This window comes from Mucilaginibacter boryungensis (assembly GCF_015221995.1).
In the GTDB taxonomy this organism is placed as follows: Bacteria; Bacteroidota; Bacteroidia; order Sphingobacteriales; family Sphingobacteriaceae; genus Mucilaginibacter; species Mucilaginibacter boryungensis.
Genome location: NZ_JADFFM010000001.1, coordinates 2,825,903 through 3,056,588 on the forward strand (window position 1 = coordinate 2,825,903; position 230,686 = coordinate 3,056,588).

The window sequence follows — 230,686 nt, forward strand, 5'->3', positions numbered from 1 at the left end:
AACATCAAATTTATGGTTTACACTTTTTGGCACATGTATACTATCAAAATGTTGACTATCAATATTTTAAATTAAAAAATAACCCAAATTTTGTAAACCATGTAAACCATGATTTGGCGCTTAATGACAATCTCAGCAATATTAACCAATGACAGCGAAGCGTAATGACTAATGACTACTATGCGCCGCCTCCCAGCCTATCATAGCTGTCTTGCGGACTGCGCCCCAATGGTACTGGCCAAAATCACCCGTCGACCGGATAACCCGGTGACATGGGATCAAAAAAGCAACCGGGTTGCTCCCCACCGCGCTGCCCACCGCCCTCGAGGCATTTGGCGCCTGGATACTTTGCGCCAGCGAGCCGTAATCGGTTAGGCCGCCCATGGGTATCCGCAGCAGTGCTTCCCATACTTTAAGCTGGAATGGCGTGCCCTTCAGGTGAAGCTTTACCTGGTTTAACTTTTGCCAGTCCTGTGTGAAAATGTACAGGGCATTTTGCTGAATAGTATCAACCATCTGGTTATAATTAGCGTTGGGGAATTGCGCGGCAAGCAGCTCAAACCCCGCTGTCATATCATCTGCGAAAGCCATATAACAAATGCCTTTATGGGTTGACGCGATAAGTATCTGCCCGAAAGGTGTTTCGGCAAAGCTGTAGTTGATGCTTAATGATTGCCCGCCGTTTTTGTACTCAGCCGGGGTCATGCCTTCAATGTTCATAAACAGATCGTGCAGGCGGCTTGTGCCGGATAGGCCTGTTTCAAAAGCGGTGTCGGCTAAGGTTGCACGGTTTTGTTTAAGCAGGTTCTTGGCATAATCGATGCTTAAATACTGCAAAAACTTCTTGGGACTAATCCCGGCCCAATCGGTAAACATCCGCTGAAAATGGAACGGGCTGATGTGTACTTTTTCGGCTACTTCATCTAAGTTTGGCTGGGCTTTAAAATTGTCTTTTAAATAGGTAATGGCCTCAGCTATGCGCTGGTAGTTAATTGCTTCCTGGGTTTCCATGTGTTTCAAATTTATGAAACAAAAGTATACCGCAGGCAAAAGCTATAAAACCCGAAACTTGCGATGTTTTTTTACCTATTTTTGGCCAGTTCATTATACTACCGAATGGGTTACAACAGCTTACAATCCTGCCTCACCGATCTTGAAAAAAGCGGGCACTTAATCCGCATTAAACAGGAAGTTGACCCCTATTTGGAAATGGCGGCCATACATCTGCGCGTATTTGAACACCAGGGCCCGGCCCTGCTTTTTGAAAATGTAAAGGGCAGTAAGTTCCCGGCGGTATCTAATTTATTTGGCACGCTGGACAGGTCACGCTTTATTTTCAGAGATACGCTGGATAAGGTGAAAACATTGGTCGATATTAAAACCGACCCGATGCAGGCTATAAAACATCCGTTTAAATATGCCAATACAGCGCTGACAGCTTTCTCCGCCCTGCCTATGAAAGTTAGCAAGAATGCCCCTATCAACTTCGGCAAAACACAGATCAGCGAGTTACCGCAAATTGTAAACTGGCCTATGGATGGCGGGCCTTTCGTAACCATGCCACAGGTTTATACCGAAGATATTGACAAACCCGGCGTGATGAATGCCAACCTGGGTATGTACCGCATCCAGTTAGCCGGAAACGAATATATACTGAATCAGGAAATTGGTCTGCATTATCAATTGCACCGGGGCATTGGTGTACATCAAACCAAAGCCAACGCAAAAGGCCAGCCATTGAAGGTGAGCATATTTGTAGGCGGGCCGCCATCGCACCCGGTAGCGGCGGTAATGCCCTTGCCCGAAGGGTTATCTGAAATGACCTTCGCGGGAGCTTTGGGTAACCGCCGGTTCAGGTATTTTTATGATAACGAAGGCTTTTGCATATCTGCCGACGCTGACTTTGTGATAACCGGCACCGTGATGCCGCATGAGAACAAACCCGAAGGCCCCTTTGGCGACCATTTGGGATATTACAGCCTAACGCACACTTTCCCGTTATTGAAAGTGCATAATGTGTATCACCGTAAGGATGCGATATGGTCGTTCACTGTGGTTGGTCGTCCACCGCAGGAAGATACCAGTTTTGGCGCGCTGATTCATGAAATAACCGGCTCGGCCCTGCCACAGGAAATTCCGGGCCTGCATGCCGTAAACGCGGTGGACGCGGCTGGCGTACACCCCCTGCTCTTTGCCATTGGCAGCGAGCGTTACACGCCTTATATTAAAGAGCGCAAACCACAGGAGATCCTGACCATCGCCAACCATATTTTTGGGAAGAACCAACTGAGCTTGGCCAAATACTTATTCATCGTTGCTAAAGAAGATGACCCGGCCTTGAATGTAAATGATATTGAAGGCTTTCTAACCCACATATTAGAGCGTGTCGACCTTACCCGCGACCTGCATTTCCACACCCGCACCACTATTGATACGCTTGACTATAGCGGCAGCGGGTTAAATTCTGGCAGTAAGGTTGCCATTACGGTAGCGGGTGAGATTAAGCGCGAGCTTTGGAAAGAACTACCTGCAGGATTTGATCTGCCTAATATCTTCACCGGCTTTAAATTGGCCATGCCGGGTATATTAGCGATACAAGCGCCTAAATATACTACGGAACAGGAAACCAATACACAGATTGAAACCCTTAACGACCATCTGAAAAACCAGGACCTGAACGGGTTACCGCTATTGGTTTTATGCGATGATGCCCGCTTCACAGCCCAAAACATCAACAACCTGGTTTGGGTAACCTTTACCCGCAGTAACCCATCGCACGATATACATGGTATTAACAGCTTTACCGAGCACAAACACTGGGGCTGCAAGGGCCCACTGATCATTGACGCGCGCATTAAACCACACCATGCCCCTGTGCTGGAAAAGGACCCTGCGGTTGAGAAGCGAGTGGATGCATTGGGGAAGAAAGGCGGTGCGTTGGAAGGGATTATTTAATGCTTTCACCCTCTAATGTCATTTCGAACGAACCAGGCGCAGACTGTGTATTAGCGTGAGGAGAAATCTTATATATGAAGCCCGGCTGCGCTTATAAGATTTCTCCTACGGTCGAAATGACACTGCGTTGTTCCCTATTGCTGAATAATCAGCAACAGTTTCTGCGGCGTTTCGTAAGTGAGTTGTTTGTATTTAACCACCTGCGTACCCAGGCAAACGGTATCTACTTTATTATCCTTATGGGTGATGTATATTTTACCGCGCACATCGGGTTCCTGATCGTTGTCTATCACTTTCATATCGCCCAACACGCGCATTAGGGTATCAATACCGGCTTTGCTTATCACATTGGTAACCGTCGGTTTCGGGAAGTATTTATCAAAGCTTTCGCAGGTAATGCGGAACATGGTTTGGCGGCCCAGTTCGGTATTTTTAATGGTAATGCTTTTAATGTCGTCAGAGGGGTTAGCCTTTTTGTTTTGGCATGCAGCCAAAAGGATTAGCAATGAAAATAATGTGATGTAAATCTTTTTCATATTCTTCTAACATAAGAGAGAGTCACAAAATTTTGTGACTCTACATTAAATACCACCTACTTCAATTCATCCAGCACCCGAAACATTTTCTGCTTAATTACACCTGATGACCCGCTGTAATTATTCACCATAATAGAAAAGCATAGTTCACGACCATTATGGTTTTGATAACCGGCGTAAGTAAGTACGTTGTTGATGCTGCCGCTTTTCATTTTCATGTTATTATAAGTAGGCAAGCTTTCATAAAAATCGGGGAACCAATCGGTGGCCTTGTCAATTTTTAGAATGGTGGCCATAGTCCGGGTGGTTACCCTGTCGCCGGGAGAGAGGCCGCTGCCGTCGACGATATTAAGCGAGTTGGGGTCAATACCTTTGGCCTTCCAAAAATCCTGCAAAACCTTAACGCCATTGGCAGTAGTTACCGGCTTACCTGCTTGCCAGGCCAGTGTTTTAATCAACTGCTCGGCATACAGGTTAATGCTTTTCTTATTCAGCCAGTAAACTATCTTGCTCAATGTAGGCGAAGCAATGGTGAGCAGTGGTTTTTGTATCACCGGCACCGGCTGGTTTTTTGTGTTCAATGTATTAACGGATTCGGCAGTGCCGCTAACATTCAATCCTAAACGTTTCAAGGTATCAATTATACGATAAGCCATATCATAAGCCCCGTCCGGCAGGGCTACAGAAATACTTTTTTCAGATTTATCAACGGCATAACTCCCACGCAGATAGAAGGTGGTATTACCTACAGGCAGCGAGGGATATGCCCTATCACCTGTCCCGGCGGCACCATTGATAAGCTCACTTTTAAATTGATAGTAAGGCATGGCGGGTACAACGTTTGTAATCCCTATCTGGCTACCAACCGGGCCTGTTTTTAATTTGATATCGAACTGGTTTTCTCGCCACACTAATCCCGATGTCCCCGAACCGTAATAGCTGCCGATATCCTGCCATATCCAGCCTTCGGGGATAGATTGCGTACCGAAAGCAGATTCATCACCGATAACACGGCCGTTTACTCTTTTTATTCCGGCCTTTTGAATGGCCGAGGTAATGACACTTAATACCGAATGTTCTTTAGTATTTTCATAACGCCAGCTGCCCAGTGTCGGGTCACCGGCACCTTTAATAATGATATCGCCGTTAAGGGTACCGTCGGCAGTAATAGTACCGGTATAACCAACCTTGGTTTGATATTGAAAATCTTTACCTAAAAGAAAAAACGCTGTGCTTGAGGTGATGGTTTTCAGCGTAGATGCCGTCGCCAGACCCATATCAGCGTTATTGGCAAATACCACTTCGCCGGTTTTGGCATCCAGCACGGTTAACGATACCGATGCATAACGGCACTGGCTATCCTGCTGCAAGCGCCCGTATGCGGTTTGCAGTTTTTGTTGCAGATCCTGCGCCGAAGCGCTTATGGTAATTATAAATAAACTAAGCAGCAGCGGTTTCTTCACCCTCATTTTTATTGTTACGATTAGCTATATAATAAATAGGTACACCAATTAAAACAATGATAAGGCCAGGCCAGGTATATTCCTGCTTGTATATTAACAATAGTCCGCAGAAAGCCAGGCCCATTAAAATGTAAATAACAGGCAATACCGGGTAACCAAAGGCTTTGTATGGCCGCTCGGCATCGGGGCGTTTTTTCCTTAAGATAAAGATGCCGAAGATGGTAAGGATATAAAATAATACCACCACAAACGATATCATATCCAGCAGGTTACCATAAGTACCACTAAGGCATAATATAGAAGCTACCAGGCACTGTATCCATAAACCAAACTCGGGCACGGCGGCTTTATTAAGTGTGCCTGTTCTTTTAAAGAACAAGCCATCTTTTGCCATGGTATAATAAACACGCGCGCCGGAAAGAATCAGGCCGTTATTGCAACCAAAGGTTGATACCATGATCATCAGCGCTATAATGATGGTACCTATATTACCGAATATTACAGTCGATGCCGCTACTGCTACCCTATCTTTTGGCGCCGAAGCAATATCGTGCAAAGGCAAAACTGCGGTGTACATTACGTTAGCCGATACGTAAATGATGGTAACAATAAGTGTCCCCAGGAAAAGGCTAAGACCGATGTTGCGCTTAGGGTTTTTCATTTCCCCGGCAATAAAGGTTACGTTATTCCAGGCATCGCTGCTGAATATAGAACCTACCATAGCTGCGGCAATAGCGCCTAAAGCCACGCCCGTTGTTAAGCCTGTATTTAAGCTATTACCGTTCTTATCAAGACCGTGCATTTGCCAGGCGTTGGCCCAATTGGCATGCCATATCTCGGGCTTCATAGCCAACAGGCCGAAGATGATCAACCCAAATAAACTTAGCAGCTTGGTTAGTGTGAAAGTAGTTTGGATGATCTTACCGCCCTTTACGCCACGGGTGTTGATATAGGTAAGTACCACTATCAATGCTATGGACACCAATTGCGCGGCGCTTAAAGTAAATGTGTGTCCACTACCCCACGGCATGCTGAACAAAATATGATCCTCACTGAAATAAAGCTTTAAACTATCGGGTACTACATAAGCCGCAAACTTAGAAAACGCCACCCCTACCGCAGCAATGGTGCCGGTTTGTATCACCGCAAAAAAGCTCCAGCCGTAAAGGAACGCGATCAGTTTGTTGTACGATTCTTTCAGGTAAACATATTGTCCGCCCGCTTTGGGGAACATGCCGCTCAGTTCGCCATAACTTACGGCAGCGGTCAGGGTCATAAAACCGGTGAGCACCCAAACAGCGATGAGCCATCCCGATGAGCCAACATTGCGGATAATATCCGCGCTTACAATAAATATCCCCGACCCTATCATTGATCCGGCCACCAGCATGGTGCCGTCTAAAAGGCCCAGGGCGTGTTTCATTTTTGGTTTCCCGGTGTTCTCCTCCATGTGTTTTGGTGATTGGTTTAAAGTCCTAAGCTATTAAAAAAATCGTAATTGATTAAAAAAACGGCCATAATTATGCATTTAAAGCACTACAACTCCATATTCATTAAAGTCTATTAAATATTCCTGTTGTTAAGAAAATAAGTTTGGTAATTTGCAAGTAAGCCTTATTTTTACACCCTTTCGTTTTTTAACGTATAAAACAAATAATAAACCTAATAGATAACTATGGATTTTTTGAACACTTACTTAATTTACCTTATTCCTGTTTTTGGATTGATTGGTATCCTGGCCATGATCGTTAAATCGGCCTGGGTTACTAAACAAGAAACCGGAGACGCCAACATGAACGAACTGGCCGGTTACATAGCCGATGGGGCCATGGCGTTTTTACGTGCTGAATGGAAAATACTAAGCTACTTTGTAGTAGTTGCAGGTTTATTATTAGCTTATTCGGGTACCACTGTGGCTACATCAAGCCCGGTTATTGCCATCTCGTTTTTAATTGGCGCGTTCCTTTCGGCATTTGCCGGTTTTGTGGGGATGCGCATTGCTACTAAAGCAAACGTACGCACTACCCAGGCTGCTAAAACAAGCCTGGCGCAAGCCTTAAAAGTATCGTTTACAGGTGGTACAGTTATGGGTTTAGGCGTAGCTGGTTTAGCTGTAATGGGTTTAGGTACCCTGTTCATCATATTTTATACGGTGTATGTTAAAAACACCGGCGGCGATGTAAACCACGAAGCTATGGCTAAGGCGCTCGACGTATTGGCAGGTTTCTCGTTAGGTGCCGAATCTATCGCGCTATTTGCCCGTGTGGGTGGCGGTATTTACACTAAAGCTGCTGATGTTGGCGCCGACCTTGTAGGTAAAGTGGAAGCCGGTATCCCCGAGGATGACGTGCGTAACCCTGCTACTATTGCCGATAACGTTGGTGATAACGTAGGCGACGTTGCCGGTATGGGCGCCGACTTGTTCGGATCGTACGTGGCAACTATGCTGGCTACCATGGTACTGGGCCGCGAGATTGTATCACATGATGCTTTTGGCGGTATTGCCCCAGTTTTATTGCCGATGGTAATAGCCGGTTTAGGTTTGCTGTTCTCTATCGTTGGCGCTTCATTCGTGAAGATCAAAAACGAAACCGACAGCGTTCAGAAAGCATTGAACCTGGGTAACTGGATGTCTATCGTATTAACTGCGGTGGCCACCTTTTTTGTAGTGCGCTGGATGCTGCCTGAAGGCTATTTACATTTAATACGCGATGAAGATGCTACCGGCGCTGTTAAAGAAGGCGCGTTGGTTTTTGATAAAACCGGCGTATTCCTTTCTATTATGGTAGGTTTAATAGTAGGTACTTTAATGTCTATCATTACCGAATACTATACCGCTATGGGCAAACGCCCGGTGCTGAGCATTATCCGTCAATCATCAACCGGGCATGCAACCAACATTATTGGTGGTTTAGCTATCGGGATGGAATCGACCGTATTGCCGATCATTGTATTAGCAGGCGGTATTTATGGTTCATATCATTTTGCGGGTTTGTATGGTGTATCGGTTGCTGCAGCCGGTATGATGGCCACTACCGCTATGCAATTAGCTATCGACGCGTTTGGCCCTATTGCCGATAACGCCGGTGGTATTGCCGAAATGAGCCAACTGCCTGAAGAAGTTCGTCACCGTACAGATAACCTGGATGCTGTAGGTAATACTACTGCCGCTACCGGTAAAGGTTTCGCTATCGCGTCGGCGGCATTGACCTCACTGGCTTTATTTGCAGCCTTTGTGGGTGTTGCAGGTATCGAGCATATTGACATTTACAAAGCCGACGTTTTAGCCGGTTTATTTATAGGCGGTATGATCCCGTTCATCTTCTCGGCCTTGTGTATCTCGGCTGTAGGCCGCGCGGCTATGTCGATGGTGCACGAAGTACGCCGCCAGTTCCGCGAAATACCGGGCATTATGGAGCACAAAGCCAAACCCGAGTACGAGAAATGCGTGGAGATCTCAACCAAAGCCTCTATCCGCGAGATGGTTGCTCCGGGTTTGATCGCGCTGATCACCCCTATCATTATCGGTTTTGTATTCGGCCCTGAGGTATTAGGTGGTTTATTGGCTGGTGTTACCGTATCGGGCGTGCTGATGGGTATTTTCCAAAGCAATGCCGGTGGCGCGTGGGATAATGCTAAAAAATCATTCGAGAAAGGCGTGGAAATCAATGGCGAGATCTACTACAAAAAATCTGAACCGCACAAAGCTTCGGTTACAGGTGATACTGTAGGCGATCCGTTCAAAGATACTTCAGGCCCTTCAATGAATATCCTGATCAAGCTGATGTCTATCGTATCGCTGGTTATTGCGCCTCATCTGCATAAAGAAGTGAACCAAAACAAGCGGATACAAAAAGAGTTACAACAGCGCTCTATGATCACTCATGTGATACACGCTGATAAGAAAGCATAAATTGTTGCTGGTGGACAACACCAACAACGGCATTCAATCATAATAAAAATGGCCCCGAAAATCGGGGCCATTTTTATTATAGTACACTTTTGAAATGCCTTTTAGCAGATGATTACAAATTGCCCGCTAAAAAACTTTCTATCTGTTTACAACTAACCAGGAACGGTTTATGATCGATAACGATATTGACCTGCTGACCGTTAATGGTATAACTGCCGCTGATGTGGCTGCCCAATAAAGGTACGCGGATAGTCCCGGCGGTCTCATCGCCTTCAGCGGTGCCGCCCTGGGCGGTTACTTTCGATTTTAAAGTCTGGATCATCACGCTTGCCGGCTGGGCAAAATTGATGGTGAGGTTACATGCCATAGTAAATTATTAAGGCGCAATTGTACGGTTTTGTTTTGGATGATTAACACTTAAAAATATTTAGGTGTAAATACAGGCAGCCAAATATTAAAATACCAAGCAATATTTATTAACCACAATGATAAATACTAATATTATTAGATAATTGTTGATAAATATAGCCATTGTTAATAATTATCATAACCAATTATTACGATTACTACATAAATTAGCTAATGTTTAATATTAAATATATATAATTATGAGTAAGTATTATGTTAACAACCATGCACAAGCAAGTGGCGACCATGAGGTGCACAAAGAAGGTTGTAGTTGGTTAAATCAAGTAGTTAGTAAGACCTATTTGGGTGATTTCTCTAGTTGTTCTGGGGCTGTCACAGAAGCAAAAAAGACATATCCAACAGCCGACGGCTGTGCATATTGTTCACCATCATGCAATAAAGGTTAAATCATGAATAAAAAACAATCTTCACCAAAAGAAGCCAGTAAAGCTTCAAAGGTTTTACAAAATCCGAATTCTTCAAAAGTGGCAAAAAGCCTTGCAGGTTCTGTGTTATCACAAGCCAGTGGAAAGAAGAAATAGTATAACTTAATTTTATGGAAACTAACTGACTGCCCTTGATGATAAATCAAGGGCTTTATTATTTACAAAATTTAATTTTAACTGCCTTCCGTTACTGCCAGTGTCCTCTATTTGTTACGCCCACAAGGCCGGTAGATTATTAATCATCCTATGCGATTGCTATCGCTTAGCAATGACCATATGATTAAACAGCATTATCCGCTCAACCTAAACCTGATAATAGTGTAAACCCCGGAATGAAGCGCAGCGCAATGAGGAGTTGGAACGGATAGCGGGGCTGCCGGCTGTTATGAAAAACTGGCTTTCATTTACAAAACACTCTTTAACTTCATTGCGAAGAACAAAGCAATTGCAGAGCTATACAAAACCGATATACTCATCGGGAGATTGCTTCGTCCCTCGCAATGACGGGATGGTGATAGGGCTTAAGAGTTTTAACTTAAGACTTTACGACTTTCAACGCCCCACCTACATTTATTTCGGCATTTCGTATCCGTACTATCTATTCCTTAACCTGTTGGCCTCAAAAAGTACTATATAATTTTGTTTTAAAACTTGTTTGTTACAATGGCAGTTTTATCATATCAATAAAATTAATTAGGTTTGGAGAACATGAACAAACTTTACTTTAACTAAACAATGAAGTTATTTATTAAGAAACCTATTAAGCAACTGATGGCTGCATCGGCCGAAACAGAAAAAAGCTTAAAAAGAACACTGGGTGTCGGCTCGCTGATTGCCCTGGGTATTGGCGCTATTATTGGCGCGGGTATTTTTGTGCGTACAGCAGCGGCAGCAGGCGAACATGCTGGTCCGGCCGTTACTATCTCCTTTTTAATTGCAGCCGCAGGTTGCGCGCTGGCCGGTTTATGCTATGCCGAGTTTGCCAGTATGATCCCTATCGCCGGTTCGGCTTACACTTACAGCTATGCTACCATGGGCGAGTTCATTGCCTGGATCATAGGCTGGGATTTGGTGCTGGAATACGCCCTTGGCGCCGCTACCGTATCTATAGGCTGGGCACAGTATTTTAACGAATTTTTAGAAACTTTTTTCCATTTCCACATACCGTTCCAATGGTGCCATTCGCCGTTTGAAACCTCTATCACCACCGGCGGCATGTATGCCGACCAGGTAGGTGTGCATGGTATAGTTAACCTGCCTGCTATATTTATTATCCTGCTGCTTACACTGTTGCTGATAAAAGGCACGGCAGAATCGGCCGTGGTAAATAACATTATTGTAATTGTTAAAGTGGCCATTGTATTAATGATCATTACTCTGGGCTGGCATTTTATTAACCCGGCTAACCACACTCCTTACCTTATCCCTGCTGATAAAGGCAGTGTGGTAACCAGTACCGGCACCATAAATTACGGCGATACGTTTAACCACGGCTGGCTGGGTGTACTGCGCGGTGCAAGTGTGGTTTTCTTTGCCTTTATTGGTTTCGATGCCGTATCTACCGCAGCACAGGAAGCTAAAAACCCGCAAAAAGATATGCCTAAAGGCATCCTGATATCACTGGTGTTCTGTACCATCCTTTATGTGCTTTTCTCGCACGTATTAACCGGGTTAGCGCCTTATACCGATTTCCTGATCAAAGGTAAAGAAGCTTCTGTAACTTATGCTATTAAAACCTTTATGCCTGGTTATGGCTGGTTAGCTTCGCTGGTAACTGTGGCTATTTTGGCCGGGTTCTCTTCGGTTATCCTGGTGATGCTGATGGGGCAAACCCGTGTGTTCTACACCATGAGCACCGATGGCTTGATACCGTCAATTTTCTCTAAACTGCACCCTAAATTCCGCACGCCATACAAATCGCAGTGGTTATTCTTTGTGTTTGTATCGATATTTGCCGGCTTTATCCCCGACCGTATTGTTGGTGACATGGTAAGCATTGGTACCCTGTTTGCGTTTGTGCTGGTTTGTTTAGGCATAATGATACTGCGCAACACCGACCCGAACATCGAGCGTCCGTTTAAAACCCCTATGTATATGATCGTTTGCCCGCTGGGCGCCGCCATCTGTTTATGTATGATAGCAAGCGAAGGCTGGGAAAACTGGGCACGATTGATCGTGTGGTTGCTGATAGGCTTTGTGATTTACTTTGGTTATTCGGTTAAGCGCTCGCACGTACGTAAAGGCGTTATCGATATCCCTAAAGACCCGATCAACCCTAAATATGTGGAATAGTATTCCTATATAAATTTAACAAAAAAGGCCCTGATATATCAGGGCCTTTTTTGTTTGTAATAGCCAGAGATGTGTAACCTGCGGATCGATCACTCCATCGGATTATTATTCTTTTGACCAGCTATACTTTTTCATTGCATTTTTGTTTAGCTTTAACTTACACGCCTAAGAAACAGTTTTATGAGCTCATATTTTATCCTCGATCCCAAGCAGATCCTGTCTGTTACCATGATACTATTTGCCATTATTGATATTTTGGGCGCCATCCCCATTATTATCGATCTGCGGCAGCGCGTGGGCCATATCGAATCGGAGAAGGCCTCGGTAGCTGTTTTGGTGCTGATGGTGCTGTTCCTTTTTGTGGGCGAAGAACTGCTGAAAATTATAGGTTTAGATATACCCTCGTTTGCTATTGCCGGTTCGCTGGTGATATTTATTATCGCTATGGAAATGATACTGGGCATAAAGGTGTTTAAGGAAGAAGTTTCCTCTACAGCATCCATAGTCCCCCTCGCTTTCCCGCTGATAGCCGGCGCAGGCACCATGACCACCCTGCTATCGCTGAAATCGCAATATCAAACCCAAAACATTATTGTAGGTATTGTGCTGAATACTATTGTGGTTTACCTGGTGCTTAAAAATGTAAAATATTTAGAGCATTTATTGGGCAAAACCGGTTTAGATATTTTACGAAAAGCCTTTGGCATTATCCTTTTAGCCATAGCCATAAAACTATTCAGAAGCAATACACATTTGTAGCATTGCGAATTCAATTATTGGCGGGTTCAGATTTATAGTATTATCGGCCTTCTACGCTTAATCTATGGTTTTTATAGGGTACTTAAATACTGCAAAATAACCTTTGTGGCATAAATTAATTACTAATTTAGCAGCCCATTCGCCTTTATTATGTCGGTAATTGTACTTACTTTAATCATCCTTATCGGTGCTTATTTCGCCGGGCTGCTGGGTTCATTAACGGGCCTGGGCGGCGGGTTTATTATTATACCGCTGCTTACCCTGGGCCTGCATGTGAATATCCATTATGCTATCGGCGCTTCGCTTGTGTCGGTCATCGCTACTTCATCCGGCTCGGCGGCAGCCTATGTAAAAGAAGGGATCACCAATATACGTATCGGCATGTTTTTAGAGATAGCCACTACCATTGGGGCGCTAGCCGGTGCCATGCTGGCCCTGCATGTGCAAACGCATGTAATAGCCGTGATATTTGGATTAATACTTGCCTTTTCGGCTGTAATGTCGTTCATTAAAAAGGTGGAGGTAATAAATGCCGAAGGCAGCGCCGCGGCTACTGCGTTGCGGCTGAACAGTACGTTCCCCACCCCCAACGGACCTGTAAAATATGGTGTATGTAATGTTGGCGGCGGTTTTTTTATGATGGTGTTTGCCGGTTTGATATCAGGCTTGCTGGGTATAGGCTCAGGTGCGCTGAAAGTACTGGCCATGGATACCATTATGCGCATCCCTTTTAAAGTATCAACCACTACCAGTAATTTTATGATAGGCGTTACCGCGGCGGCCAGCGCGGTGGTGTATTTACAGCGCGGTTATATAGACCCGGGCTTATCCATGCCTGTAGTAGTGGGTGTATTATTAGGCGCGCTAAGCGGATCGAAAATACTGGTACATACCACCTCATCGGGCTGGTTGCGCTGGCTGTTTACTATTGTAGTGGGCATACTGGCATTCCAAATGATATACAACGGCTTAACGGGGAAAATATAATGGCGGCACAACCAAATTTTAAGGATAAGGATATGCAGGTGGCTATTGGCTGGGTGCTGCGTGTGGGGGTTATTGTATCAATAGCCGTAGTATTTTTTGGCGGGGTGGTTTATTTGTACCGGCACGGCCATAGCCTTACCAATTACAGTACATTTAATGGCGTCCCCGATTTTGTTAACCCCTCGGGCATTATTAACGGCATACTGGCCTTCAGGGGCAGGGCCATTATACAAGCAGGAATTTTATTGCTGGTAGCCACCCCGGTACTGAGGGTATGCTGCTCGGCAATTGGTTTTATTGCAGAAAAAGACTGGTTGTATACCGCTATAACTATCGCAGTGCTGCTGATCATCTTCATCAGCATGCTAACCGGGCATGCCGGTTAATTGGTGCCGGGATTAACGCGTTTCAAATCCTCGTTATTACCGGTAGTATGTTTACGTGCCGCTTTTACCGAACTTTTCCCAAAACGATAAGTAAAACTCAGGGAATATATCCGGGTTTCTCTCTTATCATATCCAACCATGTTTAAATTAGCATAATCCGTACTGTAGCGGTTACGGTCGGTATTAAAAATATCTTTTGCGGAAAAACTAAGGGTGGCACGTTTGTTAAACAACCTTTTGCTAAAGCTGGGCATAACACTATAGTTGGCCCTATAGTTATACATAGCATAAAATGTATTTACCTCGTAATCGGCATATAGTGCAAAAGTAAGGTCGGCAGGTAATTGTACTTGCTGATTAACCTTAAAAATGGCATCGGGGGTTGTTTTATTAAGGAGCCCGGCATAATCAACATAATGCTGCAAATTAGCATCAACATCAAAAAATGCCGACCACTTATCGTTAATGGTAACAGGGGCGGTAAGTTCAATGCCGTAGGTAGTAGCCTGTTTCAAATTTATTTTCCCGGTAATAAACAATCCCGAAATATCGCTTTGGGCGAAGTAGGTAAAATTGTTATAATCGCGCACAAAAGCAGCGTATAACTTAGCGCCGAATTTGTTTTTATAAGTATGTGTAATGCTAATATTATCCTGATATGATGGCTTTAAGTAAGCATTCCCTGTGGTAATGTTGTATCTGTCCTGGTACGCTATCAGTGGGTTTAAGTCGCTGTAATTAGGACGGTCAATACGCCTGTTATAATTAAATGTTAAGCTATGATTGGTGTTTAGTGTATAATTAAGCACCACCGTAGGGAAATAATCAGTATAACTACGTTTCACGCTAATGTGATAGTTAGGATTATCAGCGTCCGATCCGGTATGCTCTACGCGCATACCCAACAAGTAATTAAATTTGGCCGATGGTGTGGCTATATAATTGATATAAGCACTACTGATATTATCATTATAATTAAACTGACTGCTAATTAATGGGTTGGGCGTGTGCACATCGTTAACCACGTTATCAAAACGTTGAATATTATCGTTTGTTGCAATAATAGTTTTCAATCCTGCCTCCAAACGGCGCCCCTGTGATATCGGATTAATATAATCTACACGCCCCGAAATATTCATAATATGGGTTGGCGCTTCATTACGGTAAAACATAGGGTTGCCAGTAATATTAGTATGTACATTATACATCGTACTGTTCAAATCCTCGAACGAATTGCGGTTATATAAAAAGTAATCAGCATCGGCAGATATGGTTTGGTTGCTTTTTCCCAGTATGCCGCTGTAATTAAGATTATAATTAATGGTATTTATGCGCCGGTTTAGTACCGCTAAGGTAGTTAGAGACGAGTCGGCAGCAGTACTGGTTCCAATAGTTGTTACGGTATTTTTATCAATAAAATTATTACTAAAAGAACCTACAACTAAAAATCCAAGCGTGTGTTTATCATCAATACTATAATCCGCGCCAAAATTATAAGTACTGCTGTAAATTTTCTGTTGATTATAATAATGCTCATCATACCTGGCTGTGCTGCCAACATACCTGTCGATATTGATCGTATGGTCGGTATGATTATCATTAAAAGCATAATTTCCAAAAAAGTTTAATTTTTTGGTGCGATAGTTTAATGCTAACGACGGCGTGAGCTTATAAAAATCGCCGTACCCTGCCCCCATGGTAACCGAACCGTTAAACCCTTCATCCTGTCCTTTTTTTAAGATGATGTTTACAATACCTCCTGCCCCTGTCGCATCGTATTTAGCCGATGGATTGGTAATTAATTCTATTTGGTTAACACTACCGCTGGGCATATTCTTCAATTGCTCTGCCGCATCTGCCGATGCAAGATTAAGGATACGCCCGTTAATGGCAATTGATGCTTTTTGCCCTCCCCGCAATAAAACATCGCCGGCCGAATTAATGCGTACACCTGGCGCTGTGCCCAATACATCTAATACACTTACTCCCTCGGCCATAATGCCCTTTTCAACATTTAATACGGTTTTATCATACCGGGTTTCAATATATGCCCTGGGGTTGGTTATAGTTACTTCCTTTAAGTTTATGATATCCGGATGCAAAGTTATGGTTCCCATGGAAACCAGGCCCGAACCACTTACTACAATAGATTGACTTGCATATTTCTGATAACAGGGATGATGGATGCTTACAGCGTAGGTGCCGGGCAAAACATTATTGAAACGAAAAAGACCCTTGCCTTTAGTGATTGTTGTGTTAACTATAGCCGAATCGGGCAGGTGAATTAGTAAAACTGTGATGGTGTCGTTCAGTGCTTTATTCGGCAAAACAAACTGCCCCTGTATACCGGAAAACTTATTTTGCGAATTAGCACTGCTGCATAGCAATAAAATGAAGCCTGCTACGAAGCACCCAAAAGATATCCTCATTAAAATAGCCGAGTAGAATTTAAACTATATATATCCTGTATTAATCTTGTGCAATATAGTAACAAAATTAATACATCGTAACAAGGTTGGATAGGCATTATACGTAATATTCTCGTGAAAGTTCTTATAATTACATATTTCCCCTGCTGTATTTTTAATAATTATACACGCTGAACAGCGTCATAATTATTTTAAGTTTGCATAACATATAATTGACAATGAAAAAACTGCTTCCGTTAATATTTACACTGCTATTTGCTTCTGTGGTTTATGCACAAACCGAACCTGCCAATTACGGGGTAATTGTAAACAAGTTTAAACTGTTTTATAACAGCAACAAACCCGATAGTATTTATAAAATATTTGGGCCCGAAATGCGCAATGCTTTAACAGCCGATCAATTTAAGGCCACAACTGCTCAGTTAAAAACGCAATTGGGCGCATTGAACCAAACAACTTTTACTGGCTTTAACGACCCTATAGCTACATATGATGCCGCTTTCCAAAATGGCACACTTACTTTACGCTTGTCACTAAATAAAGCTGGTCAGATCATCGGGCTGCTTTTACAGCCTGCACAGCCAAAAACTACAGCAGCGACTGCAACCACATCAAGCGATCCGGATATGATAGAAATCCCCGTAATGCAAAAGGTATTTACAGGAAATATTGCCGGGACATTGGGTATACCTAAAAAGGCAACAGGCAAGGTGCCGGTAGTGCTAATTATTGCCGGCTCGGGGCCTACCGACAGGGATGGTAATAACCCGTTAGGGGTTAGTGCAAACAGTTATAAGTTATTGGCAAGCGCCCTAGCAAAAAACGGCATTGCTACATTACGTTATGATAAACGTATGATTGGCCAAAGCACCAGCAATACTAAAGAAGCTGACTTACGCTTTGATGATTATGCCGATGACGCCATAGCCCTGATAGGTATGCTGCATAGTGATGCCCGTTTCTCAAGCGTATTTGTGCTGGGCCATAGCGAGGGTTCGCTGGTAGGGATGCTGGCCTGCGCCGACCAACCAGTAGCTGGTTTTATTTCTGTTGCCGGTGCTGGCGAAAGAGCGGATAAAATACTTACTGAACAACTAAAATCGAAACCGCAGTTTGTGCAGGATGCTTTTAAAGTTGTACTGGATAGTTTAAGAAAAGGCAAAACTACCGACAGGGTCGACCCATCGTTATTTGGCCTGGCCAGGCCAAGTGTACAACCCTATTTACGGTCGTGGATGTACCACGAGCCTAAAGCCGAGTTGAAGAAATTGAAGATTCCCGTATTGATATTACAAGGCACCAACGATTTGCAGATAACTGTAGCCGACGCCGAAAAACTGAAGAAAGCCAAATCTGACGCTACACTGGTTATTATCCCCGGTATGAACCATGTTTTAAAAGATGCCCCTGCCGATAAGGATAAAAACCTGGAAACCTACAAAGACCCTAACCTGCCTATTAAGCCGGAGTTGGTGACGAACATTGTAGCGTTTATAAATAAGTTAAAGTAATATAATTAAAACCCCTCTTCCACCGCAAGCGAAGAGTGGGCGACCAGCGAAACATGGTCGGGGTGAGTTTACCCCTTCCACGCTCCAAGCAACCTGCGGATCACAATAATTTCCGCGGTGTGATAAGCGTTATGGTCGGCTATTTGCAGGGCTTCACGCAAAATGGTTTGTCCGCTGCCATGGGGTATGGGGGCATAAATGTCCGAAGATTTTAACAACCCGATAAACTCGCTCAAATCATCATTAATTTGCTTTACCGACCTTTTCCAGGCATCATCATCTGCCGGGAAAGCTTCTTTTGGCCAGTATTCATCGGGCCATTTAGGCGATTGGTGGTTGCCATCCTTACTAAATTCCAGCATATCCCATTGCGCTATCCTGATGTGTTCAACCAATTGCCAAATGGAATAAGGTAAATGGTTTGTCTTTGCGCCGCGCAACTCGGGCAGCAAACCATCCAAAGCTTTTTTCAAGCTGGCATGCGCGCCGCCGCCTTGCAGCAGTTTTACTAATTCATCAATTAAGTTTTGCTGATTATCCATACGCTAAATAACGCATTCCTATCCGAATAGTTGAAGCATATTGTATTTTAAAAAATAGCCCTATTAATATTCCGCCTAAAAGTTTTAAGTTTATAACGCCAATCAAAAATTGAAAAACCGGTGAAAAAACTGATCCCCATATTTATTATAGTGCTGCTGGTATATGCCTGTAAAAAGGATGGCAGCACCCTGCCCCAGGGCCAGGTAGATAATGATGCCTTTACAGCCTATGAAACTCATTTTTTAGATGCCCTATGGAAGCTTGACCCAAACTGGGCTACAGAAGTAGGCTACCATAAATACGATAGCGTATTGGTTATCCCAAATTCATCAAGCCGGTCGGCTATGCTCAATTTCACTAAGGTGCAAATGGATTCGCTGGCCAAATATAACCCGGGCACTTTATCGGATGCTAACCGCATGGATTACAAGATGATTCAAAACCAGCTGGATGCCACACAATGGGCCCTGCAGCAGGAAAAAGCTTATGAATGGAACCCGGGCACATATAATGTTATCGGCAGTTTTGCGCATATTCTTAATGAGCATTATGCGCCGCTTGCCAAACGCTTGCGTAGTTTTTATCAAAAAATGGAAGCTATCCCTGCCTATTATAAAGAGGCGCAGAAGCAAATTAAAAACCCCGTACCCGAACTGACAACACTGACTGTTGAGCAACTAACCGGCGGGGTAAGTGTAATTGAAAAAGATTTTGCCGATTCCCTAAAGAAAACAAACATTCCGGCGGCCGAGCAGAAACAAATGCTGGCCCGCGCCCAGGCATCGGCCGATGTGATAAAGAACTTTGCCACCTGGCTAAAAAACATGAAGAACGACCACCCGCGCAGTTTCCGCCTGGGTAAGGAGTTGTACGAGGGTAAATTTAAATATCATATCCAATCTGCCGGGACTGCCCAACAGCTATACAACGCGGCCGTGGAGCGTAAAAAAGACCTGCATGGCTATATGGCTAAAATTTGTGTTAAACTATGGCCTAAATATTTTGGCCAGGCCCCAATGCCTAAAGATAGCTTGCAAATGATAGCACAAATGATAGATACCTTATCGGCTAAGCATGTAAAACCCGATGAATTTCAAGGGGCAATAGAAAAGGAAATACCGCAACTGGTATCGTTTATTAAAGCTAAAAACCTGATCACCCTTGACGACAGCAAGCCGCTGGTGATCCGTAAAGAGCCTGCTTATATGGCCGGCGTTGCGGGCGCGTCTATCAGTTCGCCGGGACCGTATGATAAAAATGGCAATACCTATTACAATGTAGGCAGCCTTGCGGGTTGGTCGCCCGAAAAAGCGGAAAGCTATTTGCGCGAGTATAACCAATACATTTTGCAGATCCTATGCATTCACGAAGCTATACCTGGCCATTATACCCAATTGGTTTACGCTAATAAATCGCCCAGTCTGATAAAATCGGTATTAGGTAACGGCGCTATGATTGAGGGCTGGGCGGTATTTGCAGAACAGATGATGCTGGAAAACGGCTTTGGCAATAACGAGCCCGAAATGTGGCTGATGTGGTATAAATGGAATTTGCGGTCGATATGTAACACCATAGTTGACTATAGCGTACATACCGGCAATATGGATAAAGACGCCTGTGTTAAATTCCTTACCCGCGAAGCTTTTCAGCAAAAGGCTGAAGCCGAAGGCAAATGGCGCAGGGTAAGTGTTACCAGCGTACAGCTTACCAGTTACTACGCGGGTTATAAAGAAATCATCGACCTGCGCGACGCTTACCGCAAAAAGCTGGGCGATAAATATACCGTGAAAGAGTTTAACGAGCGGTTTTTAAGCTTTGGCAGCGCCCCGGTTAAATACATTAAAGAAGTAATGCTGGGCAATAAACCTGCCGATAATGGTGCAAAATAGAATTATAATAAGCTTATTAAAAAGTTAACACCAGCTTTGCCGTAAATATGGTTAATGTATGTATGTTTGTACATAATAATTTATCACTATGAAAAAAGCGTTCCTATCACTCATTCTATTCGTGTTATTTTTTAGCACAGCCATTGCGCAGCAATTAAACATTGGCACCTATAACCTGCGTTATGCCAATGCTACCGACTCGGCGCGGGGAAATGGCGGGGGGCAACGCTACCCGGTTATAGCGCAGATCATCCGGTTTAACGATTGGGATATTTTTGGTACGCAGGAAGGGTTACGCCCTATGCTGGATAACCTGGCCGATAGCCTGCCGGGTTATAAATGGCTGGGCATAGGCCGCGATGGCGGTGATAAGGGCGAACACTCGGCAATATTTTATAAGACGGCTAAATTTAAGCTGCTAAAAAGCGGCAATTTCTGGCTATCGCCTACCGATACGGAACACCCTAATGTAGGCTGGGATGCGGCACTGACCCGGGTATGTACCTGGGCGCAGTTCAGGGAAATAAAAACAGGCTATGTGTTCAATTTCTTTAACGTGCATATGGACCATATGGGTGTAGTTGCGCGTCGCGAAAGTGCAAAGCTGATCATGGCGAAAATGAAGCAAATGACCGGTGATATCCCCACCATCCTGACCGGCGATTTCAACACCGATCAAAAATCGGACGCTTACTCAACACTTAACGATTCCGGCTTATTGAAGGATTGCTACCTGCTGGCGCCGGTAAAATTGGCCACCCAGGGCACGTTTAACGATTTCCAGATCAACACTGATAGCCAATACCGCCGGATCGACCATATTTTTGTGACCAAACATTTTAAGCCGCTGCGCTATGCTATTTTAACCAATACCTACCGTGGCAAACTACCATCAGACCATTACCCCGTGGTGGTGATTTTGAGCAGGTAGTATCAAAGTCAAAAGTCCGAAGTTGTGAGTTAATTGCATTAGCAACTAAGTATTCACTACTTCGGACTTTTCATTTAGAAACTTCGCCTCAAGACTTTAACTCAGAACTTAAGGCTTAAAGAATTATCTCCACATACCTGGAACCCACACGTAACCACCGCGACGGCGGTCCCAATGGCCTGGTACCCATACGGCATGTGGACGTGGTGGCGCAGCCCAATAACCGCCATGCCATACATAACTACGGCCGCGTGGTGTCCAGTCTTCTTCAACCCATACGTGCCTTGGCGATGGTGCCGGCGGGCGGCGTACCACTACTCTATTTACCGGGCGGCCTAAACGCGCCCTTACTACTATTTGTGCTTCACTAACATTAACGGCGGCTGTTAATGCAGCGGCTACCATTAAACTTTTCCAGATTGTTTTCATATCGGTATTTTAGTTTTATTGAAATATATGACAATGCAATCGGCAATTGGTTTAAAAAAAGTCCATGGACTATAGTAGGTGATTCTATCTTTTCAACAAATTTCCAGCGATAGGGATAGTAGTGGTTTAGCCGGAGCGATGGATTTGCGTTCAGATTATGGGCCCGAAACGCAGCCACGTATAGCCCGGGCCGTAGGCATCGCCACATGATTATGATAAGGTAATGATTACTTCATAATGGTATACCATTATCAACACTTCGTTAGGCATGTTTTCAGGCGTTAGAACGACTTTCTTATTTAAAAGAGTCGAAACTTTCTTCATATATTCTAAAAGTTTCAAGTGGTCGTCTATCGAATTGATCTCGGTAGGTGTAATATCATTTTCAATTTCGCTTTCTATAAAAAAATGCGCATTTACTTTAATACCGTCTAAATAAACACTCGCTGTATAACGGTCTGCGTCTAAATCATCCCAACCTTTTAATACTTTATTAAAATCAATTTGTGTTTGCTTGGTCGCCAGATCGTAGTTTGGGAAAGTTACCGGATAATTTTCATTTACAAACTCGACCCAAATTTGCCAATCTTTTTCAGTTGTATCAAAAATGTATATATCCCTCAACGACCCATCAATAAAGTAAATATTTTCTCTAAGTTGTTCCCAGTTCATGATTAAAGATATTGACTTTATTTTGTTTGTTATAATTTCCCCATTAACCATGAACCATCATCATGAACAATTATTATCTTCGCTACCATGTCACCAGTTGAAGCCAAACAACGTATTGAAACACTTTCGCAGGAGTTAAAACAGCACAGCTACAATTATTATGTACTGGCCATGCCTGCCATATCCGATTATGAGTTTGATAAAAAATTAGAAGAACTATCCGCACTGGAAAAGCAGTTCCCCGAGTTTTTATTGCCCGACTCGCCTACTCAAAAAGTTGGCGGCGAGATCACTAAAGAATTTCAAACCGTGCGGCACCGCTGGCCTATGCTATCGCTTGGCAACACCTATAACCAGCAGGAACTGATCGACTTTGATCAGCGTATCCGTAAGGCCATTGGCGATAATTTCGAATATGTTGTCGAGCTTAAATACGATGGCTTAAGCATGAGCCTCACCTATAAAGATGGCCAGCTTTTGCGCGCCGTTACCCGTGGCGATGGCGTGCAGGGCGATGATGTGACCACAAATATCCGCACCATCCATAATGTGCCTAAAAAACTAAAGCAAGGAAATTATCCGGATGAGTTTGAAATTCGGGGCGAGGTGTTTATGCACCTGAAAGCCTTTGAACGTTTGAATAACGAGCGTATAGAGAACGGCGAGGTACCTTATGCTAATCCGCGCAATTTTGCATCGGGCACGGTGAAATTGCAGGATAGTACCGAAGTTGCCAGGCGTCCGCTGGATTGTTTCCTTTATTTCCTGTATACCGAAAAGCAATTATTTAAAACCCATTGGGAAAGCCTGCAGGCTGTGAAAAGCTGGGGCTTCCATGTGAACGAGCATAATAAACTGTGTAAAAACATCGATGAAGTTTTTGAATTTATAACCTATTGGGATAAGGAGCGCCATAACCTGAGTTACGATATAGACGGCATTGTTATTAAAGTAAACAGCTATGCGCAGCAGCAGGAACTGGGTTATACAGCAAAATCGCCGCGATGGGCAATATCCTATAAATTTAAAGCAGAACGGGTGGAGACCGAATTATTGCAGGTTACCTACCAGGTGGGCCGTACCGGGGCAGTTACCCCCGTGGCTAATTTAAAGCCTGTTTTGCTTGCTGGCACTACTGTTAAACGCGCCACCCTGCACAATGCCGATGAGATAATGGAACGCCTGAAACTACACGAACATGATACCGTTTATGTAGAAAAAGGCGGCGAGATCATCCCGAAGATCATCGGGGTAAACCTGGATAAGCGCAGGCCTGATGCCGAACCTATACAATATGTAACCAACTGCCCTGTATGCGGTACCGAGTTGCTGCGCAAGGAAGGTGAAGCCGCCTTTTATTGCCCTAACGATGAAGGCTGCCCCCCGCAAATAACTGGTAAGATACAGCACTTTATTGGCCGCAAAGCCATGAATATTGACGGCCTTGGCGATGAAACTATTAATACGTTGTACAACCGGGGCTTTATCCGCCATATCAGCGATCTGTATGAGTTGCATAAGCATACCGACGAGTTGAAAAAGATGGACCGCTTTGGCGAACAATCCATTAATAATATGCTGGAAGGCATAGAGAAATCGAAGCAAATGCCGTTTGAAAAAGTGCTGTTTGGCTTGGGCATCCGTTACGTGGGCGAAACTGTAGCCAAAAAGCTGGTAGCGCACTTTAAAACTATTGACAACCTGATGGCAGCAAGTTTAGAGGAGCTGACCACCACCGAAGAAATTGGCGAGCGCATAGCCCAAAGCCTGATAGAATATTTTAGCGATAACCAACACCGTGAACAGATTGAAAAACTGCGTGCCCAGGGCTTGCAATTTGTAGCCGACGATAAAGAAGTGGTTTTGGCCAGTGATAAGCTATCGGGTATGAACTTTATTATCTCGGGCACATTTGAACAGTTCTCGCGCGATGAATTGAAGGATATGATAGAGGCTAATGGCGGTAAAATTTTAAGCAGCATATCTGCCAAATTAAATTATTTAGTAGCGGGCGATAATATGGGCCCCGCCAAACTGGAGAAGGCCACCAAGCTAAACATCCCTATTATCAGCGATGCGGAATTATTGACGATGATAGGGTAAGCAGTCAAAGATCCGTCATTGCGAGGAACGAAGCAATCTCCCGATTAGCAGAGCGGTTTGCATAGTTTGGATATTGCTTCGTTCCTCGCAATGACGCTTATATATAGCTTCTTCTAAATTTTCAAAACAAAAACCAACCCCAAATGCTTTACTATATACAGTAAAGCATAAGCCATGTTATATAACCAAAATAACTTGCGGGACGAACAGGACGATCAATCCGCAGTGCAGCATAAGGACCGGAACCTTTCGGGCATGGAAGGCCAGCCTATGGGCGGCCACAATTTTGGCAGGGATGGTAAGCCAACCATGGGCGATGATAAAGACAATCCATCGCGCTATGCGGGTAACACCAATGCCTACTTTAACCGGGTAGCGCCAACCGAAGAGGATACCGCTAACAACAACTTTAAAGCCGCATATCAGCAAGGTGAACCCGATTACGACGCGGCGCAGCCAACAAATAATATACCTGGCCCGCAGGAAACGGCAGACCAGCAAAAGGTTGGCGGTAATAGTAACCAGCAGGAACAACAAGAGCAACAGGGGCAATGGGATAGCGGCAACAGCACCCAACAAAGTGACGACGAGCCGGAACATATAGAAACATAATATTCCCTCTCACCCCTGAGGTAATGTATATAAAAACAAAAAGGCGCTTATTGCGCCTTTTTGTTTTTATAGGTAATTCTTACTGATACTGAATATACATTGGGTAAGGTGATTTCTTCAATACCTCCTGTGGCGTTAGCATGTGGTGCGGGGCCTTCTTAATATCGTTTTTGTAGAACAATTTAAAGCCGGTGAACTGCACAGGTTCGCCCTGGATAAAGTAGCGCCAGGTGCCCTCTTTCAGGTCAGGTTCGCCCCAGCCGTCCATGTCCATCACTAATTGAACTTCGGGGCGCAGCTTGATGTTCTTATAGTTGGTTACCATCTTTTTAGTAAAGCGGTGCACTATTAAAATTTTGGGCGGCAGGTGATATTTGTTCACTAAACCTTTCAGATAGTTTGAAACGTAATTAATATCCTCAGCATCGTAAGTACCAATCTTTTTACCCGGTCTTGAACCATCTTTCATAGAAAACTCAGGGTCCATACCAAAATGTACATTCGGCAAAGCCAGGTATTTCTCTAACAATGGCAGTTCTGTGTGGATATTACTTAAAGCTACCTGCACATCAATAAACACAATAGCATTTATTTTTTTAGCCAGTTTTAACACGGTATCAATTTGCCTAAGCGGCATGCGGTTACGATATTTACCATCCTTGCCGGGATCGCCGCTGGCTACTACAGCAATGTAATGTAATGCTGGAATGGTTGGCGTTTTAGGATCGGCACGCTGCCAGTTTTTTACTTCGCCTTTTAGTTTGGCCAGCATTTCGTTTGGCGGTATCTCACCTAAAATACCCATTTTCTTTGCATACAGGTTACCATAAAACGCAATGATACGTTTGTATGGTAAAATAGCGCCAGGCAATGGGTACGGTGTGTTTTTTACAGGCCACCTGCCGGTAGTATCGTTATGCGCCATGCGTTTCATTAACGAGTCGTACTCCTTCTTATCAATGGGCGGATAAACTACTTTAACCGGCGTTGTATCGGCTGCAGGTGCAGCTTCGGCAGGTTTTGCAGCTGTATTGGCGGTGGCAAGCGTTTTATTTGCCGGTGTGCCATTTTTACAGTTTGAAAATAAGGCTAAAGACAACAGCAGTAACGGTACTGATAAAAGTAAATTCTTGAATTTCATTTATTGTTTTATTTACAGGTTTTGTGTGTATCCTGGGCCACGCAAAATAGCACCATTTCTGTTACCATTATGCTTAAAGTTATCAACAGTTACAATCCCGTTAACCAACACATATTTAAAGCCCTGTGAATAGGCATGCGGCTTTGCATAGGTCGATTCATCGTTAACCGTTGCGGCATCAAACACCACCACATCGGCAAACATACCGGGCTGTAATAAACCCCTGCCAGCCAGGTGGAATTTTTGCGCTGGCAGCGAGGTCATTTTCCGCACCGCATCTTCCAGGCGCAGCACTTTTTCTTCGCGCACGTAATGCCCCAATACGCGGGCATTTGTGCCATATCCACGCGGGTGGGGAACGCCCGAGCCAAATAAACGGATGCCCGAATCGGATGCTACCATGGCCAGCGGGTATTTCATAATGTTTTTTACGTCATCCTCATTCATCCCATGGAAAACCATTGCCGCGCTTCCAAGTTTGGTGATATCCAGTATGGTTTCAATCTCGTTAGGAATATTATTTTTACGGCCTTTTTCGATATTGATCTGTTGTATGTTTTTTCCGTTAAGTGTGGTATCGGCATCGCAATGGGCTATAAAAGCATAGTCGAAATGATCGCGCTGGCGCTTTTTCATATCGCTGATCATTTCCTTAATCACCTTTTGATGGATAACCGGATCGTCCAGGCGTTTATATACCGAATCGCGGCCGCCATCCAGCAGCCAATCGGGTAATAGTACGTTCAATGTGGTACTGCTGGCGGTATATGGGTATTGGTCTACCGTCACTTCCAGGCCTTCGGCACGGGCTTTTTCAACCATGGCAATCATTTCATTACTGCGGTTCCAGTTGGGTTTACCCACTTTAAAGTGCGATATCTCTACCGGCATGTTTGCCTGGCGTCCAATATCTATAGCTTCGGCAATGGCTTCAAAAACCTTATCGCTTTCGTTCCGGATATGCGAAGCATACACCCCTTTGTATTTAGCCGCTGCCTGGGCTAAAGCCACCACTTCGGGCGTTTTGGAATACAGCCCCGGCGTATAAATTAAACCGGTTGAGAAACCCACCGCGCCATCGCGCATGGCCTGCTCCACAATATCCTGCATTTTTTTCAGCTGAACGGCGTCGGGTGTAACAGCGGCCTGGCCCAATACAGCCCGGCGCACATCATTATGCCCCACAAGCGATGCTACGTTGATAGATAACTTAATGCTGTCCAGGCGCCTGAAATATTTATCCAGGTTAATTTCCGAACCGCCGCAGTTGCCGGTAATAACAGTAGTTACGCCATCGTAAATAAAGTTATCGGCCGTGGGAGTTTTCTTTTCGTCACCTTCAATATGGGTGTGCACATCAATAAACCCCGGCGCTACGATTAGCCCGGTAGCATCGATATTTTTAGCGGCCTTTACTTTCGAAAGATCGCCAATGGCAACTACCTTGTTTTTCAAAATACCTACATCGCCATAAAACCAGGGGTTACCGGCACCGTCAATGATCTTGCCGTTACGGATAATGACATCATATTGATTTTGTGCCATGGCCCAGGCAGGCAGCAGGCAACATAATAGCAGGAGTTTCAGATAACGCATGTAGCTAAAATACGGGATTTTATTGATTCTAATCTACAAGAAATAATTTGGCTGAAGCCCCTTTCTTTTATTCTTTAACCGTTGACTAAAGTCAACGGCAATGAATGTTTTACAAATAATTGCGGCCATACATACAGGCGTATATTATTAAGAAATACTACATTCATTGCCGTCCCATTTATGGGACGGACAAGCAACTTTATAGGTTGGCTTTAGCCAAAAAATATTACGCCGTTTTAAAAAACTTCCCAAACACGCCAAGCGGCAGTTTAACGCCCGATGTAGCCTGCAAGTAAAGCTCCCCTATTTCCAGGTTTTGCACTTTGGGGAACGAGCCACGGATAAGGTTTTCTACAATTACCGAGGAAAAGCCTAAAGAGTAAGTATTCAGTATCAGGAAATGCTCTTGTGGGTCCAGCAGTTGCACTACGTCCTGCATCATTTCCAATATATGGTCTTCCAGCTTCCACTTCTCGCCGTTAGGGCCGTGACCGTACGCAGGTGGATCGAGGATAATTCCGTTATACTTTTTGCCGCGTTTTAGCTCGCGTTTTACAAACTTTAAAGCGTCCTCTACCATCCAGCGGATGTTGCTTAATCCCGATAGCTCCTGGTTTTCGTTAGCCCAGGTTACTACTTGTTTTATCGAATCGACGTGGGTAGTATCGGCGCCTGCCGCGCGGGCCATTAGCGATGCCCCGCCCGTATAGGCAAACAGGTTGAGCACTTTTGGCTCGGGTGTTTTAAACTTTTTTATGTTTGATGAGATGTAATCCCAGTTAACGGCCTGCTCGGGAAATATACCTACATGCTTAAATGAAGTTAGCGCCAGGCGGAATTTGATGGCCGCATCGTTGTTTTTATATTCCACATGCCAGCGGTCGGGCGTAGCAGGGTTTTTCTTCACCCATTCGCCCGATGTTGCCGACCGCCCTTTAAACCTGATATGGTGCAAGCGCTGCCATTCAGCTGCAGGCAGGGCCTTGGCCCATACCGCCTGTGGTTCGGGGCGTATCAGCACTACATTGCCAAAACGCTCTAATTTTTCAAAATCGCCGCAATCAATCAGTTCATAATCTTTCCAGTGGGTGGGCGTAAGTAGTTGGATCATCTTGTAAGTCTTGAGTCTTAAGTTGTAAGTCTTAAGTCGATTTGCAAAGGTAGTAATTAGCGGGAAAGTGGAAAACTCACCACAAACTAAGTCCTGTCTTTCGGATTTCCTGACTTACGCGGCCTTTCGGGCTACAACTTATTCTTCGCCGCGCGCATAAACTTGCTGGCAAATACAAACTCGTTCAGTTCTTTATTGTCGGTGTGGGCTATTTCCTTGTTGCTGCCTTCCCACCATTTCCGGCCGTCGTGCAAAAAGATAATATGATCGCCGATACCCATTACCGAGTTCATATCGTGGGTAACTATCACGGTGGTGATCTCGTACTCTTCGGTCAGTTCGGCAATCAGTTCATCTATCAGGATAGATGTTTTGGGGTCGAGGCCCGAATTGGGCTCATCTACAAACAAGTATTTTGGCTGCATGGATATGGCACGTGCAATACCTACGCGTTTTTTCATCCCGCCCGAAAGCTCGGCCGGGTAAAGCTTGTTGGTATCTTTAAGGTTAACACGTTCCAGGCAAAAATTAGCGCGTTCCTGCTTTTCGGCGTGCGATTGATCGGTAAACAGGTTTAAGGGGAACATAATGTTCTCTTCAACCGTCATAGAATCAAACAAGGCCGAGTTTTGAAAAAGCATGCCAATTTCCTTGCGGATGGGTACACGCTCGGTAAAGTTCATGGCAGTAAAATCTTCGTTATTAAAAAGCACCTGGCCTTTAGTAGGCTGGTGCAGGCCAACAATACATTTCAGCAAGGTAGTTTTACCCGAACCCGAACCCCCGATGATCAAATTATTCTTTCCCGGTTTAAATTGCGCGCTAATATCTTTCAGCACCTCATTTTCACCAAACGTTTTATATATGTTTTTGATCTCGATCATAATAGCATGCTTGATATAATAAGGTCGGCAAACAGTATCATTACGCAGCTATAAACTACACCACGGGTAGCCGACTGGCCAACTTCCAGCGCGCCGCCCTCGGTATAAAAGCCATTATACGCGCAAATTGAAGTAATTATAAAACCATATGCTATCGATTTTACCGCACACACAGTAACAATAATAGGGTCGAAGCCATCCTGTAAACCTGAGATGTAATCGCTTGGCGAAATTGAGCCTGTGAACACACAGGCCAGGTAACCGCCGCTTAGGCCCAATGCTACCGAAATGATAGTAAGCAGGGGCACCATAGATATGCCTGAAATAATTTTAGGCGCTATTAAAAATCCCGGGGCGTTTACCCCCATAATTTCCAAAGCGTCGATTTGTTCGGTTACGCGCATGGTACCAATTTGCGATGCGATGCTACTGCCTACCCTGCCTGCTAATACCAGCGCCGATATAGTAGGGCTAAATTCAAGGATGGTCGAGTCGCGGGAGATACTGCCGGCAATACTGCGGGACACCAGCGGACTGGACAACTGGAAAGCCACCTGTATAGTAGCCACAGCGCCAATAAATACAGATATGATAGCGATAATACCCAGCGAACCAATGCCGATAGAGGTCATTTCGCGCATTACCTCGTTCCAGTAGACGCTAAACTTTTCGGGTTTTTTAAAGCTTAAACGTAATAATAATATGTATTTGCCAAGGGCTGTAAACATGTATTTAGAGTGAAACGGTTAAAAATACTATAATTTGTTAATTCAAGTTTAACTCAGGCAAATTAAGTTATCCTTAAAACAATTAATAATGATAAAGTTTTAATTTTGTAAAGGCATACAATTACATTATATACTAAAAAAATTGGTAAAGATTTGATATTTTAATAATATTTATATAATTTAGTTTAGTAAACCAGTTATTATGAATAATGTAAACTTCGACCCAAAGGATAATAATAGTAAGGACAATGAGTCTCAAGACAATCAAACGCCTGATACTAATTTTCCTAACGTATGGGATACTGTTAATTTAAGCTTACCCGATATTGACATTTCAACACGCGATTGGAATTCTGATTCTGATTCAAATTAGTATTCTGTCAAAATAATTCCTTAATTAAAATTGATATTATTTCGATTGTAATAAAAATTAAAGCTACTATTATAGGTGAACATAATAGTAGCTTTAATGATTCTTCATATATCAGCCACCTTTTTTTGTTAAGTTTATTATTGTAATGGGATTTGTATTGAAGCGATTTTAATTCTGTTAAATAAAAACCCATTAACCTTTTATCACTGTTGTTATATTCTTTCTTGTAAAAATGATCTGAAATGTATTGGTTTGGAGCAGTACCAGGCATTGTGTATTCGAATGGCTTGATATTTACAATTAAGTTGTTAACTGCCATATAGAAATAATATAATGTCGATATGGTGGTTGTAAAAAAAATATTATCATAATTATTCTTATCTCCCCTGTCTATAGAATAAGTCACAAGTCCAATAATAATACCTATTACTACAGATAAAAGGATATTAGATCTATCTACTATGATTTTGCTGATTTCTATAGTATTATCAAATCTTATTATTGCTTGATCATAAACAAATTTTGCTTCTTCTAAAGTAATTTCATCACAATATTCCTTTGGAGGTTCCCATATTATCTCTTTTGAGGACTTTTTTTCAAGTTCTTTTGATTTTATAAATAATATTATAAGGAAGTTATTTAGTTTTTCTAACATTGTTTGAAGGTGTTAACTATCATTAAATATAAATTATTTACCCCGAATATCAGAACATATGAAAAACGCCATTATTACCGGCGCCACCCGCGGCATGGGCAGGGCCATAGCCATTGCTTTTGCAAAAGAAGGTTTAAACCTGGCCATATGCGCCCGCAATGCCGATGAACTGGAGGGCTTCAAACAGGAATTACTGCAAATAAACCCTGATATAAAAGTATCGGTTAAAGTTGCCAATGTGAGTGTGAAAAGCGATGTGCTGGCCTTTGCCGCCCAGGCCGAACAGGAGCTGGGCGCCATCAGCGTAATTGTAAATAATGCGGGAATCTATGTGCCTACCAGTATCCTTGACGATGAGGATAATACTTTTGATAAACTGATCAGCACCAACCTGATGCCGGCTTACGAGTTTTACCGTTATTTTGGCAAAAAGCTAATTGCTGCACAACAGGGGCATATTTTTACTATCTGTTCGTCGGCCTCGGTAAACCCGGTTGTAGCCGCCGGTACATATAGTGTAACAAAGTTTGCGTTGCTGGGTCTTAATAAGGTAATGAGGCTTGAACTACAGCAATATGGTGTTAAGGTTACCGCGGTTATCCCGGGGTCTACGCTCACATCATCGTGGGATGGGGTTGAGGTGGATAGCGACAAGCTTATAATGCCCGATGATATTGCATCGTCCATTATAAATGCTTACCGGCTAAGCCCGGGCGCCAACGTTGAAGAGATCATCATAAAACCTGTGTTCGGCCAGTTATAAATTAAGTCACACACACACTCAAAAAAAACGAATCATGGACAAAAAATTATACCGGGACGACATACATAAAACCATAGGTGGTGTATGCGCCGGTTTAGCAGAGTATTTTAGTATTGATATAGCCATAGTGCGCCTGGTATTTTTACTTACCTTGTTTTTGCACGGCGGCGGGTTGCCTATTTATATCATCCTTTGGATAGCCTTACCTAAAAAGCCGCTACACATACAAACCCCTTTTGTTGATTATACCGTCCCGCCGGCCGGTACCAATCAGTACAACATTCCGCCGGTTTTTAACCAGCCTAAACAAAAATCAACCGGTACTATTATTGCCGGCACGATACTATTAATTATAGGCATGTTCTTTATTTTGGATGATTTTGATATCATCCCCGATTGGGATTTGCATCACTTTTGGCCGGTTATATTAATAGCCATAGGTATTATTGTCATATTTTCGGGCAATAAAAAACAACCCTGGGACAACCACGACTGGAGCAAACCCCAGGAGCCCCTAAAAGATGAGCCAAAGAAAGATAATTCAACCAACGACGACATTACAACCATATAAAAACGAACCATCATGAGACACGATAAAATTGTGCCGGGTGCGATATTGATCACACTTGGTGTTATATTCCTGCTGCGCAGCTTCGGTGTTATCCATATTCATTGGATAAACATTCTGCACCTTTGGCCTATATTTTTATTAATAGCAGGTATTAACCTGATATTTGCGCATAACCGTACGGTATGGGCCAGCATACTAAAAATAGGCGTGGTGATATTAGGCCTTTGCATATTGCTGTTTGGCAACTTTAACGACAGGTATAACTTTTGGCCTAACCGTTATTACTATCACAGTGATAACAACGACAGGGACGACGACGACGATGATGACAGCAATAGCAGGGGAATAGTTAAAATGGAAGGCAACAGCACCTTTAACGAACCTTTCCATGCCGATGCGCGCATTGCCAAACTAAACATTAATGGCGGCGGTACAGTTTACAGTTTAAGCGATACCACAAGCCAGTTGTTCCAGGCTAATACTACTGAATATGGCGGGCAATACGAGTTTTCGCACAGTTCAATCGATTCGGTTTATACGCTGGATTTCAATATGAAGAAAAATACTCGCTTTCATTGGGATAAAAACAAGCGAAACGACGTGGTATTTAAACTGAACGCAGCCCCTATCTGGGATATGGATATTTCAACAGGCGCTACAAAATTAAACTTCGACCTGACTAAATTTAAGATCCGTAACTTTAAAATAAGCGGTGGCGCAGCTTCATTTGATGTTAAACTTGGTCAGCCGCTGGATAACACCGATGTAAATATCTCTACCGGCGCAGCCGAAGTACGTATTAGCGTGCCTAAGGATGCGGCCTGCCGGATAAACAGCGATTCGGGCTTGTCTTCTAACAGCTTCATTGGTTTTACCAAAACCAACGACGGCCATTATGAAACCCCGGGCTTCAGCGCTGCCAAAAAGAAAATAAATATTGACCTTGACGGCGGGATATCCGACTTTAAAGTGACGAGGTACTAAGTCATTAGTCATTAGTCATTAGTCAGAATTTGAAAAGACTTGCGGAGTTTTGATAACTTCGTAAGTCTTTTTAGTTTTAAAAGCATTGCACCAAATGGATAAACTATACACCCTGGTTATCAACGGCAAGCCTGAAGGCCCTTTCAGCGTGGATGAACTGAAAAAGCGCGGCATCCGGTCGAATGATTTTGTGCGCACCGAGGGGATGGACGATTATAAGGAAGTGCACGAAATGCCCGAGTTACGCGAAGCATTCGGCTTCCGTAAACAAACAATAGCCCCACAATACTTCGCTGCGTTCGATCAGCGCCTGCTGGCCTCGGTTATCGATTGGTTCCTGATCGCGTTTGGCTATGTAGTAGTTGCTTTTATTGGCGTTATGGCTACTAACAACCGTATGGTAAGGATAGTTATCGGCATGAGCCTGCTTATTTTAATCCCCCTTACCAAAATCATCTATCATATCATTATGGAAGCCTCGATCAAACAGGCCACCTATGGCAAGCAACTGCTTAAAATAAAAGTGTGCGATATACAAGGCGAACGCATCCCACTATCCCGTTCTATTGGGCGCAACCTGGCTAAAATATTTTCGGTAGCTACACTTGGCATCGGTTACCTGATGAGCTTCTTCAATAAAAAACAGCAATGCCTGCACGATATGGTAACGGATACGCTGGTGATGAAGGATAGGCTGGTGTAAATCACCCCGCCCGACCACGTCCGCCTTCCTCTGTATATGCCAAAGTAACTTCTTTGTTAAAAAGTGTTAAATGTCTACGAAAAATTCGTAGATTGACTAAATGGTTATATCTTTGATCTACATAATTTATTACTCCTAATTATTGAACGTATAAAACCTAATAAAGTCATGAAAAAAAGATTACTCACTTTGTCGTTCGCTTTGCTTGCTGCCTTTGCAGCGAAAGCTCAAAAGCCCGAAATGGCACAAGCCGTTGTTAAATATAAATTTACGCACCTGCGCGATACCACGGCTAAGGATAAACCTTATACCGAAAACATGGTGCTATTTGTAGGCCCTACGGCGAGCGCTTATAAAAGCTACGACCGTAAATTGCAGGAAGCCATGATGCGTAAACAACTGGAACAGCAAATGGCAGAACAGCGCGGCAGCGGCAACATGAACTTTAAAGTTCAAAGCCGCACCCCTACTACCAATACCGAATACTACCAGTTTCAGGCCGAAAAGAAACTGGTACGCAAGGAACGCCTGATTACCCCATATATTATAGAAGAACCAATGCCGGTAATTAACTGGAAAATAAGCGCAGATACCGCCAGCTTTGGCACCCTGCACTGCCAGAAAGCTACCGGTCATTTTAAAGGCCGCGATTATACTGCCTGGTTTTGCCCCGACCTGCCTTTCCACACCGGCCCATGGAAGCTGAACGGCTTACCGGGATTAATTGTAGAAGCTTACGATACCAATAAAGAGGTGGTGTTTAAGTTTGAAGGCATGGACGAAGTGGTTAAATCGGAGAAGCCTGTTGTGGCAGAAACCCCGCCGCCGGGAATGGGCACCACCATTAGGTTTGGCGGCGACGACCCCAACTTAGACCCTAACCTAATAACCCTGCCTACCGATGCGGTTAAAACATCCGAAAAAGAATTTGTGAAATTACAGGATGCTATGCGTAAAGACCCGCAAGCATTTATGGCGGCCATGGGCGGCAAAATGGGCATGATGCCTCCGGGTGCTATGCCTGCAGGCGGCGGCGGTGGCATGGGCCCGGTACGTATGGTGGTGAACGGCGTTCCCGGCGGTGCCGCACAGGTGATCAACAACCCATTAGAATTACCTGAAAAGAAATGAGGGCCCTACATAAATGGGTGGGAGCATTCATTTTTTGGATGCTAATGGTTGTGCTATGCCATGCCCAAACCATAAAAGGTACCGTTATAGATAGTTTAAACAAGCCTGTCCCCTTTGCCAGCGTTAACCTTAAAAGCGGTAATTTAATTGTAGCCTATACTACCAGCGGTGATAAGGGCGTGTTTACACTACAAGTGCCTGCCGATGCGGATAAAAGCAAACTACAGTTAGAAATAAGCAGTATTGGCTATAAAAAAGAGGTGCGCCCGGTCGTGGGGTTTAATACACCCTATAATTTCAAAATGTCGGGCGCAGTGCATCAATTGCAAACGGTTACTATTAAAAATAACCGCCCGCAACTGCGGCTTGGCGGAGATACCCTGAGCTATAAGGTATCGGACTTTGCCAGCGCGCAGGACAGGGTAATTGGCGATGTGATTAAAAAACTGCCGGGTATTGATGTAGCCAAGGATGGCAAAATAAGCTATAACGGTAAGTCTATATCTAACCTGTACATAGGCGGCGACAATTTATTGGATGATAAATACAATGTAGCTACCAGCAGTATCCCGCATGGCGTGGTGGACGAGGTGCAGGTAATGGAAAACCATCAACCCATAAAAATGCTGAAGGATAAGGTCGTTAGCGATGATGTGGCCCTTAACCTTACCATAAAAAAAGACGCGAAGCTGCAACTGGTGGGCCAGGAAACGGCAGGCGCAGGCTTGCCCGGCAATTACTACGGCGAGTTGAATGGCATGATGTTTAAGGATAAATACAAAGCCATTAACTACATTAAAGGGAATAATGTGGGTACCGACGTAAGCAACGATCTGTTATCGCACAACTTTTCGCAGGACCCGGATAAGCCTAACACCGTATTATCGTTAGGTACCGCCGGCGACCCTGACCTGCCGCGTAACCGTTACTTGTTTAACAGGTCGGGCTTAGTTAACCTGAACAACCTGGTGAACCTGAAAAACAATACACAGCTGCGGGCCAACCTCTCCTATTTTCACGATGGCCAACGCCAGGAGTACGACAAAACAAGCCAGATAAAAATTGGCGGCACTAACATTAATTATACCGAAAATCAGTATAATCAACGCCGTCCTGATGTGCTGCATGGCCAGTTCCTGATCAACGTAAATCAGCCTAAATATTACCTGAACAATAGCTTTGTGACCGATTATAACCACAACACAGGCTATTCGTCGCTTATTAGTAATGGTGCACCAGTAAACCAGCGTTTAAAGGATAACCTGCTGGATATCAGTAACGAATTTAACATGATGCGTACATTAAAGAATAATAACATTTTAGAGGTGTACAGCAATTTAAACCACACTACCGAGCCCGAGAACCTGGTGATAGACCCTAATTTAAACCCCGGAACATTTAACGGTGGTACTAATTATTCATCACTGACGCAGAACACAAATATCCCCAACTGGTCTACCAACAACTATGTATCGTACCGGGTGCCAAGCGGCAGCATTACCCAAAGTTACAGGGCGGGCTTTTCAGCCATTAAGCAAACATTATCGTCCGATTTGACAGTTACCCAGTTAAACGGCAGCACCAACCTGTTCTCGGATACCGCGAGGAACAATTTGAACTGGCGTCGCAACCGCTTATATGGCGAGGCATCGTACGATTACCCGGGCGCGGTCTGGAAAGTGAACGTAACCCTGCCCCTGAACTTCCAGGATACGCATTACGATGATGGCTTTTATAAACTTGACAAAGGACTGAGCCGTTTATACTTTAACCCGCGGGCATCGGTAAAATTCCAGAGCGGTATCGAAAATTACTTTACCGCTAACTATAGCTTCCGTAACTCTATCGGGAATATACAGGATGTATATCGTGGCTATATCCTGAGCAATTATCGCAGTCTGGGGGCCAACAACGCCGATTTGACCGAACGCCAAAGCCAGAACGCGGGCATAGGCTTTAATTATCATAAGGCCATTACGCTGTTCTTTTTCGGGCTGAATGCATCTTACTCGCATATTTATGCCAATACCATCAGTTCAAGCTTGCTGAGCAATAATATCACCCAGCGCATTGTATTGCCTTTTGATAATAATATTGATAGCTGGAACTTTAGCGGCAACACCAGTAAGTATTCGTTCCCGCTGCGCACTACGTTCAGCGCGGGGTTAAGCTATTCAACCACCAAGCTGAACCAGATACAGAACGGCCAGACGCTGCCATATAACACCATTTCAAAATCGGCCAGCCTGGGTGCAGATACCAAGGCCAGCAAAGCGGTGAATTTCAGCTACCGGGCGGCATATAGCCAAACCGTAAGTAAATCATCGGCAGTAGCCACCAGCAGCAAGTTTGAGCGGTTGATACAAACCGGTTCGGTAAACTACGCGCCGCTAACCAATTTGTTCTTAACCGTTTCCGGCGACCATTACTTTACTCACCAGGAATCGGCAAACGATTTGAAATACATTTTTGCCGATGCATCGGTAAGATACAAGTTCAAAAAAACCAAGCTTGACCTGGAACTGAGCGCCCAAAATCTGTTCGATACCAAAACATATACGGCAGTTTATTTATCTGCCAATGTTTACACCTCCAGTACATACACCATTCCGGGGCGTATTGTATTGGCCAAACTGATGTTTAATTTGTAGAAGCCCCGACCACGAATTTATGTCATTGCGAGCGCAGCAATCTCATAGTTTGATTTGCGTACTACGGGATTGCCGCGTCGCTACGCTCCTCGCAATGACATTTTTTTAGTACCCATGCCCCGCCCTTATTGTAGGATCTGTACAAAAGCACATAATGTAAAAACGCGTAATAATTATTAATTCTTATTAATTTTTATTCGATGCGACCTTTAATAAACGCTAAAATTGCTTAAAAATCAACTTGTTTCCCCGGCTGAAATTCGGTATATTAAGGTAAAGTTCTTTGAAAGTAACCAAGTGTTAATGTACCCTAAAACAAGGCAATTCACAGGTAAATAGCCATTTTTTAGCAACCTGCAACATCCACACAATTATAAAAACCGCGCCGACCTGCCCACAAATCTGCTCCTTTTTAATGCGATGTGATTTCCCGGCTGCGTAGTTATAAAAAACGGACTAAGCGAGGTGATAAAATAGTACAATATTACACACCGAAAGACGCTATGGAACGGCTTACATCCTTTCAGGAACGTCAATCCCTAACAACCGCATGCCAACTTTAATCACATTGGCTGATGCAGTTGCCAGTTGCAGGCGGAAACGTTTCAGCGTATCATCTTCAGCTTGCAGGATAGATTTCTCTTGGTAAAACTTGTTAAAAGTTTTCGCTAAATCGTATATGTAATTAGCAATAATTGCCGGATTATAGCCATCCGCTGCTATCTTAACTATCTCAGGATATTGATTTAGCAAGATAATAACATCCCTCTCGATACCCGAAATTTCTTTTAACATTACCATATCTTCGATTTGCATGGCTGCCCTACTTAATACAGAACGAATACGCGCATGAGTGTACTGAATATATGGTCCGGTATGTCCCTGTAATTCAACTGATTCATTTGGGTCAAAAAGTAGTCGTTTTTTGGGTTCCACTTTTAGCAGAAAGTATTTTAACGCTCCCATTCCAATCATATGAAATAGTTCAGTTTTTTCCTCGGAAGTAAAATCTTGCAGCTTATTGGCCTTTAAGGCTTCTTCTTCAGCAGCCATAGCCATTTCCTTGATCAGGTCATCAGCGTCAACCACCGTACCCTCGCGGGATTTCATTTTGCCCGAAGGCAGGTCGACCATACCATACGATAGATGATATAAGCCCTTAGCCCAGCTCTTACCCAGCTTATCTAAAATAAGGAACAGCACTTTAAAATGATAATCCTGTTCGTTACCCACCACGTACAGCGATTGATCCATATGGAAATCATTATACTTTAACTGGGCGGTACCTAAATCCTGCGTAATGTATACTGATGTACCATCAGCCCGCCGTACAAGTTTCTGGTCAAGGCCGTCTTCGGTCAGATCTATCCAAACAGAGCCGTCTTCTTTTTGAAAGAAAACGCCGCTTGCTAAACCTTCGTCAATAATATCTTTACCTAACAGGTAGGTATTGCTTTCGTAGTAAAATTTATCAAAATCAACGCCCAGGGCCTTGTAGGTTTTATCAAAACCGGCATATACCCAACTGTTCATGGTAGTCCAAAGGTCAATCACCTCTTTATCGCCGGCCTCCCATTTTTGCAGCATTTGCTGGGCCTGGATGATCAGTGGCGCGTTTTTCTTCGCCTCGTCCTCGGTTTGCCCGGCCGCTTTCAGTTCGTCTATTTGTTTTTTGTATTCCTTATCAAAAATCACATAGTATTTACCCACCAGGTGGTCGCCTTTTAAACCGGCCGATTCCGGTGTTTCGCCATTACCGAACAGTTGCCAGGCCAGCATGGATTTGCAAATGTGGATACCCCTGTCGTTCACCAAATTGGCTTTCACCACTTCGTATCCGGCAGCAGCCAAAATTTGCGCTACCGAATACCCCAGCAGGTTATTACGCACGTGGCCCAAATGCAAAGGCTTATTAGTATTTGGCGATGAATACTCCACCATCACCTTTTTGCCGTTGGGTTCAGCTACGGTATGGTCGGCGGGTAGCACGTGGTTATAAAACTGGCTTAACCAATAGGCATCGCTGATGGACAGGTTAAGGAAACCTTTAATCACGTTAAAGTCCGATACCTCTGCCAGTTCGTTTTGCAGGTATTCGCCAATTTCAGTACCGGTTTGCTCCGGCGATTTGCGCGATACTTTAGTGAACGGGAAGGTTACAACAGTTATCTGACCTTCAAACTCTTTGCGGGTCTGCTGCAAACTAATGTCGGCGGGGCTTAGGTCGGCCTGGTATAAATGTTTAACTGCTTTAAGGGTAGCGTCAATAATAAAGTCCATCGGGCAAAATTAATCAAAAACGGGCGATTAGCCATAAATACTTAAAATCCGATGGTGCCACAGGTTAAAATTGAATAATGAATAGTAAATTACTTACGTGAATTAAGCCAACACTATCCTTATGAATGTACAAGAACAAATCACAGCATATATTACCAGCCAGCCTGAGCTGAAACGTGATGACATGCAAACGCTGCATACGCTTATGCTTCAAATATTACCAGCAGGTAAAATATGGTTTGATGACGGTAAAAACAGCGAAAATAAAACGGTTAGTAACCCTACAATAGGATATGGCTTTTTCACAATGAAATATCCCAATGGAAGAACCCGGGAGATTTTTCAAATTGGCATGAGCGCTAATATAACGGGGATCTCTATCTATATCCTTGGTATTAGGGATAAGACCTACTTAGCTAAAACGTATGGAAAAGAACTGGGTAAAGCAAGTGTGAGCGGATACTGCGTTAAGTTCAATAAGCTAAAAGATATCGACATTAATATACTTGAGGCTGCTATCCGCTATGGGATTGAGGCTACAAGTATTAACCCTCACAATACCTAAATGCGTTGAGGTGCCGCTAATTCAACAATAAAAAACATATTTTTGCTGTATGCTACAGGGTAAAAAGATAGTATTGGGTGTTTGCGGCAGCATTGCGGCCTATAAATCGGCTTTACTGGTGAGGCTGCTGGTAAAGGCCGGTGCCGAAGTACAAGTGGTGATGACACCTGATGCCACGGGGTTTATTACCCCGCTAACCCTTTCTACCCTATCAAAAAAACCAGTGTTGGTTGATTATTATAAAACTGAAACCGGCGAGTGGAATAACCATGTTGAACTTGGACTGTGGGCTGATTTGATGCTGATTGCCCCAGCCAGTGCCAATACCCTTGCCAAAATGGCCAATGGCCTTTGCGATAACCTGCTAACCGCCGTTTATCTCTCGGCTAAATGCCCGGTGTATTTTGCACCGGCAATGGATCTGGACATGTGGAAACACCCGGCTACGCAGGAAAATGTGATCCGTTTAACACAATACGGCAATATATTGATACCACCCGGTAATGGTGAATTAGCCAGCGGATTGCACGGCGAAGGCCGTATGGCCGAGCCTGAAGAAATGGTAGACTTTATTTTGGGCGAGCTAAAAAAAAAACTCCCGCTGAATAAGCAAAAAATATTGGTTACCGCCGGCCCTACTTACGAAGCTATCGACCCCGTGCGTTTCATCGGTAACCATTCGTCGGGTAAAATGGGTTTTGCCATTGCCGATCAGTTTGCTAAAATGGGTGCCGATGTTGTATTGATATCCGGGCCCTCATCACAACGCAGCCACCAGTCGGTTAACCGGGTAGATGTTACTTCAGCTGCCGAAATGCTGGAAGCCTGCCAGCAGTATTTTCCTGATGCGAAAGCGTGTGTAATGAGCGCGGCTGTGGCCGATTATACTCCGGTAACTGTGGCATCGCAAAAAATAAAAAAACAGGATGCCGGTCTTAATATCGGCCTGAAAAAAACTACCGATATTTTAAAAACCCTTGGTGGTATAAAACGCAGTGATCAGATTTTGGTAGGATTTGCGTTGGAAACTAACGACGAGGAACAAAACGCTGTTGGTAAACTAAAAAGCAAAAACCTTGATTTTATTGTCCTTAATTCGTTAAACGATAAAGGCGCCGGTTTTAAAACGGACACCAATAAAATCACTATCATTGATAAAGAGTTACACAAAACCACTTACGACCTGAAAGGCAAGGACGAGGTAGCTATTGATATTTGTAATAAAGTAGCTGAACTGATTAACGCATGAAAAAACTGGCAGTATATATCATCTTAATATGTTTCAGTACAGGTATTAATGCGCAGGATCTGAATGCGCGGGTGCAGGTATTATCGCCTAAAATACAAACTACCAATAAGCGCGTGTTCCAGTCGCTGGAAACTGCGATGAAGGATTTTTTGAACGGCCACAAATGGTCTGCCGACCAGATAATGCCCCAGGAGCGCATAGACTGTACATTTACTTTTAATATTACATCGTGGGATGGCAGCAATAATTTCAGTACCGAATTGCAGGTGCAATCGCAAAGGCCCATCTTTAATTCATCCTATACCACTACCCTGCTTAATGTAAACGATAAGGATTTTGATTTCACCTATACCGAAGGCCAAAGTCTGGATTTTAACGATCAGAATTTCCAAAGCAACCTGACTTCGGTAATGGCATTTTACGCCTATGTTATTGTTGGTATGGATTACGATACCTTTTCCAAATTTGGGGGTACCCCTTATTTTGCTGCCGCGCAAAATATTGTCAACAATGCGCAATCAACCTCTTATAAGGGCTGGAAAGCATTTGATAGCAATCTTAACCGCTATTGGCTGGCCGAGAACTTGAATAACAAGGTTTACAACAACCTGCGCGGCTTCATGTATGATTATCACCGCAACGGGTTAGACCTGATGTCGGAAAACGCCGATAAAGGGCGCCGGGTGATCTCGGGCATCTTACCGGTACTTACACAAGTAGACCGCCAGCGTATAGGTGCAATGCTGCCGCTGATCTTCTTTACAGCTAAGGCTGATGAATTGGTAGGCATATTCAGCAAAGCCGACCTGCAGGAAAAGAACCAGGCACTGAACGTACTCACCCAGGCCGATCCATCCAACGGAAATAAATACCAGGTATTGCAACGTAACTAACTCTTTCGCGTCTATTAATTAAAAATATTTTCAAATTTATTTTGATATACGAAAACAATCGTAGATATTTGTACGACAAACTTCGTAGAACTACAGAAATATGAATATTAAAGCGACAGATAGCGAATTAGAGATATTGAACGTGCTTTGGAAACAAGGCGCCTGCACCGTTAGGGAAGTACACGAAGAACTGGCAAAAAATAAAGATGCCGGCTACACCACTACCCTAAAACTAATGCAAATTATGAACGATAAAGGCCTTGTTGAACGCGATGCTACCTCTAAAACCCATATTTATAAAGCAGTAGTTACACAGGAACAGGCGCAGCAAAACGCGCTGGACAAGATCATTTCTACCGTATTTGAAGGCTCGACCGCCGATTTAGTGATACAAGCGCTGGGCAACCATCGCGCCAGCAATGATGAGATAGACGCTATTAAGAAATATCTGGAACAATTTGATCACGATAAAAAATAACAGTTATGGAAAATCTGTTTTATCATATCAGCCAGGTGTTAGGCATTACCATTATCCACTCGTTGTGGCAAGGGCTTATTATTTATATGATACTAAGTTTAGTTCAACAGTTTTTTATAGATAAGCCGGCATCTTTTAAATATAAAATAGCCTTTGGCGCATTAAGCCTGATGCTGGGCTGCTTTGCTTACACGCTGTATATTGAAATAAGCAATTATGCAAGCTTTAGCGCCATACCTTATCGTATACCGGCTATCCCGGTTACCGAAGTTTTACCGATAGATAAAGACCAGATAACTGTTGCACCCATCGACCGGTATTACTTTATCATTGCCGGATATTTACCGTATGTAACTATGCTATACCTGGCAGGCCTGGTGTTCAACACTCTTAAAATGGCATTGGCATGGAATAGTATTTACCGCATCAGACAAAACATTACCGAGGCTGGTTTTCAACATCAGGTAAATAATTTATCTGAAAAGATGGGCATCCGAAAATTTGTTAAAGTTGCTTTTAGCGAATATATAGATGTGCCCTGCATTACCGGGTTTATTAAACCGTTAATCTTACTCCCCTTCAGCATCAGCACTTACTTAACCGCTGAAGAAATAGCAGCTATACTACTTCACGAACTGGCCCACATACGCCGGAATGATTACCTACTTAACCTGATACAGCAAGCTATTGGCATATTGCTGTTCTTTAACCCTTTTAGCAGGTTAATTATTAAAACTATAAATACCGAAAGAGAAAACAGTTGTGATGATATGGTAGTGCGCACTACCGGAAGTCCGCTGATATATGCGCAGGCCCTATTAAAATTAGAGCAAAACAAACAGCAGGACTGGCACCTGGCGCTGGCTGCCACCGGCAAACAAAAGTATCACCTTTTAAACCGTATTGAACGTATCATGAAAACTAAAAAAACAACCATAAATATCCGTCCGGCATTGTTAGCGCTGGTGCTGTTAATGTTTAGCCTGAGCAGCATTGCCTGGCTAAACCCCAAAGTTGAAAATGGTAAAGTATCTGTAAAGAAAATTGCTTTACCAATAATCAATAATTTACCTGACGATACTATTAAAAAAGCAAAACCGGCAAAGGCTGCCGCCAAAGCTAAACCGGCTATGAAAAAAAGACTGCGTAAGGCAGATTTTGATGACGCGAGCGATGCTAAGCTGGAAAAGCTACAAGCTGAAGCCGAAAAGCATGCCCAGGCCATAGAGCAATATTATAATGGCCCCGAGTTTAAAAAACTGCAGGAAGAAATGGAGAAAAAGGGGGCTGAAATGGAAACTTACTACAATAGCCCTAAGATGAAGCAGCTACAGGAAGACATGCAGAAAAAAAGCATGGAGTTTGAAAAAATGGCAAACTCGCCTGAAATGAAGAAGTTACAAATGGACGCCGAAGCTTATGGAAAAAAAATTGAGGCTTATTATAGCAACCCGGCATTTACCAAACTGCAAAAACGATACGAAGAAGAAGCTGAGTTGATGGACAAAGCCAAACCCGGCAGCGCTGAATATAAAAAACACGAAGCAAATTTTAAAAAGCTGGGGGCCGAATTCAAAGATTATGCTAACAGTCCGGCTATAAAAGAACAAACAGAATGGGCTAAAAAAATGAGCGCCCAAATGCGCGATTACTACAATAACCCCGAATTTAAAAAGCAACAGGAAGAGCTGAAAGCGTATGGGGACAGCATGGGCAAGGCATTTAAAGGCCCTATGATGAAGGATCAACAGGAGGCTATGCGCAACCTGGGTAAAGCCATGCGCGATTACCAAAACCGCCCCGAAATACAACACGAAAAAGAAGAGTTAAGAAAGATTGAGCGGGAGATGCGTCAGTACCGCACCACACCCGAATACCGTAAAAAAAAGATGGCTGAAATTGAAAGTGTACAAACAGCACGCGAACGTAAGGAGTCAATTAAAGAATCTGTTAGAAAAGAAATTGCTGAAGCGCGGAGAGAGGAACGCGATGTAAAAGAACGCCGCGAAGCACCAGAACGCAAAGAAATAAGAGAAAGAAAAGAAATGCGGGAAAGAAAAGAAGTACAAGAGCGTAAAGAAGCACCCGAAAAAGCACGTAAACCTGACACCAGCGAAATTAAAGAACGCAAAGAAGCACCTGAAAAGCAGGAAATGGCTGCGGTTAAACCACAGAAGGTAATCAGCGCATATACCAAATCACTATAAATAAACATACCGATCAGTTAAGTTAAACCGGCTGCATTATTGTGGCCGGCTTTTTGGCATTGTTAAAAACTTCATAAATCTATACCTGATAGATTTTGTAATTTAGTATCCTGCAAAACAACTGAAGTTTTTATGCTGAAACAGCTAAACATTACTAATTACGCTTTAATTGATAACCTGCAAATAAGCTTTGATGCAGGCCTGAATATACTTACCGGCGAAACCGGGGCTGGTAAATCCATTATCCTGGGTGCATTGTCGCTAATATTAGGTCAGCGGGCCGAGAGCCGCTACTTCTTTAACCAGCAAAAAAAATGTGTAATAGAAGGCACGTTCACTATCGAGGGCTTTCATTTGAGATCGTTTTTTGAAGAGAACGACCTGGATTATGAAACTGAAACAGTATTGCGCCGAGAAATTAGTGCCGATGGCAAATCGCGCGCGTTTGTGAATGATACCCCGGTTAACCTGAATACATTGAAAGCATTGGGTGAAAAACTGATAGAGATACACTCGCAGCATGCTACACTTGAAATTAACAATCCGCTGTTTCAATTACTGGTAGTTGATGCCGCCGCACGGCACGATGATCTGCTTAGTTCCTATCAAACCAAATTTAGAGCGTATAAAAAACTGATCACTCAGTTAAAGCAATTAACCGAAGAAAGCGATAAAGCCAAAGCCGACCTGGATTATTACCAGTTTCAATTTGACGAGTTGGAGAAAGCCGCGTTAGCCGAAGACGAGCAGGAACAACTGGAGCAGGAATTATATACACTTAACAATGCCGATGATATTAAACGCAACCTCACCGGCGCTTACTACCTGATGCAGGATAGTGAAACGGCCGCGCTGATGCAATTGCGCGAGGCGGGTCAGCAACTATCCGCAACCGAAAAATTTAACCCAGCTATTGGCGAACTATACCAGCGCCTGAGCAGCAGCATTATTGAATTGAAAGACATTGCCGCCGAAATTGAAAGCCTGGAACAGCAAACGCACACTAATCCCGTCCGTGCCGATGAAGTGAACACGCGATTGAGCGTCATCTACAACCTGCAAAAAAAGCACCGTGTAAGCACCAATGCCGAATTGCTGGCCATACAGGGAGACCTTTCAGACAAGATAAACCAAGCCATTTTTGGTGACGAAGCCATTGAAAAACTGCAAAAACAAATAGCCGCCGAACAACAGGAATTGCACGATATGGCAACCCAATTATCTGCAAATCGCAGTAAAGCTATACCGGCAATTGAGCAACAGGTTTTGCAAACACTGAGTGAAATGGGCATGGGTAATTCAGCATTAAAAATTGAGCTTAGCCAAACCCGAGGACATAACTCCCCTTCAGGGGGTTTGGGGGATGTAGTTTTAGGGGATAACGGCATAGATCAGGTCCGCTTTCTGTTCACCGCCAATAAAGGTCACGCTTTAGCAGAAATGAGCAAGGTTGCCTCGGGTGGAGAGCTGTCAAGACTGATGCTGAGTATTAAATCGCTGATAGCCCGCTATACTGCGCTACCCACCATTATCTTTGATGAGATTGACACTGGAGTATCCGGCGAGGTTGCGCATAAGGTAGGCCAGATTATGGAACAACTGGCGCAAAACCTGCAGGTGATTACTATTACCCACTTACCGCAGATAGCCAGCAAAGGCCAAAGCCACTACTTTGTATATAAAGACGACGAAACCGACATTACCCGCACCCGCATCCGCCAGCTAAACGACGCCGAGCGAATTACTGAAATAGCAAAAATGTTAAGCGGTGATAAACCAGGGGATAGCGCTGTGCAGAATGCGAAGGAGTTGCTGGGAGTTTAGTTAGTATTGGCTATTAGTGATTAGTTAATCCACAATATAAACTAAATATTTAGTTGTTATTTAAGATTTCATTTATGATATTTGGGAAACCAGTTGTTGTTTATGAAATCATTGTCCGTTTGCCTGATAGCTTTTCTTATTCCTGTGGTGACATTTAGTCAAACTAAATACCGAACTATTTACCAGGATACCATTCATTTACGTGGGATTGTATTAGATGCTGCTGGAAAACCTATTCCAAAGGCTTATGTGTCATCTAAAAACTTAGATTTGAACGGTAAAGGATTACTTTTCACAACTACAGATGCTTTAGGAAGATTTGAATTGATTGGTGCCAGACATAACGATACGATAGCTATTAGCGAGGCTACCACGCTATTGATTGCCAATAACGGCAGCAGATATATGGAAATTGTAATGCCAATACTTAAACCACTAAACATTACAGAAAAAAGTCCAATAGTAATAAACGCAACAAGACAACTTACGAGGAAAAAGATTGCTGTGAAATATGAAATACCCACGGACGATTGTCTTGACTGCGGAGCATATTATGAAGCGCAAGCTACGTTTCCCGGGGGAATGGACAACTTTATAAAATATATCAAAACCAGATTAAAATACCCAGAACTAGCAGTGAGTAATGCTATTGAAGGTACGGTTCAAATAGCATTTTCAATATCAAAAGATGGGTCGCTTATCGACATCAAAGTACTACGCGGTATTGGCTATGGATGCGATGAAGCTGTAATTAACATACTTAAAAATAGCCCTAAATGGAAGCCAAGCATATCAAATGGTCACGCATTAATCAGTTCAGAAATTGTAACTGTCCAATTCTCACTTATTGATAAAGTTTAATTAATGCAAAATTGTGTAATTGCGCAAATTACTGATCCAGCCACGGGATGCCACGTCACCTGCCGCACACGACTCCCCTGCTCCCCGCAATGACAAAGTTTTCCGCGCGTTAGCGATAGTAGCGGATACCGGCCCTGTGGCTAAGGCTTGTGCAGTATGAGCGGATAGCGCGGGCCGCAGGCAACGCCTAAATATCTGAACCACGATTAAACAGATTTTCACTATTACAGGCTTCATTTCAAAATCCTGTTTATCTTTAAATCTATTTAATCGTGGTTCAGACAATTAATTATAACTTTACACCGCTTTATCAAACAAACAAAAATTAGCTATGGCTTATAATTTATTAAAAGGTAAAAAAGGGATCATCTTTGGTGCGCTTAACGAGCAGTCGATTGCCTGGAAAGTAGCACAGCGCGCTGTGCAGGAAGGTGCCGAGATTGTATTATCGAACGCCCCAATCGCTTTACGTATGGGCGAGCTTAACAAACTGGCTGAAGAATGTAACGCCCCAGTTATTGGCGCCGACGTAACCAGCAACGATGATCTCACAAACCTATTTACCAAAACCCAGGAGCATTTTAACGGCGGGGTAGATTTTATCCTGCACTCTATCGGCATGAGTATTAACGTGCGTAAAAGCATCCACTATACCGAAAACAACTACGATTTTACCCACAAGGGTTTAGATATATCAGCTTTAAGCCTGCACCGCGTATTGGCTACTGCTATGAAAATGGACGCCATTAACGAATGGGGATCTGTAGTGGCCTTAAGCTATATTGCCGCACAGCGTGTATTCCCTGACTATAACGACATGGCTGATAACAAAGCTTATCTGGAAAGCATAGCCCGTAACTTTGGCTACCAATATGGTGTTAAAAAACATGTGCGTGTGAACACGGTATCGCAATCGCCAACCCGTACCACTGCTGGTTCGGGGGTTAAGGGTTTTGATGGCTTTATTAACTATGCCGAAAAAATGAGTCCGCTGGGCAATGCAGATGCTGACCAATGCGCCGATTACTGCGTGTCGTTATTTAGCGACCTGACCAAAATGGTAACCATGCAAAACCTGTTTCACGACGGCGGCTTCTCTTTCACAGGCGTAACAGCTGCGGTGATTGAGCAGATGGAGAAATAAAATTTAAAAAATTATGTCATTTCGATCAGCGGGAGAAATCTTATACGTTTGATAAGCGCCACGTATAAGATTTCTCCTCGTTCCTCGTTCGAAATGACATTTTTTTACAAATAAAAAAGGCCGGATGCTTGCGCATACCGGCCTTTCCATCACTAATCTACCACTACTCTCTCTTATGAAAACGCTCTTTTAACTTATTTAACAGCAATTTCGCGTGACTGAACTTTTGCTTCTTCTTTTTTAGCAATATTTAGTTTCAATATACCATCGGTATATTCTGCATCAATTTTTGCATAGTCTACGCTATCAGGCAAGGTGAATGACCTTACGAATGATTTATAGCTATATTCGCGTTTGCTGTATTTTTTAGTTTCGTCAGTTGCTTCGGTCTTTTTTTCTACCGATACGCTCAACACATCTTTATCCAAGCTGATCTTGAAATCTTCTTTCTTTAAACCTGGAGCAGCCAGTTCAATGTGGAATTCGTTCTCAGTTTCAGCTATGTTTACGGCAGGCACTTTGGTCAATAGCCTATCGTTAATAAACGAATCGTTAGCTATTCCATTAAATACATCACTGAACCAAGGGTTAACTGCCTGTTTGTGTCCGTTGTTAAATTTTACTAAAGTCATTTTTATATCCTCCTAAGGTTTGTTTTTTATTATTTTCGTAAATGATTTATCAAAGCCAATACCAACCGGCTTTTTGATAAAATTTGCAGACATTTTGTCTGTTAAATAAAATATCTACCGACAAAAAGACATAAAATGCCTGAAAATTTAGCTGATTATAAATATAGCACCCCCATTCCCATCCGCTTCTCGGATATTGACGCGTTCGGAAATGTGAGTAATACCATCTATTTAACCTACTTTGAAATTGCCCGGTCTAACTATTGGAAGGAAATTATTAAATGGGACATGATGAAAGCCGGGGTTATTTTAGGGAAATCCGAGATCAATTACCTGAAACCACTGGTATTGGAAGACCAGGTTAAATGCTACGTGCGTACATCGCGGATTGGCAACAGTAGTTTTGATGTAACGTATATCCTGGTAAAAATAACACCCAATGGCGAGGAAATTTGCACCACTGGCAAAAGCTTGTGTGTAAGTTATGATTACGGCGCTAAAAAACCTGTAAGCATCCCCAAAGAAGAACGCCAGCGTATGATTGACTACGATGAACCGGGGCTTATAACTAACACGAATTAATTCTTAAGTCAAAGTCCGAAACCTTAAGTCGCTTTAATAGCTTTTAACTTCTAACTTTAGACTCTTGACTTAAAATATCTTCCCCGGGTTCATTATCCCGTTAGGATCGAAGACAGCTTTTATACCCCGCATCAGGTTAAGGTGCAGTTCAGAATATTTCAGCGGCATAAATTCTTTTTGTACCAGGCCAATACCGTGTTCGCCGCTTAAAGTGCCACCTAATTTGATGGTCAATTCAAATATCTCGCGAATGCCATCTTTTAGTTTATGGTGCCAGTCTGCATCGCTCATTTCACCTTTTATAATATTCACATGCAGGTTGCCATCGCCGGCATGCCCATAGCAAACCGATTCAAAACCATATTTCAGGCCAATTTCTTTTATACCTTTAATCAGTTGCGGTAAAGCAGCGCGCGGCACAACGGTATCTTCTTCCTTATAAACCGAGTTTGATTTTACCGATACGCCCATAATCCGCCTCAGTTTCCATAGTTCATCTTTTTGTGCGGCAGTATCGGCAAAAAGTACGTCTTTACAATTGTAGGCTTCTAACACAGCATTAATCTTTTCGCAGGCATCGAAGATCACATCCTGGTTGGTGCCGTCGACCTCAATCAATAAAAAGGCTTCAATACCATTTTGTAAAGTAAAGTTGATACCATCATGTTCAATTACCCATTCCACTCCCCTGCGTTCCATAAATTCCAACGCGGATGGGATAATCCCCGCCCTGAATATAGCCGAAACTGCAGCGCAGGCAGTCTCGTTAGTCGCAAATGAAGCCATCAGCAAGGCATCGATTGTGGGCGCAGGGATAAGCTTGGTTACGATTTTGGTAACGATACCCAATGTCCCCTCCGAACCTATAAACAATTGGGTAAGATTATAACCCGAGGCATATTTTAGCGTGTTTGCCCCGGTCCAGATTATTTCGCCGTTTGGTAATACCACTTCCAGATTCAAAACATATTCACGGATGGTACCATACTTTACCACCCTCGGCCCGCCAGATCCATGCGATACATTACCGCCAATAAAACAGCTGCCTTTACTGGCTGGGTCGACCGGGTACAACAAACCCTTTTCGGCCACTGCATTCATAAAAGTTTCAGTAACCACACCGGGTTCCACAGTAGCCTGCAGGTTGGCTTCATCGATGTTGATGATTTGATTAAACCGCTCCATACTGATCACCAGCCCGCCCATTATGGGTAATGCCCCACCGCTTAAGCCCGTACCCGCTCCACGAGGGGTAACAGGGATTGAGTTTATATTACATAGTTTTAATAACTCGGCAACTTGCTGCGGCATATTGGGCTTAGTAACAACTTCGGGATAGTAACGCAGGTCTTCCGTTTCATCATGGCTATACCGCTCCAAATCATCATGATTGGCAATTACATTTGCATCACCCACAATTGCTTTAAAAGCCGCTAATATCTCTAATGTAATTTGCTGGTATGGCATAATGTTATTTATCGTTTGTAACCGTTACCGATGAATAGGCAACCCGGCCCGGCAATGGCGGATTTAACTTTTTCAATTCAACCTTTATCCTGTCTACATAAGGATGATCTACCCTTATCCGATCAGCTATGGATTGTGCTACAGCTTCCAGCAGTTTGCGGGTATGGCGCATTTCTTCGGCAGCAATAATATAAAGTTGTTCATAGTTAACGGTATCGGCAATATGGTCGCCGGTAAGGTCAGCGCCTGTATGGAATTCTACGTCAATATCTAATATAAATTTATTACCCAACAATTGTTCTTCCGGGTAAAAACCATGCAGGGCAAAAAACTCGGCGCCATGTAAACTAACTTTTATCATTGTTCAAAGGTAAATTTATCAGTAAACAAACTATAATCTAATGCTACCTTTCATTAGATTTGCCATTATAACCAACCATTTATGGCCAGAACAGACCTTTTTGAATCTCCCGATTATTATTTGATGGATGAATTATTATCCGATGAGCATAAACTTATCCGCCAAACCGTACGCGATTGGGTGAAGAAAGAGGTATCGCCGATAATTGAAGACTACGCCCAGCGCGCGGAATTCCCAAAGCAATTGATCAAGGGCCTTGCCGAAGTAGGCGCATTCGGGCCAACTATCCCTACTGAATATGGCGGCGCAGGACTGGATTACACTGCTTATGGTATCATTATGCAGGAAATTGAACGCGGCGACTCGGGCATCCGGTCTACAGCCTCCGTACAAGGCTCGCTGGTGATGTATCCCATTTATGCCTACGGTTCAGAAGAACAGAAAAAGAAGTACCTGCCCAAGCTGGCAAGCGGTGAAATAATGGGCTGTTTTGGCCTTACTGAGCCCGATCATGGTTCAAACCCGGGTGGTATGGTTACCAATATTAAGGATGCGGGCGATCATTACATACTAAATGGTGCCAAAATGTGGATATCGAATGCCCCTTTTGCGGACATTGCAGTGGTATGGGCGAAAGATGAAACCGGTAAGATAAAAGGCATCATTGTTGAGCGGGGTATGGAAGGCTTCAGCACGCCTGAAACCCATAATAAATGGTCGCTGCGGGCGTCGGCTACCGGCGAGTTGGTTTTTGACCATGTTAAAGTACCTAAAGAAAACCTACTGCCGGGTGCGTCGGGGTTGAAAGGGCCATTAGGTTGTTTGAATCAGGCCCGCTACGGCATTGCCTGGGGAGCATTAGGGGCTGCTATGGATTGCTATGACACCGCCTTGCGTTACGCTAAAGAGCGGGTACAATTTGGCAAACCAATAGGCGGCTTCCAGTTACAGCAAAAAAAATTAGCTGAAATGATTACCGAGATCACTAAAGGCCAATTATTGGTATGGCGCCTGGGCACTTTAAAAAGCGAAAACAGGGCTACGGCGGCACAAATATCTATGGCTAAGCGCAACAGTGTTGAAACAGCCATAAATATTGCACGCGAAGCCCGGCAGATGCTGGGAGGCATGGGCATTACCGGTGAGTATTCGATTATGCGGCATATGATGAATTTAGAATCGGTGGTAACTTATGAAGGGACGCATGACATTCATTTATTAATTACCGGACATGATGTTACCGGCCTGGATGCCTTTAAGTGATATTTCGATTGGGTTAACATTTTGCTGCGCATAGAGAAACACATGTAATACTAAATAATATTTTTTTCTATTAAGTATTGTATGTCAGGCGGGTAGGTATTATATTTGCTTTAGGCTATTTCGTCAATGCGTCGGTCAACCGTTCCCCCTAATTCCCTCTTCAACAGTCTACTATGGCTGTGTACTTTCTTAGCGGTTATATTTATCTCCTGTAACAACAAACAATCTGAAGAAACTGAGTATTCTAAAGAATTTAAACCCGTTTATGATTCTACTAACCGGTTATTCGAATTGAATAAATTTGATCAGGCCTTGCATTATATGGATTCATCGGTACAGCATTTATCAAACCTCACCCCTACCGATAAATTCAGAATATATGGCTTCCATTATGTAATAAACAATAAGATAAAGCACAATAACGAGGTAGCGCTGCTATATGCAGATAGTATGCTAACAGCTGCCAGTCAAATGACCAATAAAAAGCAATATATTGCTTTTTTGGGCGATGCTAATTTTGCCCGGGGCGACGCTTTATTTGAACTGGGCAGATACAATGACTCATACAGCAGTTACTATCAAGGCTATCTGTTAGGAAAAAACAACTTGGACAACTGCACCCTGTCGGCTTATACCTATCGCATGGGCATGATCACGTACAAGCAATCCAATTATAAATTTGCGGTAACTTATTTTAAAGAGAGTTTTGAACAGAACAAATCGTGTAAGGAAGAATTTGTATCATTTTTTCGCCAACAGGAAGTATTGGATAATACAGCACTAGGCTATCGCAATCAAAACATGCTGGATAGCGCCATGGTATATTTCAACAAAGCCTTACAATATATTAACGAAAACGCATCAAAATACAACAACCGGGCTGATATATTAGAAGTTGCGCGTGCCGTTATTTACGGTAACCAGGCCGAGGTTTTTAGCAATCAGGGTAAATATACAGAGGCTGTATCATTGCTTAAAAAAAGTATTGCTACCAATTTAAAAAAGGGCAATGATAACCACGATGCGTATCTGTCTGAAATAAAGCTGGTAAACTTATATATGAAACTGCACGAAGATGCCTTAATAATGCCGCTTTTAACCACTATCCGCTTACAGTTAGATTCATTACCGGCCAGTGATGCTGAGGCCGGATGGAATTTAGCAGCTGGAAATTACTATAAAAGTAAAAACGATTTTAACAAAGCGCTGCCATATTTAGAAAGATATCATAAAATAAAAGACTCCCTATCGGCCCGCAATCGTACCCTGAAGGAAAGCAACGTTAACGAACAGGTGAGTAACCTGGAAAAGCAGTATCAAATTGCAGATCTTCGTACTAAAGAGCGCATGTATATCTATACAGCAATAGTTTTTGCACCCATGTCGCTAATTATTATTTTACTGATATTCCGTAACTGGAAACGCTCCCGGAGAGAGATGGACGTGGTTAGTGAACTGAATAAACAGGTAAACCTGCAAAAAAGAAACCTGGAAAAGACACTTGCCGACCTTGAACAAAGCAGCCAGGAAAAAGACAGGATATTACGCACTGTAGCACACGATTTACGTAACCCACTGGGAGGTATTGCATCATTAACCGGTGCCATGGTTGAGGACGCCGACTACAACAATGAACAGATAGAACTATTACGCATTATAAAAGAAACTGCGTATGATTCATTAGAATTGATTAACGAAATCCTTGAGGCTACCAGCAATGCCCCAACCGAATTGCATAAACAACCGGTAGATATTAATTCGCTGCTTAATAACAGTGTGGAACTGATGCGCTTTAAAGCCGCTGAAAAAAATCAAAAAATAATACTGCACACGCTTGATGCCCCCGAGGAGTTATTGATCAGCAGGGAAAAAATATGGCGGGTGATCAGTAACCTGATCAGTAATGCTATTAAATTCAGCCCGGTTGGTGCCGAGATATGTGTAAGCATAACTGACGAATATGATGAAGTACAAATAGCAGTTAGCGACCATGGTATAGGCATACCAGAAGATATTAAGAATCAAGTATTTAATATGTTCACTAATGCCAAGCGCCCTGGTACCTTGGGCGAAAAGTCCTTCGGACTTGGCCTTTCTATTTGCAGGCAGATCATTGAAAAGCATCACGGTAAAATATGGTTTGAAAGCGATGGAGCAAATGGTACCACTTTTTATATCCGTCTTTCTAAAACTACCAATGCTGTTTTAAACGAAATGGCAACTCATTAACTATCTCCTTTTAAAAACTTCCCATACCACCGGCCCGAAGCCTTAATAGTACGCCTCTGGGTTTTAAAATCTACATGGATCAACCCGAAACGGGGATGATAACCTTCGGCCCATTCAAAGTTGTCGGTTAAGGTCCACACAAAATAGCCTTTTACATTCACTCCCTCATTTTTAGCTTTTAAAACTTCGCTAATATGTGTTTGCAAAAACTCAACCCGTTCTGTATCAAGTATGCCTTCATCGCTTAAAGTATCTTCAAACGCAACACCATTTTCAGTTATGTAAATAGGTTTATCAGGACGATATGCAGCAAACTGTTTAAGCACCTGGTATAAAGCCGGCGGATGTACTTCCCAACCCATTAAAGTTGTAGGTACATTACGTTTAACGGCTTTAACAAGCCTGGCGTAAACATAAGGCGTAAATAAGGAGAATTTTACTATTTCGCGTGTATAATTCTGTATCCCTATGAAATCAAAATCAAAGGTCATGTTGGCCTCATCGCCGGGGAGTATATATTTATTAATACCCTTTAAAGCGGTCACCTCATTCATTGGGTAGCCTAAACCTAACAATGGTTCAATAAATAAGCGGTTAAGCAATGCATCAACCCTATTGGCCGCATTAATATCTCTTGTTTTTTGCGAATAGGGCTCGATGTGCGAGCAAGAGAAGGTTGTACCAATAGTTGCATCAGGTAAAACATAACGCAGTTGCTTAGCCGCAGAAACTATGCTTAAAACAGTATGATGAATGGTGGGTAAATAATTGCGTAAACCAGTGCGCCCGGGCGCATGCAAACCCAAAAAATATCCTGCACCGGTAAAAACCCCCGGTTCATTCATCACCATCCAGTGTTTTACCCGGTCACCAAAGTATTGTGCACAAATAGTGGCATAATTAGTAAACCAGCCCACTATTTCACGATTTGTCCAGCCGCCCTTTGCTTCTAAAGCCTGAGGCAAGTCCCAATGGTAAATAGTTACCCAGGGTTCTATCCCCTGCTCAAGGCAGTAATTAATTACGTTGTTATAATGATCTATCCCCAGTTGGTTCACTTCGCCTTCACCATTGGGTAAGATTCGCGTCCAGGCTATTGAAAACCTGAAATTAGGGATATTCATTTGTTTGATCAGATCGATATCCTCGCGATAACGATGATAAAAATCGCAGGCAGTTTCAGCTGTTTCGCCGTTTAGTACTTTGCCTTTTTTTGATGTAAACTCATCCCATATGGACCGGCCTTTACCATCCTTAGTGCATGCGCCTTCCGTCTGAAACGCGGCTGTAGATACGCCCCAGGCAAAATCATCCCCAAAAAGTTTTTTATTGAGTTTATTGTCCATTTATACCGGGCCATTGGCCAGGCCCAATTTGTTGATTATAACCGGATAAAAAAAGTATATGCCAACAATAATTTAGTGCATAAAAGATGAACGCATACTTTTTATTACCAGCCATTCGCGCACAATACCTACCAGGCTTAAAATGTTTGCTATAAGTTTCATGACAATCTTTTTTTGATTACACTAAATTACAATGGCTATATAAAGCAGGTCTTATGCTAATATGATATTATTGTTAATAATTCATGCTATAACAAAAAAACTCCCGGGTTTTTCCGGGAGTTCTTACTTTAAAAGGTTTTATTTGTTCATATCACGCAACGCCTTCACCTTATCGTGGGCGGCTTTTAATACGCTTTGCTGACGCGTTAAAATCTCGCGCAGGTAAGTTGGCAGGGAGTCGTCTTCCAATACCATTTTATAAGCCTTCTGCGCTGCATCTTCACCAAATTCACAACTCTCTAAAACGGATTGATTAGATGAACCTAAAGCATCCTTCACACTCATCCATACGCGGTATATTTTACCGCTAATGGTTGTGCCAGTTTCAATTTCACCGCCCAGGCTTTGTACTTCAGTGCCTAACTCCATTTTAAATTGATGGCTTTCACCAATGCAATTTGTAAAAAGCTCCCTTAGTTCGGTATCTTCTTCTTTTAAATCGTTCAGGGCTTTTTCGTATCCTGTAATACGATCATTATGGATCTCTATCAGATCATTTAAATTTTCAACTGTTACGCTTGTAGTTTCCATGGTTATTGATGTTTTTATACTTTGACAACATGCCGAAACGAAAATTGTTTAACTAAAAGTAAATATGATTTACAATTAATTCCTTCCCCGAAACGCCGATATAAGCCAGATGATAAGAAACACAACTACTAAAGCAACAATAATACCTACAGCAAAACTTGCTTTAAGTAATCCGCCGATAACCTGGCAACTGCTTAGTGTAGCTACTACAAAGGCAATTAAAAAGATGTTAAGTTTTTTCATAAGGTTGTTATTTATTTATTGATTTACAACTCCATATGTTTAGTTATTGTTTTCTTGTTTTACAAACCTTAATAATTTTGCAGGTTATTTATCTGAAATCCCCAAATACTGACTTATCGTACATATTTGAAAGATTAATTGTTACAACATTAAACCTTTGTTATCTTTGTTAGTCAAAGATTCAAGCATTCGTTTATTATATGAGCTACGAGATACAACCGGGAATTGAAGTTGAAAATTGTATAAAGTGTGGAAGCAGGCCCGTGATTGATCAGACCAAAAAAGGTTGGGAGGTTAAGTGCCCAAATGACGCTTGTAAAAATGTGATAGCAGCCCCGCTTGTAGATTTTGAAACCTGGAACAGGGTAAACAAAAAGAATGTCGACCTAAAACCTGGTGACAATAAATTTATGCGTTCGGCATAGATTTCACTTTCTTAACTAATATGGATAGGCTATATTCGGGCCATCTTATGTCATCGTTACTTATTTCTGTCAATGAAGGTAGTATTAGCTATCCGGCAGTTACCGTATTAACCGATGTTTCCTTTGAGATTAACAAAGGACAACATTGGGCATTTATAGGAGAAAGCGGATCGGGCAAAACTTCGTTGTTAAATATTATTGCCGGGAATCTTATCTTAAAAAAAGGGGTTATTACACGCGTTTTTACCGACGACACTAAGAATAATTCAGACTTCCATCATCATATAGCGTTTGTGAGCGCTAAACATCATTTCCGTAACCTGTCCAATACATCCGATTTTTATTATCAGCAACGTTACAACTCATCCGATTCGGAAGATGCACTAACTGTAGCCGACTATCTGAATGATATTCAATCTGACGATAGCATCTCACACTACTGGAATTACGATAAAGCAACAGCCCTGTTAAAATTAAGCACTTTAGCCGACAAGCAGCTAATCAAACTATCAAACGGCGAGACAAAACGATTAATGATAGCCGCTGCCTTGCTTAAAAATCCTGCATTGTTATTACTTGATAATCCGTTAGCAGGGCTGGATACCCAGACACGCGCTGAATTCAATGCAATCATTAATCAGATTGCGGCTTCGGGTATAACCATAATTATGGCTACCAGCCCATATGAAGTACCCGAGGCTATTACACACATTGGTACTTTAAAAAACGGAAGGTTTTCTTCATTTTCAAAAGATCAGTTTAAAGCAGATGGTTTATTCGTTGAATCTTCAGCAACTGAAAATCTTGATCTCTTAGCACTGCTATACGACTACCCTGCCGATAATTACACTGATATTGTGCGTATGAGCAATGTTAACATCCGGTATGGCAATAAGCTTATACTGAATAACATTAACTGGCAAATAAAACAGGGTGAACGGTGGGCATTGCTGGGGCCTAATGGCGCAGGAAAATCAACTTTATTAAGCTTGATTAATGGTGACAATCCACAGGCTTATGCTAATAATATTATACTGTTTGATAAAAAACGCGGTAGTGGCGAAAGTATTTGGGATATTAAAAAAAGAACCGGATTTATATCGCCCGAATTATATCAATATTTCCCGGCAGATAGTAGTTGTTTACAAGCTATTGAATCGGGCTATTATGATACTACAGGCTTGTTTCGCCCGTCAGATAAAGCGAAAGCAGCCCATGCCCTGCAATGGATGAAAATGCTTGAAATAGCTCAATACGCACGGCAGTTATTAAAAAATATCCCGGCCAGCGCACAGCGCTTATGTTTGCTTGCGCGCGCTATGGTGAAAAGCCCGGCCTTATTAATATTAGACGAACCTTGCCAGGGTATGGACGACCACCAGATCAGCCATTTTAAAGCCCTTATCGATGCTATTTGCCAACAGACCAACATAACCCTTATTTATGTAACCCATTACGCTGAACACATTCCAAACAGCATCAGCAAGACTTTAAAACTGGACTCGGGTTTAATAATTGGAGATTAGCTATGGTTCGATTATTTTTAACTAATCACCAATTACTAATTCTATTCACTATCTTTAAGTCCATTAACCTATTTTTTCTTCATGGCATTAAGTAAGCGCGGTAACTTTCACTGGCTGATTGGCATTTTTGCGGTAATAAAAATCACATTAAACTTATTTGCAATATCACACTTTGGGTTTCACCGCGATGAGCTTTTACATCTGGTGCTGGCCGATCATTTGGATTGGGGTTATAAGGAAGTACCGCCGTTAATTGCAGTGTTAGCTTATATCAGTATTCATGTATTTGGAACATCTGTTTTCGCGGCACGCATACTTACTACACTTTGTGCTGGTTTAATAATTTGGATAACTGGATTAATAGTGGTAGAACTTGGCGGCCGCAAATTTGCTATTACAATAGCCTGTATAGCTATGCTGTTTGCGCCGGCCTTTGTAGCCAGCGGCTATTTGTTTCAACCCGTAGTGTTCGATCAGTTTTGGTGGGTGCTGGCAGTATGGCTTTTAGTAAAATACGTTAACACCCAGCAACCAAAATACCTTTATTGGCTGGGTGCTGCTGTTGGCTTTGGTATGCTTACCAAATATACCATGGCCTTTTTTACATTTGCTTTGCTGCTGGGCATACTGATAAGCAAACAACGCCGTATTTTATTTAATAAACATGTATTTATCGCTTTTTTAATTGCTACATTAATATTTCTTCCCAATGCTATTTGGCAATACCTGCATCATTTTCCGTTTGTAACCCATATGCACACCCTGCAAAAAGAGCAACTGGATTACAACAACCGGGGCGATTTTATTAAACAGCAACTTTTAGTGAATGGAACTGCGCTATTTGTATGGATAGCGGGGTTTATATTCCTGTTATTCTCGTTCCGCTTGCGCAAATTTCAGTTCCTTGCATTTGCTTATATGCTGATATTTTTGTTTTTAGTATTAATGCACGGTAAACAATACTACCTGTTCGGCGCTTATCCTATGCTGTTTGCCGCGGGTGGTATTGCTTTTGAACGTTTATTAAAATCGTGGCGCCCCGCATTACGTATCGTGGTCGTTATTCTGTTGACCGTACCCAATCTTTTTCTATTCCCGGTTTTATTGCCGGTATTGCCTATTAACCAAACCCTGGCCTGGTTTAGGTTTACTGATAAACTTCATGTTTTTGATTTTGCAGTTACCTGGGAAGATCATAAAAAACATGGCACCACGCAGGATTATGGCGATATGTTTGGGTGGGATGAATTATCTCAAAAAGTAGCAGGCGCTTATCATCAACTTACCCCCCAACAGCAAAAGCAAACCATGATATTTGCCAGCAATTACGGACAAGCAGGAGCTATTCATCATTTTGCAAAACAATACAATATGCCCGATGTGGTTAGCTTGAATAGCAGTTTTGCATTATGGGCGCCTGACCACCCCCAGTTTAAATACATGATATATGTAGATACCAATTATGACCCGGATATTAAAGATTTAACGCCGATGGTTAGCCAGGTGCGTGAAATTGGCAAAATAACCGCGCCCCTGGCAGTAGAATATGGAACTACCATTTATCTGTTTACCGATCCAAAACCTGTTTTGTTTGACCGATATAATAAGGAGTTGGCCAGGAAAAACATGGAATAAATTTGTGAATTGTGATTTGTTTAACATCGACAAAACAAATCAGGATAATTATAATTATTGATACAATACTCATTAAAAATGCGCGGTCTTAAAACTATTATTTTCCTTATCATATCCAACACCTTTATGACCTTTGCATGGTATGGGCATTTGAAATTCAAAGATTATAGCTGGGGGAAAAGCCTTGGTTTAATATCCATAATTCTTATTAGCTGGGGATTGGCATTCTTTGAGTATATGTTTCAGGTACCGGCTAACAGGGCTGGTTTTAAAGGAGATGGCGGCCCTTATAGCCTGGTGCAGTTAAAAACCATACAAGAAGCCATCACGTTAACCGTTTTTATGGTGTTCAGTATTATCTTTTTTAAAACTGAAAAGTTTGGCTGGAACCACCTGGTGGGTTTCGGGCTGATTGTATTGGCTGTATTTGTGATATTTAAGAAATGGTGATTGGGAGAGATTCAAGAACTAAGACTCAGGGTTCTAAAACTAAATTTCTTTCAACGCCTTTATAGTCCCTAATTGATCCTTAGCCGAAAAAACAAAATTGCCTGCTACTAATACATTGGCGCCCGCTTCAATTAACATGGCGGCATTTTGAAGGGACACGCCACCATCAATTTCAATATACAGGTTAGGATTTCGACCGTCGGCCATGTTGCTTAGCTCGCGTATTTTTTTGTAGGTATTATTAATAAATTGTTGCCCCCCGAAACCCGGGTTCACAGACATGATCAATACGATATCTACATCTTCAATGATATCATCCAGCAATGCAACTGGTGTATGTGGGTTTAATGCCACCCCTGCTTTACAACCCAAATCTTTTATGGCATGTATAGTGCGGTGCAGGTGCGTACAGGTTTCATAGTGCACTGTCATATGGTCGGCCCCGGCGTCTTTAAAAGCCTGCAAGTAACTGTCGGGATCGCTGATCATCAAATGCACATCAAGCGGCTTTTTTGCATGCTGTTTAACAGCTTTAACTACCGGCAGGCCAAATGATATATTCGGCACAAAATGGCCGTCCATAATATCCACATGTATCCAATCCGCTTCGCTATTATTTATCATTTCAATATCGCGTTGCAGGTTAGCAAAATCGGCTGCTAAAATAGATGGGGCTATTAAATGGTTATTGGTCATGATAAGATATGATGTTACTGCAAAAATAAAATTAGTTTATAAATAAATTTCATAAACACCCAATTCGTCATTGAGCATAAAATCTAAAATTTTTTGTTCGCGCAAAAGTAATTGTTCTGATATTATCGATGTATTAATATTGCCGGTTCGCAACCATATTATCTTAGGAGGAAAGGAATATAGATTGTGTATATCAATGAAATCTTCATCAAACGTTAGGATTAGATAATCATTCGCTTTCGCAAACTTCCATATTGCCATATCAGACAATGGTTTTATCCCTACAATTTCATTTACGGGCAAAATATCCCATTCTGTTAGCAAGCGTTTAATGCGCCATGAAATATTTTCATCTGCAAGCAGGCGAATCGTCATGCTACTTTAATAGTGCGCTCTTTATTAGCCGCGTAAGCAAGACATGATAATATTTGTTCTTCGGTGAGTTGGGGGAAATCAGAAAGAATTTCCTGATGCGTCATACCTGCAGCCAACCATTGCAGCACATCATATACAGTGATACGTGTCCCTTTAATAACAGGTTTGCCAAACCTTATTTCAGGATTAACCTCAATATATAATTTATAATCAACTGCAATTGCCATAATACAAACTTAATATTTTAAACGGATAGTATCAATTGAATGACTTAGGATACTTAATCACAATTCTGTAGCAAATCGTAGTATTTGCGTATCAGTTCTGTATCGTAGTTAACAAGGGAGTTATATGCTTCGGTAACCAGCTCGGTAAGGATTGATGCGCCTAATGTACCGGCACCGTTGGGGATATCTTCGTAATATCTAATTAATTCTTTAACACGGATAATCTCATAAAGCAGTGCCTGAATTAAATCAGTCTGAGCGTTCCCATGCCCTCCGGAAGAATGATGGTTAAGGAAATCTAAAGGATTATCGGTATTGGCGGAAGTCATTTTAATTGGATGCGCGCACTTAATTAGAATTGATTAGAAGTTTTTGGTATTATTCTTAATTAAGGAAATACTAAAAAAGTGTTTTTGTTTTAATTATTTACATTTTTTTTCAAAAAACTAAAAAAGCCCCTTAAAAAGGGGCTTTTATTAAATATTACTTAATAAAATTAATTAGCAGAGGCTGGTCTTTCCGGCTTTGGCAATAAAGCCTTGCGCGATAGTTTCAGCTTACCCTGTTTATCAACTTCCAATAATTTAACTTTTACTATTTCACCAATCTCAAACACACCGTCCATTGTTTCAATGCGTTTGTGATCGATCTCTGAAATGTGCAGCAAACCATCTTTACCAGGCATAATTTCAATAAATGCACCGAAAGGCATAATCGAGCGTACTTTACCTTCATAAGTTTCGCCAACTTCTGGTTTCATGGCAATAGCTTTAATACGGCCAACGGCAGCATCAATAGCAGCTTTGTCATCAGCAAATATTTGTACTACGCCCTGATTGCCAACTTCTTCAATAGAAATAGTGGCACCGGTTTCGCGTTGCATTTCCTGGATAATTTTACCACCCGGGCCAATTACGGCACCAATATATTCTTTATCTATACGGATGGTAACAATACGTGGCGCGTGTGGCTTGTAATCTTCGCGAGGAGCTTCAATTGTTTTAGCCATTTCACCTAAAATATGCAAACGGCCAGCTTTTGCCTGATCTAATGCTTTCCCTAAAACTTCGTATGACAGACCGTTGATCTTCAAGTCCATTTGGCAAGCAACAATACCATTTTTAGTACCGGTTACTTTAAAGTCCATATCACCTAAGTGGTCTTCGTCGCCAAGGATATCTGAAAGGATAGCATATTTGGTACCCATTTCGTTAGTAATTAAGCCCATGGCAATACCTGATACAGGCTCCTTGATCTTAATCCCTGCATCCATCAGCGCTAATGTGCCCGCACAAACGGTGGCCATTGATGACGAACCGTTTGATTCCAGGATATCAGAAACGATACGGATAGTGTAAGGGTTCTCATCGTCAGCTGGTAATACTTGTTTTAATGAACGCATTGCCAAGTTACCATGACCGATCTCGCGGCGGCCTGCTCCCCTGTTAGGGCGCACCTCGCCTGTTGAGAAACCAGGGAAATTATAGTGCAGCAGAAATTTTTGGTAACCGTTAATAAACGCGCCGTCAATCATTTGCTCGTCATCCTTAGCCCCTAAGGTAACGGTGGTTAACGATTGGGTTTCGCCACGGGTAAATACCGCCGAACCGTGCGCTGCAGGTAAGTAACCTACTTCGCTCCAGATAGGGCGTATCTCGGTAGTTTTACGGCCATCTAAACGTTTGCCTTCATCAAGTACCAGATTACGGATAGCGTCGTATTCAACGTCGTGATAGTATTTCTTAGCCAGGAATTTGGTAACGTCGTCAATCTCGCCTAAAGTAGCGATATAATTGTCGCGCACTTCTTTAAATTTAGCACTGCGCTCGTCTTTACCAGAGGCTGAAGATGCGATAGCGTAAACCTGATCATAAGTAGCAGCATAAATTGCTTTCTTCAGGTCTTCATTATGGTTTTCGTGGCTGTAGGTACGTTTTTCAGTTTTACCAACAGCTTCAGTTAGTTCACGCTGGATTAAACAGTGGTGTTTAATGGCGGTATGGGCAAATTTAATTGCCTCCAGCATTTCTTCTTCTTGTATCTCTTTGCATTCGCCTTCAACCATGTTGATATCGAACTCAGAACCGGCTACGATAAATTCTAACGTCGCGCGCTCAAGGTCGCTTAAGGTTGGGTTAATCACCAGCTGCCCGTCAATTTTAGCTACACGGACTTCAGAGATTGGGCCATTAAAAGGTATATCAGAAACAGCCAGTGCTGCTGACGCTGCCAAACCGGCAAGGCAATCAGGCATAATGTTTTTGTCGGCTGATATTAACGAGATCATTACCTGGGTATCAGCATGATAATCTTCAGGGAATAATGGGCGCAGCGCGCGGTCAACCAAACGTGAAATTAATACTTCATAGTCTGACAGACGTGCCTCGCGGCGTAAAAAACCACCCGGGATACGACCTGTTGCGGCGTATTTCTCCTGGTAGTCAACAGAAAGTGGTAAAAAATCAACCCCTTCTTTAGCTTCAAACGATGAAACTACGGTAGCCAGCAACATGGTGTCACCCATTTTTACTACCACGCTTCCATGCGCTTGTTTGGCCAGCTTACCGGTTTCGATCTCAATGGTGCGGCCGTCACCTAAATCAATAACCTTTTTAATTACATTTAAACTCATCTTTTTTGCGTTGTGATGCACCTTTCATCTTTAGGGGCGCACCGGTTTTATATATTGTAAAGTTGTTTCGAACAAAGTAAAAAAGCCATTCGACTAACGAACGGCTTTTTTTGCAAAAACGCGGAAAGTTTATTTAATGATATCCCTAAGCTCTAAAGCTTTGATAATAGCACGATATCTTTCAATGTCTTTTTTGTACAGGTATGCCAGCAATCCGCGGCGTTTACCTACTAATTTTTGCAGCGACAACTGGGTTGAAAAATCCTTGCGGTTTTTTTTCAGGTGACCAGTTAAATGCGCTATGCGGGTGGTGAATAAAGCAACCTGTGCTTCAGTTGAACCAGTGTTGGTAGCAACGCCACCGTGTTTTGCAAAGATCTCTGCCTTTGCTTCTTTACTTAGATACATTACTTGAATAGTATTAAAGCGTAAAAACTTTTGTTAATTGTGGCGCAAAGATACTATAACCGTTGCATAATTGCAACAGTTATAGTGATTAGTTAATTGGTGATTAGAGATTAGTTTTTGCATATCCACACATTCACTACCTTTGTCATTCTATGAGTGAAAAACAATACGCCACTTTTGAAACCGAATTCCGTGTGCGCCCGGATGATATAGATATGTTTCAGCATGTGCACAACAGCAAATACTTTGATTATGTGCTGGCCGCCCGGTACGACCAGATGGAACGCTGCTACGGTATGGCCATGGAGAAATTTATGGAACGTGGTTTTGGCTGGGTTGTACGTACCGCCCATGTAGAGTATAAACGCGCCCTAACCATGGGCGAATACTTTATTGTTAAAACAGGTATTGATACCATTAACGATAAAGGCTGCCGTGTAGTTTTTACTATCACCAATAAAGACACAACTAAAGTTTGTTGCGACGGCTGGTTTGATTACGTAATGATCGACATGGCAACCGGCCGTGGCGCTAAAGTGCCTGATGATGTGATTGAACACTATTCAAAATAATGCGATTGCCAAATTAAATAGTACCCGTTTTGCAATTGGCATTTCGAAGTTCAAACTCCATCACTCCCCTTCCGCTTTTACCGCAAACGTAGTATAATAATTATTGTAAAAAACTAAGTAAGCCACTACCCCATTTATTACAATCAAAGCCGCTATTTGCCTGTATAGGATCACAAAGAACAAACCCATAAACAGGCCTAACACATATTGCAGGTACCTGTCCATATTTAATCCCATCCAATAAAGCAGGCTGTGGAATAATAGTACAATACTTAAACCGAATGCTAACAGTTCAACAGCCAGCAATGGGTTAAAACGACTGAATAACCAGATACCCTCGGGCAGCAGCAACATTAAATAAACCAGCGCAAAACCAGCAAACAAACGCAGGCGGGTTTGCGGCAATCCCCTGGCGAAAATGAGGTAGGTTTCTTCAAACTTCCGTTCTTCAAATATTAACACGGCATGCGCAGTGGCAATAGCCAGCATAGCTATACCCGCGACGCGCACATCATGACTAACATCGGCAAACAACAAGAATACCCCGGTGACTATAAAGTATGATATAGTCTTGGTGATCACATATCGTACTTTCATATTATCAAACACCTGGTAAATAAACAGGCTATAGAATGGCTTGCGCCATTTGGTGCCGAAGCGTAAAAGTAACGATTGCTTCCCGCCATCAATTTGGCGGTTAACCAGTGTGGTGTAAATAAACCCTCCAAGCCATATCAGCAATACCAAGTACAGTAGTATCACCAGCGGACTTAAATAATAATGATGCCATGCTCCTACCACTACTGCTGTCAGTCCGTAAGCTATAATTGGCATTAACATAGCGCCCTGCGCCAGCATCCAGGCCTTTAACTGCTGGCCTTTACTAAATGATGTGCTGCTGTAAAATAAAAACTGCTGGTTAACGCCAAATATCTGCCCGGCGGTATAGTGCCACGTTTTAATACTGTATAGTAACCAAATGACAAACACAACCATCAGCATTAGCGGACTGGTTATAAAAGCCAGCATTAGGGTTTTGTGATAATTCAGCAACTGGCCCGCTTCTACCGAGCCGACTAAAGCCAGGAACACAAAAAGAAACAAACCGGCATGTACCCGATAAAATCCACGGGCAAATATTTTGACAAGTACACGACTTAATGATGACTCCATTATTTAGTTTAATCGAAACGAATCTTTTTAGCTTTTTCTAATTCTTATTTATTTTTATCCATTATTACTTATTCTTATTCGATTTCTATGTTTTCGCTAAATATTATTCGTTTTCTTGAAGATTTAGAGTTTGGTTCTCTACCAGTAATTCTTTTGCATTTGGCAACTCTTCCGGGTCAAGCGGCTGATGTGATGTGAGGAGGAAACTGGTGCCTTGCTGAGCATGCTGTTCGGCCATCCAGCCATATAATATTTTTAATGATGCAGTATCGATAGTGATCAGCGGTTCATCCAAAAGTATAATATCGGGCTTACCTAAAAATGCCAGCAATAACGACAACTTTTTCATCATTCCGCTGGAATATGAACCAACCGGGCCGTCAATATAGCTGGTCATGTACATGCTCTCTATTAGTTGCTGCTCCTGCCCTGCCGGCGCGCCTTTAGCATCAGCAAACAGGCTGATCATTTCCCTGCCGGTCAAAAATTCAGGGAATAACGGCTCAGCCTCGGCAAAGTTAACCAACTTGCGATAAGCTACGGGTTGTTTAGTAATGCTGATACTGTTGTTCAGCAATATGTCACCCTTAAAAGAAAGTATGCCAGCAATTGATTTCAGCAGCGTACTTTTCCCTGATCCATTTACGCCCCTTATCCAATAAATACCGGGCTCAATAGTCAGTTCATCTATTTTTAGCGCAGGGAAACTGCCGTAACGTTTTTCGAATTTTTGAAAGTGAAGCATGGTGTTGTTAATGCGGAAGTCGAAATATTAAAAAGTTACGCTTTCATCGCCCCTTCTATCAAACTTCCATAAAACTCGCTAACATCCATACCAGCGGCGCGTACCTGTTGCGGTATCAGGCTGGCGGCTGACTGCCCCGGAGTAGTGTTCACTTCAATAAAGTAAAAATCGTTGGTATTTTCCTGTAGGATGAAATCTATCCTTACCATCCCTTTGCAGTTCAGGCGCAGATAAATTTCAGTTACTATAGCGGCAATCTCCGCATTCTTTTCAGGGGACAGGTCAGCCGGGGTTATTTCTTTTGAGACGCCTGCGGTGTATTTGGCTTCATAGTCAAAAAACTCCTTACTGCTGATAATCTCCGTTGCAGGCAATACTGTTAAATGACCGTTCACCCGGGCTACGCCAATGCTAAATTCGCGGCCTTTAATAAATTCCTCTACCAAAACCTGGTCATCTTCGTTAAAAGCCTTTTCCAGCGCTTCAGGCAACGCGGCCACGTTGTGCACTTTGCTCATTCCCACACTGCTGCCACCATTATTTGGTTTAATAAATAACGGGAATTGCAGGGTATTGGCAATCACGGCCACCTCGTGCAGGTCGCGGTCAAATAACTGTAACGACTTAGCCGTGTGCAGGTTATGTATACTATGGATAATTGCTTTGGTATAAGCTTTGTTCATTGTAATGGCAGATGTGGTAGCGTCGCAAGTGTTATAAGGTACGCCCAGCATATCAAAATAGCCCTGCAGTTTACCATCTTCGCCCGGCGTGCCATGTATGGTTATAAAGGCAGCATCGAACTTTATTTTCTGCCCATTTAAGGTTAAGCTAAAATCATTTTTATCAATGTCCACCTGTTCACCGTTAGCTTCGTGAAACCAGCGGTCGCGGTTAACTAATACAATATAAACGGTGTATTTGGCTGGATCAAGGTTGGCTTTGATGTTCTTAGCGCTATTTAACGATACCTCGTACTCGCCAGTGTAGCCTCCTGCTATTAATGCTATTTGCTTTGTTGCCATAGGTCAAAGATAGGAGAAAGTCCGGAAGTCGGAAAGTCCGAAAAGTCCGAAAGCAAAAAACTAACCGAAACGAATCAGACCTTATAAAGTCTCAAATATTCTTCCGGACTTCCGGACTTTCCGACTAATAAAAAATTTGACTATGTTTGATTTCTAAATATTGAAATGAACAAACTCTGGGCATATTTAAAAACTAAAGATTTCCTTAAAAACTTTTTAGGTGCTATTGGTACCGTAATAGCCATTGTATTAATAGCTTATTTCAGCCTCAGTTATTATACTAAACATGGTTCGGGGATGCCGGTACCTCAGTTAAAGGGCATGCCAGTTGAAAAAGCTACCGCTTTATTGCAGGAACAAGGCTTCGATTACAAAATTGATTCGGTTTATATATTAGATAAAACCCCTGGCACAGTTACCGAGCAAGACCCTGACGCAGGGACCAATGTTAAGGAAGGCCGTGTAATATACCTTACCGTAGTAACAAAGTTAGCCCCAAATGTTAAACTGCCTGACTTAAAGGATGTCACTTATCTTGAAGCAGTCGCCATATTATCAAACAATGGATTAAAAATTGGAGACACTACCTACCGGTCTGACATTGCACGTAATAAAGTGCTTGAAGTAAAATTCAGCGGGCAAATACTTAAAGCCGGCGATAATGTCCCTAAAGGTTCGGTACTCGATCTGGTACTTGGCGATGGCGGTGGCGCCAGTGAAGTAGAAGTACCCGATTTTCTTAATCAAGACCTTGACGGTGTTAAAATGGCCATTGTGGGTGCTGGTTTAACTTTAGGTAATATTACCTATCAGGGCGCAATTACCGATTCGTCAAGCCTGATAGTTACCCAACAATTCCCGGCCAAAACAGATTCGCTAACTAAAGTGAGCCGTGGTACCCGTGTTAATTTAACCGTTATACAGGGAAAGAAACCTAATGAGCAGCAATAGTATCAGTGCGAAAGAAATGGCCCGCTACCTGGAAAACAATACCCCTATGCGTTTGCTGGATGTTCGGGAACCTATTGAATATCATACTTATAACATAGGCGGGTTAAATATCCCGTTATCTTTATTGCGCAACACATTGCCAATTGCCGATTGGGACAAGCAGGACGAATTAATTGTGATTTGCAAAGTTGGCCTGCGCAGTAAAACAGCGCAATCAATTTTACACGAAAATGGTTATACTAACGTTCGTAATTTAACCGGGGGCCTAATGGCCCTGCAAAAACTAAAGTGAAACAATACCCTCCATCGATATCATCATGACCACTGAAAAGCAATCATCATCCGGAACGTTTAAAAAATTCATTATTGCGCTGGTAGTTATTATTGTAATTGCCCTGGCCGCTACCGGCATATTCTATTATTTACGATTATTTGGGCCTAATGTAACCGACAAACAGCAATACTTATACATACACACCGGCGCCACTTATAATGATGTTTACGATACCATTAAAACGCAGGGCATTGTAAAAGATACCACCACTTTTAACTGGGCTGCACACAACATGAAGTATGTTATGCGCATTAAACCGGGTAAATACCGCCTGCACGAGGGTATGAGCAACCGTAAGCTGATACGTATGCTTCAATTAGGCGACCAGGAACCTGTGACTGTAAATTTCCATAACATCCGTTTGAAAGAGCAATTCGCCGGTTTTATGGGCCGTAAACTGGAGTCGGACTCATTAAGTATCATCCGGTTATTAGACTCGGCCGATTATGTTAAACAATATGGCTTCACTACGGATAACGTGTACGTAATAGTGATGCCCGACAGTTACCAGATGTTCTGGAATACGTCGCCCGAAAAGCTATTTGAAAGGCTGCTTAAACATTATAATAACTTTTGGACAGTAGCGCGTAAACAACAAGCTGAGGCCATAGGCCTTACGCCTATTAAAGTTTCTATCTTAGCATCAATAGTAGACGCCGAAGCTTTGCATGATGAGGAAATGCCCAAAATTGCAGGTCTGTATATTAACCGTCTGCACAAAAACATGGCCCTTCAAGCCGACCCAACGATCATTTTTGCAGTTCACGATTTTAATATTCACCGTGTGCTGAATAAGACAATCGCTGAGGCCGCCTCGTCGCCATATAGTACCTACAGCCACACCGGGCTGCCCCCGGGCCCTATCATGATGCCTTCTGTGAACGCGTTAAAGGCTGTTCTTAATTACGACCATAATAACTACCTGTACATGTGCGCTAAGGAGGATTTCTCGGGTAACCACAATTTTGCAGCTACCGAAGCTGAACATAAAATAAATGCGAGACGCTGGCAACAGGCATTAAACGAAAGAAACATCAAAAAATAATGTTTGAACACACCACCAAAGTACGTGTACGCTACGGCGAAACCGACCAAATGGGTTATATGTACTATGGTAACTATGCCGAATTTTTTGAAGTGGGCCGTGTAGAAATGCTGCGAAGCCTGGGCATGACTTATAGCAGTATGGAAGCATCGGGCATTATGATGCCTGTGCTGGAGATGAAATGCAAATACATTAAACCTGCCCGGTACGATGAGGAAATACGCATACGTGTAATTATGGATAAGATGCCGGGCGTTAAGATCCATTTTCGTTATGAACTTTTTAACGAAAATGATGAACTGATACACCAGGCCGAAACCCTGCTGGCGTTCATTAATATGAAGACTAACCGCCCCTGTTTACCATCGCAGGAGTTTCTTGATAAAATGAAATCCTTTTTTAAGTAATTTTGGGATAAATGGAATGGTTTCACCGCTTTTTATGCCGATTTAAGTTTTATCAATACTTTTTAGATTGGACGAAGGTGATTTACTTGCCCGGGTTCCGTCCGCTACCGTTGTATACTGTTGCCTCGTTCTTTTTTAAAGAGATCAAGCAGGATTCGCTGGTTAACCGGGCCTCGTCATTAGCTTATAGTTTTTTACTGGCGATCTTCCCGGTATTTATCTTTCTTTTTACGCTGATCCCTTACATACCGATACATAGCTTTAGGCCAAGCCTTTTGGAATTTATAGCTATGATATTGCCCCATAATGCTTACCTGGCTTTCCAAACCACTATTTTGGATATTGTTAATCATCAAAACTTAAGTTTGTTATCCTTTGGTTTTTTATCAGCAATGATATTTGCTACAAACGGCGTAGCTAAATTAATGAAGGCCTTCAACAAATCATCCATGATGGAAGAAAAGCGCACCTGGCTTAAACGCCGCTGGATAGCGCTGGTGTTAACCTTGATGATAGCCCTGTCGTTATTTGTAGCTATTATGATATTAATTATCGGGCAAGCGGTTGTTAATCTGTTGCAAATTAATAGCAGCAGTGTTGTTTTAAGGTATGTAGTAATGTTGGCCCGCTGGATAATTGTTACCGGGTTATTTTTTGTAACCATTGCCATATTATACCGCTATGGCCCGGCCAATAAACGAAAGTGGAAATTCCTTAGTCCTGGTTCTATTTTAGCTACTGCATTGGCAGTACTTACCTCCATGGGATTCTCGTTTTATATCAACAATTTCTCATCCTACAATAAAGTATACGGATCGATAGGCACCCTTATCGTAGTAATGATCTATCTGTATTTAAATTCGCTCATTATTCTCATTGGGTTTGAATTAAACGCAAGTATCGACCTATCCAAGCGTACTATTAAGATATCAAAACCGCGCTTCAACACTTTCCGTACGCCAAAATCGCTGGAATAACACTTTTAACAACCTGTATTACAACCGGTTAAATTCATATAAAATTAAGTTTAAAAAAATAGCATTCAAATTTGCCAATTCGCCCCGGATTTGTACTTTTGTCCCCGGAGAGTTGGCAGAGTGGTCGATTGCGGCAGTCTTGAAAACTGTTGAACTGTGAAAGGTTCCTGGGGTTCGAATCCCTAACTCTCCGCCAAAATAAAAGCCCCACATATGTGGGGCTTTTGTATTATTATTCATTTTTATTTACTGCTGGGCTAATCCATAGCCGTTTGTAACTTTTCCTTTTGATTTACTAATGGTTTCAGAAGGGATAGGCCAGTAAATGCGTGGCGGGTCGCCGGCTGATGTTATACCCGAAAGAATGTTTCTTTGGTAAACGGTAAATTTACTGGCAAGGTCCACTCCCCAATTAGTTTTAACATATCCTGCTGCTACCAGGGCGGCAGCTTCCGGACTGGCCGGGTTAATATAACGGAATAAACCTTGTATGGCTATGTTGTGTGTGGTGCCTACTACCTTACTGGCTACACTTGGAAGCGTAGCGTAGTTGTATTGCCCTCTCCATGCCGGGTAGGTGGCTGTGTTTAAAACCGGCCCCAGGGCAGTAGTATCCGCTGCAGGGGTGTCAAAAGTTAACGGATTGGTTAAAGCTACCTTTTTTACATAAATATAGGCAGGAAAATCGTTGCCATTGGCAAAATGATGATATCCAAGGGTGTTAATATCAGCTACTGTAGCCGCCATTTCCTGTTGAATTGCAATTGCCCTTTCAGCATAGGTACCCGAACGGATCATATCCCAACGGCGTGTACCTTCACCCAGTAACTCTAATTTACGCTCTTTTAATACTGCGTCTTTCAATGCCTGTCCACTCAGGGCGCCTATGTCATATTTCGCGTTTCCAAAAGCACGTTCCCTAATTTGGTTAACCAGGGTAACAGCATCGTTTTCGCCCAGTTCGGCTTTAACCTCGGCCAACATTAATATAACATCTGCTATCCTTAAAATAGGCCAGTTAATGCCCGAGTTTCTCTGGGCTGCAACATAAGGCGGGTTCATACGGTTATCGTCCCATTTATTGGTGGCAATGCCACCAAGGCTTTTACTGCCCGGAACAAAGCTGATCATCTTTTCATTACCATCGCCATTGCTTGCTGTAACAGCTACGCTGGCATCCCTTCGCTTATCGGCATTTAAATACTCTCCATAATAAACAGTTGGGATAATACGTAGCGCACCAAATACTTTGTTAGGGGCAGCAAGGGCGCTACCACCATCAGATGGGCGACCAAACGCATATGGGTATTCGCTGGTGGTTGCCGCTAAAGCGCCGCTTACGTTCACTATTTCAAATACCGATTCGCTGCTAAGGGTCAAGTTTGCAAAATTCTGAAAATGAAGCTGAAAAGGGTTATTAATACCACCACCGCGGGTATCGCCGGTGATTAACCCTGAAGTACCCTTATTATCAATGGCTTTTTGCAGATAGGTTTTAGCTGTTTGATAATAAGTAAGATAATCGTTACGACGGGCATATACACATTTATTGGCCTCGTTCCCTTTTTTGGTAAATGCTACATTCCCATATAAGCCGGTTACATCGGTACGGATAGTTTGATAACCGCCTGAAAAAAGTGCTATCTGACCTATAAGCGCATCTGCAAAAGTACGCGACATACGCTCCTGGGTAATACCGCCCTGGCCTAAATTGTACATCAACGGTTCTACCTTTTTTAGTGCATCAAGCAGTTTGTCGTAAATATCAAAGCGCGAGGTTAATGTATAATCATCGGCACCGGTGTTTTCATACCCATAAGGCACATCGCCAAAGTGCAGTGTTAACTGGAAATAGCAGAATGCCCGCATGGTTACCGCTTCGCCATATAGTTGTGTCCAGTCGGTTGTTTTACCTGCAGCTACATCTGCCTGATAGGCTGGTTTTGCGGCAATAACAGTGGCTAACCTATCGGCAAGTGCCAGCGTTTGGTAAAGGCCGTTAAATCCACCGGCAACCGCATCCACACTCAATTGGTCTGAACGGCCAATGGCATTCAGGTTGTTGGTCGATCCATCCTCGGGGTAGTATTCCGCGTCAGAACCAATAGGGTCATTCCACCGGTAAACGCCCATTATACAGCTTTGCCTGTAGTTGGCATAGCACCACGAAAGTGATTTGAAAGTTTCTGTTGTTGTAGTGGTAACAAAATTATCATCCACACTTGAGGGAGACGTTACATCTAAAAAGCTCTTTTTACACGCTGTAAAAGACAGACACAAGGCCACTGCGGCTATATATTTTATATATGTTTTCATGTTTTGTGTTTTTAACTATTAAAAATTAAGATTTACGCCCATCACAAACGACCGGGCACGCGGATACGCACCATAGTCAAACCCAGTTGTAGGGTAAATTGAATTATTTGCATTATCATTAACGCCAACTTCCGGGTCTAGCCCTTTGTAACCTGTAATGGTTAGTAAATTATATACGCTACCATATATACGAAGGTTGTTTACATGAACTTTTGATAATACAGCTTTAGGTACTGTGTAGCCCAAGGTAAGCGTATTCAGGCGCAGGAAGGAACCTTTCTCGATACCCAGTGTTGAAGTAACCCCGGTTTCGCTGTAAGACAAAGGTAAGGTAGCGTTCGCATTTGCAGCATTAAACTCATCAGGTGTCCTTAACCTAACCAACTGACCGTTAACAACATTGTAAATTTTGTAAGCGTTGTTCATAATATCCAACTTGTTTTGATAAACCCCTGCTTCCTTAGGGCCGAATAATGACAACAACTTATTAGCATTATAAACATCGTTCCCGTAGCTGTAGTTGAAGTTTAGTCCCAAGTCGATACGTTTATAAGTAACGTTGATATTAAAGCCACCGGTAAACTTAGGGGCAGTATTGCCTATAATACCAAGGTCATTATCGTCAATTTTCCCATCACTGTTTATGTCTTTATACTTGGCCAATCCTGGATAAGCATTTTGGTTTGCAGGCCTGTCGGTACCCGTTACCAGGCCATGCACTACACCGGCAACTGTTGTGCTAAGGTCGGCAATGCCGGGCTTCAAGGTGTACAACCCATTATTGTAAGTAAAATCATTAGGGGTATAAAAACCATCATAAACCAAGCCACGTACCTGGCCAACGGGGCGCCCAACTACTAATTGATAATCTGATGCCGGATAGGTTGCACTGCCATTCCAGCCCGACCCATAAAGCCCGGTTACATTATCAGCCAATTTATCGATGTTGTTTTTGTTAAAGTTAATGTTGCCACCCACAGTAACCTTCCAGTCTTTATTTTTATAAGCTGTTCCTAAAAGCGATAATTCTACACCCCTATTGCTTAACTGCCCAATATTGGCAAAAGTAGAAGTGAAGCCTGTGATACCTGTAATTTGGGTTTGCAGCAGCAAATCTTTAGTAGTATTATAATATACATCAACAGTGCCCGATAATTTTTCGCCAAATAAAGTAAAGTCTGTACCAATATTACGCGTAATCGTAGTTTCCCATTTTAAATTAGGGTTAGACAGGACAGAAGGAGTGCTTAACTGATAGGTAGGCAATAATGCGTGATTGCTGTCAAACTGGCTACGTGCATCTGTTACCGTTCCCCATGATTGCAGTGTTACTCCTGATGGAATATTATTGTTACCCACAGCACCGTAGGATACACGAAGTTTCAAGTCGTTAACCCATGTTGCATGTTTCATGAAATCCTCCTGCGATATGCGCCAAGCAAATGCGCCACCCGGGAAGTAGCCCCAGCGGTTAGCCGCGGTAAACCTGGAAGAACCATCTGCACGGAATGTTCCGGTTAATAAGTATTTATCCTTAAAGCTATATATTAAACGACCGAAATATGAATTAAGGCGATCCGGCGTATTTACGCTTGAAGAAGTGGTAAGTATACCATTTGAAATTTGGGCGAATGCGGTTTCCTCGGTAAAGTTGGAAGGAAATTTAGCCGACTGTATCGATATACCGGTACCACCCGAGTTAAAAAATTCGGTACCTGCCAAAACGTTCAGTTTATTATCGCTATTAATGTCGTATTGATAACTTAAAGTGTTTGCCCAACGCATTCCCCAGCTATCATTTTTGCGGTAATCGGCATTACCTGCAAACGATTTATTTCCTGTGGCATCATCAAGGTAGCTGTTATAAACAGCACCCGACCAATATTTACGTTGTGACCATGCGCCATTACCGCTAAAATCGGTATGATAGGTTAAGCCTTTTATAATTTCCCAATTCAAGGATGCTAATCCTACCAAATTTTGCGAAAGTGAAAGTGGATCATAATCACTGGCGCGCGCAACAGGGCTGTAATTATCCGACAAAACGTTTTTGCCGAATAGCGAGATATTATTACTGGCCGTTATTGCACCCAGGTTGCCTAAAATATGATTAGTTGCAATAGGCCTGAATTGGTATGCAGAAGAAAGTATTGATCCGCCTCCGCTGCCGGTTGATTCGTCCCCAAGTGTCGGCGTGTTAGCATAACGTATATTCAGATCGAACGAAACGTTATCATACAACTTTTGATTTATCTTTATCGCTGCAGTTGCGCGTTTTTGATATGATTTTACTTTCATCCCCTCATCGTCGCTATAAGTAGCAGAAAACAGCACTTTGGTTTTGTCTGTCCCCCCCGCTACGGTAAGTGCATGGTTCCATGAAGTTGATTGTTTATAAGCTTGCTTTTGGCTGTCATCAGTTGATAAATTCCTGTAGCTTTCTATACCACCTGTATTGCTGCCTGCATTTGCACCCAGGCCATACAACTGTTCAAATGGGGTTTGGTAAGCAGTGCCGTTAGCAGCGGCATTGGCCCACACATATCTCAAATAATCGTAGGGCGCTAAGGCTTGTAAATATTTGGTTGGCGTGTTAATTTTAGTATAGCCGTTATAACTAACGGTATTTTTACCAGCTTTGCCCGATTTTGTAGTAACAAGCACAACACCGTTAGCGCCACGTGAACCATAAATAGCCGACGACGAGGCATCTTTCAGTACGTCAACACTTTCTACCTGGTCTGCCGGGATATCATTTAAATTGCCGGGGATACCATCAATAAGTATCAGCGCCTGGTTACTTTGAGATATGGAAGTACCGCCGCGTACCCGGATATTGATTGCACCGCCTGGGCGACCGTCCTGTGATGTAATGTTTACGCCGGGTAGTTTTCCCTGCATGGCCTGTGCTACGTTGGCCACCGGCACGGCCGCAATATCTTTGCCGCTTACCGAGGCTACAGCGCCTGTTAAATCGCGGCGCTTAACAGTACCATAACCAATAACCACTACCTCATTCAGGTTTTGGGCCGCGTCTTTAAGCGTAGCATCAATATTAGTACGCCCATTAATGGCCACCTCGTTACTGGCATAGCCCACAAAGGAAAACACCAGTGCACTTTGCGAATTATTCACCCGCAGGGAATAATGGCCGTTAACATCGGTAACCGCACCGGTAGTCGTGCCTTTAACACTGACACTAACACCAGGTAAGGTTTGTCTTTTGTCGTCGCGCACGGTACCGCTCACTGTAATGGTTTGTGCAAAAGCCTGTACGGCTATTAAAAAAACAAAAACCAAGCCCAGGTAAAAGCCCCGGTTAAGGAGATAATTTTTTTGTCGCCAGTGTTTGACATTTAGTAATGATTGAGTAAAAAAATTCATAATTGATTGGAATTAAAAGTTAGGATATTAAAAATTGGTTTGCGTGAGGAAGAAGCTCTGAATAAACGAGCTTGAATAATGAACATTTGCGGAAAGCCTTATATATGAAGACATGAAAAAATAAAGTTTTTCTCATAACTGTTATTCCTACAATTAACCGGCATTAGTGCATGTTGCCGGCAGGGTTAAAATTTGGTTATTGTTAAGCTGATTATGAATATTATTAATTCAACCAGCAATCGATTGCATAATATTAAATAAATAATGATCGCTTTAAAAGGTTGCTATTTATTAATAAATGTACAATTGACAGAAATGAATATACAATAAATATTAAAAAAATGGCATTTTAATAAAAAATAAATACTTAAGCGAACATCATCTCATGGCAAGTTTACCTGATGCTGTTTAATCCAGGCAGAAGTCAATTTCTTACGCGCTGTTAACTACATAAGCGCATTTACAACAAAATGTTTATTTTTGCCGATCTCAAAATTCGGAGAGATGTCAGAGTGATCGAATGTGCCTGATTCGAAATCAGGTGTACTGTAACAGGTACCGGGGGTTTGAATCCCTCTCTCTCCGCAAAACGCCTCTTAATTAATTGGTTTCAACAATTTAACCTATTTAATTAAGAGGCATTCATACTTCCTATCCAAATCATACAAAACTGATAATCAACTGCATTTGAGATGGAATCCCTCTAACTTTTTATCCGACTATACTATATTGGTTAGGGCTTGCAGTTATTGCAGGCCTTGTTTGTTATCAGTTATCCCAATCTTTTTTTTGCAAATAGTTAAATAAAACAATTTTACCCTAAATTTTAACATTTGTCCTAAATGGCGCCTGGTTTTAAAGGTAAAATTGCTACATAAACTAATCGGGATACGCCCGATATAAGCAATAAAGCCTGCTTGATGAATATAAATCTATTACGCACTTTGAGGGTTGCGGTATTTCTTTCTACCTTATCTATAATGTCCTGTTTTGCGCAGGAAGCAAATAAATTAGCTTCAATCTATAGCGATCCGGCAGCTCCGGTAGGTAATCCCTCTCTTAAGGTACCTACAGTAGTTAAACCCCTATTTAATACATGGTTGCGGGATACCTATGTAACCCTTGGGCCTGATGGTAATTATTATATGACCGGTACCACCGCTGCTGCAGGTCGCAAATTTGAAAACGGGAAGATGCACTGTTGGGACTATAACGATGGTATTTATCTATGGAGATCAAAAGATTTGCTATCGTGGCAATCAATGGGCCTTATCTGGTCGTTTGATAAACACGCCGCCGACTGGCAAAAAAGAGGAAAGCCAATAAAGCCGGGAAGTAAATCGGTTAACGGTGACGTGCTCGACTCGATGTACCGGGCCTTGTGGGCGCCTGAAATTCACTATTTAAAAAGTAAAAAAAAGTGGGTGATTGTTGCCTGTATTAACGGCGGAATAGGGTCGTTCATGTTAATCAGCGCCAGCGGAAAACCCGAGGGGCCGTATCAAAACATAGAGGGAAATAAAGCGCATGCTATTTTTCCTAATATCGATTTAAGTATTTTTGAAGACACGGACGGTAAAGTATACTTGCTGGGACACGATCACTTCATTGCTAAAATGAAAGATGATTTAAGCGACGTGGCCGAACCTTTTAAAAAATTAAAAGAAACGCCCTATCAACCCGAACCGTATATTGAGGGTATATATTTAACCAAACACCACCATAAATACCAATTGCTGCAAACCGTTTGGTCTGTGCCTAAAGCCGATGGCACCTACACCTATCTGCGCGATGAAAAGAAAGACAAAGTACTATACAGTTACGATGTGGTAGTAGCCGAAGCCGATCATATTTATGGGCCCTACGGCCCACGCTATCCGGCCATATTGGAAGGTGGGCATAATAATACTTTCCTCGATAAGCAGGGCAACTGGTGGTCTACCACCTTCTTTAATCCACGTGGAATAATGGGCACTCACTATCCCTTAACCTGCAGGCCTGGTATAGTACCACTAAAATGGGTGAACGGTCGCCTGATGCCTGATCAAAAGAAAGCGGAATTGTTTTATAAAAGTTTAAAAACCAACTGAAAATGGAAAAATATCTAAGTCGACTGTTTAGCTTAGCAATAGTACTTTTAGCGTCATATCAAGCTGTGCTATCGCAAGAAATCGGTGCAAACTTTAATCACGACCCCGAGATAATTGATATTGCTTACCTAAAGAAGACACCTGTAGAATGGATAAGGACAACCCCCTATATTTTTGAATACATAGACGGAAAAAAAGACCCTGCTACCGAACCCGGCCTAAGTAAAGTAATTGAAGCAAAAAAAGCAGGGTACAAAGTTGCCTTTGGTTTTAGATGGGATTTTAATAAATATAAGCTGCGCATCCCCAAGCCCGGATCGAGCCTTGAAAAAAAATACTTTGCAACAGTAACGGCCCTGCTAACCAGGATGGGCAACAACCTTGATATGCTGAAATTAGGTAACGAACCTAATCTGGAAACCATGGAAGAGGACATGGATGTAAATAACGAAGGGTATGTGCCGCTTGTTAAATTTATGGAGCGCCTGCTCACTGAAGTAGTGCTCCCATTTTACAAAGCACACCCTCAGTATAATAAACCCGCTATATATGTAGGGTCGTTACCCGCTTTGTTTGAGCCCGGGCAACAAAAAATACCCGGGGTTGTAGGCCTGATTAAGCTTGCACAGGATAATAAAGATTTGGCCGGCCTTGCTATACACTTGCACATTAGTGATACGCTTGAAATACCCAAAGCGCTTGATTTTGTACGCGCTATAATGCCATCCAAACCAATAATTGTTCCTGAATTTTCATTATTCCGGTTGTATAACAGGCATACTTCTGATATCCTTGGCAACACAACTAAGGGCGTTGAATTTGCCAAAAAGTATGGGTATGCTGATACCATGCGCTTATACCAATGGTATAGTATGGCTAACACCAAACACGTTACTGCTACTGAATGGGCTGAACTATTTGATAGCCGTAAATGGTTTTTCCCACATGCCCTGCAAACCTATTACCGTTATTTTAAACAATATGGTGTAGTGCTGGCTACCTATGGTTATATGAGCCAATCCGCCCCGGCAAATGTCAAACCGGGCACTGGTGTATGGTTTGTAAATCCGATTTTTGCCTGTAAATCTTTAAAACGGGATGCCAATGGCGATTGTGCGGCCAATCCGTTATGGTATGCCGATTTTGTCGATATTGTAAACAAAGGAAAAGCCGCCAGGAAAGCAACACGCTAAATAGATGAAGTTTAAAAATAATATTGTATTTGCTGTTTGTTGCCTGGCATTGCCGGTATTCACTGTTGCGCAAAAAGCAACGACGCGTAAACCCAATATTGTATTTATTTATGTGGACGATTTGGGCTATGGCGATGTGGGTTGTTACGGAGCACAGCAAGTTAAAACGCCCAATGTAGACCGTTTGGCTGCAGGAGGGGTTAAATTTACAGATGCACATTGTTCGGCCTCTACTTGTACACCGTCGCGGTTTGCAATACTTACCGGCAGTTATGCCTTTCGTAACAATGCAGCTATTTTACCGGGCGATGCGCCATTAATCGTCAACCCTGAACAACAAACCCTGCCCGGTTTATTGAAACAGGCAGGATACACTACAGCGGTTATAGGCAAATGGCATCTGGGCCTGGGTACTGGTCACCCGAATTGGAATGACAGCATTAACCCAGGGCCACGGGAGGTTGGTTTCGACTATAGCTTTATCATCCCGGCAACACCCGATAGGGTGCCAACTGTTTTTGTAGAAGATCATCATGTTGCAAGACTGGACAGACACGATCCTATTGAAGTAAACTATGACCGCAGAATCGGCAACGATCCTACAGGTCTTGATGACGATGGGCAACAGCTTAAAATGAAAGCCGACTCGCAGCACAGCGGTACTATTGTTAACGGAGTAAGCCGCATAGGTTACATGAAGGGTGGGCGCAACGCCTATTGGAAAGATGAGGATTTTGCTAATGTATTGACAAATAAGGCGCTGCATTTTATTGCAGCTAATAAACGCAAACCATTCTTTCTTTACTTTGCCACGCCAAATATCCATGTGCCGCGTATGCCCAATACCCGTTTTGTTGGTGCAACAAAAATGGGCGCCCGGGGTGATGCTATTGCCGAAATGGACTGGATAACCGGCCAGGTACTGCAACAATTGAAAAAGCTGCACTTGATAAATAATACATTAATTATTTTCTCAAGCGATAATGGCCCTGTTTTAGATGATGGTTATGCTGATAAAGCAGAGGCTTTAATTTCAGGGCATTTGCCAGCCGGCCCTTACAAGGGCGGTAAATATAGCGCATACGAAGGTGGTACCCGGATACCATTTATAACCTATTGGCCGGGCACCATAAAACCGGGCGTTAACAAAGCAATGATCAGTCAGGTAGATCTGTTTAGCTCGCTGGCTGCTTTAACCGGTGCTAAAATAGCTGTAGGTGCCGCGCCTGACAGTTATAACTTTTTGCCGTCAATATTGGGCAAATCACAACAAGGGCGTAAAACCATGATAGAAGAAGCTTTTACTATGTGCTATCGCCAGGGCGATTGGAAGTATATAGCCCCGGCTACCAAAATACCGCCCGCATGGCTGGCCAATAAGCGGGGGCCAACCGGCTTGCAAAGCACCCCGCAGCTATATAATTTAAAAACCGACCCCGGTGAACAACATAACCTGGCCCAAATCTTTCTGCAAAAAACAAAGGAATTGGCCGTGGCGTTAACACGCACTGTAAATAAATCCTATTAAGCTAAGTTATTTGGCGACTGGTTACGCCCGGCGTTTTCGCGAAAAGCACCGGGACTTATCTGGTAGTGCTTTTTAAATATCCGGCTAAAATAGTTTGGATCGCTGTAGCCGCAATAATAAGCCACTTCGTTAATTGGCAATTGTTTTTCCAGCATTAAAACAGCTTTTTTTAGGCGGTATTCGTTTAACAAATGATTAGCGCTTTTATCCAGTATTTTTTTGAGATTAAGGTGCAGGAGTGTGCGGCTGATATGCAGTTCGTCGGCCATTTGTTCAACTGTAAACTGGGGATCTGCAAAATATTTTTCCAGCACTATACCTAAATTGGCTAAAAACTCCTGGTCTTTATTGTTGCGGGGCAGCTTATCAAGTCCAAATTTACTCATATCCAGCAATTGTTCACGCAGCATCACACGCGATTTGATCATATTGGAGATGAGTAATTCCAATTCCTTCAAATTAAACGGTTTGGCCAGGTAGGCATCTGCCCCCACATCAAGGCCATCTAATTTAATGTTGTCATGTGTATTGTCTGATAACAGAATCACCGGGATGTGGCGGTACTTGGCATCACTCTTTATCTTTTTACAGAATTCAATGCCATCCATCCGGGGCATTTTAATATCACTTATTATCAGATCGGGTGGGTGTTTAATAACCCGGTTAAATCCCGATTGTCCGTTTGATGCTGCCACAATATGATAATGCCGGGCCAGGTGCTTTGATAAAAATATCAGTAATTCCTTATTATCTTCAACAATTAATAAGGTATGTGCAAATTTGTCTTGTCCAATTTCAGCAGGTACAGATGGGTAATTTATTTCGGCAGCTTCAGGTAAATGCCCTTCCGTAGTTGTTTCTTTACCGTTGCCTGTTTTTTCAGTAACCGGCAGCTTAATCAGTACTTGTGTGCCATGACCTATTTCGCTTTTAATGTTGATCTCGCCATTTAAATAAGTAACTAAACTTTTTACTAAAGCCATACCCACACCGCTGCCCCCATCATTATCAATGCCCTTGTAAAAAGTTTGGAATATATGCTCAAGCTCTTTTTTTGACATACCTTTGCCCGTATCGGTAATGGTGATCAACGCATTAGCTTCCTCTCCTGTCTTCAGTTCGAAAGCCAGGTCGACAATTATTTTTCCTTCGGCTGTGTTTTTTAACGCGTTCGATAAAATATTGAAAATGATTTTCTCTACTTTTTCTGCATCGAAATAGCATTGATAATGATCAGTAGATGATGAATATATCAGCTCCAGGCCTTTATTATTTGCAAGCGTTTTAAAAGAAACAGCCCGATCATTTACAAATTTCACCAAATCGTTTTTTGATAGTTTAATGGCCGAATGATCTGTTTCGATCGTCCTAAATTCCATCAATTGCTGAATCATTTTAAAAAGGCGGGCAGCATTACTTTTAATAATAACCAGCTCGGCATTTTTTTTCAGGCTATGTTCATGATCTTCTATAAATTTCTCTACCGATGCAATGATGAGGGTGAGTGGCGTTTTAAATTCATGAGAAATAAAGGTGAAAAAATTAAGACGGTGTTGTGTTAGTGCAGTAGTTTTCTCTTTTTCCATGCGCTCTAATTGTACCTCCAGCTTTTTAACATGCAAAAAATTTACAAAGCGGGTGTATAACCAAGCTGCCAGGCAAAGCAGTAAAAAATACAGCACAAATGCCATTTTACTCAGGTAAAAGGGAGGGGCTACATTAATAATTAGCGTACGCTCTTTACTTACCGGGTTGCCTGAAACATCAAGGGCCTTTAAATGAAATATATATTTTCCTGGTGATAAGCTGGTATATGTTGCAAAATTCTTGTCGTTAACATAATTCCATTTTTTTTCAAATCCTTCAAGGTAGTAGGCATAATTATTACCACGAACGTTGCTGTAGTTTAAGGCGGCATAACTAATACTGAATACGTTTTGCGTGTAAGCCAGGTCAATTGATCCAACATCATCTATTTGCCGCGACAGCAGGCTATGTTCAGCAGGCTCGATTGTTTTATTGAATAACTGAAAAGAAGTAAAAAGAATAGGTACTTTTTGTTGTACAGGTTTTATAGCAAGCGGGTTGAAATAACAAAGTCCGTGTATGGTGCCGAAATATAGCGTGCCATCGCTGGTTTTCAGGTACGATTTAAAGTTGAACTGGTTACTTGGCAGGCCATAACGATTATCATAATTAGTGAATTTTTGTGTGTTGCGGTTATAGCAGGCTAAGCCACGGTTGGTAGAGAGCCATATATTATGCCGGGCATCTTCCAATATGCCATACACATTGTTGTTAGGCAGACCATTTTGGGTATCGTAAGTTTTGAATTTACCTTTATCGTAAACACATACGCCACCGTCAAGCGTACCAAACCACAATGCCTGATTACTGTCTTTATAAACACTAATTACCTGGTTGCTTGGTATACTACCTGGCCGGCCAGTGGAGGTATAATGAACCACTTTATCTGTACCTGGGTCATAACGCAGCAAACCATCCCAACGGGTGCAAAACCAAATAGCTCCGTTATTATCTTCTATCATATCATAAATAAACTCGGCGGCAAATAGCTGGGGTTTAAACAGATGAAACCGGTTGGTTTGATAATCAAAAATATTCAGGCCGTGTTGCGTACCTACCCACAGTATGCCTTTGCTATCTCGATAAACCGCATAAACCTGGTCGTTGGACAAGCTTGTGGTGTCGTTAGGGCGCATGGTATAAATAGTCGTTTTGCCATTTGTCTGGTCAAAGCGATGCAGTCCGCCCAAAAATGTACCGGCCCAGATACTTCCGGCATGATCATTATAAATGGCGTGAACATTATTAATATCGAGGTAAAACGGGCTGCTATGCCTGTTAATATTGGTAAATGATTTAATTTTTGGCTGGTAGATAGCTATGCCGCCGTCTTCTGTACCTATCCAGATGTTATGCTTGCCATCCTCCATCATCTGGCTTACAGCTTTACCATTAAGGTGGCCGTCTTTTTCATTAGCCAGGATGCTTTTAAAACCATAACTAACCGATGGGGTGTAATTTACACCGCCAAAATAAGTCCCTAACCAAACAGACCCATCTTTTGCTGTACAAGCCGAGTAGATAGCTTTATCATTTAGCCGTTTGGGGTTATTATCGAAAGATTGCTGGTAATTGACAGATTTTTTTAGTGTGGGGTCATATTCATATAAGCCGTTTTCCGTACCAATCATATATTTGCCGTCGTGGCCACGGGTAATTGCTCTTACGGTATTGCTTTCTGTACTCTCCTCATCTGTAAATTTAACTTTAGATAACTTTTTTGTGTCTTCATCAAGATAAAATAACCCGTAGTTAGTGCACAACCAGTCTGCTTGTTTTTCGTGATAAATATTGAAAATTGTAAAATCTGTTCGTTTTAGTGCATTGATGTCGCCCTGTTTAATTGTTTCTAAAACCTTTCCGGTCGTATCAATAATCGCAATCCTATTACCGGCGGCTAGTAAAAAATTACTGCCGGCTACAGGATTAACCGCAGTAACCAGTTTGCCATTAGCAGCAAGTAAATGTATGTTGCCATTTGAACCAATCCTGTAAAAACCGGAAGATGTACCTATATATATTGTTGAATTGATATTGGTGATACAAAGCACTGAAAAATGACCTTTTATCCCCCGCATTGGCACAACTTTATCCTGTACCGGGTCATATATATACAAGCCATTATCGGTACCGATATAAATATTGTTTTTTAAGTTGAGCAGACAGCTTATCCGGTTTGCCGAACTACCTGGCCGCGCGCTTTTTATATAATAGTTTTTTACCGTATAACTATCATAACGGTTCAAGCCCTCCCGGGTACCAAACCACATAAGGCCTTTTTGGTCTTGTATAATAGTATATACCGTGTTGTGCGAAAGTCCATTATCTGCAGTTATTTTTCTAAAGATGAAATCCTGACAAAATAAATTGCTACTGTATAAACAAAACAGCAGTAAAAGCCGATAAAAGCACTTTTTCATACACGTTTTTTAATTGGTTATTCAATATGTAAATTAATTTGCCAATTACCAGCAACTAATTATCATCCTGTACAGATATGAACGTTTGTGCTGGATATTTTAACATTTGTCCTCATACGGCCTTTCATTTTAAAGTTAACATTGCTATTGTAAAACCTTTTGTTAACAAATAATACCAGTTATAATAAGTTGTTAAAGCGCAGTTCATAAAAAAGCTGCTGCCCATACTGGCCTAAAATAAATCTTGATGAAATTAAAAATCATTGTTATTGCATTGATGTTTGCAGGCATGTGTAATTCATGCGGCAACAAGTCAAATCCGGAGCCTTCAACAGGCAATGGTGACAACTCGCAAACGGCATCAACCCGCCCGGGTAAAAATTTTGATTTCACCTATAATATGGGTGTAAATTTAAACGAACAGGCTGCCCAGGCCGATTTGGATGACCTGGCCGATACCAAAACGAAATGGGTACGCAGCTTTGTGGAAATGATAGATGTTTATAAAACCAATTCCATTGATACCAACCCTAATCTAAATACATTTATCACATTTAAAGCCAAAGGATACAAAACCGTTCTCAACCTCAAATTTAATTTTGTGGCTAATGTGTTTCCGGCCGTAGGTTCAACAGATTGGAATAATTACATCGCTTTTATTGACCAGGTACTTGCCAAGGCAATGCCTTATACAGATGTGCTTGTAGTAGGTAATGAACCTTTTATTGAAGCTGATCCATCTACCTGGAACGAACCTTTAAATTCTTTTTATAAGGCAGCCTGTGCGCGGGTATATAGTTATTTTACGTTGCATGGCATAGATAAGCCCATCTTTTTAGGATCCTTTGATATGATGTTTGCAAGTGCCCGCACTGGCAATACGGGTATACTTAACCTGCTCAACTTTGTAAAAAACACGAACTACCTATCGGGTGCAGATGTGCATATCCATCATAACACCGATACTGAAATGATTAACGCCCTTAACTTTATGAGCAATGGGATAGGCGATGATCAAAAACTATTAGTAACTGAATTCTCGGCCAAAAACTATTTTAAATCTTATAATACCTCCAATATCGATCCTGCTTTTATTGCAGCGGCCAATGCCAGTACAACCGATCAGATCTTTCCGCCGCCGCCAGGTATTACCCAAAACTATCAATACATCGATTATGCGCTGAAAAATCCCCGGCCGGCAGAGGAATGGTATGCATTCTGGAAAAATTCGGCGTACCTCGAAAACGAGAAAGGATACTTATGCACCGCAAATACCGATTTCAAATCGCATAGTAAGGTAGCGCTGGCTTTTTACGCACTCAGGCAATCTTATGGTGTTAATGTCGATTTTACCGCAACAACAGACCCCTGGGTAATGAATGGAATGTTCCTAAACCGTTCAGTGCAGCAGATAAACGGGCGTAACCAAAAATCATATAGTTTTCTTGATCAATTTGTGAGAATTGCCCAGGGACAGAACCCATGCCAATAACCAATTTTTAAATAAACCTAAAATTTACAATATGAACCAATTATTTACTATTTGTATTAAGCCGGCGAAAAAGATGGCTTTACTCCTGCTGATGCTTCTATGCTCCGCCAGGATTTTTGCCCAGCAAATTGTCAGTGGTACGGTAACTTCGTCAAAAACAGGCGAAACACTGGTAGGTGTTACCGTTGTTATTAAAGGCAGTAACGTTGCCGTAACTACCAATAACAAGGGCAAATACAGTATAAAAACAGCTAATGCCAATGATGTGCTGACTTTCTCGTATGTAGGTTACCTTAACAAGGAAGTAGCTGTAAAGCAACAGCAAATTTTAGATGTTCAGTTAGACGAAGATGCCAAATCATTAAATGAAGTAGTGGTTGTAGGTTATGGCACCGCGCGAAAGAGCGACCTGACCGGTTCGGTTACTTCATTAAAAGCATCCGAATTAACCAAGGCAACTAATCTTAATGTGCAACAGGCTTTGCTGGGCCGCTCAGCAGGTGTACAGGTCTACCAAAAAAGCGGTGAACCCGGCGCTGCTATGAGCGTGCAGGTAAGAGGGATCACCTCTATTACCGGGAATAATGACCCATTATACGTCATTGACGGTATGCCGGTGAACGATGCAGTAGCTATAGGCGGTGCCGCACCAGCAGGGGCTACCAGTAACCCTAATAACCGGACTGCACTTAGCTCGCTTAATCCCGCAGATATCGCTTCGATCGAGATACTGAAGGATGCTTCTGCAACTGCAATCTACGGTTCGCGCGGTGCTAACGGTGTAGTGTTGATCAGCACAAAAAGAGGGACTTCAGGCAGGATCAACGTAGCTTACAATGTCACTTACGGTACCCAGCAGGCGGCGCATTTGCAACGTTTCATGACCGGGGATGAATATACTCAAGCCATTAACAGTATTATCGACCTGGGCGGTCTCAGCACAACCAAAGTAACCGGGGCCAATGCTAATACCAATTGGCAGCAATTGCTGTTAAAAAAAGGGGTGATCCAATCGCACGATCTTTCTTTTAGCGGAGGTAGTGGAAATACAAAATATTATATATCCGCAGGCTTTTTTAACCAGGAGGGTATTGAACTCAAGTCCGGTACCACGCGTTATAACGCCCGTGTCAATGTTGAAACATCTGAAGCTAATAAATATAGTGTAGGCATGAGCCTTACCACCTCCTATACACGCGATTTATACAATTCTACAGGCAACGGCTTAAACGATAACGCCAGCGCATTGTATATGGCGCAAAATTATGACCCCACCGCGCCGGCTTATAACGCCGATGGCAGCTACGCCCGCTCACCGCTGATGGCGCCTATGGATAATCCTGTTGCAGTTATCAACGGGCAGTATGGCGTGGGCGATACTTACCGAACTTTTGGCAATTTATATGCCGAATATTTCCTTATGCCATCATTATCCGTTAAAGCAAGAGCAGGAGCTGACTTAAATGATGCCCAACGTTATTACTGGATAGATCCCTCAACCTTAACTGGTGCATCATATAATGGTTATGCCGATGTGCGTGATGGCAAAAGGGCTTATTACCTGGCTGAAGGTACTATTAACTTTAACAAAACGTTTAACGAAGATCATCGCTTAAACGCGGTAGCAGGGACTACTTATGAGCGCTATACCTCTAGTTCACTGGTGTCTAATTCGCGGTCGTTTGCTTTGCCCGACCTAACCTATAACGGTTTGGGTACCGGCGATAATACACTGAACGGTGCAAGCGATGGCAGGCAGGAAAATATTCTGATCTCCTATCTTGCCCGGGCCAGCTATTCTTTCAAAAATAAATACCTGTTAACGGCATCTATCAGAGCTGATGGCTCGGCACGCTTCGGCCAAAATAATCGGTTCGGTTACTTCCCTTCGGTAGCGGCGGCCTGGCGTATCCATGAGGAAAAATTCCTGAAAAACAGCAAAATCATCAGCGATTTGAAGTTGCGTGGCAGCTTTGGTATTACAGGTAATCAGCCTAATGCAAATTATATTTACTATTCTACTTACTCATCGGGGCGTAATGCCGTATTTAACGAAACGCGCACTTCCATATTGCAGCCCACCCGTAGTGCCAACCCCGACCTGCAATGGGAGTCGGCCCGGCAAATGGACATCGGGGTTGATTTTGGTTTATTTAATTCACGACTAACCGGAACTATCGAATATTACAACCGCAAAACTTACAACCTGCTATACGATATACCACTGCCGTTAAGTACCGGTTTTGGCTCACGTACCGAGAACGTAGGCAGTATGCGTAATAGCGGGATGGAGTTTTCTGTGAAAGCCAACATTACGGATAACGGCGTATTTCGGATCGATGCTGGCGCCAACCTTACCACACTTAAAAACACAGTGATCAGCCTGGGTTCGGTGCCGCAGTTTATCGGCAATGGGCCAGGTTCAATTGGCCAGGTAAGCATATTAAAACCAGGTAATTCGCTGGGGTCATTCTACGGCTATATTGTAGATGGTGTTTGGCAAAAAACCGACGATTTTACAAAAACGCAGGCTGGAGTGAGGCCCGGCGATCTGAAATACCGCGATATAGACGGGAATGGCGTCATTAATACCAACGACAGAGTTGTATTGGGTAAGTCGCTTCCCGATTTTTATTATGGGTTTAACCTCAACGTAAGCTATAAGGCTTTAACACTTGATGCGTTCATAGAAGGACAGCAAGGCGGCAAAATGTTAAACAGCAGCCTGGTTGATGCTTATTACCCGGTTGATTACCGTCGCAATAAACTTGCTATCCCTTATCTTAACCGCTGGACGCCAACCAACCCGACCGACGAATACCCCTCATTTTTGCCTAATGATGTGAGAGGTCAGCTTCAGGTAACCAACCGTACGGTAGAAGACGCATCTTACCTGCGGCTGCAATCGGTACGCTTAACTTTTAAGGTGCCTGTTTCAGCGCTGAAATTTGTGAAAGGTGTTAGCGTATTTGCAACCGGTCAAAACCTGTTTACGTTTACTAAATACACCGGATCAGACCCGGCAGCTAATGCATTAGGCGATAATGTACTGCGTATCGATTATAATACTTATCCGTTGACTAAAGTTTTCACCGCCGGACTTAACGTTCAGTTTTAATCTTATTAACTATCACGATCATGAAAAAGACATTGAAATATATCATACCCTTAGTTGCCGCCCTGCAGCTGGCTTCATGTAAAAATGCGCTTGACGTAGTTCCAAACTCGGAATTTTCGCCGGGTAACGTATTAACTACCGAGGCGGGTATCCGCTCGCTGCTTTACTCGGCTTATGCTAATGCGCAATTGCAAACTAACTCGCGTTATTGGATCAACGACTCAGAAGACTGCACCGATATAGGTTATAATACGGATGGTGCAGAAAACGGTCAGCTCATACAGATCATCAATTTTAACTGGACAGCTAACCTCGGTACCCTGGCGGCCGATATTTGGGCACCTTCTTACGCCTCTATCAGGGATGCCAATGGTGTAATAGAAAACATAGATAATGTAAACACCGCAGATGCTACTAAGAAACTGTACAAAGCCGAAGCGCGTGTCCTGCGTGCCAAAGCCTACGCTTTTCTGTACAGCTTTTTTGGCCCGGTACCGTTGAGAACATCCACTATCCAGTCGGGCGACCTTGCCCGGGCGAGCGACGACGTTATGAAAAGTTTTATTGAAACAGAGATCACCGAATCACTGGCCGACCTGCCTGATCCGGGGAAAGAAGCCGCCTTTGGACGTATTAATAAAGCTGTGGCGAACGGTATCCTGGCTAAATTTTTCCTTAATACCAAACAATGGCAAAAAGCTGCCGATGCCAGCCAGGCAATCATCAACTTCGGCTATTATTCTTTATATCCGGTATTTGCAGACATGTTTCGTACTGCTAATGAACAGAATAAGGAAATGATATTGGTGTTGCAATGCCGTAATGAAACTGATTATAGTAACTGGTACCAGTGCGGCGCGTTGCCGGTGGGATATAAAAGCAGCCCGCAGTTCCCTGGCTATACCTACGCTTCCACAATGTCTATTTTTGCAACGAACTACCGTTTACGCACAGCATTTGTAAGCTCGTACGATCCTGCTGATAAACGCTTGGCTACAATATGCACCAGTTATATCAATAACAGTAACGTTACCGTTAACATCCTGGCAAATGATAACGCCCGTTGTTTTAAGTATTGGGATAATGCACAGGTAGGCAATAACGCCGGGACTGATGTACCTATTATCCGTTATGCTGATATACTGCTTACCCGTACTGAGGCATTAAATGAGTTGAACGGTCCTACGACAGAGTGCTTCACGCTGATCAATCAGGTACGGGCCCGTGCAGGTGTTGCTAACCTCACCCTGGCCATTACACCCACCAAAGACGCTTTCCGCGATGCTATTTTACGTGAACGCGGCTGGGAGTTTGTAGGAGAAGGCAAACGCCGCGAGGACCTTATCCGCCAGGGTAAATTTCTTTCGTCGGCATTAACAAGGGGCATCCCGGCCGCAAACGTGACGGATAACAAACTGGTATTCCCTATACCACAATCCGAAATTGATGCGAATAAACTTTGTGTTCAAAACCCTGGCTATTAATTAAAAATTACCCTAAAAATTAAATTGCAGTTCAGTGCTGCATCTGTTTTTTATAAATAAATCATAAACGATGAAAAATATCATACTTACCCTCCTTGCGCTACTTTCCGTGTTAAGTTTAAGGGCGCAATCAAGATGGAGTGCTGAGCAGGCCAATAACTGGTATAAACAGCAACAGTGGCCCCGCGGCTGCAACTACCAGCCAAGCAGCGCCGTTAACCAGCTCGAAATGTTCCAGGCGGCCACATTTGCCCCCCAGACCATTGACAGGGAATTGGGTTGGGCGCAGGAGCTTGGGTTTAATGCCATGCGGGTATTTTTGCACCACATCGCCTGGACGTCCGACAAAGATGGCTTCAAAAAGCGTCTTAATCAATATCTTGATATTTCAGCCAGGCACGGTATCAAAACTATCCTGGTGTTTTTTGATGATTGCTGGAACGACGAGTATCACGCCGGTAAACAGCCCGAACCTAAAACCGGCATCCATAACAGCGGCTGGGTGCGCGACCCGGGTACGGCTATCCGCAATAATCCCGATAGTTTGAAAATGCTGGAAAGTTACGTGAAAGATATTATGATCATGCTGAAAGACGATAAGCGCGTTCTGCTCTGGGATTTGTATAATGAACCGGGAAACAACCAATATTTTAACAATAGCCTGCCTTTGCTTAAATCGGTTTTTAGCTGGGCTAAAGAAGTAAACCCGTCGCAACCCATTAGTGCGGGTGTATGGAATTGGGGCGATAAGTTTACGGAACTGAATAAGTTTCAACTGGAAAATTCGGATGTGATCACCTATCATAATTATGGATATATTGATGCGCACATGAAAAAGATAGCAGAATTACAAAAATATGGGCGCCCTCTTATTTGTACCGAATATATGGCCCGTAAAAACGGCAGCCTGTTTCAAACGATTATGCCTATGCTGAAAAAAGAAAAAATTGGGGCTATTAACTGGGGCTTTATATCAGGTAAAACCAATACCATTTATGCCTGGGGTACGCCAATGCCCGACGGGAAGGAGCCTGAACTTTGGTTTCATGACATTTTAAGAAAAGACGGCACACCGTTTAGCGAGGTGGAGGTTAACACGATCAAAGCATTGACAGGCAAAAAATAGCCTAATTGCTCAACAGATGCGGTTCAATACAAACTGATTATTTCATGACCTAACTTAAAAAGATGGAAATTATTAAACGCAACAACACACTGATGCTGGCTATTACCTTTATGATAGTATTGGGGATTAGCGCCTGCGAAAAAAAAGCTGTTAATAGTAGTGATGGGATCAAACCATTAACGGATGCTGTACCGAATTTGAAGGTAAATGCTACTGTAACTATAACCGCCAACATGGGTGCGAGCGGAGGCCCGGATGTAACTTATTTAAGGGGCATGGCCGCTGGTGGTAATGGCGGATTTACAGATTTAGTACCGGGTAACAGGCTTAGTATTGATGTTGACACCGCTGTTGGAATGAAAATAGTTAATGGGATAAGGAATATTTATAAAGAAACTGGTTTGGGTGAATTTTATAAAGATGCAGGGGGCGTATATCGCAATCAGCAAAGTACTACTTATACCGGATTGCTGAATTACGTGCATGGAATTATAACAGATCCGGCTAAAAAACTAATACAACTGAATCAAATTGGCGGCACCCCGGATAATACAGCCAGTCCGTTATATGCCCTTGCCACCCAATATACAGACCCCGATGAAGATTATGTTCCATTACCAACTATCGGCACTTCTATGACTGCATTTCAAAATAATTTTATAGCCTGGGCAAAGGGGGCCGATAGTGCAGTGGGTAGTGGCTACCATGCTATATGGATAGCCCATCAGGAACCCGCACATACGTTGGGATATATCAACGGAATTGAAACTGATGCGGCTAAAGAGTTAAATATCCGGCGGTTTATAGACTATTGGAAGCCTATTGCTGCAGGGTTGAGAACAACTGGTGCCAAAGTCGGTGGGATACAGAACAACTCGGCAAATGCTAACCATTTTTACACATATTCTGTAAATTACCTGAAGCAACAAAACGTTCAATTGGACTACCTTACTTTTCAGTTCTATCAGTGGGGCGACCGGGCCGACCTGGATTCGGCCATCGCGTCTTTAAATAATTATAATTTAAAATATCCCGGAACTAAGATGATTGTAAACAGGGGTATGTGGCTGTCTTGCTGTGCAACTAAGGATGAGGCCGTAAGTACCAGTAAAGGTTTGATTTATTATTTACGTGGCGAAAGGAACTATATGGACTACGCTGATAAAATATATGCTCATATTTACGATGATAACCACACCGACCTGGCTTTAATGGAATTTAAGGTAGCTACCTGGCTGAATAATGTGATGTCGACCCTGAGGCGGCCGCTAACAGGTTTACCTGCAGGAGTGGATGGATTTTTAACAGGAGGGGTAAATAAAGCGACAGCTGCTTTATGGAATACTTCGGCTACTACGCAAACGTTAAACCTGCAATTAAACAATACAAGCTTCACAACATCAAAAACACTTACGGTACATAAAGGCAGTGGCTCAAGTTACCTAACGCTAACCGGGGCGGGTGCCCCCGTTTGGAACAACACGACTAAAACCATTAGCCCTATCACGCTGGCTACAAACGAGTTTGTATTAATTACTCTGCAATAATTATTTACTTATAAAAATAAATATGAAATGGATTTATTGGTGTTTGGTTTTAATAGGGTTGGTTTTTACGGCATTTTCTTTTAAGCAAACTGTTAAAACCCCGCCTTCCAAACAAAAACGCCCTAATATTATTGTGATTTTAGCCGACGACCTTGGTTATTCGGATATCGGCTGCTATGGCGGCGAAGTGAAAACGCCTAATCTTGATTATCTGGCACAAAACGGCATCCGTTACACACAGTTTTATAATACTTCGCGTTGCTGCCCTACACGTGCATCCCTACTTACAGGTTTATATAACCATCAGGCGGGCATTGGCAAAATGACCGATGCGGAAGATGCGCCAGGATATCAGGGCCATATTACTGAAAATACCATCACCCTGGCCGAGTTACTTAAATTAGGGGGGTACCATACGGCGATGTCCGGGAAGTGGCATGTTTCTAATACCAATGGCCAGCCAAATAAACAAAAGCAAATGGACTGGCTTAACCATCATAAAGATGACGGGGATTTTTCACCCCTCAGCCAATATCCTACCAGCCGCGGGTTTGAAAAATATTTTGGCACGATATGGGGGGTGGTTGATTATTATGATCCTTTTAGCCTGGTAAGCGGTACTACACCGATAAAAAGTGTTCCTAAAAGTTATTACCATACCGATGCTATCAATGATACGGCGGTAGCTTATATCAAAGGCTATGCCCAATCTGAAAAACCATTTTTTTTGTACGTGGCCGAAAATGCACCGCACTGGCCGCTGATGGCAAAACCCGAAGATATTGCCAAATATAAAAATACCTATAAAGCAGGCTGGGATGCTATTCGGAAAGCTCGCTATCAAAAAATGATCAGCATCGGCCTCATCGACCCTAAAGTTACCAAACTTTCTGACCGGATAGGTACTAACCTAAGATGGGAAGATAATCCGGATAAAGATTGGGACGCGTCGGCCATGGCGGTTCATGCAGCCATGATAGATTGCATGGATCAGGGTATTGGCCGTATCATCAATGCGCTTAAGCAAACGGGGCAACTTGATAATACATTGATTATTTTTCTATCCGATAACGGCGCAAGTGCAGAAAATTGTGCAAACTACGGCCCTGGTTTTGATCGCCCCGACCAGACCCGCGATGGACGGGCAATTGTTTATGCCACGAAGAAACAGGCGCCCCCCGGACCTGAAACCACTTATTCCTCTATCGGGCCACGTTGGGCTAATGTGGCTAATACCCCCTACCAGTATTGGAAAGAAGAATCATATGAAGGAGGGATCCGTACGCCAATGATCGCTTTTTGGCCTAAAGGCATTACTGTTGGCAAGGGCGGTTTTAAAGATCAGGTTGGGCATGTGATGGATTTTATGAGCACATTTGCTGAACTGGCTGGTGTTAAATACCCGTCTATTTATAAAGGACACGCGGTGCCACCAACCAGCGGTATAAGCCTGGTCCCTGGTTTCAGTGGCAAAGCCTCGGCTGGTCATACCTCCCTGTTTAACGAGCATTTTGGCGCACGATATGCCCGTGTAGGAAATTGGAAGCTCACAGCCTTTAGTAAAGATACCGCCTGGCACTTATTTAACCTAACTACCGATAAAACAGAAACCAATGATCTGGCTCAACAATATCCTGATAAAGTACATAAATTAGATAGTTTATGGCGTACTTGGGCTAAAACCCACCAGGTCTTCCCCAAACCGTCAAAAAGAAAATAACTTAACCAGGTTTTGTGAACTCGTAGTGGTGCAGGTGCTAATAACTGGCCGATTAATATCAGTAATTCAAAGAATGAAAGCAAATCACAACAATCATATTATCTAATTTTAAATACTATCTAAAAACATTAAAAATGGAATTAGGTGTTTGCCTGTAATCTCCCCTCTCCGCAAAACGTCTCTTAATTAATTGATTTTCAATAGTTTTACTATTTAATTAAGAGACGTTCGTCTTCCTACCCAAATCATAAAAAACTGGTAATCAATTGCATTTGAGTTGGAACCCCTTTAACTTTCTGTATTAAAAAATAATTGGTTATCAATTATTAAATTTATTCTGAAGGATTATCTTCTCTATAATACTCATCCGTTGCTTTGACGATAATATCGACGATTAAAAGAAGAAATCTATGTTCTTAACTTCTTCAGGCTTATTCATTATTGTTTTAATCTCGGGATCTATGTTCTTAGATACTGTCCGGCTCAACTACTTTTCATTTAATTGCTGCCAGCCAGGCATGGGCCAATAAAGTAATACCCGCCATATTAGGATGAACACCATCACGTGTCCAGTATGCCCCGGGGGCGGTTTTCATCGCCTTATCTATAACGGATTGAAAAGGAACGAATCCTGTATCATATTCTTCAGCTATTTCGCGTGCTGCCGCCTGGAATTCATAAAATTTAGGATACCATATGTCTGTCACCCGGTTTACCCCATTTACAGCATAAGGCTCACCTATAATGAGTTTTACATCAGGTAAGGCTTGTTTAGTACGATCAAGCAATTTTTTATAATCAGTCCGATAGGTTTCGATCGTCCCTTTATAGCCTGCGGTCATGGTATGCCAAAAATCATTTACACCTACAAAAATGCTTAATACATTTGGTTTCAAGTCCAGGCAATCAGTGTCCCAACGGGCGGCAAGCTGGTAAACTTTATTCCCGCTAACCCCCTTATTATAAATTTGTAATTTCTTATCCGGATAATTAACAAGCAAACCCGATCCGGCTACCAAAGCATAACCGTTACCCATGCATCCAATATCATTGGGAATCGTTTTTGTTTTGTCGCGCCCGGCATCAGTAATAGAATCTCCCTGAAAAAGTACAACATCATTAACATCCAAACGGATTTTCTTCCCCTCAGCTTCAGCAAAGGCAGCTGAGGCTATTTCAGGAAGAGTGAGACTGGCCAGGGTGCCAATCGCAGCATTCCGGATAAAAGAACGGCGGGTATTTTCCATATTTAAGCTTTATTGCAATTAATTATTTATCTAAAACTACTGGTGAATTGCTTTCATCATATTGCTTAAGCAGGTTAAAAAAATCAATTTCTTCTAAACTTTCTTTTAGCAACTTAAATTCAGGATCGGTTAAATCCACTAATGGAAGCCGGCATGGGCCTAAATCATAACCAAGCATTTTCATAATAGCCCGCTGGGCAGGTATAGGCGAAAATTTAAAAAGGATCCTGATCATTTGTACCATCTTAGCTTGTATAGCCCTTGCTTTTGAAATATCCCCGCTTCTAAATAAATTAATAATATCGTGATAAAAAGGTACTGCGAAATTATACGTACTTCCAATAGCACCCCTGGCTCCTACTGCTAACGCGCTTAAAAGCATTTCGTCGAATCCGGAAAGGATGTCAAATTTACCATTATCATAATCCAGACAAGATTGGTATTCATATAAGGTTGATGCTGTATATTTAATACCAGCCAGATTTGGGACTTTTTCTTTACAAGCATCCAGAAATTCGATCAGGTCAACATTTCCTGTAAATGCCGGTACATGGTAATAATAATAGGGTAAAGATGGGGCGGCTGATGCTATTTCAGCTATACAATTTACCAGGTTGTGTAAAGAGTTTGGCTTGAAGTAAAAAGCGGGAACCGATGAAATAGCGTCTGCACCTATAGATGCAGCATGTGCGGCAAGCTTTTTAGATTCAGTAACGGCAGTATGCCCTACATGAATAAATACAAGAATCCGGCCTTTTGCACTCATTACAAATTGCTCTGCTACCTGCATCCTTTCATTAATTGTCATATTTAGCCCTTCACCATTAGTGCCACATATAAATATCCCTTTTAACCCATCCGAAATCATTTTTTCAACAAGTAATGGGATCATTTTTAGGTTTAATGAGCCATCGTTGTTAAATGGCGTAAAAACAGCTGCGATAAGTCCTTCAATTTTTCTCATAATCAATAATGCTTATATGTTATACATATATACAAATATGTAATTTATTTTTGATAATTAATATTTTATTTAAAAGTTAGCGAGATATATTAGATTACAATTGATGCGCATTTAAATGTTCAATTTCATGCGTCTTTTAAGAGAGCCAGCGAGCCTTCGTTTAACAAAAGATAATAGTAAATTTGTAGCTTTATATACTACATAAAACATATTTATGACTGATATTAATAAATCTGCCCCGAAGATTGAAAAAACAGGCAGTGAGCTTTTTGATCTGGAGCCCCTGGTTAGTATTAATATGACCGACCAGGTTGAAGATAAATTAAGGAATTATTTTATCCACAGAAAATTTAAAGCTGGTGATACACTGCCCAAAGAAATGGAATTGGCCGCGGCTTTAAATGTAAGCAGAACCATAGTACGCGAGGCCCTAAGCCGGTTAAAGATGTTAGGGATGATTGAATCGCGCAAAAGAAGGGGTATGATACTAACCGAACCCGATATTTGGAGCGGTTTTATTAAGATCGTTGATTCTAAACTGCTCGGTGAACGGGCACTGAAAGAATTATTGGAATTACGTTTGGTAATTGAAATGGGGGTAAGCGAGCTATTGTTTTTACGAAGAAATGAGGCTGATTTAGACGCGCTCGAAAAAATCGTAATTATGGAGGAAGATAAGGCTAAAACCCCTGCTGATCATGCCATATACGACGTAGAATTTCATAAAATTTTATATCATATGTCGGGAAATGAAACTCTCTATAGATTTCAGAAAATGTTAGGCTATGTATTTAATTATATTGTAGGCGCTATGAGTACGGTAAATGAAAAAGATCGTGCGGTAACAGTGACACATAGAGACTTGCTTAATATTCTTAAAAATGGGGATCCAAGAACATTCCAAGATGCAATGCACAAACATTTAGCGCCTTATTATAAGTTTCTATTATCGCCTAAATAAAAATTGGAAAATTTTTCAATATAAACCAAAATCAGATAAGGTGAGAACTCTATCTATAAAGTTTCAGTTATTTTATTGTTTAATGCTTCCAGTTTAAACCTATTTATTGTTTATAAAAAAACTTTCCGTATTTAAAATAATACCTTGTTTCTTGCAAAACTCAAGAATAGCCCGCCGCCCGAACTTGCCTATTAAATGGATCCGATTTAAATCCTGATAGCTCAGCAGGGAAAGTTCAAAAACGGTATTAATACCAATATTCGACAATGCATTTTTTGTTAATGTCGTAAAACAGGTTAAATCCTTAATTAAAACGTCCTCCTGTTTATATTCAGCAACGGTTTCGTTCATGAGTAACATTGTAGTGTTATGATTTTGTAGCATTACCTTTATTACTAATTGTATTGATTTATTTGAATTATTTTCGAGCTTTTAATATAAGATCGACTATAGGTGTAGGGTTTGGCAGGCTATGCGGATGATGGTGACCATTGGGCTTATGTATCACAGTGATATTACCACCCAATGCTTTTACTTTTTGTTCAAACGGCAGGGTATTTTCTTCCATAGGCACCGTTTCATCGGCATCACCGCAAACATGCAGCATAGGATATTTGCCTTTTACTATTTTTTTAATTTTATCTATAGGGCTATTAGCAAAGGAAGCCACACCTTCTTCCGAAGTAATTTGGTAATCCTTTTTGAAGGTTTCCCAATTGGTCGCACTGCCTGGCCCTTTACCTTTACCGCCCGGCCAGCTTTTTAAGTCGAGTACAGGATTATCGGCATAAACAAAAGCTACCTTTTTGGGATTTTCTGCTGCCCAATTATAAACGTATACCCCACCCCGGCTCATACCTTCCAGTACCCCTTTTTTAGCCAGGCCGGCTTTTCTTAATAGGGAATAGTAATCGTTCCATAGGCTAACTGCTTTTTCGTTGCCAAACAATTCAGCCACATCACAATATACTATATGATACCCCCGTTCCAATAAAGCAATTTCCACCTGTGGTTCAGTACCCCAAAACCTTGCACGCCAAATCCAGGAGTGATTTTTATCAGACCATTTAGGTTTAACTATTTTACAGTTGCGACCGTTATATTTAAAATCGGCACATTGGTAGCCGTAAAACGAGGTAATCTTTTTTGCACTATCTATTTTGCTGAAAACATCATACTCTCTATCCTGCTTTTGCTTAACTAATTCGGCTAACCTATTGGCAATAATGGCCAAACCTCTTTGGTCGGGATGCACCTGATCGGGAAGGTACTGCGCTTTATCAATTAGCAATGAATGGAGATCGATAACTTCCAGATCCAGATCATACGCAACCTGCTGAATGTCGGGTATAATTTTCCTGGTGATTATCTGGTCCCATATTTGGGCGGTATCTGCCTTAAAAGAGGGTACCGGGAGCAGCAATACCACCCTTGGTTGCGAAGCAAGCTGGGTAAATGAACGCACAAAAGCTTTATAATCATCTACAAACTCGTTCAAATAACCTCTGTTTATCAATTTGGTGTCGTTAGTGCCCAATTTAATAAACACAATATCCGGCTGGCTTTTTAAGGCATGCTGATATTGCTGCGTGTTCCAGTAAGGCGCATTCCCCTTACGGAGCAACGTAGTACCGCTTACGCCATAGTTAGTAACCTGATACTTTTCGCCTAATAAAGCTTGTAATTGTGCCGGGTAAGCATCTTTTGGTTGGTTATAACTGCCACGACCCAAAGTAATACTGTTACCAATGCAAGCTATTTTAATTTTAGACTGCCCAAAGCCCGGGCTTAGCCCCAAGCTAACTTGAATAAATAAAATAATTGATAATATATTTTTCATTTGTACATTTTTTATATGATTATGTGTTGTGACGCCGGCACCAATCCATTATCCGGTAATTATTTTAACATCCATATACAACTATCTTCCAGCTTTACATTTTGGTTTTGGGCAACCACCCTAACGGTGTTGCTACCATTTTTTAATAAGATGTTATCCCATATCACCCTATGTAACGAATCGGCGCTCTTTCTTCCGAATGACACTCCGTTCAGAAATAGTTCGGCATCCGGAAAATTGGTATACACTTTTATAGCAGTTGCCGTTACCGTCCTGTCTGTAAACCTGCGTTCTGTTATATACACCATTGGCTCTGTGTTCCAATTGGCTTTATAGAAGTAAAAAGCGTCCTTTACAATTTTCCGGTCATAGGTAACTAAACCTTTGTCATTGATCCCATTATCATCACCTTCGTCTCTGATAGCAGAACCGAAATCTGCCAGCACCCATATAAATTTACCCCATATATATTTCCTGGTGTTTAACTGCTCCCAATTCTTTTCATGGAATAAAGTTTGCCATTCTTCCGGGTGAAACTTACCTCCGGCACTTGGTCGCACTAACGGATAAGCGTGTTTGTAAGGACTTGCACCGGCCCCATACTCGCTAACGGCGATTGGTTTTAACGGATATTTGCGATGCATTTTATCTGCCCATTTGCCCAGATCATCAGGGACACCACCATACCAGCCATAGTATTTGTTCCAGGCAATCAGATCAGTTACCTCATTAAACGAATCATTATCCAAAAAGGAGGCACAGGTTGTCAGGCGGGTTGGATCTTCTTTTTTTGCAACTTTTTTTAATGCTGTTAAAAACGGAATTGGATCATCATAATCTAATTTCAACTCGTTAAACAAGCCCCAAAAACAGATTGACGGGTGGTTATAATTTTGTCTTATAAGCTCAACAAGTACGTCTTTAGCATGTTGTTGCAATAAAGGGTTGGCTATATACCCCGGCCCGGTATAACCCCCAGGGCCAACCAACGGGATCTCTGTCCATACGATGAGCCCGTTACGATCACACAGCTCATAAAAGTATTTTCCCTGGGGGTAATGGGTTAAACGTAAGGCTGTAGCACCAATTTTTTTTATTAAATTGATATCCGTGTCTTCATCAGCAGCAGTTAATGCCGAACCTTTACCTTCAACATCTTCATGACGCCCCAGCCCATGTAAATCCAGATACTTCCCATTTAGAAAGAAGCCATTTTGTGCATCTACGGAAAAATATCGAAATCCTATTTCTTCGTTCACGCTGTCCGATACTCTATTTCCGTCTAACAGCTCTACCCGGGCATGGTATAGGTAGGGATCTTCTTTACCGTTCCATAAATGGGGCTTATCTATTAAAAGCTGCTGATAGGCTACCGAGTCATTGGTTATATCAGTAGTTTTTGTTAATACTTTGGCACCAGCGTTTGTAAACAGGGTTGTCCTAAGCTTTAACCCTTGATGATGCCCTTTTAATGAAAGTTTAACCTGGGCTTCAACCGCCGCACTTTGTTTGGAGACTCTCTTTTGAACAAAGTATACCCCTGAAGAAGCATGATCCAGCGGACTGATGCAGTTCTTTTCTTTTATCAAAAGAGCAACGGGCCGATGAATGCCACCATAAACGTTAAAATCTCCGGATAAGGGCAATACATCCATGCGGTAGGCATTACTTACCTGTACAGTAATGGTATTTTCCTGATTAAATACTAATTGATCTGTAATTTCAAAACAGAACCGGGTGTAGCCGCCCTTGTGCTCTCCTGTAAATTTTTGATTTATAAAAACATCGGCAACTGAATTTGCACCTTCGAAATAAAGAAAAACCCGCTTGTTTGCCCATTCGGGTTTTAAAAAAAGCTTTTTGATATATGTTCCTGATTGCCGCGTATAATTCATTTTACCTGCCTTAGCTTCATTGGCATTCCAGGTATGGGGTAAAGTTACCTTAGATAAATTGGGCTTGGGGCGAACGTCGTAAGTGAAATAAAAACTCCAGTTATCATTCAACGGGATACTTCCATCAGGATTTCTATCCTGGGCATATACCCTTATCCTGGCTATCATTAGCGCCGAGATAAGGATATAAATAAACAGAAGTTTCTTTCCCATATTTATATTATTCAATTGCTTTGGTCTGATTTTTTCTCTGGCAGCAGAACACTGAATAAGTACCCTGTGGCTACGCATAATAATATTGCTAAAACCGGATATAAGAAGAAGTTCATAACATTAGCTGCCTGTATAAAATAGAGTGCTGCAGAACTAACGATAAAACCTATTAATATTCCGTTACCATTGATCTTGGGAAAAAATATACCGGCTACAAACATCCCTGCCAGGCAACCGCCAAACAAACCGATAATTTTTAAATACTGGTCGAAAATGGAGGCATCCTGACGGGTGACCAGGTAAATAGCGATCATACAGCCTAATACGCCTAATACCAAAGTAGCCTTTCTGGCAAAGGCAAAGCATTCCTTATCCGTGCTGTTTGATTTATATGGTTTATAAAAATCTGTAGTGATCACCGTCGCGATAGAGTTCATGCTCGAACCGATGGTTGACATGGTTGCTGCAAACAATCCCGCGATTACTAGCCCGGATAAACCCGCAGGAAGTTGATGAGAAATAAACCATGGGAATACATCATCGGTTCGCCCGTGAGGGTTTAGCATAGTTGGATTGTGACGATAATAAACCCAAAGCGCTGTACCCACGCTAAAAAAGATCAATGATGCCGGAATAACTAATATAGCATTGGTATAAATTGATCGCCTGGCTTCCTTTTCGGTAGCGGTTGTTAAATATCGTTGGACAACAACCTGATCGGAGGAATAAGTAACCAACTGAGTAAGAAACCCGCCAATAAAAACAACCCATAAAACCGGCTCCATATGGTTCCAGCTTAGTATTCCTACTCTCAATTTGTTATGGGTTGCCGCTTCTTTTATAATTTGCGTCATCCCGCCATCTACGGAATGTGCTATAAAAACCAGGGTTAATAAGGCCCCGCCAAGTAGTACGCCCACCTGCATTACTTCCGTCCAGATAACTGCTTCTATGCCCCCCGATATACTATAGGCTGTGGTAATTATGCTTGTACCAATGATGCATAACCATATATCTACACCGGTAACGGTACTTAGTACTAACGCGGGTAAATAAATAACGATGCCCAAGCGGCTGATCTGGAAGATGACGAAATTTAAACTTCCTAAAAATTTAACCTTTGCATTAAATCTAATTCCAAGATATTCATATACGCTGGTTATTTTTAATTTTCTGAAGTAAGGCAGATAAAAGTAAATAATAACCGGAGCAACCGCTACGATCATTAAGTTGCTTAACAGATAAATCCAATCGGTAGCATAGGCCTTAGCGGGTATGGCTATAAATGTTAAAGCGCTTAGCTTTGAACCGAAAATACTTAAGCCTGCCGCCCACCAGGGAATTTTATTACCGCCAAGGAAAAATTCACTCGTGGTATTCTTCATATTCCGGGATACAACAACACTTATTGCTATTACCAATAAAAAGTATATCCCAACAACAGTCCAGTCTAATAATTTGAAAGCACCTGCAGGCTGTACAGGAGAAACTATTAATACATTTGGGGTACGTGTTGCCGGCCTAACCTCGCCACCCGGAAATACCGTGCTACCACTCCAGGTAACCGCGGCCGTTGTTACCGGCGCCCAAAGATTAATATGATTATTTTCTTTAGGGAAAGATGGTATTTTGCCGAGTACAGACCAGGTATCGGTCACGATATTATAATCCCATATTTTAGTCGAAAAACCCGGATGCGCATCTTTTAACGCTCCCATTTTAGGAGCAAGGAGACCATTATCACCACCAAAAATCAGTAAGTGCGTTTGGCCGGATGAATTAGCCGGCGATGGCGCTGCAGCCACAGATTCGGGTACGGAGGCGATTTTTTTCCAGCCATGTATCGCTGAATAGCAATACGCATCCGAAAGGTATTTTCTTTTACCATCAATTAACTCAACCCCGCTAAAAAGATAAAAGTTTCCTTCCTGTGTGCCCGCCACACTTAACATGCGCGATGGGCCGGACCAGGAAGGGAGTACTTTCCAGGTATTAGCTTTTGACGACAGATCAAGCGACCAAAATATACGCTCTGTAGCAGTTGAGCCCGGGTCTTTAATCCCTCCCGCCATATATACCACATTCCCAATAACCACTCCCGCCGAATTGGCAATAGCGCCTGGCAACGGCGGCAATTTATCTAACTGAATTTGGCCGTTGATGTATTTTAGGATAAAGGCATCGGCATAATTGTCTTTGCTATTGCTTCCTCCTAAACAAATTAAATTGCCATTCCATGTAATAGATACACCATATCCCAGCGGTCTTGGTAATTTGCCTGCTTCTTTCCATTTACCGTTGGGTTTATCCAACACGAAAACTTTATCGGTATAAACTTTAGACGCGCCCGTCCATGGCTTACCCCCGTTGGGAAAATTTGATCCTCCCGCTACTACCAATACGCCATTAGATACGCCGGCAAAAGACCCTGCAAAGCCAACTGGGTCTGGTATAGGTGGTAATTTATCCCATTTCAAAAAAGATTGCCCCAGCACATTTGTATTAAAAATGACAGCTATTAAACCTATTAATAATTTCAAGAAATATCTTTTCATGTCTGTTTATCCGATTACGGCCAATCAGTATTATCTACGAGCTATCTTTTTAGCCATTTTATCTGTTTCAGACAATTTGAACCTTACACTGATAATTGAATTTTTATTGGGGCCGGGCCTGTACTTGATATAGGTAGTAGTTACAAATGTATTGTCGGGCAGTTGCTCCAGGCCAGCATATCCGCAATCGTAACTATTGTAGCTGTGTAATAGTTTAATACGATACTGGCCTGCGCGGCCTTTAATAATATCATCATAGGTACCTACCCAGGCTACAAAATGGTCTTTCGTTGGGCTTAGCGGACCAACATCCCTAAACGTAACCACTAATCTTCCGTCTTTGGCATAATGCGGATTATGCCTGTCGCCAAATAACCCGGGGGTTGTTTCCTTTGCTTCAGACCAATGCTTGCCCTCATCATTGCTAACCATATATAGCGCGCCCAGTTTACGCGCGTTTTCCCTAAGCAAACACAGCAGTTGTTTACCATCAGGCGATCTGATAATGCCTGGTTCGCTTGGGCTTAGTCCGGGTATCTTGAGTACGATCTCCCATGGCGACCAGGTAAAACCACCATCTGCGGAGATGCTTTGGCCAATTAAATTCCCTTTTTCATCGGTAGCGCCAGGAGGTTTTATGTTAGCCTGGGCCAGCAATTTTTTGCCACCTTCAATCGGTATAACGCTGGAAAACGGTACAATGGTAGTTAACCCGATACCTTTCATTGGCGTCCATGTTTTGCCGTCATCTTCAGAATATGATTCGTTAATTGTTCGTTCAGGCCCCCGTACAGCAAATACAAATAAGCGATAATGTCCATCGGGGCCAGGCAAACGATAAATTGTCGGGGCGTTATATACCTTTGTCCAATTATCCGGTGTATTTAATAACGGACTCCAGGTTTTTCCGCCATCATCGCTCCTTTTCATCGGTCCGCAAGGGCCTGCATGCCCATGTGTCCATACACAAAATATGGTTTTTCCATCAGGCATCAGTACAGTTGAAGGATGACCCTGATAAACGTCCGGCGTTCCGCTCTCAACAATAACCTGTCTCGAAGTATCAGCGGAGAGATCTATGGTCGGGATAGTTACATGTCTATCTTTAACCGTATCTACCTGGGCTACACAACTGTTAGCTATATATAGTAAAGGTAGTAGTAAATAAATAAATATAGTTTTCATAGGTTTACTTTTTTCTCCAGGGGTTTTGCATCGAATCCTTGCGTTGAAGGTCTGTGGCATTTTTATCTGTGGCATATGTTATGCTTAAAAGTAAATATCCATGACGGTCAAACGTCAATTCGGAGATCGGGCGCAAAACAGTTTGATATGATGACGGATACCCACCGTGTTGATAATTAATACTCAGATAGGTATCGGAAAGGAATGATACCTTTTCTAAATTATGATGTATATTGTTTTTGATTAACGTTACTGACTTACTATACAAAATATTATTGTTTGGTTCCGCAGTAAAATCAGGGTCGGCTTTATCATCGACACCCAAAATATAAGGGCCATAGTGCAAAACGCCTTTGATAGTACCCTTGATTTCCGAAATCGGGATATTTTCTCCAGAAGCAGTTATAATCGCTTTTTTCAGTAAAAAACCAATGCTGATCCGATCATCTGCTTTGATCGCTCTATTAAAGGAAATATATCCGTTTGCAATATTGGGGACCTCCTTTTTGCCGTTAATGTAGCAAACGGCATTTGATGCCCAGCCCGGCATTCTGAATAGTATTTGTTTATTGATTTGACGTATTTGAAATTGATAAAACAAGGTATCGCCTGCTTTTTTAAATCTTTGTATAGCGATATCCGCGTCCTTACTTTTATAATTAACATCCAGGTACAGGTCGACTTTGATTTTTGAAGAAGCGTTGTTAATGATATAGTTTTGCTGTACATCATACAACGCCCTTAAACCATGCATTGTACAACACCACCAGGCTGCATGTAAATAATGGGGTTCGGAGCCGGTTTCCGTAATGATATGGTGCCCAAAATCACCTGTATAATACTGATTGAAAAAAAGCGCATTAAATAGTGCTAACTCACCTTTTTCAAGATATTTTACTTCGCCTGTGACTTTATAAAGCCCTAATGACAAACGCACAAAATCAGCGGTTGAACAACCTTCATCACGCTCGATCGCGTCTTTTCCAAAATATTCTCTTACGCTACCGAATATAGTATAGTCCCCTGATGCAATAAGGTTATCATAAGCATTTTTTACATAGGTTAGATCAGCGGCATTTTTATCATAATCATACAACATCAATACGCCCCTTAAAGTGGTCAAATACCCATGGCTATGTTGTTTACCACGATCTGGAAGCAATTTGTATGCTTTTGATGCTTGTTCAGAATATTTATGATCTCCTGTTAATTGAGATAGTGTTACTAAACCTTCAATAAATTGAGTTACACATATAATTCCTGTGGCGCCGAAGCCATCCAGCCTTTTAACAATTTCGGGAGCAGCACAAACGCCATAAGCTTTTATGAAAAAATCGCCTAACTTCACTGCTGCTGCTAAAACTTCTTTATCATGATAACGGTTATAATAGGCCAATAACCCTACTAACATACGTCCGTTACCCCATAACAAGGCCATGTGCTGTTTTCCGATCTGATCTTCTGAAAATATAAGTCGCTGGTCGCCAAATCTGCCATCTGGCCCTTGGTATTTAATGGCATCTTTTACTAATTGATGAAGGTTTACTTTCGTCCTATTTTCGCCCATTAAAGACATTACTTCAATATATCTCCCGGAAAGATCCCCACTGAAATTATAAAACCTTCTTGCATTATCGTGTTCGATGTTTACATCGGCCAAAATGAATTTTTCAGTAAATACAGGCTTATATACATTTTCCGTTAACCGTCTATAAGCCATATTTATGCGGTAGGCTAATTCGCCGGCTGCGCGGCCGTTAACCTGCGCTATCCCATAGGTGGCATGTATAAACATCAATAATGCCATACCAATAACCCTTCTTTTTATTTGCTTCATGCTCATTGATATGAATTTATTTAATCACAAAAGTTTTTACATCGCCCTGTATAGTGATATCCGGATGCATTACAACTGCCCTAAACTCGTACTGTTTGTTTTTTTGCAACCCTTTTAACGGAATGACATAATCGCCTTCATTATTTTTTTTAATATACGCGGTGCTGTTCCATTCGGTACTATACAAATTTTCCGCGAAGCCGCCATACAAGCGGTATTCGAAACCAACACTTACCTCAGGCACCCTGCCTTTTTTAATCAGACTGCCTTTTAACATCACCTCATCATTTTGTATCACAACATCGCCGGTTACAATAATAGGTGGATCAAGCGCCGGTTCAATACCTTCCAACTTAATGGTGATGGGATCAGGCCATTTATTGTTATCATATATCCGCTGGGCCCTGACTACCGACAAGTGAAGGCCATCGGCTTTTTGCTCAAAACGGCACGACGCGTCTTCCTTATTCCGGTATTCTATAACCTGGCTATTTTGACCAAGTACCGATATTTTAGTTGACGCGGTTGATCTGACAGATTTGAGTATAATTTCCTTACGCTCGCCCAGGGCCCAATTGGGTTGTTTGGTTACAATGGCATATACCGTCTTTTTATCTTTTGATGCCGTAAACCAAATGTTATTTTCACGTACAATTATCCATGGACGCACATTTTGTATGGCTTCAGCATTTATAAAGTTCCAGGCAGCCATTTCTCTCAAGTTAACCTCCTCTTCGTATGGGATGTAACCGTCGGGATGCGGCCCCACGTTTAAAAGAAAATTCCCTCCTTTTGCACGTGCTTCAATTAGTAATTCAATTAGCTTTCCGCCTGTTTTTATATTATCGTTAGTTGGCTTGTAATTCCATTGTGTCCCCATCGTAATACATGATTCCCAAAATTGATCCAGGGCCACACCTGGCAATGTTTGTTCGGGCGTGTTAATCGCGCCTCTTGTTATAACCACATTTGGCTGAAGCGTCCAGGCAACCTCTTTACAGGGTTCTTTAGGTTCACCATCAATAAACAAAACATCTATTTTGCCGTAATTGGTAAAAAGTTCGGTAGTTTGTTGTTTCACCAATGCTTTATAGGCCTTTAATTCGCTTTCTTTAAACTTAATATCACCACGCTTAATTAATATTTTATGGTCGTACAAAAACTTAAAATCTTCCGGCGAATAATAAATTCCCACGGCTAAACCCGCCTTACGCACGCCTTCCACATATTGTTTTAGCAAATCTTTGCCATAGGGTGTATGCATGATATTAAAATCGGTTGATTTTGTATCCCAAAAACAAAAGCCCGAATGGTGTTTTACCGTAAAAACGATATACCGCATGCCTGCTAATTTGGCCAGTTTGGCTATCTCATAAGCATTAAATTTATATGGATCAAAAGTTTTGGGTAATTCATTATAATATCGACGTAAATAATCATCAGATGCGCCAACCAATGAATGACTGATGGTTATACCCAACTGGGCATCGACATTAAAATGTATAAACATCCCAAAACCTTTATCGCGTAACCATTCCTGTCGCTGCGGATTATTTCTGTTGCCAGAAAATTTATTATCATCTGTCTCCTTTTGCGCAAACCCTTTTAATGTACAGCAGCCGATAAACAGAACACTGATATAAAATTTAATCCGATGCATATATTGGGATGTTATATTAAAAACCATAAAAAATCGCGACTATTTATATCCTGGGTTCTGTTTGATGTTTTGCGGGTTTGTGTCAATCTGCTGTTGCGGAATGGGGAATAATCTGTTATGCGTATCTATCTGTACAAGTACACCGTTGTTGGTAATGTTATATTTTGTGAAATATGCATTCATTACGGTTTCCAAAGTATTGGTACGGACAAGATCAAAAAAGCGTAAGCTTTCAAATGCAAACTCTATCCTTCGTTCTTTTAAAATAGCCGTTCTTAAATCAGACTGACTAATTGTTAAGGGTTTAGCAGGCAGATTAGTACGCGGCGTTGTTCTAACTTTATTCAGGTAAACTACACCACCTCCCGGGTTCCCTGCTTCGTTTAAACACTCGGCATACATTAACAGCACATCTGAATAGCGAAGGATCGGAAAATCGACGCTGGTGTCGTTGGCTAATAAGATAGCCGGATCAAGATATTTGTTGACATGCGGCAACGCCGAGGTTACTGTACCTACGGTTATTGTCATGGATTCGGTTGCGGCCTTTCTGGCGTCATTAGGTTCAAATGCCTGATCAAGATCTGTTGTAGGCAGATTATACCCCTGGCCGCCAATAGGCTGTAGCTGCGTACCCATTGGAATAAAATTGACGTGCGCGGCCCTACCCTGGCTTGGCGTAAAGCCCCGTGAATATTGGATAGAAAAAATTATCTCTTTGTTATTGCCATTATTATATTTAAAAACATCCGCATAATTGCTCAGAAAGCCATAAATGCTGGCGGTATTATCAATAATATTTTTTAAAACAGGCGCGGCATCTGTGAATTTTCCCTGGAAGAGATAGACCCGGCCAAGCATTCCCAATGCAGCCCATTTAGTAGCCCTTCCTATATCGGCGCCTGTGTAGGTTGATGGCAATGCCGTTGAAGCATCTGTTAAGTCTTGCTGAATCTGCGCATAAACCTTTGCTTCGTCCGTTCTTGGATAAGCATACGTTTCGTCAGGTGAACTTAATTCTTTTACGATCAATGGTACGTCACCGAAAGTCTGAACCAGTGAAAAATAAAAGTAAGCTCTCAGGAACTTAGCTTCACCTATTATCCTGGTTTTTAAGATAGGGTCGTTAAATGTAACACCATCTATTCTGTTTAAAAGGATGTTGGCCCGGCTAATGCCTTTGTACAATGATGTCCAGCGCGTATTCAACACGGTTGATGATACGGTAACGGATGGCTCTATATCAAAAAAGTTAAAATCGCAAACGCCCGATAGGCATGTACCAGCACCTGGTTCAGCATCATCTGTAGTAATATCACCTACCATATAATCTGAGGCATTTGTCAATTGTAATACGGCATATATCGCATTATCCGCATTAATGATATCCTGTTGTGTGTTGTAAAACTCATCAGTAGTTCCACTTGTAGTGGGCTGAAGATTAAGAAAATCTCTTTTGCAGCATACAAAAAGCATGGTGCATATCAATATTGTAAGTTTCTTTTTCATAACAATGTGTACTTAAATTAAAATGAAAGATTGATACCAAATGTAACCGAGCGGCTAAGTGGATAGGAACCGTAATCGAGCCCTATTCCCTTAACGCCTTCGCCATATTGGTTTACTTCCGGGTTATAGCCAATGTATTTAGAAAACGTATATAGATTTTGCCCCGTAGCATATATTTTCAATGCGCTTATGCCCAGTTTTTTCAAAACGCTGGGTTTCACGGTATACCCCAACGATATATTACGGATCCTTAAATAGCTACCATCAAATAAATATCGTTGTACATTTGATGGAGCAAGGCCGATCGAGCCAATTCTGGGGTAGTTACCATCACCAGGTTCTGCTTCAGATTTCCAACGGTTAAGTACAGATACTGCTAATTGATTAAAGATAAGCTGGTTTGTACCTACAAACCTCGACCCTAAATAGTAAATATCTCCTCCCTGAACACCCTGCAACTGGATACTCAGGTCGAAATTTTTATAAGTAAACGTGTTGGTAATTCCATAAGAAAAATCCGGAGTTGGATTACCTAAAATAATCTGATCTGCCGGACTGATCACACCATCGTGATTAGTGTCCACAAACTTAGTATCACCGGGACCTGCCGCGGCCGAAAATTTCATTTGAGGATTAGCATCTACATCGGCCTGATTTTGAAATATGCCCGCTGTAGGATAACCATAAAATACGGCGAAGGGCTGGCCAACCTGGATAAGTTGAGTTACTGTGTTTTCACTGTTGGTGATAATAGATGCATCATCATCACCTAACTTAAGGACCTTGTTTTTATTAAATGAGAAATTCAGGCTGGTGCTCCAGCTAAACTGCTTTCCGTTAATATTGGTGGTTCTCAAATCAAGTTCAAGCCCTTTGTTTTCTACGTTACCTATATTACCGGTATAGGTATTAAATCCTGAATTACCAGGGATTGGCCTGCTGTATAACAGATCTGAGGTAACCCTGCGATAGATATCGGCACTTAAGTAAATCCTGTTCTTTAATAATCCTATATCAACCCCACCCCCTAATTGTTTGTTGGTTTCCCACGTTAAATTGGGGTTCGAAAAATTATTGGGTGCATAGCCCGTAGCTATCGCCCCATCGCCTGCGCCAAAATTATAATTTGAGGCAGCCAACACACTTTGCCATGCATAATTACCGATTGAAAAATTACCGGTTACACCGTATGATCCTCTTAATTTTAATTCACTTATGGTACTTACATTTTTAAAAAAGTCTTCTTCAGAAATTCGCCATGCTGCTGAAACAGAAGGGAATGTACCCCATTGATGTTGAGGCGCGAAACGGCTGGTACCATCGCGCCTAAAAGAAGCGGTTAAAATATATTTGTATTTATAATCATAATTTAACCTGGCTAAATAACTAATTAAACTCCAGGCCTGGCTGCTCAGTGAACCGCTAATAATAGAAGCCCCTTTAACATTTTTTACAAGATCATTAGCAAAAGTACCGCTTTGCCCTGTAAGCACTGTGGCGTCGGAATTACTTGCTTGTATGGAATAAACAGCGGTAGCATTTAAATGATGGTTATCGTAAAAGGTTTTATTATAACTAATTTGGTTATCCCAGGTATAATTACTGGCTGTCAGCCTGTTATCGGTGCTGGCAATATTGGCGATATTACCACTTTTCATCTCAGGGATATTTACCCCTACGGTAGCGGTACTCACGGTTGATGGTCTGTAAAAAAGCGTTGCAGCATTTTTATAGTCGCCGCCAAAACTCATTCTATACACCAGGTTCTTAATTGGGGTAAATTCAAGATAGGCGATACCTTGCACCCGGTATGTATTACTGTAGTTTAAGTAATTAGGGTCTTCTAACTTTTGCAGCGGAGATGTAATTGCTACGCTGCCGGTAAACGTTTTGGAACCTAATGTTTGCCCGTAGGTGCCATCCTCAAATTTGGCCGGAATAGTTGGCGGCATCATCAAGGCAGACAGTAAGGTGGCGCCATCACCCATTGAACCATTAAAATGACCATCGGTAGCCCTTAGGTTCTCTATCCCGTAGGTAGGGGCAATATTAAAGCCAGCCTTCAAATATTTATTCAAAGTCATGTTAACATTTGCCCTGAAAGCATAGCGTTTTAGATCGGTTGCTTTTAATATTCCCTGGTTAGCGTAATAATTCCCTGAGATGTAGTAATTCATTTTATCACTGCCACCTTGTGCACCTACCTGATAATTGGATGTCACGGCGGTTCTGAAGATTTCGCCCTGCCAATCTGTATTGGCTATCGCATCCGGGTTATCGTATATAGGTAAATACCTGTAAGCTGTCGGCCTGCTTGCATTGGGTGTAGCCGGATTTCCGCCACTCGCCAGCCAGGTGTATTGAAAGCCTTCTTTTTCAAATTGGATATATTGATCTTTGTTTAATACCTGCATTTTCTTGGTGGCCTCGCTTGCGCTGGTATAAAAAGAGAAATCGAATTTAGTTTTTTTAGCCGATCCTTTTTTGGTGGTAATAATAATCACCCCGTTCCCCCCGCGCGAGCCATAAATAGCTGCCGATGCGGCATCTTTAAGCACATCAATTTTGGCTATATCATTTGGGTTTATGGAGTTAATATCACTTGCGTCTTCAAGAGGTAAACCGTCTACAACATACAATGGCGCGTTACTTGCATTTACTGAACCGGTTCCACGGATCCTGACTGTGGGATTATCTCCGGGCCGGCCGGATCCCTGCCTTACTTCGACGCCAGGCATCTGGCCTTCCAGCGCATTTAAAACATTCCCCGTTACCTGTTTCTCAATTTGCGCGGCAGTTACCGAGGATATGGAATTGCTAACAGTCAGTTTTTGTTGCGTTCCATACCCCACTACCACAACCTCGTTTAACGATTTATTATCAGCAACTAAGGTTACATTATAGGTTAGCGCATTTTTAATAATTACTTCTTTACTGATATATCCAATAGATGAAAATACTAACGTGCCATTCAATGTCTTTAGATTTAACTTAAACAAGCCGTTTTCATTGGTGACGGTTACCATGTTTGTGCCTTTTACCTTAACGCTAACACCAGGTAGCGGCAGGCCGTCTTCGCCGGTAACTATTCCGCTAATGGAAATATCCAGGTGATAAAAACTGGCCTGCGGTTTATTTTCAAACAAGGCCCCATGTGCATTTATACTAAAAGCACATAGCAGTAATAAAATGTAAAGATTTCTCATTTAATTATATGGTTATTGGTTTGGTAATCACTATTAACTCTCAGCTCTCCGTCACTCAGTGACTATTACGTTTCCATCCGACTTGGCAAAAAAGTAAAAGGTCCCACGCGTAGCATTTATAGGCTGAGCATATAGTCTATTGCCCGCAATAGTGAATTTAAATGATGGATGATTAGCGCTTGCCCCGTTCAAAAGACCAAGGCTTGAAATTACAACAGCCACTTGTGCCGAGCCTGATGTGGCCTTATTTACTAATAAGAAATAGTTGGATGTATTAGCGTTGGAACTACTGGAATTTTTTACTGTAATATTTATAGTACCCCCATAGGTAATGGAACTTAATCCGGCATCGTAAAGCCCTATTACATTTACTTTGTTCGTGTCCGGAAATGCTACCGATCTTGTAACATAACTTTCAGCACCAAAAGACCCCATTACATCATATTTTGTTACAATGGCTGCCTTGTTGGTACTTTTCAAATTAATAATATTGTTAAAAAGGTTTTTTTCAGCAAGCCGGGTTAACGAATTGCCAGCTTTAATGATGTAGTGATTTATTAATGATAGGTCTTGCGTTCCAAAATAATTGGCGAATGTATTTGCATAATTAATGTTGTTTCCGGCTACGTTTACCGCGCCATAGGTTGTACTATCTATCTCTACTACGTTTCCCGAAAAGCTATCGATAGCATTGCCGTTTACATTAATGATAAAGTCGGTTATTGTGCCGGTAGCTTTAACAACGCTGTAAACCCCCTTTTGCCCAGACCATGCAAAATTATTTCCGGTAACATTCAAAGCTTTACAATTTTGAACCAGGATAGGTTCCTCCCCAGATTCAAAGAAATTGTTATTGTTGACAATTACCCAGTCGGATTGGTTATCAATTTGTAAATGATGCTTTTTATTTACTCTTCTAACAGCATCTGAAGGAAAGAAAATTACATTATTCTCATATTTTAATCCGTCTATTCCGTTACAATACACGGCAGTGATCAAAGCATCATTAGCGACGTTGCCCGAAAAAGTGCAATCATTGGTTGCCTGCCAGGTTGCAGATGGATCCCTGTCTACGTAAAAACAATAATTAACACCATTAAAGAAATTTGCCTTAGTAATTTCTATAAGGCCATTGTGATGAACTGCGGTACCTTCTGGTTTTACATAAATAGCTTTATCGCAGCCATTAAAAACATTGCCGCTAATTTCTAACTTACGGCAGTTCTTTATCTGAATTGCATTACCTGTTGTAGAAAATGTGAGACCCGTGATAACCGAATTATAATCGCGTGCCGTGTTATCGCCTACGTTTATTGTGCCCAACAATTTGGCTTTATTCCCAGTGATAATAAAATCTGTTGTACTAATAGTTACCGATGTAAAATTATAAGTCCCACTATTAAAACTTATCGTTTGAAACGGTTTCGCATCATTAAAGCATGATTGGATAGCTAAACTATCGTTAGTAACGCCATCCCCTTTTGCACCATACCAGTTCACATAAATAGGCCCTGAATAGATCCGTTTCCACCTCTTTCCCGATGCGTCTACTAAAACTGTCGCGGTATTATCGGCACTAACAACGTCAATAGTATCTCGGTACCAATTTCCGGTTCCGTAATCGGTAGAGGCTGCCTGAGTATAATTTGAGCTCGTTAAAGCTCTGATTTGACTAATTGTCCCAGTGAATACTTTGCAGGTATCAATTTTGGCAAATGCTGAATTGTACAGAAGTGCCAAAGTAAATAGAATGAATAGGTTTTTCATAAACAGTGGTTATATGGTTAGCAAAATGGTTAACGACTTTATTATATCATACCCCTTAATAGGGGTTATGATATATATTTATAATTGGTAGTATGTAAATATGTTATACATATATACAAATATGTAACATGTAATTATGATTTGCAAATTTTTGTTCATAATTTTTATAATACGTATAATGTGTGGAGAATCCGCTCACATTGATTACCTGATAGCCTAACGTTCCGCACCAAGTGGAAAGAATTGATAGACCGTCTCAAATTAAGCTACTGCCTATAATGACTGGGTTTAACCCCCTTTATAGTTTCATGCCTACTCACTTTGCTTCTTATATTCTTTTGGTAGCATACCCATTACTTCCTTAAAACGGTGTGCAAAATATTTAGTATCACTTATGCCTACCATATGCGATATTTCTTTTATGGAATATTGCCGTGTTTCAATCAGCCTGGCGGCGTGGTTTATTTTCACGGTGCGGATATATTCCACGGGGCTTTGGCCGGTGAGGCTTTTCAACTTCTTCACAAACACAGTGCGGCTCATGGGCATTATCGATATCAGGTCATCAACTGAAAAGGTGGGGTTACTGATGTTCTTTTCTATTTCCTGCTTTATTTTTATAAGAAAGCTTTCGTTAAGGTCAACGATCCGCAATTGCGATTTGCCGGCTACTTTGGCTTGTACGGTCGCTGTATTTTTTTCATCAGGGGTACTATATAGTCGTTTACGCTGTTCCATCATCGTCTTAATGCGCGAGCGGAGCAATTTAGCCGTGAAAGGTTTGGTCATAAACGCGTCAGCCCCACGTTCGTAGGCAGCTATTTCAGTATCGGGGTCGGTTTTAGCTGTTAAGAATATCAGCGGGATATGGCTGGTTAATGGATGATCACGTAATGCTTTCAGAAAGGCAAAACCATCCATTTTAGGCATCATAATATCGCTCACAATAAAGTCGGGCACCTCCTTCAGGACAATTGCCAGCGCAGCTTCGCCATTATTGGCTTGTAATACTTTATAATCTGCGCTCAACAAACCCGATAGATATTGCCGCAAATCATCATCATCTTCAATTAATAAAAGTGTATCAATTTGTGGGTTTGTTTTTTGGTCGGGTGATTTATCAGCTTTAACAATAATATCCGGTTTGATGACTGCGTCTGTAATTACAATATTTTCAAGCCGGGCAAAGTGGGCTGCGCCGGTCAAAAACAAAATAGTAAAGGTACTGCCTATATTTTGCTGGCTTTCCACTTTTATCTCGGCCCCATGGCGGTCTACTATTTCTTTTACAATTGATAAACCTATGCCGGTGCTTGGCTTTGTTTTATCCGGGTTATGCGAAACAAAGCGGCTAAATAATTCCCTGATAATTTCATTGTTCATCCCCGTCCCATAATCTTTTACCTGTACAGCAACTTTATCATTCGCCTGGAATATATTTATCTCTATAACTCCCCCTTTAGGCGTGTACTTAACTGCGTTTGATAACAGGTTGAACATCATTTTTTCCAGGCTATCAGGATCTAACCAAACACTTTTCCCCCTACTTTCATCATTAACCTTTAGGGTGATACCGTGCAGGCCCGCTGTGTTTGTAAAATCTCCGGCTATTGCTGCAATCTGTTCGCCAATGGCTATTTCACGCACTAACAAAAGCTGATTTTGTATTTTCCTGAAGTCCAGTATCTGGTTAACAAGCCGCAGCATCCGTTGCGAGTTCTTTAATACCAACTGCAAGCGGTCTTTTACCGACCGGTTTACCCCTTCTTCTTCCAGTAATTGTTCAACGGGTGAAACGATCATCGTCAGTGGGGTACGCAGCTCGTGCGAAATATCGGTAAAGAAATTGGTCTTCATTTCGGTTTGCTCCTTTTCAAGCAGCAAGCGGTCTTTCAGCCTGTAAAAAGTAATGATCCATCTGGATACGAAAAACACAAGGGATAAACCCGCAAGTAGGTATAAAATAATGGCCCACCACGTTTGCCAAATGGCCGGCACAATGGTTATAGGCAGCTGATGTTCATTATTGATCCAAAGCCCTTTGCTGTTGGTTGAGCGGACATGAAATACATAATTGCCCGGCGAAAGATTAATATAATTAACACTCCGTTCACGGGTGTCTATCCAATCGTTGTCTACACCATCAAGCTTATATTGATATCTCATCTGCCGGGTGTAGCTCATGTCCAAAGCGGCAAAAGATAGGGTAATAAAATTTTGTTTGCTATTCAGTATCAAGGCCCTCATGTCATCGATATGACTTGCAAGTGGCGAGGCATTGCCAATAGGCACATCATGATTAGCGATACGGAAGCCCGTGATAGCCATATAAGGATTAAAAGCATCGGCTTTTAATTTTGCGGTATTAATACTAATAAAACCGCCGGTAGTGCCCAGTATAAGGTTGCCCGTGCTGGTGTTGATATTGCCACCCTCTGAAAAGTTATCGCCTTTTATCAAGCGGGCAATGTCGTAGTGGTTTTCGAATGTATTTCTTACCGGATCGAAGCGCATCAGGTTAGCTTCACAAACTATCCAAAGCCTATGCTGCTCATCTTCCTTTATTTGCTGGATTAGGTCAGAAACTACTCCATTTTTTGTCGAGTAATTAAAAAAACGCGTAGGGAAACCTTTCTTGTCTTTATTTACCACTTTATCAAAACCACCACCAAAAGTGGCAATATAGATATCGCCATTGCTTGTTGTGCAGATATCGTAAATATCATTTGCGCCAAGCCCGGCGTTTGTGGGGCTTCGTTTATAATGCCGTATTTCATCCAACTTGTTCAGGGCAGTATTGGGTGTAATCACGAACAAGCCCAGGGTAGCCCCAACATACAATTTGCCCGCGCGGTCTTCGGCAATGCTACGGATATGATATGCTGCATTGATGGGGTAGTTTTTGAACTGATTTTTAAAATTGTAAAAACGCCCATCAACATGGTTATCTGCCAGGTTTAGCCCACCTGCATAAGTACCTATCCATACCCGGTTCCGGCTATCCACAAATACACGGTAAACCCGATTATCCGTAAGGCTGTATGGATCGGCTTTGTTGGTAACATAGTGCAATACTTTAAATTTTTTCCCCCAACCATCAGGCACCAATTTATAAACCCCTTCTCCTTTTGTGCCTATCCATATATTGCTTTCGGCGTCCTCTATCATAGAATAGGCCATTCCACCCAGTGGTTTCCCTGTGCCTATTACACCATCGCCGGTAATTATGCCCAGCTTTTGCCAACCGGAATTATAAATGGTGATAGTGCCGTCTTTAGTAGCTATCCACACCCGGTGATGACTATCTTCCAGCATACTTCGAACATTATTGTTGCCTTTTGGATTTACAACCGACAATGTAAACGCAGGGTCATTCAAAATTAGTTTTTCAATACCCTGCGACCGGGTACTGAGCCACAGGTTTCCCTGCTTGTCAGAAAAGCCGGCGTATAGCATCGATGAAAACAAATTGGCATCGGCAGGGCGCATATCAGCTACCGGGATAAGTTTGTCCGTCAACGGATCATATAAAACAAATCCCCCGCCCGATGAGTGTATCCAAAGATGATGGTTAATATCTTCCCATATTAAAAATTTAAGCGTAACCAGGTTATCATTTCTGGCTGCTGTTTTTATGGGGTAGTATTTAACGGTTCCGGTTTTTGTATTGAAACAAGTAACGCCACCTGTGCCTGTTTCAATCCAGGCATTTTTACGTGTATCGATGTAGCAGGACTTGATAACGGTGTTAACATTATCAGCCGAGGGGGATATAGCATATCTTTTCAAATTTCCCGTGGTGGCATCATAGCTAAAAAAATCGCTTTTAGCAGAACAAATGAGTAAATGCTGCTCATCAATTTTTTTCAGGGAGCCGATAATAGAATGTGACCCAGTGGTAAGCAAGCGAAATTCATTATTCCCTTTATTAAAGATATAGATATTGCCGTCACGAGATCCAAACCATATTTCATTACCTAATTCTACTGCGCTAAAAAAGTTAACCCCGTTGGTAAAATAGGAACGTTGCGACTTCAGGTCGGGCGAAAACTGGAAGAGGCCATTATCGGTCAGTATCCATGATCGTTTTTCCTTATCTTCGAATACTTCACGTACCTGGTCATCTATGTGCTTATCGTTACCGATGTTGAACAGCATGGGTTTAAAGACGGTATCTTTAAAACAAATGCACCCCTCGTTATTGCTTACCAGCCATACCTTACCAGATGCAGTGGGGATAACCTTGGATACGTGAAAGGGATTGTTTTTAAATTGCGGAAACCAACGGATATTTGAAAAAGTTTCAAGCCGTGGGTCAAAACGATATATATCATTATCATGTGTTTGTGTCCATATATAACCGTGTTTATCAAGGTATAATTTATCAAACCTATTGCCTCGCATTAAGCGGGTGTCTTCTTTGTTAAGGATATAGGAACGAAACGTCGCCCCGTCAAACTTACTGATACCATCCCATGTTGAGAACCACATAAAACCCTTTTGGTCCTGCAATATGTCCATTACCGTTTTTTGCGGCAGGCCATCTTCAATACCATAATGCTGTACGCTCAATTTAGGCTGAGCGGCAATGTTTTGGACATTCTGTAGAATCAACAGGGCGCTAAGTACCAGGATTATTCTCATTGTTAACTATTACTCAAATGTAACATTTTCACTTACCGGCACTTTCACGGACTGTGACGGTTACCAATAAAAGGGGTTATTTTGACCGATTTGGTAGGTCAAAATAGCGCGGTATGGGTTGTTTAGCGCTCATAGACCGAATGATTAGTTTATGATGATAAAGATTTGCGACAAGACTACAATTAGTTAATAATCAAATAATTATAAAATACAAAATACATTTATCGCCTCGTTCTATTCATCCAAACCGTCATCTTTTCTGAATCAATTTTCTATTATTTGGATTTTTCTTAAAAAATCGAATAATAGTTTAAATGTCAGCAAACAATTGAAAATCAACTATTTATAATTATTGTGATAAAATCGTACAATAAGAAGATAAATCAAGACATACTGTCGTGTAGCAGCCCGTCGATATTTGTTTCAATAAGCGGTTATCTAACTGCTGCCAATTACTAATCAACCGATCATTCAACCGGTTTAAAATTTCAGGTCAGGTACACACCTGATAAATGATTTTTTATTAAGATCATTTATACTGTGTACCTGTACAAATTTAATAACCCTTAATGATGCCCGCTACCTGGCAGCAGCGCAATAAAGCTTGGATTTTAATTCATAACCAATTATTAAATTTTAATCTATGAAGGTAAATTTACAAAACAAGGATGCCCTAAAATCATCTTACAGGCCAGGGCTGGTTTTACTAATTTTTTTGTTGGTGTTTATGGCGGAAAGCCATGCAGCTACACCAACGGCTAATCCTCAAAAAGCCTGGCTCATCCCCCGCAATCTTGCTGACATCATTGTTAAAGGTACGGTTGCTGACAGTAAAGGCCTGGGGATTCCCGGGGCCACGGTTAAGAATAAAGCTACCGGCAAATCTGTGGCGACGGATGCTAATGGCGATTTCTCTATTGCGGCCACATCGGGTAACGATGTGCTGGTAATCAGCTTTGTCGGTTACAAAACGCAGGAGATAACTATCGGCAACCGTAGCAGCATTAAAATTACGTTAGCAGAGGAAAGCACTTTACTTAACGAGGTGGTGGCCGTTGGTTTCGGTGCTCAAAGAAAACGTGACCTTACGGGTTCGGTGGTTTCGGTTAAAGCTGCTGACATTACTGCCCGTCCGGGTCCGAACCCTATCGAGTCGTTACAAGGCAGGGTTGCGGGTTTAGATATCACGCGCAGTTCGGGACAAGCTGGTGCCGGCGTTAACCTGCAATTGCGTGGTACACGTTCATTTACCGCCAGCGGCAACCCGCTTTTTATCATTAATGGTTTACCCGGCGATTATGCAACCCTGAACGCTAATGATATAGAATCAATAGAGGTATTAAAAGATGCTTCATCTACCGCGGTTTATGGCTCGGCAGGTGCAAACGGTGTAGTTATTATTACCACAAAAAGCGGGAAAGATGGCAAAATGAATATCGACTTGAACAGCTATTACGGCTACAACGGTTTTTCCATCACACCAAAAATACGCACCGGCGAAGATTATCTACAAGCCAAGCGCGATGCCTACTCTTATGTGTACGATGCAGCTAATAGCAAATGGACAACCACTGGTGCGCTTTGGCAATCGCCGGCCGATGATGCGACCATTTTTGGTGCCCAAAGGTATGCGTTGTATCAACAAGGGCAGTTTGTTGACTGGGCAAAAGAATTTTTACAGAAAGATGCCGCCACACAAGATTATAGCCTGGCAGTCTCCGGTGGTAATAAGAACACAAAAGCCTATGTATCTTTCAACTTACAGGATGAAAAAGGTCAGTATAAAGGAGATGATTACAAAAACTATTCAACGAGTATCCGCATAGACCACAGGGCAAAAGACTGGATATCTATCGGTACGAACCTACAGGCTTCCTATGTGATCAGGAATAAAGCCCAGGATAAACTGGAAAACGCGCTGGTTACCGACCCGCTGGTAAGGCCATACAATGTGGATGGAACACTCAATACCGATTTGGGTAACAACGTTTATAACCTGCTGCTTAACTACCAACCGGGTGTATATGCTAATCTTGATAACAATACTAAGGTATTCTTTAATCCTTACGTGGAACTGCGCCCGGTAAAAGGTTTAACAGTCCTTTCGCGTGCAGGTGTACATATGGATTATTCGAACACATACCAGTTTAATGGTATAGGCTCTGTTGCTTATGTATACAATAATGCCAACATTGCTAAAGCCAGTATCGATCAAAACCGTTACATAGGCCTGCAATGGGAAAACGTTTTAACTTACAATTTAAAGCTGGCGCAAAAGCATGAACTGACGTTCACAGGTGTTACTTCATATTATTATAATCAAAATACCAACACCCAAATGAACCAAAGTAATATCACCTCAAATAATTTTGAATGGTACAAGTTTACGGGTGACCAAAACAGTACAGCCATTTCCTCTTATACTATGTCTAAAACATTTGGTTTGGTAGGGCGTGTTAACTACTCCTATTTAGGGAAATATCTCTTCCAGGCTTCAATTCGCCGCGATGGGGCTTCTGTTTTATATTCTACCAACCGTTGGGATAACTTCCCGGCCCTTTCTGCAGGTTGGAGAATTTCGGAAGAAAAATTCATGGCGTTCTCAAGGCCCTGGCTTGATAACTTGAAGCTTCGCGCAAGCTGGGGCATTGCCGGTACAGCTAAAATTGATCCGTATAGTTCGGTTTCAAATGTGGAAAGCAACAATGCATCATTAGGTGGCACTACAGTACCTATTTACCGCAGTTCACCATTCCTTACCAACCCCGACCTGCACTGGGAAAAATCGCACAATACCAATATAGGCTTAGATGCGAACCTATTTAATAACCGTATTGACCTGGCGGTAGATTATTACATCACAAATACCGATGGCGTAATTTACAGCGTATCCGAACCAAGCATTTATGGCACTTATAAACCCGGCGTGCAATATCAAACCTACCTTAATATTGCGCAAACCAATAATAAAGGTTTTGAAGTTGCCCTGAATACCCGCAACATCGTCACCAAAGATTTTGAATGGAGTTCCAACCTGACTTATTCAATAAACAGGGAGAGCATCCTTAAAATAGTTGGTGGGTTATCTAACAACATTGCTAATACCAACACGCCTTATACGCTTAGTATTGGCCAACCGGTAAATTCCTTCTTCAACTACAAACTGGATGGGGTTTGGCAAATAGGGGAAGAAGTTGATGCTGCAGCATTTGGCAAACGCCCCGGCGATTTGAAAGTAAATGTTCCCGGTATGACACACGTCGCCCCAGGCGTATATTCAAAACAAGCCGCCGATGGTACAACAACTTACTATTATGCTAACCTTGCATTGGCTAAACCATTTAATTCAGCTCTGACGGCTGCATCAGCAGTTTATAATTACAGTTCTGTTGATTACCAAACGGTGGGTCACAACAGCCCTAACTGGTCGCTTGGTTTTCAAAACCAGTTTAAGTATAAAAACTTTGACTTGACTGTATACGCTTATATGCGCTGGGGACAAACCATCAGTTACAACATGATGGGCTGGTATCAACCTAATAGCTTCGCAACCAATGCCAGTCCTTCGCGTACGTTCCCGGTTTATTTCAACTATTGGACACCGACTAATCCATCTAACGATTTCCCGGTAATGAATTACCTGGCGACCAGTACAACAATGGTAGGTTTTTCAGGCTTGAACTATGTAGATGGTTCATTCTTCAAGATCAAAAACATCACGCTTGGTTATACACTGCCTACAAACTGGGCAAAAAAGATCTTCATACAGCGGTTACGTATTTATAGCACTGTTACCAACCCATTAATTATTGCGAAAAGCCATTTGCTAAAACAATACGACCCGGAAATGAACGGCTCGCTGGCGTATCCATTAACCAAACAGGTTGTATTTGGCTTAAACGTGACACTTTAAGTATAAGATTTGATAACGGAAAGACCAATGATAAATCATAAAAAAATTAGCATGAAAAATCAAAATATAAAGCGGACACTGTTTAGTTGCGGTTTATGCTTACTTATTACACTGTTCACACCTTCGTGCAAGAAGTTGGACGAGTTTAACCCTACTTCCCTATCGGAAGATAACGTATTGAAAGATTTTGCAGGCTGGAAAGCCTACCAATCTAATTGCTACACCGGCCTTTGGGGCTCACTGATAGGCCTTCAATACGGTTTAACATCAGAATTGGGTACCGACTTATGGACATTCCCTTTTGCCAACCACAACCAATATAAGGATATAATGGCTTATGAAGCTTTCACTACCAGTTCGGGCATTATCAAGAATGTGTGGGATTTTGCATGGGGATCAATTGAGGACTGCAATAAAACTATTGGCCTGTCAACCCAATTAAAAGATGGTGCTGCCAATGCAAACGACATCAAGATATTAGTAGCTGAGGCTAAATGCCTAAGAGCTTACTACTATTCGGTAATTGTGGCTCAGTTTGGTGCCGTTCCGTTGATCACTACAAACGATCCGGTAAAAACGTTAAGCCCTAAACGTAATACTATTGCAGAAATTTATGCGCAGATCATCTCTGATTTAACCACGGCCGCTCAAGATTTGCCGGTAACACCGTACCAAAACAACGCCGGTCGCGTTACTAAAAAGGCCGCGCTTGGCTTGCTGGCCCGCGCTTATGCACAAGGCGGTGGTGAGGGATTAACCGAAAACGGAAAATCATACTGGCAACGTGCTAAAGAGGTTGCAGATGACCTGATCACTAACAAAGGCGCTTATGGGGCGGCTATGTATGATGATTTTGCTAAAGTGTTTGCTTCAGCTAACAACAGGAACAATGCCGAGGCTTTATTCACAGCTTACGGCCTTAACCCTTACGATCCATCGTACGATGTGTTCACCGGTAATACTAAACCAAACCTCTACCTGCACTATTATCCAAAATTTGACGATGCGTTCGGGACCGCTGATATTTTTAAAAGAGGTGTTAACTCCAATACTTCTAACGGATATTACGGCAGATTGAACCAGCAATTCGTAGCCCCTACCAAATATCTTATCAACTGCTTCAACGCCACCTACGATAAACGCTGGGAGAATACTTTTGTAACAGCGTTCACAAATTATTCGGGCGTACAGGCCATCAACAGTCTTGGTACAGGCGCCCCTGCTCCGGCCAACGTTACCTACGCAGCTGCAACAGTTACGCTTACCGCGGCTATGTGTACCAAATATGGTATTGATGCCTCGCATGTTGGGGAAAAAATATATCCTTATATTGATGTAAACGCCCGTAACGCTTCACAAAATGCTACCTGGCAGTATATACCTTCAGTGTGGCCGAGTGGTAATTTGGGTAATACATCATCTTTGGTTACCGTTGCTAATGCGAACGTACACCCGTACCCACTGAGCCCGACTGAAGACAGGTTCTTCGCTTATTTAAGTAAAGACCCGCTTACCGCCGCAGATAAGAAACTCCGCCGGTATGTAACTGTTAACATTGATGACCTGTTCGACCCATCGGACGCTACCGGCAGTACTTATAAAGCGGTAGTTTCAACTAACGGCCTGCCAAACTCGGCCCTCGCAAATCTTTTCCCTGCCATGATGAAGTTTAATCACAACTTCGACGGTGGATGGCTGGGCGGTAACTTCCAGCAAAAATTAGGTAATATCATGGTGATGCGTATGGCCGAGGTTTATCTTATTGCCGCTGAAGCCACATTCCATGGTGCGACTGGCGGATCAACCGCAGTACAGGATTTAAACGTGTTACGTCAACGTGCCTGCCGCAACCCTGCCGATTTTAACCCAGGTACAGGCATGCAGTTAACTACAGCTACCCTGAACGACGTTTTTGATGAATACGCGCGTGAGCTTTGCGGCGAGTTTAACCGCTGGGCCTTGTTAAAACGTGAAAAAGCCTTTGAAACACGTTTGGCAGCTTATAACAATACAGCGTTTGTAAACTTTGTTCCGTCAAGGCATTACAACCGCCCTATTCCATTCACATTCCTTAATCAGATCAACAACGCGTCTGAGTTTGGTACTAATGGTTATTAAGAATTATAAGATCGATGTGATCAGCCTTTAAAACGATGCGACTAATACAGGGCTTTATCGCCCGTATTAGTTTCATATTTATATTGGTTAGGGCCTGTAATTTTGCAGGCCCTTTATAGTTACATCTTAATATGATATACTCCAATATAGCAACTCTCATAAAACACATTGTTTTATGAGCTTCATTGATCCGATCTACGTTGATAAATTCTTGACCTTTATATATCAAGCTAAGTAACAGTAAAACTGTTTTTAAAGGGTTAAAGAGGGTAATATTTATAACTATAGTGAACATTATTGTAATAAGTATGTTGCATAATAAACTATAAGTTAATTTTATTATGAAAAAGATCAGTTTAATATTAGCCATGGCTGGAATTATTTGGATAGTTCAGCCGGCTCGTGCTCAAAGCAACGACACAACCAAAAACAAAATCGAACTTAAAAAGAAAATTAAAACAGGGGTTCATGGCCGCCAGGTTACTAAAATTAAAATGGAAGGCAAAGGCACGCCAGGCAGCATAAGCGATGCGACTTCAAGCGCAGTATCGGGCAAACCGGTTACGCATGTAACCGTAACACCACCGCCGCCACCAGCACCTACACCAGCACCAGAACCGGTAGCCACGCCGCCTGCTGACCCTAAAGTAATTGTAGTTACCCCACCAAAACCGGAAAAACCTGCTGAAACTACAACCACTGTAACTACCACAACTGAATCAAAGCCAGCTGTAGTTGCTGCTAAGAGTACAACAACTACTCACAGGACAACAGCAGCCCGGACAGTGCATAGGACCACACCAGTTAGGCGTACAACCGTCTACAAAAAACCGGCTACTGCACCTACCATAAAAACCACTACAACTACTACCATTAAAAAAACTCCGGCTCCAGATGGTAATTAATTTTTTTGCCTTACGAGTAACATCTGGATAACAGGTATAGAAAAGAGGTCCTATAGTTGAAACTATAGGACCTCTTTTTTAATACAATATTTTTAGCATACAATGCGTGCGATACTTAAAAAATTCCAAGGAACTTTTTCCGCCGGTGTTTCTTCTTAGTTTCTGCCACTGGTTTGGCTTTTATTCTATTTGCTTTTTTTATACTATCAATAATACGGGCCTCAATTTCAGCGGTGTGCCTGGATGGCGGCAAATATGGACGCAACATATATGGCTTATAAGCGGCTGCGGTAGTGCGGGCCGAAACGTAAACTGTTTTTTGAGAAAGCAACCCGTAAAGGGTTGTACCAATAAGGATAATAATTAATACTATCGCGCCAATAATTACATTTTTTGAAACGTTTATGGTGGTTTTATGCAAAATAGCGGCAGCCTCCTGCTGCTGCAACAATTGCGTTTGCAGCATTTCATTTTCGGTTTTTAATACTACTATATTGTTATCGGTATTGCCTGCAGAAGTACTGTTTTGAATTATTGTATTTTGCAGTTCCATGCCATTGTTAAACCGGTTGGCGGGTAATTTTTCCAGGCATTTATAAACAATATTCAACAGCCAGCCGGGTACCTGCATTTCATGCTGGCGCTGTTCATCTGTCCAGCTTTCCGGCAGATTTTGCCTTCTAAGTTCCAGCAGGTCCGGTACGGGTGCCTCCATATGGGCAATCATTACGGTATTGCGTGCTGTTTCTCCGTTATCATGCAACGGAAATGGTACGCGCCCTGTAAGCAATTCATAAAGTACAACACCGTAGCTGTAAATATCTGTTTGAAACAGCATTTGGCCCTCGTTTTGTTCGGGTGCCATAAACTCGATGGCCCCGGCATGGCGCATGCTGCTGCGCCGCTCTTCATCCGACATAACGGATAACCCAAAATCCAATAACACGTAATTACCCGTATGGATATTGAACTTTACATTGTTGCTTTTAATATCGCCATGCTTAATCCCTACTTTATGGCAATGTGCTAAAGCGCTGGCTAACTGATCGGCTAACTTAATCACCTCCTTTATCGTAAATACCCTATCGTGCGGCTCGGCAAGCAGTTCGGCAAGATCGGGCCCCTCAATATACTCCATTTCAATAAATGGCAGCGATCCGCTTTCGGTGATGCCCGAACTTAGTATCTTCACCACATTGGGATTGGGCACCTCATTTACTTTTTTTAACTTTTCAACCTCGTTTAAAAAGTTTCGATAGTTCTTATCATCGGTATCTTCTGTAAAAATTGGTGTTGGCAAAAGCTTTACCGCGCTTAATATGGGGCCCATCCTGCGGCCTTTATATACAGAGCCCTGACCACCGGTGCGTAGCGCCCCCATGTTTTCAAGCCCCTCCATTATGGTAAATACTTTGCTCATCAGGGTTATTTTACCTTTTTATAGCTAAATTCTATCACTGCTGTCTCGCCAAGGATCACCTGGTCCCCCTCTTCAAGCTGATGCCCAATTTGGCTTGAATGCAGCTTAATCAGCGTACCTGTAGCGGACGAACGTACTTTAATCTTATTGCCCGGAGGAATGCCGCCTTCATCCGCAAAAAGCATAAAACAGCCCTTCTCATTATTCCATTCCAGGTGGGCATGCTGCCTGCTGATATATTTGTTGGCTTCATTATCAACATCACCGGGAAAAGAGATATGGTTAGTCCTGAAAAAGCCACCCTCAACCTGGGCCTTTTTTTCGCGGCCTATGTTTAGTTTGCCATCCTGGGATGTAATATGGTATTGGGGCTTTTCTGCTACGCCGTTTAATACGCGTATATATGCATCGCCTGTTTTTTGAATGGTATGATCCTTTGTACGGATAAATATAGCAGCGTTTATTTCATTAAATTTGACTGCTTCAGGCGGGAACTCATCGTTGAAATTGATCTCCAATGCCCAATTATCCGGAAGGCCTAAGTCAAAGTCGTCCGCAATACGTTGTATTTCTTCCTTAAACTTGTCTGGTTCATCCTGATAGACTGCAGATTCGTACATGTGCTTATCTGTAGCGGGTGGCGCAATAAACAAATTGATCCCCTTAATATTGCGGCCCTCGCCGCCTTCGGCTTTTTGCAGCTCTTCTTTTACAGCGCGCAGCAAAGAATCCCTCACGCCCTTTACATCTGTTGGATTATTATTGCTTTGACCAAATATATTGAACATCACTTTTTATGTTAATTAGTTTTCGGTTGTAGTGTCTGGTGCTGTCATTTGTTCGGGTTCGGTTGACATTTTTGATTTGGAATTGGGGTCCGCTTGTTCTTTTTCAGGAACAATACTTTTGATATACCCTTTTTTAATCAGGAACGGAATAACATGTTTACCTGCCAAATGCACAGCATCGGCCGACCCCTTTGTTGATTCGATACGGATACACACCACGATGTTGCCGGGGCTTTTAACCATTGGCGCAAAAAACACGTACCAACCATCGTTAATACTTTCTTTTTTCCAGATCCGCTCGGGAGTACCGGTTTTACCCGCAACGCTCAGTCCTAATATGGGTACCTTTGGCGCGCTCTGCTCTATCATATACTGCGTCAGCAATGAAGTATACTGCGGGTCATTAGCCAGCTTTATACTGCCTTTAACGGGCTGTACAGTATCACTAACCTTCAATACAAAACGGTTAGCAACTAATTCGCCATTATTAGCCACGCCCGATACCAGCCTGGCCACAGCAGCCGGTGTAGCTATTAACTCACCCTGGCCCCAGGCCATACCTGAGATCCCTTTGGCACGAGTACGCCGGATGTTGTTAGGATCGTACCGCGGTTTGGTATTAAACTCTGTTTTTCGCCAAAGTTCCAGCCATTTCTCTTCCTGTCCGGCATTGTCTGGTTGTTTCCCATAAAAATAGCCGCCAACGCCATGTAGAAACATCCCGGTTTTTAAATAAAGGGCAGCCATATCTTCCTGCAAATGCTCCTGATTAGCTAACTTAATAAAGTACACATTGTTTGATTTGGCTATAGCCCTCTCTAATGTGATCACGCCAGTCTCATCCGGCTCTATCCCTTTAGTGCGGATACGTTCCCACATCGCTACATTGAATTTTTTATTTGCCGCTTCCAAACCAAGTTTATTAAACGCGGCCATGGCAGTTAATACTTTAGCGGTCGAGCCGGGCTGGGTGGCGTATGTGAAGCCCAGGTCGCTGGTAGTCATCCATTGCGAAAGCTTATTCTGTTCGTTCACCGGCATGGTCAGTTGGTCCCAGTTATGCACCGGCGGCAGCGGATAAACCGCTGATGCCAGCACATCGCCGGTGTTGGGCATCATAATTACTACCGATACCCGGTTATCATATAATGAAGTATCGGTAGCTATAGACTTTTGGATACTGGTTTGCAAATTGGCATCTACGGTTAACTGCACATCGCGGTTACGCTTTTTAAAGGCTTCAACCTCGCTGCTGTTAATCCCGGCTATCAATAGCGGCGCCAGCGCGCTGTAATCCTTTTTGCTTACCGACATTTCTTTCACCCCGCGCGGCAAAAAACGGTCTTCCTGGTAGCGGCTGGCGTGGGTGTTATAATTGGCTATAGGCATTTTAAACCCGCGTAACTCGGCCGCGTGCTCATATTCGGCAAAGTAACCATTGGTGCTGCCATTAAATACCCCGGTGTTAACGTCGCCTACCCAAAAGAACATCTGCTCCTCAAACGGATAGTAACGCGTTACACGCTTGTGCATGGCCGAATCAAGGTTATAATTACTAATACCCGATGTATCCAACAGCTTCCGCTGTTGCTGTATCAACTGCGGATTGCTGGTAGCCAAAACTCGTCCTTCCCTATCATATAAAGTGCCCGCCTGAAGTTTATTCATTAAAATAGCAATGCGCGGATTGTAGCTAAACATCCTGCCCCCGCTACGGTCGGCCACCAGCGATGGTTTTACTATCCATTTGGCATTATTAAACAAATAGCGCGATACATTAACCGTAAGCAGCAGTATACCAATACAAGCCATTATTAACGCTGGCACCAGGTTTCTGTCCTGCTGTTTAGTAATAAAACTCATTTGCACAGGTGTGCCTTTTACTTTCGATGCTGACAATAGGAAACCAGCGGCTAAAAAATTGACAACCAACGATGAACCGCCATAACTTTGAAATGGCAGCGATACGCCCGATAATGGTAAAGCACCCGTTGAACCGCCTGCTATTAGCAAAAACTGCACAAACGTACATATGCCAATACCGGCGCACAAGTAGAATAAAAACGGCGTACCCGTTTGCCGGCCTATAATAATAGCCCGGTGAAGGTACAGCAGGAATATCAGAAAGATGCATATAATACCCGTCCAACCAAATTCCTCGCCAATTGATGGCAGTATCATATCGGTATGTGCCTCTGGGATGGTTTTGGCAAAGCCTTCGCCAATACCCTGGCCGGTAATGCCGCCACTTGCCATTGCCCAAAGGCCATTAGCTACCTGATCACCACCGTAAACTTCATTATCCCAGGCGTTTTGCCAAATGGCTTTCCTATCAACTAAACGTTGTACAGGGCCGGGTATTAGTTTATCCAGATGCGGGATTTTATCAATGGTTAAAAACCCTGCGATAATGATCAAAGCCATAATAGCCGATTCGCTAAGCTGCTTACGTTTCAGCAACGTTACTGCAACCAACATGGCTACAGTTAGCAAGGCCGAAAGCCATACGTTTTTAAATATCCAGGTAACCAGTACATAAAAAATTACCGATGCGGCCATAAACATAAAATCACCACGCGCGAAGGAGAACAGGATAATAAATGTAAAGCAGATAACGATAGCCGGCCCTAAGTCGCCCAGCATCAGGAACAGAAAAAGGGCAATGCCTATGGCTATTACTGCAAATGAAAAAAACGAGAAACGTTTTTTCCAACTGGCATATTCGCTAATAAATTTTTCGTTGGTAGCAAAAAAGCCCGCCAGGAAAACGATCACTAAATATTTTACAATTTCGCTGGGCTGAAAACCAAACAGGTTTACTTTAACGCCACTACCTTCCGGCCCTGATCCAAAACGAATAGTTAAGGCCAGCAATCCGATAGCTATAATGATCCATGGCCAGCCATTGGCCGCTTTGCGATTATTTTTAAATACCAATAACCTGTACAGATTGGAATCGACCGTAAACCTGCGTAAATTAAATAGCAGCATTAACATCATCGCAAAAAAGCCCATACCCAGGTACATTAACGAATCCTTAACGAGGAACCTGTCGCGTAATGGATCCTGCAGGCTTAATAAGGTTAGAAAGGACAAACCTGTAAGCACCATGATAAACGGTAGTATCAACTGATCGGCCGTACTAAATTTCCAGCTGAGCAATAAATGGGCGAGTGCAAAGCATCCAAAAAAGCAGCCTGCAACCACCATGAACCAAAAGTTAAATTCGGCTGGTGTACGGATCATAAAGGCTTTTTCTTTTTTCAGGATACTGAAATCACGGGTTGATAATAACCTGATGGTATGGGGCGAACGTGAGAAGTTGAATATCTCATCATTATCCAGGTTTTCGGTACCTGAAGATCGCCCGAATTGATACCCGGGCTGTAACGGTAAAACTTCGAATGCCTTACCGGCAGGGAGATTTTTAAACATATAATTTCCCCTATCGTCGGTGCGCGCAAAGGCAGTTAAGGTTTGCAGATGAGTTTTTTTTTGCTCATCTAATATATACTCCTTTTTAAAACCCGGCCCCTGCTCAATCTTTTTATTTAACTGGTCGGCTTCCTCGTCATTATAAGTACTGTCCTGGGGCAATATCATTTGCAGCCGGACCAGCACACCGGCAACAGGCAGTTTCTTTTCAAGCACCGTCCCGCTTATGGCCTTACCATCCATGCCCACATCGGTAACAGCCGGCAAAACGGGTGGTTTAGCTTTTTCCTGGACGAAACGTAAGGAATCGTCACCTGTATAACCAAGTAACGACCGCGAAACCAGCACACGCTGCTGAAACGACTTACCCCCTTTGGCCATTGCTTCATCAGCATCAACATAAAATTTCTTTTTATTGATATCACCAATGTTTTCAAACCTGTCCCCCGCCTTTACACGATCTCCGATCACTTTTTCTATCAGGTCGATATCGCGTTTATCTTCAAAATAATATCCTTTTTCAAGCAGCGTGCGGATGTTTCTTGCCGGGTTTTTCGCATTCAGGTTCACCATCGAGCCATCCTGCATGCGCCTATCCACATCGGTAAAGTTTTTTTGTTCGATATAAAATAGCCGGACAAACAACAGCCCTAATACTGCTGCAATTACCAACAGGAACACGCGTTCTTTTTTCCTGCTAACAGACGCTGGTATTTCTTGTTCCATTATTTTTGTTTGTGGGTTACCGGTATGGAATCAACTTTAAATATTTGCGCCGGGATACTTCCACTGGTGTATTTACCTTTAATAGTAAATAAATTTTTAATGGCGTTGGTACAGTTGATGAACCTTATATTTTTTAATAGCAGCGCATTGTTGTAGGCCGTAACACCTGTTTGAAAATTACTGACAGCAAGGCTATCCAGCATAACCAATTTACATTTAGGCGAAAGGGTAAATGCCGCACCTTTATAGCCACTATCACTTTGTAGCCGGATATCGCCTTTGGTTTTAATAAACAAAGTGTCTTTATTTATCTTAATGGGCTGACTAATAATGATAGGCGCAGTAAAAGCAGTATCGGAAAGGAGTAATAAGTTGCCTTTCAAGCCATCGATAGCATTTTGCAGCTTAACTTCTAATTTACTTAAAGGCCTCCTGATTGGCTGTGGGGCGGGTTTCGTCGCTGGTTCTGAATCGGCTTTACGCTGGCTGAATTGCCAAATAGTTGTTGACAAAAACACTAAAGCAAGGAGAGCGAATATCACTGCAACCCAATTACTTCGTTTAGCAGGAACCACATGTTGCTGCCCGGTTGTTGAAACAGGTGTTTTAATAATCATTGGCTCAGCTATATCGGGCCGTTCATTTTTTTTTTGATTACCTGTCGGCATAGTCGCGTTATGTGTTGTTGTTTGCTTGCTGTTCTTTACAAGGACAACAGTTATATTATCTTTTCCGCCGTTATTATTTGCTGCTGCTATCAATTCACGGCATTTATCTTTTAAGCCGTTGCTATTGTTAAGTATATTACTCATCTCGGATTTACTAACCATATCGGTTAATCCATCGCTACAAAGCAAAAGCATGTCGCCGGGTAAAAAAGGTGACTGTCCTGTTTCGATATATTCCGTGTCGCGGCCTAAATTAGCTTCAAAACCAAGCGCCTTATTAATTTCATTGCGCTTTGGATGTGTCATAGCAGCTTTTTCATCCAAGCGGCCAGAATCTTCTAAAAAACCAACAAACGATTGATCGCGGGAGATTTTTACCAGTGACTGATCGCGCAACAGATATAGACGGGTGTCGCCCACATGCACGTAATAAAATTGATTTTGTTCAACATCTACCAGCGCCAGGGTGGCTACACAGGCCATACTTTCGTGTTCTTTTACCTGCTTTTTTTCGTCTAATATTTTTTGGTTGGCCAGGTTAAAACAGTCTATCATCATCGGGATCACCTCGCCCGATGGTTTGCCAAGCCTTTGCAATATAGATTCGCGGGCCAAAGCGGCCGCAATTTCTCCGCCTGAATAGCCACCCACACCATCAATAACGCAGGCAATAATAAATTTGCCGTTAGCACTTTGCTGCGCGATAAAGGTATCCTCGTTATTTTTTCGCTCGTTACCGATATCGGTTAAGCCATAAAACTGATCAGTCATTGGTTTTGCGCGAGTTTTTAATATCGTAAAAATGAGTTATTAATAACAATACAACTATAACCAGTAACCCGGCGGACAATACTTGCGACATAGGCTTATGATTTAAAAATATTGACCCCTATAATCCCGTTTAGTAATATTTTTGAATTTACAGGCAATTCGACCCACGATGGTGAGTTAACATCGCTTCTTTGTACCTCATTTTCGTTTAGTATGGTACGTTCACCAAATGATGCCAGATAAAATTTCCCGTCAGATTTATTATACCTGATATGCAAATGCGGGGTGTTTACCCATTCAGTCGGGATTTTAAAGATATTACTATCTTCACGTTCCTCTTCATCCCCTGATACAATGATCTCGTCATCCTGCATTAAATATTCCACCTTTTTACCCGCAAATTGTTTTTCGGGCAGTATGGTTTCAAACCGTGCAAAACTCTTCTTCCTGTTATCTGCCGGGGCGTCCTCATCATAATCCAGGTCATCAATATAAGGCAGCTCGTAATAGCCTTCGCTATAATAATTAAACCCCTTCAATACGTCCTGACTTACATCAAACGTTTGGGCTATGCCTGTTTGCCGCGGAATAAACGTAACCCTTAAATTTTCCTCCTTTTTGGTACTGCCAGGTAACAATTTACCTATAAAGCCAATATCGCCCCGCTGATAATCGGGATGAGAAACTATACGGAAAACCCATTTAGAGCTTGATGGCACTACAGTTTTACCCGCCGCACGGTACTGCTTTAGCTGTTCATAAAATTTCTTAACCGTTTCATTTACAATCAGCCCGAAAATACCCTGCTTATTATTCATAAACTCCTGGTAATCATCGGGGTTAAAGCTAATAATGTATTCGTGATAAAAAACGATACGTTCGGCGAAAGAAAGCTGACGGATGGAATCGTTAAATTTATCAATTACATAGTTGTAAACATCATCCGGCGTAAGTGTTTGCTGCTTTTTTGACTTTGAGGTATTTTCACTGGTTAAAAACCAGTCCTGTATCCCCATACGTTGCCAGATAGAAGTTTTAGGTTCCATGTATATTTAATCTCGGGTTAATAGTGTTTAAACATTGTAATTAACAGGTTCCCTGGACAGATGTTTGAACTATTCATTTTTATTAATTAGTGGATACCGTTAAATCATTCAATTATTATCAGGCTGTACTTCTGTACTATCAACCTCCGTGCTATCCGGCTCAGTTGAATTTTTACGCCTGTTTTTTTCAATATCAGCCTGAATCCCCGCCTTTACAACCGAATCCTGAAGCCGTTTTTTTTCGCGTTGGGCAACAGCATTATTATTTTGTGTGGCTATACTATCGGCAACCCGGGTTGAGTCGGCTTGCTGTTGTGTGGTCAATATTTCGTTTTGTTTTGGCGCCTTCTTATTATTAAACAACGCATAACCTGTAAACGCCATAAAACCAATCAATAAGATCATCAATCCCCAAAAAACAGGTTTAGATATCAGCATCATGTTGCTGTCAATCTCGTTATCAACATAGCCGGTATCAACAACCACCTCTGCTTCCTGGTTCGTTACAGCTTCGGTAGTTTCTTCTGGTTCTTCCCAACGGATATCAGCAATGCTGTTTTCTATAATGGCATCATGCAATTCCATACCATTAGCGTAACGGTTATCGGGAGATTTTTCCAGGCATTTATAAACTAATTTCAGCAGCCATCCGGGTACCTTCATTTCATGGTCGCGTTGTTTTTTGGACCAACTGGCGGGGAGGTTTTGTTTGCGCAGTTTCATTAAATCGGGCACCGGCGATTCCATATGGGCTACCATTACGGTGTTGCGTGCAGTTTCTCCATTATCTTTTAAAGGAAAGGGTACCGTGCCGGCCAATAGTTCATATAAAATAACGCCGTAACTGTATACATCTGTTTGAAACAGCATTTTTCCTTCATTCTGCTCGGGGGCCATAAATTCAATAGCGCCGGCATGGCGCATGCTGCTGCGGCGTTCCTCGTCGGACATGATAGACAGGCCAAAATCTAACAGCACGTAATTGCCTGAATGAATGTTGAACTTTACGTTATTGCTTTTAATATCCCCATGCTTAACGCCAACCCCATGGCAATGGGCCAGCGCGCAGGCTAACTGATCGGCCAGTTTAACCACATCTTTTAGGGCGAAGATCTTATCATGCGGCTCTGCCAGTAGTTCACCCAGGTCAGGCCCTTCAATAAATTCCATTTCTATAAACGGGAACGAACCGCTTTCGGTAATACCCGAGTTAAGTATTTTAACTACATTGGGGTTGGGTACCTCGTTTACCTTTTTTAACTTCTCAACTTCATTCAAAAAGTTACGGTAATTCTTATCATCGGTACTTTCGCTATATATAGGTGTGGGCAAAATTTTTACGGCGGTAATGATAGGCCCTATACGCCGCCCTTTGTATACAGAACCCTGGCCGCCGGTGCGCAATGCACCCATATTTTCCAGGCCTTCTGTTATTGTAAATACTTTGCTCATGCCTTTAATAACTGTTAATTCGCATTTAACTTATGGAAGCATAACAAAAATAATGTGGTTTATGTTCAGCCTGTTCATAAGTTATCGCAGAATAAATATAAAGATTTCTCTAAGAGTGCTGTGTACTAAATAGGTACGAAATCGAATCCTTAGGCCATATTACTATTTCCTTCCTGATCATTCCGGCCATGGCGGTGTATTAATAAACCGAAAGGGATTTTCGGATTTATCCATGTAGACTTTGGCGGCAGTATTTCGCCCGCGTTAGCTACCCGTATCAGGTCTTCGGGTGTTATTGGGCTTAATGTAAATACAATTGCATCCGGGTGTTCCTTGCAAATAAGCCCGATCTGTTCAAATGCACGCGGCCCACCTGCACATTTAAGTCGTGGGTCTGACTTTGGATCAAAAATCCCAAACACTGGCCCAAAAACCAGCTCCTGCAAAAGTGAAGCGTCAAGACTGGCCGCTACTGCCTTGTCCGCATAGTACTCGGGTTTAACTGTTAATCGAAACCATTGATCAGCGATACACATGCCTATCTGGCGTTGCTCGTTTGGTTTTACCGGGTGGTTCCACGCCTCCTGTACATAAAAACATTTCCCAAGCAAACTAAAAAAGGTTGGGATATCTATCGCTTTGTCGGGCACAATTACCCGGTGAAATTCCAGTATTTGTAACTGGTTAAAAGACAGAAACAAGGCGGAAAGCTCATTAAACACCGGTACATTTTTAGCTCTTTGCTCTGTAGCCAGCATGGTAGCAGCACTTAGCCTATGATGGCCATCGGCCATATAAACATGTTGAATAGCGTTAAAAGCATTTATCACGGTGCTGACTAAAGCGGCATCAGTTATCCTCCATATCCGATGAAGTACATGATCGTTTCCCAGCGTGAAATCGGGTTCCAGGTTTTTTGCATGTTTGATAACCTGATCTATCTGCAGATTTGGCGCATAGGTTAGTAAGACCGGGCTACCCTCTATGCCTGTGTTGTCGCGATAATTTTTTATCCGGCGTACGCTATCATCAAAAGTAAGTTCGTGGACCTTAATCTTTTCATGCTCACTCAGCACATACAGCGCCCAGATACCTGTTTGGGAAATACCCAGGCTGGTTGTTTCATAAATATATATCCCTTCGCTATCATCTTGCTTTAGTTGTCCGGCATTTAACAAGCTGTTTATCGCCGTCCTGATACCGTGATAAGCTTCCATTTGCCCCGCCGCAGTCTCGGGTCTTTGCCGGGCTGCGGTTTCCAATAAGTTCTTCAGGGGAAGAACAATCGGACCTTCCGTACCATGCAAAGCTACAGATTCAGCTTGCGGGCTTGTAAAAACCAACCGATCTGCATATTTGGGGTTTGGGCGAATAGCGCGAAAGGGCTTAATAACAGTCATTTAGCTTCATTTTTTTTGAGCTGATAAGCAGTCACTACCGGCTCACATTACCGTATACAGATAACTTTTAACAAGCACGCAGATAATATGTTGGAACGTATCTGTTATTCCTGCCAAACTATTACATCGGCTGGTTTTAGCAATGGTGTCCCTATTAAAATTTTAGCTTTAGCTGATAACGGCACTGCATAGGGTTTTGGCGAATAGTTTACCCCTACCCAAAAGCCATCACGCCATTCCAGTATTACACCATCGGGTAAATTGCGTACCGGAATGCCCGCACGCTGATAAACTTTTTGCAACACGGCTTTTTCCAAACTGCCATCATCTGTATCGGGCCCTACATAGGTTATTGTGCCCTTACCCAGTTTGCGCGACATTACTGCTGCCCTGCCTGCATAGTATTGGTTTGTATAGTTTGCCCAAACTTCGGTTCCCGCGTCAGGGGTTATAATATCGGCCCAGTTGTTCCATTTAAAGTTTTGATTATTCATTTTTATGGTACCAATTACAGTATCAGGCAACAGGTCATAAAAAGATATCTTGCCGCCTATCAGCTTGTAAATGGGTTCGGCAAACTTCATTTCCCATAGTTTAGCATTACGGTCTTTTTGCCCTGTACGGGTCGTCAATATCAGGTGGCCCCCATTTTCTACGTAGGTAGTCCAGCGGGCTACTAAATTGGCATCCAGTAACTGGTACGATGGCGCTATCATTACCGGATACTTAGAGAAATCTTTATCCTCGGTAATCACATCTACAGGCACGCCCAACTGTTTAAGGGCATTGTAATAATGCAGCATATGCTTTTCAAAGCTCCACTGGTTACTTTGGGGCTGGTTATCTTCTTCCCAACGGTTATCGGGGTTATAAAGCACGGCTGTTAAACGCGCCGCATGCTCTTTGGGCATCTGCGCATTGGGATTATATGATTTTTTAAGGCTTTTTAGTTCATTGATCACTTTAATATATTCTAATCCGCTGGTACTTGGAGTAACACCATCAGGGCCAATAATACCGTAGTGATATTGTTCGCCGCCAATTAAAGGTTGTTTAAAGCGATAGTTACACACAAATTTATTGCCGCCGGCAAAGGCATGCCATATCCACATGCGCACCACACCGGGCATAGGCTGTGGGTTAAACTTGCCCCAATTAACCTGGCCTGGCTGCAATTCCATTACGCCCGTTGTTCCGTTAATAGACCGGAACAGATCGTTTGAAAAAGCAATGCTGGTTGATGACCCCATACGAAAGCCTTGCGGGCCAATGCCTTTGTCATATCCGGCAACCAGGTATTTTGTATAAGTGTTAAAATCCAGACTGGTAATTTTTGTGGGGTCGACAGGTGGTTCGCCCGGCATAAGGTTGGTGGTTATCCATTGCTCGGGTGCAATGTACTTGCGCAGTATTTTGTACTGCATAGCCAAAAAATCGTTCACTTCGTCGTTGCTGAAACGTTTAAAATCTAACACCGCACTCGGGTTAGGCTGCGCTATTAATTCCTTACCGTTCGGGATGCGCACCTGATCAAAGTCACTATAGACAAGGCTCCAAAAAGCGGTCCCCCATGTTTTATTTAGGTTGGCTATAGTGCCATATTTTGCTTTTAGCCACTTGCGGAAACTTATTTGTGCTGCCGGGCTATAGTCATATTGGCCATAATGCGATGGTTCGTTATCCAATTGCCAGCCCCATATGCGTTTATCATTAGCAAAATGTTTAGCTACAGCTTCAACCATTTTGCTCACATATTGACGATAAACCGGACTTGACCATGATATTTGCTGCCGTGATCCATGCTGCATAGTGATACCCATATCGTTCACCATTAATATTTCCGGGTGCTTCTCGGCAAGCCAGGCCGGTGGTGTAGGGCTTGATGTGCACATAATGACTTTAATACCATTAGCCCTTGCCAAATCTACCGCTTCATCAATCCATTTAAAATCAAACTTACCTTCTTCGGGCTCAATAAACGCCCAGGCAAACTCGCCAAAATGGGTAAAATCGAATCCAACTTCGGCCATTTTTTTCAGGTCGCGCGCCCAATACTCATGTGGCCATTGCTCGGGATAGTAATATGACCCGATGGGCATCAGGTCGCTTTTATTAAAGAAGTTTTTTGTTTGTGCTTGTGAGCTATTTATTTCAAAAAGAAACAACGCTGCAAGTAGCAGGGCACATTTAAATATATTTCCGGCAGCGGAAAACAGGGCATAGTAATTTTTCTTCATGGTTGATATTGAGGGTTTATTTTGGCAATTGCAAGTTAACATTACTTTTCAAATCTTACTAAATAGCGTGCGCTGAGAAATCAATTATTGCACTGTTGTTCACTAATTTAATGTCTCTCCCCGAACCAAATTGGCGTCACCTATACCCATAAAAAAACAGATCATCAAGCGCCTCTCCTCCTGAATATGGATAAGCACCCGACGATCTGTATGTTTTTAATGCATTAATAAGCTACAATAACTTATAGCTTGTTAATTTACCCGGCTTAAAAAGCATAACCCGGGTTTTGCACCAATTGGCTTGGGTTTAAATCAATTTCGGGTTTTGGTATCGGGAACAAAAATTTATACGGCTGAATATCGAAAGCTGATGCTGGCAGGAAAGTATAAGTTGTTTTAGCTTTTGCCGCATAAGCCTGCATAATAGCTAAACCTTTACTGCTGCGCTGCAGATCATGAAAACGCTTATTCTCGAAAGCAAGTTCAACCCGTCTTTCATGCAAAATAATATCACGTAATGTTGCCTGGTCTGTTGCCGTAATGTTGTGCAGGGCATCACCAAAGGCACGCGCACGCACCGCGTTTAAAGCAGTCAACGGAGATTTTCCTTGCTCGTTTTGTGCTTCGGCCAGCAATAAAAGTGCTTCAGAATAACGATATATTGGCCAGTTATCATTTGTATTATTAGTGGTTGTGAATGGTGGGTGAAGGTACTTTTTAACATACGGCACACCAACCTTACCTGCAGCGGGGGTATAACCAACTACACTTTTATTGGCCGATATGACCAGATAATAACTGGCATCATATGCACCTTCAGCAATACCAATTGTTGCATCAAGACGCTTATCACCTGTTTCATAGGTACTAATCAAATCAAACGAAGGGGAGTTCCACCCGCCGGTACTTGTAGTGTTTGTAGCCGGTGCGCCGGTAACAACTGTGGTAGTGGTTGTACGCGGAAAAAACTGGTAAAAAAAGTTGCTTGGCTGTGTGCCCACAGCAGTACCCTCCAGGTATTGAATTTCGAATAATGATTCTTTACTGTTTTTGTTGGTAGTTAAAAATGCATCAGTATAATTAGTATTCAAGCCATAGCCCATTGCTGGCAACGTGTTTAGCAATGTCTCCGCTTCTGCATATTTTTTTAACGTAACATCTATATCGGCCAGTAGCATAGTTGCCGAACCTTTAGTAGCTTCTCCTGTTTGCGGAAACTTTGCCGGGGGCAATAATTCACTTATAGCATCATTGGCATCCTTAACTATTTGAGTGTAAACCTGATCAACAGTAGCACGGGGCAAATAAGCGTCTTCCGCTTTTTTTACTTCATGTAATGATAATGGCACACCACCAAATAAACGCACCAGTTTAAAATAGTTCCAGGCACGTAAAAATTTTGCTTGCCCGTCTACACTGGCTTTAACGGCTGTGCTTGCAGCGTTTGCCAAAGGTATACGGTCGATTATAGTGTTACACCTGGCAATGGTATTATAGCAGTGGTAATAAACGGCGTTAACATAATCGTTATTGGCATCGTTATTCCAGTCTGATACGTTTTCACGATATACATTGGCGGTTCCGCGGTTATTAGGGATGGGTTGATAATGCGAATTATCCGACCGCATTTCAGAGGTAAAATAATCGTTAACCAGCAGGTCGCGCATAGGTACATAAGCACCAGCCATCGCTAGTTTCAACTGCGCGTCTGTTTGATAGTAGGTATCGGGCGACGGCGTATCTAAAGGATTTAAATCTATAAAGCTTTTTTTACATGCCGATGTTGTCAGCAATAACATGCTAAGTAATATATATGTCTTTTTCATGATATACTTTTTTTAATTTATTTAAAGGTTGTTGTAAGGCCTACAGAAAATGTACGTGGCACGGGATAAGCATTTTCATCTATACCAATACCCGCAGTTGCATCAAGCCCTGATAAGCCGATCTCGGGATTAGACCCCGAATACCCTGTTATAATAAATGCTTGCTGTACTGATGCATAAACCCTTAGATTTTTTAACGCCCAATTATTTTTCAGCTTAAAATTGTAACCTACCGAAATGTTTTTAGCCGTAAGATATGAACCATCTTCTATCCATTGCGAATTGACAGACCGGCCTATAGCAGTGGTCCCGGTTTTAGTACGTGGGTATATACCTGAGCCCGGGTCGGCTTCAGATCTCCAATGATCTAAGGCAGCAGCAAGTGGCACCCTTGAACCATCCATGTTAGTTAAATATGCCCATTTCGATGCTGCTAATATTTTACCGCCCACCTGTCCGGACATTGAAATGCTCATATCCCAGTTTTTATAAGCAAATGTGTTGGTTAAACCAAAAGTAAAACTTGGTGTAGGATCGCCTATAAAAGTACGGTCGTTTACATCATCAATAACACCGTCACCATTCAAATCTTTCATTTTAATGGTGCCTATATCAGAACTCCCGTTTGGTGCCGCTGCTGTAACCTGGTATTTAGCTGAGTTGGCCAGATCGGCAGCATCTTTATATAGCCCAAGGAAAACAAAGCCGTAAAACTCGCCTAAATGGTGACCTTCCTGGTTACGGTAATAATCGGATGTTACCGTATTGTTTCTGCGTAAGTAACCCGGAGATATTAAGCTTTTTACCAGGTTGCGTTGAATAGCAATATTCAGGTTAGTATTCCATTTCAATACCCCTTTTGTATTTATAGTATTAACGGTAAATTCATGTCCCCAAAACTCAAGCTGGCCCACATTATACTGAATAGTGGTAAAGCCCGATGACCTTGGTAAAGGGCGGCCTAATATCAGGTTATCTGACAGTTTGTGATAATAATCATAATTAAATGACACGCGGTTATTGAACAGTCCTAATTCAAAACCAAGGTCGAATTGCTTATTGCGCTCCCATTGAAGATCAGAGTTCCCCAAAACGTTTATGGCTTCACCAGGTACTACTGCACCATTTAAGTAATAATTAGCTTTACCAAGTTGTGTGATGGCGGTATAATTACCAAAATCGTTATTACCTGTTATGCCGTAGCTGGCACGGATCTTTAAAAAGTCTATCTTCTTAAATTTAGCCATAAAACTTTCATCGCTTATAATCCAGCCGGCTGATACCGCAGGGAAATAGCCATATTTTTGGTTTTCACCAAACCTTGAAGAGCCATCGCGGCGAACTGACCCCTGCAACAGGTATTTACCTTTATAATTATAGTTTAAGCGGCCAATGGCAGATAGTAATGAATACTGTGAGGCACTGCTTGAGCCTGCAGTAATGCTGGACGCGGCAGTCAAATATCCGATATCATCTGTAGGATAACCGGTTCCGCTGATGCTATTGCTTTTTGAATCAAATTTTTGAGCTGAATAACCTACAAGCGCTTCTATATGATGATCGGTAAAAAAGGTTTTTTCATAATTCAGGTTTGCTTCGGCGGTATATGAATAATTATCTACAGAACTGCTTATACCTGTACTTAAATTTGGCAAAGTGGGAACCGAGTTATTAGCTACCTGTGGCGTAAAATTATTACGAGTTTCAGCACCTTTATCAATACCGATATTGGTTTTTAAACTTAACCCGGGCAAAAACTGATAATTTAAATAGCCATTACCTAAAATCCTTGTAGTGATATAATCATCGCGGCTTTCTTTTAATTGGGCAACGGGGTTAATATAAGCCACCATACCTGGCGAATAGGCGCCAATTGCATATGTACCGTCCGCGTTGTACGCCGGCAAAATCGGGCTCGATTCAAAAACCCTTTCATAAAACCCACCCACACCGTCGGATGTTAACCGGTTGTTATGATCCAGCCTGTAGCTTGGCGCAATATTAAAGCCAATTTTCACCTTGTTATTCGCTATGCTTAGCTCCTGGTTCACCCGTAGCGATAGTAATTTGGTACCCGTATTTATTACCACGCCATCTTGCGCCTGATACCCAAGAATAACAGTTGAAGATGATTTTTCCCTGGCCGATTGAACGTTTAAGGTATAACTTTGAATAGGTGCCGATTGAGTAGTTAAGTTAAACCAATTGGTCCCTTCGCCATATCTGGATACATCCCCCTTATATACATCCGGGTAGCCGGTGCCTGCGGGATTTAAACCCTCATATTTCACAGCATCATCATAATGCTCTTGCATAAATAACGCCCATTGCTGACCATTCATGATTTTTGGCACTGTACCCCTATCTATTTTTTGGATACCAACGTTGCTGCTAAATTCAATTTTAGACTCGCCAGCTTTTGCATGTTTAGTGGTAATTAAAACGACCCCGTTAGCCGCGCGCGAGCCATATAAAGAAGTAGCCGATGCGTCTTTCAATACCGTGAACGACTCTATTTCGTCAGGGTTGATGTTGTTTACGCTACCGGTTACAGGTAAACCATCTATTACATAAAGCGGTTGATAGCCAGTTGCAAAAGAGGCCGCACCCCGTATGCGAACAGCAATTCCCCTGCCTGGCTGGCCACTGGATAAAGCGATATCAACACCAGGTACTTTGCCTTGTAACTGTTGTGTAAACTGCACTACCGGCATATCAGATAACCCTTCGGCATTAATTTGAGATGCTGATCCGGTTATTTCCCTGGCACGTTGTTTACCGTAGCTTACAGTTACTTCTTCCAGTCCGGTTACCAATGGCTTCAATTTAACATTAATTGTAGTTTGGTTCTCTATAGTTATTTCGCGGGTTGCATATCCTACAGATTTAAATACTAACACAGCACCGGTTGATGCCTTGATGGAATAGTTGCCGTTCACATCAGTAGCGGCACCTATAGATGTACCTTTAACAAGGATTGACACGCCCGGAATGCCTTCGTCCTTATCGTCGGTAACCTTTCCTTTTATTACACTTCCGCTCTGCTGGGCAAAAGCTACATTTAGCAATAGGCATAAAAGCAAACATATTGCCCAAAGCCTGTTGCAAGTAAATTTTTGGTAAAATTTTCTTTTCATAATTAGTAATTGGTTGATTTAAAAGATTTTAATTCTTTTTGGATTATAATTGGTAGCACTAAATTATTTTTATACAATTTAAAAACTGTCATGCACTGTTATGATTTGGCAATAATTAATAAGTTTTTTAAATATATTTTAATTATAATAAACTATATATTTCAATATTTTTAAACTATTTAAAACAAAAAGCACAGTACACAAGAGTAACCAAGCATACAAATCAATCATAAACATTAGCGGCAATGATACTACCGATGTATTACCTTAGGTTTACTTTAATGTTAAGAATGAAATAAAAGAATTTTTAATAATTTTTAATTCATTTTATTATAAAATGTTCTTTTTGGGAGCATTAACAAACTTGCACTACATCCATATTTAGCAATTGCCCCAGCTTGATGATTTTAGAAGCGATATGCCCTACCCCTACCGCACAATGGTGCGCAGGGCCATAGCTATTCCAGTTGTTAGTGAATTTCCTTGCCCCTATACTGAATTTATAGCGGCTATTAGTATTACCTATTTCCAGTATGGGCCCGGCTACCGATTCGCCTTCGGCTACCAGCAGCATTAATTTGCCTTGTTGCTCCACCACCGAGAGTAAGGTTACCGGCCCATTCTTCACCGACATTTCTACTGATAGCCCCCGGCCTACTTTACCATGATATACTTTTAATGGGCGCACCTTGGTTTTGCCTTCGGCAATCTGGATATGGCCCGGACCATCATGCCCCATCAACACCACATCAGCTGCAAAATCCATGGCGTAATACTCCGTAAATGAACCGCCAGCACCGAAGCTGTCCATTATCTTCATGGCCTGGGCATTCTTTATTTCGTATTCACCTGCCACGGGGATATTATTGGCGGTAAGCAAGCTATTGCCTAAGATGATAGAACTGATAGTGTCTTCATTATCTGCACTACCCGTACCTTTATAATAATAAGCCATGGATCCTAACTGGTATTTGACTACCAGCAGATCTAACGCTACCGATGTTTTTGCGGCGCGTTCCAGTTCTTCGTGCAAACAATCTGCCTGTACATCAAATTGTTCATGAAATAATTGTACCCTCTCTGCAATTTGCTGCGGTGTGACCGATCTTCGCATTTCGGCCAGTTCGTCTACTTCAAGCAACTCTATATGGCCACCAAAGGTGGCGTATTGCAGTGTAAGATCGCTGTAAATATCCAGCATGCCGCTATAATAATGACCCATGCAGCCCAAGCGGTTGTAGGCCATAATATGCGCCACCCTGGCCGCTTCTACCCATTCAGTAACCTCGTCCCAGCATTCAGAATCATTGTGCAACATGCCGGTTATCTGATGAAATTTAATACCTGTACGGTTAAACACGTTAGCAATTTCGGGCACAGGACAAGCCGAGCAATAGGCCAGCCACTCGCCAGTCATCTTAGTACGGTCATCCATACTATTAAAGGCAGCATAGTCTATTGCCGCCTCGGGCGCCAGGTTTAATATAATTACCGGCACTTTGGCCCGTTGCACCACCGGCAATACTGTTGACGACAAAGCATAAGTGGTTACATAAAGGAAAATAAGATCGACATCCGCCTTTCGAAACTCAATACCTGCCTCAAATGCCTTTTCGGCGGTATCTATCAGCCCCAGATTAATAATATTAGAATGGATTACGCTAAGCTTTTCTTCCACAACGCCTAAATAGCCTTGCAAACGCTCCTTAAGTCCTGCAAATTGTTCCCAGTAGGCATCTAAACCGATGCCAAATAAACCTATAGTTAGTTGTTTGTTCATGTAATAAGATAGCGCTGATTATATGGTTATTATAAATGGTAAAACAAACATAAGTTTACCTGAGTGCATGCGGATAGCCTGATATGACATCTCTGTTGTATAATTTGATATTTAACATCCTAAAACTATCTGCAAAACAAAAGCGCCCCCAATTGGAGGCGCCTGTAAAACTAAATTGTATCAGATTAACTTATTCACCGGGCGGCGTAGTAGCCGTAGCGGTTTTATTTTTTCTTTTGCCTTTTTGCTGTTCTTTAAAATCGGCGTATACTTTCTGTTGTTCGGGAGTAAGTATCATATTTAATTGCGCATCGGCAGTTGCATTTATTTCCGCACGCTTTGGGTGGGCAGCCTTTTTGGTAATGGTGCTATCGCTGTTTAAACTATCTATACGTGCGGCCCTTTTTTGCCATATGGCAACAACTTTCGGCTCCTGATCGGCAGTTAAATTAAGTTTGGCAGCCAATGCTTTAGGCATTTTGCCCGGATTTTTTTTAGCGGTTTGCGCCTGGGCAAATACAGTAACACCAAGGCTAAGCGCAATTATTAAGACAAGCTTTTTCATAAATATTTTTGTTTTTAGGATATTTAAGATAGATACGGAAAAAGCCAAAAGGTTTAAAAAGCGAAAACGATACTAAGAATTACCCTTGCTACTCACAACCTGATCGGAAGGTTCATAACCTTCCAGTGCCAAACCAATGTTAGCCAAAAAATCATTGTCTACATGATGGTCGTCGGCAGAACGCCATACTCCGCCCTTGTTTGCAATAAAGAAGCCGGAACCATTGGGATGACTAATTCTAAAACCGTGCATACCTTCAAAGTGTTCGGGCTTCGCCTGTAAATGCAATAGTGCACCAGTTGAGGGATCTTTCACTTCAATTTCCATAACCTTGTAGATTTTATGTGAGTATACCTGTAGTTAATAAATAACGTGACGAACATCCTAATGTTATAAAATATCATACCGATTTAATTATTAAACCCCTCATTTTAATAAACAATATTTAACTTAGCACCTATACCTATAAGTCATGTTAAAATTAAACTCTATTAAAGCACTACCAGTGCTGGCATTATTGCTGCTATTCCAATTAACCGTTTTTGCCAAACCAACTCCATATTATTACCAGCTAAAAGTTTACCACTTGAAAGGTAAAACTCAGCAGGATATGGTTGACAATTATCTGCAAAATGCCTACATCCCCGCCCTGCACCGCGGAGGCATACCAGCGGTTGGTGTATTTAAACCGTTGGTGGCGGATACTGCCGAACAATTGGTGTATGTGTTTATCCCGTTTAAAAAAATAGATGCTTTTTTAGAACTGGATGCGACACTTACCAAAGACCAGCAATACCAGGAGGCCGGTAAAGATTACCTGAACGCGGTTTACAATCATGCCCCTTACCTGCGTATGGAAAACATCCTGATGAAAGCCTTCCGCGCCGTACCCGAATATCATATACCTAAACTTACTGCGCCAAAAAGCGAACGGGTTTATGAACTGAGGAGTTATGAAAGCGCCACAGAAAATATAGCGCTAAATAAAATGAACATGTTTAACGATGCCGAGATCTCCATTTTTACCAATCTAAACTTTAACGCGGTGTTTTATGGTCAGGTAATAGCGGGCAGCCACATGCCTAACCTGATGTATTTAACCACATTTGAAAACAAGGCCGACCGCGATAAGCACTGGGCAAATTTTGGGCCTGAATATAAAAAGATAAGCACCCTGCCCAAATACCTTAATAACGTATCGAAAAACGTGACGCTGTTTGTACGGCCTACCGATTACTCTGACATATAATTATAAACACCCATGAAATTAAAATTCACTGCTGCTATTTTTTGCGGCATCGCGCTATTAGCTATGGCATTTACATTTAAAAGCACCATACCCGGTAATCCCTATCCTAAATTTATAAAGGTTGGTCACCGTGGCACGCGCGGGTTAATGCCCGAGAACACCATTATAGCTATGACCAAAGCCGTAGAGTTGGGCGCCGATATGGTGGAGATGGATATACACATTACCCGAGATGGCCAGATATTGGTTTATCATGATGAATCGTTCGATCCTACGTATACCCTGATGCCAGATGGCACCGAGATCAATAAAGCGGAACGGAAAAAGTATACGTTTTATCAAATGAACTACGATGATATTAAGCCATTTATCATCGGCAAAAAGCCTTATCCGGCCTATCCAAAACAACAGCTTATCCCAACCTATACCCCACTGTTAGGCGAGCTGATAGATTCGGTTGATCATTACACCAAAGTAAACCACCTGAAAAGTGTGCGTTATCTGGTAGAGATCAAATCGAACGAAAAAACGGATGGCTTCGACCAGCCCGCGCCAGAGGAATTTATTGACCGACTGATGAAAGTATTGAAATCGAAAAAACTGGGTGACAGACTCATTATCCAGTCGTTTGATATGCGGCCGCTACAGGTATTACATAAAAAACACCCTAACATTGCCTTGGGTTTCCTTACCGATGACAAAACCGCTACCCTAAGCGATAACCTGGCCAAGCTTGGCTTTAACCCGACTTTTTATAACCCTTACAAAGGTTTGGTTACCCCTGAAATGATTGATAAGTGCCATCAATCGGGTATGCTGATTATGCCGTGGACAGTAAACGACCTGGCTGAAATGAAAAAGATAAAAGCTATGGGCGTAGATGGGATAATCACCGATTATATTAATGAGTTGGCGGGGTTGTAGTTGAAATGATCTAAAAATAGAAACCCTTCGATTCGAAAATCGAAGGGTTTCTATTTTTATTCTTCCCGGGTTTATCCCTTATCTGTTATAAGATATTATTTCTTTTCTGCCAAGGTGTACTTCCCCCAAAAATCTGTCGGGCTTAGCATACCCATAATATCGCCCATGCTGCGTGGCATACCGCCACTCATTCCACCGCCGCCCATACTCATTCGAGGGGAGCCTACCACGACGGTTTGGGCGCCGACAACCCTATCACCACCACCACCCATGGCACCATCAGATGCGTGAACCATATCACCATCTATCCTTGCAGCGCGCATCATAGCATTAACATCTATGCCGTTCAGCTTCACGTTGTAGGCAAATGGCGAACCGGTTTTAATGTTCATCACCTTCAACGGCACAGCCATTTCGATGATCAGGCTGCCTTTAGCATCAAAATCAACGTACCCTTTAATACCGTATTCGTTATAAACTGATATCACACTATCGGGGATATCTTTAAAGCCTATCAGCTTAATTTCTTTAAAAGTACTTACCACTTTTTTGCGCATGCCCGCAATAGCGGCCGAATCTGGCGCCTGGTTTGGGTTGCCGCCGCCTGTACGCATACCCTGCATCATGGTGCTGCGTAAATTAGCATAGTTTATTAGTGGGAATATCAGCACAAAAGCATCTTTATCACTTTTTTTGTCAGCGGTATTGATAGTCAGGTTCACACCGCCAGCAATGATCTTGTTACTATTCATCGGGTCAACCGATTTCAGGACAAAATATAAATTATCCCTATCGTTTGCCACGGTATAAAAAACGTTGATATTTTTATTAAAAGCCTGGTAGGTATCGTTCCATTCCAATGTTTTGCCATCAACTTTAATATTGGCTGGCGCCCATACACTGGCTTCTTGCGTGCCTGGCAATTTTTGTGCAAATGCGGAAAGGCTTAATAGCCCTAACAATAGCGCGCTAAATGTTCTTTTATTCATTCTGGGTATTTCAATAGTTGATCAGGAAATCTAAGATATACGTAAATATCCGTATTTTATTATCAGACTATTAAAAAGCGATATTGTTACGCCAGTGCTTGTGTAAAATCACTGATCAGATCATCGGTATCTTCTATTCCTACCGAAAGGCGGATCATCGAGTCAGGAATACCCATCTCAGCCCTGCGTGCGGCACCCAGCTCAAAAAAGATGGTATGCGCTACAGGGATAGCCAACGTACGGGTATCGCCCAGATTACTGCTTTTTATTACCAAGTGCAATCGGTTAAGGAACGCAAACAGGTCAACGCTTTCTTTCAGCGCAAAACTCATTAACCCGCCATAGCGGCTAAATAGTTTAGTTGCCAATTCATGCTGCGGGTGGCTTTCCAGGCCAGGGTAATAAACTTTATCAACCAACGGATGGTTCTCTAAAAACCTGGCCAGCGCTACTGCATTACTGCAGGCCCTGTCTAATCTTAATGCCAAAGTTTCTGCCCCTACCGATAACGAATGGGCCGCTTCGGGCGCCAGGGTACCGCCAGCATCGCGCAAGCCGCGTTTGCGTATTTGCGACATCCCCTGCATAGCAGGTTTTATAGATTCGCGCAATATAGGGGCAATATTTGGGTAAGCAGTCCAATCAAACAAACCAGTATCTGTTATACTACCACCCAAAGCGTTTGCATGGCCGCCAATATATTTGGTTAATGAATTGATAATTAAGCTTGCCTTAACTTTTACCGGCTGAAACAGGTAAGGCGATGTCATGGTATTATCTACCACATAAATCAAACCTTTCTCATTGCAAAACTCTCCTATTGCTTCCAAATCGGCTACCTGGGTAGCAGGATTAGCAATGGTTTCTACAAAAACCATGAGGGTGGTTGCTTTATAAGCTGCTTTTATGTTATCTACAGACGTAGCATCTACAAAATCAATATCAATGCCCATATCCATATACGTTTGCATAATGCTGCGGCTATTACCAAACAGGTACGAACTGGCAATTATATGGTCGCCGCCCTTTATTAAGGCGGTAATCATGGCACTGATAGCTGCCATCCCGGTTGAAAACCCGATGCTGGCCATCCCGTGCTCCATTTGCGTAACCTTATGCTCTAACGCTGTTACGGTTGGGTTACCCTGTCTTGAATAGGCGTAACCTTTTGTTTTATTCTGAAAAACATCAACCAAGCCCTGCACATCATCGAAACCCCAGGTAACCGCGGTGTGTATAGGCTGGTGCAAAGCGCCGTGCTCTGGCTTTAACAATCTGTCGGAGTGTAGTATGGTGGTGGTAAATCCTTTTTTGCTGCTCATTGGTATCTGTTTCAAAATGGCAAACTTATACTTAATTTTAAATAAATAAGTTAAGAATGTTAAATTTCTGAATAAATGACAGGAATGTTTATTTTTGACCCGGACACTAAGCAAAATCATGGTTAAATTATTTGTAGGTGGTATACCACTGGACACTACCGAAATGGATCTGGCGCAATTAATAAGCCCGCATGCCACAGTTTGCACCATACAGATCATTCGTGATAAAATGACGAAAAAATTAAAGGGATATGCCTTTGTAGAAGTAGCAAGCCGTGAAGATGCAGATCAGGCCATTGAAGCGTTGGACGGCACCCCTATGGGCGATCGTGAGCTAACCTTGAATATTGCCCCCGATAAACCCAAAACTGCTCCCCCTCCCCCTCGTAAATATGTGAAACTGGAAAGGCCACAGCCCGGTGAGTTTATAAAAAAGAAACGGCCAAGAAAAGAATTATAACTATTGTCAAAGCGGTTTAAAGGCCGGAAAAGTTTTAATAATACTATAAACGAAGGATTGCTGAGTGCTAAGCTGACACAAGACCTAACTTTATTTTATGGTATTTGATAATTTTTCCCTAAGCTTAACCCCAATATTATTGATTTTTTTTAGGTATCTATGAAATTCATTAATGGGCTTTACATCGCGCCAGGCCGTAAGTTTTTTATAATGTTCAAATAGCTCCAGATAGTGCTGATTATAGGTATAAGTACGGTAAATAGGTTTCCGCCCAATAAAATGCACAATGCCGGGATCGTTTAAATTGTCTGAGGCAAATGCGTTCCAGCGTGGATGTAGCTCGGTCCATTTCTCAGCTAAAATGATATTCAGTCCGTATTGATCAGGGTAATTGGCAAATTTTATATTCTTTTTAATGGTATCAAGTACGCGCTGGGGGATTTTCTGCTCTATCCATTTTGGGATATCTATTAGCAATAAACCTGTATTAAAGTATTTGGTTTGGGGTTTAAAGCCCAATTCTTTATAATTCAATACCCCCCCCCAGGGGTTGTCAAACGTAAGTAAACGCGGATCTTGCACAGCCCCTATGGTGTCATCGCCAATATCAATATGGTAAAGCTTACTAATATCGTCGAGCACTAACATGTCTGTATCCATGTATAATGCTTTTTTTGTACCCACAGGGAACAAACTACCAACAAATAAACGCATATAAACGATAAGCGAAAAAGAAGTATGATCTATAGGTAATTTTATAGCTGGCGGTAAGACATCCTTCATATTAATCCACCGGATCTCAATTATATCCGGATTTAACGACATTTCTACCTTACGCTGACTACCCGCCTTAACCTTATCACATATTACAACGACATGTATCTTCGCGGGTGTTTTATGATTAACTTCTATTGATTTCAGTAATACTGCCAGCATTATCATGTAATGCTCATCGGTGCTAAGAAGTATCGAGATGGTATTTTGTGTTATTCTCATCGGATTTTTAGCGGTTGAATTGTTTTTTAAAAAATCTTAGCAGGATAACATAGGCGGAGTATAAGGTATTATTTACAATAGTGTGGATTTTTCATGAATGAATAATGAAGGTGATTATCGATCTAACGTCTTCGAACATGTTACTTAATTCGTAAGTTAAAAAAAAGAATACAGCATAAAATATTTGAGGCTTTTTTTGGCCATATAAATATATACTTTCTGCTTTATATAACAGCCACTTGTCGGCGCAAATAATCATCGTAACACAAATGCCGATAAAAGCGCCGAAAATAACATCGGAAGCCCAATGGTAACACAAATAAACCCGGGAAAAAGTAACAAACACTGTTGTATATACAAAAGCTGCTATTCCAATTCTGCGGTTAACTAAAAACAACCCTGTACAAATGGAATAAAACAGTACGGCATGGTCGCTGGGCATTGAAGTTAATTTATCTACGACTATTTTTTCAGCGCTAACAGGCAGTTTTAAATGGAGACCGGGGTAGTCGACCGGCCTTATCCGGAAAGGGGTTGATAAGACGATGACCCTACCTATAAAGATTGCTACGAAATTTGAAAATAGCGCCAATAACATTTTTGCCTTTGTTCTAACTTCGTTTTGGTTCCGGGGTAAAAACCAAAGCCACCAAAAAACAACCATCATTATACCTCCTTTTAAGAAACTGTTGTCTGCTATAAAAACAATCAATCTATCCGCAAAGGCGCTTTTACGTGAAAACTGTTGAAAAAAATGGAGTACACCTAAATCGAAGGGGTTCACATCTGGGCGTTTCACCAGTTCATTTGATTTATGCTGTGCAGTTAAGGTATCATTGGCCTTAACAATAATGCTTGCCCGGGCGCTTAATATTGTTAAATAAACAATGAATAAAATTGAAAAAAGCCGGAATGCTTTCATGTGGGTGGTTAGGGGTTTACGTTACCTTAAAAGTAATAAACATTTTAAGAATATGCCCTTTATTATAATAAAGTCTATTAATAAATAAGTTCGATAAACTTTCGTGATATAAACACATAGTGTAGATGAATAGCTAATTTTATCGATAAACAAGCGGTCATTCCATGCAAACTCGTGAAATTGTGATGGCAGTAACCTCCTGAAGCATTATTTGCAAAGGCTATATAAATTATAAAAGCTACAAGCCTGGCGGATATCGAAATATCTGTAATTCAAAAAAAATAGCCAGAAATTATCTCGCATAATTTCTGGCTATAATTAACTATTTAACTGTCTTATTATTAAACTATTGATTAATAATTTAATTTCGACATTTCTCCGTGAAACAATTAAAATCAATAATTGTTTTAAACAATTATAAAAAAAAGTCGTTACGATTAATAAACAGACGTATAAGTCCGATAATGTGAAATTTATTTGCACTTAAAGAAAATTCAAATAAGTTTACATTTCATAGTGCAATTTAACTATTAACTAACTGATCATTTTATGAAAAAAATTCTACTATGGAATTTGTGCATCCTATTATTTGCCATAAATGGCGCATATGCACAATCCCATGTCGTGACCGGGAAGGTTACGGCTAAATTAGACGGCATGCCGCTGCCAGGCGTAACCGTAACTGTAAAAGGAACAACTACCGGAACCCAAACCAACAGTGACGGACGATACACTATTAATGCTCCGAATGGCGCACAATTAACCTTCAGTTTTATTGGATACACCTCCCAAACACTAACTGTAAGCGGTAATGTTATGGATGTTGTACTTGCCGAATCAACCCAGCAATTGGGCGAGGTAGTGGTTACAGGTGCATTAGGTATTACCCGAACCCGCAATCAGCAGGCTTATGCCGCGCAACAGGTGGCAGGCGATGAAGTAAGCAAACAGCGTTCATCTAATTTTGTTACAGGCTTATCGGGTAAGGTAGCGGGGTTAGAGATCCGTCAAAACAACACGGTTGGTGGTTCAACTAACGTTGTACTACGTGGGTATAAATCTATTACTGGTAATAACCAGGCGCTTTTTGTAATTGATGGCGTACCTATTGGCAATACCAACACTAATGGTACCGACCAGCAAACAGGTGGCGGTGGTTACGATTACGGTAGCCCTGTGTCTGATATTAATCCCGATGATATCGAAAGTGTTACTGTGCTCAAAGGCGCGGGCGCAACAGCATTATATGGCTCGCGGGGCAGCAACGGTGTAATTTTAATAACTACAAAAAAGGCAAAAAAAGGTCTGGGTATTTCCCTTAATTCAACAGTTACACTAAGCGAAATTGACCGCTCAACATTCCCGCAATATCAAAAGCAATACGGTGGCGGTTATGCCAAATATTTTAACAGCGGCGATATCTTCGGTAAAACAGGGGTAGATGTGGCCCCTACCGCAGACGATGCGTCAAACGGTACAGAATTTGACCCCAACCTACTGATTTACCAATGGGATGCCTTCGACCCGACATCCCCTAATTATGGGAAACCTACACCATGGGTTGCAGCGGCTAACGACCCAAGCACTTTCTTTATTAAGCCAATTTCAACTATACAAAGTTTAATGGTAACCAATGGCGGCGATAACGGCAGCTTTAAATTGGGCTATACTAAAAGCATAGACAGGGGCACCATCCCTAACAGCAAGCTTGATAAAAATTTGGTTGATTTTGCAGCTACTTATAATATTACCCCAAAACTTACAGTGGGGGCGAATATTAACTTCTTTAACACTAATGGCACAGGCCGGGGTGGCACCGGTTACGACGGAAATAACTCAGATAACCGTAACGTAATTACCGGCTTCAGACAGTGGTGGCAAACAAACGTGGATATTAAGGAGTTAAAAGCGGCCTACGATAGAACGCATGCTAACGTATCCTGGAATATGGCCGACCCGGCAAACGGAGTAACTTTCCCTGCGTTCTGGAATAACCCCTACTGGGTGGTTGATCATAACTATGAAAGTGATACTCGTAACAGGTACCTGGGTAATATTAATGCCAGCTATAAACCCCTGTCATGGTTAACCATAACTGGCAGGATATCTTTAGATACCTATGCCGAATTACAGCAAGAACGGTATGATGTTGGCAGTATTGGTGTACCATACTATTCAAGGTATAATCACAATTACTCGGAAACCAACTACGATTTGCTTGTTAACATGAATAAAGATATTGCCACAAACCTTAATTTAAAGGCATTGTTGGGTACAAACATCCGTAAGAATAATGAGAATGCCATTACGGCCAGCACAAATGGCGGACTGATCATCCCGGGGCTATATTCGTTATCTAATTCATTAAATGCACCTTTAGCGCCAACAGAGTTTGATGGCCGCAAGGAAGTAGATGGCTATTTTGCCGGCGCTACATTAACATGGAAAAACATGATTACCGTAGATGGTACTATCCGGAGAGATCAATCGTCTACCCTACCAGCATCCAATAATACTTATTATTACCCCTCGGTTTCGGCAGGGTTTACGTTTTCAGAACTGTTGAAGAATTATACCTGGTTGTCGTACGGCAAAATAAGGGCAAGTTACGCACAGGTTGGTAGCGATGCACCATATCATAGTATACTTGATACTTATACCATCCTGCCCCCTATAGGTGCCAACCCGCAAACAGCTGCAAGCACCACTAAAAACAATCCTGATTTAAAACCAGAGCAAACTAAAAGTAAAGAGATAGGGTTGGAACTATCTTTCTTTAACAACCGCTTAGGTTTTGATGGTACTTACTATGTAACCAATACATTTAATGAAATTTTGCCGGTAAATGTATCCAGTACTACCGGTTATAATTATAAGTATTTGAATGCTGGCTCCGTACAAAATAAAGGTGTCGAGCTTTCATTAAACGGCACCCCTATTAAATCAAAGTCGTTTAGCTGGAAGGTGATGTTAAACTTTACCGCATCGCGTAATACAGTTACTTCATTGTTTAAAGATGCCACGGGTAATGAAGCAAGTAACCTGCAATTGGCCAGTTTCCAAAACGGCGAATCGCTTAACGCGCCATTGCATGAGGCATTTGGCACCATCCGGGGTACCGATTTTGTTTATGATGCCAACGGCAATAAAATTGTTGGCCCCGACGGGCAATATCTGATCAGCGATAACAATAATATAAACCTTGGTAACATTAATCCAAATTGGACCGGCGGTATCAATAACAGCTTTTCTTACAAAAACTTATCATTAAGTTTCCTTATAGATATACGCAAGGGCGGTTCGGTATTCTCTAACGACCTGGCTTATGGTTTAGCTGATGGTATTTATCCATTAACTGCTTACTTAAATGATCTGGGCAAACCTGTACGTAACTCGCTTACCGATGGTGGCGGTTTTATCCGCCCGGGCGTTACACAAACCGGACAGCCAAACACTGTAAGGGTTAGCGGCGAAAATTATGGCGATTTTGGTGATGGTGCAGGCTTGCTGCCACTTAAGGAGTTTGTATATGATGCAAGTTATGTTAAACTACGCGAAGCTATAATAGGTTATTCATTACCTAAAAGTTCATTGCGTAAGCTTGGCCCTGTTAAAGACGTAACGTTCCAGCTTATTGGTCGTAATTTGTGGATCATCCATAAAAACATTCCGTATGCCGACCCGGAAGATGGCTTAAGTGCTGGTAACCTGCAAGGTATACAAGAAGGATCGTATCCGGCTACCCGCACGTTTGCCCTTAATTTAAAAGTAACTTTTTAACATTACTGAGATGAAAAAAACAGCATATATTTTTGTACTGATGTTGATACTTTCAGCATGTACAAAAGATTTAACATCGTTAAATGTCGACCCGAAAAACCCTGCGTCGGTACCATCGTTCAGCCTTTTTACAGAAGCCGAGCGGTCAATGGCGAATACGCTTACCTCGTCAAGCGTTAACTTAAATATATTCAGGCTAATTGAACAGCAATGGACTGAAACTACGTATCTGAATGAAACCCGGTACCAGCTACCATCGCGTAACCAGCCCGATAATATTTGGAGCGCATTATATACCGGCGCTTTAGCCAACTATCAGCAGGCTAAAACTAAGCTGGTTACGGATGTAACCGATGCTGGTACCCAGAAAAACGAGACGGCGATTATTGATATCTTACAAGTGTATACATACTTTTATTTGGTTACAACCTATGGTAATGTACCCTACTCTCAGGCTTTAGATATTAATAATCCGTTCCCTAAATACGATGATGCCAAAACCATTTATAATGACCTTTTGGCCCGCTTAGATAAGGACATTGCAGCGCTTAACCCTTCTGCCGGCAGCTTTGGCGATGCGGATCTGATTTATAAAGGGGATTCTGCCGCCTGGAAAAAATTTGCCAATACACTTAAATTAAAAATGGGGCTGGTTATTGCCGATTCTGACAATGCTAAAGCGCAGTCAACGGTTCAATCGGCAGTCGCTGGTGGTGTCTTTACATCAAATGCTGATAATGCCACGTTTAAATACGTATCATCTCCCCCCAATACTAATCCTATTTGGGTTGACCTTGTGCAAAGCCAAAGACACGATTTTGTAGCAACATCAGAGTTTTTAAGTTATCTTAAGCCAAATACCGCCAACCAGGACCCCCGGCTACCTTACTTTTTTGCACAAAGCAGTAATGGTGTATATGCCGGTGCGCCAAATGGATCAGGGAACGGAGGGCTTGTGTTTAGCCAATACTCGCTTCCTTCAGGGCCATTGTTAACCCCAGGCTCCATCGGGTCGTTAACTAATCCCGATTTCCCAGGCTTATTATTAGATTATTCAGAAACAGAATTTAACCTGGCCGAAGCAGTGCAGCGTGGTTATATTACCGGCAGCGTAGCAGCACACTATAACAGTGGTGTTACCGCTTCAATAACCTATTGGGGGGGTACAGCAGCCCAGGCGGCAACCTATTTACTACAGCCGGATGTTGCTTATCTTACCGCAAGCGGCACCCCGTTGCAAAAGATAGCGCGCCAGGAATATGTAGCCTTATACAACAGAGGTTGGGATGCCTGGATATTGACCCGCAGACTGGATTATCCGGTGTTGCTTAAGCCTGCAAAAGCCTACACCGACTTTCCAGTGCGCTTTACCTATCCTGTTAGCGAGCAAAACGTGAATGTTACTAATTATACCCAGGCATCATCAGCTATTGGTGGTGACGATGTAACTACAAAGCTTTTCTTTGACAAGTTTTAACTTATCTATTACCACAAAAAAGAGCTGCCGGGAATGGCGGCTCTTTTTTTTATAATGAACCATAAAAAAAGCTCCTTAGATTTCTCTAAGAAGCTTTGCTGTGGTACCAACTGGGATCAAACCAATGGCACAAGGATTTTCAGTCCTTCGCTCTACCATCTGAGTTACGGTACCGTCGACCATACATCGATTTGAAAATAGTCATTTTGGCTGTATTTGAACAGTTCCCATATCCATTATAGGGAGTTATAAATAGGTGAATACACCCGAAAAATACCGTGTTTTCACCGTAACTTTTTAATATACTCAATGTATAACTTGCAATATAAACCTATAATTAACTGTTTAACTATGCTGACCTTTCACCAATACGGCAATACTGATGCCGCAATTATCAATTTATTAAAAGAATTAGGTATTCGGGTTAGTTCTAAGGATGTGAGCAGTGAACTGGAAAAGCATCCTGATAACCCCAGTATGTTGGCAATAAGCGATGTACTTGATTGGTTTCAAATACCTAATGCTGCTTATAAAGTAGAGACAAACAAAATCACGGATGTTCCTACTCCTTTTATAGCTTATACCAAACGAAATAATGATTTTGTAACTGTTAAGAAAATTGAAAGTAACAATGTCATCCTCGCTGACAATAAACGAAGCAACTACAAACTACCGATAGATGAGTTTAAAAATAACTTTAATGGGGTTGTCTTAGTGGCCGAGGTGCCCGAGCAAGGTAAATTTCGCGAACAACCCGTGCTTGATTCATTTGGTGTTTATAAATCGCCTGTTGCTATTGTCGGTTTAACTATAGCGTTTATAACTACATTGTTATTCCGCACTAATTATTTAAACAATTTAAATTGGCAAATATTAACATTGACTTTGTTCAAATCAACTGGATTGATCACTTCGGTATTATTGCTTATACAAAGTATTGATAAAAACAACCCGTTAGTACAAACACTTTGTGGTGGTGGTAGTGGTAAAACCGATTGCAATGCCATACTGACATCAAAAGCCGCTAACGTGTTTACAGGGCTTACCTGGAGCGAGGTAGGCTTTTTTTATTTTGCAGCTACGTGGCTTGCCTTATTATTTGGTGGGCAATCAACCGCCGTGCTAAACAGCTTGACCTTACTAAATATCTTCAGCTTACCTTATACAATTTACTCTATTAATTATCAAGCACGTGTAGCAAAACAGTGGTGTGTATTCTGTCTTATTATACAAGGTTTGCTTTGGCTCGAATTTATTTCCTTCGTTACCCTTTTAAAACAACCTTTCCTTCTGTCGGCAACTGCAATAGTTACCTTATTGTTTTCCGCTATAATCCCTGTTACTATATGGCTGTTATTGAAGCCCCTGTTTTTGAAGGTGCAACAATTAACCGCACTAAAAAGCCAGCTTCAAAAATTTAAATACAACCGTGAATTATTTGAAACCGCGCTAAAAGAGCAGCCTAAATATGCTATACCTTCAGACGAATGGAGCATTGTTTTAGGAAATGTTGAAGCCAGCCACATCATTACTATGGTAAGCAACCCCTATTGCCAGCCTTGCAGCCGGGCTCATGCACAAGTTGAAGAAGCGTTAAATAACCTTGGTAATATACAGGTGCGAATAGTTTTTGTAGGAAACAATATTGATGAAAAGGATAGTAAGACACGTGTGCATAGGCATTTGATGAAGTTAAACGCCTTACCTGATAAAACCATTATCAGAAGCGCCCTGCATGATTGGTATGAGCAAAAACAAAAAAATTACGACGAATGGGTCAAAGTATACCCTATTCCCTCATCTGCAAATATAAACGCTCAGTTAGCTCAACAAAAAAAATGGGTAGACATAGCCGAGATATCCGCCACTCCAACTTTACTGGTTAATGGTTATAAGCTACCCAAAAATTACCAGTTAGCTGATTTAAAATATATGCTTGAATAGCAAAAGAAATTTTCGAAAGTAAAAAACATGCACTTAATGTATACCGCCAAAATTGCCGGGGCGTGGTTACGGCAAATCCAGAAACTAAATATTCAATAAAATGGAAAAGTTTAAAAAATTAAGCCGGTCTGAAATGAAAAATGTAGCAGGGGCGGGCGATTGCCCTTACAACTGTTACGAAGTGAGCTGTTTAACAACGGGTGGATGGGTGCCTATTGCTTATGATTCTGTTTGTAATGATATAGCTTACGATAGTGTTTGTGTGAGTATGGGTTATTCGCCTGAAGTTGCCTGTGCTTGTGTATCGTCAGGCTGTTAGATAGTATTAATGTAGTATCTATCCTGTTAAAAACTAAAAGGGTACTATATTATTAAAATGTTATTAAATAATCCTTCATTAGCCGTTAGCTGTTACAAAGACTTAAACATCGTGCTATATAAACCCTTAGGCCCCTCTTTTATTAAATATATCACATAAGACAGGGGGATCTATAGTCACATATGGCTTGATAGCAGCAAAGAAACTTCTCGCGAAAGTAAAGGAGTATGCACTTTAACAATACATACCGCCCAGTTGCCGGGCGTGGTTATGGCATTTTGTTTAATATACTGTTTTTTTTATGGAAAAGTTTAATAAACTCAGCAGAACTGAGATGAAAAACGTTACTGGCGGATCTCCTTTCTACGTTACGGTCTCGTGCTACAATGGCTACTTTTATTTAGGCGATGTATGCACTGGCATGATAGAAAGCGACTGCCTTGACCAGATACCGCCTACCTTAGATGCAATGTGTGTGAATTTATATGGTTTAGGTACCGCTGATCAATCAACATGCGGAATTGGTAACTGTTAATACTCTCTTAGCTTAACAACGGGAGCATACTTAATACATTTAGCCTAAATTACCGGGGCGTGGTTACGGTAAGATTAACTTTAATATTACGTAATGGAAAAATTTAACAAACTCAGCAAAGCTGAGATGAAAAAAATCGGTGGTGGCAGTGATCATGCCTGTGATGTAGGCAGGGATTGTTCTGCTGTCGCTGGTGAATTAGCGCATTGTGCCAATGTTCCGGGTTTAAATTGTGGATGTGTCCCTGATAATAACCCCACTATATTTATTCTAACTTCGTCTTGCTTTTTAGACAACCCACCAGCTGATTAAAACCCAGTGATGTTTTAGGCAACCATTAGAAGTTATTCTGATGGTTGCCTTAAGTGCTGGCCACAATTTGGCCATAGTTAAAATTTATTGTAAGCGCAACGTTTCAAACAGCTTTAGTACATCTATTTCGACTTGTAAATTATATCGAACTTGAAATTTCCTTTTTATAAGCAACTAGACCAAATGGACTGTGGGCCAACATGTTTGCGTATGATTTGCAAACATTTTGGGCGTAATATTGCCATTCAAAAACTGCGATCGCTATGTTTTATAAACCGTGGCGGTGTTAATCTACTAGCTATTAGCGAAGCGGCTGAAAAAATTGGCTTCAGAACTAATGGCGTAAAATTGACATTAGGACAGCTTAGCCAAGTCGAGCTTCCATGCATATTGCATTGGGGCCAAAACCATTTTGTGGTATTACACAAAATTAAAAAAGAAAAATATTACGTAGCCGATCCCGGTCACGGTTTGATGGTGATTCCAGAAACTGATTTTATAAAGAAATGGTTTAGTCATAAGGACACCGAAACCGGCATAGCCTTACTTATCAGTGCCAGTCCATTATTTTATACGCGCAATGATGACAGTGAACAGCAAACTAATGTATCCTGGCTAACGATTTTGAGGTATTTTTACACCTATAAAAAACTGTTTGTACAATTAGCCTTAGGCGTGGGTACCGGTACGCTGTTGTCTCTTATTACTCCTTTTCTTACTCAAGCTATTGTCGATGTGGGGATAAACACTGGCAATATTAATTTCGTGGACCTTATACTAATAGCACAGGTAATGTTATTTATAGGGAGCACCAGTGTAAACTTTATCCGTTCATGGATATTGCTGCATATCAGCACCCGTATTAATTTGTCTATCCTTACGGATTTTCTGATTAAGCTGATGAAGTTGCCCCTGAGTTTTTTTGAAACAAAAACTACCGGAGACATTATGCAGCGGATGACTGATCAGCGCACTATCGAAAATTTTCTTACAGGTACTACACTCAATACATTGTTTTCGGTTATCAACCTCTTGGTATTTACCGTGGTATTGTTTTATTACAATTCAATAATCTTTGTGGTATCGCTTATATCTACTATGTTATATGCGGGGTGGATAATGATATTTTTGAAACGCCGTCGCCAATTGAATCATAAGCAGTTTAATAATGCAGCAAGTAACCAAAGTAACATTATAGAATTGGTAAACGGCATGCAGGAAATTAAATTGAACAATTGCGAACAACAAAAACGATGGGGCTGGGAACACATACAGGTAAAATTGTTTAAATATAAGGTGCAAACCTTATCGCTTACCCAGGTTCAGCAAGGTGGTTCGATGTTTATTAATCAGGCTAAAAATATTTTAATCACTTTTTTAAGTGTCAAAGCTGTTATAGATGGTCAGATAACCCTTGGTGGAATGATGGCTATACAATATATAGTTGGGCAAGTAAGCAGCCCTATCGAGCAAATGTTGGGTTTTGTACAATCATATCAGGACGCCAAAATCAGTCTGGAACGCCTTAACGAAATCCACCAACTTGATGATGAAGAACCGGCGGATAAATATTGGCTGCATGAGTTGCCTGTCAACAAATCTATTACGATTAAAAATCTTTTTTACCGCTATCCGGGAGTCGGTAACGACCCCGTACTGGAGGATATTAACCTTACTATTCCGCAAGGAAAAACAACTGCAATCGTAGGTATGAGTGGTAGCGGAAAAACTACTATACTTAAATTATTACTACGTTTTGACGAAGCTGAAAAAGGAGAAATAACTATTGGCAATATTCAACTAAATCAACTAAGTTTTAAAACATGGCGCAGCGCCTGCGGAACGGTAATGCAGGATGGATTTATCTTTTCGGACACGATAGAAAAAAACATAGCAGTTAGCGACGAGTTCCCCGATCCGCTTAAGCTGCAGCAAGCGATAAACATTGCCAATATTGGCGATTTTATTGCTGAACTACCTTTTGGATTAAATACCAAAATTGGCTCAACTGGAAAGGGCATTAGTCAGGGCCAGAAACAACGCTTGCTAATTGCCCGCGCTGTGTATAAAAATCCCGATTATCTATTTTTTGACGAAGCAACCAATGCGCTCGATGCCAACAATGAACGCATTATTATGGATAACTTGAAAGGCTTTTTTAATGGCAGGACAGTTGTTGTAGTAGCGCACAGGTTAAGTACGGTAAGCAATGCAGATAATATTATAGTACTGGACAAAGGACGGATCATAGAACAGGGTTCGCATCATGAATTAACCAATCAAAAGGGAGAATACTATAATCTGGTAAAAAATCAATTGGAATTGGGAATGTGATATGCAAAAAGAAGAGAGATACAATTTAACTGATGCTGCCGGCGATGGTATAAGCGTCTCTGCGCGGCAACCTGAAGTTAATAGGAAACACACAGAGGAAATACATGAGATTATTTCCAAGGAGCCTTTATGGATCGTTAGGTGGGGGATAGTGTTAGTTGCCGCTATACTTTTACTCGTTCTATCAATTGCGGCTACTATTCGTTATCCTGATACATTAAAACTCCCGTTACGTATGTCGTCGAATACAATTTCGCCTCATCAGCCAATAGCATTAGTACAAGTTACCCAGGAACACTTTTCAGCAATAAAAATAGGCCAAAAAGCGATTGTACATTTAACAGCCTTTCCTAATGACTACTATGGGCGGCTAAGTGGCTCAATTATTTCTATTAGCGAGGAACCCGATAGGCGAGGATTATTTACAGTTCAGTTAAAATTAGATACTACAACCTTGAAACCCCCATTTAAATTACAAAGTTGGATGACTGGAAAGGCTGAAATCATAACCAATGATGTAACTCTTTTACAACGTATATATCGCAATTTAGTTAAGATATAATGGGATTTATTTCAGACACGTTTACCTGTTTATGTTATAAAAGGTTAGCGTTGTCCCCACAGCAAATAACACTCTTATAACTACTATTAATACACCTTATAAAACAAACGTAGAGGAGATATAGTAAAAGTCAGAAGAATTTATGCGCCAATAGTGCGCCAAACAGACATTAAATACTTTAAGAACGACACAGTAAGTAATGAAATGTTTCGAAAAACCAACTGAAGTCAAATTTAATTAACCCGAATTATCAACAAAAGCATAGAGAGGTAAACGATTAATTTAGAGCATAAAAAAGCTCCTTAGATTTCTCTAAGAAGCTTTGCTGTGGTACCAACTGGGATCGAACCAGTGACACAAGGATTTTCAGTCCTTTGCTCTACCATCTGAGCTATGGTACCGCCCGTTTTGGGATTGCAAATGTAGTTTGTTTTTTTGTTTTTTAAAACTTTTTTAAAGATAATTATTACTTATTCCTTCATCTTTCCTGTAATTATTTAAAAACGTGCAAGATACCCCGGTAAATTTCTTCAAATTATTTTTAACCATTTTAAATTATCCTTTATCATCCTAACATCTTTATTATTTTACCCTCATAATAAAAACTAATTTTCTACTTTAGCTTTAAATACTATGCATGCATAATGGTAGGACAAATTATATTCATCATCATTCTGGGCTTTGCCATTTATCTTTTTAGTAAGAACGCGGGTAAAATACGCCGGAACATTTTATTGGGTAAAGATACCGATCGCAGCGACAACCCTGCCCTACGCTGGAAAATCATGGCCAAAATAGCTTTAGGTCAAACTAAAATGGTAAAACGGCCTGTCGCTGCAATTATGCACTTTTTTATCTACGTTGGTTTTATCATTATCAACCTTGAAGTGCTGGAGATCATGATCGATGGTATCTTCGGGTCGCACCGTATCTTCAGCAAACCCCTGGGCAGCCTGTACGGCTTATTAATTGGCGGTTTCGAGATATTAGCCATTCTGGTATTAACCGCGTGCGTGGTTTTTCTGTGCCGTCGCAATATTCTGCACCTGAAACGCTTTAGCGGCGTAGAAATGAAGGAATGGCCAAAATCCGACGCTAACTATATTCTTTGTATTGAGATCTTGTTAATGACGGCCTTCCTGACTATGAATGCCGCCGATTATAAATTACAATTACAGCATTTTGGCCATTATATTACTGCCGGCAGTTTCCCCGTTAGTTCGCTGATTGCCCCGCTCTTGCCTGAAAACGCACGGGTATTAGCAGGCATTGAACGCGGCTGCTGGTGGTTCCATATCATCGGGATACTGGCGTTTTTAAACTACCTGCCCTATTCAAAGCATTTTCATATTCTACTGGCTTTCCCCAATACTTATTATTCAAACCTTAACCCTAAAGGTAAATTTACCAATATGGCGTCGGTGACTAACGAAGTGAAAGCAATGCTTGATCCTTCCTTCGTTCCAGAAACTACAGCCGAAGTCGCTCGTTTTGGTGCAAAGGATGCTACCGACCTGACCTGGAAAAACCTGATGGAAGCTTACACCTGTACCGAATGCGGGCGCTGTACTTCAGTTTGCCCTGCTAATATTACGGGCAAATTACTATCGCCGCGCAAAATCATGATGGATACACGCGACCGGATTACTGAAATTGGCAATAATATTAACAAGCACGGTAAAGATTATGTTGATGAAAACGTATTATTAGACAATTACATTACCCGCGAAGAGCTTTGGGCCTGCACCAGTTGCAATGCCTGCGTAGAGGCTTGTCCGGTAAACATTAACCCGCTGGAGATCATTACCGAGATGCGCCGCTATGTAGTGATGGAAGAATCACAGGCGCCTGCCAGTTTAAACAACATGTTTGGCAACGTAGAAAACAATGGCGCTCCATGGAAATACAGCCAGGCCGATAGGTTTAATTGGGCGGAAAAATAATGTGCAGATATGCAAATGTGCGTATGTGCAAATGATTAATGAAAACATCAAATGGAAAATATAAACCCTGAAATAAATACTAATTCCGAGAACGAAATTCCGAAATCCGATATCGATTCTAATTCCGAAATCGAAAATTCGAAATCCGAAATATTAGTAGTCCCTACCATGGCCGAAATGGTAGCCCAAGGCAAAACACCCGATATTTTATTTTGGGTGGGCTGCGCCGGTAGTTTTGATGAACGCGCGCAAAAAATAACGCGCGATATCTGCAAAATACTGCAGTATGTGGGCATGAGTTATGCCGTATTGGGTACCGAAGAAAGCTGCACCGGCGACCCGGCCAAACGTACCGGTAACGAGTTTTTGTTCCAGATGCAGGCCATGATGAATATTGAGGTGCTGAACGGCTATGATGTAAAGAAGATTGTAACCGGCTGCCCGCATTGCTTTAATACCATTAAAAATGAATACCCTGGCCTGGGCGGAAACTACGAAGTGATCCACCACTCGCAATTGATACAGCAATTAATTGACGAAGGCAAACTAAAGGCCGAGGGGGGTGAAAGCTTTAAAGGCCGACGTATTACCTATCACGATCCCTGTTATCTTGGCCGCGGTAATGATGTGTACGAAGCCCCGCGCCGGTCGTTAGAGATATTGGATGCCGATCTGGTTGAAATGAAACGCTGCAAAAGCAATGGGCTATGCTGTGGCGCGGGCGGCGGGCAGATGTTCAAAGAACCCGAGCCCGGCAAAAAGGATATCAATATAGAACGGATGGAGGATATCCTGCAATCGCAGGCAAAAGTAGTAGCTGCGGCCTGCCCTTTTTGTATGACCATGTTAAGCGATGGTGTTAAGAACAGTGAAAAAGAAGGTGAGATACAAGTATTGGATATTGCCGAAATAACAGCAAGGGCAAACGGATTGTAAGCTATCTGATAATAGTTACATTTCCGGTTAAGGGGGTACTACTGTTATTGGTATTAATCACGTAATAATAGGTGCCCTGGGGTAACATTTTACCATTATAGGTACTATCCCAAGCTTTATCATATCCTTTAGATTGGAACACCAGGCTGCCAAAACGGTTGTATACACTCACATTGCAATTTGGGTAGCTAACCAGGGCCGGGATATTCCAGGTATCGTTTATGCCATCTCCATTTGGGGTAAACACGGTTGGGATGCTTACGCCTACTGCAACTGTTATTGATGCCTGCGCTTCGCACCCATCAGTATTGGTAACCACCAGGCTATAGGTAGTTGTAGTAGCAGGACTTGCAATTGGGTTAGCTTCGGTGGTGCTGCTTAAACCAGTAGCTGGCCCCCACTTGTAAGCAGCTATATTGCCTGTTGTAGTTGGAATTAATTGTGTGCTGCCGCCATGATTTATAACGATGTTCTTATCAAACTTAACGGTGGGGGGCGTGGCTGTTTTTACAATATATGGCTCACTTGTAACCGGCAACACACAGTGGCCTATATTGCCTGCCGTGCAGGTTATCTCATCCCCATCCCGCAATATGCTGCTTGTAAAAACTGGGCTATTTGTACCGGTAATACTATTGTTAACACGCCATTGATAGGTTAACGCCCCGGTTTGGTTACCCAGTGTTGCTGTAAAGCTTACCGGTTTATTTGTACACACAGGGGTTTCGCTGGCAACTATGGTTAGGGCCGGTGTTATAGACGGCTTTAAATCGGGAACTATCAAAGTATCGGTATCTGCGTAGGTTTCACAACTCCCGGCATTAGTTACTGTACAGGTAACTATATCTTTCGCCTTAAGCGTCCTGATATTCATCAAACTATCGTTGCCGCTGTTTACGCCATTAACTTTCCACTGGTAGGCGGTCATGCCTTTTACTTTTCCGGTAACCTGCGATGTAAACATATACAGATCGCCCTCGCAATCGCTGTTAGCGCTACCTGCAATAGCGATAGCAGGCTGTGGTGGCGGCCCGATGGTCAGTTCGTATTTACGCGTTATTTCTATAATGGTATGTATGGGAGGCAGATATTGACCATTTTCGTAAACGGTTTCATAACGGTCTCCGGGAAATTTGATGGTTACAAAAGTTTTTCCGCGTTTATGGATGATAAGCAATTTCCCGCTTATAGAGGCTATCGTTGTATCCTCGACGCCAATGGTTGCCGCAATTGGCAAAATCCCAATGATTGTATATTCAAATTGATGATTACAGGTATCCAATAAAGGCAATGGTTGTATTTGTGCCAAACTTTTTTGTACAAATACGTTTCCGGCCAACAGCGCCAACAAAAAAAATAGAAAACTTTTTTGCCTATGCATTACAGGTTGCCATAATTATATCGGACTGATACCTAATTTACAGCATATTTATCTTATTAATTAAATACGGGTAGTATGATTGATTATTTGGTTAATTTAGTAGATATTGATTGCATCGCTTAATAAGGCATATCCTTGTACTAACGTATAGTAGCCATTGGCGCGTTCCTGAAGTACATTAAAGCAGTGCGCAAACTATCTAATTGTTCGGGCTGGATGTTTTTAACCGGGATATTAAACGAAGTCGCCATAGAGTCGATATCCCCTTTACGGTCGTTATAGGTTTGTACAATTACATCGTCGGCACGGGTATTTATTTTAATTATCCCGGCTGCGGTGGTTCCGGAATAATCCAGATCGTTAAAGCGCCGTAACTGACATGAAAAATATTCTTGCTTGCCGTTTTGGAAAGTTTTACGCAGGCGTAAAAAATAGTCTTCAGTTATCGTTAGCTCCCACTTTTTCAGTTTTATTTCTGCAGATGGATCGTAAATATGGCTTAGGGTCAGGTTGCTCCAATTTATTATTTGCTGCGCATCAGGTGCGGTTTTAAAGCCAGCCAGCAGCATGCAGCACACAAATACGGGTAATAATCTAAAAGGTTTTTGCAGAATTGAGTTTACCATGACAACACTTATCGGTACTAAGTTAATAAAATGATAAATTTGCCCATGCAATTTTCTGAAAATTCAAGGGTATGGGTTTACCAGGCCGACAGGGAGCTATCGGCTGCCGAAACTGAGCAGATACAACAGCAACTGGACAGCTTTGCTACAGGCTGGACAGCACATAACCACCAGCTAAAAGCAAAAGCCGAGGTACGGTATAACCGTTTCCTGGTACTGATAGTAGATGAAAGCCAGGCAGGCGCCAGCGGTTGTTCCATTGATAAGTCAGTACATTTTATGCAGCATTTAGAAAAAGAATTTGGCGTTAATCTGTTCGACAGGTTTAACCTGGCTTATCGCGAGGGTGACGCCGTGGTTTCAGCCCCGCGCCATGCTTTTGAGGAGAAGATCAAGCAAAATGCCATTAACAAACAAACAATTGTGTTTAATAACATGGTTCAAAACTTAACCGAATTAAACACCAAATGGGAAGTACCGTTTAAAGATAGCTGGCATATCCAGCTGTTTGGAGATTTGGTAAACAACTAAGCAAAGCTTAACGAATTCTAAAACCCCATACCTTACAAACGGTTATGTTATAAATACCCTGTTTGTATGTTTATTATCGACCTGAATTACATTGTACCACTCGACGAGTTGGACGTCCACATGGCCGACCATGTGAAATACCTGCGCAAGTATTATCGAAAAAACATTTTTGTAGCATCGGGACGTAAAGTACCGAGAACGGGCGGCATCATTCTGGCACTGGCCGATGACGCAGCAACCATGAATAAGATCATCTGCGAGGACCCTTTCTATAAATATGAGCTGGCTGAATTTACAGTTATCGAATTTTTGACCTCGCAATATCACCCTGACCTAAAAACGTTTCTTGAGCGGTAGGTTGACCGGCAAACAATATCAAGCACAGTTGGTTAATCCATATTATTAACCAAACTTCAATTACATTGTCTATCTCTAATAAATATAAACTTATAGCAGTTTTCCTGCTGCTGTTTTTGGTATCTCCCGCCAGCGGCTTCTCTATTTTAGCGCACGAGGCTATTATTGATGCCGAGTGGGATAAACAAATAAAACCTTTATTATTAAAAAAATACCCCGGGTCAACTGAAGAAGATCTTAAAAAGGCCCACTCCTACGCTTATGGCGGTTGCATGCTGCCCGACATGGGTTATATGCCATTCGGCGATCCCCTTTTTACCAATCTACTGCACTATGTGCGCAGCGGCGAATTTGTTTCTACGCTTATTGCCGAATCTCAAAATTTAAATGACTATGCCTTCTCATTAGGTGTCCTGTCCCATTATATGGCCGATAAGTATGGCCACTCATTAGCCACCAACAAATCGGTGCCAATTTTTAATCGCAAACTAAGGGCAAAATTCGGCGATGTAGTCACCTATGCCGACGACCATATATCACACACCCGGATGGAATTTGCATATGATGTGATACAAACAGCCCGAAGCAATTATGCTACAACCGCATATCACGATTTTATTGGGTTCAACATGTCGCAACCCGTGGTTGAACGGGCGTTTGTGATAGTATATGGACAGGAGCTTAAATCGGTACTGCCCAATTTCCAGTCAAGTGTAGCTACATTCAGGTGGGGTGTGCGCGATCTTTTTCCGGCCATGATCAATAATGCCTGGAAAACCGAGCGCGATACCATCCTGAAGATAAACCCCAAGGCAACACGCAAAAATTATAGATACCGGATGCCCCGCCGCATGTTTAATAAAGAGTTTGGCAGCGATTATAAACGCCCTGACTTTAAAGCCCGGGCAGTAGCATTTGTGATTAAAGTTTTGCCGAAAATTGGCCCGTTAAAAAAGTTTAAATTCAGATATCCCGGAATTGCTTGTGAAAAACTCTTTTTAAAGAGCATGGATACTACCCTTGCTTATTACACCAGGGCGTTACAAGCCGATCCGCAAACTGTGGTTTTCAAAAACATCGACTTTGATACCGGTAAACCTACCGCGATGGCCGAATATAGCTTAGCTGACATGACTTATGACCAGTTACTGCTTAAGCTTCAGGATGATAAGTTTGCTCACCTAACGTATCCCTTACAGCAAAATATCTTAACTTATTATAACAATATTGATAGTGTAAAATTAGCGCAGGCCCCATCCGGCAACGGTAAAAAAATTTATGAAGCGCTTGATGCCCTAAAAGCTTTAAACCTCAAAAATGGAACTCAGTTTAAACCCGGTCCCGCTATTAACAGACGGTCAGCAGAAAACAAATAACTCAGCATAATAAATGGCTGCTGGATACAGCAATGCCTAAAATTGACTTTAATAAGCCAATTCACTTATACATTTACAAAACTATTCAATTGTTATTGCCCTTACTCCAATGGTAAACTTTGCCTTCGGCATTTATATAAATAGCTGTTGCGTTTTTATATACATTGGTTGCTAAACCCTGGGTAACTTGTAATTGGCTGTTGCCTGTAGTAAAAAGAGACCCCGTTGATCCAGGGATTGCTGTAACATGATCGTACCAAAGTATTTCGCCTTTATCGCCATCAGATGTTATTTCGGTTGGCTTTCCAAATTTTGCTACTACCTGTTGCTTTGATGCACCGATGTACGAATTTAATAGTTTAGTTTGCGACGAGCATGAGACCATACCCAACATGCCCATACCCAATAATAAGGTTTGAAAATTTTTCATTGTGGAATAATTAAATGATTACTGTTGGGCGGTATAACTCTGATAAGCAGTTACTTTTATAAAAGTATGTAACGTTTCCTAATTAACCAAATACAAACAACACAATGTTTAACGGCAGTTATCTTATAAAATAGCACCACTATTATTTTGGAAGTGGGCTACTTTTAGTTCAAACATTTCGGCTATTTTGCTTGCGCGCCACTTGGCTTCTTCGGCTTTGGGGCCGGTAAATAGTTCGTCAACAGTTTCGGTGAACAGGCTTATCCAGCGTACAAAATGCTGGTGCCCCACAGGCAAAGTAGCATGCGGTGGGAAAGGGCGGCCGCTGTAGGTATGCTCGCCCAGCAGGGTAGTTTGCCAAAAGCTGTACATCTTTTCCAGGTGTTGCGGCCAGCGGTCTTCAATCCGGGCGTTGAATACCGGGCCAAGCAATTCATCTCCGCGCACTTTGGTGTAAAAACCATCAACCAGTTGCTTCACATCATCCAGATTTAATATCTCCTGCTGCCCTTCCATAGCTATTCTTTAATTTAAGGACAAAATTAAGCGTTTTAAGCGAGGTTTATGGTAATTGGCGGGTCAAAATATCACTACCTTATTTTTGTCATTACGAGCGCTAGCGTGGCCATCTCATGGTGTGTAAATCAATCTATGAGATTACCGCGTTGCTACGCTTCTCGCAATGACATTGCAGATTTAAAAATCCATAGGCCCTAACCGGCGCATATTTTTCAAAATAAGATATTGGTGATGCCGCACACGGTAATCGGGATTGGTGGGCGACCAATGCAGCGGATTAGGAAATATGGATGCTATAGCTGCTGATTCGCGCTTACTGAGCTGCGAAGCGTGTTTGTGGTAATAATTTTGAGCAGCCGCTTCTATGCCGTATATGCCATCACCCATTTCAATCTCGTTCAGGTATACCTCCATAATGCGTTTCTTGCTCCAAAACACTTCTATCAGCATCGTAAACCAGGCTTCAAAGGCTTTACGGACATAAGAGCGTCCCGGCCACAGGAAAACGTTCTTGGCAGTCTGCTGCGATATGGTACTACCCCCTATCAATTTGTGGCTATGGGCATTCTTATCAATAGCTTTTTCCATTGCGGCAAAATCGAACCCATAATGTGCCAAAAACTTCTGATCTTCGGCTGCAACAGCAGCGCGCTTCATCGGCTCGGCAATGGAATCAAAATCAACCCAGTGCTTATCTATTTTCCATTCTTTGCCATCGGCCTTACGCTCGAAGCCGCGGGTAATCATCAGCCACGTAACCGGCGGACTAACAAAACGGTATAGCAAAACCATTAACAAGCTTATTCCCACAAAAAGGATAAAAGCAAGTTTAACAATGCGCCATATAAGTTTCCAAATACCGTTCATGCTGTGAAAATAGTTTTTTGATTGCGAAGTGCGAAATGTCAATTGCGAAATTTTAAGGCGTCATGCCGAACTTGTTTCGGCATCTCATCATAAGGTTCTCGTAAAGTAATTTGCAAGTGGGATGCCGAAACAAGTTCGGCATGACGTAAGCACATAAAAAAAGCGTCCCGAAAATTCGGGACGCTTTTTTTATTATTTTGCAATCGGCATTCCGCCTTTCGCATTTAACTTACTCAGCTACCACTTCAAACGGCACCTGAACTTTAACCTCTTTGTGCAGGTTAAGGTTGGCAACATATTCACCAACAAATTTAGGGTCTGTTTCAAAAGTGATGCGGCGACGGTCGACTTCAAAGCCTTGTTTCTTCAACGCATCAGCCACCTGAATGGTATTGATAGCACCGAAGATCTTACCGCTTTCACCGGCTTTAGCGCCGATAGTAAGTTTCACGCCTTCTAATTTAGCAGCAATAGCATCGGCATCCTTACGGATCTTCTCTTGCTTAAACTGTGCTTGTTTAATATTCTCAGCTAATACTTTACGTGCTGATTCGGTTGCTAACTGGGCAAATCCCTGTGGGATAAGATAGTTGCGGCCGTAACCTGGTTTTACGTTTACGATATCGTCTTTCTCACCAAGGTTTTTGATATCCTGTTTTAAAATAACTTCCATTGTTTAAACCTCCTCAGATTATTTTAGTGAGTCCGTAACGTACGGTAATAAACCAATATGGCGAGAGCGTTTAACCGCCTGGGCCACTTTACGCTGAAACTTCAGTGAAGTACCTGTTAAACGGCGTGGTAAAAGTTTACCCTGGTCGTTCACAAATTTCAAAAGGAAGTTCGCGTCTTTGTAATCGATATACTTAATACCGTTCTTTTTAAAACGGCAGTATTTTTTACGGTTATCGTCCACCTTGGGAGCAGTAACGTATTGAATTTGTTCGTTTGCCATCAGTTATGCCTCCTCGGTTTTAGCTGCAGGTTTTTTGTTAAATGCACCGCTGCGTTTTTTCTCGTTGTAAGCTACTGCATGCTTATCTAACGCAATGGTAAGGAAACGTACTACGCGTTCGTCACGCTTAAGCTCCACTTCCAGTTTACTGATCAGTTCACCCGGAGCCTTGTATTCTGTAAGGTGATAGTACCCGGTCGATTTTTTTTGAATCGGGTACGCAAGTTTTCTCAGACCCCAATTATCCTCCTGGATAATTTCGGCTCCGTTATCGGTCAAGATCTTGCTGAATTTGGCAATTACCTCTTTCGCAGCATCTTCTGATAACAACGGGGTCAGAATGATTACGGTTTCGTACTGTTGCATTTTAATACTTTGTTTTTAAAAATCCCCTTCTAAACGGGGACGCAAATGTAGCAAGATATTTTTGTTTATCAAAGTGTTGATTTCAAATTGTTTGAACAGGGATCGACCTCCGATCAAGCATGTTCTTACGGTTTATTATTTCTTTCTCAAAATCCCCCATCGGGTAGGGGAGGTATCTGAATAGGATTTGAGTATCCGGGTAATCATGTTCATCGGTCTAATCGTGGTTCAGACATGGGCGTTCCCGTAGCCGGGCGGGCTTTCCACTCATACGCCTGCAGGCCTTAGGCGCAGGGCCGGTATCCGTTTCAATCCCTAACGCGGGGACTCACCCGGTCGGCGCTACGCTGAACCATCCTCTTTCCGCCGCAGGCGAAGAGAGGGTCGACAAGTGCAACGATGTCGGGGTTAGTCCGCGATAGGGATAGCAGTGAAAAGCCTGGAATGAAGCGCAGCGAAATGAGGACTTGTAACGGATAGCCCGGGCCGCAGGCATCGTCAAAAAATAGGCCTAAACCACCCCCTTCACAACCCTGAAAAACAACCAAAAGCGCACAACCCATACAGAAAAGATTTCTGTATTTCAATAAAGAAATTTTTATAAATTATTTATATTCAGATATTAACACATTTTTAATAAACTTAAAGTTTAATATATAGTAAAAATAATTTTTACAGACCTCTCCCCCTATTTCCAATTAAAGTAACACTTTAAATTGTAATTCCCAGCATAAAAAATGGTACCTGATATGCCCGAAAGCATAAACAAAATCGCATCTTTGTTTAACCAATATCGCGTCTTGTCAACAGGCATTTGGCGCGCTTACAAACCAATTTTTATGTTAGATAAACAAGGTATAGCCAAACGTATAGCACGCGAAATTAAGGATGGATATTACGTTAACCTGGGCATTGGTATCCCTACCCTGGTGGCCAATTATATCCCCGAAAATATTGATGTGGTGTTGCAATCAGAGAACGGTTTACTGGGCATGGGCCCCTTCCCTTTTGCCGGAGAGGAGGACCCCGATACCATCAACGCGGGCAAGCAAACTATCACTATTTTGCCGGGCTCAGCCATCTTCGATTCGGCCATGAGCTTTGGGATGATCCGCGCGAAAAAGGTAAACCTTACCATTCTGGGCGCCATGGAAGTTTCAGAGAACGGCGATATAGCCAACTGGAAAATTCCGGGTAAAATGGTGAAAGGCATGGGCGGTGCCATGGACCTGGTGGCCAGCGCCGAGAACATTATTGTAGCCATGCAACATGTAAACAAAGCCGGCGAAAGCAAACTGCTCCCCGCCTGTACCCTGCCCCTCACCGGCGTAAACTGCGTTAAAAAAATTGTGACTGAACTGGCCGTTTTAGACGTATTACCCGAAGGCGGGTTTAAATTACTGGAGCGCGCGCCGGGCATCAGCGTAGAAGAGATAAAACAGGCTACCGCCGGTAAACTGATCATCGAGGGTGAGATACCGGAGATGGTGTTGTAATTTCGGAATTTCGATTTCGGGTTTTATAAATCATGTCATTTCGACCAGCGGGAGAAATTTTATATAAGAAGCCGGTCTACACGTATAAGATTTCTCCTCGTTCCTCGTTCGAAATGACATTCAAAATAAAAGGCCGCTTTCGCGGCCTTTCCAAACTAATCTCTATTACTCAATATAACTTTCCAGCATCTTAAATCCGCCTTCAGTAACCAATTCTATTTTGTTAATAGCATTTGGTATCAGCAGGCATTCGCCCATTTTTAGGTGGGCTTCTCCCCCGTCGCATTTTACGGTTAAGGCACCGGCTACGCAAACGTATATCACGAATGAATCCAGGCTGCTGTAGTCTTTAGAAACGCCGTGGGTATAGTCCAGTACGTTTGTGGTAAAGTAAGGGCATTTAACAAGGCGTACATCCTCGTTTTTCTTCGGCTGGTATTCGGTTTTATAATCAGGGTAAACGTTATAATCCAAAGCGGCTAAGGCCAGTTCGGTATGCAGTTCGCGCTTCTGGCCTTTATCATCCACACGGTCAAAATCATAGATACGGTAAGTAATGTCGGATGTTTGCTGTATTTCGGCCAGTAGCAAGCCTTTACCAATGGTATGTACACGGCCGGCCGGTAAAAAGAAAACATCATCGGCATTGGCTTTTTCCTTGTTCAGAATATCCATAATGTGGCCGCTGTTTAGCGCCTGCAGGTATTTCTGCTCGTCTAACTGCTGGTTGAACCCGGCGATGAGTGTCGACCCCGGGTCGGATTCGATGATATACCACATTTCGGTTTTGCCAAATGAGTTGTGACGTTTTTTAGCCAGTTCATCGTTAGGGTGCACTTGAATGGATAGGTCGTCATTGGCATCAATAAACTTTACCAGTAAAGGGAATATGTTGCCAAAATGATCGTACACATGCTTGCCTACCAGTTCATCTTTATGCTGTTCCAGCAAATCTGCCAGCGACTCCCCTGCCAGCGGACCATTAGCTACTACCGAAACATCGGTTTTAACGCCTGATATTTCCCAAGTTTCGCCGCAGTTGGGCAAATCGCCAAAATCTTTATGCAGGTAGGTCTTAATTTTCTGACCGCCCCAAATCTTATCTTTAAAAATAGTTTTAAACTGTAATGGATATAATGCTGACATGGTAGTTTATTTATGGCGCTAAGTTATAAAGTAAATAACAAACGTAAAGATGCTGGTGCTGTTTTCATTAATTGGCAAAAAAGGCGCGTTTTTTAATTAACCAGTCTTTATATATAATCATAATTACACCCATTAAGGCTGTATGCAGATATATAAAGTCGGCCACTCCTAAAACGTGCGCCTGCGCTAAGAAGCCCTGGTTAATCACCAACGCCAGCAGTTTAAATTCATATAACATCATAATTATCATAGGCCCCAGGCATAATACAGCCATCATACCTAAACGGTGTTTAACTTTAAGTTGTTTATAAACCAGTAGTAATGGCGGGAATGATAGTATAAATACTATTACAAAGCCTAATACCTTGGTAAATAATACCGGCATTAATGGTAATAAGGTGCGCAATATGGTTATTTCATCGCCCCCACCCATTGCAGCCGTAAATATGCGGGCAAAGGGCAGGTTAGCTAATATGAGTATAAAACGCGGCGCTCCATAAATCTTTATTGCCCCATTTAAGTATACAATAACCGGCCCAAATAAGTAGATAGCTAAATATAGGGCCGGCCATAGTTGCCAAATAGTTATATGGCCCGGTTTCACAACCATCGCATAATGTCCACAGGTTAAAATCGGCCTGGTGACCGGGCTTGCCTGTTATGAAATATGCTGCGGTGAGGTGGGCCAATTCGTGCAGTTGCCCCAATACAAATACAGCGGCCATAAAAGCTACTGCAAAGCGAAAAGAAAATTTAAGTTGCATAATTTTTTGTGCCGTATGACGCTTACTCATCCCCTCAGGTTACAAAAAAGCCCATCCGCATAACGGATGGGCAAACAAAACATCACCTCAACCTGATGTTTGTTATTTTGTAATAAGAAAATACCGGCTGGTTAATGAATCGGTGTAGGCCTTATCATTATAACTAAATGCCGACAGATTAAAACTACTACAGCAATTACTGGTAGTTTTTACAAAGTTAGTCCGAATAGTATCCTGGTCGGTTTCGGTTAGTTTTAGGTATGATGTATTATCACCTGCTACCCAGCCCACTAATATTTTAATACGTTCTTTATTAATGGGGAAAACGCCGGCTGGGATTATTCTAATGGCGTTGCCATTCAATTGGTGTATCTTAAGCGTATCATAATGATTAGGCGTAGCGGGATTTAACAAATCGCGGCCCTGATTATCCCGTATTTCAAGCGTTAAGCTGGGAGGCGCAGTAATACATGCTATGTTGGCGCATTTATTATCGCAGGCGTTTATTAACAGTATTGTAAATAAAATCAGCGCGGCAAAAGTGAGCAGGTTAAAGTTTTTCATCATTTTAATCCTTGGTTTAATATGATTACGACTTCACTAATCATTTCGCTACAATACAAACAAAAAAGCCCTTGTTATTGCTAACAAGGGCTTCATATATTTAGCGATTATTACTTCGCTAATTTCGCTTTCAAATTCTCGTTAATCGCTTCCAAAAACTCTTCGGTGTACAGGTAATCGGTACCATGTTCAACTTTGGGTTTAATGGTGATGGCCAAATCTTTGGTCATTTTGCCGCTTTCAACAGTTTCAATACAAACCTGCTCTAAAGTTTTGCAAAAGTCAATCAATTCCTGGTTGTTATCTAATATACCACGGAATTCTAAACCACGAGTCCATGCGAAGATTGATGCGATTGGGTTGGTTGAAGTTGGGTTGCCTTTCTGGTGCTCGCGATAGTGACGGGTTACGGTACCATGGGCAGCTTCAGCTTCCATTGTTTTACCATCAGGAGTAACCAAAGTTGAAGTCATTAAACCTAATGATCCAAAACCTTGTGCTACGGTGTCGCTTTGTACGTCGCCGTCGTAGTTTTTACAAGCCCAAACAAAGTTGCCATTCCACTTTAAGGCCGAGGCCACCATGTCATCAATCAGACGGTGTTCGTAAGTGATACCCGCTGCAGCAAATTTGGCTTTATATTCATTTTGATAGATCTCTTCAAAAATGTCTTTAAAACGGCCATCGTATTTTTTCAGGATGGTATTTTTGGTTGACAGGTATAACGGCCAGCCTTTCATTAAAGCCTGATTAAAGCAAGCATGTGCAAAACCACGGATAGACTCGTCGGTATTATACATAGCCAAAGCAACACCGTCACCTTTAAAGTTAAATACTTCGAACGATTGCTCGGCACCACCATCTTCAGGAGTAAAAGTAATGGTTAGCTTTCCTTTGCCTTTAGTAACAAAATCGGTAGCACGGTACTGGTCGCCAAAAGCGTGACGGCCAATGCAGATAGGCGCTGTCCAGTTTGGAACTAAACGTGGCACGTTGCTCATTACAATCGGTTCGCGAAAAACGGTACCATCTAAAATATTACGGATAGTGCCGTTTGGCGATTTCCACATTTGTTTCAATCCAAATTCTTTTACACGCTCCTCATCTGGCGTAATAGTGGCGCATTTTATACCAACACCGTATTGTTTAATCGCGTTAGCTGCATCAATAGTCACCTGGTCGTTAGTTTCATCACGATACTCAACCCCAAGATCATAATATTTAATGTCAAGTTCTAAATAAGGTAAAATCAATTTATCCTTAATAAACTGCCATATAATGCGGGTCATCTCATCGCCATCCAGTTCAACTACCGGGTTTGCTACTTTAATTTTTGACATATCTGTTTTATTTGAATACCGTTTTTTAAAATTTTCCAAATATATAAAAATTGAGTTTACTCGTTTTTCAATTTATCGTTAGAATTTTTACCATCGAAATAAAAATTTATATACATTTGAGATACTTACATCGGGCACCATATTTGCTTAGTATTAAACTTAAAACTTGTCTATTGAAAAAATTTATTTTTACCCTGCTTACATGTGCTTCATTTCTGATGGCTAATGCCCAGATAGGATATAATTATGCACAATATGATTTTGGTCTTTCCGGAGCAGTTAACAGCGCCCACACCGATTTTGCGAAGACAGGGTCGAGTTACGCAGCGCAGGTTCACTTTACGTATAACTATAGCCCGTATATTAACTATATAGCCGAGGTGCAGATAGGTGGCCTTAATGGCAGCGATCTTACGGCAGTGATACCCGGCAGCGATTATACGTTTACCAATAATTATAGCATGGTAGCATTAAGGGCACAGATACAACTGGGCGAAATAATCGATTATTCGCAAAGCCAGTTTAAAAATGCTTTTAAAAACATTTATTTCAGCGGCGGTGTGGGTGTTATTTATACCGACTTAACAGTTAATGAACCAACTTTAGGCCCTATTGAAAGTAAAGGCAGCAATATATTTATCCCATTAAAGGCGGGCTACGAGTTTAAATTTTTTAACAGCTATAGCGAACCAAAAGTAAAATTGGATATTGGCTACCAGTATAATATGGTACTGAGCGATAATTTTGACGGTATTACCTATGGCACCAACAAAGATGCTTTCAGCCAGATTGTTGTGGGTTTAAAGTTTGCCATTGGCGGTTATACCTCTTATCGTAAATCTATAAACTATTAATTGAAGACAAGCTTCTTAAATTATTTAGCCCGTACAAGTACGGGCTTTTTTTATGCCGCTTATGTATTTGTTAAAACCAATTACATTTGGCTTGGTTTAATAAGTACACAGTAAAACAAACCTATTATGAACCCAGATACATTTGATCCTGCTTTTGACAGCAATGAAGATCAGGACAGGGATTTCACGCTGAAAAATGAACTTGGCGAAACTATTGACACAGAAAGCCTGAAATACAATGCTGATAAAAACAGCTATGAATTCGATGTTACAAGTGATGACCCGGATTATGATCACCCGGACCCATACGATACAACCGTAAAAAACGGCGACGACATTAGCAGTACTTATGATGAAGCTAACCCTTACGATGTAAATGGCGAATTTGACAACAATCGCAGCATCGAAACAGATGTGGATGAATTAGGCATGCATATTGATGATGGCAGCATTGTAGGTGTTGACCCGATTGACGAGGCCCTGGCCCACACGCCTGAAGATGATCGCGATGACCTGGACGAAGAAGGTTACCCGAAAAATGATATGGATGAATTTAGGAAACGTCAACAATAACAACACTCACTCCAACCCTCTCACCATAAAACCGTGAGAGGGTTTTTAATTTGTATTGGCTTTTTAATTATTGGCGGCATATTATAAATTTACTATTACATTAGTTAGTAAATTAAATACCCCAATAACCTGCCTGCAAAAATGAGATCTCTATTATTAACCAGTCTGTGTTTGCTGGTTTACAATGTAGCCCAATCACAAAATACTTCCCGTTCTTTTGTTATTAAATTAAAAAATTTAGAAGGCGAAACCTTTATTGCCGAACAGCAAGGCCTCACTCAAAAACATCTATCGTTAAGCAATGGCAAATACAGTGGTATCATAAATGGCCCTGGCTATTATACACTGGCTAATCATAGCGAGGTGTTAAACATTTATGCTGAGCCTGGCACCAATTTAACTATAACTAAGAATACCAAAAATGGAGTCGTATCCTACAACTTCGCGGGCAATGGAAGCGCAGAAAATAAATTCCTGGCCAGGCTAAACAAAGCACAACAAAGGTATTTACCAGTTAATGGTGATATATTAACTGATAAAGTAAATATGATTGTTCCGGCCGATTTCATAAAAAGGCTTGACCAATATAAAGCCATTAGCATGCAAATGCTTTCGGGTCATGATTTTAGTCCGGGTTTCATCGATCTGGAAAAAGCTTATATTGATTGCAAAGCACATAGCTATGCATTACAGTACTTTGAAGATTACGGGGTTAATGCCGAAAAAAAGAAAATATATCTGGCAAAATTAACCAGCGGCGATCCAAGCTTAAACACCCCGGAAGGCAAACAGGCGGCATTAGACAGCGTATATACTAAAGAACTAACTTTTAACGACAGAAAGTTAATAGCACGCCGAATTTATCAGGGTTTTGACTTGAATAATGAAGTATTATTTAAATGCTCGCCGTTATATAGCAATTTTGTTATTGAAGAGGTAAGTTATCTGGCCAGTACCGGCGGTAATACAAAGATTAGCTACGCCAGGCGTCGGATTGATTTTATTGTACAATTAATAGCCAATCCATATATAAAACAAACACTGCTTAACAAATACATGAGGGATTTATAATTCCTTTGTTTCGCTTACTCCAAATCCAAATTAAAACGCTTCCGCAATTCAACCAACTGTGGGTTTTTTGAGGCCATATGCTGGTATTTCTCTGACGCGGTGTATGGCCTTTTACTTACCATTTGCTCATCAACCCGGGTGGTTACGGTAATATCAAAGTTTTTAAGGGTAGTACGCAGGTAGTTCAGCAAATCGGGTTTTTCCTCGCGGAACCAGTTTTCCTGTGTTTTATTGTTTACGGCTACTTCAAAATCATAAGGTTGCAGCATTTTAGGCGCGTCGCCGGTAAAGATGGCTACCAGCGTCATGGCTTTCCCCGCTTTTTTAATACTGGCAGCGTAATCGCTCCAGCACTTCAAAAACTCATCATAGGTAAAGTCTTCTTTATCGGTGCCTTTCAGGTATGGGTCGTCGTCCTTAGCCGCTTCTTCCTCGGCCTGCTTACCCATATCCTTAAATGACGGGATTTTGATTGATATAGAACTTACATTCGCATTGGGTACAAAGGCTTTGGGTTTTTCGGCAGTTTCGGCTTCTACTACTGGCGCTACTTTTATTGGCGCAACTACCTCTTTTACAATTGCTTCAGACGCTATTTTTATTTCATTTAGGGGAGCAGCCTGCGGGGTTAGGGTTGTTGCTTTTTGCTCAGGCTCGGGCGCTACTGCTGGGGTATCAGGTTTTTTTTTTAATTGCCCTTCTTCGGACATTGCTGTTGCAGGCATGCTGGCCATGTTAAAGGCCGATGGCAGATGGCATATTTTCAGCAAGGCCAATTCAACCTGCAGGCGCTGATTTTTACTGAGACGATAGTTCAGATCACACTGATTAGCGATTGCCATAGCCGATAAGAGAAAAGACACCGAAGTGGCTTGCGATTGCTGTAAGTATTTAGTCCTGATGCCTTCGCTTACTTCCAGTAGTTTCAGGGTATTGGCATCCTTCCCTACCAGCAGGTTACGCAGGTGGGCGGTTAAACCAGTGATGAAATGTGCGCCATCAAAACCTTTAGAAAGTATCTCGTCAAAAAGCAATAGTGTTTTAGCCGTATCCTCTTTCAGTAAGCTATCGGTAATGCTGAAATAGTAATCGTAATCCAATATGTTCAGGTTATCAATAACCGAACTATAGGTAATTTTCCCGCCCGAAAAGCTAACGATCTGGTCGAACATCGAAAGCGCGTCGCGCAGGCCGCCATCTGCTTTTTGGGCAATAATGTGCAGCCCGTCATCTTCGTAGCTGATGTTTTCCTTAGTAGCAATGGATGCCAGGTGCCCGGCCATATCATCAACCTTAATACGGTTAAAGTCAAATATCTGGCAACGGGAAAGTATAGTAGGCAGTATTTTATGTTTCTCGGTAGTGGCTAAAATAAAAATGGCATAATGCGGTGGTTCTTCCAGCGTTTTCAGGAAGGCATTGAACGCCGCCTGCGATAGCATGTGCACCTCATCAATAATATACACCTTGTACTTAGCGCCTTGTGGTGGTATACGTACCTGGTCTATCAGGTTACGGATATCATCAACCGAGTTATTACTGGCCGCGTCAAGTTCGTGAATGTTAAAAGAATTTCCGTTTTGAAATGACTTGCACGATGAACACTCGCCACAGGCTTCGCCATTTGGCTGCAAGTTTTCGCAATTAATGGTTTTGGCCAGTATACGCGCGCATGTTGTTTTCCCTACCCCACGTGGCCCGCAGAATAAAAATGCCTGCGCCAGCTGATTATTTTTGATCGCGTTTTTTAGGGTGTTGGTTATATGTTGCTGACCAACAACGGTTTCAAAAGTAGCGGGGCGGTATTTGCGAGCCGAAACAATAAAATTCTCCACGGGTACCAAGATAATAACAAGTTTGCAGTTTTAAGTTGGCTGTTTGCAGTTTTTTGGAATGCAAACTTAAACCGCCAAAGCTAACAGTCCTTCCACATCCAAACGGCGGGTAAACATGGTCAGGTTCCCAGCTTCATCAAGCGGCCATTGCTCCTTTGGCCTGTCCCAATAAAGTTCAACACCGTTCCCGTCAGGGTCATCCAGGTAAATAGCTTCAGATACACCATGGTCTGATGCACCAGTTACGGGGTAACCCGCATCCAGCAAACGCTTTAAAGCCATGGCCAAATCTTTCCTTTCAGGATATAAAATAGCCGTATGGTACAGACCTGGCGCAAATTCAGGTGCCGGTAGGGCGCCTTTACTATACCAGGTATTCAGGCCAATATGATGATGATACCCACCTGCTGATATAAACGCTGCCTGGTCGCCATATTTCATCATTAATTCAAAACCAAGTTGGCCGCAATAAAAATCAAGGGATTTTTGCAAATCGCTAACCTTTAAATGCACATGACCAATGCGGGTTTGGGCTGGTATCTTATAATTGCTCATTATATTACATGTTTAAACATCAAATTTAGCTAATTACATTAAATTGAGTGTTATAGAATTGCAACAATATCCGTTTATATATCATGAGGTCAACACAAGTTTATCATCAGCTAAGCCAGGCTTCTCTGCGTTACTTTTTTCGCGATAAAGCAAGTAAACAAGCCATATATTGGCAGGCAGCGATGCAATCAAGCCAGCATAAATAATATATACATGTAAACTAAGGTAGGTAACAGAAATAATAATGGTATTTATACCTGCAACCTTGTATATTTTGCCATATGGATTGCCTTTGTATTCCAACCCTTCAGTTAGTAGCCCCGCTCCCATTAATATCATACTCAAGCTCATCAAAATAAAAGCTAATAACTCACCCAAAGCAGAAACAGGACCTTTTAAAATGTATAATAAATTAATGGCCGGCAACAGCACCATCATTAATATTGCCCCAAAAGTCAATAGCTTATTTTTATAATATTGCCCTATCAGGTAAAACCCCCGTATAAAAAATACGCAGCTTAGCATATGGATAACAGTAGTAAGTAGATGTAGCGTTGGACTGAGCGATTTGGTGATCAAATCATACGTTACAAATAATCCATTTATTACAAACACTATGCCCCCTGTTATTGCTGTTTTTAAGGGTATACCTGGTTTGGTTGTTGAATTTGGACTATTAACTGTATTACTCAGCTTGCTTTGTAATACCGTATTTAAAAGATTGATCGTATAGTTTCGTGGCACAACTTCGCCTGCCTCAATACGCTGGATGCTGCGGATATTTATTTTACAGTTATCGGCCAGTTCCTGCTGGGTAAGTCCCCGGTTTGTGCGTAAAGCTGCAATTTGCTTGCCTAAGTCTGGTTGTTTCATTTCTTTTTTTTATTGATGATCAAACTTAAACATCAACTCTCAAATTAAGAAAACCCACCTTACGGCATTTACACGGCATTTGTTTCTTCCTGTTAATTACTCTAAATAATAGTTAACGTATGTTAACAGCATGGCATTAATCAAAATTAATTGTACACATTTGAGAAACAACTAACCTTATAGTTACTATGTATAAGTTATTAATACCCCTATTCCTGTTTTCCGTGCTAACAGGCTATGCGCAAAAAGCCGCCATAAAAGGAAAAGTAACCGACTCGATAAACAAAACACCTGTAGAATTGGCTACAGTAGCCATACTGCATGCTAAGGACACCACCGCTGCGGCATTAATTTCATACGCGCAAACTAACAAGGATGGCGAATATGAATTACGGAACCTGCCCACGGGTGTGCCTTTAAAAGTGGTTGTTTCCTTTGTCGGCTATAAATCACACATCAGGTTTTTTACCCTGATTAAAAACCAGCTATTAAATATGGGTAACGTACAATTAAACCCCAGGGAACTGAACGAGGTAGTGATAAAAGGTGAGCGCATGCCCATTGTGATCCGCAAGGATACGATTGAGTTTGATGCTGCCGCCTTTAAAGTGCGGCCCAATGCGGTGGTTGAAGATCTGCTGAAAAAATTACCGGGCGTTGAGGTAACCAATAAGGGTAAGATCACAGTAATGGGTAAGGATGTGACCAAAGTATTGGTAGATGGCCGCGAGTTTTTCTCCAGCGATATCCGTATGGCCACAAAAAACCTGGATGCCGATATGATAGCTAAAGTACAGGTTTATGATGACCGCGAAAATGACCCCGACCATTTAATCCCGGAAAATAACGTTAACAAGATCATCAACCTGAAATTTAAAAAGGTGCTGCGGAAAAGCATTTTTGGGAAGATATACGGAGGTGAAGGTACGCAGGACCATTACCAGACCGGCGGGTTGTTCAACATGTTCAGGGATACCTTGCAGGTAAGTTTATTGGGCTATACTAATAACCTGAATAGCACGGGTTTTGACTTTAACGACCTTTACAACAATGGTGGCCTGAACCGTGGCGGCGATGCCTTTTATCGTGGTGGCATTGGCGGTTTTGGCTTCCGTTCGGGCCTGGGCGCAGCGGGTAAACAAACAGCTTCAGTCGCGGGCATAAACATTAATACCGATTATGGTAAGAAATTTAAAATGAACCTGTCTTATTTATATAAGCACACTAATACTATAAACGATTCAAGAAATAACCGCCAGCAGTTTTTAGCCGATACCACTACTACTACCAATGCCATTAGCAACAGCACAGCCAAAAACGATTCGCATATCATAACCGGTACCTTAACCTGGCGCCCCAATATGGCTACGCAACTGATCTATAGCCCCAGCCTCAATATCATGAATAATACCGGGGAAAATATGAGTACAGCCAGTAGTTATACCAATTTTGTAAATCCAATTAATAATTCGGTCAATAACGGTAATTCCAGCAATAATACGTTATCCTTCCAGCACTCGTTAAGTTATAATAAACAATTGAAGAAAAAGGGCTCATCGTTTAATATTAATCACAACATTTCCTACAACCCGGGTACAGGTACCGGTTTAGATAACCAGAACTTTACATCGTACACAGCTACGTTTCCATCCTACGTATACAGGCAGGAAAACAACACGGTTAACCGCAATGGTAACGGGAATGTAAATGTGAGCTACCGCACGCCAGTAAGCAAAAAACTGACCGTTGACATCAGTACCAACGAACAGTACAGCTTGGGAGTTGATAAGGTATCAACCTATGATTATAACCCGGTAACCGGCCAGCACGATAGCTTTTTGCTGATGAAAAGCAGTGACCTTACCCGCCACAGCTGGACCGAAAGCGCGAGTACTGGCCTAACCTTTGATAACCAAAAAGGATTTAATGTGCAAGCCCATGTAAGTCCCCAGGCGCAGCAGGTTACCAATATTTTTAACAGGGGTTTTTCAAACATTGATAAGAATTATTTTTACACCCTGCCCAGCGCCAGCATAACTTATAGCTATTATAATTTCAATTACAACAGCAGTATACAGCTACCAAATATTGGCGATATGATACCTTATACCGTGGTGTTCAGCCCGCAATATTCAGTAACCGGCAACCCTGATCTGAAACCGACTTTAAGGCATTCGTTTGGATTGAGTTACCGCAAGTATAACTGGCAAAAAGGCTTTAACTTGTATTTCAACGCCGGTGCTAATTTTGAAAAGAACAGCATTTTAAGGAAGGTTACGCAAACATCGCAATTAATTGAAACCAGTACGCCTATCAACCGCGATGGGCGATATAGTTATAACGTCAGTGGATCAGTTGGAAAGCAAATTAAAAAATGGAAGAATGTGCAGCTAAATTTTAACAGCTCGCTCAATTTATCAACCAACCACGATTTTTTTGTACTGAACCAGCAGGACGGCTATCAGAATAACTACCGTGTAGGCTTCACCCAGCGTATGTCATTAAACTACAAGGATATTATCCAATTTGACCCGGAATACACGCTTAGCGAAGTTTATACCAATTATAAAGGGGTTAACAATAACAGCCAAAGCAACCTTACACATAATTTTGATGCGCAGTTTACCTTCTTTTTGCCGAAGAAATTTAACATCGACGGAACCTACAATTATTATTACAACCCACAGGTGGCACCCGGCTTTCAAAAAAGCAGCAACTTGTTAAACCTCTCGCTGGCTCGCCAATTCCTGAAAAAAGACCGCGCAGAGATCAAGCTTTCCTGCTATGATATTTTAAACCAAAGCATTACTAACACCCGCTTTATCAGTTATAACAGCATCAACGATAACCAAACTGAAATAGTGCGCCGTTATTTAATGATCACGCTGTTATTCAAATTTAACAAGGCATCGTACAAAGACGAACCGAAACCAGCACTCAACTTTGGACGGATGAGGTAAGTTAAAAAATTAGGTTGAAGATTAGAGATTAGGTTTTCGCTGATAATTACACCTGATCTCTAATTACTAATCTCTAACCTGTAATTAGTACCTTTGCCTCATGATCATTAAATCAGCAGAGTTTGTTTGCAGCAATACCCAGATATCAAAATTACCGCCGCCGGTAAAACCTGAGTATGCCTTTATAGGCCGCTCGAACGTGGGTAAATCATCGCTTATTAATATGCTGGTGCAGAAAAAAGGGCTGGCTAAAACTTCACAAACCCCTGGCAAAACACAACTGATCAACCATTTTATTATTAACGATAACTGGTACCTGGTCGATCTGCCGGGCTATGGTTACGCGCGCATATCAAAAAGCAAAAAGGAAGATTGGGACAAATTTATTCGCAATTACCTGAATAAGCGCGAAAGCCTGCAATGCGTAATGGTATTAATTGACAGCAGGCTTGAGCCACAAAAAATTGATTTGGAATTTTGCAATATGTTGGGCGAAAAGGGCCTCCCTTTCGCGCTCATCTTCACCAAGGCCGACAAGCAATCGGCTACCAAAACCGATCAGAACATTGCGAAATTCCGCAAGGCCCTGCTGGCCACCTTTGAGGAAGTCCCCGATATTTTTATCACATCGTCTGAAACCGGTTTAGGTAAAGACGAGGTACTGAACTTTATTGATGGCATCAATAAGAATTTTGAAGTGCCTGATTATAAGCAATTTTAAGTCATCCCTCTTTTCAAACAACAGCTTTATCATACAAAAAACGCCCCCGATATATCGGGGGCGTTTTGTTATCTTAAAAGTCAATAGGTATTATTCCTGTGCTTTTTCTTTTGGCTTTTTGTTTTCGCCGGATGATTTCACGTTGATCTTAATTTCATTGGCTTCTTTATCAAAGTCAACTTCCATCAGGTCGCCATCAACCAGTTCTCCTTTTAATATTTCTTCGGCAATAGGCTCTTCCAGGTATTTCTGGATAGCACGTTTTAACGGACGGGCGCCAAATTGAGAATCGAAACCTTTATCGGCAACAAACTCCTTAGCCGCATCGGTTAATACGATCTGGTAACCCAGGCCGCTTACTCTGCTAAACAAAGCTGAAAGTTCGATATCGATAATTTTGAATATCTCTTCTTTACCCAGTGAGTTAAATACGATCACATCATCTATACGGTTTAAAAATTCGGGGGCGAAAGCACGTTTTAAAGCATTCTCAATAACTCCACGCGAATGGGTATCTACCTGTTTGCTCATGGCAGCTGTCCCAAAACCAACACCCTGACCAAAGTCTTTCAACTGACGGGCGCCAATGTTTGATGTCATGATGATAATAGCATTCCTGAAATCGACTTTACGGCCCAATGAGTCGGTCAATTGACCTTCATCCAGCACCTGTAAAAGAATATTGAATACATCAGGGTGGGCTTTCTCAATCTCGTCCAGCAATACAACTGCATATGGTTTACGGCGCACCTTTTCTGTTAATTGTCCGCCTTCTTCATAACCCACATAGCCCGGAGGCGCACCCACCAAACGTGATACCGCGAATTTCTCCATGTATTCGCTCATGTCAATTTGTATCAGGGCATCTTCGGTATCGAACATAAAACGGGCAAGCTCTTTAGCCAACTCGGTTTTACCAACACCTGTAGGGCCTAAAAATATGAACGAACCAATTGGTTTTTTAGGGTCTTTCAAACCAGCACGGGTACGTTGTATAGCACGGGTAAGTTTCTTAATAGCGTCTTCCTGGCCAATAATTTTACTGCCGATGTTTTCAGCCATATGCAGCAATTTCTGACTATCGGCCTGGCCAACCTTTTGTACCGGTATACCGGTCATCATCGCTACTACCTCTGCCACATTATCTTCAGTTACGGTGTAACGTTTAGATTTTGTTTCGGCTTCCCACACAGCTTTAGCCTGTTCTAATTCTTCAAGCAAATGTTTCTCGGTATCACGCAGTTTAGCCGCTTCCTCGTATTTCTGGCTGCGTACAACTTTGTTTTTTTCGATTTTGATCTGCTCTATCTTTTGCTCAATATCCAAAATTTCCTGCGGAACATGAATATTGGTCAGGTGCACACGCGAACCTGATTCATCCAGCGCATCAATAGCCTTGTCCGGTAAAAACCTGTCGGTAATATAACGGGTAGTTAAAGTTACGCATGCGTTGATAGCCTCGTCAGTATAAGTTACACCGTGATGCTCCTCATATTTCTCTTTAATACGGGTTAGTATTTCTACAGTTTCTTCGGGCGTGGCCGGTTCAACCATTACTTTTTGGAAACGGCGGTCTAATGCGCCATCCTTTTCAATATACTGGCGGTACTCATCTAAAGTAGTCGCGCCGATGCATTGGATCTCTCCCCTGGCCAAAGCCGGTTTAAACATATTGGATGCATCCAGCGAACCTGAAGCACCGCCGGCACCCACAATGGTGTGGATCTCATCAATAAACAATATCACATCCGGAGATTTTTCCAGCTCGTTCATTACGGCTTTCATCCGCTCCTCAAACTGGCCGCGGTATTTAGTGCCTGCCACCAGTGATGCAAGATCAAGCGTAACCACACGTTTGTTGAACAGCACACGTGATACTTTACGCTGTACAATGCGCAGCGCCAAGCCTTCAGCAATAGCGCTTTTACCCACGCCCGGCTCACCTATTAAAATAGGATTGTTCTTTTTACGGCGCGATAATATTTGTGAAACACGTTCAATTTCTTTCTCCCGGCCAACAATCGGATCCAGGCGGCCTTCTTCGGCAGCTTTGGTTAAATCGCGGCCAAAGTTGTCCAGCACCGGTGTTTTCGATTTAATGTCGCTCACCTTTTTAGGCTGGCTAAATGATTCCTCTTCTTTAAAGTCATCATCCCCGCCAGTTGGCGAACCCGGCATTTCGTCGGTCACATTGTTCTTGTGCGCGTCTACTTCGTGTTTAAATATTTCATAGTTAACATTAAACTGTAACAATAGCTGTGATGCAATATTATCCTCGTCGCGTAAAATAGAGAGCAATAAATGCTCGGTACCAATTACATCGCTTTTAAATATTTTTGCTTCCAGATAAGTGATCTTTAAAACTTTTTCGGCCTGTTTGGTTAAAGGTATGCTGCCAATGTGCACGTTTGTACCGGTAGTGCCTTTTACGGCATCTTCCACAGCACGGCGCAGTTTAGCGGTATCCACGTTCAATCCTCTCAGTAATTTAATGGCAACGCCGTCGCCATCGCGAATAAGCCCCAGTAATAAATGCTCGGTTCCAATATAGTCATGCCCAAGGCGTAAGGCCTCCTCTCTGCTATATGTAATAACGTCTTTAACCCGTGGCGAAAATTTAGCTTCCATATATACCTTTCATAAATAATGAACGTCCTAATCTATAAATTAGTTTTTTTTTGATTAGCGACATTCGAATAATAATTATCAACAATATTGCCAATAATTTGCATACGCTGAAATCAGACAATCAGATGATGCATTTTACACATCACGCCGCTAAATAAAGGCTTTTTAGCATATCAGCAGCATATAATGTGTGTAATTTATTAATTAAATGGCAATTTTCAGTTAACAGTTTGATAATAATTACCTTAATAAGTTTAATAACGTTGCCTGCATCAGCTATTTATGCAACATTATAGGCAATTAGTCATAATACCTGCCAATTAGGCATAGTAGTTTTCAGGATTAACAATCAGAGGCTAACGATAAGGGGTTGGTTTTTATTAGTCTGATGTAAGGAATGTGTTGCTTTTTCTACAAAACCATTATATATAATCACATGATACAGCAACCTACCCCTGCCAATTATCCCGAAATGGCCGCGCTTTGGGAGGCTTCCGTACGCGCTACTCACCATTTTTTAACCGAAGAGGATATCTGGCGCATTAAACCTATGTTGCCGGGAATATTTGAAAGTATACAAGTTTATATTGTCAGCGATAATAACATTATAGCCGGTATGCTGGGCTTAACCGGCGACGAAATAGCCATGCTATTCCTGCATCCTAATGTATTCGGCAAGGGCATTGGCAAAATGTTGGTAAATTATGCCATAAATGAACACGGTGCGCGTAAAGTTGAAGTGAACGAACAAAACCCGCAAGCGATTGGCTTTTACCAGCATATGGGGTTTAAAATTACAAGTCGCCGGGATACTGATGATTACGGGCAGGCATTTCCGATATTGGAGATGGAATTGGGTTAATTATATCCTTTGCCTAACCTAATCTCTAATCACTAAATCCCCTATATTTGCCGCACTAAATAAAATCTACATGGCCGACGAGAAGATCATATTTTCAATGGCGGGTGTCAGCAAGATATATCCGCCGCAAAAGCAAGTCTTAAAAAATATATACCTGTCGTTTTTCTATGGCGCTAAAATTGGCGTTATTGGTTTAAACGGATCGGGTAAATCATCTGTATTAAAAATTATTGCCGGCTTGGATAAAAGCTACCAGGGCGAAGTGGTATTCTCGCCCGGTTACACCGTGGGCTACCTGGCCCAGGAACCCGAGCTTGACCCAAACAAAACCGTACGCGAAGTAGTGGAAGAAGGCGTGTCTGAAATCACCGCCATCCTGAAAGAGTATGAGGAGATCAACGAGAAATTTGGGTTAGAAGAGGTTTATAGCGATCTCGATGCGATGGACAAATTAATGGCGCGCCAGGGGGAATTACAAGATAAAATTGATGCCGTAAACGCCTGGGAACTGGATACCAAACTGGAACGTGCGATGGATGCCCTGCGCTGCCCTGAACCTGACACAAAAATATCGGTACTTTCGGGTGGGGAGCGCCGCCGCGTGGCGCTATGCCGCTTATTGCTACAGCAGCCTGATGTATTATTGCTGGATGAGCCCACCAACCACTTAGACGCTGAGTCTATTGACTGGCTGGAGCAGCATTTGAAACAATATGCAGGCACCGTTATTGCCGTAACTCACGACCGTTACTTCCTTGATAACGTGGCCGGCTGGATCTTAGAGCTTGACCGCGGCGAAGGTATCCCATGGAAAGGCAACTACTCATCATGGCTTGACCAGAAAGCCAAACGCTTAGCCCAGGAAGAAAAAACCGAAAGCAAACGCCAGAAAACCTTAGAACGCGAATTGGAATGGGCCCGTATGGCCCCTAAAGCCCGGCATGCTAAAGGCAAGGCGCGTTTAGCCAACTACGAAAAACTGGCCAGCGAGGAAGGTAAGGAACGCGAAGAAAAACTGGAGCTGTTCATCCCACCAGGGCCGCGTTTGGGAAATGTGGTGATAGAAGCTACTGACGTAACTAAAGCCTATGGGGATAAAGTATTGTTTGAGAACCTAAGCTTCTCGTTACCACCGGCGGGTATTGTGGGTATCATTGGGCCCAACGGTGCGGGTAAAACCACGCTGTTCCGCCTGATTACCGGGCAGGAACAACCCGACAAAGGCACGTTCCGCGTAGGCGAAACGGTAGCTTTAGGATATGTTGACCAGATGCACGATGACCTTGACCCAGAGAAATCAGTTTGGGAAAACATTACCGGCGGCAACGAAACCATAATGCTGGGTAACCGTCCGCTAAACTCACGGGCTTATGTATCGCGCTTTAACTTTAACGGCGCTGATCAGCAAAAGAAGGTTGGCGTACTGTCGGGCGGTGAGCGTAACAGGGTACACCTGTCTATCACCCTAAAAAAAGGATCGAACGTGCTCCTGCTGGATGAGCCTACCAACGATATTGACGTGAACACTTTACGTTCGCTGGAAGAAGCATTGGAAAACTTTGCCGGCTGTGCGGTAATTATCAGTCACGACCGCTGGTTCCTCGACCGGATCTGTACCCATATCCTGGCCTTTGAGGGTAACTCGGAAGTTTACTTCTTTGAAGGCAACTACAGCGATTACGAAGAGAATCGCAAAAAACGCCTGGGTGATGTCGCGCCGAAAAGGATCAGGTATAAAAAATTAGGATAATTTTAAAGGCGAAAGGCGGAATGCCAATTGCGAAATGGCTTAAAAAAGAGTATTGTCATTGTGAGCGATAGCGTGGCAATCTCATAGTTCGCAAATCAAACTACGAGATTGCCACGTCGCTACGCTCCTCGCAATGACAATAGATTAATGCAAAACGCCCCGATAGTATCGGGGCGTTTTGCATTACTAATCTCTAATCTCTGATAACTAATCGCTGATTTGCTTTCAGCAAATTACCAAATCTTCACCCTGTCCTTATCCTCGCGGTACATTTTGTCACCTGGTTTAATGCCAAAGGCTTTATAAAATTCAGGCATGTTTGATAATGGGCCGTTTACACGGTACATTTCAGGCGAGTGCGGATCCACACTGATACGCATGCGCATGGTTTCATCGCGGGTTTTAATGCGCCAAACCTGCGCAAACGACAGGAAGAAACGCTGATCGGGCGTAAAGCCGTCAATTTTGGTATTGCCTTTACCTTGCTCAGTATTTTTAAAGGCATTGTAAGCTATGGCCAAACCGCCAATATCGGCAATGTTTTCGCCAAGTGTTAGCTTGCCATTTACATTCAGGTTGTTTAACACTACAAATTTGTTGTACTGATCAACCACCATTTGGGTTTTGGCATGAAACTTAACCGAATCTTCTTTTGTCCACCATTGTTTCAGGTTGCCTTCTTTATCGTATTGCGCGCCCTGGTCATCAAAACCATGGGTCATTTCGTGCCCGATAACCGCGCCGATAGCGCCGTAGTTAATCGCATCGTCCGCATCCTTATCAAAGAAAGGGAACTGTAGTATACCAGCCGGGAAAACGATCTCGTTAAACGATGGATTGTAGTAAGCGTTAACGGTTGGTGGTGTCATCCCCCATTCAGTTTTATCAACCGGTTTGTTAATGCGTTTAAGCTGTTCTTTATAATTATGCTTGCTGATAGATTCCATGTTGTTATAATAACTCACCCGGGTTATCTCTACATCATCATACTTTTTCCATTTATCAGGGTAACCTATCTTTTTGGTGAACGCGGCCAACTTATCCTCAGCTTTTTGTTTTGTTGCGGCGCTCATCCAATCCAGCTTTTCAATACGGCTTTTGTATACGCTTTGCAGGTTGTTCACCAGATCAAGCATACGTTTTTTGGCATCGGGCGTAAAGTATTTAGCTACATATAACTGACCCAATAGTTCGCCAATGCTGCCATCAACCGCATACGATATTGTTTTCCAGCGTTCTTTTTGCTTTTTCTGTCCGCTTAATGTTTTGCCGAAAAAATCAAACCGGGCGTCCCTGAAATCTTTATTTAAATAATTAGCGGCACTGTTTAATGCATGCAGTTCCAGATAGCTTTTCCAAACATCAACAGGCTGCGATTTTATCAATTTACCCAATGCCTCATAATATTTTGGCTGCCCGACTAAAATGGTATCGGTTTTAATGTCCATCAGGTCAAATACTGCTTTTAAGTTGATATCGGGCACTTGTTTTTGAAAATCTGTTACGGTAAACTTGTGATAGTTAGCCTGCGGATCGCGCAGTTGGACCGGGGTTGAGTGCGATTTAGCGATTTCGGTTTCCAGTTTCATCACATCACCGGCTTTTTTTGAGGCAGTAGCCGCATTATCGCCCGCCAGTGTAAATAATTTGGTTATGTATTTTACAAACTCGCCCCGTATCTTAACCGAAGCCGAATCTGTTTTTGAATAATATTCGCAGTTTGGTAAGCTAATGCCCGCCTGGCCAAATTGCGCCATGTTTTTTGTACTGTTCTTATCATCAGGTGCTACATAAAAGCCAAATAAAAACCCATCGCCATCTTTGAAGCTGCCTGCAGCAAGATTTAGTACGCCCTGGTAATCTTTTATTTCGCTTATACGTGCCAGCAGTGGTTTAATTGGGGCGTAGCCCAGTTTATCAATCCCGGCGGTATCCATGCCACTGGCATATAAGTCGCCCACCTTTTGCTCAAGGCTACCCGCATCATGCGTTTTGGCCGATGTTTCTTCCAGTATACTGTGCAGGTTTTTAGTATTATCATCATCAAGCGTGTAAAACGATCCCCAGCCAGTCTCGGTAGCGGGTATCTCCGTTTTTTTCATCCAGGCGCCGCTGGCATAATTAAAAAAATTCTCACCGGGCGATACGGTAGTATCCATGCCGCTCTTGTCAAAAAACACCGTCCGCTTTGGCGCTTCTGATGTGGAATTACCGGCACAGCCTGCCGCCAAAACTGCCGGTAAAGCCAACCATAAATAATTGTGAAGTTTCATGTTGAATTTAGTTTTTTATTTAAATATGGCCATAATGAAACATATTATAAAATAAATCAATCCAAATTACCGCTTAAGATGTTGATAATAAGCGTGGTGTTAACAAATAAATTATACCCGCTTAACGTTAATACCATACATAATCGCTTATTTTTATAAACCTGTAGCAGAGGTTGTTATAATTTCACCTAACACGATTTTTATATGACCTGGAGAAAATTCAGCGGCGAGATCATCCAGTCGCCCATTATGGAAGAGGTAGAGAAAGCAATAGAGCGCGAAGCTGCCCTCGGTAATAAACTCAAAGTATGTATCGGCACCGACTCGCAGGTAAAGGGCGAGGTAACTGATTTTGCCACCGTTATCGTCTTCCTGCGCGAACAACGCGGGGGTTTTATGTTTATTCACCAGGAACGTACATCGCAAAAAATGAGCATTAAGGAGCGTATGCTGAGTGAAGTACAAAAATCTATCGATATCAGCTACAAACTGTGCGATTTGCTTGACCTGTACGATGTTGACCTGGAAGTGCATGCCGATATTAATACCAACCCGGCCTTTAAAAGCAACCAGGCACTGCACGAAGCTATGGGCTACATTCTGAGCATGGGTTTTGTATTCAAAGCCAAACCCGAAGCGTTTGCCAGTTCGTGCTGCGCTAATAAGATGGTGCAGTAATGTGATTAGTTAATCAGCGGTTAGAGATTAGAATGTCCAACAGGCTACTTCTCTAACTTCTTCAAAATGTCCAGCATCTTATCCAGTTTATCTATTTCAATGGAGTTTAGCTTTTGCATTAATTCCTCTATCTCTTTTTTGGCTTCAACATTGGTTTTAAAATCGGCCTCGGCATGTGCGCGGTCGCGCTCGTTCTGGCGATTTTGGGCCATCATAATAATGGGGGCGGCATAAGCAGCTTGCGTCGAAAAAACCAGGTTCAATAAAATAAACGGATAAACATCCCAGTGAAATCTCCAGGCAATCACATTAGCGATCATCCATAAGGCCACAATAATGGTTTGCCAGATGATAAAACGCCATGATCCCATTCCGTTAGCTACCGAATCGGAAAGCCGTTGTCCAAATCCTAATGACTCTCTGTAGGCCGTATGCCAGTTTTTGTGTTGCTGCATTTTTTTAGGGGTTTAAATTTTATGAATTAAATATAAAATAAAAGTTACCAAATACTTAATCCTTTTGGGGCTGAACAAATGATAAAATACTTAAATTGCATTAAATACATATCCATGAAAAAACATATCCTAATCATAGCACTCGCGTTGTTAAGCACCGGCGTAAAAGCACAAGTTCCTGACGCCACTACACTAACCAAATTGGGCGATATGGCCCCGGAGTTTTCTTTTAATATCAATAAAGATAAAACCGCCGACCTGAAAGATTACCACGGTAAAATTATATTGTTAAACTTTTGGGCTACCTGGTGCCCACCCTGCCGTGCCGAGTTACCGCGCGTACAAAAGGAGATATGGGAGAAATATAAAGACAATCCCAAATTCGCCATGTTTGCCTTTGCCCGCGAAGAAGGCTGGGAAAAAGTACTGCCTTTTAAAGAACAAAACAAATACACATTTGCTTTACTGCCTGATCTTAACCGCAGCATATTTAAGCTATACGCTACACAGTCTATCCCCCGTAACGTGTTGATCGACGAGACTGGGCATATCATTTATCAATCGATAGGTTACAGTCCGCAGGAGTTTGAGAAATTGCTGGCGTTACTGGACGCGAAACTGAAAGGGAAGTAGTGCCCTTTACTTTTGCTCATCCCGCTATTGTTTTGCCATTCGGCAGAATGATAAAAAACAAATTATCATTAGTCGGACTCGTCATTGGCAGTTTAGTTCCTGACTTTGAATACTTTTTACGTCTCAAAGTAAAAAGTATTTATAGCCATACAGTGACCGGCTTGTTTTGGTTTGATTTGCCTTTAGGACTAACTATTGTTTTGCTTTATCAATACACAATTAAAAATGAGTTAATTGCCCATTTTCATAAAACTTTAAAAACAAGATTTATTCCGTTTGCCGGTCAGCATAACAACTACACCCTCAAATATATAGTTATCCTTTGTATCTCGGTATTTATAGGTGCAGCAACTCATCTGCTTTGGGATAACTTTACTCACCCTACCGGGTATTTTGTAAGCAGATTACCAATCTTATCCCATTCAGTTGATATAATTGGGTACAAGTTTTACAATTACAATATTGTGCAGCATTGTAGCACTATCATAGGTTTAGTAATCATTTTAATAATTATTATAAAACTACCAAAAGTGAGCTTAGTCAATACAACTCCTATTATAAGTTATTGGCTTAATATTATCCTGATCGCTTTTATTATTTTAATAATTCGTTATTTTTCAGGGTTAAGCCTAAATGCATATGGCGATTGGATAGTAAGTGGCATTAGTGGCTTTTTATCAGGCTTAATTATAGTATCTATTTTTTCATCCAAACATTCCCCCAGCCAATCCGTTCACCAAGCATGAAAACCTACCGCCTAACGTACGAGCAGAACATACCGATACCTTTAGAAGATGCCTGGGATTTTTTTTCATCGCCGTTTAACCTGGGTAAAATAACCCCAAAAGCGATGGGCTTTAAAGTTACATCGCCCTTTGCGCCGGACACAAAAATGTACGAAGGGATGCTGATCAGCTACAAAATAACCCCGGTATTTGGCATTAAAATGAACTGGATGACCGAGATCACTATTGTAAAAGAACATGATTATTTTGTAGACGAGCAGCGTTTTGGCCCCTATGCCATGTGGCACCACGAACATCACTTTAAGCGGATTAAAGGCGGTGTACATATGACCGACATCTTAAACTATGCTATTCCCTACGGACCAATTGGCCGCCTGGCTAACGCATTAATAGTAAAAAAGAAGGTAGAAGATATATTCAGCTATCGCGAAAAGGCGATTGTTGATCTGTTTGGGGTTTATAAGTAAGCCCCATAGCGATGGACCATAGGCCATGGGAGAATATGCAGAACTTATCACACCGGTCTATAAACTTAAACCTACAACTTACAGATCATCTGTACCGAGCCGCCGTAACCCAATCCTGTATTGCGCCCTATCAGTGTGTAAAAACTGGTAACAAATACAGAGAAACGGCGGGTAAAGGTATGTCCGTAATCAAACGATGCTTTAGTGAACGAGAAGTCGCGGTTTAGCGCCAGATTAGGGTTAAATGCTTTATTGGTACTGGTTGAATATTGGCCACTGCCTTCGAAACCTATTTGGTTACGTTTACCCAAAGGGATACCCAACGATGCAGTATACAATAACACATTAGGCCCCTGCGTATCAAAATAACGGCGGTAGCCTACTTCCATATTGTAATAAGTATGTTTTAAAAAGCCATTGTCTATACCGCCAGAATACATTAGTTTTAATTCCGCACCGTATGCAGCATAACCCAATGCTACGGTTTTTGTAGTATCGTACAAAGGCACAATACCCGAGCCCATTACCGAAAGAAAACTTTTATAGCCAAAATTAACCAGGTTGTATGCCAGCCCTACCTGCATATCGCCAATACCCGAACTTTGTTGTTTGATTAAACTATCCTTAAAATTACGGTAAGCACTATTTTGCTGTGGGGCTAATACATTCACTACCAAATCCAGTCGGCGGCTGATACCATAGCCAACATACAAACCAACTGCATAGGAGGTAAATCCCGAACCCGGTGAACCTTTTACTTTTTGCCCTACACTGTTCCAGCTATCGTGCGATGTATAATAGTTGAACGACGGAATAACTACATTGCGATATTTGCCAATGGGCCAGCCCGCCTGCGCCTGGTTAACCCATCCGGCTAAAACAAGTAGAAGAATTAAATATATCTTTTTCATTCGTGATAAATTCTATTCGCCGTTTAAAGTTTTACTATCATTTCGACTTTGAACTTTCGACTTCCGACTTAAATTATGGTATCCTCAACTGTTCGCGCAGCCAGTTATTCTGAAACATGAAATAGTTAAAGTTCACCTCGTGGGTACTGTTGGCAACAGTAATAAATTCTTTATTTTTTGTCCCCAGGTGGTTAAACATACACATGCTCGATCGCGGCGGACAAAACAAGTCCAGCAAACCAATACCCATTAGCACGGGGCAATGCACTTTAGGTGCAAAGTTTTGCGGGTCGTAATAATCAAATACCTTGTAAAAATCGTCCCAGGTATAACCGGGATGCGTATCGTAATACTTCCTGAACATTTTAAAAGGGAATACCTGCTCGGTATAAGTAGCAGAAATATCATAAGTATCCCGGATATCGGAATATAGCGGTACCTGGACTGTTAAGACCTTAACCCTTTTATCCAAAGCTGCTGTTGCTATGCCCAGCGCGCCGCCCTGGCTACCCCCTTCTACATAAATACTCCCGGTATCCACCCCCAGATTATAGTGCGAGTATAGGAAATCCATTCCGCGGATACAATCCATAATAGCGCCACGATAGATATAGCGGTCACGGTCTTCTATTCCGGTAGTGGAATAGATATCGGTGTTCAATTTAATTTGATCGCGGCTGATACCGTTACCGCGTACATCAATATCAAAGGCAATAAAATCGTCGGCATCCATATTGGGGTGCATGGGCACACCGTAACCTGGCACGCGGTAATGCACCGGGAAACGGTGACCAAAGGTTGGGATAACCAGCCAACCCCGGATGGTAACATCATCGTACGATCTCATCTCGACCAGGTATACTTTTTTATCTTTGCTAGATTGTTTCTTATCGATGGTAACTTTAAAATCAGGCGGTACTTTTTTTAGTTCCTTCAGGGTTTCGCGCCAAAACTCATCAAAATCTGCAGGACGGTGCAATGTACTGGTCAATTTTAGCGGACTAACACCAAAAACACTTTTAATGGTGTCATCGTACGATGTCGTATTTATCCGAACATTAAAATGGAAAAATCCAGGGCGCTGACGGGGTATGGTTACACTATAAGTGTCGCCATCTTTATATTTTAACTTTAGGGGGAAATGGCCGGTTAATACTGTGCGGTTGTCGTCTGTAAGCACATCGTAGCTTAGCCTGCCCTCCTGGGTTTCCTTATAGGTACTTTTAAGCTTTATTTTATAATTTATAGTTTCGTCATCCTCGTATAACCCGTCTTTGTGGCTTGGGTTCACTTCGGGTATCAGTTCTTCGTTAGTTTCTTCTTTTTTCTTCGCTTCTTCTTTTTCCTTTTTAGCCGCTGCAGCCTCTTTCTTAGCCGCGCCGGTTTCTTTTTTAGCATTAACTATTTGCGCCATGGCAGTATAACTGCCTGCTAATAAAAGCGGGGTAGTTAATATAATAAGGAGCTTTTTGTAGTTCTTCAGCATTACCTGTTTATGATATTATCTTAATGGTTTGTTATCTTCAGTTTTAAGTATGATATTGTTAGTACCTCTGCTAAATTAAGCAATTATTATAGCCTATTGTGATTCAATAGCTTACAATTCAAAGCTATTTACAATATAGTTTCAGCGCGTTTTGCGCTTCCTGCAATCCCAATGCTGTCGCTTTATTAAAATCGGTACAGGCCGCGGGTTTATTGCCTTGTGTTACTTTTAACATCCCCCGGTGTAAGTATGCCGGTGCGTATTGCGGATCTAACACTATTGCTTTATTATAATCATTCATTGCCGCGCCCGGGTCTTTTAAATTAACACTGGCTTGTCCGCGCAAATCGTATACCGCCGGGTTATTCGGTCCGGCTTTTATGGCCGCAGCAAAATCTGCATTCATGCGTGCCCTATAGTCCGGAACAAAGCTTTCGGCATAAGCACGATACGCCAATACTTTGGTATTTTTAATATTCAGGAACGATGCCGTATTATAATCCAGCACAGCCGCACGTTCGTCCTTTAATGCCATACGGATGTTGGCCCGTACAAAATAAGCCTCATCATCATTCTCGTTTATCAATAAAGCTTTGTTTACATCATTCAAGGCGTTATCGTAATCATTTAAAGTCAAACGGGCATTAGCACGGTTATAATAAGCCGAACCAGCCAACGAATCGATAGCAATGGCCTTGCTATAATCGTCCATAGCATTGGGAAAATCGCCCAGGTGCTGGCGTGCTACCCCCCTGTTCACATAAAAGTTAACACGCCGGGGTATACGGGTAAGCAGGAAATTGTAAACCGGGATAGCGTCGGCATAAAAACCAGCATCCAGCATGGCTGCACCTATCCGTTGGTATAAGCCGGTATCTGCAGGCGCCAGTTGCAGTACTTTTTTATAATCGAGCAAAGCGCCTTGCCATTGGGCCATAGCTGCACGCGCATTACCACGCTTAAGAAAGGTTTCAGTACTACCAGGGTTTAGCTTAATGGCCTTTTCATAATCGGCCAGGGCCTCGGGATATTTTTTCAGCAGCGTATTTACATCTCCACGTATCACGTAGCTATAATCGTTTATTGGGTTTATCTGTACCGATTGGTTTACATCGGCCAGTGCACCCAGGGTATCTTTTAATTCAATTTTAATGCGGGCCCGGGTAATGTAAGCATAGCTGTTTTCAGGATCGGTTTTTATGGCCGAATCGGCATCCAGTTTGCCCTCGGCATACTGTTTCAGGTTGTATTTCAGGTCGGCCCGGTTTTGCAGCGCATCCGAGAACTTTGGGTTCAGACTAATAGCTTTGTCGAAATCCACCAAAGCGGCCTCCTTATCGTTCATATTGCTTTTTACGATCCCATCATACAGGTAAGCCTCGGGGTTATTAGGCGCACGGCGAATAGCATCGCCAAAAAAATCCTGCGCAAGTTTAGCATTTGGTGTATGGCTTAAAGCGTTGGCCAGGTATTTATAGGCATTGGGCAATGCAGGGTTAATAGCAATAGCGCGTTTGTAATCGGCAATAGCATCGTCGTATTGTTTATTGTTGGCTTCTGCATTGGCGCAGTACAGAAATGCCTCAGCGTTTCTGGGGTTAATAGCCGTCGATCGTTTATAATCTGCTATAGCGCCACTGTAATCACCTACATTTGCTTTGGCATTAGCCCGGTAAAATATCAGCTCCGCATTGTTAGGTTGCAACTGCACGGCTGTATCGTAATCCTGTATAGCGCCGGTTATATTGCCCAGGTTTACTTTGGCTACGCCGCGATACATGTAGAGGCTGGCATCATTCGGCATAAGTTTCAGGCCTTGCGTAAAGTCATCTACTGCACCGGCATAATCGCCCAGGTTAGATTTTGCGTCGGCGCGATAGTGAAACATTTCAGGCTTAGGCGCACCCATGCTGATAGCCTTGGTAAAATCGGCTATGGCTTCTTTATAGTTCTGATTAGCATTATAGGCGTTACCGCGATAAAAAAAGTTATTCTGATAGTAAGGATTAAGTGCTATAGACCTGGTAAAATCGGCAATAGCCAACTTGTATTCTTTTATACTAGCGTATGAATTTGCCCTGTAATGATAAGCCATGGCATTATTGGGGTTCAGTTCAATGGCTTTGGTAAAATCGGCAATAGCGGCATTATTATCACCCGCACCTGCCTTTTGGTTACCCCGGTTAACATACGTTTCTTCAGATTGCCCCAGCGCAAGTAATGGTAGTATGAAAAGTATAATTAACAGTTTCTTCATATCTGTATGGGTAACTATTTAGCGCGGGCCGCCGGCTTTATCAAAAATACCGATTTGCGGATATAAAGGTTCAGCGGTTCCTCGATAAACTTAAATAACAATATTGAAATGGCATTTAGCGCTACAAAAGCATAAAACAGGTTCAGTTTATCATATTCAAACGGTGAATGCCAGTTTATACCCCACTTATCATACAAATTAAATGCCGCTTCGTTAAGCCAATCGAACGCCCGGTGCAGATAGCCATACATATACCCCAAATGTACCAGGTAAAATATGTAGGATGCCTTGCCTAGTAATTCAACAAATGGCGTGGCCAGTATACGTTTCATCACGGTGTTTTCCGTCAGCAACCCATAAAAAAACAGGGCTATGGCCGATGCTATAAAATAATTGTTCAGGATTATCCCCAAAGGGTTTTGCAGACCCGCTATCCAGCCTGCCGGGATTGGCAACATAGCCATTATCGCTACAAAAACAAATATCAGCAGAAAGCCTATGTAGGTATATTTTACTTTATTAGTGCGTTTAAAACCCTTATTCAGCATAATTAAGGCTAACTGTATCCCCACAAAAAATTCGAAACAGCGCCCAAGGAATGTATACAGCATCATGAACGTAAAATTGCCGAAGAAGCCGTACCAATTCACGTTTCTGAAGATAATTACCAGCAAAAACCCCAAAGTAGTTAGCGCCAGCGGCTGCAGGTAAAACTTTTTATATTTAGTAGCGATGTAGAAAATAAAGGGGGCCGAAAAGTAAAAGCATTCTTCAACAGTTAGGCTCCATCCCTGGGCTATGCCGGTATCCCATAGCTGATAAAAAAAGCCCCGTAGAAAAAGCACATTGAACCCATAAAGCAACACCGGATGGGTAAACCCCTTAGTGATCACCTGATCGTGCGAGTACCAATAATATACAAAAGCGCCGGTAGTGAGCAGGAAGTACATAGGGTATATACGCGCTACCCGGTTCTTTAAATATTGCTTAAACCAATCCCCGGTTAAATGGAAGTTATTATAGTAGCGATAGGTAATTAAAAAACCTGAGAGCACAAAGAAAACGGTAACACCAATGTGAAACTCGTGGAAAAAACGTTTCACAAATTGGGGAAATCCTTCATCAAAAACGTAATCGTAATGGGATATAAAAACCAGGTAAGCCGCCAATGCACGTACACCTGTTAGTACCGGAAAGTAATTTGATTGACCCCTTTGCGATGACACGAGATAAGATAACGGATTATATGAAATTTAATAAACCCACCAATTGTACGAATTAACGCAATTTTAGGGCCAATTGCAACGACAGCGGGGCGTTATGACTTAACGACCCAATGATGGTACATAGGCACTCCCCTGCACCACGCCGCGCTCCACAATCCTTTGATCGATAAAATATTGAATCTCGGATTTTTTGAGGCCCCAGTTAGGCGCTATCAGTAAATCCCAATCGGATATGCCGAACAGGCGTTGTATCACTACATCCGGGCGTACCAGCGGCAGCAGATCGCACAGAAAATCGGCATATTCGGGCAGGCTGAAAAGCTTGAATGGCTCGCGTTTGTATTTAACACCCATTACCGATCCTTCTACAATATGCAGGTGGTGGAATTTCACAAATTTTATCTGCGGGAAACGATTTATCTCGTCGGCATACTTCAGCATCATTTCCTTGGTTTCACCAGGCAGACCGAATATGGTGTGCACGCAGATATCCAGTTTGCTGTTTTCTACCAGTTTCAGTGCTTTTACCAAATCATCATGAGTACACCCACGATTGATCTGCCCCAGGGTTTCGTTATAGATGCTTTCCATCCCCATTTCCAGGTCAACATCAAATCTGTCGGTATAGCTTTCCAGCAGGGCTATCTTTTCGGCGTCAATGCAATCGGGACGTGTGCCTACTGATAAGCCCACAATATTTTCGGGTTCAATGCTCAGCGCCTCGTCATACATCATCTTCAAATAATGCGTTGGGGCATATGTATTGGTATTGGGCTGGAAATAGATGATGAATTTATCGGCTTTATTGCCTTTGCGAGCGCGTTCCATGCCTTGTATCACCTGCTCGCGCAGGTTAGGCGCGTTGCGCGATACGGAAGGCGTAAACGAATCGACATTGCAATAGGTGCAGCCGCCGTAGCCTTTGCTGCCATCGCGGTTAGGGCAGGTAAAGCCGCCGTCAACAATTACTTTGAACACCCGTTCGCCATTATATTTACGCTTTAACCACGGGCCATAATTATTATAGCCTTTCTCCCACTGCATTGCCGACGAATCTGTTAACATCATTTATTGCGATTACACCGATGTGTTTTTGATTGCACCGATGCGTTGCAAAGGTACGGAATTTTGAGTTTGGATTTGAGACAGCTCGTCTAAGTGGTTCTATTGCGTAATATAGCCTACAAAAAGTGCTTGCCCGTAAACACCCTCATTTACTATATTATGAAACCATTATAGTAGGTGATAATTAGGGCAATTAATTTCCGGCAGTAGTAAAGTCTAACAGGTAAGGCTTCAGGTTAATGCCATCCGTATTCCTAAAACCGCTACCAACTATTATTTGATAATGTTGCCCGGGCTTCAGTTCAATTTCAAAGGTTACAGACCGGCCATCGTCCGAAAAGCCAACAAAACGTTTCAGTTTAAGCAGGTTTTTTTCGCCCAAAGGCCCTAATTCAAAATTACGATAGCGTTTATCCATAGCGGCCGAAAATTGAATAGTTAATTGGGTAGTTGCCGGGTTAACCAGGGTTTTACCATCAACAAAAGGTTTTACTCCGGTCACAGTAGGTTGGTTTTTCCCGTAATCGGCTTTAATAACTTGCATCGGTTTGTCGAAATAGCCCGACCTATCTACAAATTGACCTAAGGCAGCCAAATTGTTATAGTCCAGCTCTATCATCTCTTTAATGGCCTGCTTTTTATCGGCTGCTTTGTTGTAATAATTTTCGCAAATAGCATAGCCAACGTAGTAGCCCAAATCGCGCACGCCAAATTCGTTTTCGGCATTGCTGTAAAGCCAGTAACCTGTGCCGCTGTTAAACATCTGCGCGGCAAATACGGCAGCTATCCTGTTTTTATGGCCGTTGCCATAGGCCAAAGCAGGCAAAGTAGAAGCTTTACCGGTTGCTTTTTCAGCCAAAAATTCGGCCACGCCCTCCAGTACACATTGGGATACTAAATAATCGGCGACCGTTGTTTTTTGCTGGGTGTGGACATACTCGTGCACGTTGTTAAAAACAACAATATTGATGGGGTTGGTTTTAAAGTAAGTTTTCAGGCTGTTAAAGTTAGCGGGGAACTCGCGGGTATCGGTATGTTCATCGGCCATGGCAATTTCGCTGCCTATCAGCACCATACTATCCAGCGTTGTGCCGCCGGTACGGAAAGCACCCATTGTAAAATATATTTTGGCAGGCTTTAAGGCGGGGTACAGCTTTTGCAACTTTTGCACGTTGGCAGCAATCTCAGCAGCAAATTGCCTGGTTTTGTAGGTATTTGGCCTGATAGAGTTCCAGAAAAGCGGATAGCTGTTTATCGCGTCGACATATGATTTGGCCGTATAATCGCGCACTTTCATTATGGCTTTTAACCCGGGCGTACCTCTATCTATAAACAGGTGATTAATATAATTATATTGCTGTACGCTATCTTTTGTGGTTTGTATTTTATCGTAAGCCTGCCAAAAATTATCAATATCCGAAGTGATAAAGTTGGTTTGATTGTGCTGCGCGAATGTTGTTTTAAATATCAGCAGGCCAATAAATATGGTCAGTATAATAGTTTTCATGTATGAACTATAAGGCGCAAATAATTTGATAATGTGACAAATAAAATTAAATATTTTGGTGGCATGCAGCAATATTCGCATGAATACATTCAAATATCTTTACGAGTTAGCTACGATGCCCTCGTGACTAATAACAACGGATCAATGGCAATATTATGCACGCATAGCTTTCGCCTCTCCTAAATTTGTGTAATTTTGCTTTTCACCAATTATACCGCATGGAAACCATTGCCCCGTATCAATCTAAATATAAGATCAGGTTTGTAACTGCCGCCTCGCTGTTCGACGGGCATGATGCTACCATAAATATTATGCGCCGCATTTTGCAAAGCACCGGCGCCGAGGTGATCCACCTGGGCCACAATCGCAGTGTTGATGAGGTGGTAAATTGCGCCATACAGGAAGATGTGCAGGGCATTGCCCTTACCAGCTACCAGGGCGGGCATTTGGAGTATTTTAAATACATGTACGATTTGCTGCACGAACGCGGCGCGGGGCACATTAAAATATTTGGCGGTGGTGGCGGCGTAATCCTGCCGCAGGAAATTGAGGAACTGCATGCTTATGGCATCTCACGCATCTATTCGCCCGATGATGGCCGCAAAATGGGCTTGCAAGGGATGATCAATGATATGATGCAGCAGTGCGATTTTGAAACCCGCACTAAGCTAAATGGCGAATTAAAGCATTTGCCCGAGAAAGACCCGAAAGCATTGGCTGCCTTAATATCTTTAGCCGAAAATCATCCTGAGCAATACGACGCTGTGAAATTAGCGCCCTCAAAGCATCAATCTGTTATTTTGGGAATTACCGGCACCGGTGGCGCTGGTAAATCATCACTGGTTGACGAGATCGTTCGCCGCTTTTTAGTAGAAACTGGCTCTGCTGACGAACAGATCGGTAAAACACTGGCCATTATTTCTGTCGACCCGAGCAAGCGCAAAACAGGCGGTGCTTTATTAGGCGACCGCATCCGTATGAATGCCATTAACAACCCGCGGGTATATATGCGCTCGCTGGCCACGCGCCAGGCTAATTTAGCTTTGAGCAAGTACGTGCAGGAGTCGATTGATATTTGCAAGGCTGCGGGTTATGATCTGATCATTGTGGAAACTTCGGGTATCGGTCAGTCGGATACGATGATCACCGATTATTGCGATGTTTCCATGTACGTAATGACCCCGGAATTTGGCGCTGCTACCCAGCTGGAAAAGATAGATATGCTGGACTTTGCCGATATAGTAGCCATTAATAAAAGCGATAAACGCGGCGCGCTTGATGCTATACGCGATGTGCGCAAGCAATATAAACGCAACCACCAGTTATTTACTGCGGATGATGCCAGTCTGCCGGTATTTGCCACTATGGCCTCGCAGTTTAACGACCCTGGCATGAACACCCTGTTTGCCAACCTAATGCGTACCATTAAAGAAAAAACGGGCGTTGATTTTAAGGCAGGCGATGCCCACCATGAAGGTGAATCGGAGAAAATATACATCATTCCGCCCGACCGTACCCGCTATTTGGCCGAAATTGCTGAAAGCAGCGCGGCTTATAACCAATGGGTGAACGAGCAATGCGCAGTGGCGCAGCAATTGTTTCAGTTACAAGGGACTTTAGGAATGGTTAAAGGGCATACCCCTACCCCCTCTGAAGAGGGGAAACATACCTTAAATGGTGTGGCTGAACATTTAGAAAAACTGCAAAATTCGTTACAAAATAAACTGCATCCCGAATGTAAAGCCTTGTTGGAGAAATGGCCTGAAGTAGTAAAGACATACAAAGCCGACGATTTTATTTATCATGTACGCGATAAAGAGATCAGGCAGCCTTTAACTACTACTTCCCTATCGCAGTTGCGCATTCCTAAAATATCACTGCCGCGCTACGAGGCCTGGGGTGATGTGTTGCGCTGGCTGTTGACCGAGAACTTACCGGGCGAGTTCCCATACACCGCAGGTGTATTCCCGTTAAAGCGCGAAGGTGAAGACCCAACCCGCATGTTTGCTGGTGAGGGCGGCCCTGAACGTACTAATAAACGTTTCCATTACGTATCGCTTGGTCAGCCGGCGCACCGGTTATCCACCGCGTTCGATTCGGTGACCTTGTATGGTGAGGATCCGCATATCCGCCCTGATATTTATGGCAAGATCGGTAACTCGGGCGTAAGCATTGCTACGCTGGATGATGCTAAGAAACTGTATTCGGGGTTTGACCTATGCCATGCTTCCACATCGGTATCCATGACTATCAACGGCCCCGCCCCTATGCTATTAGGCTTCTTTATGAATGCCGCCATCGATCAGCAATGCGAAAAGTATATTACTGAAAACAAGCTGGAGCATTTAGTGGAAGCGAAGTTTAAGGAAGTATATGATGACAAAAGATTAGCAAGGCCGAAATATGATGGTGTTCTCCCAGAAGGAAACAACGGGCTTGGACTTATGCTATTAGGCCTAACCGGCGACCAGGTGTTACCAGCCGACGTTTATGAGAAGATAAAAGCCTATGCCATATCATCGGTACGTGGCACGGTGCAGGCGGATATATTGAAGGAAGACCAGGCGCAAAACACCTGTATCTTCAGCACTGAATTTGCCCTGCGGATGATGGGCGACATGCAGCAATACTTTATTGATAAAAAAGTAAGGAACTTTTATTCGGTTTCTATTTCCGGCTATCATATTGCTGAAGCAGGCGCTAACCCAATTACGCAACTGGCCTTTACGCTATCTAACGGCTTCACTTATGTGGAATATTACCTGAGCCGGGGAATGCATATTGACGATTTTGCCCCTAACCTGTCGTTCTTCTTCAGCAACGGTATCGATCCGGAATATGCGGTTATTGGTCGTGTGGCGCGCCGTATTTGGGCTAAGGCCATGAAGAATAAATATAAAGGCGGCGAGCGTTCACAAAAGCTGAAATACCATATCCAAACCAGTGGTCGCTCGTTGCACGCGCAGGAGATTGACTTTAACGATATCCGTACCACCCTGCAGGCTTTATACGCCATTTACGATAACTGTAACTCGCTGCACACTAATGCTTATGATGAAGCTATCACCACGCCTACCGAGGAATCTGTGCGCAGGGCTATGGCTATCCAACTAATCATCAACCGCGAGTTAGGTTTAGCCAAAAACGAAAACCCGCTACAGGGCGCGTTTATTATTGAGGAACTGACTGACCTGGTTGAAGAAGCTGTTATGGCCGAATTTAAACGCATCAATGATCGTGGCGGCGTATTGGGCGCTATGGAAACCATGTACCAGCGCGGTAAAATACAGGAGGAATCGCTGTACTACGAGACCCTGAAACACACGGGCGAGTTCCCCATAATTGGTGTAAATACTTTCCTAAATAAAAAAGGTTCGCCAACGGTGACACCATCCGAGGTAATAAGGGCTACTGAAGAGGAAAAGCAGTTTCAGATCTCGGCCTTAAGCAATTTCCAGCAGCGCAATGCCGAACGTGCTCCGCAACTATTAACCGAACTACAGCACAAAGCCATTGCCGGCGAAAACATTTTCAGCAGCCTGATGGAGGCCTGTAAATATTGTTCGCTGGGGCAAATATCGCATGCGTTGTACCAGGTGGGCGGGCAGTATAGAAGGAATATGTAGCTGTTAGTGATTAGAGCCTATCATTCTGTGTTTTATATCACAAAGCATGCAGGAAAAAACCATCCATATCCCATTCAACCGCGAGCATTATATAAATAACCAAAAGGTAATTTGGGATTTGATGTATAAGGAGGTTTCCGGCAGCTATTACATTTATATAGCGGCTACTGTTATTGTGCTTGCTATAGGCCTGGCGGTTGATTTAAAGGGCGGGTTCCCTATCACCACTATCATAGGTATCGGTATGCTGATCTCCATCCTCTTGAAGTTCCGGCATGTACGTAAAGTAAAAAGGAATTTCTTCACCCGGGCAAATGATATCGCAACGCTACACGAAACAGCATTAGGCGATACTACCTATATCTTCACTAACGATACCCTGACCGTTCAAAACAACCAGCAAACCAAACGATATAATTGGGATGATTTTGAACCACTGGTGTATTTTGAGAATACATTGATCCTGAAAGTAAAGAAAGGCGAATCTGAGTATATTATTGTTTCGCAATATGAAGTAAGCCACGCAGATTTTGATGAGATACACAGCATATTGAACGAAAAAATGGCGGCTTATAGTTTAGTAACCTAATCACTAATCAACCATCTCCCATCACTGTTTGCAAACGCTTAATGCTGTTCTATTTTATACAATATCCAATTATCAGTTTCGTATTTTTTCTCTACGTATAAACGGTTATCGGCATTGCGTATTTGCTGCAAATACTTTTTGGTGAGCTGCGTATAACCATAAGCCGGGTTCTTATCGCTCGCTACCAGCATATAATCGGCGTATTTGCCCGGTGCTTCAACTGCGCTTAAAAAATTCTGCTGGTAAGGCATTATCATCGATCGCACATTACCAACAAATGCCACAATAGGATAAGCTACAGCGTCATCAACCATTACATGCGGGTCGCCGGGGAGCGAGTTAATATAGTTGGCAATATCCTGGTTGCTGTCCTGGGTATCCGGCACTTCGGTTTTTAATAGTACGTTAATAAAATGGTGCTCCTCGGCTATGTACGATTTATCTAAAAACTGATACCCTGTGTATATCTGTAATACGATCACCAACAGCAGCAAAATTTTAAAATTGGTTTGGTTTTTAACAGTATTAGCCCTGAATATTACACACAACAAAGCCAATATCAAAAACAACATATAATACTGGTGGGTAAGGTATACCTTATCGTACTTTATCCGCAAAAACTCCACAAATGCAAAGGGGGTAAATAGCGTAAGTATCTGGTAAGTTTTTTGGCGGAACAGGTATAGTGCTACTAATATCAGCGGACAAAACAGTATAACCCTTAACGATATAATAATAGATGCTTCGGGCAATTTATGATGCCCGGTGGTATCCAATAACATGTTATAATCTATCTTCTCGGCCAGTACGCTCCAGGTGGCGTATGGACTATCTATAAAGTAGTTCAAGTCGGCAGCATGGGTAAGGTTAAGCATTTTATATATCAGTACCGATACCAGGGGCAGTATAAATATAATGATATACAGTGCAAACGTTTTGTTGATGAGTTTACGCCGCAACGAGGGATTATTAAAACTGGTAAATAGTCGGAATATGGATTCTTTTTCGCTAAGGTTTAAGCTTTGTATGGAAATAGACAACACCAATGGCAAAAAGAATAGTGTAAGCCAAATGAACTTGTAATCGCAAAAAACCAGCACTACCAAACATATACTGGCTATAGATACGTGAAAAGTGGTATTTGAATTATAAAACTTGAAAATATTAAGGAAGAACAAAAAGAAAAACACCATTTGCAAATACATGGATTTGCCCGAACAGGCCATATACAGGATGCCCGGATGCAGCATAAATACCACCAACAAAAGCAACAGGTAAAAGTCGTCTGCCAAGCGCTTGGTTAACGTGTTGGCCATGATATTGAACAGCAGCCCGGTGCCTACTGCCGATGCCAGTATAGGTGCCAGGTTGTAGCTGATGACCGTAAAAATAAATGTAGCATAAAAAGGAAAAATAGGTGATGTTAAACCAATCACCTTAAGCCGGTCGCCTATACCTTCAAAAACTATTTTAGATTTTTCCACATAAAACAGCGACTCCTGGTTGAAGTACCCCAGGTTATTGAGATATACGGCGCAAATCACATAATAAAGGATCAACACCAACGTAATTAAAAGTAAGAATAACGGCTTTGATATCCTCATTTCACAACGTTTGTTGGGTTATTAACTTTACTTAAACCATGGTTGGTTTTTTCCCAGTAAAAGGGGTTAGTTACCAATTGCCATAAGCCCTTATAAGCCGATGCCGAATGCATTAGCCAATAAATAGGGTTGGCTATAGCAAATAATATTAACTCGTAATAACGGCGTTTAAATACGGCCATCATATTTATATATATCATAAGGATGTTACCCACCATCAAATTAAATATGGACATGAACAGCACCCAATCCGGAAATAATTCCCTTATGCCCTCAAGGTCGAATACCACATATGCGATAAAAATGGATAGTAGCAGCGGATATACCAGAAAAGTAACAGGTGTTGCGCCAACAAAAAAATTAAAACCAAGGAAACCACGCCAGCCTACTTTTTTCAGCAGCTTACGCGGATTGCGCATATGCACCAGGTACGTTTGCATATAACCTTTTATCCAGCGCGAGCGCTGACGTATCCAGTTCAGGAAATCGTTATTAGCTTCCTCGTAAGTGGTGGAGTTAATAATGGCTACTTTATAACCTTTGGAGTAAGCACGCAACCCTAAATCGGCATCTTCAGTAACATTGAACGGGTCCCAGGCGCCCAGTTCAATCAGGTTGGCCATTTTAAAATGGTTACTGGTACCACCCAGTGGTATTGGGATATCCAGGGTATCAAGCCCGGGCAGCATATAATCAAACCAATACGAATATTCCAGGGTAAACATCCTGGTGAGGAAATTCTCGCCCCGGTTAAAATAGTTCAGCGCGCTTTGCACACATATATAGTTGGCCGGCAGCTTATTAAACAGCGCCACTACTTTTTTTAGTTGGTCGGTATCGGGTATATCCTCGGCATCGTAAATGGTAAGGTATTTCCCACGAGAAAAATGCAGGCCATAGTTACAAGCTTTAGGCTTGGTTTTAGGCATATGGAACGGCACTACGATCACCTCAAAAATTGCCGGGAAATCCAGGTCGCGAACCGCATTTAATGTTTTATCGTCGTCCTCCTCAATAATCAGTTTAATATCCAGCTTTTCCCGCGGGTAATCAAGGCTTTGTAAGTTCCATATCAGCTTTTTAATCAGCTTATCTTCTTTGTATACCGGCAGGTGAATGGTATAAACAGGCAGCTCATCGTCAACAACCTCCCTTACCTCTTCTTTAGTGACGGCCTGGAATAGCTCAAACCTCGACCCAACCAGCGCCAAAAAAAGCTTAAATACTATAGCCACCAGGAAAAAAGTGCTGAGCACTACATTGATGATAATAGATACGGTTTTAAAGTTGAGAAACAGACCAGTTACTACTACGCCCAGCAATACGAATATAAATATCAGTTGCTGTGGTGTAAAAGTAATAATGGCCGAATTACCGGGGTCCCGGTTCAATAATTCAAACACGGCCGATTTTACATATTTCTCGCCCAGCAGCTTATGGCTCATCCAGGTAATATCCAAATCCGATGCTACAATAATCTCGGGTTCCATATCAAATGTGAACCTTATAAAATCAATAAACAGCGTGTTGGTCGGGTCGGCCATTAGGGTTACCACCTTGCCGTTCTCTATCCGTAAGGGCAGCGCCAGGTGCTCGTCGGCAAATTTCAGTTCGATTTTCCCGAGCACGCTCTTATCCGATCCCTCTTTCCTAACCTGTTGGAAAGGATAGCCGGCATTGATCATAGACCGCTCGTAATTTTTACGCGATATGTACCCGAAGTTAAGCGCTACCTTTATAAAGCACATGCCCATCCTGGCGGATAGGTCGTGGATCTTTTCCCTTTCACCCGGCGTAATAAATTTATCCTTTACCAAAATTTCGGGGATAGCTAAACTCATTCGGTATCTTTATATAAACTTGGGTGAATTGGTAAAACATCCCCGGTAAAACCAGGGGTATTGTTATTTCAGCTAATCTTAATCGTTCATAATGTCCTGCGATTTTTGCACTCTTGAGCGTACATACAGGAATGACAATAATATTAATATCAATATACCCAGCAATATGTATAAGTTGTAGCTTTCCCAAAAACGCGACAAGGCGCTTTTAGTATCCACATACTCCAGGTTATCGCCTGATTTACTGATATTGAACAGGTATTTATTACCGCTAACATCGGATATACACACATTACTGCTTAGGGTTGATAACTGCTCGGTAATTGATTTGGATACTGCTAAAAACGCCTCGGCCAGGTTTTTACCCGTAGCTGTCAGCACCATGGTGGCGTTATTGGCCCGGCCATAAAATATCTGGGCTAAACCATTTGATACAGAATCGTTAAGGGCGTAAACAACCTGGTTATTATCGTTATTATACAGCCTGAATTTCTTATCAAATTTAATAGGTGCGTCGGGGAATTCGCCCAGTAGTTTATCATCACGGCTAAGCAGGGCTATGATATTATACTTTTTAATATCACTGGTGGTCACATCATCCGAATACTGGAATACAGGGAAGTTGTTAGCGTTGATGTTATTATTCAACTCGTACACCACTTCGCCCATGGCAGCTGCCGCATATTTAGAAAACCTTTTGCTAACTACAATATGGGTAGAACCCGAATTGAATGCTTCGGGATATTGATAAAAACTCAGGTCGTTAGTAATAAACGGATTTTTTGATTCCAGGTACGATTTGTCTACGTCAATCTCGGCAAAGAAATTGGTAAAGCTGTTCATACAGTTACCACTGCTTGGGTAAAACCTGAATTCGGCTTCAAGCGTGTTATATTTATGGTGTTGATAGCGGTTGATAGTTACAGATGTTTTTAACTTACCTGATGCATCCAACTTCTCACTGTTGATTAGCAAGCCATTCAAATAAATATTAAAAAAGCCCCTGTCGTTAGGGTTAAGGCTGCTGTAGTTGGCCGTAATACTTATCTCTACTTCCTTTGGCGTAAAGCTAAAATCGCTATTTTTAAAATTGTAAACACTTTTTAACGAGCCAATGCCCGACATAAAGTTAGTTACCCCGCCAATTTGTTTAAATGTAAGCTTTGATCGGTTTTGATCTACCGTTTTAAAGAAGGTATTCTCAGCATGGTCTATCACCAAATAATCGCCAAAGGTTGAATTGAGGATATTCATATTCCCCAGCGATGTTATGGTTTTTTCATACCCTTCATCATCGGCGCCGGTAATATATAAAATCTCGCTTGGTACTACCAGGTTTTCAACTGTACGCACGGGTACCAGGTGATTTTTTACATCCACCATTTTTATTACACTATCGGTTACATTAAGTACGCGTTTAGCTAAATAAAACAACCCCTGGCCGGTTTGTGGTGTAACCCTTATCATACTGCGCATGGGGGCAGGCAAATGGCCCAAAGTGCCAACCATAATATAGTTGCGTACGGTATCGGGCACATGCCCTTCTTCAAAAACCTGTATATTTTTAATCTCGGTTTTTTTCATGCGGGCATAAGCCCAGGCAACCGCTTTTAAATCTTTTAGCGTTGGATTTGCGGGGTAAACAATGGCACGTTTTGAATCAAAGCAGTTAGCAATATTTATATTACTGAAAAAGTTTTTGGTATTGCGGTTTAACGACAGGTAGGAATAGCCTTTAATTTTTATCCACATGGCCGGGTTATCCAAATCACGGCATTTATCGTCAGATATATTCAACAGGGTTTTTATTTGTACTTTCAGATACTTCCCGTCATTTGACAGATCAGCCCTTGAAAGATCGACAGCTACCTTCTGTATAGAATCCTTAGTTAACCTACCGCTATATACTGGCCTATCGGCAATAATTACGTTAATGAACGAATTATTGGGAACCAACGCCCGCGATGGCTCGAAGTAAATAACCAGCTTGCTGCCATTCATCTCCACCAGGGGATCGATCTTAAAAAAGTATGAACTTGATCCGCTCATGCCATTAATGGGATCATCATCGTGACCGTACGATTTGAACGACGCGACCACCTGCGCGGACGACGGCAGTTTTGCTAAGATCAGTATAAATGCCAGTAAGGTTAAAAATCTGTTCATCTGGTGTAAATCAATATATATTAGTTAATCACGTAAAATTCTACTCTGAAATAGTTCCCGTTCTCGTCACTTTTGTAAGTGAGTTCGCCGCCCAACTCTTTAGTCATCAGTTTGGCAATAGATAAGCCTAATCCAAGCCTGCTTTCCATATGGCCCGACGCATCGTTCAATGTTTTTAGTTTATTAAACATCATATCCAGTTCTTCCTGGCCAATGGCTACGCCTTCGTCAATAACCTCAAAAACAAAACGCTGCCGCTGCAGGCTGGTTACTACCCTGATATTATTATTAGTTTGCGAAAATTTGATACAGTTTGACAGGATGTTCTGGAAGATCTGGCCGGTAAATACTTTGTCCAGCTTCACATTCAGCGGAAGTTTCAATATATTATCTACCAGGTGAATATTTTTCATCAGCGCCGTTTCAACCAAACCTTTAAATATGGTTTGTACTTCAGCATTAATATCAAATATCTCCATATTGAATTTCAACTCAGGCGATTCAATCTCCTTCACATCCATCAGCTTATTCAACATGTATTGCATTTTATCGGCCGAATCGCTGATGTATTGTACAAATTCGCGCTGGTCTGAGCTTAAACGATAATCTTCTTCCTTCACCATGTTATTACTCATAATGATAGATCCGATCAGGTTTTTAAGGTCGTGCCCCGCAATATTTATAAAGCTGTTTTTTTGTTCATCCAGTTTACGCAGCCTGTCGTATTGCATATCAATAATGGCATTCTTTTCTGCAATATCATGGTTTTGTATTTTCAATTGTTCGTTAGATTTTTCGATCAAGATGGTCGATCGCACTTCGCGTTCAATCACTTTATACCGGGCATTAGGTATCAGGCACGATATAAACAGGATAATAATAAAATATTGCCCGCCGTTATTTACTACCAGGTCAAGATTGTAGGTATTTAACGTATTAAAAAATATAGCCAGCAGCATAATAGCCACCAGCCCCTGTATTACCGAATTAACAGGCTCCCAAAATACCTGTAAATTAAAAAACAGGATGATAACCGAATAGGTTAGAAAATAAATGGTAAGCTGTTGGTCGTTTACGATATTACATAACAGGGCCGAAATAATGGAAAGCAGCAAGAAACTGATATGAAGCAATATGCGGTAATCGTACTTGCGGTTTTGGAAATAAGTATATAATCCTAATATAACTAAAACAGTTATAATACGGACAATAAGGAATTGTATCCAGATATCGGGCGAATAAATAAAATCAATAATACTGAATATGGGGTATAGGAAAATGATAGTCCAAATAATATTGTTGGTTTGATACCAGGCTTTTTTGTTTACTTCTTTAGAAAACTCTTCCTTAGTTATTTGAACAAACATTAGTACTATTGTTTAGATTAGAGTCAGGATCAGTTAACGGCTTGCAAGGCGAAATTTAGATGAAAAAAAACAATTATAAAATATCATGTCTGCAATTCATGGCTGTTAACTTTACCATATTGGTAATAGCTATATTGTTAGTGCTAAATGCAAAAAGCAGTCCAATATTGCCAGCCCAAAGGCAACTTGTTTTTAACCGTGCTAAAAGTTTAGACAATGGCATCAGTATTTCATGGCTTGAACAAACTTGGAATAACGACATTCTAAATACCGAAGGCATAAAAGCAACCGACTTGCAGCTGCTTAAAAAATTAGGTTTTAAAAGTATCCGGCTTCCAGTGGCGTTCAAAAATTTCGAAAAGAAGAACATTCCGCTTAAGGAAGTACTTGCCCGAATTGATAAAGCGTGGAAGCTTTGCCGAAAATACGGTTTTAAGATGATTATCGATTACCATTATGGCGATTTAAACGACAATAACTTTGTAACCGAAACAAATGAAGTTATAAAAACATGGACTGTTATAGCTAAAAAATACCATAATACGGCCGAAGACGACTTGTTTTTTGAATTATATAACGAGCCGCCCCCCATCAATCCGCAGGTATGGAAAGATGCTGCTTATAACATGGTCGAAGCTATCCGCAAGGTAGATAGCGGACGCACCCTGCTGGTGGGCGCATCAAACTATAATAGTATTTATGAATTGAGCCGTTTTGTAAGATTGAAGGATGAAAATATTATTTATACTTTTCATTTTTACGAGCCTTTTTTATTTACCCATCAGGGTGCCGATTGGGTGGGCGACCAGATGGCGACTACAGGGGTAGGCTTTCCATATAGCGTAGATAAATTTCCCCAAATAAATCCTAAAGCTAAAGGCACGGCAGGCGAGGCAAACTATAACAAATATCACCTGGATGGCAACGAAGGATCGGTAAGGGATAAGCTGCAAATTGTAAAGAACTGGGCCAATAAATATAACGTGCCCATCCTGTGCGGCGAATATGGCAGCTACGATAAATATGCCGATGCCGAAAGCCGGTGCCGCTACACCAAAACCGTGCGCCACTATCTGAAACAGCTGGGTATCCCCGGCATTTTGTGGGACTATAACACCAACTTCTCTATTTTTACTAACGAACAGCCATCCCTGGAAAACCTAAGCGATTGCATGCGGGATGCGATTGGGTATAAGTCTGAACCGTGATTTAATAGATTTTCAGGATCGCAGGATTTAAATTCTGGCATAAAACAGCAAAAATCATGGTTTACACGAAATTTAATCAACTATTTGATTATCAGTTTTTTAATTAAAAAAATGCCCCGATTTTGTAAACCATGTAAACCATGATTTGACGTGATAAAACCGATCGGCATCCCATCCGTTTCGTCGATACATCACGTTAAAGCTTTATCTGTCAAGCATCCTCATCGATACATTTAGCCCGTTTGCCGACACCTTGTGGCGCGCGTGCCTAAACTATCCGCACCTTCATATTGTGTTTACGGTGCACCGCATCCACGCCAATTTTAAACCTTCATTATCATGAACCACAAACAACTATTAGCTATTGTCGCTGTAGCGGTGATACTGCTTTCACTCGCCGAATCCTGCAAAAAAGAAACTGAAGCTACCCCTGCTGCCACCGCCAATGCCACTGTTGTAATGACCACCGCGCCGGCCACTGCAGTGCAAACAGCCTTTGGAACTAATATCAATTTAAGTGCACTCGAAAACTATGCACAGCAAGCTGTCCCCAATTATATTACCCGCGATAATGGCCGGGCCAACCCTATAAACAACGCTGCGGCTACTCTGGGCAGGGTTTTGTTTTATGATAAAGCCCTATCTATAACCAACACCATAGCCTGTGCCAGTTGCCACAAACAGGAACTGGCCTTCGGCGATAACGCAATACAAAGCACGGGAGCCAACGGCATAACCACCCGTCATTCTATGCGCCTGGTAAATGCCCGTTTTGCCCAGGAAGTGAACTTCTTTTGGGATAAACGCGCCGCCACGCTTGAAGCGCAAACCATCCAGCCCATTCAAAACCATAACGAAATGGGTTACAGTGGCCTCAACGGCGATCCCGGTATTGACGTACTGATAACCAAACTGCAGGGCATTGCTTACTACAAGCAGTTATTCACCTTTGTATACGGCGATGCTACCATCACCGAAACCCGCATGCAAACCGCCTTAGCCCAGTTTATCCGCAGCATCCAATCGTTCGATTCAAAGTTCGATGCAGGCATGGCACAGGCAACTAATCTCGGTCAGGACTTCCCCAACTTTACAGCGCAGGAGAACCTGGGTAAGTCGCTGTTCCTTAACCCGCCGTCTCCTCCCGGTACTGTGGTGAATGGCGCGGGTTGCCAGGCCTGCCACCGTGCGCCGGAGTTTGATATCGACCCGAACTCGCGTAACAATGGCATCATAGGCGTAGCAGGCAGCACATCACTGGTTGATGTTACCAACACCAACCCGCCATCGTTGCGCAACCTGCTCGACCCTACCGGCAAACCAAACGGTTTATACATGCACAATGGCAGTCTTGGTACCCTTGCCGATGTGATTAATCACTACAACCAAATCCCTATCGACCCACGTAATACTAACCTGGATAACCGGCTCAACCGCGGTGGACAGGGCCAGGCCCTGCGGTTGAGTCAGGCACAAAAAGACGCCATTGTAGCTTTCCTGGCTACATTGAGCGGTAAAGATGTGTATACGAATAAGAAGTGGGCCAGTCCGTTTATTAATTAAACCTGATTCTGCGTTAGGGATAGCAGTGGAAAGCCCGGAATGCAGCGCAGCGGAATGAGGACTTGCAACGGATAGCCCGGCCCCCGATAGCATCGGGGCAACGCCCAAGCTATTCTCTTAATTTTGGTACATGTTTCGTTTACCCCAATAATAACAAAATTTAATATCACAAATACCGCGTTTATTGGTTTATATACTTAGGCGAAACCGCTTATTTTTTAAATATTAAGTTTAAATTTGACTACCTTTGACCCAAATACGCTACAATGAGATTTTTTGAAGAAAAAAGACGCGAGGTGATGAAGCATATAGAAAAATATATGCTGGAGAAGATGGATGAATATTTGAAACCTATTGAAACTAACTGGCAACCATCTGATTTTTTGCCCGATTCTACAAGAGATACATTTTTCCAGGAAATAAAAGAATTGCAGGAAAGCGCCAAAGGCCTGTCTTACGATCTGGTAGCGGTTTTAATCGGTGATACCATTACAGAAGAGGCTTTGCCTACGTATGAATCGTGGTTAACCATGGTAGAAGGGGTTGATTTGGCAGAAGAAGGCGGATGGATGAAATGGACACGCGCCTGGACTGCAGAAGAGAACCGTCACGGCGATCTGTTGAACAAATATCTTTACTTAAGTGGCCGCGTTAACATGCGCGCTATGGAAGTATCAACACAATATTTACTGGCCGATGGTTTTGACATAGGCACCGGTACCGACCCTTACCGTAACTTTATTTACACCAGTTTCCAGGAACTGGCCACTAATGTATCGCACCGCCGTGTAGCCAGTCAGGCTAAAAAACATGGCGATACTTTATTATCAAAAATGTGCGGTGTTATTGCATCTGATGAAGCCCGTCACGCAAAAGCTTATATCAGCTTTATATCTAAAGCGTTTGAGGTTGATGCCAGCGAGGCAATGATTGCCTTTGAGGATATGATGCGTAAGAAAATTGTTATGCCAGCCCATTTCCTGCGCGAAGTTGGTTTAAAGCTTGGTCAAACCTTTGGGCACTTCACTGATGCTGCACAGCGTTTAGGGATTTATACAGCTATTGACTATGTGGATATTTTGCGGGATTTGATTGAAGAATGGAAAATTGCTTCGATACCCGACCTGAATGAAGCCGGAGAAAAAGCACGTGATTACGTTATGGCCCTGCCCGACCGTTTGATCCGTGTTGCCGACCGTATGAAAAACCCTATGCTGGAATACAAATTCAGCTGGATAAGCGGGTAAGGGAAACTCGAAAGGCGAAAGTTCAATTGCGAAATGGTTCTAATTTCGCAATTGGCATTCCAGATCCAAAATAAATCATTCCCCGCTTATATACACTATATCAGCACCATCTTCTTTCACCATCCGCAGGTTATCAATAATATGCTGCAGGGTAATA

At 42.2% G+C, this 230,686-nt stretch carries 179 protein-coding genes and 4 tRNA genes (1 of these 183 only partly in view); 87 read left to right on the forward strand and 96 right to left on the reverse strand.

Annotated features, from left to right (window positions below):
* Positions 1-168 precede the first annotated feature (168 nt).
* A complete protein-coding gene (locus IRJ18_RS11925; protein ID WP_194106423.1) occupies positions 169-1,011 on the reverse strand; it encodes a bifunctional helix-turn-helix domain-containing protein/methylated-DNA--[protein]-cysteine S-methyltransferase in 843 nt (280 codons plus the stop codon).
* A 105-nt stretch (positions 1,012-1,116) separates the two neighbouring features.
* Between IRJ18_RS11925 and IRJ18_RS11930 the strand changes: the two genes are divergently transcribed.
* Positions 1,117-2,955, forward strand: a complete 1,839-nt coding sequence (locus tag IRJ18_RS11930; RefSeq protein ID WP_194106718.1) for a UbiD family decarboxylase — start codon at positions 1,117-1,119, stop codon at positions 2,953-2,955.
* A 134-nt stretch (positions 2,956-3,089) separates the two neighbouring features.
* Here the strand turns inward: IRJ18_RS11930 and IRJ18_RS11935 are convergent, their stop codons facing one another.
* From IRJ18_RS11935 to IRJ18_RS11945, 3 genes are read right to left on the reverse strand one after another with little or no spacing between them, the layout of a single operon-like run.
* Positions 3,090-3,491 (reverse strand): hypothetical protein, encoded by a 402-nt coding sequence (locus tag IRJ18_RS11935; RefSeq protein ID WP_194106424.1) that lies wholly within the window; start codon positions 3,489-3,491, stop codon positions 3,090-3,092.
* Positions 3,492-3,547: 56 nt separating this feature from the next.
* The gene (gene dacB, locus IRJ18_RS11940) at positions 3,548-4,960 is read right to left on the reverse strand and encodes a D-alanyl-D-alanine carboxypeptidase/D-alanyl-D-alanine endopeptidase (protein ID WP_194106425.1); all 1,413 of its coding nucleotides are present in this window, start codon (positions 4,958-4,960) and stop codon (positions 3,548-3,550) included.
* Positions 4,932-6,404: an APC family permease gene (locus tag IRJ18_RS11945; RefSeq protein ID WP_194106426.1), complete on the reverse strand. Its 1,473-nt coding sequence runs from the start codon at positions 6,402-6,404 to the stop codon at positions 4,932-4,934. Before IRJ18_RS11945 ends, dacB begins: the two co-directional genes overlap by 29 nt.
* Before the next feature lie 225 nt (positions 6,405-6,629).
* Between IRJ18_RS11945 and IRJ18_RS11950 the strand changes: the two genes are divergently transcribed.
* Positions 6,630-8,867: a sodium-translocating pyrophosphatase gene (locus IRJ18_RS11950; RefSeq protein ID WP_194106427.1), complete on the forward strand. Its 2,238-nt coding sequence runs from the start codon at positions 6,630-6,632 to the stop codon at positions 8,865-8,867.
* 112 nt (positions 8,868-8,979) lie between these two features.
* On the opposite strand, the gene IRJ18_RS11955 is transcribed toward IRJ18_RS11950, so the two are convergent.
* Positions 8,980-9,234, reverse strand: a complete 255-nt coding sequence (locus IRJ18_RS11955) for a hypothetical protein (protein WP_194106428.1) — start codon at positions 9,232-9,234, stop codon at positions 8,980-8,982.
* A gap of 451 nt (positions 9,235-9,685) precedes the next feature.
* On the opposite strand from IRJ18_RS11955, the gene IRJ18_RS21150 reads away from it, so the two are divergent.
* The 5 genes from IRJ18_RS21150 to IRJ18_RS11975 all read left to right on the forward strand — a co-directional run bounded on the left by IRJ18_RS21150 (position 9,686) and on the right by IRJ18_RS11975 (position 14,145).
* Positions 9,686-9,817 (forward strand): hypothetical protein, encoded by a 132-nt coding sequence (locus tag IRJ18_RS21150; protein WP_262893273.1) that lies wholly within the window; start codon positions 9,686-9,688, stop codon positions 9,815-9,817.
* A gap of 639 nt (positions 9,818-10,456) precedes the next feature.
* Positions 10,457-12,013, forward strand: coding sequence for an amino acid permease (locus IRJ18_RS11960; RefSeq protein ID WP_194106429.1), 1,557 nt, complete (start codon positions 10,457-10,459; stop codon positions 12,011-12,013).
* A 180-nt stretch (positions 12,014-12,193) separates the two neighbouring features.
* Complete coding sequence (locus IRJ18_RS11965) at positions 12,194-12,772, forward strand: MarC family protein (RefSeq protein ID WP_194106430.1); 579 nt, start codon at positions 12,194-12,196, stop codon at positions 12,770-12,772.
* 150 nt (positions 12,773-12,922) lie between these two features.
* Positions 12,923-13,759 (forward strand): sulfite exporter TauE/SafE family protein, encoded by an 837-nt coding sequence (locus IRJ18_RS11970; protein ID WP_194106431.1) that lies wholly within the window; start codon positions 12,923-12,925, stop codon positions 13,757-13,759.
* The gene (locus IRJ18_RS11975; protein ID WP_194106432.1) at positions 13,759-14,145 is read left to right on the forward strand and encodes a DUF1634 domain-containing protein; all 387 of its coding nucleotides are present in this window, start codon (positions 13,759-13,761) and stop codon (positions 14,143-14,145) included. The genes IRJ18_RS11970 and IRJ18_RS11975 overlap by 1 nt, the downstream gene beginning before the upstream one ends.
* Here IRJ18_RS11975 and IRJ18_RS11980 read toward each other — a convergent pair.
* Entirely contained in the window at positions 14,142-16,574 is a 2,433-nt protein-coding gene (locus IRJ18_RS11980) for an outer membrane beta-barrel family protein (protein WP_194106433.1), read from the reverse strand. The genes IRJ18_RS11975 and IRJ18_RS11980 overlap by 4 nt on opposite strands.
* Positions 16,575-16,792: 218 nt before the next feature.
* On the opposite strand from IRJ18_RS11980, the gene IRJ18_RS11985 reads away from it, so the two are divergent.
* Entirely contained in the window at positions 16,793-18,085 is a 1,293-nt protein-coding gene (locus IRJ18_RS11985) for an alpha/beta fold hydrolase (RefSeq protein WP_194106434.1), read from the forward strand.
* Positions 18,086-18,153: 68 nt separating this feature from the next.
* Here the strand turns inward: IRJ18_RS11985 and IRJ18_RS11990 are convergent, their stop codons facing one another.
* Entirely contained in the window at positions 18,154-18,627 is a 474-nt protein-coding gene (locus tag IRJ18_RS11990; protein WP_194106435.1) for a DinB family protein, read from the reverse strand.
* Between the two features lie 120 nt (positions 18,628-18,747).
* On the opposite strand from IRJ18_RS11990, the gene IRJ18_RS11995 reads away from it, so the two are divergent.
* Together IRJ18_RS11995 and IRJ18_RS12000 are read left to right on the forward strand one after the other, a co-directional pair.
* Positions 18,748-20,517 (forward strand): DUF885 domain-containing protein, encoded by a 1,770-nt coding sequence (locus IRJ18_RS11995; RefSeq protein ID WP_194106436.1) that lies wholly within the window; start codon positions 18,748-18,750, stop codon positions 20,515-20,517.
* Between the two features lie 88 nt (positions 20,518-20,605).
* Entirely contained in the window at positions 20,606-21,448 is an 843-nt protein-coding gene (locus IRJ18_RS12000; RefSeq protein ID WP_194106437.1) for an endonuclease/exonuclease/phosphatase family protein, read from the forward strand.
* Positions 21,449-21,571: 123 nt separating this feature from the next.
* Here the strand turns inward: IRJ18_RS12000 and IRJ18_RS12005 are convergent, their stop codons facing one another.
* Both IRJ18_RS12005 and IRJ18_RS12010 read right to left on the reverse strand, forming a co-directional pair.
* Complete coding sequence (locus tag IRJ18_RS12005; protein ID WP_194106438.1) at positions 21,572-21,877, reverse strand: YXWGXW repeat-containing protein; 306 nt, start codon at positions 21,875-21,877, stop codon at positions 21,572-21,574.
* 210 nt (positions 21,878-22,087) lie between these two features.
* Positions 22,088-22,549 (reverse strand): hypothetical protein, encoded by a 462-nt coding sequence (locus tag IRJ18_RS12010; RefSeq protein ID WP_194106439.1) that lies wholly within the window; start codon positions 22,547-22,549, stop codon positions 22,088-22,090.
* A gap of 87 nt (positions 22,550-22,636) precedes the next feature.
* Between IRJ18_RS12010 and ligA the strand changes: the two genes are divergently transcribed.
* Positions 22,637-24,652, forward strand: coding sequence for an NAD-dependent DNA ligase LigA (ligA, locus tag IRJ18_RS12015; protein WP_194106440.1), 2,016 nt, complete (start codon positions 22,637-22,639; stop codon positions 24,650-24,652).
* Between the two features lie 174 nt (positions 24,653-24,826).
* The gene (locus tag IRJ18_RS12020) at positions 24,827-25,264 is read left to right on the forward strand and encodes a hypothetical protein (RefSeq protein WP_194106441.1); all 438 of its coding nucleotides are present in this window, start codon (positions 24,827-24,829) and stop codon (positions 25,262-25,264) included.
* A gap of 79 nt (positions 25,265-25,343) precedes the next feature.
* Here the strand turns inward: IRJ18_RS12020 and IRJ18_RS12025 are convergent, their stop codons facing one another.
* The 6 genes from IRJ18_RS12025 to IRJ18_RS12050 all read right to left on the reverse strand — a co-directional run bounded on the left by IRJ18_RS12025 (position 25,344) and on the right by IRJ18_RS12050 (position 31,752).
* On the reverse strand, positions 25,344-26,405 hold the full coding sequence (locus IRJ18_RS12025) for a hypothetical protein (RefSeq protein WP_194106442.1): 1,062 nt from the start codon (positions 26,403-26,405) through the stop codon (positions 25,344-25,346).
* A 12-nt stretch (positions 26,406-26,417) separates the two neighbouring features.
* The gene (locus tag IRJ18_RS12030) at positions 26,418-28,001 is read right to left on the reverse strand and encodes an N-acyl-D-amino-acid deacylase family protein (RefSeq protein ID WP_194106443.1); all 1,584 of its coding nucleotides are present in this window, start codon (positions 27,999-28,001) and stop codon (positions 26,418-26,420) included.
* A 226-nt stretch (positions 28,002-28,227) separates the two neighbouring features.
* Positions 28,228-29,112 (reverse strand): class I SAM-dependent methyltransferase, encoded by an 885-nt coding sequence (locus tag IRJ18_RS12035; RefSeq protein ID WP_194106444.1) that lies wholly within the window; start codon positions 29,110-29,112, stop codon positions 28,228-28,230.
* 131 nt (positions 29,113-29,243) lie between these two features.
* The gene (locus tag IRJ18_RS12040; RefSeq protein ID WP_194106445.1) at positions 29,244-29,996 is read right to left on the reverse strand and encodes an ABC transporter ATP-binding protein; all 753 of its coding nucleotides are present in this window, start codon (positions 29,994-29,996) and stop codon (positions 29,244-29,246) included.
* The gene (locus tag IRJ18_RS12045; RefSeq protein WP_194106446.1) at positions 29,993-30,724 is read right to left on the reverse strand and encodes an MlaE family ABC transporter permease; all 732 of its coding nucleotides are present in this window, start codon (positions 30,722-30,724) and stop codon (positions 29,993-29,995) included. Before IRJ18_RS12045 ends, IRJ18_RS12040 begins: the two co-directional genes overlap by 4 nt.
* 380 nt (positions 30,725-31,104) lie before the next feature.
* Positions 31,105-31,752: a hypothetical protein gene (locus IRJ18_RS12050; protein WP_194106447.1), complete on the reverse strand. Its 648-nt coding sequence runs from the start codon at positions 31,750-31,752 to the stop codon at positions 31,105-31,107.
* Between the two features lie 58 nt (positions 31,753-31,810).
* Here IRJ18_RS12050 and IRJ18_RS12055 point away from each other — a divergent pair, with 58 nt between their 5' ends.
* The 6 genes from IRJ18_RS12055 (at position 31,811) to IRJ18_RS12080 (ending at position 38,555) form a co-directional block, all read left to right on the forward strand.
* Positions 31,811-32,515, forward strand: coding sequence for an SDR family oxidoreductase (locus tag IRJ18_RS12055; RefSeq protein WP_194106448.1), 705 nt, complete (start codon positions 31,811-31,813; stop codon positions 32,513-32,515).
* 34 nt (positions 32,516-32,549) lie between these two features.
* The gene (locus IRJ18_RS12060) at positions 32,550-33,086 is read left to right on the forward strand and encodes a PspC domain-containing protein (RefSeq protein WP_194106449.1); all 537 of its coding nucleotides are present in this window, start codon (positions 32,550-32,552) and stop codon (positions 33,084-33,086) included.
* A gap of 12 nt (positions 33,087-33,098) precedes the next feature.
* A complete protein-coding gene (locus IRJ18_RS12065) occupies positions 33,099-34,070 on the forward strand; it encodes a LiaI-LiaF-like domain-containing protein (RefSeq protein ID WP_194106450.1) in 972 nt (323 codons plus the stop codon).
* A gap of 94 nt (positions 34,071-34,164) precedes the next feature.
* A complete protein-coding gene (locus IRJ18_RS12070) occupies positions 34,165-34,773 on the forward strand; it encodes an RDD family protein (protein WP_194106451.1) in 609 nt (202 codons plus the stop codon).
* Between the two features lie 168 nt (positions 34,774-34,941).
* Positions 34,942-35,904 carry a GLPGLI family protein gene (locus IRJ18_RS12075; protein WP_194106452.1) on the forward strand — a complete coding sequence of 321 codons (963 nt, stop codon included), beginning with the start codon at positions 34,942-34,944 and terminating at the stop codon, positions 35,902-35,904.
* Positions 35,901-38,555 (forward strand): TonB-dependent receptor, encoded by a 2,655-nt coding sequence (locus tag IRJ18_RS12080; protein ID WP_194106453.1) that lies wholly within the window; start codon positions 35,901-35,903, stop codon positions 38,553-38,555. Before IRJ18_RS12075 ends, IRJ18_RS12080 begins: the two co-directional genes overlap by 4 nt.
* A gap of 513 nt (positions 38,556-39,068) precedes the next feature.
* Here the strand turns inward: IRJ18_RS12080 and argS are convergent.
* Entirely contained in the window at positions 39,069-40,835 is a 1,767-nt protein-coding gene (gene argS, locus IRJ18_RS12085; protein WP_194106454.1) for an arginine--tRNA ligase, read from the reverse strand.
* A gap of 121 nt (positions 40,836-40,956) precedes the next feature.
* Between argS and IRJ18_RS12090 the strand changes: the two genes are divergently transcribed.
* The 8 genes from IRJ18_RS12090 (at position 40,957) to IRJ18_RS12125 (ending at position 50,056) form a co-directional block, all read left to right on the forward strand.
* Positions 40,957-41,400 (forward strand): DUF1801 domain-containing protein, encoded by a 444-nt coding sequence (locus tag IRJ18_RS12090; RefSeq protein WP_194106455.1) that lies wholly within the window; start codon positions 40,957-40,959, stop codon positions 41,398-41,400.
* A gap of 49 nt (positions 41,401-41,449) precedes the next feature.
* On the forward strand, positions 41,450-42,649 hold the full coding sequence (coaBC, locus tag IRJ18_RS12095) for a bifunctional phosphopantothenoylcysteine decarboxylase/phosphopantothenate--cysteine ligase CoaBC (RefSeq protein ID WP_194106456.1): 1,200 nt from the start codon (positions 41,450-41,452) through the stop codon (positions 42,647-42,649).
* Positions 42,646-43,542: a type IX secretion system protein PorD gene (gene porD / locus IRJ18_RS12100; protein ID WP_194106457.1), complete on the forward strand. Its 897-nt coding sequence runs from the start codon at positions 42,646-42,648 to the stop codon at positions 43,540-43,542. Before coaBC ends, porD begins: the two co-directional genes overlap by 4 nt.
* 100 nt (positions 43,543-43,642) lie before the next feature.
* Positions 43,643-44,020 carry a BlaI/MecI/CopY family transcriptional regulator gene (locus tag IRJ18_RS12105; protein ID WP_194106458.1) on the forward strand — a complete coding sequence of 126 codons (378 nt, stop codon included), beginning with the start codon at positions 43,643-43,645 and terminating at the stop codon, positions 44,018-44,020.
* 5 nt (positions 44,021-44,025) lie between these two features.
* Complete coding sequence (locus IRJ18_RS12110; protein ID WP_194106459.1) at positions 44,026-46,227, forward strand: M56 family metallopeptidase; 2,202 nt, start codon at positions 44,026-44,028, stop codon at positions 46,225-46,227.
* 132 nt (positions 46,228-46,359) lie between these two features.
* Positions 46,360-48,051 (forward strand): DNA repair protein RecN, encoded by a 1,692-nt coding sequence (gene recN, locus IRJ18_RS12115; RefSeq protein ID WP_194106460.1) that lies wholly within the window; start codon positions 46,360-46,362, stop codon positions 48,049-48,051.
* A 102-nt stretch (positions 48,052-48,153) separates the two neighbouring features.
* The gene (locus IRJ18_RS12120) at positions 48,154-48,912 is read left to right on the forward strand and encodes a TonB family protein (RefSeq protein ID WP_194106461.1); all 759 of its coding nucleotides are present in this window, start codon (positions 48,154-48,156) and stop codon (positions 48,910-48,912) included.
* A gap of 331 nt (positions 48,913-49,243) precedes the next feature.
* On the forward strand, positions 49,244-50,056 hold the full coding sequence (locus tag IRJ18_RS12125) for an enoyl-ACP reductase FabI (RefSeq protein ID WP_194106462.1): 813 nt from the start codon (positions 49,244-49,246) through the stop codon (positions 50,054-50,056).
* Positions 50,057-50,250: 194 nt separating this feature from the next.
* On the opposite strand, the gene IRJ18_RS12130 is transcribed toward IRJ18_RS12125, so the two are convergent.
* Positions 50,251-50,688 (reverse strand): Hsp20/alpha crystallin family protein, encoded by a 438-nt coding sequence (locus IRJ18_RS12130; protein WP_194106463.1) that lies wholly within the window; start codon positions 50,686-50,688, stop codon positions 50,251-50,253.
* A gap of 135 nt (positions 50,689-50,823) precedes the next feature.
* On the opposite strand from IRJ18_RS12130, the gene IRJ18_RS12135 reads away from it, so the two are divergent.
* Positions 50,824-51,270: an acyl-CoA thioesterase gene (locus IRJ18_RS12135; RefSeq protein WP_194106464.1), complete on the forward strand. Its 447-nt coding sequence runs from the start codon at positions 50,824-50,826 to the stop codon at positions 51,268-51,270.
* Positions 51,271-51,339: 69 nt separating this feature from the next.
* On the opposite strand, the gene IRJ18_RS12140 is transcribed toward IRJ18_RS12135, so the two are convergent.
* Together IRJ18_RS12140 and folB are read right to left on the reverse strand one after the other, a co-directional pair.
* Positions 51,340-52,737: an FAD-binding oxidoreductase gene (locus IRJ18_RS12140; protein ID WP_194106465.1), complete on the reverse strand. Its 1,398-nt coding sequence runs from the start codon at positions 52,735-52,737 to the stop codon at positions 51,340-51,342.
* 4 nt (positions 52,738-52,741) lie between these two features.
* A complete protein-coding gene (folB, locus tag IRJ18_RS12145) occupies positions 52,742-53,098 on the reverse strand; it encodes a dihydroneopterin aldolase (protein WP_194106466.1) in 357 nt (118 codons plus the stop codon).
* Positions 53,099-53,179: 81 nt separating this feature from the next.
* Here folB and IRJ18_RS12150 point away from each other — a divergent pair, with 81 nt between their 5' ends.
* A complete protein-coding gene (locus IRJ18_RS12150) occupies positions 53,180-54,361 on the forward strand; it encodes an acyl-CoA dehydrogenase family protein (RefSeq protein ID WP_194106467.1) in 1,182 nt (393 codons plus the stop codon).
* A 291-nt stretch (positions 54,362-54,652) separates the two neighbouring features.
* Positions 54,653-56,590, forward strand: a complete 1,938-nt coding sequence (locus IRJ18_RS12155) for a tetratricopeptide repeat-containing sensor histidine kinase (RefSeq protein WP_194106468.1) — start codon at positions 54,653-54,655, stop codon at positions 56,588-56,590.
* On the opposite strand, the gene IRJ18_RS12160 is transcribed toward IRJ18_RS12155, so the two are convergent.
* The 3 genes from IRJ18_RS12160 to IRJ18_RS12170 form a co-directional block, all read right to left on the reverse strand.
* Positions 56,587-57,936, reverse strand: a complete 1,350-nt coding sequence (locus IRJ18_RS12160; protein ID WP_194106469.1) for a GH1 family beta-glucosidase — start codon at positions 57,934-57,936, stop codon at positions 56,587-56,589. The two genes, IRJ18_RS12155 and IRJ18_RS12160, sit on opposite strands and share 4 nt — an antisense overlap.
* A 300-nt stretch (positions 57,937-58,236) precedes the next feature.
* A complete protein-coding gene (locus tag IRJ18_RS12165) occupies positions 58,237-58,689 on the reverse strand; it encodes a PA2169 family four-helix-bundle protein (protein ID WP_194106470.1) in 453 nt (150 codons plus the stop codon).
* Positions 58,690-58,764: 75 nt separating this feature from the next.
* The gene (locus tag IRJ18_RS12170; protein WP_194106471.1) at positions 58,765-58,932 is read right to left on the reverse strand and encodes a phosphatidate cytidylyltransferase; all 168 of its coding nucleotides are present in this window, start codon (positions 58,930-58,932) and stop codon (positions 58,765-58,767) included.
* Positions 58,933-59,132: 200 nt separating this feature from the next.
* Between IRJ18_RS12170 and IRJ18_RS12175 the strand changes: the two genes are divergently transcribed.
* The 4 genes from IRJ18_RS12175 to IRJ18_RS12190 all read left to right on the forward strand — a co-directional run bounded on the left by IRJ18_RS12175 (position 59,133) and on the right by IRJ18_RS12190 (position 62,968).
* A complete protein-coding gene (locus IRJ18_RS12175) occupies positions 59,133-59,357 on the forward strand; it encodes a hypothetical protein (protein ID WP_194106472.1) in 225 nt (74 codons plus the stop codon).
* 47 nt (positions 59,358-59,404) lie between these two features.
* Positions 59,405-60,883, forward strand: coding sequence for an ATP-binding cassette domain-containing protein (locus IRJ18_RS12180; RefSeq protein WP_194106473.1), 1,479 nt, complete (start codon positions 59,405-59,407; stop codon positions 60,881-60,883).
* Between the two features lie 81 nt (positions 60,884-60,964).
* Positions 60,965-62,518 (forward strand): ArnT family glycosyltransferase, encoded by a 1,554-nt coding sequence (locus tag IRJ18_RS12185; protein ID WP_194106474.1) that lies wholly within the window; start codon positions 60,965-60,967, stop codon positions 62,516-62,518.
* 78 nt (positions 62,519-62,596) lie between these two features.
* Complete coding sequence (locus tag IRJ18_RS12190) at positions 62,597-62,968, forward strand: DMT family protein (RefSeq protein WP_194106475.1); 372 nt, start codon at positions 62,597-62,599, stop codon at positions 62,966-62,968.
* Between the two features lie 39 nt (positions 62,969-63,007).
* Here the strand turns inward: IRJ18_RS12190 and rpe are convergent, their stop codons facing one another.
* The 6 genes from rpe to rpsO form a co-directional block, all read right to left on the reverse strand.
* Positions 63,008-63,664 (reverse strand): ribulose-phosphate 3-epimerase, encoded by a 657-nt coding sequence (rpe, locus tag IRJ18_RS12195; RefSeq protein ID WP_194106476.1) that lies wholly within the window; start codon positions 63,662-63,664, stop codon positions 63,008-63,010.
* A 36-nt stretch (positions 63,665-63,700) separates the two neighbouring features.
* The gene (locus IRJ18_RS12200) at positions 63,701-64,039 is read right to left on the reverse strand and encodes a DUF5615 family PIN-like protein (RefSeq protein ID WP_194106477.1); all 339 of its coding nucleotides are present in this window, start codon (positions 64,037-64,039) and stop codon (positions 63,701-63,703) included.
* Complete coding sequence (locus IRJ18_RS12205) at positions 64,036-64,266, reverse strand: DUF433 domain-containing protein (RefSeq protein ID WP_194106478.1); 231 nt, start codon at positions 64,264-64,266, stop codon at positions 64,036-64,038. The genes IRJ18_RS12200 and IRJ18_RS12205 overlap by 4 nt, the downstream gene beginning before the upstream one ends.
* Positions 64,267-64,319: 53 nt before the next feature.
* Positions 64,320-64,595: a hypothetical protein gene (locus IRJ18_RS12210; protein ID WP_194106479.1), complete on the reverse strand. Its 276-nt coding sequence runs from the start codon at positions 64,593-64,595 to the stop codon at positions 64,320-64,322.
* A 167-nt stretch (positions 64,596-64,762) separates the two neighbouring features.
* Entirely contained in the window at positions 64,763-66,898 is a 2,136-nt protein-coding gene (gene pnp / locus IRJ18_RS12215) for a polyribonucleotide nucleotidyltransferase (RefSeq protein WP_194106480.1), read from the reverse strand.
* A 129-nt stretch (positions 66,899-67,027) separates the two neighbouring features.
* The gene (gene rpsO / locus IRJ18_RS12220; RefSeq protein WP_194106481.1) at positions 67,028-67,306 is read right to left on the reverse strand and encodes a 30S ribosomal protein S15; all 279 of its coding nucleotides are present in this window, start codon (positions 67,304-67,306) and stop codon (positions 67,028-67,030) included.
* A 152-nt stretch (positions 67,307-67,458) separates the two neighbouring features.
* On the opposite strand from rpsO, the gene IRJ18_RS12225 reads away from it, so the two are divergent.
* Positions 67,459-67,878, forward strand: a complete 420-nt coding sequence (locus IRJ18_RS12225) for an acyl-CoA thioesterase (protein WP_194106482.1) — start codon at positions 67,459-67,461, stop codon at positions 67,876-67,878.
* Positions 67,879-67,938: 60 nt separating this feature from the next.
* On the opposite strand, the gene IRJ18_RS12230 is transcribed toward IRJ18_RS12225, so the two are convergent.
* The 3 genes from IRJ18_RS12230 to IRJ18_RS12240 form a co-directional block, all read right to left on the reverse strand.
* Positions 67,939-69,051, reverse strand: a complete 1,113-nt coding sequence (locus IRJ18_RS12230) for a hypothetical protein (RefSeq protein ID WP_194106483.1) — start codon at positions 69,049-69,051, stop codon at positions 67,939-67,941.
* Between the two features lie 103 nt (positions 69,052-69,154).
* The gene (locus IRJ18_RS12235; RefSeq protein WP_194106484.1) at positions 69,155-69,796 is read right to left on the reverse strand and encodes an ABC transporter ATP-binding protein; all 642 of its coding nucleotides are present in this window, start codon (positions 69,794-69,796) and stop codon (positions 69,155-69,157) included.
* Between the two features lie 35 nt (positions 69,797-69,831).
* Positions 69,832-70,821: a D-alanine--D-alanine ligase gene (locus IRJ18_RS12240; RefSeq protein ID WP_194106485.1), complete on the reverse strand. Its 990-nt coding sequence runs from the start codon at positions 70,819-70,821 to the stop codon at positions 69,832-69,834.
* Positions 70,822-70,986: 165 nt separating this feature from the next.
* Here IRJ18_RS12240 and IRJ18_RS12245 point away from each other — a divergent pair, with 165 nt between their 5' ends.
* From IRJ18_RS12245 to IRJ18_RS12270, 6 genes are all read left to right on the forward strand, one after another.
* Positions 70,987-71,772, forward strand: coding sequence for a PASTA domain-containing protein (locus IRJ18_RS12245; RefSeq protein ID WP_194106486.1), 786 nt, complete (start codon positions 70,987-70,989; stop codon positions 71,770-71,772).
* The gene (locus tag IRJ18_RS12250) at positions 71,759-72,064 is read left to right on the forward strand and encodes a rhodanese-like domain-containing protein (protein ID WP_228072718.1); all 306 of its coding nucleotides are present in this window, start codon (positions 71,759-71,761) and stop codon (positions 72,062-72,064) included. Before IRJ18_RS12245 ends, IRJ18_RS12250 begins: the two co-directional genes overlap by 14 nt.
* Positions 72,065-72,089: 25 nt before the next feature.
* A complete protein-coding gene (gene mltG / locus IRJ18_RS12255; RefSeq protein WP_194106487.1) occupies positions 72,090-73,151 on the forward strand; it encodes an endolytic transglycosylase MltG in 1,062 nt (353 codons plus the stop codon).
* A complete protein-coding gene (locus IRJ18_RS12260; protein ID WP_194106488.1) occupies positions 73,151-73,558 on the forward strand; it encodes an acyl-CoA thioesterase in 408 nt (135 codons plus the stop codon). The genes mltG and IRJ18_RS12260 overlap by 1 nt, the downstream gene beginning before the upstream one ends.
* A gap of 11 nt (positions 73,559-73,569) precedes the next feature.
* Complete coding sequence (locus IRJ18_RS12265) at positions 73,570-74,535, forward strand: YihY/virulence factor BrkB family protein (RefSeq protein WP_194106489.1); 966 nt, start codon at positions 73,570-73,572, stop codon at positions 74,533-74,535.
* A gap of 106 nt (positions 74,536-74,641) precedes the next feature.
* Positions 74,642-74,731 (forward strand) — tRNA-Ser (locus IRJ18_RS12270).
* A 50-nt stretch (positions 74,732-74,781) separates the two neighbouring features.
* Here the strand turns inward: IRJ18_RS12270 and IRJ18_RS12275 are convergent.
* Together IRJ18_RS12275 and IRJ18_RS12280 are read right to left on the reverse strand one after the other, a co-directional pair.
* Positions 74,782-76,851 (reverse strand): RagB/SusD family nutrient uptake outer membrane protein, encoded by a 2,070-nt coding sequence (locus IRJ18_RS12275; RefSeq protein ID WP_194106490.1) that lies wholly within the window; start codon positions 76,849-76,851, stop codon positions 74,782-74,784.
* An 18-nt stretch (positions 76,852-76,869) separates the two neighbouring features.
* Positions 76,870-80,235, reverse strand: coding sequence for a SusC/RagA family TonB-linked outer membrane protein (locus tag IRJ18_RS12280; RefSeq protein WP_194106491.1), 3,366 nt, complete (start codon positions 80,233-80,235; stop codon positions 76,870-76,872).
* A gap of 498 nt (positions 80,236-80,733) precedes the next feature.
* Between IRJ18_RS12280 and IRJ18_RS12285 the strand changes: the two genes are divergently transcribed.
* The 4 genes from IRJ18_RS12285 to IRJ18_RS12300 all read left to right on the forward strand — a co-directional run bounded on the left by IRJ18_RS12285 (position 80,734) and on the right by IRJ18_RS12300 (position 85,046).
* Positions 80,734-80,820, forward strand: a tRNA-Ser gene (locus IRJ18_RS12285).
* A 395-nt stretch (positions 80,821-81,215) separates the two neighbouring features.
* Positions 81,216-82,325, forward strand: coding sequence for a family 43 glycosylhydrolase (locus IRJ18_RS12290; RefSeq protein ID WP_194106492.1), 1,110 nt, complete (start codon positions 81,216-81,218; stop codon positions 82,323-82,325).
* 2 nt (positions 82,326-82,327) lie between these two features.
* The gene (locus IRJ18_RS12295; RefSeq protein WP_194106493.1) at positions 82,328-83,518 is read left to right on the forward strand and encodes a hypothetical protein; all 1,191 of its coding nucleotides are present in this window, start codon (positions 82,328-82,330) and stop codon (positions 83,516-83,518) included.
* A 4-nt stretch (positions 83,519-83,522) separates the two neighbouring features.
* Positions 83,523-85,046, forward strand: coding sequence for a sulfatase family protein (locus tag IRJ18_RS12300; RefSeq protein ID WP_194106494.1), 1,524 nt, complete (start codon positions 83,523-83,525; stop codon positions 85,044-85,046).
* Here IRJ18_RS12300 and IRJ18_RS12305 read toward each other — a convergent pair.
* Positions 85,043-89,053, reverse strand: a complete 4,011-nt coding sequence (locus IRJ18_RS12305) for a hybrid sensor histidine kinase/response regulator transcription factor (RefSeq protein WP_194106495.1) — start codon at positions 89,051-89,053, stop codon at positions 85,043-85,045. The two genes, IRJ18_RS12300 and IRJ18_RS12305, sit on opposite strands and share 4 nt — an antisense overlap.
* A 247-nt stretch (positions 89,054-89,300) precedes the next feature.
* Here IRJ18_RS12305 and IRJ18_RS12310 point away from each other — a divergent pair, with 247 nt between their 5' ends.
* From IRJ18_RS12310 to IRJ18_RS12335, 6 genes are all read left to right on the forward strand, one after another.
* Positions 89,301-90,545, forward strand: a complete 1,245-nt coding sequence (locus tag IRJ18_RS12310) for a hypothetical protein (protein ID WP_194106496.1) — start codon at positions 89,301-89,303, stop codon at positions 90,543-90,545.
* Between the two features lie 31 nt (positions 90,546-90,576).
* Entirely contained in the window at positions 90,577-93,663 is a 3,087-nt protein-coding gene (locus IRJ18_RS12315) for a SusC/RagA family TonB-linked outer membrane protein (protein ID WP_194106497.1), read from the forward strand.
* Between the two features lie 20 nt (positions 93,664-93,683).
* Positions 93,684-95,147, forward strand: coding sequence for a RagB/SusD family nutrient uptake outer membrane protein (locus IRJ18_RS12320; protein ID WP_194106498.1), 1,464 nt, complete (start codon positions 93,684-93,686; stop codon positions 95,145-95,147).
* Positions 95,148-95,217: 70 nt separating this feature from the next.
* Positions 95,218-96,273, forward strand: coding sequence for a glycoside hydrolase family 2 TIM barrel-domain containing protein (locus tag IRJ18_RS12325; protein WP_194106499.1), 1,056 nt, complete (start codon positions 95,218-95,220; stop codon positions 96,271-96,273).
* Between the two features lie 62 nt (positions 96,274-96,335).
* A complete protein-coding gene (locus tag IRJ18_RS12330; RefSeq protein WP_194106500.1) occupies positions 96,336-97,820 on the forward strand; it encodes a hypothetical protein in 1,485 nt (494 codons plus the stop codon).
* A 22-nt stretch (positions 97,821-97,842) separates the two neighbouring features.
* Positions 97,843-99,540, forward strand: a complete 1,698-nt coding sequence (locus tag IRJ18_RS12335) for an arylsulfatase (protein ID WP_194106501.1) — start codon at positions 97,843-97,845, stop codon at positions 99,538-99,540.
* A gap of 494 nt (positions 99,541-100,034) precedes the next feature.
* Here the strand turns inward: IRJ18_RS12335 and IRJ18_RS12340 are convergent, their stop codons facing one another.
* Both IRJ18_RS12340 and IRJ18_RS12345 read right to left on the reverse strand, forming a co-directional pair.
* Positions 100,035-100,787 (reverse strand): SGNH/GDSL hydrolase family protein, encoded by a 753-nt coding sequence (locus IRJ18_RS12340; protein WP_194106502.1) that lies wholly within the window; start codon positions 100,785-100,787, stop codon positions 100,035-100,037.
* 22 nt (positions 100,788-100,809) lie between these two features.
* On the reverse strand, positions 100,810-101,751 hold the full coding sequence (locus IRJ18_RS12345) for a dihydrodipicolinate synthase family protein (RefSeq protein ID WP_194106503.1): 942 nt from the start codon (positions 101,749-101,751) through the stop codon (positions 100,810-100,812).
* A 214-nt stretch (positions 101,752-101,965) separates the two neighbouring features.
* Here IRJ18_RS12345 and IRJ18_RS12350 point away from each other — a divergent pair, with 214 nt between their 5' ends.
* The gene (locus IRJ18_RS12350; RefSeq protein ID WP_194106504.1) at positions 101,966-102,712 is read left to right on the forward strand and encodes a FadR/GntR family transcriptional regulator; all 747 of its coding nucleotides are present in this window, start codon (positions 101,966-101,968) and stop codon (positions 102,710-102,712) included.
* Between the two features lie 99 nt (positions 102,713-102,811).
* On the opposite strand, the gene IRJ18_RS12355 is transcribed toward IRJ18_RS12350, so the two are convergent.
* The 11 genes from IRJ18_RS12355 to IRJ18_RS12405 form a co-directional block, all read right to left on the reverse strand.
* Complete coding sequence (locus IRJ18_RS12355) at positions 102,812-103,063, reverse strand: hypothetical protein (RefSeq protein ID WP_194106505.1); 252 nt, start codon at positions 103,061-103,063, stop codon at positions 102,812-102,814.
* Positions 103,064-103,130: 67 nt separating this feature from the next.
* Positions 103,131-104,552: a GDSL-type esterase/lipase family protein gene (locus IRJ18_RS12360; RefSeq protein WP_194106506.1), complete on the reverse strand. Its 1,422-nt coding sequence runs from the start codon at positions 104,550-104,552 to the stop codon at positions 103,131-103,133.
* Between the two features lie 59 nt (positions 104,553-104,611).
* Positions 104,612-106,660 (reverse strand): glycoside hydrolase family 2 protein, encoded by a 2,049-nt coding sequence (locus IRJ18_RS12365; RefSeq protein ID WP_228072719.1) that lies wholly within the window; start codon positions 106,658-106,660, stop codon positions 104,612-104,614.
* Positions 106,661-106,671: 11 nt separating this feature from the next.
* Positions 106,672-109,215 carry a sodium:solute symporter family transporter gene (locus IRJ18_RS12370; RefSeq protein ID WP_194106508.1) on the reverse strand — a complete coding sequence of 848 codons (2,544 nt, stop codon included), beginning with the start codon at positions 109,213-109,215 and terminating at the stop codon, positions 106,672-106,674.
* A gap of 30 nt (positions 109,216-109,245) precedes the next feature.
* Positions 109,246-110,400: a sialidase family protein gene (locus tag IRJ18_RS12375; RefSeq protein WP_194106509.1), complete on the reverse strand. Its 1,155-nt coding sequence runs from the start codon at positions 110,398-110,400 to the stop codon at positions 109,246-109,248.
* 4 nt (positions 110,401-110,404) lie between these two features.
* Complete coding sequence (locus IRJ18_RS12380) at positions 110,405-112,237, reverse strand: beta-L-arabinofuranosidase domain-containing protein (RefSeq protein WP_194106510.1); 1,833 nt, start codon at positions 112,235-112,237, stop codon at positions 110,405-110,407.
* Positions 112,238-112,253: 16 nt separating this feature from the next.
* Positions 112,254-113,897: an alpha-L-fucosidase gene (locus tag IRJ18_RS12385; RefSeq protein WP_194106511.1), complete on the reverse strand. Its 1,644-nt coding sequence runs from the start codon at positions 113,895-113,897 to the stop codon at positions 112,254-112,256.
* Positions 113,898-113,936: 39 nt separating this feature from the next.
* Positions 113,937-115,406, reverse strand: a complete 1,470-nt coding sequence (locus tag IRJ18_RS12390) for a RagB/SusD family nutrient uptake outer membrane protein (RefSeq protein WP_194106512.1) — start codon at positions 115,404-115,406, stop codon at positions 113,937-113,939.
* 17 nt (positions 115,407-115,423) lie between these two features.
* Complete coding sequence (locus tag IRJ18_RS12395) at positions 115,424-118,612, reverse strand: SusC/RagA family TonB-linked outer membrane protein (RefSeq protein ID WP_194106513.1); 3,189 nt, start codon at positions 118,610-118,612, stop codon at positions 115,424-115,426.
* A gap of 51 nt (positions 118,613-118,663) precedes the next feature.
* The gene (locus IRJ18_RS12400) at positions 118,664-120,379 is read right to left on the reverse strand and encodes a glycosyl hydrolase family 28-related protein (RefSeq protein ID WP_194106514.1); all 1,716 of its coding nucleotides are present in this window, start codon (positions 120,377-120,379) and stop codon (positions 118,664-118,666) included.
* Between the two features lie 312 nt (positions 120,380-120,691).
* On the reverse strand, positions 120,692-125,023 hold the full coding sequence (locus IRJ18_RS12405) for a two-component regulator propeller domain-containing protein (protein ID WP_194106515.1): 4,332 nt from the start codon (positions 125,021-125,023) through the stop codon (positions 120,692-120,694).
* A gap of 643 nt (positions 125,024-125,666) precedes the next feature.
* Between IRJ18_RS12405 and IRJ18_RS12410 the strand changes: the two genes are divergently transcribed.
* The 3 genes from IRJ18_RS12410 (at position 125,667) to IRJ18_RS12420 (ending at position 131,959) form a co-directional block, all read left to right on the forward strand.
* Entirely contained in the window at positions 125,667-128,936 is a 3,270-nt protein-coding gene (locus tag IRJ18_RS12410) for a SusC/RagA family TonB-linked outer membrane protein (protein WP_228072721.1), read from the forward strand.
* 51 nt (positions 128,937-128,987) lie between these two features.
* Positions 128,988-131,054, forward strand: coding sequence for a RagB/SusD family nutrient uptake outer membrane protein (locus IRJ18_RS12415; protein ID WP_194106516.1), 2,067 nt, complete (start codon positions 128,988-128,990; stop codon positions 131,052-131,054).
* Between the two features lie 341 nt (positions 131,055-131,395).
* The gene (locus IRJ18_RS12420) at positions 131,396-131,959 is read left to right on the forward strand and encodes a hypothetical protein (RefSeq protein ID WP_194106517.1); all 564 of its coding nucleotides are present in this window, start codon (positions 131,396-131,398) and stop codon (positions 131,957-131,959) included.
* A gap of 115 nt (positions 131,960-132,074) precedes the next feature.
* Here IRJ18_RS12420 and IRJ18_RS12425 read toward each other — a convergent pair whose 3' ends face one another.
* The 13 genes from IRJ18_RS12425 to IRJ18_RS12485 all read right to left on the reverse strand — a co-directional run bounded on the left by IRJ18_RS12425 (position 132,075) and on the right by IRJ18_RS12485 (position 153,537).
* Positions 132,075-133,379: a serine/threonine protein kinase gene (locus IRJ18_RS12425; RefSeq protein ID WP_194106518.1), complete on the reverse strand. Its 1,305-nt coding sequence runs from the start codon at positions 133,377-133,379 to the stop codon at positions 132,075-132,077.
* A gap of 5 nt (positions 133,380-133,384) precedes the next feature.
* On the reverse strand, positions 133,385-134,167 hold the full coding sequence (locus IRJ18_RS12430) for an FHA domain-containing protein (protein WP_194106519.1): 783 nt from the start codon (positions 134,165-134,167) through the stop codon (positions 133,385-133,387).
* 15 nt (positions 134,168-134,182) lie between these two features.
* Positions 134,183-138,328 carry an FtsW/RodA/SpoVE family cell cycle protein gene (locus IRJ18_RS12435; RefSeq protein ID WP_194106520.1) on the reverse strand — a complete coding sequence of 1,382 codons (4,146 nt, stop codon included), beginning with the start codon at positions 138,326-138,328 and terminating at the stop codon, positions 134,183-134,185.
* Positions 138,328-139,767 (reverse strand): PP2C family protein-serine/threonine phosphatase, encoded by a 1,440-nt coding sequence (locus tag IRJ18_RS12440; RefSeq protein ID WP_194106521.1) that lies wholly within the window; start codon positions 139,765-139,767, stop codon positions 138,328-138,330. The genes IRJ18_RS12435 and IRJ18_RS12440 overlap by 1 nt, the downstream gene beginning before the upstream one ends.
* Before the next feature lie 95 nt (positions 139,768-139,862).
* Positions 139,863-140,813 carry a hypothetical protein gene (locus IRJ18_RS12445; RefSeq protein ID WP_194106522.1) on the reverse strand — a complete coding sequence of 317 codons (951 nt, stop codon included), beginning with the start codon at positions 140,811-140,813 and terminating at the stop codon, positions 139,863-139,865.
* 108 nt (positions 140,814-140,921) lie between these two features.
* Positions 140,922-142,265, reverse strand: coding sequence for a serine/threonine protein kinase (locus IRJ18_RS12450; protein ID WP_194106523.1), 1,344 nt, complete (start codon positions 142,263-142,265; stop codon positions 140,922-140,924).
* A gap of 149 nt (positions 142,266-142,414) precedes the next feature.
* The gene (locus tag IRJ18_RS12455) at positions 142,415-143,665 is read right to left on the reverse strand and encodes a DUF1015 family protein (RefSeq protein WP_194106524.1); all 1,251 of its coding nucleotides are present in this window, start codon (positions 143,663-143,665) and stop codon (positions 142,415-142,417) included.
* 104 nt (positions 143,666-143,769) lie between these two features.
* Entirely contained in the window at positions 143,770-145,902 is a 2,133-nt protein-coding gene (locus IRJ18_RS12460) for a beta-galactosidase (protein ID WP_194106525.1), read from the reverse strand.
* 266 nt (positions 145,903-146,168) lie between these two features.
* Entirely contained in the window at positions 146,169-147,728 is a 1,560-nt protein-coding gene (locus IRJ18_RS12465; protein WP_194106526.1) for a RagB/SusD family nutrient uptake outer membrane protein, read from the reverse strand.
* A gap of 17 nt (positions 147,729-147,745) precedes the next feature.
* Complete coding sequence (locus tag IRJ18_RS12470; protein WP_194106527.1) at positions 147,746-150,865, reverse strand: SusC/RagA family TonB-linked outer membrane protein; 3,120 nt, start codon at positions 150,863-150,865, stop codon at positions 147,746-147,748.
* Positions 150,866-151,220: 355 nt separating this feature from the next.
* Positions 151,221-152,645: an arabinose isomerase gene (locus tag IRJ18_RS12475; RefSeq protein ID WP_194106528.1), complete on the reverse strand. Its 1,425-nt coding sequence runs from the start codon at positions 152,643-152,645 to the stop codon at positions 151,221-151,223.
* A 190-nt stretch (positions 152,646-152,835) separates the two neighbouring features.
* On the reverse strand, positions 152,836-153,210 hold the full coding sequence (locus IRJ18_RS12480; protein WP_194106529.1) for a hypothetical protein: 375 nt from the start codon (positions 153,208-153,210) through the stop codon (positions 152,836-152,838).
* A gap of 72 nt (positions 153,211-153,282) precedes the next feature.
* Positions 153,283-153,537, reverse strand: coding sequence for a hypothetical protein (locus IRJ18_RS12485; RefSeq protein WP_194106530.1), 255 nt, complete (start codon positions 153,535-153,537; stop codon positions 153,283-153,285).
* 145 nt (positions 153,538-153,682) lie between these two features.
* Between IRJ18_RS12485 and IRJ18_RS12490 the strand changes: the two genes are divergently transcribed.
* A complete protein-coding gene (locus IRJ18_RS12490) occupies positions 153,683-154,459 on the forward strand; it encodes an NIPSNAP family protein (protein ID WP_194106531.1) in 777 nt (258 codons plus the stop codon).
* 12 nt (positions 154,460-154,471) lie between these two features.
* Positions 154,472-155,383 (forward strand): glycerophosphodiester phosphodiesterase family protein, encoded by a 912-nt coding sequence (locus IRJ18_RS12495; RefSeq protein ID WP_194106532.1) that lies wholly within the window; start codon positions 154,472-154,474, stop codon positions 155,381-155,383.
* A gap of 95 nt (positions 155,384-155,478) precedes the next feature.
* Here the strand turns inward: IRJ18_RS12495 and IRJ18_RS12500 are convergent, their stop codons facing one another.
* Positions 155,479-156,372 carry a hypothetical protein gene (locus tag IRJ18_RS12500; RefSeq protein ID WP_194106533.1) on the reverse strand — a complete coding sequence of 298 codons (894 nt, stop codon included), beginning with the start codon at positions 156,370-156,372 and terminating at the stop codon, positions 155,479-155,481.
* Positions 156,373-156,458: 86 nt separating this feature from the next.
* The gene (locus IRJ18_RS12505) at positions 156,459-157,694 is read right to left on the reverse strand and encodes a cystathionine gamma-synthase family protein (RefSeq protein WP_194106534.1); all 1,236 of its coding nucleotides are present in this window, start codon (positions 157,692-157,694) and stop codon (positions 156,459-156,461) included.
* 118 nt (positions 157,695-157,812) lie between these two features.
* On the opposite strand from IRJ18_RS12505, the gene IRJ18_RS12510 reads away from it, so the two are divergent.
* Complete coding sequence (locus IRJ18_RS12510; RefSeq protein WP_194106535.1) at positions 157,813-158,154, forward strand: RNA recognition motif domain-containing protein; 342 nt, start codon at positions 157,813-157,815, stop codon at positions 158,152-158,154.
* Positions 158,155-158,244: 90 nt separating this feature from the next.
* Here the strand turns inward: IRJ18_RS12510 and IRJ18_RS12515 are convergent, their stop codons facing one another.
* Entirely contained in the window at positions 158,245-159,150 is a 906-nt protein-coding gene (locus IRJ18_RS12515; RefSeq protein WP_194106536.1) for a glycosyltransferase family 8 protein, read from the reverse strand.
* 91 nt (positions 159,151-159,241) lie between these two features.
* Positions 159,242-160,072, reverse strand: a complete 831-nt coding sequence (locus IRJ18_RS12520) for a phosphatase PAP2 family protein (protein WP_194106537.1) — start codon at positions 160,070-160,072, stop codon at positions 159,242-159,244.
* A gap of 549 nt (positions 160,073-160,621) precedes the next feature.
* On the opposite strand from IRJ18_RS12520, the gene IRJ18_RS12525 reads away from it, so the two are divergent.
* Entirely contained in the window at positions 160,622-163,852 is a 3,231-nt protein-coding gene (locus IRJ18_RS12525) for a SusC/RagA family TonB-linked outer membrane protein (RefSeq protein ID WP_194106538.1), read from the forward strand.
* Between the two features lie 10 nt (positions 163,853-163,862).
* Positions 163,863-165,329 carry a SusD/RagB family nutrient-binding outer membrane lipoprotein gene (locus IRJ18_RS12530; protein WP_194106539.1) on the forward strand — a complete coding sequence of 489 codons (1,467 nt, stop codon included), beginning with the start codon at positions 163,863-163,865 and terminating at the stop codon, positions 165,327-165,329.
* Positions 165,330-165,430: 101 nt separating this feature from the next.
* Here IRJ18_RS12530 and IRJ18_RS12535 read toward each other — a convergent pair.
* A tRNA-Phe gene (locus tag IRJ18_RS12535) sits at positions 165,431-165,503 on the reverse strand.
* Between the two features lie 177 nt (positions 165,504-165,680).
* On the opposite strand from IRJ18_RS12535, the gene IRJ18_RS12540 reads away from it, so the two are divergent.
* The 6 genes from IRJ18_RS12540 (at position 165,681) to IRJ18_RS12565 (ending at position 171,335) form a co-directional block, all read left to right on the forward strand.
* A complete protein-coding gene (locus IRJ18_RS12540; protein WP_194106540.1) occupies positions 165,681-167,273 on the forward strand; it encodes a cysteine peptidase family C39 domain-containing protein in 1,593 nt (530 codons plus the stop codon).
* A 100-nt stretch (positions 167,274-167,373) separates the two neighbouring features.
* Positions 167,374-167,592, forward strand: a complete 219-nt coding sequence (locus IRJ18_RS12545) for a bacteriocin-like protein (RefSeq protein ID WP_194106541.1) — start codon at positions 167,374-167,376, stop codon at positions 167,590-167,592.
* A gap of 334 nt (positions 167,593-167,926) precedes the next feature.
* On the forward strand, positions 167,927-168,127 hold the full coding sequence (locus IRJ18_RS12550; RefSeq protein WP_194106542.1) for a hypothetical protein: 201 nt from the start codon (positions 167,927-167,929) through the stop codon (positions 168,125-168,127).
* A 93-nt stretch (positions 168,128-168,220) separates the two neighbouring features.
* Entirely contained in the window at positions 168,221-168,439 is a 219-nt protein-coding gene (locus IRJ18_RS12555) for a hypothetical protein (protein WP_194106543.1), read from the forward strand.
* A gap of 150 nt (positions 168,440-168,589) precedes the next feature.
* Positions 168,590-170,773 carry a peptidase domain-containing ABC transporter gene (locus IRJ18_RS12560; RefSeq protein ID WP_194106544.1) on the forward strand — a complete coding sequence of 728 codons (2,184 nt, stop codon included), beginning with the start codon at positions 168,590-168,592 and terminating at the stop codon, positions 170,771-170,773.
* A gap of 1 nt (position 170,774) precedes the next feature.
* Entirely contained in the window at positions 170,775-171,335 is a 561-nt protein-coding gene (locus tag IRJ18_RS12565) for an HlyD family efflux transporter periplasmic adaptor subunit (protein ID WP_194106545.1), read from the forward strand.
* A 328-nt stretch (positions 171,336-171,663) separates the two neighbouring features.
* Here the strand turns inward: IRJ18_RS12565 and IRJ18_RS12570 are convergent.
* Positions 171,664-171,736 (reverse strand) — tRNA-Phe (locus IRJ18_RS12570).
* Between the two features lie 243 nt (positions 171,737-171,979).
* On the opposite strand from IRJ18_RS12570, the gene IRJ18_RS12575 reads away from it, so the two are divergent.
* Together IRJ18_RS12575 and IRJ18_RS12580 are read left to right on the forward strand one after the other, a co-directional pair.
* Positions 171,980-173,278 (forward strand): (Fe-S)-binding protein, encoded by a 1,299-nt coding sequence (locus IRJ18_RS12575; protein WP_194106546.1) that lies wholly within the window; start codon positions 171,980-171,982, stop codon positions 173,276-173,278.
* Positions 173,279-173,446: 168 nt separating this feature from the next.
* The gene (locus IRJ18_RS12580; RefSeq protein WP_194106721.1) at positions 173,447-174,214 is read left to right on the forward strand and encodes a (Fe-S)-binding protein; all 768 of its coding nucleotides are present in this window, start codon (positions 173,447-173,449) and stop codon (positions 174,212-174,214) included.
* A gap of 1 nt (position 174,215) precedes the next feature.
* On the opposite strand, the gene IRJ18_RS12585 is transcribed toward IRJ18_RS12580, so the two are convergent.
* Together IRJ18_RS12585 and IRJ18_RS12590 are read right to left on the reverse strand one after the other, a co-directional pair.
* Positions 174,216-175,523 (reverse strand): gliding motility-associated C-terminal domain-containing protein, encoded by a 1,308-nt coding sequence (locus tag IRJ18_RS12585; protein ID WP_194106547.1) that lies wholly within the window; start codon positions 175,521-175,523, stop codon positions 174,216-174,218.
* 212 nt (positions 175,524-175,735) lie between these two features.
* Positions 175,736-176,221 carry a hypothetical protein gene (locus IRJ18_RS12590; protein WP_194106548.1) on the reverse strand — a complete coding sequence of 162 codons (486 nt, stop codon included), beginning with the start codon at positions 176,219-176,221 and terminating at the stop codon, positions 175,736-175,738.
* Positions 176,222-176,251: 30 nt separating this feature from the next.
* Between IRJ18_RS12590 and IRJ18_RS12595 the strand changes: the two genes are divergently transcribed.
* From IRJ18_RS12595 to IRJ18_RS12605, 3 genes are all read left to right on the forward strand, one after another.
* Entirely contained in the window at positions 176,252-176,752 is a 501-nt protein-coding gene (locus IRJ18_RS12595; RefSeq protein ID WP_228072723.1) for an ABC transporter ATPase, read from the forward strand.
* 66 nt (positions 176,753-176,818) lie between these two features.
* On the forward strand, positions 176,819-177,109 hold the full coding sequence (locus IRJ18_RS12600) for a YciI family protein (RefSeq protein WP_194106549.1): 291 nt from the start codon (positions 176,819-176,821) through the stop codon (positions 177,107-177,109).
* 65 nt (positions 177,110-177,174) lie between these two features.
* Entirely contained in the window at positions 177,175-178,485 is a 1,311-nt protein-coding gene (locus tag IRJ18_RS12605) for a zinc dependent phospholipase C family protein (protein WP_194106550.1), read from the forward strand.
* Positions 178,486-178,570: 85 nt separating this feature from the next.
* On the opposite strand, the gene IRJ18_RS12610 is transcribed toward IRJ18_RS12605, so the two are convergent.
* The 6 genes from IRJ18_RS12610 to rpsF form a co-directional block, all read right to left on the reverse strand.
* Positions 178,571-178,915: a hypothetical protein gene (locus IRJ18_RS12610; RefSeq protein ID WP_194106551.1), complete on the reverse strand. Its 345-nt coding sequence runs from the start codon at positions 178,913-178,915 to the stop codon at positions 178,571-178,573.
* 123 nt (positions 178,916-179,038) lie between these two features.
* Positions 179,039-179,431 (reverse strand): group III truncated hemoglobin, encoded by a 393-nt coding sequence (locus IRJ18_RS12615; RefSeq protein WP_194106552.1) that lies wholly within the window; start codon positions 179,429-179,431, stop codon positions 179,039-179,041.
* A 180-nt stretch (positions 179,432-179,611) separates the two neighbouring features.
* Positions 179,612-180,301, reverse strand: coding sequence for a monofunctional biosynthetic peptidoglycan transglycosylase (gene mtgA / locus IRJ18_RS12620; protein WP_194106553.1), 690 nt, complete (start codon positions 180,299-180,301; stop codon positions 179,612-179,614).
* A gap of 229 nt (positions 180,302-180,530) precedes the next feature.
* Positions 180,531-180,974: a 50S ribosomal protein L9 gene (gene rplI, locus IRJ18_RS12625; protein WP_194106554.1), complete on the reverse strand. Its 444-nt coding sequence runs from the start codon at positions 180,972-180,974 to the stop codon at positions 180,531-180,533.
* Between the two features lie 18 nt (positions 180,975-180,992).
* Entirely contained in the window at positions 180,993-181,256 is a 264-nt protein-coding gene (rpsR, locus tag IRJ18_RS12630) for a 30S ribosomal protein S18 (RefSeq protein ID WP_173413677.1), read from the reverse strand.
* Positions 181,257-181,259: 3 nt separating this feature from the next.
* The gene (gene rpsF / locus IRJ18_RS12635) at positions 181,260-181,622 is read right to left on the reverse strand and encodes a 30S ribosomal protein S6 (protein ID WP_194106555.1); all 363 of its coding nucleotides are present in this window, start codon (positions 181,620-181,622) and stop codon (positions 181,260-181,262) included.
* An 839-nt stretch (positions 181,623-182,461) separates the two neighbouring features.
* On the opposite strand from rpsF, the gene IRJ18_RS12640 reads away from it, so the two are divergent.
* Positions 182,462-183,118: a 3-oxoacid CoA-transferase subunit B gene (locus IRJ18_RS12640; protein ID WP_194106556.1), complete on the forward strand. Its 657-nt coding sequence runs from the start codon at positions 182,462-182,464 to the stop codon at positions 183,116-183,118.
* Positions 183,119-183,283: 165 nt separating this feature from the next.
* On the opposite strand, the gene IRJ18_RS12645 is transcribed toward IRJ18_RS12640, so the two are convergent.
* The 5 genes from IRJ18_RS12645 to IRJ18_RS12665 all read right to left on the reverse strand — a co-directional run bounded on the left by IRJ18_RS12645 (position 183,284) and on the right by IRJ18_RS12665 (position 186,932).
* The gene (locus IRJ18_RS12645; protein ID WP_194106557.1) at positions 183,284-184,264 is read right to left on the reverse strand and encodes a type I phosphomannose isomerase catalytic subunit; all 981 of its coding nucleotides are present in this window, start codon (positions 184,262-184,264) and stop codon (positions 183,284-183,286) included.
* A gap of 67 nt (positions 184,265-184,331) precedes the next feature.
* Positions 184,332-184,649, reverse strand: a complete 318-nt coding sequence (locus IRJ18_RS12650; protein ID WP_194106558.1) for a hypothetical protein — start codon at positions 184,647-184,649, stop codon at positions 184,332-184,334.
* A gap of 79 nt (positions 184,650-184,728) precedes the next feature.
* Positions 184,729-185,028, reverse strand: coding sequence for a hypothetical protein (locus tag IRJ18_RS12655; RefSeq protein ID WP_194106559.1), 300 nt, complete (start codon positions 185,026-185,028; stop codon positions 184,729-184,731).
* A 102-nt stretch (positions 185,029-185,130) separates the two neighbouring features.
* Positions 185,131-185,595: a hypothetical protein gene (locus IRJ18_RS12660; protein ID WP_194106560.1), complete on the reverse strand. Its 465-nt coding sequence runs from the start codon at positions 185,593-185,595 to the stop codon at positions 185,131-185,133.
* A gap of 107 nt (positions 185,596-185,702) precedes the next feature.
* Complete coding sequence (locus IRJ18_RS12665; RefSeq protein ID WP_194106561.1) at positions 185,703-186,932, reverse strand: NADP-dependent isocitrate dehydrogenase; 1,230 nt, start codon at positions 186,930-186,932, stop codon at positions 185,703-185,705.
* A 173-nt stretch (positions 186,933-187,105) separates the two neighbouring features.
* On the opposite strand from IRJ18_RS12665, the gene IRJ18_RS12670 reads away from it, so the two are divergent.
* From IRJ18_RS12670 to IRJ18_RS12680, 3 genes are all read left to right on the forward strand, one after another.
* The gene (locus IRJ18_RS12670; RefSeq protein ID WP_194106562.1) at positions 187,106-187,786 is read left to right on the forward strand and encodes a hypothetical protein; all 681 of its coding nucleotides are present in this window, start codon (positions 187,106-187,108) and stop codon (positions 187,784-187,786) included.
* Between the two features lie 126 nt (positions 187,787-187,912).
* The gene (locus tag IRJ18_RS12675; RefSeq protein WP_194106563.1) at positions 187,913-188,359 is read left to right on the forward strand and encodes a hypothetical protein; all 447 of its coding nucleotides are present in this window, start codon (positions 187,913-187,915) and stop codon (positions 188,357-188,359) included.
* Between the two features lie 141 nt (positions 188,360-188,500).
* On the forward strand, positions 188,501-189,430 hold the full coding sequence (locus IRJ18_RS12680) for a hypothetical protein (protein WP_194106564.1): 930 nt from the start codon (positions 188,501-188,503) through the stop codon (positions 189,428-189,430).
* A gap of 14 nt (positions 189,431-189,444) precedes the next feature.
* Here the strand turns inward: IRJ18_RS12680 and IRJ18_RS12685 are convergent, their stop codons facing one another.
* The 3 genes from IRJ18_RS12685 to IRJ18_RS12695 form a co-directional block, all read right to left on the reverse strand.
* Complete coding sequence (locus tag IRJ18_RS12685) at positions 189,445-191,265, reverse strand: DNA polymerase III subunit gamma/tau (RefSeq protein WP_194106565.1); 1,821 nt, start codon at positions 191,263-191,265, stop codon at positions 189,445-189,447.
* A 66-nt stretch (positions 191,266-191,331) separates the two neighbouring features.
* The gene (locus tag IRJ18_RS12690) at positions 191,332-191,820 is read right to left on the reverse strand and encodes a VOC family protein (RefSeq protein ID WP_194106566.1); all 489 of its coding nucleotides are present in this window, start codon (positions 191,818-191,820) and stop codon (positions 191,332-191,334) included.
* 81 nt (positions 191,821-191,901) lie between these two features.
* Positions 191,902-192,693 carry a helix-turn-helix domain-containing protein gene (locus IRJ18_RS12695; RefSeq protein WP_194106567.1) on the reverse strand — a complete coding sequence of 264 codons (792 nt, stop codon included), beginning with the start codon at positions 192,691-192,693 and terminating at the stop codon, positions 191,902-191,904.
* Positions 192,694-192,881: 188 nt separating this feature from the next.
* Here IRJ18_RS12695 and IRJ18_RS12700 point away from each other — a divergent pair, with 188 nt between their 5' ends.
* Both IRJ18_RS12700 and yihA read left to right on the forward strand, forming a co-directional pair.
* Positions 192,882-195,653 (forward strand): TonB-dependent receptor, encoded by a 2,772-nt coding sequence (locus tag IRJ18_RS12700; protein ID WP_194106568.1) that lies wholly within the window; start codon positions 192,882-192,884, stop codon positions 195,651-195,653.
* Positions 195,654-195,753: 100 nt separating this feature from the next.
* The gene (yihA, locus tag IRJ18_RS12705; RefSeq protein WP_194106569.1) at positions 195,754-196,374 is read left to right on the forward strand and encodes a ribosome biogenesis GTP-binding protein YihA/YsxC; all 621 of its coding nucleotides are present in this window, start codon (positions 195,754-195,756) and stop codon (positions 196,372-196,374) included.
* Between the two features lie 90 nt (positions 196,375-196,464).
* Here yihA and IRJ18_RS12710 read toward each other — a convergent pair whose 3' ends face one another.
* A complete protein-coding gene (locus IRJ18_RS12710) occupies positions 196,465-199,002 on the reverse strand; it encodes an ATP-dependent Clp protease ATP-binding subunit (RefSeq protein WP_194106570.1) in 2,538 nt (845 codons plus the stop codon).
* A gap of 436 nt (positions 199,003-199,438) precedes the next feature.
* Between IRJ18_RS12710 and IRJ18_RS12715 the strand changes: the two genes are divergently transcribed.
* Together IRJ18_RS12715 and ettA are read left to right on the forward strand one after the other, a co-directional pair.
* Positions 199,439-199,864 carry a GNAT family N-acetyltransferase gene (locus tag IRJ18_RS12715; protein WP_194106571.1) on the forward strand — a complete coding sequence of 142 codons (426 nt, stop codon included), beginning with the start codon at positions 199,439-199,441 and terminating at the stop codon, positions 199,862-199,864.
* Between the two features lie 70 nt (positions 199,865-199,934).
* Positions 199,935-201,614, forward strand: a complete 1,680-nt coding sequence (ettA, locus tag IRJ18_RS12720) for an energy-dependent translational throttle protein EttA (protein WP_194106572.1) — start codon at positions 199,935-199,937, stop codon at positions 201,612-201,614.
* A gap of 233 nt (positions 201,615-201,847) precedes the next feature.
* Here the strand turns inward: ettA and IRJ18_RS12725 are convergent, their stop codons facing one another.
* Complete coding sequence (locus IRJ18_RS12725; protein WP_194106573.1) at positions 201,848-203,887, reverse strand: M13 family metallopeptidase; 2,040 nt, start codon at positions 203,885-203,887, stop codon at positions 201,848-201,850.
* A 204-nt stretch (positions 203,888-204,091) separates the two neighbouring features.
* Here IRJ18_RS12725 and IRJ18_RS12730 point away from each other — a divergent pair, with 204 nt between their 5' ends.
* Positions 204,092-204,565, forward strand: coding sequence for a ribonuclease H-like YkuK family protein (locus IRJ18_RS12730; protein WP_194106574.1), 474 nt, complete (start codon positions 204,092-204,094; stop codon positions 204,563-204,565).
* A 44-nt stretch (positions 204,566-204,609) separates the two neighbouring features.
* On the opposite strand, the gene IRJ18_RS12735 is transcribed toward IRJ18_RS12730, so the two are convergent.
* Positions 204,610-205,020, reverse strand: a complete 411-nt coding sequence (locus IRJ18_RS12735; protein WP_194106575.1) for a DUF1003 domain-containing protein — start codon at positions 205,018-205,020, stop codon at positions 204,610-204,612.
* A 114-nt stretch (positions 205,021-205,134) separates the two neighbouring features.
* Here IRJ18_RS12735 and IRJ18_RS12740 point away from each other — a divergent pair, with 114 nt between their 5' ends.
* Genes IRJ18_RS12740 through IRJ18_RS12750 form a run of 3 tightly spaced genes read left to right on the forward strand, consistent with a single transcriptional unit; the run spans position 205,135 to position 206,866 of the window.
* The gene (locus IRJ18_RS12740; RefSeq protein ID WP_228072727.1) at positions 205,135-205,653 is read left to right on the forward strand and encodes a TlpA family protein disulfide reductase; all 519 of its coding nucleotides are present in this window, start codon (positions 205,135-205,137) and stop codon (positions 205,651-205,653) included.
* Positions 205,653-206,399: a DUF4184 family protein gene (locus tag IRJ18_RS12745; protein ID WP_194106577.1), complete on the forward strand. Its 747-nt coding sequence runs from the start codon at positions 205,653-205,655 to the stop codon at positions 206,397-206,399. The genes IRJ18_RS12740 and IRJ18_RS12745 overlap by 1 nt, the downstream gene beginning before the upstream one ends.
* Complete coding sequence (locus tag IRJ18_RS12750) at positions 206,396-206,866, forward strand: SRPBCC family protein (RefSeq protein WP_194106578.1); 471 nt, start codon at positions 206,396-206,398, stop codon at positions 206,864-206,866. The genes IRJ18_RS12745 and IRJ18_RS12750 overlap by 4 nt, the downstream gene beginning before the upstream one ends.
* A 71-nt stretch (positions 206,867-206,937) precedes the next feature.
* On the opposite strand, the gene IRJ18_RS12755 is transcribed toward IRJ18_RS12750, so the two are convergent.
* From IRJ18_RS12755 to IRJ18_RS12780, 6 genes are all read right to left on the reverse strand, one after another.
* On the reverse strand, positions 206,938-207,777 hold the full coding sequence (locus IRJ18_RS12755; protein WP_194106579.1) for a hypothetical protein: 840 nt from the start codon (positions 207,775-207,777) through the stop codon (positions 206,938-206,940).
* A gap of 73 nt (positions 207,778-207,850) precedes the next feature.
* Positions 207,851-209,263 carry an acetylxylan esterase gene (locus IRJ18_RS12760; RefSeq protein WP_194106580.1) on the reverse strand — a complete coding sequence of 471 codons (1,413 nt, stop codon included), beginning with the start codon at positions 209,261-209,263 and terminating at the stop codon, positions 207,851-207,853.
* Positions 209,264-209,387: 124 nt separating this feature from the next.
* Positions 209,388-211,520: a tetratricopeptide repeat protein gene (locus IRJ18_RS12765; protein ID WP_194106581.1), complete on the reverse strand. Its 2,133-nt coding sequence runs from the start codon at positions 211,518-211,520 to the stop codon at positions 209,388-209,390.
* A gap of 14 nt (positions 211,521-211,534) precedes the next feature.
* Complete coding sequence (locus IRJ18_RS12770; RefSeq protein ID WP_194106582.1) at positions 211,535-212,746, reverse strand: acyltransferase family protein; 1,212 nt, start codon at positions 212,744-212,746, stop codon at positions 211,535-211,537.
* Between the two features lie 99 nt (positions 212,747-212,845).
* On the reverse strand, positions 212,846-213,814 hold the full coding sequence (locus IRJ18_RS12775; RefSeq protein ID WP_228072729.1) for a TIGR01212 family radical SAM protein: 969 nt from the start codon (positions 213,812-213,814) through the stop codon (positions 212,846-212,848).
* A 190-nt stretch (positions 213,815-214,004) separates the two neighbouring features.
* A complete protein-coding gene (locus IRJ18_RS12780) occupies positions 214,005-215,318 on the reverse strand; it encodes an Ig-like domain-containing protein (RefSeq protein WP_194106583.1) in 1,314 nt (437 codons plus the stop codon).
* A 218-nt stretch (positions 215,319-215,536) separates the two neighbouring features.
* Here IRJ18_RS12780 and IRJ18_RS12785 point away from each other — a divergent pair, with 218 nt between their 5' ends.
* Positions 215,537-218,944, forward strand: coding sequence for a methylmalonyl-CoA mutase family protein (locus tag IRJ18_RS12785; RefSeq protein WP_194106584.1), 3,408 nt, complete (start codon positions 215,537-215,539; stop codon positions 218,942-218,944).
* Between the two features lie 46 nt (positions 218,945-218,990).
* Complete coding sequence (locus tag IRJ18_RS12790; protein WP_194106585.1) at positions 218,991-219,533, forward strand: hypothetical protein; 543 nt, start codon at positions 218,991-218,993, stop codon at positions 219,531-219,533.
* A 38-nt stretch (positions 219,534-219,571) separates the two neighbouring features.
* Here the strand turns inward: IRJ18_RS12790 and IRJ18_RS12795 are convergent, their stop codons facing one another.
* From IRJ18_RS12795 to IRJ18_RS12810, 4 genes are all read right to left on the reverse strand, one after another.
* Positions 219,572-221,137 (reverse strand): hypothetical protein, encoded by a 1,566-nt coding sequence (locus tag IRJ18_RS12795; RefSeq protein WP_194106586.1) that lies wholly within the window; start codon positions 221,135-221,137, stop codon positions 219,572-219,574.
* A complete protein-coding gene (locus IRJ18_RS12800; RefSeq protein ID WP_194106587.1) occupies positions 221,134-222,978 on the reverse strand; it encodes a glycosyltransferase family 2 protein in 1,845 nt (614 codons plus the stop codon). The genes IRJ18_RS12795 and IRJ18_RS12800 overlap by 4 nt, the downstream gene beginning before the upstream one ends.
* 78 nt (positions 222,979-223,056) lie before the next feature.
* Complete coding sequence (locus tag IRJ18_RS12805) at positions 223,057-225,144, reverse strand: cellulose biosynthesis cyclic di-GMP-binding regulatory protein BcsB (protein WP_194106588.1); 2,088 nt, start codon at positions 225,142-225,144, stop codon at positions 223,057-223,059.
* 20 nt (positions 225,145-225,164) lie between these two features.
* On the reverse strand, positions 225,165-226,511 hold the full coding sequence (locus IRJ18_RS12810; RefSeq protein WP_194106589.1) for a sensor histidine kinase: 1,347 nt from the start codon (positions 226,509-226,511) through the stop codon (positions 225,165-225,167).
* A 59-nt stretch (positions 226,512-226,570) separates the two neighbouring features.
* On the opposite strand from IRJ18_RS12810, the gene IRJ18_RS12815 reads away from it, so the two are divergent.
* From IRJ18_RS12815 to IRJ18_RS12825, 3 genes are all read left to right on the forward strand, one after another.
* Complete coding sequence (locus tag IRJ18_RS12815) at positions 226,571-227,719, forward strand: glycoside hydrolase family 5 protein (RefSeq protein ID WP_194106590.1); 1,149 nt, start codon at positions 226,571-226,573, stop codon at positions 227,717-227,719.
* A gap of 339 nt (positions 227,720-228,058) precedes the next feature.
* Complete coding sequence (locus tag IRJ18_RS12820; protein ID WP_228072730.1) at positions 228,059-229,282, forward strand: cytochrome-c peroxidase; 1,224 nt, start codon at positions 228,059-228,061, stop codon at positions 229,280-229,282.
* Positions 229,283-229,548: 266 nt separating this feature from the next.
* Positions 229,549-230,529: an acyl-ACP desaturase gene (locus IRJ18_RS12825; RefSeq protein WP_194106591.1), complete on the forward strand. Its 981-nt coding sequence runs from the start codon at positions 229,549-229,551 to the stop codon at positions 230,527-230,529.
* Positions 230,530-230,604: 75 nt separating this feature from the next.
* Here the strand turns inward: IRJ18_RS12825 and IRJ18_RS12830 are convergent, their stop codons facing one another.
* On the reverse strand, positions 230,605-230,686 hold the final stretch of the coding sequence (locus tag IRJ18_RS12830) for a hypothetical protein (RefSeq protein WP_194106592.1). It continues 269 nt past the right edge of the window; only the last 82 of its 351 coding nucleotides appear in the window; the start codon falls outside the window, past its right edge; the stop codon is at positions 230,605-230,607.

Excerpts from the sequence above, each read along its gene's own strand:
- IRJ18_RS11925 (WP_194106423.1), bottom strand. The coding sequence starts at position 1,011 with ATGGAAACCCAGGAAGCAATTAACTACCAGCGCATAGCTGAGGCCATT.
- IRJ18_RS11930 (WP_194106718.1), top strand. The coding sequence starts at position 1,117 with ATGGGTTACAACAGCTTACAATCCTGCCTCACCGATCTTGAAAAAAGC.
- IRJ18_RS11935 (WP_194106424.1), bottom strand. The coding sequence starts at position 3,491 with ATGAAAAAGATTTACATCACATTATTTTCATTGCTAATCCTTTTGGCT.
- dacB (WP_194106425.1), bottom strand. The coding sequence starts at position 4,960 with ATGAGGGTGAAGAAACCGCTGCTGCTTAGTTTATTTATAATTACCATA.
- IRJ18_RS11945 (WP_194106426.1), bottom strand. The coding sequence starts at position 6,404 with ATGGAGGAGAACACCGGGAAACCAAAAATGAAACACGCCCTGGGCCTT.
- IRJ18_RS11950 (WP_194106427.1), top strand. The coding sequence starts at position 6,630 with ATGGATTTTTTGAACACTTACTTAATTTACCTTATTCCTGTTTTTGGA.
- IRJ18_RS11955 (WP_194106428.1), bottom strand. The coding sequence starts at position 9,234 with ATGGCATGTAACCTCACCATCAATTTTGCCCAGCCGGCAAGCGTGATG.
- IRJ18_RS21150 (WP_262893273.1), top strand. The coding sequence starts at position 9,686 with ATGAATAAAAAACAATCTTCACCAAAAGAAGCCAGTAAAGCTTCAAAG.
- IRJ18_RS11960 (WP_194106429.1), top strand. The coding sequence starts at position 10,457 with ATGAAGTTATTTATTAAGAAACCTATTAAGCAACTGATGGCTGCATCG.
- IRJ18_RS11965 (WP_194106430.1), top strand. The coding sequence starts at position 12,194 with ATGAGCTCATATTTTATCCTCGATCCCAAGCAGATCCTGTCTGTTACC.
- IRJ18_RS11970 (WP_194106431.1), top strand. The coding sequence starts at position 12,923 with ATGTCGGTAATTGTACTTACTTTAATCATCCTTATCGGTGCTTATTTC.
- IRJ18_RS11975 (WP_194106432.1), top strand. The coding sequence starts at position 13,759 with ATGGCGGCACAACCAAATTTTAAGGATAAGGATATGCAGGTGGCTATT.
- IRJ18_RS11980 (WP_194106433.1), bottom strand. The coding sequence starts at position 16,574 with ATGAGGATATCTTTTGGGTGCTTCGTAGCAGGCTTCATTTTATTGCTA.
- IRJ18_RS11985 (WP_194106434.1), top strand. The coding sequence starts at position 16,793 with ATGAAAAAACTGCTTCCGTTAATATTTACACTGCTATTTGCTTCTGTG.
- IRJ18_RS11990 (WP_194106435.1), bottom strand. The coding sequence starts at position 18,627 with ATGGATAATCAGCAAAACTTAATTGATGAATTAGTAAAACTGCTGCAA.
- IRJ18_RS12000 (WP_194106437.1), top strand. The coding sequence starts at position 20,606 with ATGAAAAAAGCGTTCCTATCACTCATTCTATTCGTGTTATTTTTTAGC.
- IRJ18_RS12005 (WP_194106438.1), bottom strand. The coding sequence starts at position 21,877 with ATGAAAACAATCTGGAAAAGTTTAATGGTAGCCGCTGCATTAACAGCC.
- IRJ18_RS12010 (WP_194106439.1), bottom strand. The coding sequence starts at position 22,549 with ATGAACTGGGAACAACTTAGAGAAAATATTTACTTTATTGATGGGTCG.
- ligA (WP_194106440.1), top strand. The coding sequence starts at position 22,637 with ATGTCACCAGTTGAAGCCAAACAACGTATTGAAACACTTTCGCAGGAG.
- IRJ18_RS12020 (WP_194106441.1), top strand. The coding sequence starts at position 24,827 with ATGTTATATAACCAAAATAACTTGCGGGACGAACAGGACGATCAATCC.
- IRJ18_RS12025 (WP_194106442.1), bottom strand. The coding sequence starts at position 26,405 with ATGAAATTCAAGAATTTACTTTTATCAGTACCGTTACTGCTGTTGTCT.
- IRJ18_RS12030 (WP_194106443.1), bottom strand. The coding sequence starts at position 28,001 with ATGCGTTATCTGAAACTCCTGCTATTATGTTGCCTGCTGCCTGCCTGG.
- IRJ18_RS12035 (WP_194106444.1), bottom strand. The coding sequence starts at position 29,112 with ATGATCCAACTACTTACGCCCACCCACTGGAAAGATTATGAACTGATT.
- IRJ18_RS12040 (WP_194106445.1), bottom strand. The coding sequence starts at position 29,996 with ATGATCGAGATCAAAAACATATATAAAACGTTTGGTGAAAATGAGGTG.
- IRJ18_RS12045 (WP_194106446.1), bottom strand. The coding sequence starts at position 30,724 with ATGTTTACAGCCCTTGGCAAATACATATTATTATTACGTTTAAGCTTT.
- IRJ18_RS12050 (WP_194106447.1), bottom strand. The coding sequence starts at position 31,752 with ATGTTAGAAAAACTAAATAACTTCCTTATAATATTATTTATAAAATCA.
- IRJ18_RS12055 (WP_194106448.1), top strand. The coding sequence starts at position 31,811 with ATGAAAAACGCCATTATTACCGGCGCCACCCGCGGCATGGGCAGGGCC.
- IRJ18_RS12060 (WP_194106449.1), top strand. The coding sequence starts at position 32,550 with ATGGACAAAAAATTATACCGGGACGACATACATAAAACCATAGGTGGT.
- IRJ18_RS12065 (WP_194106450.1), top strand. The coding sequence starts at position 33,099 with ATGAGACACGATAAAATTGTGCCGGGTGCGATATTGATCACACTTGGT.
- IRJ18_RS12070 (WP_194106451.1), top strand. The coding sequence starts at position 34,165 with ATGGATAAACTATACACCCTGGTTATCAACGGCAAGCCTGAAGGCCCT.
- IRJ18_RS12075 (WP_194106452.1), top strand. The coding sequence starts at position 34,942 with ATGAAAAAAAGATTACTCACTTTGTCGTTCGCTTTGCTTGCTGCCTTT.
- IRJ18_RS12080 (WP_194106453.1), top strand. The coding sequence starts at position 35,901 with ATGAGGGCCCTACATAAATGGGTGGGAGCATTCATTTTTTGGATGCTA.
- argS (WP_194106454.1), bottom strand. The coding sequence starts at position 40,835 with ATGGACTTTATTATTGACGCTACCCTTAAAGCAGTTAAACATTTATAC.
- IRJ18_RS12090 (WP_194106455.1), top strand. The coding sequence starts at position 40,957 with ATGAATGTACAAGAACAAATCACAGCATATATTACCAGCCAGCCTGAG.
- coaBC (WP_194106456.1), top strand. The coding sequence starts at position 41,450 with ATGCTACAGGGTAAAAAGATAGTATTGGGTGTTTGCGGCAGCATTGCG.
- porD (WP_194106457.1), top strand. The coding sequence starts at position 42,646 with ATGAAAAAACTGGCAGTATATATCATCTTAATATGTTTCAGTACAGGT.
- IRJ18_RS12105 (WP_194106458.1), top strand. The coding sequence starts at position 43,643 with ATGAATATTAAAGCGACAGATAGCGAATTAGAGATATTGAACGTGCTT.
- IRJ18_RS12110 (WP_194106459.1), top strand. The coding sequence starts at position 44,026 with ATGGAAAATCTGTTTTATCATATCAGCCAGGTGTTAGGCATTACCATT.
- recN (WP_194106460.1), top strand. The coding sequence starts at position 46,360 with ATGCTGAAACAGCTAAACATTACTAATTACGCTTTAATTGATAACCTG.
- IRJ18_RS12120 (WP_194106461.1), top strand. The coding sequence starts at position 48,154 with ATGAAATCATTGTCCGTTTGCCTGATAGCTTTTCTTATTCCTGTGGTG.
- IRJ18_RS12125 (WP_194106462.1), top strand. The coding sequence starts at position 49,244 with ATGGCTTATAATTTATTAAAAGGTAAAAAAGGGATCATCTTTGGTGCG.
- IRJ18_RS12130 (WP_194106463.1), bottom strand. The coding sequence starts at position 50,688 with ATGACTTTAGTAAAATTTAACAACGGACACAAACAGGCAGTTAACCCT.
- IRJ18_RS12135 (WP_194106464.1), top strand. The coding sequence starts at position 50,824 with ATGCCTGAAAATTTAGCTGATTATAAATATAGCACCCCCATTCCCATC.
- IRJ18_RS12140 (WP_194106465.1), bottom strand. The coding sequence starts at position 52,737 with ATGCCATACCAGCAAATTACATTAGAGATATTAGCGGCTTTTAAAGCA.
- folB (WP_194106466.1), bottom strand. The coding sequence starts at position 53,098 with ATGATAAAAGTTAGTTTACATGGCGCCGAGTTTTTTGCCCTGCATGGT.
- IRJ18_RS12150 (WP_194106467.1), top strand. The coding sequence starts at position 53,180 with ATGGCCAGAACAGACCTTTTTGAATCTCCCGATTATTATTTGATGGAT.
- IRJ18_RS12160 (WP_194106469.1), bottom strand. The coding sequence starts at position 57,936 with ATGGACAATAAACTCAATAAAAAACTTTTTGGGGATGATTTTGCCTGG.
- IRJ18_RS12165 (WP_194106470.1), bottom strand. The coding sequence starts at position 58,689 with ATGGAAACTACAAGCGTAACAGTTGAAAATTTAAATGATCTGATAGAG.
- IRJ18_RS12170 (WP_194106471.1), bottom strand. The coding sequence starts at position 58,932 with ATGAAAAAACTTAACATCTTTTTAATTGCCTTTGTAGTAGCTACACTA.
- IRJ18_RS12175 (WP_194106472.1), top strand. The coding sequence starts at position 59,133 with ATGAGCTACGAGATACAACCGGGAATTGAAGTTGAAAATTGTATAAAG.
- IRJ18_RS12180 (WP_194106473.1), top strand. The coding sequence starts at position 59,405 with ATGTCATCGTTACTTATTTCTGTCAATGAAGGTAGTATTAGCTATCCG.
- IRJ18_RS12185 (WP_194106474.1), top strand. The coding sequence starts at position 60,965 with ATGGCATTAAGTAAGCGCGGTAACTTTCACTGGCTGATTGGCATTTTT.
- IRJ18_RS12190 (WP_194106475.1), top strand. The coding sequence starts at position 62,597 with ATGCGCGGTCTTAAAACTATTATTTTCCTTATCATATCCAACACCTTT.
- rpe (WP_194106476.1), bottom strand. The coding sequence starts at position 63,664 with ATGACCAATAACCATTTAATAGCCCCATCTATTTTAGCAGCCGATTTT.
- IRJ18_RS12200 (WP_194106477.1), bottom strand. The coding sequence starts at position 64,039 with ATGACGATTCGCCTGCTTGCAGATGAAAATATTTCATGGCGCATTAAA.
- IRJ18_RS12205 (WP_194106478.1), bottom strand. The coding sequence starts at position 64,266 with ATGGCAATTGCAGTTGATTATAAATTATATATTGAGGTTAATCCTGAA.
- IRJ18_RS12210 (WP_194106479.1), bottom strand. The coding sequence starts at position 64,595 with ATGACTTCCGCCAATACCGATAATCCTTTAGATTTCCTTAACCATCAT.
- pnp (WP_194106480.1), bottom strand. The coding sequence starts at position 66,898 with ATGAGTTTAAATGTAATTAAAAAGGTTATTGATTTAGGTGACGGCCGC.
- rpsO (WP_194106481.1), bottom strand. The coding sequence starts at position 67,306 with ATGTATCTAAGTAAAGAAGCAAAGGCAGAGATCTTTGCAAAACACGGT.
- IRJ18_RS12225 (WP_194106482.1), top strand. The coding sequence starts at position 67,459 with ATGAGTGAAAAACAATACGCCACTTTTGAAACCGAATTCCGTGTGCGC.
- IRJ18_RS12230 (WP_194106483.1), bottom strand. The coding sequence starts at position 69,051 with ATGGAGTCATCATTAAGTCGTGTACTTGTCAAAATATTTGCCCGTGGA.
- IRJ18_RS12235 (WP_194106484.1), bottom strand. The coding sequence starts at position 69,796 with ATGCTTCACTTTCAAAAATTCGAAAAACGTTACGGCAGTTTCCCTGCG.
- IRJ18_RS12240 (WP_194106485.1), bottom strand. The coding sequence starts at position 70,821 with ATGGCAACAAAGCAAATAGCATTAATAGCAGGAGGCTACACTGGCGAG.
- IRJ18_RS12245 (WP_194106486.1), top strand. The coding sequence starts at position 70,987 with ATGAACAAACTCTGGGCATATTTAAAAACTAAAGATTTCCTTAAAAAC.
- IRJ18_RS12250 (WP_228072718.1), top strand. The coding sequence starts at position 71,759 with ATGAGCAGCAATAGTATCAGTGCGAAAGAAATGGCCCGCTACCTGGAA.
- mltG (WP_194106487.1), top strand. The coding sequence starts at position 72,090 with ATGACCACTGAAAAGCAATCATCATCCGGAACGTTTAAAAAATTCATT.
- IRJ18_RS12260 (WP_194106488.1), top strand. The coding sequence starts at position 73,151 with ATGTTTGAACACACCACCAAAGTACGTGTACGCTACGGCGAAACCGAC.
- IRJ18_RS12265 (WP_194106489.1), top strand. The coding sequence starts at position 73,570 with ATGGAATGGTTTCACCGCTTTTTATGCCGATTTAAGTTTTATCAATAC.
- IRJ18_RS12275 (WP_194106490.1), bottom strand. The coding sequence starts at position 76,851 with ATGAAAACATATATAAAATATATAGCCGCAGTGGCCTTGTGTCTGTCT.
- IRJ18_RS12280 (WP_194106491.1), bottom strand. The coding sequence starts at position 80,235 with ATGAATTTTTTTACTCAATCATTACTAAATGTCAAACACTGGCGACAA.
- IRJ18_RS12290 (WP_194106492.1), top strand. The coding sequence starts at position 81,216 with ATGTCCTGTTTTGCGCAGGAAGCAAATAAATTAGCTTCAATCTATAGC.
- IRJ18_RS12295 (WP_194106493.1), top strand. The coding sequence starts at position 82,328 with ATGGAAAAATATCTAAGTCGACTGTTTAGCTTAGCAATAGTACTTTTA.
- IRJ18_RS12300 (WP_194106494.1), top strand. The coding sequence starts at position 83,523 with ATGAAGTTTAAAAATAATATTGTATTTGCTGTTTGTTGCCTGGCATTG.
- IRJ18_RS12305 (WP_194106495.1), bottom strand. The coding sequence starts at position 89,053 with ATGAAAAAGTGCTTTTATCGGCTTTTACTGCTGTTTTGTTTATACAGT.
- IRJ18_RS12310 (WP_194106496.1), top strand. The coding sequence starts at position 89,301 with ATGAAATTAAAAATCATTGTTATTGCATTGATGTTTGCAGGCATGTGT.
- IRJ18_RS12315 (WP_194106497.1), top strand. The coding sequence starts at position 90,577 with ATGAACCAATTATTTACTATTTGTATTAAGCCGGCGAAAAAGATGGCT.
- IRJ18_RS12320 (WP_194106498.1), top strand. The coding sequence starts at position 93,684 with ATGAAAAAGACATTGAAATATATCATACCCTTAGTTGCCGCCCTGCAG.
- IRJ18_RS12325 (WP_194106499.1), top strand. The coding sequence starts at position 95,218 with ATGAAAAATATCATACTTACCCTCCTTGCGCTACTTTCCGTGTTAAGT.
- IRJ18_RS12330 (WP_194106500.1), top strand. The coding sequence starts at position 96,336 with ATGGAAATTATTAAACGCAACAACACACTGATGCTGGCTATTACCTTT.
- IRJ18_RS12335 (WP_194106501.1), top strand. The coding sequence starts at position 97,843 with ATGAAATGGATTTATTGGTGTTTGGTTTTAATAGGGTTGGTTTTTACG.
- IRJ18_RS12340 (WP_194106502.1), bottom strand. The coding sequence starts at position 100,787 with ATGGAAAATACCCGCCGTTCTTTTATCCGGAATGCTGCGATTGGCACC.
- IRJ18_RS12345 (WP_194106503.1), bottom strand. The coding sequence starts at position 101,751 with ATGAGAAAAATTGAAGGACTTATCGCAGCTGTTTTTACGCCATTTAAC.
- IRJ18_RS12350 (WP_194106504.1), top strand. The coding sequence starts at position 101,966 with ATGACTGATATTAATAAATCTGCCCCGAAGATTGAAAAAACAGGCAGT.
- IRJ18_RS12355 (WP_194106505.1), bottom strand. The coding sequence starts at position 103,063 with ATGAACGAAACCGTTGCTGAATATAAACAGGAGGACGTTTTAATTAAG.
- IRJ18_RS12360 (WP_194106506.1), bottom strand. The coding sequence starts at position 104,552 with ATGAAAAATATATTATCAATTATTTTATTTATTCAAGTTAGCTTGGGG.
- IRJ18_RS12365 (WP_228072719.1), bottom strand. The coding sequence starts at position 106,660 with ATGGGAAAGAAACTTCTGTTTATTTATATCCTTATCTCGGCGCTAATG.
- IRJ18_RS12370 (WP_194106508.1), bottom strand. The coding sequence starts at position 109,215 with ATGAAAAGATATTTCTTGAAATTATTAATAGGTTTAATAGCTGTCATT.
- IRJ18_RS12375 (WP_194106509.1), bottom strand. The coding sequence starts at position 110,400 with ATGAAAACTATATTTATTTATTTACTACTACCTTTACTATATATAGCT.
- IRJ18_RS12380 (WP_194106510.1), bottom strand. The coding sequence starts at position 112,237 with ATGAAGCAAATAAAAAGAAGGGTTATTGGTATGGCATTATTGATGTTT.
- IRJ18_RS12385 (WP_194106511.1), bottom strand. The coding sequence starts at position 113,897 with ATGCATCGGATTAAATTTTATATCAGTGTTCTGTTTATCGGCTGCTGT.
- IRJ18_RS12390 (WP_194106512.1), bottom strand. The coding sequence starts at position 115,406 with ATGAAAAAGAAACTTACAATATTGATATGCACCATGCTTTTTGTATGC.
- IRJ18_RS12395 (WP_194106513.1), bottom strand. The coding sequence starts at position 118,612 with ATGAGAAATCTTTACATTTTATTACTGCTATGTGCTTTTAGTATAAAT.
- IRJ18_RS12400 (WP_194106514.1), bottom strand. The coding sequence starts at position 120,379 with ATGAAAAACCTATTCATTCTATTTACTTTGGCACTTCTGTACAATTCA.
- IRJ18_RS12405 (WP_194106515.1), bottom strand. The coding sequence starts at position 125,023 with ATGAGAATAATCCTGGTACTTAGCGCCCTGTTGATTCTACAGAATGTC.
- IRJ18_RS12410 (WP_228072721.1), top strand. The coding sequence starts at position 125,667 with ATGAAGGTAAATTTACAAAACAAGGATGCCCTAAAATCATCTTACAGG.
- IRJ18_RS12415 (WP_194106516.1), top strand. The coding sequence starts at position 128,988 with ATGAAAAATCAAAATATAAAGCGGACACTGTTTAGTTGCGGTTTATGC.
- IRJ18_RS12420 (WP_194106517.1), top strand. The coding sequence starts at position 131,396 with ATGAAAAAGATCAGTTTAATATTAGCCATGGCTGGAATTATTTGGATA.
- IRJ18_RS12425 (WP_194106518.1), bottom strand. The coding sequence starts at position 133,379 with ATGAGCAAAGTATTTACCATAATGGAGGGGCTTGAAAACATGGGGGCG.
- IRJ18_RS12430 (WP_194106519.1), bottom strand. The coding sequence starts at position 134,167 with ATGTTCAATATATTTGGTCAAAGCAATAATAATCCAACAGATGTAAAG.
- IRJ18_RS12435 (WP_194106520.1), bottom strand. The coding sequence starts at position 138,328 with ATGGAACAAGAAATACCAGCGTCTGTTAGCAGGAAAAAAGAACGCGTG.
- IRJ18_RS12440 (WP_194106521.1), bottom strand. The coding sequence starts at position 139,767 with ATGACTGATCAGTTTTATGGCTTAACCGATATCGGTAACGAGCGAAAA.
- IRJ18_RS12445 (WP_194106522.1), bottom strand. The coding sequence starts at position 140,813 with ATGGAACCTAAAACTTCTATCTGGCAACGTATGGGGATACAGGACTGG.
- IRJ18_RS12450 (WP_194106523.1), bottom strand. The coding sequence starts at position 142,265 with ATGAGCAAAGTATTTACAATAACAGAAGGCCTGGAAAATATGGGTGCA.
- IRJ18_RS12455 (WP_194106524.1), bottom strand. The coding sequence starts at position 143,665 with ATGACTGTTATTAAGCCCTTTCGCGCTATTCGCCCAAACCCCAAATAT.
- IRJ18_RS12460 (WP_194106525.1), bottom strand. The coding sequence starts at position 145,902 with ATGAAGAAAAATTACTATGCCCTGTTTTCCGCTGCCGGAAATATATTT.
- IRJ18_RS12465 (WP_194106526.1), bottom strand. The coding sequence starts at position 147,728 with ATGAAAAAGACATATATATTACTTAGCATGTTATTGCTGACAACATCG.
- IRJ18_RS12470 (WP_194106527.1), bottom strand. The coding sequence starts at position 150,865 with ATGAAAAGAAAATTTTACCAAAAATTTACTTGCAACAGGCTTTGGGCA.
- IRJ18_RS12475 (WP_194106528.1), bottom strand. The coding sequence starts at position 152,645 with ATGAACAAACAACTAACTATAGGTTTATTTGGCATCGGTTTAGATGCC.
- IRJ18_RS12480 (WP_194106529.1), bottom strand. The coding sequence starts at position 153,210 with ATGAAAAAGCTTGTCTTAATAATTGCGCTTAGCCTTGGTGTTACTGTA.
- IRJ18_RS12485 (WP_194106530.1), bottom strand. The coding sequence starts at position 153,537 with ATGGAAATTGAAGTGAAAGATCCCTCAACTGGTGCACTATTGCATTTA.
- IRJ18_RS12490 (WP_194106531.1), top strand. The coding sequence starts at position 153,683 with ATGTTAAAATTAAACTCTATTAAAGCACTACCAGTGCTGGCATTATTG.
- IRJ18_RS12495 (WP_194106532.1), top strand. The coding sequence starts at position 154,472 with ATGAAATTAAAATTCACTGCTGCTATTTTTTGCGGCATCGCGCTATTA.
- IRJ18_RS12500 (WP_194106533.1), bottom strand. The coding sequence starts at position 156,372 with ATGAATAAAAGAACATTTAGCGCGCTATTGTTAGGGCTATTAAGCCTT.
- IRJ18_RS12505 (WP_194106534.1), bottom strand. The coding sequence starts at position 157,694 with ATGAGCAGCAAAAAAGGATTTACCACCACCATACTACACTCCGACAGA.
- IRJ18_RS12510 (WP_194106535.1), top strand. The coding sequence starts at position 157,813 with ATGGTTAAATTATTTGTAGGTGGTATACCACTGGACACTACCGAAATG.
- IRJ18_RS12515 (WP_194106536.1), bottom strand. The coding sequence starts at position 159,150 with ATGAGAATAACACAAAATACCATCTCGATACTTCTTAGCACCGATGAG.
- IRJ18_RS12520 (WP_194106537.1), bottom strand. The coding sequence starts at position 160,072 with ATGAAAGCATTCCGGCTTTTTTCAATTTTATTCATTGTTTATTTAACA.
- IRJ18_RS12525 (WP_194106538.1), top strand. The coding sequence starts at position 160,622 with ATGAAAAAAATTCTACTATGGAATTTGTGCATCCTATTATTTGCCATA.
- IRJ18_RS12530 (WP_194106539.1), top strand. The coding sequence starts at position 163,863 with ATGAAAAAAACAGCATATATTTTTGTACTGATGTTGATACTTTCAGCA.
- IRJ18_RS12540 (WP_194106540.1), top strand. The coding sequence starts at position 165,681 with ATGCTGACCTTTCACCAATACGGCAATACTGATGCCGCAATTATCAAT.
- IRJ18_RS12545 (WP_194106541.1), top strand. The coding sequence starts at position 167,374 with ATGGAAAAGTTTAAAAAATTAAGCCGGTCTGAAATGAAAAATGTAGCA.
- IRJ18_RS12550 (WP_194106542.1), top strand. The coding sequence starts at position 167,927 with ATGAAAAACGTTACTGGCGGATCTCCTTTCTACGTTACGGTCTCGTGC.
- IRJ18_RS12555 (WP_194106543.1), top strand. The coding sequence starts at position 168,221 with ATGGAAAAATTTAACAAACTCAGCAAAGCTGAGATGAAAAAAATCGGT.
- IRJ18_RS12565 (WP_194106545.1), top strand. The coding sequence starts at position 170,775 with ATGCAAAAAGAAGAGAGATACAATTTAACTGATGCTGCCGGCGATGGT.
- IRJ18_RS12575 (WP_194106546.1), top strand. The coding sequence starts at position 171,980 with ATGGTAGGACAAATTATATTCATCATCATTCTGGGCTTTGCCATTTAT.
- IRJ18_RS12580 (WP_194106721.1), top strand. The coding sequence starts at position 173,447 with ATGGCCGAAATGGTAGCCCAAGGCAAAACACCCGATATTTTATTTTGG.
- IRJ18_RS12590 (WP_194106548.1), bottom strand. The coding sequence starts at position 176,221 with ATGGTAAACTCAATTCTGCAAAAACCTTTTAGATTATTACCCGTATTT.
- IRJ18_RS12595 (WP_228072723.1), top strand. The coding sequence starts at position 176,252 with ATGATAAATTTGCCCATGCAATTTTCTGAAAATTCAAGGGTATGGGTT.
- IRJ18_RS12600 (WP_194106549.1), top strand. The coding sequence starts at position 176,819 with ATGTTTATTATCGACCTGAATTACATTGTACCACTCGACGAGTTGGAC.
- IRJ18_RS12610 (WP_194106551.1), bottom strand. The coding sequence starts at position 178,915 with ATGAAAAATTTTCAAACCTTATTATTGGGTATGGGCATGTTGGGTATG.
- IRJ18_RS12615 (WP_194106552.1), bottom strand. The coding sequence starts at position 179,431 with ATGGAAGGGCAGCAGGAGATATTAAATCTGGATGATGTGAAGCAACTG.
- mtgA (WP_194106553.1), bottom strand. The coding sequence starts at position 180,301 with ATGAACGGTATTTGGAAACTTATATGGCGCATTGTTAAACTTGCTTTT.
- rplI (WP_194106554.1), bottom strand. The coding sequence starts at position 180,974 with ATGGAAGTTATTTTAAAACAGGATATCAAAAACCTTGGTGAGAAAGAC.
- rpsR (WP_173413677.1), bottom strand. The coding sequence starts at position 181,256 with ATGGCAAACGAACAAATTCAATACGTTACTGCTCCCAAGGTGGACGAT.
- rpsF (WP_194106555.1), bottom strand. The coding sequence starts at position 181,622 with ATGCAACAGTACGAAACCGTAATCATTCTGACCCCGTTGTTATCAGAA.
- IRJ18_RS12640 (WP_194106556.1), top strand. The coding sequence starts at position 182,462 with ATGTTAGATAAACAAGGTATAGCCAAACGTATAGCACGCGAAATTAAG.
- IRJ18_RS12645 (WP_194106557.1), bottom strand. The coding sequence starts at position 184,264 with ATGTCAGCATTATATCCATTACAGTTTAAAACTATTTTTAAAGATAAG.
- IRJ18_RS12650 (WP_194106558.1), bottom strand. The coding sequence starts at position 184,649 with ATGCCGGTATTATTTACCAAGGTATTAGGCTTTGTAATAGTATTTATA.
- IRJ18_RS12655 (WP_194106559.1), bottom strand. The coding sequence starts at position 185,028 with ATGCAACTTAAATTTTCTTTTCGCTTTGCAGTAGCTTTTATGGCCGCT.
- IRJ18_RS12660 (WP_194106560.1), bottom strand. The coding sequence starts at position 185,595 with ATGATGAAAAACTTTAACCTGCTCACTTTTGCCGCGCTGATTTTATTT.
- IRJ18_RS12665 (WP_194106561.1), bottom strand. The coding sequence starts at position 186,932 with ATGTCAAAAATTAAAGTAGCAAACCCGGTAGTTGAACTGGATGGCGAT.
- IRJ18_RS12675 (WP_194106563.1), top strand. The coding sequence starts at position 187,913 with ATGAACCCAGATACATTTGATCCTGCTTTTGACAGCAATGAAGATCAG.
- IRJ18_RS12680 (WP_194106564.1), top strand. The coding sequence starts at position 188,501 with ATGAGATCTCTATTATTAACCAGTCTGTGTTTGCTGGTTTACAATGTA.
- IRJ18_RS12690 (WP_194106566.1), bottom strand. The coding sequence starts at position 191,820 with ATGAGCAATTATAAGATACCAGCCCAAACCCGCATTGGTCATGTGCAT.
- IRJ18_RS12695 (WP_194106567.1), bottom strand. The coding sequence starts at position 192,693 with ATGAAACAACCAGACTTAGGCAAGCAAATTGCAGCTTTACGCACAAAC.
- IRJ18_RS12700 (WP_194106568.1), top strand. The coding sequence starts at position 192,882 with ATGTATAAGTTATTAATACCCCTATTCCTGTTTTCCGTGCTAACAGGC.
- yihA (WP_194106569.1), top strand. The coding sequence starts at position 195,754 with ATGATCATTAAATCAGCAGAGTTTGTTTGCAGCAATACCCAGATATCA.
- IRJ18_RS12710 (WP_194106570.1), bottom strand. The coding sequence starts at position 199,002 with ATGGAAGCTAAATTTTCGCCACGGGTTAAAGACGTTATTACATATAGC.
- IRJ18_RS12715 (WP_194106571.1), top strand. The coding sequence starts at position 199,439 with ATGATACAGCAACCTACCCCTGCCAATTATCCCGAAATGGCCGCGCTT.
- ettA (WP_194106572.1), top strand. The coding sequence starts at position 199,935 with ATGGCCGACGAGAAGATCATATTTTCAATGGCGGGTGTCAGCAAGATA.
- IRJ18_RS12725 (WP_194106573.1), bottom strand. The coding sequence starts at position 203,887 with ATGAAACTTCACAATTATTTATGGTTGGCTTTACCGGCAGTTTTGGCG.
- IRJ18_RS12730 (WP_194106574.1), top strand. The coding sequence starts at position 204,092 with ATGACCTGGAGAAAATTCAGCGGCGAGATCATCCAGTCGCCCATTATG.
- IRJ18_RS12735 (WP_194106575.1), bottom strand. The coding sequence starts at position 205,020 with ATGCAGCAACACAAAAACTGGCATACGGCCTACAGAGAGTCATTAGGA.
- IRJ18_RS12740 (WP_228072727.1), top strand. The coding sequence starts at position 205,135 with ATGAAAAAACATATCCTAATCATAGCACTCGCGTTGTTAAGCACCGGC.
- IRJ18_RS12750 (WP_194106578.1), top strand. The coding sequence starts at position 206,396 with ATGAAAACCTACCGCCTAACGTACGAGCAGAACATACCGATACCTTTA.
- IRJ18_RS12755 (WP_194106579.1), bottom strand. The coding sequence starts at position 207,777 with ATGAAAAAGATATATTTAATTCTTCTACTTGTTTTAGCCGGATGGGTT.
- IRJ18_RS12760 (WP_194106580.1), bottom strand. The coding sequence starts at position 209,263 with ATGCTGAAGAACTACAAAAAGCTCCTTATTATATTAACTACCCCGCTT.
- IRJ18_RS12765 (WP_194106581.1), bottom strand. The coding sequence starts at position 211,520 with ATGAAGAAACTGTTAATTATACTTTTCATACTACCATTACTTGCGCTG.
- IRJ18_RS12775 (WP_228072729.1), bottom strand. The coding sequence starts at position 213,814 with ATGATGTTAACAGATTCGTCGGCAATGCAGTGGGAGAAAGGCTATAAT.
- IRJ18_RS12780 (WP_194106583.1), bottom strand. The coding sequence starts at position 215,318 with ATGAAAACTATTATACTGACCATATTTATTGGCCTGCTGATATTTAAA.
- IRJ18_RS12785 (WP_194106584.1), top strand. The coding sequence starts at position 215,537 with ATGGAAACCATTGCCCCGTATCAATCTAAATATAAGATCAGGTTTGTA.
- IRJ18_RS12790 (WP_194106585.1), top strand. The coding sequence starts at position 218,991 with ATGCAGGAAAAAACCATCCATATCCCATTCAACCGCGAGCATTATATA.
- IRJ18_RS12795 (WP_194106586.1), bottom strand. The coding sequence starts at position 221,137 with ATGAGGATATCAAAGCCGTTATTCTTACTTTTAATTACGTTGGTGTTG.
- IRJ18_RS12800 (WP_194106587.1), bottom strand. The coding sequence starts at position 222,978 with ATGAGTTTAGCTATCCCCGAAATTTTGGTAAAGGATAAATTTATTACG.
- IRJ18_RS12805 (WP_194106588.1), bottom strand. The coding sequence starts at position 225,144 with ATGAACAGATTTTTAACCTTACTGGCATTTATACTGATCTTAGCAAAA.
- IRJ18_RS12810 (WP_194106589.1), bottom strand. The coding sequence starts at position 226,511 with ATGTTTGTTCAAATAACTAAGGAAGAGTTTTCTAAAGAAGTAAACAAA.
- IRJ18_RS12815 (WP_194106590.1), top strand. The coding sequence starts at position 226,571 with ATGAAAAAAAACAATTATAAAATATCATGTCTGCAATTCATGGCTGTT.
- IRJ18_RS12820 (WP_228072730.1), top strand. The coding sequence starts at position 228,059 with ATGAACCACAAACAACTATTAGCTATTGTCGCTGTAGCGGTGATACTG.
- IRJ18_RS12825 (WP_194106591.1), top strand. The coding sequence starts at position 229,549 with ATGAGATTTTTTGAAGAAAAAAGACGCGAGGTGATGAAGCATATAGAA.